210 protein-coding genes, 7 tRNA genes, 4 pseudogenes and 1 riboswitch (1 of these 222 cut by a window edge) are annotated in these 226,361 nt (G+C 71.0%); of the genes and pseudogenes, 159 read left to right on the top strand and 62 right to left on the bottom strand.

From position 1 onward, the window contains the following. Window positions 1–167: the 3' portion of a hypothetical protein gene (locus ACFYWI_RS19185; protein ID WP_389233334.1), read on the top strand. Its footprint begins 112 nt before the window's first position; only the last 167 of its 279 coding nucleotides appear in the window; its start codon lies off the left edge, out of view; it ends in the stop codon at window positions 165–167. Then, complete coding sequence (locus ACFYWI_RS19180) at window positions 164–967, top strand: DUF1295 domain-containing protein (RefSeq protein ID WP_389233331.1); 804 nt, start codon at window positions 164–166, stop codon at window positions 965–967. The genes ACFYWI_RS19185 and ACFYWI_RS19180 overlap by 4 nt, the downstream gene beginning before the upstream one ends. 106 nt (window positions 968–1,073) lie before the next feature. Here the strand turns inward: ACFYWI_RS19180 and ACFYWI_RS19175 are convergent, their stop codons facing one another. From ACFYWI_RS19175 to ACFYWI_RS19155, 5 genes are all read right to left on the bottom strand, one after another. Next, entirely contained in the window at window positions 1,074–2,444 is a 1,371-nt protein-coding gene (locus ACFYWI_RS19175) for a cryptochrome/photolyase family protein (protein ID WP_389233328.1), read from the bottom strand. A gap of 70 nt (window positions 2,445–2,514) precedes the next feature. Further along, complete coding sequence (locus ACFYWI_RS19170) at window positions 2,515–3,261, bottom strand: anti-sigma factor domain-containing protein (RefSeq protein WP_389233325.1); 747 nt, start codon at window positions 3,259–3,261, stop codon at window positions 2,515–2,517. After that, window positions 3,258–3,842 carry a sigma-70 family RNA polymerase sigma factor gene (locus ACFYWI_RS19165; RefSeq protein WP_389233322.1) on the bottom strand — a complete coding sequence of 195 codons (585 nt, stop codon included), beginning with the start codon at window positions 3,840–3,842 and terminating at the stop codon, window positions 3,258–3,260. Before ACFYWI_RS19165 ends, ACFYWI_RS19170 begins: the two co-directional genes overlap by 4 nt. A 236-nt stretch (window positions 3,843–4,078) precedes the next feature. Then, window positions 4,079–4,921 (bottom strand): siderophore-interacting protein, encoded by an 843-nt coding sequence (locus ACFYWI_RS19160; RefSeq protein ID WP_389233319.1) that lies wholly within the window; start codon window positions 4,919–4,921, stop codon window positions 4,079–4,081. Between the two features lie 47 nt (window positions 4,922–4,968). Further along, window positions 4,969–5,874 (bottom strand): 5'-3' exonuclease H3TH domain-containing protein, encoded by a 906-nt coding sequence (locus tag ACFYWI_RS19155; RefSeq protein ID WP_389233480.1) that lies wholly within the window; start codon window positions 5,872–5,874, stop codon window positions 4,969–4,971. A gap of 708 nt (window positions 5,875–6,582) precedes the next feature. Here ACFYWI_RS19155 and ACFYWI_RS19150 point away from each other — a divergent pair. Both ACFYWI_RS19150 and ACFYWI_RS19145 read left to right on the top strand, forming a co-directional pair. Further along, window positions 6,583–7,179 carry a helix-turn-helix domain-containing protein gene (locus ACFYWI_RS19150; protein WP_389233316.1) on the top strand — a complete coding sequence of 199 codons (597 nt, stop codon included), beginning with the start codon at window positions 6,583–6,585 and terminating at the stop codon, window positions 7,177–7,179. 8 nt (window positions 7,180–7,187) lie between these two features. Further along, window positions 7,188–7,910 carry a helical backbone metal receptor gene (locus ACFYWI_RS19145; RefSeq protein WP_389233313.1) on the top strand — a complete coding sequence of 241 codons (723 nt, stop codon included), beginning with the start codon at window positions 7,188–7,190 and terminating at the stop codon, window positions 7,908–7,910. A 155-nt stretch (window positions 7,911–8,065) separates the two neighbouring features. Here the strand turns inward: ACFYWI_RS19145 and ACFYWI_RS19140 are convergent, their stop codons facing one another. Then, window positions 8,066–9,232, bottom strand: a complete 1,167-nt coding sequence (locus tag ACFYWI_RS19140) for a TDT family transporter (RefSeq protein WP_389233310.1) — start codon at window positions 9,230–9,232, stop codon at window positions 8,066–8,068. A 70-nt stretch (window positions 9,233–9,302) separates the two neighbouring features. Between ACFYWI_RS19140 and ACFYWI_RS19135 the strand changes: the two genes are divergently transcribed. Beyond that, window positions 9,303–10,235, top strand: a complete 933-nt coding sequence (locus ACFYWI_RS19135; RefSeq protein ID WP_389233307.1) for a LysR family transcriptional regulator — start codon at window positions 9,303–9,305, stop codon at window positions 10,233–10,235. An 89-nt stretch (window positions 10,236–10,324) separates the two neighbouring features. On the opposite strand, the gene ACFYWI_RS19130 is transcribed toward ACFYWI_RS19135, so the two are convergent. The 3 genes from ACFYWI_RS19130 to ACFYWI_RS19120 form a co-directional block, all read right to left on the bottom strand. Continuing rightward, window positions 10,325–11,023 (bottom strand): gamma-glutamyl-gamma-aminobutyrate hydrolase family protein, encoded by a 699-nt coding sequence (locus ACFYWI_RS19130; RefSeq protein ID WP_389233304.1) that lies wholly within the window; start codon window positions 11,021–11,023, stop codon window positions 10,325–10,327. Window positions 11,024–11,051: 28 nt separating this feature from the next. Continuing rightward, window positions 11,052–12,518: an ethanolamine permease gene (gene eat, locus ACFYWI_RS19125; protein ID WP_389233301.1), complete on the bottom strand. Its 1,467-nt coding sequence runs from the start codon at window positions 12,516–12,518 to the stop codon at window positions 11,052–11,054. A gap of 127 nt (window positions 12,519–12,645) precedes the next feature. Then, window positions 12,646–13,410: a FadR/GntR family transcriptional regulator gene (locus ACFYWI_RS19120; RefSeq protein WP_389233298.1), complete on the bottom strand. Its 765-nt coding sequence runs from the start codon at window positions 13,408–13,410 to the stop codon at window positions 12,646–12,648. A gap of 78 nt (window positions 13,411–13,488) precedes the next feature. Here ACFYWI_RS19120 and ACFYWI_RS19115 point away from each other — a divergent pair, with 78 nt between their 5' ends. The 4 genes from ACFYWI_RS19115 to ACFYWI_RS19100 are packed head-to-tail and all read left to right on the top strand — an operon-like array spanning window position 13,489 to window position 18,105. Beyond that, the gene (locus tag ACFYWI_RS19115; RefSeq protein WP_389233295.1) at window positions 13,489–14,862 is read left to right on the top strand and encodes a glutamine synthetase family protein; all 1,374 of its coding nucleotides are present in this window, start codon (window positions 13,489–13,491) and stop codon (window positions 14,860–14,862) included. Between the two features lie 8 nt (window positions 14,863–14,870). Further along, a complete protein-coding gene (locus tag ACFYWI_RS19110; RefSeq protein ID WP_389233292.1) occupies window positions 14,871–16,241 on the top strand; it encodes an aldehyde dehydrogenase family protein in 1,371 nt (456 codons plus the stop codon). A 6-nt stretch (window positions 16,242–16,247) separates the two neighbouring features. Further along, on the top strand, window positions 16,248–17,030 hold the full coding sequence (locus ACFYWI_RS19105; protein ID WP_389233289.1) for a 3-oxoacyl-ACP reductase: 783 nt from the start codon (window positions 16,248–16,250) through the stop codon (window positions 17,028–17,030). A gap of 31 nt (window positions 17,031–17,061) precedes the next feature. Further along, window positions 17,062–18,105: a DUF2510 domain-containing protein gene (locus tag ACFYWI_RS19100; RefSeq protein ID WP_389233286.1), complete on the top strand. Its 1,044-nt coding sequence runs from the start codon at window positions 17,062–17,064 to the stop codon at window positions 18,103–18,105. A gap of 106 nt (window positions 18,106–18,211) precedes the next feature. Here the strand turns inward: ACFYWI_RS19100 and ACFYWI_RS19095 are convergent, their stop codons facing one another. Then, complete coding sequence (locus tag ACFYWI_RS19095) at window positions 18,212–19,393, bottom strand: amino acid deaminase/aldolase (protein WP_389233283.1); 1,182 nt, start codon at window positions 19,391–19,393, stop codon at window positions 18,212–18,214. 1,325 nt (window positions 19,394–20,718) lie between these two features. Here ACFYWI_RS19095 and ACFYWI_RS19090 point away from each other — a divergent pair. Together ACFYWI_RS19090 and mycP are read left to right on the top strand one after the other, a co-directional pair. Further along, on the top strand, window positions 20,719–21,504 hold the full coding sequence (locus tag ACFYWI_RS19090; protein ID WP_389233280.1) for a hypothetical protein: 786 nt from the start codon (window positions 20,719–20,721) through the stop codon (window positions 21,502–21,504). After that, window positions 21,501–22,679: a type VII secretion-associated serine protease mycosin gene (mycP, locus tag ACFYWI_RS19085; protein WP_389233278.1), complete on the top strand. Its 1,179-nt coding sequence runs from the start codon at window positions 21,501–21,503 to the stop codon at window positions 22,677–22,679. The genes ACFYWI_RS19090 and mycP overlap by 4 nt, the downstream gene beginning before the upstream one ends. 261 nt (window positions 22,680–22,940) lie before the next feature. On the opposite strand, the gene ACFYWI_RS19080 is transcribed toward mycP, so the two are convergent. Continuing rightward, on the bottom strand, window positions 22,941–23,537 hold the full coding sequence (locus ACFYWI_RS19080; protein ID WP_389233275.1) for a serine hydrolase: 597 nt from the start codon (window positions 23,535–23,537) through the stop codon (window positions 22,941–22,943). Window positions 23,538–23,560: 23 nt separating this feature from the next. Between ACFYWI_RS19080 and ACFYWI_RS19075 the strand changes: the two genes are divergently transcribed. Continuing rightward, the gene (locus ACFYWI_RS19075) at window positions 23,561–24,295 is read left to right on the top strand and encodes an SseB family protein (RefSeq protein WP_389233272.1); all 735 of its coding nucleotides are present in this window, start codon (window positions 23,561–23,563) and stop codon (window positions 24,293–24,295) included. Window positions 24,296–24,305: 10 nt separating this feature from the next. Here the strand turns inward: ACFYWI_RS19075 and ACFYWI_RS19070 are convergent, their stop codons facing one another. Then, window positions 24,306–24,668 carry a DUF1844 domain-containing protein gene (locus ACFYWI_RS19070; protein WP_389233269.1) on the bottom strand — a complete coding sequence of 121 codons (363 nt, stop codon included), beginning with the start codon at window positions 24,666–24,668 and terminating at the stop codon, window positions 24,306–24,308. Window positions 24,669–25,021: 353 nt separating this feature from the next. Here ACFYWI_RS19070 and infC point away from each other — a divergent pair, with 353 nt between their 5' ends. The 10 genes from infC to ACFYWI_RS19020 all read left to right on the top strand — a co-directional run bounded on the left by infC (window position 25,022) and on the right by ACFYWI_RS19020 (window position 36,424). Continuing rightward, window positions 25,022–25,696, top strand: a complete 675-nt coding sequence (infC, locus tag ACFYWI_RS19065; protein WP_389233266.1) for a translation initiation factor IF-3 — start codon at window positions 25,022–25,024, stop codon at window positions 25,694–25,696. Window positions 25,697–25,818: 122 nt separating this feature from the next. After that, the gene (gene rpmI / locus ACFYWI_RS19060) at window positions 25,819–26,013 is read left to right on the top strand and encodes a 50S ribosomal protein L35 (RefSeq protein WP_389233263.1); all 195 of its coding nucleotides are present in this window, start codon (window positions 25,819–25,821) and stop codon (window positions 26,011–26,013) included. A 103-nt stretch (window positions 26,014–26,116) separates the two neighbouring features. Next, window positions 26,117–26,503: a 50S ribosomal protein L20 gene (gene rplT / locus ACFYWI_RS19055; RefSeq protein ID WP_389233260.1), complete on the top strand. Its 387-nt coding sequence runs from the start codon at window positions 26,117–26,119 to the stop codon at window positions 26,501–26,503. A 187-nt stretch (window positions 26,504–26,690) separates the two neighbouring features. Continuing rightward, window positions 26,691–27,539 carry a TrmH family RNA methyltransferase gene (locus tag ACFYWI_RS19050; RefSeq protein WP_389233257.1) on the top strand — a complete coding sequence of 283 codons (849 nt, stop codon included), beginning with the start codon at window positions 26,691–26,693 and terminating at the stop codon, window positions 27,537–27,539. Window positions 27,540–27,638: 99 nt separating this feature from the next. After that, entirely contained in the window at window positions 27,639–28,760 is a 1,122-nt protein-coding gene (locus ACFYWI_RS19045; protein ID WP_389233254.1) for an ATP-binding protein, read from the top strand. 136 nt (window positions 28,761–28,896) lie between these two features. Then, window positions 28,897–30,015 carry a phenylalanine--tRNA ligase subunit alpha gene (gene pheS / locus ACFYWI_RS19040; RefSeq protein WP_389233251.1) on the top strand — a complete coding sequence of 373 codons (1,119 nt, stop codon included), beginning with the start codon at window positions 28,897–28,899 and terminating at the stop codon, window positions 30,013–30,015. Further along, complete coding sequence (pheT, locus tag ACFYWI_RS19035) at window positions 30,015–32,546, top strand: phenylalanine--tRNA ligase subunit beta (protein ID WP_389233247.1); 2,532 nt, start codon at window positions 30,015–30,017, stop codon at window positions 32,544–32,546. Before pheS ends, pheT begins: the two co-directional genes overlap by 1 nt. Window positions 32,547–33,094: 548 nt before the next feature. After that, window positions 33,095–34,204, top strand: a complete 1,110-nt coding sequence (locus tag ACFYWI_RS19030; protein WP_389233244.1) for a PP2C family protein-serine/threonine phosphatase — start codon at window positions 33,095–33,097, stop codon at window positions 34,202–34,204. 297 nt (window positions 34,205–34,501) lie between these two features. Beyond that, window positions 34,502–35,842, top strand: coding sequence for a transcriptional regulator (locus tag ACFYWI_RS19025; RefSeq protein ID WP_389233241.1), 1,341 nt, complete (start codon window positions 34,502–34,504; stop codon window positions 35,840–35,842). A 60-nt stretch (window positions 35,843–35,902) separates the two neighbouring features. Beyond that, the gene (locus ACFYWI_RS19020; protein WP_389233238.1) at window positions 35,903–36,424 is read left to right on the top strand and encodes an NUDIX hydrolase; all 522 of its coding nucleotides are present in this window, start codon (window positions 35,903–35,905) and stop codon (window positions 36,422–36,424) included. A 44-nt stretch (window positions 36,425–36,468) separates the two neighbouring features. Here the strand turns inward: ACFYWI_RS19020 and ACFYWI_RS19015 are convergent, their stop codons facing one another. Both ACFYWI_RS19015 and ACFYWI_RS19010 read right to left on the bottom strand, forming a co-directional pair. Next, complete coding sequence (locus tag ACFYWI_RS19015; RefSeq protein WP_389233235.1) at window positions 36,469–36,729, bottom strand: hypothetical protein; 261 nt, start codon at window positions 36,727–36,729, stop codon at window positions 36,469–36,471. 177 nt (window positions 36,730–36,906) lie between these two features. After that, window positions 36,907–37,767: a 3-hydroxybutyryl-CoA dehydrogenase gene (locus ACFYWI_RS19010; protein WP_389233477.1), complete on the bottom strand. Its 861-nt coding sequence runs from the start codon at window positions 37,765–37,767 to the stop codon at window positions 36,907–36,909. Window positions 37,768–37,949: 182 nt separating this feature from the next. Between ACFYWI_RS19010 and ACFYWI_RS19005 the strand changes: the two genes are divergently transcribed. Beyond that, on the top strand, window positions 37,950–39,203 hold the full coding sequence (locus tag ACFYWI_RS19005) for a glycoside hydrolase family 10 protein (RefSeq protein ID WP_389233232.1): 1,254 nt from the start codon (window positions 37,950–37,952) through the stop codon (window positions 39,201–39,203). 1 nt (window position 39,204) lies between these two features. Here ACFYWI_RS19005 and ACFYWI_RS19000 read toward each other — a convergent pair whose 3' ends face one another. Both ACFYWI_RS19000 and ACFYWI_RS18995 read right to left on the bottom strand, forming a co-directional pair. Beyond that, window positions 39,205–39,396, bottom strand: coding sequence for a DUF1918 domain-containing protein (locus tag ACFYWI_RS19000; RefSeq protein WP_389233228.1), 192 nt, complete (start codon window positions 39,394–39,396; stop codon window positions 39,205–39,207). Window positions 39,397–39,482: 86 nt separating this feature from the next. Next, window positions 39,483–40,379, bottom strand: a complete 897-nt coding sequence (locus ACFYWI_RS18995; protein ID WP_389233225.1) for a DMT family transporter — start codon at window positions 40,377–40,379, stop codon at window positions 39,483–39,485. Between ACFYWI_RS18995 and ACFYWI_RS18990 the strand changes: the two genes are divergently transcribed. Genes ACFYWI_RS18990 through ACFYWI_RS18980 form a run of 3 tightly spaced genes read left to right on the top strand, consistent with a single transcriptional unit; the run spans window position 40,378 to window position 42,918 of the window. Next, window positions 40,378–41,814, top strand: coding sequence for a PLP-dependent aminotransferase family protein (locus tag ACFYWI_RS18990; protein ID WP_389233222.1), 1,437 nt, complete (start codon window positions 40,378–40,380; stop codon window positions 41,812–41,814). The two genes, ACFYWI_RS18995 and ACFYWI_RS18990, sit on opposite strands and share 2 nt — an antisense overlap. A 58-nt stretch (window positions 41,815–41,872) precedes the next feature. Continuing rightward, window positions 41,873–42,304: a GNAT family N-acetyltransferase gene (locus ACFYWI_RS18985; RefSeq protein ID WP_389233219.1), complete on the top strand. Its 432-nt coding sequence runs from the start codon at window positions 41,873–41,875 to the stop codon at window positions 42,302–42,304. A 38-nt stretch (window positions 42,305–42,342) separates the two neighbouring features. After that, complete coding sequence (locus ACFYWI_RS18980; protein ID WP_389233216.1) at window positions 42,343–42,918, top strand: histidine phosphatase family protein; 576 nt, start codon at window positions 42,343–42,345, stop codon at window positions 42,916–42,918. An 18-nt stretch (window positions 42,919–42,936) separates the two neighbouring features. On the opposite strand, the gene ACFYWI_RS18975 is transcribed toward ACFYWI_RS18980, so the two are convergent. The 4 genes from ACFYWI_RS18975 to ACFYWI_RS18960 all read right to left on the bottom strand — a co-directional run bounded on the left by ACFYWI_RS18975 (window position 42,937) and on the right by ACFYWI_RS18960 (window position 46,094). Next, window positions 42,937–43,344, bottom strand: coding sequence for a PPOX class F420-dependent oxidoreductase (locus ACFYWI_RS18975; RefSeq protein ID WP_389233213.1), 408 nt, complete (start codon window positions 43,342–43,344; stop codon window positions 42,937–42,939). A 61-nt stretch (window positions 43,345–43,405) separates the two neighbouring features. Continuing rightward, entirely contained in the window at window positions 43,406–44,647 is a 1,242-nt protein-coding gene (locus ACFYWI_RS18970) for an RNA polymerase sigma factor (RefSeq protein ID WP_389233210.1), read from the bottom strand. Further along, window positions 44,644–45,000, bottom strand: coding sequence for a YciI family protein (locus ACFYWI_RS18965; RefSeq protein ID WP_389233207.1), 357 nt, complete (start codon window positions 44,998–45,000; stop codon window positions 44,644–44,646). The genes ACFYWI_RS18970 and ACFYWI_RS18965 overlap by 4 nt, the downstream gene beginning before the upstream one ends. A 332-nt stretch (window positions 45,001–45,332) precedes the next feature. Further along, window positions 45,333–46,094, bottom strand: a complete 762-nt coding sequence (locus ACFYWI_RS18960) for a LysR family substrate-binding domain-containing protein (protein WP_389233204.1) — start codon at window positions 46,092–46,094, stop codon at window positions 45,333–45,335. A gap of 58 nt (window positions 46,095–46,152) precedes the next feature. On the opposite strand from ACFYWI_RS18960, the gene ACFYWI_RS18955 reads away from it, so the two are divergent. From ACFYWI_RS18955 to ACFYWI_RS18935, 5 genes are all read left to right on the top strand, one after another. Next, window positions 46,153–46,548, top strand: coding sequence for a DUF5997 family protein (locus ACFYWI_RS18955; protein WP_389233201.1), 396 nt, complete (start codon window positions 46,153–46,155; stop codon window positions 46,546–46,548). A 185-nt stretch (window positions 46,549–46,733) separates the two neighbouring features. Continuing rightward, window positions 46,734–47,258: a DUF3592 domain-containing protein gene (locus ACFYWI_RS18950; RefSeq protein WP_389233198.1), complete on the top strand. Its 525-nt coding sequence runs from the start codon at window positions 46,734–46,736 to the stop codon at window positions 47,256–47,258. Window positions 47,259–47,520: 262 nt separating this feature from the next. Further along, entirely contained in the window at window positions 47,521–47,940 is a 420-nt protein-coding gene (locus ACFYWI_RS18945; RefSeq protein ID WP_389233195.1) for a helix-turn-helix domain-containing protein, read from the top strand. 10 nt (window positions 47,941–47,950) lie between these two features. Beyond that, a complete protein-coding gene (locus ACFYWI_RS18940) occupies window positions 47,951–48,367 on the top strand; it encodes a VOC family protein (protein ID WP_389233192.1) in 417 nt (138 codons plus the stop codon). A 464-nt stretch (window positions 48,368–48,831) separates the two neighbouring features. After that, window positions 48,832–51,228, top strand: coding sequence for an ATP-binding cassette domain-containing protein (locus tag ACFYWI_RS18935; protein ID WP_389233189.1), 2,397 nt, complete (start codon window positions 48,832–48,834; stop codon window positions 51,226–51,228). Window positions 51,229–51,292: 64 nt separating this feature from the next. On the opposite strand, the gene ACFYWI_RS18930 is transcribed toward ACFYWI_RS18935, so the two are convergent. Both ACFYWI_RS18930 and rox read right to left on the bottom strand, forming a co-directional pair. Next, the gene (locus tag ACFYWI_RS18930; RefSeq protein WP_389233186.1) at window positions 51,293–52,018 is read right to left on the bottom strand and encodes a DUF899 domain-containing protein; all 726 of its coding nucleotides are present in this window, start codon (window positions 52,016–52,018) and stop codon (window positions 51,293–51,295) included. A 437-nt stretch (window positions 52,019–52,455) separates the two neighbouring features. Further along, window positions 52,456–53,882, bottom strand: a pseudogene (rox, locus tag ACFYWI_RS18925) (rifampin monooxygenase). Between the two features lie 385 nt (window positions 53,883–54,267). Here rox and ACFYWI_RS18920 point away from each other — a divergent pair. Further along, window positions 54,268–54,390, top strand: coding sequence for a hypothetical protein (locus ACFYWI_RS18920; protein WP_389233183.1), 123 nt, complete (start codon window positions 54,268–54,270; stop codon window positions 54,388–54,390). 202 nt (window positions 54,391–54,592) lie between these two features. On the opposite strand, the gene ACFYWI_RS18915 is transcribed toward ACFYWI_RS18920, so the two are convergent. Then, window positions 54,593–55,390 carry a hypothetical protein gene (locus ACFYWI_RS18915; protein WP_389233180.1) on the bottom strand — a complete coding sequence of 266 codons (798 nt, stop codon included), beginning with the start codon at window positions 55,388–55,390 and terminating at the stop codon, window positions 54,593–54,595. A gap of 406 nt (window positions 55,391–55,796) precedes the next feature. On the opposite strand from ACFYWI_RS18915, the gene argC reads away from it, so the two are divergent. The 5 genes from argC to ACFYWI_RS18890 are packed head-to-tail and all read left to right on the top strand — an operon-like array spanning window position 55,797 to window position 60,615. Then, complete coding sequence (gene argC / locus ACFYWI_RS18910; RefSeq protein ID WP_389233177.1) at window positions 55,797–56,825, top strand: N-acetyl-gamma-glutamyl-phosphate reductase; 1,029 nt, start codon at window positions 55,797–55,799, stop codon at window positions 56,823–56,825. Then, window positions 56,822–57,973 carry a bifunctional glutamate N-acetyltransferase/amino-acid acetyltransferase ArgJ gene (argJ, locus tag ACFYWI_RS18905; RefSeq protein ID WP_389233174.1) on the top strand — a complete coding sequence of 384 codons (1,152 nt, stop codon included), beginning with the start codon at window positions 56,822–56,824 and terminating at the stop codon, window positions 57,971–57,973. Before argC ends, argJ begins: the two co-directional genes overlap by 4 nt. Then, window positions 57,970–58,875, top strand: coding sequence for an acetylglutamate kinase (gene argB, locus ACFYWI_RS18900; protein ID WP_389233171.1), 906 nt, complete (start codon window positions 57,970–57,972; stop codon window positions 58,873–58,875). The genes argJ and argB overlap by 4 nt, the downstream gene beginning before the upstream one ends. Beyond that, window positions 58,872–60,071, top strand: coding sequence for an acetylornithine transaminase (locus ACFYWI_RS18895; RefSeq protein ID WP_389233168.1), 1,200 nt, complete (start codon window positions 58,872–58,874; stop codon window positions 60,069–60,071). Before argB ends, ACFYWI_RS18895 begins: the two co-directional genes overlap by 4 nt. A 7-nt stretch (window positions 60,072–60,078) precedes the next feature. Next, window positions 60,079–60,615, top strand: a complete 537-nt coding sequence (locus tag ACFYWI_RS18890) for an arginine repressor (protein ID WP_389233165.1) — start codon at window positions 60,079–60,081, stop codon at window positions 60,613–60,615. 270 nt (window positions 60,616–60,885) lie between these two features. Here the strand turns inward: ACFYWI_RS18890 and ACFYWI_RS18885 are convergent, their stop codons facing one another. The 5 genes from ACFYWI_RS18885 to ACFYWI_RS18865 all read right to left on the bottom strand — a co-directional run bounded on the left by ACFYWI_RS18885 (window position 60,886) and on the right by ACFYWI_RS18865 (window position 65,410). Then, window positions 60,886–61,620 carry an FAD:protein FMN transferase gene (locus ACFYWI_RS18885; RefSeq protein WP_389233474.1) on the bottom strand — a complete coding sequence of 245 codons (735 nt, stop codon included), beginning with the start codon at window positions 61,618–61,620 and terminating at the stop codon, window positions 60,886–60,888. A 38-nt stretch (window positions 61,621–61,658) separates the two neighbouring features. Further along, complete coding sequence (locus ACFYWI_RS18880) at window positions 61,659–62,507, bottom strand: FMN-binding protein (protein WP_389233471.1); 849 nt, start codon at window positions 62,505–62,507, stop codon at window positions 61,659–61,661. 38 nt (window positions 62,508–62,545) lie between these two features. Beyond that, complete coding sequence (locus ACFYWI_RS18875) at window positions 62,546–63,913, bottom strand: ferric reductase-like transmembrane domain-containing protein (RefSeq protein WP_389233162.1); 1,368 nt, start codon at window positions 63,911–63,913, stop codon at window positions 62,546–62,548. A 108-nt stretch (window positions 63,914–64,021) separates the two neighbouring features. Continuing rightward, entirely contained in the window at window positions 64,022–64,735 is a 714-nt protein-coding gene (locus tag ACFYWI_RS18870; RefSeq protein ID WP_389233159.1) for a L,D-transpeptidase, read from the bottom strand. Between the two features lie 93 nt (window positions 64,736–64,828). Next, window positions 64,829–65,410 (bottom strand): pyridoxamine 5'-phosphate oxidase family protein, encoded by a 582-nt coding sequence (locus tag ACFYWI_RS18865; protein WP_389233156.1) that lies wholly within the window; start codon window positions 65,408–65,410, stop codon window positions 64,829–64,831. A 161-nt stretch (window positions 65,411–65,571) separates the two neighbouring features. Between ACFYWI_RS18865 and ACFYWI_RS18860 the strand changes: the two genes are divergently transcribed. Together ACFYWI_RS18860 and argH are read left to right on the top strand one after the other, a co-directional pair. Continuing rightward, a complete protein-coding gene (locus tag ACFYWI_RS18860) occupies window positions 65,572–66,768 on the top strand; it encodes an argininosuccinate synthase (protein WP_389233153.1) in 1,197 nt (398 codons plus the stop codon). A gap of 102 nt (window positions 66,769–66,870) precedes the next feature. Beyond that, entirely contained in the window at window positions 66,871–68,298 is a 1,428-nt protein-coding gene (gene argH, locus ACFYWI_RS18855; RefSeq protein WP_389233150.1) for an argininosuccinate lyase, read from the top strand. Between the two features lie 121 nt (window positions 68,299–68,419). Here the strand turns inward: argH and ACFYWI_RS18850 are convergent, their stop codons facing one another. Further along, window positions 68,420–68,932 carry a hypothetical protein gene (locus tag ACFYWI_RS18850; protein ID WP_389233147.1) on the bottom strand — a complete coding sequence of 171 codons (513 nt, stop codon included), beginning with the start codon at window positions 68,930–68,932 and terminating at the stop codon, window positions 68,420–68,422. 48 nt (window positions 68,933–68,980) lie between these two features. On the opposite strand from ACFYWI_RS18850, the pseudogene ACFYWI_RS18845 reads away from it, so the two are divergent. The 4 genes and pseudogenes from ACFYWI_RS18845 to ACFYWI_RS18830 form a co-directional block, all read left to right on the top strand. Then, window positions 68,981–69,706, top strand: a pseudogene (locus tag ACFYWI_RS18845) (BTAD domain-containing putative transcriptional regulator); the annotation flags it as partial. Window positions 69,707–69,828: 122 nt separating this feature from the next. Next, window positions 69,829–70,128, top strand: coding sequence for a CGNR zinc finger domain-containing protein (locus ACFYWI_RS18840; RefSeq protein ID WP_389233468.1), 300 nt, complete (start codon window positions 69,829–69,831; stop codon window positions 70,126–70,128). Window positions 70,129–70,166: 38 nt separating this feature from the next. Beyond that, window positions 70,167–70,718 carry a TetR/AcrR family transcriptional regulator gene (locus ACFYWI_RS18835; RefSeq protein WP_389233144.1) on the top strand — a complete coding sequence of 184 codons (552 nt, stop codon included), beginning with the start codon at window positions 70,167–70,169 and terminating at the stop codon, window positions 70,716–70,718. Beyond that, the gene (locus tag ACFYWI_RS18830; protein WP_389233141.1) at window positions 70,715–72,259 is read left to right on the top strand and encodes an MFS transporter; all 1,545 of its coding nucleotides are present in this window, start codon (window positions 70,715–70,717) and stop codon (window positions 72,257–72,259) included. The genes ACFYWI_RS18835 and ACFYWI_RS18830 overlap by 4 nt, the downstream gene beginning before the upstream one ends. Before the next feature lie 85 nt (window positions 72,260–72,344). On the opposite strand, the gene ACFYWI_RS18825 is transcribed toward ACFYWI_RS18830, so the two are convergent. Then, the gene (locus ACFYWI_RS18825; protein ID WP_389233138.1) at window positions 72,345–73,034 is read right to left on the bottom strand and encodes a lysophospholipid acyltransferase family protein; all 690 of its coding nucleotides are present in this window, start codon (window positions 73,032–73,034) and stop codon (window positions 72,345–72,347) included. A gap of 242 nt (window positions 73,035–73,276) precedes the next feature. On the opposite strand from ACFYWI_RS18825, the gene ACFYWI_RS18820 reads away from it, so the two are divergent. From ACFYWI_RS18820 to ACFYWI_RS18810, 3 genes are all read left to right on the top strand, one after another. Continuing rightward, window positions 73,277–74,443 (top strand): glycerophosphodiester phosphodiesterase, encoded by a 1,167-nt coding sequence (locus ACFYWI_RS18820; protein ID WP_389233135.1) that lies wholly within the window; start codon window positions 73,277–73,279, stop codon window positions 74,441–74,443. Between the two features lie 77 nt (window positions 74,444–74,520). Then, the gene (locus ACFYWI_RS18815; RefSeq protein WP_389233132.1) at window positions 74,521–75,087 is read left to right on the top strand and encodes a sigma-70 family RNA polymerase sigma factor; all 567 of its coding nucleotides are present in this window, start codon (window positions 74,521–74,523) and stop codon (window positions 75,085–75,087) included. A 37-nt stretch (window positions 75,088–75,124) separates the two neighbouring features. Further along, window positions 75,125–75,628, top strand: coding sequence for a GNAT family N-acetyltransferase (locus tag ACFYWI_RS18810; RefSeq protein WP_389233129.1), 504 nt, complete (start codon window positions 75,125–75,127; stop codon window positions 75,626–75,628). A gap of 12 nt (window positions 75,629–75,640) precedes the next feature. On the opposite strand, the gene ACFYWI_RS18805 is transcribed toward ACFYWI_RS18810, so the two are convergent. After that, window positions 75,641–75,982, bottom strand: coding sequence for a hypothetical protein (locus tag ACFYWI_RS18805; protein WP_389233465.1), 342 nt, complete (start codon window positions 75,980–75,982; stop codon window positions 75,641–75,643). A 100-nt stretch (window positions 75,983–76,082) separates the two neighbouring features. Continuing rightward, the gene (locus ACFYWI_RS18800; RefSeq protein ID WP_389233126.1) at window positions 76,083–76,442 is read right to left on the bottom strand and encodes a hypothetical protein; all 360 of its coding nucleotides are present in this window, start codon (window positions 76,440–76,442) and stop codon (window positions 76,083–76,085) included. Window positions 76,443–76,557: 115 nt separating this feature from the next. Between ACFYWI_RS18800 and ACFYWI_RS18795 the strand changes: the two genes are divergently transcribed. The 9 genes from ACFYWI_RS18795 to ACFYWI_RS18755 all read left to right on the top strand — a co-directional run bounded on the left by ACFYWI_RS18795 (window position 76,558) and on the right by ACFYWI_RS18755 (window position 88,957). Continuing rightward, complete coding sequence (locus ACFYWI_RS18795; protein ID WP_389233123.1) at window positions 76,558–77,205, top strand: HAD-IA family hydrolase; 648 nt, start codon at window positions 76,558–76,560, stop codon at window positions 77,203–77,205. Between the two features lie 333 nt (window positions 77,206–77,538). Continuing rightward, window positions 77,539–78,657, top strand: a complete 1,119-nt coding sequence (locus ACFYWI_RS18790; RefSeq protein ID WP_389233120.1) for a methionine ABC transporter ATP-binding protein — start codon at window positions 77,539–77,541, stop codon at window positions 78,655–78,657. Then, entirely contained in the window at window positions 78,654–79,325 is a 672-nt protein-coding gene (locus ACFYWI_RS18785; RefSeq protein ID WP_389233117.1) for a methionine ABC transporter permease, read from the top strand. The genes ACFYWI_RS18790 and ACFYWI_RS18785 overlap by 4 nt, the downstream gene beginning before the upstream one ends. A 74-nt stretch (window positions 79,326–79,399) precedes the next feature. Beyond that, window positions 79,400–80,260 carry a MetQ/NlpA family ABC transporter substrate-binding protein gene (locus tag ACFYWI_RS18780; protein WP_389233114.1) on the top strand — a complete coding sequence of 287 codons (861 nt, stop codon included), beginning with the start codon at window positions 79,400–79,402 and terminating at the stop codon, window positions 80,258–80,260. Window positions 80,261–80,389: 129 nt separating this feature from the next. Then, entirely contained in the window at window positions 80,390–81,091 is a 702-nt protein-coding gene (locus ACFYWI_RS18775) for a GNAT family N-acetyltransferase (RefSeq protein WP_389233110.1), read from the top strand. Window positions 81,092–81,207: 116 nt separating this feature from the next. Then, window positions 81,208–82,461 carry a precorrin-6y C5,15-methyltransferase (decarboxylating) subunit CbiE gene (gene cbiE / locus ACFYWI_RS18770; RefSeq protein ID WP_389233107.1) on the top strand — a complete coding sequence of 418 codons (1,254 nt, stop codon included), beginning with the start codon at window positions 81,208–81,210 and terminating at the stop codon, window positions 82,459–82,461. 310 nt (window positions 82,462–82,771) lie between these two features. Continuing rightward, window positions 82,772–86,179 carry a nicotinate-nucleotide--dimethylbenzimidazole phosphoribosyltransferase gene (gene cobT, locus ACFYWI_RS18765; protein ID WP_389233104.1) on the top strand — a complete coding sequence of 1,136 codons (3,408 nt, stop codon included), beginning with the start codon at window positions 82,772–82,774 and terminating at the stop codon, window positions 86,177–86,179. Between the two features lie 644 nt (window positions 86,180–86,823). Beyond that, the gene (gene cobA, locus ACFYWI_RS18760) at window positions 86,824–88,053 is read left to right on the top strand and encodes a uroporphyrinogen-III C-methyltransferase (RefSeq protein ID WP_389233101.1); all 1,230 of its coding nucleotides are present in this window, start codon (window positions 86,824–86,826) and stop codon (window positions 88,051–88,053) included. A gap of 85 nt (window positions 88,054–88,138) precedes the next feature. Beyond that, window positions 88,139–88,957, top strand: a complete 819-nt coding sequence (locus ACFYWI_RS18755; protein ID WP_389233098.1) for a TrmH family RNA methyltransferase — start codon at window positions 88,139–88,141, stop codon at window positions 88,955–88,957. A 9-nt stretch (window positions 88,958–88,966) separates the two neighbouring features. Here ACFYWI_RS18755 and ACFYWI_RS18750 read toward each other — a convergent pair whose 3' ends face one another. After that, window positions 88,967–90,139: a serine/threonine-protein kinase gene (locus tag ACFYWI_RS18750; RefSeq protein WP_389233095.1), complete on the bottom strand. Its 1,173-nt coding sequence runs from the start codon at window positions 90,137–90,139 to the stop codon at window positions 88,967–88,969. Window positions 90,140–90,371: 232 nt separating this feature from the next. Here ACFYWI_RS18750 and ACFYWI_RS18745 point away from each other — a divergent pair, with 232 nt between their 5' ends. From ACFYWI_RS18745 to ACFYWI_RS18730, 4 genes are all read left to right on the top strand, one after another. Beyond that, window positions 90,372–90,635, top strand: a complete 264-nt coding sequence (locus tag ACFYWI_RS18745; protein ID WP_389233092.1) for a hypothetical protein — start codon at window positions 90,372–90,374, stop codon at window positions 90,633–90,635. A 188-nt stretch (window positions 90,636–90,823) separates the two neighbouring features. Continuing rightward, window positions 90,824–91,030 (top strand): hypothetical protein, encoded by a 207-nt coding sequence (locus ACFYWI_RS18740; protein WP_389233089.1) that lies wholly within the window; start codon window positions 90,824–90,826, stop codon window positions 91,028–91,030. Between the two features lie 625 nt (window positions 91,031–91,655). After that, window positions 91,656–92,621, top strand: coding sequence for a phosphotransferase family protein (locus ACFYWI_RS18735; RefSeq protein WP_389233086.1), 966 nt, complete (start codon window positions 91,656–91,658; stop codon window positions 92,619–92,621). A 68-nt stretch (window positions 92,622–92,689) separates the two neighbouring features. Beyond that, window positions 92,690–92,962: a zf-TFIIB domain-containing protein gene (locus ACFYWI_RS18730; RefSeq protein WP_389233083.1), complete on the top strand. Its 273-nt coding sequence runs from the start codon at window positions 92,690–92,692 to the stop codon at window positions 92,960–92,962. Window positions 92,963–93,024: 62 nt separating this feature from the next. Here ACFYWI_RS18730 and ACFYWI_RS18725 read toward each other — a convergent pair. The 5 genes from ACFYWI_RS18725 to ACFYWI_RS18705 all read right to left on the bottom strand — a co-directional run bounded on the left by ACFYWI_RS18725 (window position 93,025) and on the right by ACFYWI_RS18705 (window position 93,495). Continuing rightward, window positions 93,025–93,099 (bottom strand) — tRNA-Val (locus ACFYWI_RS18725). Window positions 93,100–93,148: 49 nt separating this feature from the next. After that, window positions 93,149–93,220: transfer RNA gene (locus tag ACFYWI_RS18720), tRNA-Val, on the bottom strand. 18 nt (window positions 93,221–93,238) lie between these two features. Next, window positions 93,239–93,310: transfer RNA gene (locus ACFYWI_RS18715), tRNA-Val, on the bottom strand. Between the two features lies 1 nt (window position 93,311). Beyond that, window positions 93,312–93,385 (bottom strand) — tRNA-Cys (locus ACFYWI_RS18710). Between the two features lie 37 nt (window positions 93,386–93,422). Beyond that, window positions 93,423–93,495, bottom strand: a tRNA-Gly gene (locus ACFYWI_RS18705). Between the two features lie 167 nt (window positions 93,496–93,662). On the opposite strand from ACFYWI_RS18705, the gene ACFYWI_RS18700 reads away from it, so the two are divergent. From ACFYWI_RS18700 to ACFYWI_RS18690, 3 genes are read left to right on the top strand one after another with little or no spacing between them, the layout of a single operon-like run. After that, window positions 93,663–94,721: a chorismate-binding protein gene (locus tag ACFYWI_RS18700; protein ID WP_389233080.1), complete on the top strand. Its 1,059-nt coding sequence runs from the start codon at window positions 93,663–93,665 to the stop codon at window positions 94,719–94,721. Next, window positions 94,718–95,548, top strand: a complete 831-nt coding sequence (locus tag ACFYWI_RS18695; RefSeq protein ID WP_389233078.1) for an aminotransferase class IV — start codon at window positions 94,718–94,720, stop codon at window positions 95,546–95,548. The genes ACFYWI_RS18700 and ACFYWI_RS18695 overlap by 4 nt, the downstream gene beginning before the upstream one ends. Before the next feature lie 42 nt (window positions 95,549–95,590). Beyond that, entirely contained in the window at window positions 95,591–96,430 is an 840-nt protein-coding gene (locus tag ACFYWI_RS18690; RefSeq protein WP_389233075.1) for a GNAT family N-acetyltransferase, read from the top strand. A 39-nt stretch (window positions 96,431–96,469) separates the two neighbouring features. Here the strand turns inward: ACFYWI_RS18690 and ACFYWI_RS18685 are convergent, their stop codons facing one another. Then, window positions 96,470–96,982: a DsbA family protein gene (locus tag ACFYWI_RS18685; RefSeq protein ID WP_389233072.1), complete on the bottom strand. Its 513-nt coding sequence runs from the start codon at window positions 96,980–96,982 to the stop codon at window positions 96,470–96,472. A gap of 166 nt (window positions 96,983–97,148) precedes the next feature. On the opposite strand from ACFYWI_RS18685, the gene ACFYWI_RS18680 reads away from it, so the two are divergent. Beyond that, entirely contained in the window at window positions 97,149–97,580 is a 432-nt protein-coding gene (locus ACFYWI_RS18680) for a hypothetical protein (RefSeq protein ID WP_389233069.1), read from the top strand. 125 nt (window positions 97,581–97,705) lie between these two features. Further along, the gene (locus tag ACFYWI_RS18675; RefSeq protein WP_389233489.1) at window positions 97,706–97,909 is read left to right on the top strand and encodes a hypothetical protein; all 204 of its coding nucleotides are present in this window, start codon (window positions 97,706–97,708) and stop codon (window positions 97,907–97,909) included. A gap of 27 nt (window positions 97,910–97,936) precedes the next feature. Here ACFYWI_RS18675 and ACFYWI_RS18670 read toward each other — a convergent pair whose 3' ends face one another. Beyond that, window positions 97,937–98,494 (bottom strand): CGNR zinc finger domain-containing protein, encoded by a 558-nt coding sequence (locus tag ACFYWI_RS18670; RefSeq protein WP_389233462.1) that lies wholly within the window; start codon window positions 98,492–98,494, stop codon window positions 97,937–97,939. A gap of 190 nt (window positions 98,495–98,684) precedes the next feature. Further along, window positions 98,685–99,098 carry an SsgA family sporulation/cell division regulator gene (locus tag ACFYWI_RS18665; protein ID WP_003959770.1) on the bottom strand — a complete coding sequence of 138 codons (414 nt, stop codon included), beginning with the start codon at window positions 99,096–99,098 and terminating at the stop codon, window positions 98,685–98,687. Window positions 99,099–99,288: 190 nt separating this feature from the next. On the opposite strand from ACFYWI_RS18665, the gene ACFYWI_RS18660 reads away from it, so the two are divergent. Further along, window positions 99,289–99,798 (top strand): TIGR02611 family protein, encoded by a 510-nt coding sequence (locus ACFYWI_RS18660; RefSeq protein WP_389233066.1) that lies wholly within the window; start codon window positions 99,289–99,291, stop codon window positions 99,796–99,798. 54 nt (window positions 99,799–99,852) lie between these two features. Beyond that, window positions 99,853–99,924, top strand: a tRNA-Val gene (locus ACFYWI_RS18655). Window positions 99,925–99,980: 56 nt separating this feature from the next. Here ACFYWI_RS18655 and ACFYWI_RS18650 read toward each other — a convergent pair. After that, window positions 99,981–102,641 (bottom strand): SCO7613 C-terminal domain-containing membrane protein, encoded by a 2,661-nt coding sequence (locus ACFYWI_RS18650; protein ID WP_389233063.1) that lies wholly within the window; start codon window positions 102,639–102,641, stop codon window positions 99,981–99,983. Between the two features lie 105 nt (window positions 102,642–102,746). Here ACFYWI_RS18650 and ACFYWI_RS18645 point away from each other — a divergent pair, with 105 nt between their 5' ends. Continuing rightward, window positions 102,747–103,193 (top strand): SRPBCC family protein, encoded by a 447-nt coding sequence (locus ACFYWI_RS18645; RefSeq protein ID WP_389233060.1) that lies wholly within the window; start codon window positions 102,747–102,749, stop codon window positions 103,191–103,193. Window positions 103,194–103,232: 39 nt separating this feature from the next. Further along, window positions 103,233–103,304 (top strand) — tRNA-Val (locus ACFYWI_RS18640). 54 nt (window positions 103,305–103,358) lie between these two features. Here ACFYWI_RS18640 and ACFYWI_RS18635 read toward each other — a convergent pair. Together ACFYWI_RS18635 and ACFYWI_RS18630 are read right to left on the bottom strand one after the other, a co-directional pair. Then, window positions 103,359–103,628 (bottom strand): hypothetical protein, encoded by a 270-nt coding sequence (locus tag ACFYWI_RS18635; protein WP_389233057.1) that lies wholly within the window; start codon window positions 103,626–103,628, stop codon window positions 103,359–103,361. Then, window positions 103,592–104,317 (bottom strand): 3'-5' exonuclease, encoded by a 726-nt coding sequence (locus ACFYWI_RS18630; protein ID WP_389233054.1) that lies wholly within the window; start codon window positions 104,315–104,317, stop codon window positions 103,592–103,594. Before ACFYWI_RS18630 ends, ACFYWI_RS18635 begins: the two co-directional genes overlap by 37 nt. A gap of 183 nt (window positions 104,318–104,500) precedes the next feature. Here ACFYWI_RS18630 and ACFYWI_RS18625 point away from each other — a divergent pair, with 183 nt between their 5' ends. The 4 genes from ACFYWI_RS18625 to ACFYWI_RS18610 all read left to right on the top strand — a co-directional run bounded on the left by ACFYWI_RS18625 (window position 104,501) and on the right by ACFYWI_RS18610 (window position 108,998). Then, window positions 104,501–105,067, top strand: a complete 567-nt coding sequence (locus ACFYWI_RS18625; RefSeq protein ID WP_389233051.1) for a DUF4365 domain-containing protein — start codon at window positions 104,501–104,503, stop codon at window positions 105,065–105,067. Continuing rightward, a complete protein-coding gene (locus tag ACFYWI_RS18620) occupies window positions 105,067–106,293 on the top strand; it encodes a hypothetical protein (RefSeq protein ID WP_389233048.1) in 1,227 nt (408 codons plus the stop codon). Before ACFYWI_RS18625 ends, ACFYWI_RS18620 begins: the two co-directional genes overlap by 1 nt. Window positions 106,294–106,399: 106 nt before the next feature. Continuing rightward, window positions 106,400–108,376, top strand: coding sequence for a threonine--tRNA ligase (gene thrS / locus ACFYWI_RS18615; RefSeq protein WP_389233045.1), 1,977 nt, complete (start codon window positions 106,400–106,402; stop codon window positions 108,374–108,376). 64 nt (window positions 108,377–108,440) lie between these two features. After that, window positions 108,441–108,998: an HIT family protein gene (locus ACFYWI_RS18610; RefSeq protein WP_389233042.1), complete on the top strand. Its 558-nt coding sequence runs from the start codon at window positions 108,441–108,443 to the stop codon at window positions 108,996–108,998. A gap of 30 nt (window positions 108,999–109,028) precedes the next feature. On the opposite strand, the gene ACFYWI_RS18605 is transcribed toward ACFYWI_RS18610, so the two are convergent. Together ACFYWI_RS18605 and ACFYWI_RS18600 are read right to left on the bottom strand one after the other, a co-directional pair. After that, on the bottom strand, window positions 109,029–110,693 hold the full coding sequence (locus tag ACFYWI_RS18605; RefSeq protein ID WP_389233039.1) for a hypothetical protein: 1,665 nt from the start codon (window positions 110,691–110,693) through the stop codon (window positions 109,029–109,031). Between the two features lie 187 nt (window positions 110,694–110,880). After that, window positions 110,881–113,088, bottom strand: coding sequence for an elongation factor G-like protein EF-G2 (locus ACFYWI_RS18600; protein ID WP_389233036.1), 2,208 nt, complete (start codon window positions 113,086–113,088; stop codon window positions 110,881–110,883). Window positions 113,089–113,357: 269 nt separating this feature from the next. Between ACFYWI_RS18600 and pgsA the strand changes: the two genes are divergently transcribed. The 15 genes from pgsA (at window position 113,358) to ACFYWI_RS18525 (ending at window position 129,023) form a co-directional block, all read left to right on the top strand. Next, window positions 113,358–114,029 carry a phosphatidylinositol phosphate synthase gene (gene pgsA / locus ACFYWI_RS18595; RefSeq protein ID WP_389233033.1) on the top strand — a complete coding sequence of 224 codons (672 nt, stop codon included), beginning with the start codon at window positions 113,358–113,360 and terminating at the stop codon, window positions 114,027–114,029. Beyond that, entirely contained in the window at window positions 114,026–114,931 is a 906-nt protein-coding gene (locus ACFYWI_RS18590; protein WP_389233030.1) for a phosphatidylinositol mannoside acyltransferase, read from the top strand. Before pgsA ends, ACFYWI_RS18590 begins: the two co-directional genes overlap by 4 nt. Further along, window positions 114,928–116,088, top strand: coding sequence for a glycosyltransferase family 4 protein (locus ACFYWI_RS18585; RefSeq protein ID WP_389233027.1), 1,161 nt, complete (start codon window positions 114,928–114,930; stop codon window positions 116,086–116,088). Before ACFYWI_RS18590 ends, ACFYWI_RS18585 begins: the two co-directional genes overlap by 4 nt. Before the next feature lie 511 nt (window positions 116,089–116,599). Then, window positions 116,600–117,094, top strand: a complete 495-nt coding sequence (locus ACFYWI_RS18580; protein ID WP_389233460.1) for a hypothetical protein — start codon at window positions 116,600–116,602, stop codon at window positions 117,092–117,094. A gap of 113 nt (window positions 117,095–117,207) precedes the next feature. Further along, window positions 117,208–118,122 (top strand): pyridoxal 5'-phosphate synthase lyase subunit PdxS, encoded by a 915-nt coding sequence (gene pdxS, locus ACFYWI_RS18575; RefSeq protein WP_389233024.1) that lies wholly within the window; start codon window positions 117,208–117,210, stop codon window positions 118,120–118,122. Next, window positions 118,122–118,712, top strand: a complete 591-nt coding sequence (gene pdxT / locus ACFYWI_RS18570; RefSeq protein ID WP_389233021.1) for a pyridoxal 5'-phosphate synthase glutaminase subunit PdxT — start codon at window positions 118,122–118,124, stop codon at window positions 118,710–118,712. Before pdxS ends, pdxT begins: the two co-directional genes overlap by 1 nt. A gap of 63 nt (window positions 118,713–118,775) precedes the next feature. Further along, a complete protein-coding gene (locus ACFYWI_RS18565; RefSeq protein WP_389233018.1) occupies window positions 118,776–119,528 on the top strand; it encodes a YebC/PmpR family DNA-binding transcriptional regulator in 753 nt (250 codons plus the stop codon). Between the two features lie 213 nt (window positions 119,529–119,741). Continuing rightward, entirely contained in the window at window positions 119,742–120,275 is a 534-nt protein-coding gene (gene ruvC, locus ACFYWI_RS18560) for a crossover junction endodeoxyribonuclease RuvC (protein WP_389233015.1), read from the top strand. Beyond that, window positions 120,272–120,889 carry a Holliday junction branch migration protein RuvA gene (gene ruvA / locus ACFYWI_RS18555; protein ID WP_389233012.1) on the top strand — a complete coding sequence of 206 codons (618 nt, stop codon included), beginning with the start codon at window positions 120,272–120,274 and terminating at the stop codon, window positions 120,887–120,889. Before ruvC ends, ruvA begins: the two co-directional genes overlap by 4 nt. A 130-nt stretch (window positions 120,890–121,019) precedes the next feature. Continuing rightward, window positions 121,020–122,111, top strand: a complete 1,092-nt coding sequence (gene ruvB, locus ACFYWI_RS18550; RefSeq protein ID WP_389233009.1) for a Holliday junction branch migration DNA helicase RuvB — start codon at window positions 121,020–121,022, stop codon at window positions 122,109–122,111. Window positions 122,112–122,276: 165 nt separating this feature from the next. Next, a complete protein-coding gene (gene yajC / locus ACFYWI_RS18545) occupies window positions 122,277–122,750 on the top strand; it encodes a preprotein translocase subunit YajC (RefSeq protein ID WP_389233006.1) in 474 nt (157 codons plus the stop codon). A gap of 149 nt (window positions 122,751–122,899) precedes the next feature. Then, a complete protein-coding gene (secD, locus tag ACFYWI_RS18540; protein WP_389233003.1) occupies window positions 122,900–124,672 on the top strand; it encodes a protein translocase subunit SecD in 1,773 nt (590 codons plus the stop codon). Window position 124,673: 1 nt separating this feature from the next. Next, a complete protein-coding gene (gene secF / locus ACFYWI_RS18535) occupies window positions 124,674–125,783 on the top strand; it encodes a protein translocase subunit SecF (RefSeq protein WP_389233000.1) in 1,110 nt (369 codons plus the stop codon). After that, window positions 125,780–126,325, top strand: coding sequence for an adenine phosphoribosyltransferase (locus ACFYWI_RS18530; protein ID WP_389232997.1), 546 nt, complete (start codon window positions 125,780–125,782; stop codon window positions 126,323–126,325). Before secF ends, ACFYWI_RS18530 begins: the two co-directional genes overlap by 4 nt. Before the next feature lie 211 nt (window positions 126,326–126,536). Continuing rightward, window positions 126,537–129,023, top strand: a complete 2,487-nt coding sequence (locus ACFYWI_RS18525) for a RelA/SpoT family protein (protein WP_389232994.1) — start codon at window positions 126,537–126,539, stop codon at window positions 129,021–129,023. 192 nt (window positions 129,024–129,215) lie between these two features. Here the strand turns inward: ACFYWI_RS18525 and ACFYWI_RS18520 are convergent, their stop codons facing one another. Together ACFYWI_RS18520 and ACFYWI_RS18515 are read right to left on the bottom strand one after the other, a co-directional pair. Beyond that, window positions 129,216–130,445: a DUF349 domain-containing protein gene (locus tag ACFYWI_RS18520; protein ID WP_389232991.1), complete on the bottom strand. Its 1,230-nt coding sequence runs from the start codon at window positions 130,443–130,445 to the stop codon at window positions 129,216–129,218. Between the two features lie 175 nt (window positions 130,446–130,620). Beyond that, window positions 130,621–131,421, bottom strand: a complete 801-nt coding sequence (locus tag ACFYWI_RS18515) for a peptidylprolyl isomerase (protein WP_389232988.1) — start codon at window positions 131,419–131,421, stop codon at window positions 130,621–130,623. A gap of 172 nt (window positions 131,422–131,593) precedes the next feature. Between ACFYWI_RS18515 and ACFYWI_RS18510 the strand changes: the two genes are divergently transcribed. Together ACFYWI_RS18510 and hisS are read left to right on the top strand one after the other, a co-directional pair. Further along, on the top strand, window positions 131,594–132,301 hold the full coding sequence (locus ACFYWI_RS18510) for an MBL fold metallo-hydrolase (protein WP_389232985.1): 708 nt from the start codon (window positions 131,594–131,596) through the stop codon (window positions 132,299–132,301). An 11-nt stretch (window positions 132,302–132,312) separates the two neighbouring features. Continuing rightward, a complete protein-coding gene (gene hisS / locus ACFYWI_RS18505; protein WP_389232982.1) occupies window positions 132,313–133,575 on the top strand; it encodes a histidine--tRNA ligase in 1,263 nt (420 codons plus the stop codon). Window positions 133,576–133,872: 297 nt separating this feature from the next. Here the strand turns inward: hisS and ACFYWI_RS18500 are convergent, their stop codons facing one another. Beyond that, a complete protein-coding gene (locus ACFYWI_RS18500; RefSeq protein ID WP_389232979.1) occupies window positions 133,873–134,052 on the bottom strand; it encodes a hypothetical protein in 180 nt (59 codons plus the stop codon). Window positions 134,053–134,189: 137 nt separating this feature from the next. On the opposite strand from ACFYWI_RS18500, the gene ACFYWI_RS18495 reads away from it, so the two are divergent. Continuing rightward, window positions 134,190–134,837, top strand: coding sequence for a vitamin K epoxide reductase family protein (locus ACFYWI_RS18495; protein WP_389232976.1), 648 nt, complete (start codon window positions 134,190–134,192; stop codon window positions 134,835–134,837). A 35-nt stretch (window positions 134,838–134,872) separates the two neighbouring features. Next, window positions 134,873–136,240, top strand: coding sequence for a replication-associated recombination protein A (locus tag ACFYWI_RS18490; protein ID WP_389232973.1), 1,368 nt, complete (start codon window positions 134,873–134,875; stop codon window positions 136,238–136,240). A 9-nt stretch (window positions 136,241–136,249) separates the two neighbouring features. On the opposite strand, the gene ACFYWI_RS18485 is transcribed toward ACFYWI_RS18490, so the two are convergent. Beyond that, window positions 136,250–136,981 (bottom strand): DUF2470 domain-containing protein, encoded by a 732-nt coding sequence (locus tag ACFYWI_RS18485; protein ID WP_389232970.1) that lies wholly within the window; start codon window positions 136,979–136,981, stop codon window positions 136,250–136,252. 188 nt (window positions 136,982–137,169) lie between these two features. Between ACFYWI_RS18485 and rpsD the strand changes: the two genes are divergently transcribed. The 16 genes from rpsD (at window position 137,170) to nusB (ending at window position 151,984) form a co-directional block, all read left to right on the top strand. Then, window positions 137,170–137,784: a 30S ribosomal protein S4 gene (gene rpsD / locus ACFYWI_RS18480; RefSeq protein WP_328402828.1), complete on the top strand. Its 615-nt coding sequence runs from the start codon at window positions 137,170–137,172 to the stop codon at window positions 137,782–137,784. A gap of 273 nt (window positions 137,785–138,057) precedes the next feature. Continuing rightward, window positions 138,058–138,489, top strand: a complete 432-nt coding sequence (locus ACFYWI_RS18475) for a DUF948 domain-containing protein (RefSeq protein ID WP_389232966.1) — start codon at window positions 138,058–138,060, stop codon at window positions 138,487–138,489. Between the two features lie 6 nt (window positions 138,490–138,495). Beyond that, window positions 138,496–138,897, top strand: a complete 402-nt coding sequence (locus ACFYWI_RS18470) for a DUF6167 family protein (RefSeq protein WP_389232963.1) — start codon at window positions 138,496–138,498, stop codon at window positions 138,895–138,897. Beyond that, window positions 138,897–141,581: an alanine--tRNA ligase gene (gene alaS, locus ACFYWI_RS18465; protein WP_389232960.1), complete on the top strand. Its 2,685-nt coding sequence runs from the start codon at window positions 138,897–138,899 to the stop codon at window positions 141,579–141,581. The genes ACFYWI_RS18470 and alaS overlap by 1 nt, the downstream gene beginning before the upstream one ends. 8 nt (window positions 141,582–141,589) lie before the next feature. Continuing rightward, on the top strand, window positions 141,590–142,054 hold the full coding sequence (gene ruvX / locus ACFYWI_RS18460; protein WP_389233457.1) for a Holliday junction resolvase RuvX: 465 nt from the start codon (window positions 141,590–141,592) through the stop codon (window positions 142,052–142,054). A gap of 104 nt (window positions 142,055–142,158) precedes the next feature. Beyond that, on the top strand, window positions 142,159–143,940 hold the full coding sequence (gene mltG, locus ACFYWI_RS18455; protein ID WP_389232957.1) for an endolytic transglycosylase MltG: 1,782 nt from the start codon (window positions 142,159–142,161) through the stop codon (window positions 143,938–143,940). Next, a complete protein-coding gene (locus ACFYWI_RS18450; RefSeq protein WP_389232954.1) occupies window positions 143,924–144,760 on the top strand; it encodes a shikimate dehydrogenase in 837 nt (278 codons plus the stop codon). Before mltG ends, ACFYWI_RS18450 begins: the two co-directional genes overlap by 17 nt. A gap of 39 nt (window positions 144,761–144,799) precedes the next feature. Beyond that, window positions 144,800–145,144 (top strand): hypothetical protein, encoded by a 345-nt coding sequence (locus ACFYWI_RS18445; RefSeq protein WP_389232951.1) that lies wholly within the window; start codon window positions 144,800–144,802, stop codon window positions 145,142–145,144. A gap of 143 nt (window positions 145,145–145,287) precedes the next feature. Then, the gene (aroC, locus tag ACFYWI_RS18440) at window positions 145,288–146,472 is read left to right on the top strand and encodes a chorismate synthase (RefSeq protein ID WP_389232948.1); all 1,185 of its coding nucleotides are present in this window, start codon (window positions 145,288–145,290) and stop codon (window positions 146,470–146,472) included. 29 nt (window positions 146,473–146,501) lie between these two features. Continuing rightward, window positions 146,502–146,984, top strand: a complete 483-nt coding sequence (locus tag ACFYWI_RS18435; protein ID WP_389233454.1) for a shikimate kinase — start codon at window positions 146,502–146,504, stop codon at window positions 146,982–146,984. Further along, a complete protein-coding gene (gene aroB / locus ACFYWI_RS18430; RefSeq protein WP_389232945.1) occupies window positions 146,981–148,084 on the top strand; it encodes a 3-dehydroquinate synthase in 1,104 nt (367 codons plus the stop codon). The genes ACFYWI_RS18435 and aroB overlap by 4 nt, the downstream gene beginning before the upstream one ends. After that, window positions 148,081–148,521, top strand: a complete 441-nt coding sequence (aroQ, locus tag ACFYWI_RS18425) for a type II 3-dehydroquinate dehydratase (RefSeq protein ID WP_389232942.1) — start codon at window positions 148,081–148,083, stop codon at window positions 148,519–148,521. The genes aroB and aroQ overlap by 4 nt, the downstream gene beginning before the upstream one ends. Window positions 148,522–148,678: 157 nt before the next feature. Beyond that, window positions 148,679–149,587, top strand: a complete 909-nt coding sequence (locus ACFYWI_RS18420) for a Pro-rich N-terminal domain-containing protein (RefSeq protein WP_389232939.1) — start codon at window positions 148,679–148,681, stop codon at window positions 149,585–149,587. A gap of 241 nt (window positions 149,588–149,828) precedes the next feature. Further along, window positions 149,829–150,935: an aminopeptidase P family protein gene (locus ACFYWI_RS18415; RefSeq protein ID WP_389232936.1), complete on the top strand. Its 1,107-nt coding sequence runs from the start codon at window positions 149,829–149,831 to the stop codon at window positions 150,933–150,935. Between the two features lie 51 nt (window positions 150,936–150,986). Next, the gene (gene efp, locus ACFYWI_RS18410; protein WP_389232933.1) at window positions 150,987–151,553 is read left to right on the top strand and encodes an elongation factor P; all 567 of its coding nucleotides are present in this window, start codon (window positions 150,987–150,989) and stop codon (window positions 151,551–151,553) included. Window positions 151,554–151,555: 2 nt separating this feature from the next. Continuing rightward, on the top strand, window positions 151,556–151,984 hold the full coding sequence (gene nusB, locus ACFYWI_RS18405; protein WP_389232930.1) for a transcription antitermination factor NusB: 429 nt from the start codon (window positions 151,556–151,558) through the stop codon (window positions 151,982–151,984). Window positions 151,985–152,414: 430 nt separating this feature from the next. On the opposite strand, the gene bldD is transcribed toward nusB, so the two are convergent. Beyond that, window positions 152,415–152,915 carry a transcriptional regulator BldD gene (bldD, locus tag ACFYWI_RS18400; RefSeq protein WP_030355502.1) on the bottom strand — a complete coding sequence of 167 codons (501 nt, stop codon included), beginning with the start codon at window positions 152,913–152,915 and terminating at the stop codon, window positions 152,415–152,417. 232 nt (window positions 152,916–153,147) lie between these two features. Between bldD and pyrR the strand changes: the two genes are divergently transcribed. The 14 genes from pyrR to ACFYWI_RS18330 all read left to right on the top strand — a co-directional run bounded on the left by pyrR (window position 153,148) and on the right by ACFYWI_RS18330 (window position 170,059). After that, window positions 153,148–153,765, top strand: a complete 618-nt coding sequence (gene pyrR / locus ACFYWI_RS18395) for a bifunctional pyr operon transcriptional regulator/uracil phosphoribosyltransferase PyrR (protein ID WP_389232925.1) — start codon at window positions 153,148–153,150, stop codon at window positions 153,763–153,765. 92 nt (window positions 153,766–153,857) lie between these two features. After that, window positions 153,858–154,835, top strand: a complete 978-nt coding sequence (locus ACFYWI_RS18390) for an aspartate carbamoyltransferase catalytic subunit (protein ID WP_389232922.1) — start codon at window positions 153,858–153,860, stop codon at window positions 154,833–154,835. Between the two features lie 4 nt (window positions 154,836–154,839). Then, window positions 154,840–156,126 carry a dihydroorotase gene (locus ACFYWI_RS18385; RefSeq protein ID WP_389232916.1) on the top strand — a complete coding sequence of 429 codons (1,287 nt, stop codon included), beginning with the start codon at window positions 154,840–154,842 and terminating at the stop codon, window positions 156,124–156,126. Further along, on the top strand, window positions 156,123–156,698 hold the full coding sequence (locus ACFYWI_RS18380) for a hypothetical protein (protein ID WP_389232913.1): 576 nt from the start codon (window positions 156,123–156,125) through the stop codon (window positions 156,696–156,698). The genes ACFYWI_RS18385 and ACFYWI_RS18380 overlap by 4 nt, the downstream gene beginning before the upstream one ends. Continuing rightward, window positions 156,695–157,831, top strand: a complete 1,137-nt coding sequence (gene carA, locus ACFYWI_RS18375) for a glutamine-hydrolyzing carbamoyl-phosphate synthase small subunit (RefSeq protein ID WP_389232910.1) — start codon at window positions 156,695–156,697, stop codon at window positions 157,829–157,831. The genes ACFYWI_RS18380 and carA overlap by 4 nt, the downstream gene beginning before the upstream one ends. After that, window positions 157,824–161,132, top strand: coding sequence for a carbamoyl-phosphate synthase large subunit (carB, locus tag ACFYWI_RS18370; protein WP_389232907.1), 3,309 nt, complete (start codon window positions 157,824–157,826; stop codon window positions 161,130–161,132). Before carA ends, carB begins: the two co-directional genes overlap by 8 nt. A gap of 65 nt (window positions 161,133–161,197) precedes the next feature. Beyond that, entirely contained in the window at window positions 161,198–162,307 is a 1,110-nt protein-coding gene (locus ACFYWI_RS18365; protein ID WP_389232904.1) for a quinone-dependent dihydroorotate dehydrogenase, read from the top strand. Beyond that, on the top strand, window positions 162,304–163,149 hold the full coding sequence (gene pyrF, locus ACFYWI_RS18360; RefSeq protein ID WP_389232901.1) for an orotidine-5'-phosphate decarboxylase: 846 nt from the start codon (window positions 162,304–162,306) through the stop codon (window positions 163,147–163,149). The genes ACFYWI_RS18365 and pyrF overlap by 4 nt, the downstream gene beginning before the upstream one ends. Before the next feature lie 347 nt (window positions 163,150–163,496). Beyond that, window positions 163,497–163,820, top strand: a complete 324-nt coding sequence (locus ACFYWI_RS18355) for an integration host factor (RefSeq protein ID WP_005319887.1) — start codon at window positions 163,497–163,499, stop codon at window positions 163,818–163,820. Window positions 163,821–163,858: 38 nt separating this feature from the next. Then, window positions 163,859–164,422 carry a guanylate kinase gene (gene gmk / locus ACFYWI_RS18350; protein WP_389232898.1) on the top strand — a complete coding sequence of 188 codons (564 nt, stop codon included), beginning with the start codon at window positions 163,859–163,861 and terminating at the stop codon, window positions 164,420–164,422. Window positions 164,423–164,465: 43 nt separating this feature from the next. After that, window positions 164,466–164,738 (top strand): DNA-directed RNA polymerase subunit omega, encoded by a 273-nt coding sequence (rpoZ, locus tag ACFYWI_RS18345; RefSeq protein ID WP_005319902.1) that lies wholly within the window; start codon window positions 164,466–164,468, stop codon window positions 164,736–164,738. Window positions 164,739–164,899: 161 nt separating this feature from the next. After that, window positions 164,900–166,102, top strand: a complete 1,203-nt coding sequence (coaBC, locus tag ACFYWI_RS18340; RefSeq protein ID WP_389232895.1) for a bifunctional phosphopantothenoylcysteine decarboxylase/phosphopantothenate--cysteine ligase CoaBC — start codon at window positions 164,900–164,902, stop codon at window positions 166,100–166,102. Between the two features lie 251 nt (window positions 166,103–166,353). Then, on the top strand, window positions 166,354–167,562 hold the full coding sequence (gene metK / locus ACFYWI_RS18335) for a methionine adenosyltransferase (protein ID WP_389232892.1): 1,209 nt from the start codon (window positions 166,354–166,356) through the stop codon (window positions 167,560–167,562). 325 nt (window positions 167,563–167,887) lie between these two features. Continuing rightward, window positions 167,888–170,059 carry a primosomal protein N' gene (locus tag ACFYWI_RS18330; RefSeq protein WP_389232889.1) on the top strand — a complete coding sequence of 724 codons (2,172 nt, stop codon included), beginning with the start codon at window positions 167,888–167,890 and terminating at the stop codon, window positions 170,057–170,059. 142 nt (window positions 170,060–170,201) lie between these two features. Here the strand turns inward: ACFYWI_RS18330 and ACFYWI_RS18325 are convergent, their stop codons facing one another. Further along, the gene (locus ACFYWI_RS18325; protein ID WP_389232886.1) at window positions 170,202–170,759 is read right to left on the bottom strand and encodes a hypothetical protein; all 558 of its coding nucleotides are present in this window, start codon (window positions 170,757–170,759) and stop codon (window positions 170,202–170,204) included. A 297-nt stretch (window positions 170,760–171,056) separates the two neighbouring features. On the opposite strand from ACFYWI_RS18325, the gene fmt reads away from it, so the two are divergent. The 5 genes from fmt to ACFYWI_RS18300 all read left to right on the top strand — a co-directional run bounded on the left by fmt (window position 171,057) and on the right by ACFYWI_RS18300 (window position 175,818). After that, the gene (fmt, locus tag ACFYWI_RS18320; protein ID WP_389232883.1) at window positions 171,057–172,016 is read left to right on the top strand and encodes a methionyl-tRNA formyltransferase; all 960 of its coding nucleotides are present in this window, start codon (window positions 171,057–171,059) and stop codon (window positions 172,014–172,016) included. A 47-nt stretch (window positions 172,017–172,063) separates the two neighbouring features. Continuing rightward, complete coding sequence (locus ACFYWI_RS18315) at window positions 172,064–173,500, top strand: RsmB/NOP family class I SAM-dependent RNA methyltransferase (protein ID WP_389232880.1); 1,437 nt, start codon at window positions 172,064–172,066, stop codon at window positions 173,498–173,500. 52 nt (window positions 173,501–173,552) lie between these two features. Next, complete coding sequence (locus tag ACFYWI_RS18310) at window positions 173,553–173,753, top strand: hypothetical protein (RefSeq protein WP_389232877.1); 201 nt, start codon at window positions 173,553–173,555, stop codon at window positions 173,751–173,753. Between the two features lie 104 nt (window positions 173,754–173,857). Continuing rightward, window positions 173,858–175,051 (top strand): MFS transporter, encoded by a 1,194-nt coding sequence (locus ACFYWI_RS18305; protein WP_389232874.1) that lies wholly within the window; start codon window positions 173,858–173,860, stop codon window positions 175,049–175,051. Beyond that, on the top strand, window positions 175,048–175,818 hold the full coding sequence (locus ACFYWI_RS18300) for a PIG-L deacetylase family protein (RefSeq protein ID WP_389232871.1): 771 nt from the start codon (window positions 175,048–175,050) through the stop codon (window positions 175,816–175,818). Before ACFYWI_RS18305 ends, ACFYWI_RS18300 begins: the two co-directional genes overlap by 4 nt. On the opposite strand, the gene ACFYWI_RS18295 is transcribed toward ACFYWI_RS18300, so the two are convergent. Continuing rightward, entirely contained in the window at window positions 175,805–178,666 is a 2,862-nt protein-coding gene (locus tag ACFYWI_RS18295) for a BTAD domain-containing putative transcriptional regulator (RefSeq protein ID WP_389232868.1), read from the bottom strand. The two genes, ACFYWI_RS18300 and ACFYWI_RS18295, sit on opposite strands and share 14 nt — an antisense overlap. A 147-nt stretch (window positions 178,667–178,813) precedes the next feature. Here ACFYWI_RS18295 and ACFYWI_RS18290 point away from each other — a divergent pair, with 147 nt between their 5' ends. Both ACFYWI_RS18290 and ACFYWI_RS18285 read left to right on the top strand, forming a co-directional pair. Next, window positions 178,814–179,860, top strand: coding sequence for a class I SAM-dependent methyltransferase (locus ACFYWI_RS18290; RefSeq protein WP_389232865.1), 1,047 nt, complete (start codon window positions 178,814–178,816; stop codon window positions 179,858–179,860). Between the two features lie 520 nt (window positions 179,861–180,380). Continuing rightward, on the top strand, window positions 180,381–181,490 hold the full coding sequence (locus ACFYWI_RS18285) for an AI-2E family transporter (RefSeq protein WP_389232862.1): 1,110 nt from the start codon (window positions 180,381–180,383) through the stop codon (window positions 181,488–181,490). A 329-nt stretch (window positions 181,491–181,819) separates the two neighbouring features. On the opposite strand, the gene ACFYWI_RS18280 is transcribed toward ACFYWI_RS18285, so the two are convergent. Further along, window positions 181,820–182,230 (bottom strand): Fur family transcriptional regulator, encoded by a 411-nt coding sequence (locus tag ACFYWI_RS18280; protein WP_389232859.1) that lies wholly within the window; start codon window positions 182,228–182,230, stop codon window positions 181,820–181,822. A gap of 182 nt (window positions 182,231–182,412) precedes the next feature. Here ACFYWI_RS18280 and ACFYWI_RS18275 point away from each other — a divergent pair. Both ACFYWI_RS18275 and katG read left to right on the top strand, forming a co-directional pair. Continuing rightward, window positions 182,413–182,662, top strand: a pseudogene (locus ACFYWI_RS18275) (transcriptional repressor); the annotation flags it as partial. Between the two features lie 33 nt (window positions 182,663–182,695). Further along, complete coding sequence (gene katG, locus ACFYWI_RS18270) at window positions 182,696–184,927, top strand: catalase/peroxidase HPI (RefSeq protein ID WP_389232856.1); 2,232 nt, start codon at window positions 182,696–182,698, stop codon at window positions 184,925–184,927. Window positions 184,928–185,110: 183 nt separating this feature from the next. Here the strand turns inward: katG and ACFYWI_RS18265 are convergent, their stop codons facing one another. Further along, window positions 185,111–187,015 (bottom strand): glycoside hydrolase family 5 protein, encoded by a 1,905-nt coding sequence (locus tag ACFYWI_RS18265; protein ID WP_389233451.1) that lies wholly within the window; start codon window positions 187,013–187,015, stop codon window positions 185,111–185,113. Between the two features lie 197 nt (window positions 187,016–187,212). After that, window positions 187,213–187,834, bottom strand: a pseudogene (locus ACFYWI_RS18260) (MMPL family transporter); the annotation flags it as partial. A 216-nt stretch (window positions 187,835–188,050) separates the two neighbouring features. Between ACFYWI_RS18260 and rpe the strand changes: the two are divergent. The 4 genes from rpe (at window position 188,051) to ACFYWI_RS18240 (ending at window position 192,535) form a co-directional block, all read left to right on the top strand. Next, entirely contained in the window at window positions 188,051–188,737 is a 687-nt protein-coding gene (gene rpe / locus ACFYWI_RS18255) for a ribulose-phosphate 3-epimerase (protein ID WP_389232853.1), read from the top strand. Window positions 188,738–188,860: 123 nt separating this feature from the next. Beyond that, window positions 188,861–189,871, top strand: coding sequence for a sugar-binding transcriptional regulator (locus ACFYWI_RS18250; protein WP_389233448.1), 1,011 nt, complete (start codon window positions 188,861–188,863; stop codon window positions 189,869–189,871). A gap of 137 nt (window positions 189,872–190,008) precedes the next feature. Further along, a complete protein-coding gene (locus ACFYWI_RS18245) occupies window positions 190,009–191,490 on the top strand; it encodes a GuaB1 family IMP dehydrogenase-related protein (protein ID WP_389233445.1) in 1,482 nt (493 codons plus the stop codon). Window positions 191,491–191,659: 169 nt separating this feature from the next. Beyond that, a complete protein-coding gene (locus ACFYWI_RS18240; RefSeq protein WP_389233442.1) occupies window positions 191,660–192,535 on the top strand; it encodes an RNA polymerase sigma factor SigF in 876 nt (291 codons plus the stop codon). Between the two features lie 176 nt (window positions 192,536–192,711). Here ACFYWI_RS18240 and ACFYWI_RS18235 read toward each other — a convergent pair whose 3' ends face one another. Next, window positions 192,712–193,134, bottom strand: a complete 423-nt coding sequence (locus tag ACFYWI_RS18235) for an ATP-binding protein (protein ID WP_389232850.1) — start codon at window positions 193,132–193,134, stop codon at window positions 192,712–192,714. Window positions 193,135–193,354: 220 nt separating this feature from the next. Here ACFYWI_RS18235 and ACFYWI_RS18230 point away from each other — a divergent pair, with 220 nt between their 5' ends. The 7 genes from ACFYWI_RS18230 to ACFYWI_RS18200 all read left to right on the top strand — a co-directional run bounded on the left by ACFYWI_RS18230 (window position 193,355) and on the right by ACFYWI_RS18200 (window position 202,199). Continuing rightward, a complete protein-coding gene (locus ACFYWI_RS18230) occupies window positions 193,355–196,171 on the top strand; it encodes a nitrate- and nitrite sensing domain-containing protein (protein WP_389232847.1) in 2,817 nt (938 codons plus the stop codon). Further along, the gene (locus ACFYWI_RS18225) at window positions 196,164–196,622 is read left to right on the top strand and encodes a roadblock/LC7 domain-containing protein (protein WP_389232845.1); all 459 of its coding nucleotides are present in this window, start codon (window positions 196,164–196,166) and stop codon (window positions 196,620–196,622) included. The genes ACFYWI_RS18230 and ACFYWI_RS18225 overlap by 8 nt, the downstream gene beginning before the upstream one ends. After that, on the top strand, window positions 196,615–196,983 hold the full coding sequence (locus ACFYWI_RS18220; RefSeq protein ID WP_389232842.1) for a DUF742 domain-containing protein: 369 nt from the start codon (window positions 196,615–196,617) through the stop codon (window positions 196,981–196,983). Before ACFYWI_RS18225 ends, ACFYWI_RS18220 begins: the two co-directional genes overlap by 8 nt. 247 nt (window positions 196,984–197,230) lie before the next feature. Then, window positions 197,231–198,700 carry an amino acid permease gene (locus tag ACFYWI_RS18215; RefSeq protein ID WP_389232839.1) on the top strand — a complete coding sequence of 490 codons (1,470 nt, stop codon included), beginning with the start codon at window positions 197,231–197,233 and terminating at the stop codon, window positions 198,698–198,700. 188 nt (window positions 198,701–198,888) lie between these two features. Next, the gene (locus ACFYWI_RS18210; protein ID WP_389233439.1) at window positions 198,889–199,341 is read left to right on the top strand and encodes an Lrp/AsnC family transcriptional regulator; all 453 of its coding nucleotides are present in this window, start codon (window positions 198,889–198,891) and stop codon (window positions 199,339–199,341) included. Between the two features lie 311 nt (window positions 199,342–199,652). After that, the gene (locus ACFYWI_RS18205; protein WP_389232836.1) at window positions 199,653–200,447 is read left to right on the top strand and encodes a carbon-nitrogen hydrolase family protein; all 795 of its coding nucleotides are present in this window, start codon (window positions 199,653–199,655) and stop codon (window positions 200,445–200,447) included. A 57-nt stretch (window positions 200,448–200,504) separates the two neighbouring features. Then, window positions 200,505–202,199, top strand: a complete 1,695-nt coding sequence (locus ACFYWI_RS18200) for a flavin monoamine oxidase family protein (RefSeq protein WP_389232833.1) — start codon at window positions 200,505–200,507, stop codon at window positions 202,197–202,199. Between the two features lie 195 nt (window positions 202,200–202,394). Here the strand turns inward: ACFYWI_RS18200 and ACFYWI_RS18195 are convergent, their stop codons facing one another. Next, complete coding sequence (locus tag ACFYWI_RS18195; protein WP_389232830.1) at window positions 202,395–203,111, bottom strand: DUF5995 family protein; 717 nt, start codon at window positions 203,109–203,111, stop codon at window positions 202,395–202,397. Window positions 203,112–203,304: 193 nt separating this feature from the next. Further along, on the bottom strand, window positions 203,305–204,519 hold the full coding sequence (locus ACFYWI_RS18190) for an MFS transporter (protein WP_389232827.1): 1,215 nt from the start codon (window positions 204,517–204,519) through the stop codon (window positions 203,305–203,307). Between the two features lie 97 nt (window positions 204,520–204,616). On the opposite strand from ACFYWI_RS18190, the gene ACFYWI_RS18185 reads away from it, so the two are divergent. From ACFYWI_RS18185 to ACFYWI_RS18135, 11 genes are all read left to right on the top strand, one after another. Next, window positions 204,617–205,789 carry an ROK family transcriptional regulator gene (locus ACFYWI_RS18185; protein ID WP_389232824.1) on the top strand — a complete coding sequence of 391 codons (1,173 nt, stop codon included), beginning with the start codon at window positions 204,617–204,619 and terminating at the stop codon, window positions 205,787–205,789. Between the two features lie 282 nt (window positions 205,790–206,071). Then, a riboswitch (FMN riboswitch) is annotated at window positions 206,072–206,202 on the top strand. A 148-nt stretch (window positions 206,203–206,350) separates the two neighbouring features. Continuing rightward, the gene (gene ribD, locus ACFYWI_RS18180; protein WP_389232821.1) at window positions 206,351–207,439 is read left to right on the top strand and encodes a bifunctional diaminohydroxyphosphoribosylaminopyrimidine deaminase/5-amino-6-(5-phosphoribosylamino)uracil reductase RibD; all 1,089 of its coding nucleotides are present in this window, start codon (window positions 206,351–206,353) and stop codon (window positions 207,437–207,439) included. After that, window positions 207,440–208,048, top strand: a complete 609-nt coding sequence (locus ACFYWI_RS18175; RefSeq protein ID WP_389232817.1) for a riboflavin synthase — start codon at window positions 207,440–207,442, stop codon at window positions 208,046–208,048. A 5-nt stretch (window positions 208,049–208,053) separates the two neighbouring features. Further along, the gene (locus ACFYWI_RS18170; RefSeq protein ID WP_389233436.1) at window positions 208,054–208,698 is read left to right on the top strand and encodes a nicotinamide riboside transporter PnuC; all 645 of its coding nucleotides are present in this window, start codon (window positions 208,054–208,056) and stop codon (window positions 208,696–208,698) included. Beyond that, window positions 208,695–210,008: a bifunctional 3,4-dihydroxy-2-butanone-4-phosphate synthase/GTP cyclohydrolase II gene (locus ACFYWI_RS18165; protein WP_389232814.1), complete on the top strand. Its 1,314-nt coding sequence runs from the start codon at window positions 208,695–208,697 to the stop codon at window positions 210,006–210,008. Before ACFYWI_RS18170 ends, ACFYWI_RS18165 begins: the two co-directional genes overlap by 4 nt. Before the next feature lie 59 nt (window positions 210,009–210,067). After that, on the top strand, window positions 210,068–210,553 hold the full coding sequence (ribH, locus tag ACFYWI_RS18160) for a 6,7-dimethyl-8-ribityllumazine synthase (RefSeq protein ID WP_389232811.1): 486 nt from the start codon (window positions 210,068–210,070) through the stop codon (window positions 210,551–210,553). A 33-nt stretch (window positions 210,554–210,586) separates the two neighbouring features. Beyond that, entirely contained in the window at window positions 210,587–210,859 is a 273-nt protein-coding gene (locus ACFYWI_RS18155) for a phosphoribosyl-ATP diphosphatase (RefSeq protein ID WP_018850137.1), read from the top strand. A gap of 49 nt (window positions 210,860–210,908) precedes the next feature. Beyond that, on the top strand, window positions 210,909–211,766 hold the full coding sequence (hisG, locus tag ACFYWI_RS18150; protein ID WP_389232807.1) for an ATP phosphoribosyltransferase: 858 nt from the start codon (window positions 210,909–210,911) through the stop codon (window positions 211,764–211,766). Window positions 211,767–211,783: 17 nt separating this feature from the next. Further along, window positions 211,784–212,242: a PH domain-containing protein gene (locus ACFYWI_RS18145; RefSeq protein ID WP_389232804.1), complete on the top strand. Its 459-nt coding sequence runs from the start codon at window positions 211,784–211,786 to the stop codon at window positions 212,240–212,242. Window positions 212,243–212,429: 187 nt separating this feature from the next. Further along, window positions 212,430–213,770, top strand: coding sequence for a hemolysin family protein (locus ACFYWI_RS18140; protein ID WP_389232801.1), 1,341 nt, complete (start codon window positions 212,430–212,432; stop codon window positions 213,768–213,770). Further along, window positions 213,767–214,852, top strand: coding sequence for a hemolysin family protein (locus tag ACFYWI_RS18135; protein ID WP_389232798.1), 1,086 nt, complete (start codon window positions 213,767–213,769; stop codon window positions 214,850–214,852). Before ACFYWI_RS18140 ends, ACFYWI_RS18135 begins: the two co-directional genes overlap by 4 nt. A gap of 3 nt (window positions 214,853–214,855) precedes the next feature. On the opposite strand, the gene ACFYWI_RS18130 is transcribed toward ACFYWI_RS18135, so the two are convergent. Next, a complete protein-coding gene (locus tag ACFYWI_RS18130; protein ID WP_389232795.1) occupies window positions 214,856–216,751 on the bottom strand; it encodes an AAA family ATPase in 1,896 nt (631 codons plus the stop codon). A 395-nt stretch (window positions 216,752–217,146) separates the two neighbouring features. After that, window positions 217,147–217,758 (bottom strand): uridine kinase, encoded by a 612-nt coding sequence (locus ACFYWI_RS18125; protein WP_389232792.1) that lies wholly within the window; start codon window positions 217,756–217,758, stop codon window positions 217,147–217,149. Between the two features lie 177 nt (window positions 217,759–217,935). Here ACFYWI_RS18125 and ACFYWI_RS18120 point away from each other — a divergent pair, with 177 nt between their 5' ends. From ACFYWI_RS18120 to ACFYWI_RS18110, 3 genes are all read left to right on the top strand, one after another. Continuing rightward, window positions 217,936–219,300 carry a peptidase C39 family protein gene (locus tag ACFYWI_RS18120; RefSeq protein ID WP_389232789.1) on the top strand — a complete coding sequence of 455 codons (1,365 nt, stop codon included), beginning with the start codon at window positions 217,936–217,938 and terminating at the stop codon, window positions 219,298–219,300. Between the two features lie 116 nt (window positions 219,301–219,416). Then, window positions 219,417–219,569, top strand: coding sequence for an SCO1431 family membrane protein (locus ACFYWI_RS18115; protein ID WP_389232786.1), 153 nt, complete (start codon window positions 219,417–219,419; stop codon window positions 219,567–219,569). 249 nt (window positions 219,570–219,818) lie between these two features. Further along, entirely contained in the window at window positions 219,819–220,991 is a 1,173-nt protein-coding gene (locus ACFYWI_RS18110) for an acyl-CoA dehydrogenase family protein (protein ID WP_389232783.1), read from the top strand. 525 nt (window positions 220,992–221,516) lie between these two features. Here the strand turns inward: ACFYWI_RS18110 and ACFYWI_RS18105 are convergent. Next, complete coding sequence (locus tag ACFYWI_RS18105) at window positions 221,517–221,921, bottom strand: hypothetical protein (RefSeq protein ID WP_389232780.1); 405 nt, start codon at window positions 221,919–221,921, stop codon at window positions 221,517–221,519. A gap of 205 nt (window positions 221,922–222,126) precedes the next feature. On the opposite strand from ACFYWI_RS18105, the gene ACFYWI_RS18100 reads away from it, so the two are divergent. The 4 genes from ACFYWI_RS18100 (at window position 222,127) to fxsA (ending at window position 226,192) form a co-directional block, all read left to right on the top strand. Continuing rightward, entirely contained in the window at window positions 222,127–222,567 is a 441-nt protein-coding gene (locus ACFYWI_RS18100; RefSeq protein WP_389232777.1) for an Lrp/AsnC family transcriptional regulator, read from the top strand. A 9-nt stretch (window positions 222,568–222,576) separates the two neighbouring features. Next, window positions 222,577–224,202, top strand: coding sequence for an amidohydrolase (locus tag ACFYWI_RS18095; protein ID WP_389232774.1), 1,626 nt, complete (start codon window positions 222,577–222,579; stop codon window positions 224,200–224,202). A gap of 540 nt (window positions 224,203–224,742) precedes the next feature. Beyond that, window positions 224,743–225,561: a polyprenol monophosphomannose synthase gene (locus ACFYWI_RS18090; protein WP_389232771.1), complete on the top strand. Its 819-nt coding sequence runs from the start codon at window positions 224,743–224,745 to the stop codon at window positions 225,559–225,561. Between the two features lie 46 nt (window positions 225,562–225,607). Next, the gene (fxsA, locus tag ACFYWI_RS18085) at window positions 225,608–226,192 is read left to right on the top strand and encodes an FxsA family membrane protein (protein ID WP_389232768.1); all 585 of its coding nucleotides are present in this window, start codon (window positions 225,608–225,610) and stop codon (window positions 226,190–226,192) included. Window positions 226,193–226,361 lie beyond the last annotated feature (169 nt).

The raw sequence follows: 226,361 nt of genomic DNA, 5'->3' as shown, positions 1-226,361 counted from the left end.
ACGGCTCCACCGCCGGACCGGACGGGGCGCCCGTGGTCCTGCGCCGCACCCCCATCCGGCTGCTGTGGCGGCCGGACGCACTCGGCCCTGCCCAGGTGTACATCGCCGGCGAGCGCGCCGTGCCCGCCACCCCGCGCGACCGGTACGTGGAGGGCGGCAGGCGGTGAACGGCTTTTCCTGGGCGGCGTTCGCGCAGGGGCTCGGACCCGCCGCGGCCGCCGCCCTCGCGGTCATGCTCCTCGCCTTCGCCGTCGCGGTGCGTTCCGGGCTGCACCGCGTCGTGGATGTGGCGTGGGGCATCGGCTTCACGGCCGTCGCGCTCGTCGGCTGCTTCATGTCGGCGGGGGAGGGGGACGACGGGCGGCGGCTGCTGGTCACCGTGCTCACCGCCGTGTGGGGCATGCGGCTGGCCGCGCACATCGCCCGTCGCGGGCGGGGTCACGGCGAGGACCCCCGCTACGAGGCGCTGCTCGCCAAGGCCCGGGGCGACCGGCGGCTGTACGCCCTGCGCATGGTCCATCTGCTGCAGGGCGCGCTGGTCTGGCTGATCTCGCTGCCCGTCCAGGCCGCGCAGTACATCACCGGCCCCATCGGTGCGATCGGCTGGGCCGGCTGCGCGCTGTGGCTGACCGGATTCCTCTTCGAGGCGGTCGGCGACCGGCAGCTCGCCCGTTTCCAGGCCGATCCGGCCCACCGTGGCCGGATCATGGACCAGGGTCTGTGGAGCTGGAGCAGACACCCCAACTACTTCGGGGACTTCTGTGTGTGGTGGGGGCTGTTCCTGATCGTCTGCGACCACTGGACGGCGGCCGCGGCGGTTGCCGTCAGCCCGCTGCTGATGAGCTTCCTGCTGATCAACGGCAGCGGAAAGGCACTGCTGGAACGGCACATGGCCGGCCGGCCCGGCTTCGCCGAGTACGCGGCGCGCACCAGCGGATTCATCCCGCGGCCGCCGAAACGGCGGTGACAAGCCGTTCGGGCGCGGTAGGACCCCGGGAGCCGTCCCCCCGGGTTCCAGGCCGGTCCGGCCCCGGGAGCCGACCCCCGGGGCCGTACGAGCCCGTACAGGCCGGTCACTTCAGGCCGCGGGCCCGTTCGAAGCGGGCGCGCCCCTCCGCCATGTCCACCAGCGGATCGGGGTAGTCGATGCGGGCCCGCTCCAGGTCCCCGAGCTTCCACGGCTCGTGGACCGCCGGGCCCGGGATCCGCGCCAGTTCCGGGACCCAGCGGCGTACGTAGTCGCCCTGCGGGTCGAAACGCCTGGCCTGGGCGAGCGGGTTGAGCACGCGGTTGGGCCTGGTGTCGGTCCCCGTACCGGCCACCCACTGCCAGTTCAGCTGGTTGTCGGCGATGTCCCCGTCCACCAGCAGATCCAGGAAGTGCCGGGCTCCCACGCGCCAGTCGACGTACAGCGTCTTGGTGAGAAGGCTCGCGACCAGCAGCCGCCCCCGGCCCGGCATCCAGCCCTCGTACTGCAGCTGGCGCATGGAGGCGTCCACGATCGGGATACCGGTGCGGCCCGCCTTCCATGCGGCGATCTCCTTCTCGTCGCTGCGCCAGTGGTCGCCGCGCGGACGGTAGTCGGCCCAGGCGGCGCGGGGACGGGCCGCGAGCACCTGGTGGTGGAAGTCCCGCCAGGCCAGCTGCCGTACGAACGCCTCCGCGCCGGGTCCTCCTCTGCGGCGCGCGCGGTGGACGAGCTCCGCGGCGGAGAGCGTGCCGAAGTGCAGATGGGGCGAGAGCCGCGAGGTGGCGTCGCCCACCAGGTCGTCGTGCCGGTCCTCGTACGCCTCGAGCCCCTTGCCGCTGTCCGCGAGCCAGCCGGCCAGCCTGCGGCGGCCCGTCTCCTCGCCGCCCCGCGCGAGCCCCGGCGAGATGCCGGTGGCCGCACTGCGGCGCGGCAGGGGCAGCCCGGGCAGCTCGGGCACCCGGACCGAACGCGGAGCCGCCACCGCGGCGCGCACGCCGACCGCCTGCCATCTGCGGAAGTACGGGGTGAAGACCGCGAAATGGTCCCGGCCGGCCGGAGTGACCTGACCCGGCGGCAGTACGGTGACCACCGCGTCATGGACGTGCAGCGTGCAGCGCAGTGCCGCCAGCGCGGTACGCAGCCCGTCCTCCCGGCGGGCCGCGTAGGCGCTGACTCCGGCCGCGACGTGCACTTCACGGGCGGCTGTCTCGGTGACGACCCGGCAGACCTGTTCGACGACGTCGCCGCCGCGGATCACCAGCCGGCCGCCGCGCTCGCGCAGCCCGGCGTCCAGCGACGCCAGGCAGTCGGCGAGGAAGGCGCGGCGGTTGGGCACGTCGAAGCCCGCCCTGTGCACGCCGCGGTCGACCACGAACAGCGGAACGACCCGATCGGCGGCGTGCAGGGCCGCACGCAGTGCCGGCTGGTCGTGCACCCGTAGATCGGAGGTGAACAGCATGACCGCGACGCTCATTCGCCTTGCTCCTTCGGGCCGTTGGGGTCGTGTCATCGGTGTCAGGTCGTGCCGGTTGCGCGGGGCCGTGTCAACCAGGGAGTGTCATCAGGGCGAGGGGGGCGGAGGTGGGTTCGGGGGAGCCGCCCGCCGGCTCGACGGTGACACCCATCCCCGATGCCGTGTTCACCGGGCCTTCCAGCAGCACGGCGCCCGAGTCGGCCGGCAGGTCCATGAGCCCCGCCGAACGCATCGTGCCGCCGTCGTCGAACCAGAGCTGGTACACCTTGCCCTGCGGCGGTTTCGGCATTCCGGAGGCGTAGAACGCCGCGCGATTGCGGCTGCGCGAGACGACGACGGTGCCCGTCGCCCCGTCCGTCAGGGGCCCGGTGCGCACCTTGGCGTCCGGGGCGGCGAGCACCGCGGCCAGTTCCGTGGCCGTACGCTGCGCCCGCCGGGCCTGGGCACGGGCATCCTCGGCCTGGTCGTGCTGCCAGACCGCCACCCCGCCCAAGGCGGTGACCGCGGTCACACAGGCAGCGAGCACGAATCGGGACAGCGTCCTTCCGCGGCGCGCGCCACGGTGCGCCTGCCGGGCGACCCGGGGCGGGTCCTGCCGTTCGGCCGCGATGCGGGCCATCACCCGGTGCTTGAGCTCCGCGGGCGGGGGGACGGAGACCGCGGCGCCCAGCCTGCCCGCGGTGGCGGCCAGTTCACGTACCTCCTGGGCGCACGCCTGGCACGCCTGGAGATGCCGCTCGAACTCGGCCTCTTCGTCGGGCGCCAGCGCATGGAGCACATAGGCGCCGGTCAGTGTGTGCAGATCGGCGGAGTTCATGCGCTCACCCCCAGGCAGTCGCGCAGCCGGATGAGCCCGTCACGCAGTCGTGTCTTGACCGTGCCCAGCGGCACGGCCAACAGCTCGGCGACCTCCCGGTAGGCCAGCCCCCGGTAGTACGCGAGGGTGACCGACTGCCGCTGCAGTTCGGTCAGGGTCCGCAGACAGCGCCGTACCTGCTCGCGTTCGAGGCGGGCCTCCACCTGCTCGGTGACCTCGTCGTAGGCGCGCGCGGGGTCCAGCAGCGCTGCGCGCTGCTCGCGGTCGGTGGCCGCCCGGGCGGATCTGACCCGGTCAACCGCCCGCCGGTGGGCGAGCGTGAGGATCCAGGTCATCGCCGAGCCGCGGGAGGGCTGGTAGCGCACAGCCGTACGCCAGACCTCGATCAGCACTTCCTGCGTCACCTCCTCCGACTGGGCGGGGTCGCGCAGCACGGTGCGCACCAGGCCCAGGACGGGCCCGCAGACCGCGTCGTACAAGCGGGAGAAGGCGGCCTGGTCGCCCCGGGCCACCAAGCCGAGCAGCTCCTGCAGATCGGGCCCCGCCGAGGCGGGGCCGCCGATGTGTACGGCTTCTTTCACGCGGTGTTCCTCCACGGTACGGACGACACGTCCGGACAGCTGTCACCACGCATTCGGAGCCGAACGCCCGATGGATTGGTCCGGGTTGGCCGCATCGTGCCATGGTCCGCCGCGCCTTCAGCGTCGGCCCTGCCCCTGTCGCTGCCCCGGCGTCGTTTCTCCCGCTGCCGACATCGCCCCCGGCCGAGAAAGGACCCCCGACCGAGTCCGGCCGGGAGTCCTGGACGGCGTCGTCGTCAGGCCGTCGTCTCCTGTTCGCGTTCCACCTCGGCGTTCCAATCGCGCTTCACCGCGCGCCAGGCCTCGTCCGTCTGGCCCAGGCGCCAGTAGCCCGAGATCGACAGCCGCTCCCGCGGAATGCCCCGCTCCACGCGCAGCTGTCGGCGCAGCTCCTTCACGCAGGCCGCCTCGCCGTGCACGAATGCGGACACCGTCCCCTCAGGGAACTCCAGCGCCGCGACCGCGGCCGCCAGCGCCTCGCCCGGTGCCCGGTCGCCGCGGTGCAGCCAGGTGACCTCGACGCCGTCCGGAGAGACGATCTTCTGCTCGTCCTCGGGGCCCGCGACCTCGACGAAGGCGTGCACGACCGCGCCCGCCGGCATCTGCTCCAGGGACGCGGCGATCGCCGGCAGCGCGCTCTCGTCGCCCGCCAGCAGATGCCAGTCCGCCGTCGGCTCCGGGGCGTAACCCCCGCCGGGGCCCAGGAAGTGCACCGTCTCGCCCACCTGTGCGCGTGCCGCCCACGGTCCGGCCAGGCCCTCGTCGCCGTGGACCACGAAGTCCACCGTCAGTTCGTGGTGCGCCCGGTCCCAGTGCCGCACCGTGTAGGTGCGGGTGGCGGGCCACTGCTCGCGCGGGAACTCCTCGCGGATGCGGTCCATGTCGAACGGCTCGGGGTACGTCACGCCCTCGGCAGGGAACAGCAGCTTGATGTACAGGTCGGTGAACTCGCCGAACTCGAGGGCGGCCGGCCCCTCACCACCCAGGACGACACGCACCATGTGCGGAGTGATCCGCTCGGTGCGCACCACCCTCGCCTCGTGCGCCTTCGGTGCCTTGCGGGCCGGTCGGTCTGCCACGGCGTTCTCCCCAACTCTCGCTGCTTAGGCTTGCCTAAGTTAACACCTCAGCGCTGGAGAGCGGACAGCAGCCGCACCACCGCGCCGCCGAGTCCCCACCGCGCGGCCAGCTCGTCCAGCGCCGCCGGGTCCCGCGGCCCGGAGGGCAGTGCGGGGTCGAAGTCGGGCAGCGGTACGTCCGGGGCGACCCGGACCACCTTCGGCGCGACCGCAACATACTCCCGGGCCTCGTCCAGCCGCTTGCGCTGCGAGGGAGTGAGCTTCGAGGTCCGGTCGTCGACCGCGGCCATGATCCCGGCCAGGTCGCCGTACGCGTCCAGCAGCTTCGCCGCCGTCTTCTCGCCGATTCCCGGCACACCCGGCAGACCGTCGCTCGGGTCACCGCGCAGCAGCGCCAGATCGACGTACCCCGGCCCGTCCACGCCGTACTTCCCGCGCAGCCACGCCTCGTCCGTCACCTGGAGCGTCCCCACGCCCTTGAGGGGGTACAGGATCCGCCGCTCACGCGCGTCGTCGACCAGCTGGAACAGGTCACGGTCGCCGGTGACGATGTCCACCGGGCCCTCGGCGCGCGCGGTGAGCGTGCCGATCACGTCGTCCGCCTCGTACCCGTCCGCGCCGACGCGGGCGATACCGACCGCTGCGAGCACCTCCTCGATGATCGGGACCTGGGGCGAGAGAGTGTCCGGGATCTGCTCCTCGTCGGGGCCCCGCTCGGTCTCCACGGCGACGCGGTGCGCCTTGTACGAGGGGATCAGTTCGACCCGCCACTCGGGCCGCCAGTCGTTGTCCCAGCAGGCGACCAGATCGTCCGGCCGGTGGTCCTGTACCAGTCGGGCGATGAAGTCCATCAGCCCCCGCACGGCGTTGACCGGGGTGCCGTCGGGCGCCCGGACCGAGTCGGGGACCCCGAAATAGGCCCGGAAGTACAGGGAAGCGGTGTCGAGGAGCATCAGGCGTCGCGTCACAACCCCGATGATGCCGCACGCCACTGACGGTCATGTGCCGGCCGCCTGCCGTGCCTCGCCCGTGAGCCGGCTCACCTTTCGCCGCCGCGCCCGCCGCCGTCTCCGAGCGGACGCCGATCATCGAACTGTTCACGCCCTGCTCCTCCAGCGGAACCCCGATCGCCGTCGTCGACGACGAGGGTGCGCTGACCGGTGTCGTACCCCGGGCGCGGCTGCTGGCATGTACTCGGCGAGCCGATGAGCGCCGACACACCCGTCGGTGCAACGGCGCAGGCCGACGGGTGTGTGGCCGACAAGGCCGACGCGCCCACCACCGACGCAGGCGGGGCCGGCGCGGCGGGCCAGGCGGTGGCCCCGAGAACAGCTCACCGGCCTCGAGGCGAAGATCCAGGAGACCGGCAAGGGCAAGGAGCAGGAGGCCGTCCGCCGGCCTGGCTCAAGGAGAACCCGGGCCTCGCCGACCGGCTCGCTTCGCAGTGACCTCTCGCCACTGACGGTGACCGTCCGCAAGGACGGCTGAGGACGGCTCAAGGGGTGGGTCCCCGCCACACGGCGGGGACCCACCCCTTTGGGTCGCCGGGGCGGGCGCTCCCTGCTGCCGCCGTGCGCCCCGCGTACTCCTGCGCTCGGTGAGTCGGGGTGGCCCGATGCTGCGTAAGGTGAGACAGGACCCAGGGGAGGGGAGCCCGGCCCATGGACGCGAAGGACGCGAAGGACACCAAGGAGAGGGAAGAGCCTCTCCGTGTGGGCGCGGCTGTGCGCAGACGCCGCCGTGCCCTCGGCCTGACGCTGGCCGTGGTGTCGGCTCGCAGCGGACTGTCCGTGCCCTTCCTCAGCCAGGTCGAGAACGAGCGGGCACGCCCCAGCATGCGTTCCCTGCAACGGGTCGCCGACGCCCTGGACACCACCGCGGGCCTGCTGCTCGCCGCGTCGGACGCGGCGCGCACCGTCGATCTCGTACGGGCCGGCGACGACGCCCATCCGCACCCGCGGCCCGGCTCCCGCATCCGCAGGCTGGTACGCGGCCACCACCAGCTGCAAGCGCTGGAATTCACCGGCGAGCAGGACACCGGGCGCGAGTACAAGCACCGCAACGACGAGCTGCTGTACGTCGCCGACGGGGCCGTGGAGGTGGAGGCCGAGGGCCGGGCCTACCGGCTGGTGCGCGGCGACTCGCTGTTCCTGTCCGGCGGGGTACGGCACCGGTGGCGCGCCACCGCGCCGGACACCCGCATCCTCGTCGTCGCGGTCGCCGACCATGTCGAGGCGACCTCCGACCCACGCCCCTGAGAGGCCCGGTGCGTGTCGTCTCGCTGGTGCCCTCGCTGACCGAGGCGGTGGCCGTCACCGCTCCCGGGCTGCTGGTCGGGGCCACGAACTGGTGCAGCCACCCGGCCGGCCTCGATGTCGTACGGATCGGCGGCACCAAGAACCCCGACGTGGCGGCCGTCGTCGGGCTGCGGCCCGACCTGGTGATCGCCAACGAGGAGGAGAACCGCGAGCCCGATCTCGCCGCGCTGCGGGCGGCGGGCGTCGAGGCGCTCGTCACCGAGGTACGCGACCTGGACCAGGCGTTCGCCGAGCTGGAGCGGGTACTGGTGACCGGTTGCTCGCTCACGCGGCCGCGCTGGCTGGACGAGGCGCAGCAGGCGTGGGCGCAGATCCGGCCGACGGACGCCCTGCCTGCCGTGGTGCCCGTCTGGCGACGGCCGTGGATGGTGCTCGGGCGGGACACCTTCGCCGGTGACCTGCTGGCCAGGCTCGGCATCGTGAACGTGTACGCCGACCATGCGGAGCGGTACCCGCGTATCCCCCTGGAGGAGCTGAGGGCAAGCGGCGCCGAGCTGGTGGTCCTGCCCGACGAGCCGTACGCCTTCGGTCCGGACGACGGCCCCGAGGCGTTCCCGGGCCTGTCCTCCGCGCTCGTCGACGGCCGGCATCTGACCTGGTACGGACCCTCGCTGGTGGCCGCGCCCGCGGTGCTCGGCGCGGCACTGCGACAGGCCACCGAGCGCTTGTAGCACCGCAGCCCTCCCCGAGAAAATCACGGATCTCCTCAAGCGGTACAGAGCGCTGAAGCGATGAGCCCGCCCTGTGGCGCCGTCCCGGACACCCTGCCGGATGCGTGCCGGAAGGAGGGGACAGCAAACGAGGGGACAACAGAGGTCAACCGCGGTTACGGCATCGGTTCTCCGGCGTCCGGCCGAACGTCCCGAGGTGCTGCGAGCAGCTCCCCGCGCAGCAGGCCCCGTAGCGTGAGCAGTCCGGCAACCGCCCATGCCGCCACCAGGAACACGTACAGGACGACGGCGAGCCACTCGTACACCACCAGACCCGTGTGGTGCGCCAGTGCTCCGGCCCCTGTGACACAGGTGCCGACCGGGAAGGTGAAGGCCCACCAGCTCAGGCTGAAGCGCATGCCGTGGCGTGCCGCCCGCAGCACCATCGCGCCGGCCAGCGCCAGCCACAGCAGGGCGAATCCCATCACCGGCACGCCGTAGACGACGGCGAGTGCGGCGAGACCTGCTGCGTACGGAGCCTGGATCGCGCCGGGCGCGATGTCGGCGAGCTTGCTCACGGCGGTGGTCGACTGGCCGAGCGGACCGAGGACGAGGAAGAGCGCCGGGGTGAGCGCGAGTGGCAGCGGGCCGTGGTGCAGGAGGCGGGCGATGACCACCGGCAGGATCAGGAGGGTCGCCAGCAGGCTGATCCCGAACAGCGCGTAGCTCGCAAGCAGCATCGTCTCGCGCCACTGGCCGGCCGCCGGCAGATACGGGACCAGCAGCGGACCGAACGACGCGGAGACCATCGGCGCGACAACGGGCAGCAGCCACACCGGGGATGCGCCGCCGGGGCTCACCCTGTGGCGCACCACCATCAGACAGGGCACGGCTACAGCCGCAGTGAGCCCGACAGCCGTTCCCGCCGCGAAGAGGGCGAAGGCCACCGGCACAGCTGTGTGCTCGCCGATCACGCCCCGGCCTACGGTCAGCGTGCCGATGCCGACGGCGAGCAGGGCCATGGACAGACAGCCGTAGAACGGGGCGACGGACGGGTCGAGCAGATGGGCGCGGGCCTGGTCGCGGTGGAGGATCCAGTGCGTCGTGCGGGCGGTCAGCAAGGCGGCCAGGAGCACCGCGGACAGCGCCCATACCGCCGTGCAGGCAGCGGTCAGGCCAGGGACGTCGAGCGGCAGGCCGACCCCGGCGGTCCCCACGACCGCGGTGCCCATCACCGCTGCGTACCAGTTCGGGCCGAGGTGCTCGAGTGCGGGCAGTCGGACGGCCACGGGGGTGGGAGCGGTCGTGTCGATCTGCAGGCGGGGTTGGACGGCGGTGACCATGCCACCACTGTGGCCAGGGGAAAGGAGGCCCACCAGGGATCTTTTCCCTATGCCCCCATAAGCTGGTCTTATGAGTGACGAGGAACGTGTGCCGCTCGCCCACCGCGTGCCCGACCTGGGCGCGCTGGAATTGCTGCTCGCCGTCGCCCGGCACGGCAGTCTGGGGCGTGCGGCCCGCGAGCTCGGCATCACCCAGCCCGCCGCCAGCAGCCGGATCCGCTCGATGGAACGCCAGCTGGGCGTGGCACTCGTCGACCGCTCGCCCCGTGGCTCCCGGCTCACCGACGCCGGCGCGCTGGTCACCGACTGGGCGCGGCGGATCGTGGAGGCCGCGGAGGCCTTCGACGCCGGTGCGCAGGCACTGCGAGGGCGGCGCGACTCGCGGCTGCGGGTCGCCGCGAGCATGACGATCGCCGAGTATCTGCTGCCCGGCTGGCTGATCGCGCTCCGCGCGCAGCGGCCCGGCACCGCGGTCTCTCTGCTGGCGGGCAACTCGGCCGCGGTGGCCGGCCGGCTACTGGCCGGCGAGGCGGACCTGGGCTTCGTCGAGGGGCTGTCCGTCCCGGAGGGTCTGGACGGCACGGTCATCGGACACGACCGGCTGCTGGTGGTCGCGGCCCCGAGCCACGCGTGGGCGCGGCGGCGCCGTGCGCCGCTGACCCCCGCGGAGCTGGCGGCCATGCCGCTGGTGCTGCGCGAACGGGGCTCGGGCACGCGCCAGGTGCTCGACTCCGCCCTGTCCGCGTACGGCGGCCTCGCGGAACCGTTGCTCGAGCTGGCCTCCACCACGGCGGTGAAGGCGGCGGCGGTCAGCGGCGCCGGCCCGGCGGTGCTCAGCGAACTCGCCGTCACGGAGGAGCTGTCGTCCCGGCGGCTGACGCGTATCCCGGTCGAGGGCGTGCGGCTGGACCGCGACCTGCGGGCCGTATGGCCGCACGCGCAGCGTCCGACGGGGCCGGCGCGGGATCTCCTGGGGCTGACGCGGGGGTCACCGACGGGGTGAGGAGGGGGCGGGTCGGGTGCGGGGACCGCTGTGCGGGGCGCTTTCTCCGGCCCTTCCCGCAACCGGGGGCTCCGCCCCGGCCCCGCGCCTCACATTCCGGCGGGGCCGAGATCGGCCGCCGCCCGGACCAGCGCCGCCATGACCCTCGTGTCCTCGCCCATCTCGGGATGCCACTGCACGCCCAGCACCCAGGCGCCCGGCAGTTCCACGGCCTCGACGGTGCCGTCCGCGGCGTGGGCGCTGGGCACGAGACCTGTGCCGAGGCGGTCCACCGACTGGTGGTGGTACGTCGGAACGTCCGACTCCTCCGGCACGATCCGCCCGTACAGCGTGCCCGGCACCGGCTTCACCGCATGCTCGCCGAACACGCCCACCGAGCCGATGTGCCCGTCCAGGTGCTGGACCAGGGTGCCGCCCAGGGCCACGTTCAGCAGCTGCATTCCGCGGCAGATGCCGAGCAGCGGCGTACCGGAGGCCAGGGCCGCGTGGATCAGGGCGAGTTCCCAGTCGTCCCGTTCCCGGGCCGGCGGTCCGGTGCGGTGCTCGCGCTCGGCGCCGTAGCGCACGGGCTCCACATCCGGGCCGCCCGCGACGACCAGGCCGTCCAGCCGGGCCACCACCGCTCCGGCGAGCGCCGGGTCGTCCGGCGGGAGCATCGCCGTGAGGCCGCCCGCCGCCTGGACCAGGCGCGGATATCCGGCGGGCAGGAGCGCTGCGGGCAGGTCCCATACGCCCCACCGGGCCGAGGTCTCCAGATAGGTGCTGACGCCGATGAGCGGCTTGGGCACGGTGACTCCGTTCCTGATCGATGTACGGTCAGTCTCGTTCCAGCTCGGCCTCGGCGGCCGCGAGTGCCGCGAACTCCTCCTCCGGCGCCCGTGCCACCAGATGGTGCCGACTGTAGAACGCGAAGTAGGCGAGTGCGACGGCGTAGACACCGAGCGCCATGAACGCCGCGTCCTTGTCCACCAGGAAGGTCGCCACCAGGGCGGACAGCGCGAGGACGAAGGCGACGGACGAGGTGAGGACGCCGCCCGGAGTCCGGTAGGGGCGCGGGAGTTCGGGCTCGCGGCGGCGCAGCACGATGTGCGAGAGCGCCATCAGCGCGTAGCTGATCGTCGCCCCGAACACCGCGATGTTCAGCATCCGCATCCCGTTGCCGGTGCCGGCGGCCAGGGCGAAACCGATCGCCCCCGGGATCAGCAGTCCGAGGTAGGGCGACTTGCGGCGGCTGGTCAGCGACAGGAAGCGCGGCAGATAGCCGGCCCTGGACAGGGCGAACAGCTGCCGGGAGCCCGCGTAGATCAGGGAGAAGAAGGAGGCGACGAGTCCCGCGAGGCCCGCGTAGTTGACGAACCGGCTCAGCGGTGTCGGGTCACCGTCTCCCTGCAACGCCACGACCAGCGGGTTTCCTGCCTCCTGGATCGCCGCGGAGCCGCGGGCGCCGGTCGATGCGAAGAAGGTGATCACGGCCAGCAGCACCAGAATGCCCATGGACAGAGCGAGGGCCCTCGGCATCGAGCGCACCGGGTCCTTCGCCTCCTCCGCGGCCAGTGGCACACCCTCGACGCCGAGGAAGAACCACATGCCGAACGGGAAGGCGGCCCAGATGCCGAGCAGCCCGAACGGCAGCCAGGAGTTCGCTCCCATAGCGTCCTGGTCGACCGGGATGTCGTCCAGCCCGCCTGCGTGGAAGTCCGTGAACGCGCCCACCGCGAAGATCAGCAGTGCCGCGACCGCGATCGCCGTCACCACCAGGCTGAAGCGCAGTGCCTCGCCCACACCCCACAGGTGGATGGCGATGAAGATGGCGAAGCAGGCGAGATAGACCGGCCAGCTCGACGTGAGGCCGAACAGCCCGAGGGATTCGACGTAGTCGCCGATGAAGATCGAGATCGCGGCGGGCGCCAGGATGTATTCGATGAGGATCGCCGTGCCGGTCAGGAAGCCGCCCCAGGTGCCGAGTGCGCGGCGGGCGAAACCGTAGCCGCCGCCCGCCGTCGGCAGGATCGCCGACAGTTCGGCGAGCGCGAAGACAAGACAGGCGTACATCGCGCCCATCAGCAGCGTTGCTATGGCCAGTCCGCCGAATCCGCCCTTGGACAGACCGATGTTCCAGCCGGAGAAGTCGCCGGAGACGACATAGGCGACGCCGAGTCCGGTCAGCAGCAGCCAGCCGGCGCTGCCTCTGCGCAGTGTGCGCCGGTGCAGATAGGTGTCGCCCTCGAGCTCGGCCGGGGAGGACGTGGGGGACGGGGTGCGCGAAGTGGTGCCTTCAGCCATGGGTCGCTCCTGGCAGAGGTCAAAGGTTTGTGGGCACACCTTTGCGGCAGCTCCGGGGGCGGCGCAAGACCCGTGCGTAAATGCGAGGTTACGGATCGGCCGACGGAGCATGGGCCGCCGCGCCGGACTACGGCAGAAAGCCGCGCAGCAGTGCCGCCGTTCCCTCGCAGTGCTCGCGCATCACCTCGCGTGCCGCGTCCGGATCGCCGTCCAGCACCGCCTCCACCAGTGCCGCGTGCTGGTGCTGCGAGTGCTCCAGGTTCCGTACGAGCAGCGGGATGCAGTCCAGCAGATCGTTCAGTGTGGCCCGCACGGCGGCGTACTGCGCGGTCAGCGAGGGGGACCCGGACAGCTCGGCCACGGTGAGATGCAGCAGCGTGTCCTGTCTGCGGTAGTCGGCGAGCGGGGCGTCGTGCGTCGCGGCCAGGGCCGTACGCAGCCGTTCGGCGTCCTCGTCGCCCAGTCCGTGCGCCGCGCACAGTCCGGCCGCCCCCACCTCCAGCACCTCGCGAAAGCGCAGCGTGTCCTCGATGTCCACGCCCGCGACGCGTCGTCGCAGCTCGTCCTCGCCATGGCTGTCGGGCCGCTGCAGGACGAACGTTCCGCCGTAGCGTCCGCGCCGGCTCTCGACCAGGCCCTGGTCGGTGAGGACCTTGAGCACCTCGCGCAGCGTCACCCGGCTGATGCCCATGCGCTCCGCCAGCTCCCGCTCCGCGGGCAGCCGCTCGCCGCTGGGGACCAGGCCCAGACGCAGCAGCTGGAGGATCTGTTCCAGCGCCTCCTCGAAGCCGTTGCCCGCGCGCACGGGCCGCAGTACGGGCGTCAGCCGGTCCGCGGGATCGCCCGTCCCGTCGCCCGTGTTCCCGTCGGCGCGCTCACCTGTCTTCGCCACGTCGCCGTTTCCCCTTCCCAAGCAATGGTCTTCAGCAATACCTTATGGCTCTCGGCTGATCCAAGGAGGCGTAATCCCGTGGCAGACCGCAAACCCCCGCTCGGGGTCGAGGAGCTTCGTGCCCTCGTCACGAGCGGAGACATCGACACAGTCGTCCTGGCCTTTCCCGATATGCAGGGCCGGCTCCAGGGCAAGCGGTTCGCCGCACCGTTCTTCCTGGACGAGGTCCTGGAGCATGGCACCGAGGGCTGCAACTACCTCCTCGCCGTCGACACCGAGATGAACACCGTCGACGGCTACGAGATGTCCTCGTGGGAACGCGGCTACGGCGACTTCGCGATGCACCCCGACCTCACCACACTGCGCCGGGTCCCCTGGAACGAGGGCACCGCGCTGCTCGTCGCCGACCTCGCCTGGAGCGACGGCTCACCCGTCGTCGCCGCGCCCCGCCAGATCCTGCGCCGCCAGCTGGAGCGCCTCGCCGAGCACGGCTTCACGGCCCATGTCGGCACGGAGCTGGAGTTCATCGTCTTCAGGGACACCTATGAGCAGGCCTGGGACCAGGGCTACCGCGGTCTCACCCCGGCCAACCAGTACAACATCGACTATTCGGTACTCGGCACCGGCCGTATCGAGCCGCTGCTGCGCCGCATCCGCAACGAGATGGCCGCCGCGGGCCTGACCGTCGAGTCCGCCAAGGGCGAGTGCAACCCCGGACAGCACGAGATCGCCTTCAAGTACGACGAAGCCCTGGCCACCTGCGACCAGCACGCCGTCTACAAGACCGGCGCCAAGGAGATCGCGGCTCAAGAGGGCGTCTCGCTCACCTTCATGGCCAAGTACAACGAGCGCGAGGGCAACTCCTGCCATATCCATCTGTCCCTGCAGGACGCCGACGGACGCAACGTCATGGCGGGTGACGGGAACGACCGGGAACACAGCATGTCGCCCGTCATGCAGCACTTCCTCGCCGGACAACTGGCCGCCCTGCGTGACTTCTCGCTTCTGTACGCGCCCCACATCAACTCGTACAAGCGCTTCCAGCCCGGCTCCTTCGCGCCGACCGCCGTCGCCTGGGGCTACGACAACCGCACCTGCGCGCTGCGCATCGTCGGCCACGGCCGCTCCATGCGGTTCGAGAACCGGCTGCCGGGCGGTGACGTCAATCCCCACCTCGCCGTGGCGGCCCTCGTCGCGGCAGGGCTCCACGGCATCGAGCAGCAGCTCCAGCTCCCCGACGCCTGTGCGGGCAACGCCTACTCCGCCGACTACGAGCACGTCCCGACCACCCTGCGCGAAGCCGCCGAGCTCTGGGAGAACAGCCCCATCGCCAAGGCCGCCTTCGGCGACGAGGTCGTCGCTCACTACCGCAACATGGCGCGGGTCGAGCTGGATGCCTTCGACGCCGCGGTGACCGACTGGGAGCTCCGCCGCTCCTTCGAACGCATGTGAGGCACCACTTGTCGCACCCGTACGAACTCGATGTGCTGAACCCGGCGACCGAGGAGGTCATCGCGACCGTCCCCGGCGCCACCACCGAGGACGTCGACGCCGCGGTCACGCGAGCGGCAGCCGCCCAGAAGCACTGGGCCGCGCTCGCGCCCGCCGACCGTGCCCGGATGCTGCGCCGCTTCGCCGCGGTCGTCGACGACCACATCGACGAACTCGCCCGCCTCGAGGTCCGCGAAGCAGGCCACACCATCGGCAACGCCCGCTGGGAAGCGGGCAATGTCCGGGACCTGCTCGACTACGCGGCCGGGGGAGTGGAGCGGCTCAGCGGCCGGCAGATCCCGGTGCCCGGCGGTCTCGACATCACCATCCTCGAACCCCTCGGCGTCATCGGCGTGATCGCGCCCTGGAACTTCCCCATGCCGATCGCCGCCTGGGGCACCGCTCCGGCCCTCGCCGCGGGCAACGCGGTGGTCCTCAAGCCCGCCGAGACCACACCTCTCACCGCACTGCGCCTCGCCGAACTCGCCCTGGAATCAGGGCTTCCGGAGTATGTGTTCCAGGTGCTGCCGGGGCGCGGCGACATCGCGGGGGACGCCCTCGTACGCCACCGGGGCGTGGCGAAGATCGTGTTCACCGGTTCGACCCGGATCGGCAAGCGGATCATGTCGCTCTGCGCGGACCAGGTGAAGCGGGTGACGCTGGAACTCGGAGGCAAGAGTCCGAACATCGTCTTCGCCGACGCCGATCTGGAGAAGGCGGCCGCGGCAGCCCCCATGTCGTTCCTCGACAACAGCGGCCAGGACTGCTGCGCCCGCACCCGCATCCTGGTCGAGCGACGCGTCTACGACCGCTTCATGGAACTCCTCGCGCCCGCCGTCGAAGCGGTCGTGGTCGGGGACCCGTCCGACGAGCGGACCCAGATGGGACCGCTGATCTCCAAGTCGCAGTTGGAACGGGTGCGTTCCTACGTCCCCGACGACGCCCAGGCGATCCGTGGCACGGCCCCCACCGGCCCCGGCTTCTGGTTCCCGCCGACGGTCCTCACCGGCCTCGACCCCGCCTGTCCGGCCGCCACCGAGGAGATCTTCGGGCCGGTCGCCGCCGTGCTGCCCTTCGACGACGAGGCCGACGCGGTCCGGCTCGCCAACGCCACCGACTACGGCCTCTCGGGGTCCGTCTGGACCCGCGACGTCGGCCGCGCCCTGCGCGTGTCCGGGGCCGTCGCCGCGGGCAATCTGTCCGTCAACTCCCACTCCAGCGTCCGCTACTCGACGCCGTTCGGCGGCTACAAGAGCTCCGGCCTCGGCCGCGAGCTCGGTCCCGACGCCCTCACCGCTTTCACCGAGACCAAGAACGTCTTCATCAGCACGGAGGCCTGAACCACCATGACCGACACTTCTGTGTGCCGCCGCCTCGTTGGCCGTACCGCAGTCATCACCGGCGCCGGCAGCGGCATCGGCCTGGCCACCGCGCGCCGCCTGGCCGCCGAAGGCGCGAAGGTCGTCTGCGGCGACATCGACGAGAGCGCGGGCAAGGCCGCTGCCGACGAGGTCGACGGCACCTTCGTACGCGTCGACGTCACGGACGCGGAGCAGGTCGAGGCGCTGTTCAAGGCCGCCTACGACACCTACGGCAGCGTCGACATCGCCTTCAACAACGCCGGTATCTCTCCGCCCGACGACGACTCGATCCTGGAGACGGGACTCGAGGCGTGGAGGCGGGTCCAGGAGGTGAACCTGACCTCGGTGTTCCTGTGCTGCAAGGCCGCCATCCCGTACATGCGGCGCCAGGGCAGGGGTTCCATCATCAACACCGCGTCCTTCGTGGCCCGGATGGGCGCGGCCACCTCGCAGATCTCGTACACGGCTTCCAAGGGCGGCGTGCTCGCCATGTCGCGCGAGCTGGGCGTCCAGTTCGCCCGTGAGGGCATCCGGGTCAACGCGCTGTGCCCGGGGCCGGTCAACACCCCTTTGCTGCAGGAGCTGTTCGCGAAGGACCCCGAGCGGGCGGCCCGTCGGCTGGTGCACATTCCGGTCGGCCGCTTCGCCGAGGCGGAGGAGATCGCGGCCGCGGTGGCCTTCCTCGCCAGTGACGACTCGTCGTTCGTCAACGCCACCGACTTCCTGGTCGACGGTGGTATCTCGGGCGCGTACGTCACCCCCGTGTAGGCCCTCCCGCCGCCGCCCATAGGGTGGCGGGATGAGCATGACGACCCCGCCCGGCTGGTATCCGGACGCCAACACGCCCGCGACCGAACGCTGGTGGGACGGGACCGCCTGGACCGCGCACTCCCGCGCGGCCCAGGCGTCGGGCCCGGTACCGCAGGCGAAGCCGGTCCTGGCGCAGGGACAGCCGCAAGCCCCGGGCCAGACGCACGTGCCGGGTCAGCCGTACGGGGGCGACGGCGGCGCGGCCGGCGGCTTCGGGCCGCCGACCGTGCCCGCTCAGCGGTCAGGGAGTGGTACGGGCTCCACAGGTGGGGCCGGCGGGTCGCGCACGGTGGCCCTGGCGACGGCCGGCGTGGTGCTCGTCGCGGTGGTCGCCGTCGGCGCCGTACTCCTCAACAGAGGGGACGGAACCACCCCCGAGGCCCGGCCCGCTTCGGGTTCGCCGACGGCCCCGAAGACCGCCGGACCCGAACAGAGCGCATCGGCCTCACCCTCGGCGAGCGAGGCCGCGACCGAACTCGTCGACCAGCTCAACGGCATCACCATGCCCATTCCCGAAGGCTGGGAGAAGTCCACCAGTTCCTTCGAGCACGGCACGGTCATGTACACGGACCAGACCTACGACTGCCCCGGCAATGGCGATCCGGTCTGCCGCCACGGCCAGGTCTCGTCCGCGACGGCGTCCCAGTCGGACGGGAAATCGGCCGAAGCCGTTGCCAAGAAGGACATCGAGCAGGCTGTGGACGATGCGTACGGCGAGGACTCCTTCGGCGAACGCATCCACGGCGGCATCACCTCCCACACCGTGCTCACGTCGCAGAACTTCGCGGTCGCGGGCCGGACGGGCTATCTGGTGCGCTGGCGGGTGGTCACCGGCAAGGGGCCCGGTGGCTACGTCCAGTCCCTGGTCTTTCCCTCGCCCGTGGGAACGGGTGCGCTGGTCACCGTACGCTTCGCCTTCGACGCGGGACCGGACGCTCCCGGACTCGAACTGATGGACAAGATCGCGGCCGGTATCCGCCCGATCGGAGACGCCACGAGCGGCGGCGTCGGCAGCAGTATCGGGCCCGGTTAGACCCGGGAGCGGACGCGGCCAGGGGCCCGGTGGAGCGAGGACTCGGCGAGGTGTCGGCCGCTCCACGGCGTGCCTGCGTCCGCCGCGCGCCTCCCCGGACAGGGCCTTAGAGGAACGTGCGGCCCTCGCCCCGGTACGTGGGCGCCGTGCCCGTCACGCGGTCGCCCTCGATCAGATGCAGCGTGTCGAAGCGCTCGCACAACTCCCCGGCCTTGGCATGCCGGAACCACACTTTGTCGCCGATCAGCAGATCGTCGGCCGCAGAGCCGAGCAGCGGAGTCTGGACCTCGCCCGGGCCTTCCTGCGGGTCGTAGCGCAGCCCTGGGGGGAGGTACGGAACGGGCAGCCGGTCCTTGCCCGCCGCCCCGGAAGCCGGGTACCCGCCGCCGAGCACGGTCACCACACCGACGCCGGGCCTGCGCACCACGGGCTGGGCGAACAGCGCGGCCGGACGCCCGGTGAAGGAGGTGTAGTTGTCGAAGAGCCGGGGGAGATACAGGCCCGAGCCCGCTGCGATCTCGGTGACCGCGTCCTCGGCGGCGGTGTGCTGGACACTGCCGGTGCCGCCGCCGTTGACGAACTCAAGGTCAGGGGTCACCGCCCGCACCGCCCGGACCACGGCGGCCCGACGGGCGGCGAGCTCCTTGCGGGCCGCGCGCTGCATCAGCCGTACGCCCCCGGAGCGCAGAGGCGCCCCGGCGACAGCGTCGCCGACCCCGGCGACATGTCCCTCGTACGCCATCAGCCCCACCAGCCGGAAACCCGGTCTGCGGGCGATCGACCTGGCCAGCTCGGCCAGCTGGGCGGGCTCGCGCAACGGGGAGCGGCGTGCTCCGATCCGCACTCGTCCGCCGAGGAGATGGAGGGAAGTGTCGAGTTCCAGACAGACCCGGATCTCCTCCTTGCCGCCCGACCGCGCGTTGTCGATCAGCCCCAGCTGGGCGAGATCGTCGACCATCACGGTCACCGCCGCGGCGAGCTTGGGGTCGCCCGCCAGCTCCGCGAAGCCCGCGCGGTCCGCCGACGGATACGCCAGCAGCACGTCGTCGAAGCCGGCCCGCGCCAGCCACAGCGACTCGTCGAGCGTGAACGACATGATCCCGGCGAAGCCGTCCCTCGCCAGTACCCGCTCCAGCAGGGCCCGGCAGCGCACCGACTTGCTGGCCAGCCGGATCGGCTTGCCGCCCGCTCTGCGCACCAGATCCGCGGCGTTGGCATCGAACGCGTCGAGATCGACAACGGCGAGCGGGGCGTCGAGATGGGCGGTGGCCCTGTCGTAGCGGGTCATGGCCTGAGCTTGCCAGACCGAATTATCCCGGGGTAGGGGACGTTCTGGGCAGATCCCCCGGACCCTCGGGCGCGTGGCCGACCAGCCTGGTCCAGCCCGTTAGAGTGACGGGCAGCGGTGACGAACGGGCCTGCCCCGAAGGGTGATCCGCCGGCGTATGTGAACCAGAAACGGGGGGCGGCATGAGCACGGAGGCAGGGCGCCCGTCACCTGCGTCGCAGCCCCGGCCCGCGTCCCGGATCTCCGACGCCTTCTTGCCTCCGGAGCCCGCACCGCCGGCCCCCGACGTTTCCGAGGCCCGGCAATCCGACGGGCGTACGCCGCCGATGCCGGCCGCGCCTCCGGTGGCGGCGCTCGGTGGCGGCGCACCGCCGATCCCGCCCGCGACCCCCGCCCGGCCCGGGCCCGGGCTTCCCGGTGCGCGGAACTGGGCCTCTCACACGCCACCGCCCCCGCAGCGGGCTGTGCCGCCCGCTCCTCCCGGGCCCCCGGCGGCTGCGCCCGACACGGCTGCGACGTCGATGCCGCAGGGCACGGCCGGGGTCGTCGGCCGAGGCCAGGGGCCGATGTCCGGCCGGAGTGCCCCCGTGCCCCCGCCGACCGCCGGACAGCCGTCCGCTCCGGGCGGGCGTGAGCCCGCCGCCTCAGAACAGCGCCCGGTGCCTGTTCCGCACTCGGGCGTCTCGTCGATGCCGCCCGCGCCGAGCGCCCCACCGATGCCGCGTGCCGTGCCCGGCGGATCGGGCCCATCGGCACCGCCGACCGCCTCCGCCCCCGCCGCCCCCGCGTCGGACCGACCCGCGCGGTCGATGCCCCCCGCACCGAGCGCCCCACCCGGCAGGGCGGTCCCGCACGCCACCCGGCCTGGCTCGCCGCAGCCCGTCGGCCCGGTGGACCGGACCGCTGCTCCTGGCGTGCCTGCGCCCGGTCGGGTGCCGGTCCAGCCTGGGCGCGCCGACGGGGTGGACCGTCCGGCTGTCGCGCCTGCGTCCGGCGGGGTGGACCGCAGAGTTGCCCAGCCTGCGCCCGCCACCCCCGCTGCCCGTCCCGGCGCGACCGGGCCCGGCGAACCGGCGGACCGGACCGCCGCCGCGAACGGGGCGCCGGGCGTGCCCGGCCAAGGCACCGCTCCTGCGTCCGACATCCCGGCCGTCGAGACCACCACCCGCTTGCGGCCCATCGGTGAACCCCGCTCGCAGGCCACGGGGCCACAGAGCCCGGCGCCCGTCCGGCGCAGACCGGTCGGGGCCGTCGACATGACGCCGCGGCCCGGCGCGCCCCGGCCACCTGTCAACGCATGGGCTCCGCCGGAGACTCCGGCCGAGATGACCACTCGGCTGCGGCCCGTACGGACCCGGCGCCCCGCGCGGACCGTCGGCGCCGTCGCCTGCGTCGTACTCGGGCTCGGTCTGATCGCCGGCGCGGCCACCGGCAGTTGGCTGACCGGCGACTCGAGCGCCGACCCCGCCGCTCACGACGCGTACGACGAGGTCGCCACCCTGTGGCACAGCGTCCCCGTCGACACGCTCTTCCCCCGCACCCTCAAGGGCGACGGCGCGGGACCGGGCGGCGCAGACCGCGTCTGGACCCGGATCGCCGTCGCCCCCGACGGCGGCTGCGCCACCGCCCTCGACCCCCTGCTGGTTCGGACGCTGGAGCCGGTCGGCTGCGCCCGCGTCCTGCGCGCCACGTACACCGACGCCACCGCCAGCAGCGTCACGACCGTCGGCCTGGTCTTCACCGAGGCGGACGAGCAGGGCATGCAGGCCCTGCGCAACCGGTTCAGCACCGAGTCGCTCGGCGAGCGCACCGACCTGATGCCCCGCACGCTCACGGCCCGGGGAACCGTCGCCGCGAACTTCGGCAGCAAGCAGCGGGCGAGCTGGACCGTGGACGTCGTGACCGAGGCGCCCGTCGTCGTCTACGCCGTTTCCGGCTTCACCGACGGCCGCACCGTCACCGACCCCCAGCCCGCCGACGAGGCCAAGGCCCAGGGCGCGACCTCCGCGCCCGCCCAGGCAGGCCTCGGCCATGAGGCCGTCGGCCTCGCCGCCGGTGTCAAGAGCCGACTGCGTACCGCCTTCGGCAAGGCCACGGAGAAGCCCGAATGACGCGCCGCCGCCACCGCTTCGCCGCCGCCCTCGCGGCCGTCGCCTTCGCGCTGCTGCCCGCGACGCCCGCGCATGCGGACGCGATCCGGGCCCAGCAGTGGGGGCTGGACGCCCTGCACACCGAGCAGGCCTGGCAGACCACCAAGGGCAAGGGCATCACGGTCGCGGTCCTGGACACCGGGGTCGACGACCAGCACCCGGACCTGGCCGGATCGGTCCTGCCCGGCAAGGACTTCATCGGTTTCGGGGCGCAGCGGGGCGACCGCGCCTGGGCCCGGCACGGCACCGCCATGGCCGGGATCATCGCGGCCGGCGGCCATGGCTTCGGCCGTGAGTCCGGGGTCATCGGCATCGCCCCCGAGGCGAAGATCCTCCCTGTCCGGGTCATCCTCGAAGGCGGCGACAAGGGCCGCGAGCGCGCCCGCAAGTCCCGCGGCGGCGCCCTGGCGCAGGGCATCCGCTGGGCCGCCGACCAGGGCGCCGACGTCATCAACCTCTCCCTCGGCGACGACAGCGAGTCGGCGCACCCCGACGCGGGCGAGGACGCCGCGGTGCAGTACGCGCTGTCCAAGGGCGCGGTCGTCGTCGCCTCGGCCGGCAACGGAGGCGAGAAGGGCGACCACATCTCGTTCCCCGCCGCCTACCCGGGGGTGATCGCGGTGACCGCTGTCGACCGCTACGGCACCCACGCGTCCTTCTCGACCCGCCGCTGGTACGCCACGGTCAGCGCTCCGGGCGTCGACATCGTGATGGCCGACCCGGACCGGCGCTACTACCAGGGCTGGGGCACCAGTGCCGCCGCCGCATTCGTTTCCGGAGCGGTCGCCCTGGTCCGCTCCGCCCACCCGGGCCTGACCCCGGCCCAGATCAAGAAGCTCCTGCGCGACACCGCGCGCAACGCGCCCAAGGGCGGCCGCGACGACTCCAGGGGATACGGCCTCGTGGACCCGGTCGCGGCGCTGGCGGCGGGGGCGAAGCTGCGCCCGGCGGATCCGAAAGCGGCGACGGCGGGTTACGACAAGCAGTTCTTCGGCTCGGGCCCCTCGTCCTCGGACGGGGACGACGAACCGGTGGGCTGGCTCGCCCCGGTCGCCGGCGGCATGGGCGTGCTGATGCTCGCGGCCGCGGTCGCACTCTGGCGCGGCGGACGCCTCGCCCCCAGCCGCACCGGCTGACGGCGCGACGCGCACGTGCCCCTGCCCGGGGGCGGGCTCTCGCCTCGACGTGGACGCGTCCGCCCTACGCCGGCCGGGAGCGGGGCTCACACCGCGATGTGGGACGTGCCGACCTGCCCCGGAGGCGGGGCCCAGGCCTCGACGCGGACGCACCGGCGGGGCTGCCCCCCGGTCTCGATGCGTTCCCTGCCCCACCCCGGCGGCGGCCTCACGCCTCGACGCGGCCCCGGCGGCTGCTCTCCGCGGGCGGACGGCGGACACTCAGCTGCGCGCCAGCGCCTCCCGCGCTGCCGCCTCCACACAGGCGACACCCGACTCCTTCGTCGGGTGACCGTCCGAGAGGACCGCGATCAGACTGTCCCCGACCCGCCCCACCGAGTGCACGACCCACAGGCCGGTCGCGCGCATCGGCATCCAGCCGTTCTTCAGCGCCCACGGAGCGCCGGCCGCCGACACGCCCCAGTCCTGCCCGGGGGCCACGTACTGCATCAGCGACCGGAGGTACGGATAGGGCCCGTCGAACACGGCCCGCAGCAGCGTGAGCTGATCGCGCGCAGTGGTCCGGGTCAGCCCCCACGCCCGGTCCGCCACCGTCTCGGTCAGCCCCAGCCGGGCGTGCGCCGCGTCCAGCCCCTGCACGCCGCTGATCGTCTCCCACAGCGACGACGCCGCGTCGTTGTCGCTGTTGACGATCATGGCCCGCGCGAGTTCCCGCTCCCGCGCCGGCAGCGGCTCGGGCAGGGCCGCCAGGATCGACACCTTGACGACGCTCGCCGAGGGATACGTCCGCTCGGGCCCGGACAGCAGGGGCCGCGCACTGCCCGGGCGGAGCACGGCGACCGAGACGCTGGCACTCATGGGCAGGAGGATAGGCTCGACGCGTGGCCCTCAAGAACATTCCCGATCCGGGTTTCTCCGACGACGACGGCACTGCCGACGCGGCCCTGGAGGCGGCCCTGGCCGCCTGGGCCGAGGACAGCACCGCCGAACAGCCGGTCCTCGAGGCGCTCAGGGGCGCCCGGCTGCTCGTCCCCGTCGTCGCCGTGCTCGGTGAGGTCGAGGAGGACGAGAAGGGGCTGCGCCGCGAGAAGACCAGCGACATGGCGGTCCCCACGCTGACGGCCGGTGACCGCCGGGCCCTGCCCGCGTTCACCTCGACCGCCTCGCTCGCACGCTGGGATCCCGAGGCCCGCCCCGTCGCCGTACCGTTCCATCAGGCGCTCCAGGCCGCCGCCCACGAGAAGGCGGACACGGTGGTGCTGGATCTGGCCGGACCCGTGCCGTACCAGCTGACCGGTCCGGCCCTGATCGCCCTCGCAGAGGGCCGTACGAGCACCGACCCGCTGGCCGACCCCGCGGTCACCGATGCCGTACGGGCCGCGGTCGTCGCCGAGCCCGCGGTGCTGCGCGCCCATCTCGGACCGGGCCGGGACACGGACGGCACGCTCGCCCTCGTACTCGCCGCGGACGCGGCCTGGGCCGAGGCGGGCCGGCGTATCGCCGAGGCACTGGCGGGCGACCGCGTACTGAGGGCCCGCCTGGTGCGGGGCCTCGACATGGCACTGCTGCCGGCCGAGGCCACCCCTCCGGGCGAGCCCCTGTTCGTACGCGGGTAAGGGCTGCGGATCAGCCGTAGACGGGGCCGGTGTACTTCTCGCCCGGGCCCTGGCCCGGCTCGTCCGGCACCAGCGACGCCTCGCGGAACGCCAGCTGCAGCGACTTCAGCCCGTCGCGCAGCGGTGCCGCGTGGAAGGAGCTGATCTCGGTGGTGCTGGCGTCCAGCAGGCCGGCCAGGGCATGGACCAGCTTGCGGGCCTCGTCCAGGTCCTTGTGCTCCTCGGCATCCTCGGTCAGGCCGAGCTTCACGGCTGCCGCGCTCATCAGGTTCACCGCGACCGTGACGATCACCTCGACGGCGGGGACCTCGGCGATGTCGCGGGTCATGGCGTCGAAGTCGGGGGACTCATTGGGGGAGGTCGCGTCACTCATGACGGATACGATATGCCCCGCCGCTCCGGCTTCCGCCGCGGCCACCGGTTAGCCCCTTCCTCCGGGAGCTGCTAACCTTGTGTGACGACCGGCTGGACATGTGTGTGTCCGGCCCACAAGTGGAGGCTCCGATCTCCCACCTGGCTGCCCTTACGGGCGGCGGGTCACCGGTCAGGCGGCGCCCATCGTTCCGTACGGACGATGGAAGTCGCCCGATGTGCGCCCCGCGGTTGACCGCGGCGGTGCTCCGGTATTCCGAGGAGCTGCCGCCTGTGTCCCGTCCGGGGCATTTTTCGTGTTCCGGTTCGGTTGGTCTGTGAAACAGACGTTACGCGGCTGTCTGCCAGGCAGTCGTGTGGTGCTACCGAGGAGGATCCATCAGCGCCGAGCCCCGCATCAACGACCGAATTCGCGTTCCCGAGGTGCGACTTGTCGGTCCAAGCGGCGAGCAGGTCGGGATTGTTCCGCTTGCCAAGGCCCTTGAGCTTGCGCAGGAGTACGACCTCGACCTGGTCGAGGTCGCGGCGAATGCCCGTCCGCCCGTCTGCAAGCTCATGGACTACGGGAAGTTCAAGTACGAGTCGGCCATGAAGGCCCGTGAGGCGCGCAAGAACCAGGCGCACACGGTCATCAAGGAGATGAAGCTCCGGCCGAAGATCGACCCGCACGACTACGACACCAAGAAGGGTCACGTCGTACGGTTCCTCAAGCAGGGCGACAAGGTCAAGATCACGATCATGTTCCGTGGTCGTGAGCAGTCCCGCCCCGAGCTTGGCTTCCGCCTGCTGCAGCGTCTCGCTTCGGACGTCGAGGACCTCGGCTTCATCGAGTCGAACCCGAAGCAGGACGGCCGGAACATGATCATGGTTCTTGGCCCGCACAAGAAGAAGACCGAGGCGATGGCCGAGGCGCGTGAGGCACAGGCCGCCCGCAAGGCCGAGCGCCAGGGCTTCACGCAGGAGGAGTCGGCGGACCAGAGCGCTGAGGCTTCGGCCGACGCACCTTCCGACAAGCCCTCCGAGGCGTGACCGAAGGGGCTGCCACCCAGGCGGCCCCGGGTCCCGCCCGGAATCCACAAACCAAGATCTGACGCTCCTGCTGTCCGGTGTGCGCACCGGGGGAGCGCCACTGACGAGGAGATAACGGCGCGATGCCGAAGAACAAGACGCACAGCGGTGCCAAGAAGCGCTTCAAGATCACCGGCTCCGGCAAGGTGCTCCGTGAGCGCGCCGGCAAGCGCCACCTGCTCGAGCACAAGTCGTCCCGCGTGACGCGTCGCCTCACCGGCAACGCCGAAATGGCCCCGGGCGACGCCGCGAAGATCAAGAAGCTTCTCGGCAAGTGACGTCCGCCGTCCCCCGCGAAGGGGACGGGACGCCGAGACCGGGACCTATTCGTTTCCGGGCCGTGTGACCACCAACCACGGCCCCGCTACAAGGAGTTAACAAGTGGCACGCGTCAAGCGGGCAGTCAACGCCCACAAGAAGCGCCGGGCGATCCTCGAGCAGGCCAGCGGTTACCGCGGTCAGCGTTCGCGCCTGTACCGCAAGGCCAAGGAGCAGGTCACCCACTCCCTGGTCTACAACTACAACGACCGCAAGAAGCGCAAGGGCGACTTCCGTCAGCTGTGGATCCAGCGCATCAACGCCGCTGCCCGCCAGAACGGCATGACGTACAACCGTCTCATCCAGGGTCTGAAGGCCGCCAACATCGAGGTGGACCGCAAGATCCTGGCCGAGCTCGCGGTCAACGACGCGGGCGCGTTCGCCGCCCTCGTCGAGGTCGCGCAGAAGGCGCTTCCGAGCGACGTCAACGCCCCCAAGGCTGCCGCCTGACGGGTCCGTTGAACCGGACTTGACCGGACCCGCAGGCCACGAGGCCTGCGGGTCCGGTTCGTTTGGCGTTGTTCCCGGGGCGACACCCCGGCCCCCGAACCCCCGGTCGGAGTTCAGCGGGTCGGCCGGGGCACCCCGCAGTCGTTCCGGGCCGGCCCCGGACCAGTCAGAGAGCCACAGGCACCCCATGCGCACCCCCGAGCTGATCTCTCCGCGTTCCCCGCGTGTCACCGCCGCACGGCGGCTCGCCAAGCGCAACTTCCGGGGCAAGGACCGGCTGTTCATCGCCGAGGGGCCGCAGGCCGTGCGCGAGGCCGTCGCCCACCGCGGACCCGACGGGGAAGCCACCCTGGTCGAGCTGTTCACCACCGTCGAGGCCGCCGAGCGCTACGCGGACATCGTCGACGCCGCCCGCGCGGCCGGCGCCCGGGTGCACCACGCCGCCGACACCGTGCTCGCCGAGGTCTCCCAGACCGTCACCCCGCAGGGCCTGGTCGGTGTCTGCCGGTTCCTCGACTCGCCCTTCGACCAGATCCTGGCGGCCCGGCCGAGGCTGGTCGCCGTACTCGCCCATGTACGCGACCCCGGCAACGCCGGCACCGTCCTGCGCTGCGCCGATGCCGCGGGAGCCGACGCCGTCGTGCTCACCGACGCCTCGGTCGACCTGTACAACCCCAAGTCCGTACGGGCGTCCGTCGGTTCGCACTTCCATCTGCCCGTCGCCGTCGGCGTCCCCGTCGAACAGGCCGTGCAGGGGCTGCGTGACGCCGGAGTACGGGTCCTCGCGGCCGACGGCGCCGGTGACCACGACCTCGACGACGAACTCGACTCCGGCACCATGGGCGGGCCCACCGCATGGATCTTCGGCAACGAGGCCTGGGGCCTGCCCGAGGAGACACGCGCGCTCGCGGACGCCGTGGTGCGTGTCCCGATCCACGGAAGGGCCGAGAGCCTGAACCTCGCGACCGCCGCGGCCGTATGTCTCTATGCCTCGGCGCGGGCCCAGCGCGCCGGCGGCGCGGGCGCCGCCCGGTGAGCGGACCACTCGCTCAGGGGGTCCGCTCCGTCACTTCGAGCTAGTAGGGTGGCGGGCTCGGGGGCCCACTGCGGCAGCGGAGAGGTGGGGTACGGGGACATGAGCGTCGGGACCAGCAGGCCGACCCAGGAAAAGGGGGCCATCCCGTGCCGATCCGGCAGTCACGAGCTGTCCGGGATCGACCCCGACGACCTCCCCGACGGGCTCGTCATAGCCGACGAGAGGGGCCGCATCGTCTGCTTCAACGCCGCCGCCGTACGCATCACCGCCGTCGCCAGGGCGGATGCCGTCGGAGCGCCCCTGGAACACGCGCTGCCGCTGGAGGACCTCAAGGGCCGCCGCTGGTGGACCCTGACCGACCCGTACGGCGGACTCGCCACCCGCGTCGGCCAGCCGGAGCGCAATCTGCTGCTCCCCGGCGGCCGCGAGGTCCTCGTCTCCGCCCGCTATGTGCGCGACGTGCCCAAGGGCCCGGTGCGCCGGCTCGTCATCAGCCTGCGCGGCACCGAGGCCCGGCGCCGTACCGAACGCAGCCACGCCGAACTGATCGCCACCGTCGCTCATGAGCTGCGCTCCCCGCTGACGTCCGTCAAGGGCTTCACCGCGACCCTGCTCGCCAAATGGGAGCGTTTCACGGACGACCAGAAGCGGCTGATGCTGGAGACCGTCGACGCCGACGCCAACCGCGTCACCCGCCTGATCGCCGAGCTCCTCGACATCTCCAGGATCGACTCCGGACGGCTCGAGGTACGCCGCCAGCCCGTCGACCTGCCCGCGGCCGTCGGCCGGCACATCCAGGCGCACATAGCCGGCGGCCAGTCGCCCGACCGGTTCTTCGTACGCATCCGGGAGCAGCTCCACGACCTCTGGGCCGACCCCGACAAGATCGACCAGGTGCTCGGCAACCTGCTGGAAAATGCAGTGCGCCACGGCGAGGGAACGGTCACCATCGAGGTGGCGCCGGCAGCGGCGAAGGACGACGAGAAAGGGACGGCGGTCACCGTGAGCGACGAGGGCCCCGGCATCCCCGAGGAGTCGATGGGCCGTGTCTTCACCCGCTTCTGGCGGGGGAGCAAGCGCGGCGGCACCGGCCTCGGCCTCTACATCGTCAAGGGCATCGTCGAGGCGCACGGCGGGACGATCACCGTCGGCCGGGGGCCCGGCGGCGGCGCCGAGTTCCGATTTATCCTGCCCGTCGGCGCTCCGGCCTATCTCCAGTAGAGATCGCCCGGGCGGCCCGCGGGCTCATTCGCCGCCCCGCACCCCGTTAGACTCGACCTTTGGCACCTTTGCGTCCTCGGTCGTCCCTGGTCGACGTGCGGGGGCCCCAGCCAGCCCATCGGAAGTACGGGAAGAGATGTCCGCACCCAATAAGTCGTACGACCCAGTTGAGGTCGAGGCACTGAAACCGGAAGAGATCGAGCGCATGCGGGACGAGGCGCTCGCCGCCTTCGCCGCCGCAGACTCCCTCGAGGCGCTCGCCCACGCGAAGGTCGCGCACACCGGCGGCACCTCGCCCCTCTCCCTCGCCAACCGGGAGATCGGCGCGCTGCCCCCGCAGGCCAAGGCCGAGGCCGGCAAGCGCGTCGGCCAGGCCCGCGGCGCCGTCAGCAAGGCGCTCGCCGCCCGGCAGACGGAGCTCGAGGCCGAGCGCGACGCCCGGGTGCTCGTCGAGGAGGCGGTCGATGTCACGCTGCCCCACGACCGCGTCCCGGCCGGCGCCCGCCACCCGCTGACCACGCTCTCCGAGCGCATCGAGGACATCTTCGTGGCCATGGGCTACGAGGTCGCCGAAGGCCCCGAGGTCGAGACCGAGTGGCTGAACTTCGACGCGCTCAACATCGCCGCGGACCACCCGGCCCGGGGCGAGCACGACACGTTCTTCGTCCAGGGCGCCGGGGACGACGACTCGGGCGTCGTGCTGCGTACGCACACCTCGCCCGTGCAGGTCCGCTCGATGCTGGACCGCGAGCCCCCGCTGTACGTGATCTGCCCCGGCCGCGTGTACCGCACCGACGATCTGGACGCCACCCACACCCCGGTCTTCCACCAGGTCGAGCTGCTCGCCGTCGACGAGGGCCTGACCATGGCGGACCTCAAGGGCACCCTGGACCACATGGTGCAGGCGCTGTTCGGCGAGGGCATGAAGACCCGGCTGCGGCCGAACTTCTTCCCGTTCACCGAGCCGTCCGCCGAGATGGACATGGTCTGCTACGTGTGCCGCGGCGAGTCCGTCGGCAACCCGGACCGGCCCTGCCGTACCTGCTCCAGCGAGGGCTGGATCGAGCTCGGCGGCTGCGGCATGGTCAACCCGAAGGTGCTCACCGCCTGCGGCGTCGACCCCGCCAAGTACAGCGGATTCGCCTTCGGGTTCGGCATCGAGCGAATGCTGATGTTCCGCCACAACGTCGAAGACATGCGAGACATGGTCGAGGGTGACGTCCGGTTCACCCGGCCGTTCGGGATGGAGATCTGATGCGGGTCCCGCTTTCATGGCTGCGGGAGTACGTCGACCTGCCGGCGACGGAGACCGGCCGTGACGTCCAGGCCAAGCTCATCTCCGCCGGCCTCGAGGTCGAGAGGGTCGAGCAGCTCGGCGCCGGCATCAAGGGGCCCCTCGTCGTCGGCCAGGTGCTGACCATCGAGGAGCTGACGGAGTTCAAGAAGCCCATCCGCTTCTGCACCGTCGACGTCGGCCAGGCCAACGGCACAGGCGAGCCGCAGGAGATCGTCTGCGGCGCGCGCAACTTCTCCGTCGGCGACAAGGTCGTCGTGGTCCTCCCGGGCGCCGTACTGCCCGGTGACTTCGCGATCGCCGCGCGCAAGACGTACGGCAGGACCTCGCACGGCATGATCTGCTCCGGCGACGAGCTCGGCATGGGCGACGACGGCAGCGGCGGCATCATCGTGCTGCCGCCCGAGCACGAGGTCGGCACCGACGCGATCGAGCTCCTCGAGCTCGTCGACGATGTCCTCGACATCGCCGTCACCCCCGACCGGGGCTACGCGCTGTCGATGCGCGGCGTCGCCCGCGAGGCCGCCACCGCCTACGGCCTCGCGCTGCGCGACCCGGCGCTGCTCGACGTACCCGGGCCGAACTCCTACGGATACGTGGTCAAGGTCTCCGACCCGGTCGGCTGCGACCGCTTCACCGCGCGCACCGTCGTCGGCCTCGAGCCCGAGGCCCGCTCCCCGATCTGGCTGCAGCGCCGGCTGCAGAAGGCCGGGATGCGCCCGATCTCGCTCGCCGTCGACGTGTCCAACTACGTGATGCTCGAGCTCGGCCAGCCGCTGCACGCCTACGACCGCTCCCGCCTCGACGGCCCGATCGGGGTCCGCCGCGCCGAGCCCGGCGAGAGGCTCACCACCCTCGACGGGGTCAAGCGCGTCCTGGACGCCGAGGACCTGGTCATCACCGACAACCGCGGGCCGATCGGCCTCGCCGGCGTGATGGGCGGCGCCAACACCGAGATCGCGGACGCGACTCCCGACGAGGAGACCGGCCGGATCACGGGCACGACCGAGGTCGTCATCGAGGCCGCGCACTTCGACCCCGTCTCCATCGCCCGCACCGCGCGGCGCCACAAGCTGTCCTCCGAGGCGTCCAAGCGCTTCGAGCGCGGCGTGGACCCGCAGGCCGGGGCGGCTGCCGCGCAGCGCACCGTCGACCTGCTGGTGCTGCTCGCCGGCGGCACCGCCGAGGGCGGCGTCACCGAGGTCGTCGCACCGTCCGCGCCGCGTACGGTCACCATGCCGGCGGACCACCCGGACCGCGTCGCGGGCGTCGCCTACGGCCGCGAGACCGTCGTACGCCGCCTCCAGGAGGTCGGCTGCGACGTCTACGGGCAGGACGAGCTGGTCGTCACCGTCCCGTCCTGGCGTCCCGACCTCAGCGCGCCGAACGACCTTGCCGAAGAGGTCATCCGGCTCGAGGGGTACGAGAACCTCCCGTCCACGCTGCCCACGCCGCCGTCCGGCCGCGGTCTGACCGCGCGCCAGCGGCTGCACCGCAGGGTCGGCCGCGCGCTGGCGGGGGCCGGCTACGTCGAGGCGCCGACCTACCCGTTCATCGCCGAGAAGGTCTTCGACCAGCTCGGTCTGGACGCGGACGACGCCCGCCGCCGGGTCGTCAGGCTCGTCAACCCGCTGTCCGACGAGGAGCCGGCGCTGCGTACCACGCTGGTGCCCGGCCTGCTGGCCGCGCTGCGCCGCAACGACGGCCGCGGCAGCCACGACCTGGCGCTCTTCGAGACCGGTCTGGTCTTCCGGCCGACCGGCGAGGAGAAGCCGGCTGCGGTGCTGCCCGTCGAGCGCCGCCCCACCGACGCGGAGATCGCCGGGCTGGACGCCGCGCTGCCGCACCAGCCGCGCCGAGCCGCCGTCGTCCTCGCGGGCGCGCGCGAGCAGGGCGGCTGGTGGGGCAAGGGCCGCCCTGCCGACTGGGCGGACGCCGTCGAGGCGGGCCGGCTGCTCGGCCGCGAGTCGGGCGTCGAACTGACCGTGCGGGCCGACCAGCACGCGCCGTGGCACCCCGGCCGCTGCGCCGCGCTGTTCGCGACGGTGGACGGCGAGGAGACCCTCGTCGGCCACGCCGGCGAGCTGCATCCGCGGGTGGTCAAGGAGCTGCACCTGCCCGAGCGGACCTGCGCCATGGAGATCGAGCTCGATCTGCTGGAGCGGGCCGCGGCGGGGGCCGTCGTCCAGGCGCCGCGGATCTCCACCTTCCCGGTGGCCACCCAGGACGTCGCCCTGGTCGTGGCCGAGGACGTGCCCGCCGCCGATGTGGAGGCCGCCCTGCGCGAGGGCGCCGGCGAACTGCTCGAGTCCATGCGGCTGTTCGACGTCTTCACCGGCGAGCAGCTGGGCGAGGGCAAGAAGTCCCTGGCATACGCGCTGCGGTTCCGTGCCACGGACCGCACGCTGACCGTCGAGGAGGCCTCGGCAGCCCGTGACGCCGCGGTCGCGCTCGCTGCCGAGCGCACCGGGGCGGTGCTGCGGGGGGCCTGACCGCCTGCCCGAACGGCCTGAAAGGGGCGCACCCGGACACCGGGCGCGCCCCTTTCGCGTCGGCGCGGGCGGGACGTCGCGCATGCCGGGCGTCATGTCCGACGGACGTCGGCGGGCGTCGGTGGGGTCCCGGGCCGTCCCATGGCGCGCATCCTGTGTGCGCCCCCTTCGCCTTTCGGCGGGCGCTCCCTGGCGCCCCCGGCATCGGGCATGCCCGGCGCATGCCGGGCGTCGGTGGATCCTGGGACCCCGTTGGGCCGGCCGTGCCCCCGACGCCACGGCGCGCATCCCTGCGCGCCCCCTACGCCCCGGCGGACGGGCAAGACGGCCGCCGCGCGGCGGGCCGGTCGTCCGACCGACGCGCCCCGCGCGGGCCCCGGCGTATGTGAGCGCCTTCCCGCGCCCTGGCGAGCCCATGGCCCCCACCTCACTCATCCGGGTGAGAAAAGGTGGCTTTGTTCAAGTGGCTCCCGGGCGGTCGAAAGAATCATCTCGGCCGCCACGCGCGGGCCTGCGCGTCGGGCAGGGCCTATGAGGGGACCATCCGCATGATCCGTATCAGGTCTGGGGGCCCTTGGCCGGCCTCGAGGTGGGCGAGGGCCGCACCGGCCGGCATCTCACGGATCCGGCCACTGCTGCCCGTGATCCTCGCGGCCGGCTGGGGCAGCGCCGCGCTTGCGTGGCGGATCGCCTACAGCCCCGAGGAGCCCGAGAGCCCGGGGCGTCGCATCGCCACCTCAGCCGTCTTCTTCACCGTCGGCGGCGGCCTGGTCCTCGGCAGCAGGTGTGGACTGAAACGGGAGTTGAAGAGCGTACGGGCGGTCGCCGAGGCGGCCCAACGGGTCCTGCTGCGACCGCTGCCGCCGCGTCTGGACGGACTGGTCGTCGCCGCCCGCCAGCTCTCCGCCCACCCGGGAGCCACCGTCGGCGGTGATCTGTACGAGGCGGTGGCCACCCCGTACGGGGTGCGCGTCGTCATCGGGGACGTACGCGGCCATGGTCTCGCGGGGCTCGGTGCGGTCGCAGCGGTGCTCGGCAGCTTCCGTGAAGCGGCCCATGACGAGCCCGAACTCGGCGGCGTACTGCGCAGACTGGACCGGGCGATCCAGCGGCATCTGCGGGAGCGGGCGCGCGAGGAGCATCCGGCGTCCGGCGGGCCGCAGCCCGACTGCCCGGCGGCGGAGGAGTTCGTCACCGTCCTGCTTCTCGAGATCGCCGCGGACGGCGGCGTACTGGCGCTCAACTGCGGCCATCCATGGCCTTATCGGCTCGGCCGCAGCCCGGAGCCGCTCGCCACCGCCGTACCGCTGCCGCCGCTCGGCCTGTTCCCGCTTCCGTCCGAACTGCCCGTCCGGCGGTGTGCCCAACTGCTCCCCGGTCAGGCGCTGTTCCTCTACACCGACGGAGCCGCGGACGCCCGGGACGCGACGGGTGGATTCTTCGGTCTGGAGGCCGTCCTCGCCGATGCCGTGCTCGATCCGCCCGTCTCGCCCGCCGCCGTGATCGCCACGGTGCACGCGCAGTTGCTGCGGCACACCGGTGGCCGGATCTCCGACGACGCGGCTCTGCTGGTGCTGCGCAACGACCGCTCGCGGGTGCCGGCGCAGTCCGCGGAAACCGCCCTGCGCCGTACCCGACCGCAACCCTCCAATCGATAGCCGTCCGCAGCCATGCGCAGCGTCCGGCAGGAGTGGGACTGCCGGCGCGCGGCCGGCGCGCCGCCTGCCTTGCCGCGGAGTGTCGGGCAGATCAGCAAGGCAGACGACGCGATCAGGGCCGCCGTACTGTACGAGGGGGAGCCGACGGCCCGGCCGCCTCTGTGAGAGGCCCTTCAGTGAACCGGTGTGCGCCCCGCGGCGGCAGCGTACGCAAGGCACAGAAAAGGGCACTTGTTTCACACCCCGTGCGAATCGCCCTCTACTACGCTGAGCGGACCGAGTCACCGGAGGGGGCCCATGCAGCCCAACACCCTGCTCGACGCGCTGCTCGACGAAGCAGGCATCTCCCACGCCGGACTTGCCGCCCGCGTCAACCTCGCGGGCCGGGCCAGGGGACTGTCGCTGCGGTACGAACACACGGCCGTGGCACGCTGGTTGAAGGGGCAGCGGCCACGGGGCCAGGTACCCGACCTGATCTGTGAGGTGTTCGCGGGCCGACTGCACCGGATGGTCACCCTCGGCGACATCGGCCTGGGTGCACCGGACCAGTCGGCGGCGCCGGCCGGCTCCTCGCTCTCGGGCTTCGTGGATCGCGCCACCGCCCTGTGGCGCTCCGACGAGCAGCAACGGCCGCATATCGTCGGAGCACCCGCGGTCACCGGCACCCCGGCCGTGATGCCGGTATGGGAGTGGGAGAATCCGCCGGAGGACGCGGATGTGTCGCGCAGCGGCCACACCCGGGTCAGCATGGCCGACATCAAGATGCTGCGGTCCGCGCGGGCGCACTACGAGCTGATGTACCGCAAGGCGGGCGGTATCGCCATCCGCGCTCGTATCGTCCGCTTCCTCAACGCGGAGGCCGCGCCCTTGCTGCGCGGCGGCTACAGCGACGCGCTGGGCCGCCAACTGCACCGCGCCACGGGCGGTCTGGTGGCGGTGGCGGGTATCTGCGCGTACGACTCCGATGCGCACGGACTCGCCCAGCGCTACTTCCATCAGGCGCTGCGGCTGGCAAAGGCCAGCGGTGACCGGGGACTTGGCGCCTATGTGATTGCGCTGCTGGTCAACCAGTCGCTTCATATGGGCGAGCACCGGCAGGCGGTGGCTTTCGCGGAGGCGGCGCTGCGCGCCGCCGGTCACCAGATCACCCCGGCGCTGACCACCGACCTGTACGCGATGCAGGCGAAGGCGTACGCGCACCTGGGTGACGGCAGCAGCGCCCTGAGATGCATCCGCTGCGCGGAGTCGGAGGCGGAGCGGATCCGTCCGGGCCACGAGCCGGACGAGACCGGGTACGTCCAGCCGGGCCTGGTCAATGTCCAGGTCGCCGAAGCGCTGCTCAGTCTCGGTGATCTGCCGGCGGCCCGGGAGCACGCGGCGGCCGCCGTCGGCGTCCCCGCCCACGACCGCGGCCGGGTGCACCGGCTCGCCATGCTCAGCCAGATCGAGATACGCCAGGGAGAGATGGACCGGGCGGCGCGGACGGCGGCCGCGATGGTGGAGCGGGCGCGCGGGATGGAGTCACAGCGGCTGCGCGACCGCCTTCGTGCCGTGCGCCAGAGCCTCGCGGCGAGCGGATCCGCCGATGCCGAGGAGGCGGCCGAGCTCATCGACGGGGCGCTGCGCGTTCCCCTCTGACCGCACGCCTGCTGCGATATTGCCATCTACTTGTCGGAAGGTGGCAGAAACGTGCAGTGGATGAACTTAAGCGAACAAACTGTGTACGAGAACCGCTGGTTCAGGGTCAATCTCGCGGATGTCGCGCTGCCCGACGGCCGGCATCTGGACCACTTCCTGATCCGGCTGCGTCCGGTCGCCGTCGCGACCGCGGTCAACGAGGCCAACGAGGTGCTGCTGCTGTGGCGGCACCGCTTCATCACCGACAGCTGGGGCTGGGAGCTCGCCGCGGGTGTCGTCGAGGACGGCGAGGACATCGCTGACGCCGCCGCCCGCGAGATGGAGGAGGAGACCGGCTGGCGTCCCGGCCCCCTCCGGCATCTGCTGACCGTCGAGCCGTCCAACGGACTCACCGACGCACGGCACCATCTCTACGTCGCCGACGACGCCACGTACATCGGCCACCCCCAGGACGACTTCGAGTCGTCCCGCCGGGAGTGGATTCCGCTGAAGCTGGTGCCCGACATGATCGCCCGCGGCGAGGTCCCGGCCGCCAACATGGCGGCCGGGCTGCTGATGCTGCACCATCTGCGGCTGGGCTGACGCGCTCGCCGCGTGCTCTGCCGCGACCGGACGCCCTCGCCGGGCTACCGGCCCATCGCCTGCCACACCGTGACCGCCAGCGCCCCGAGCGCGGTCAGTGCGGCGACGGCGGGAAGCGGCCACCGGGCGTGCTCGAGCGCGCCCACGCGCGCGGCCAGATCGGTCAGGTCCCGGTCGATCCGGCCGTTGCGCTGTGCGAGCAGTGCCAGTTGTCCGTCGATCCGGGCGAGGCCGACGTCGAGGCTGCGGCGCAGTTCGGCGAACTCTTCGACGACGACTAAATGATCAGGGTCGGTGGATGTCACGGAAGTCGCTCCTGTTCGGGTGGTGTACGGCGGACCCTTGACTGAGCGGGTCCGAGTCAACCCTCCCTGGTCGAGAAGCGGGAGCGTGTGCGCATGGCATATGCGAGCACGCCCCGCGCGCCCCGTGTGAATCAGAAGCGAAGGCCCGCGGGCGTCACTGGAGCGGGCCCGCTGGTGTCAGGAGTAGGGGTAGAAGCCGGAGCCGGTCTTGCGCCCGAGCCGGCCCGCGTCCACCATCCGCTGCAGCAGCGGGGGCGCGGCGTACAGCGGCTCCTTGAACTCGGCGTACATGCTGTCCGCGACCGAGGCGACCGTGTCCAGGCCGATCAGGTCGGAGAGCTTCAGCGGGCCCATCGGGTGGGCACACCCCATCTCCATGCCGTTGTCGATGTCCTCGCGGCTGGCGATGCCCGACTCGAACATCCGGATCGCCGAGAGCAGATACGGGATGAGCAGCGCGTTCACCACGAAGCCCGAGCGGTCCTGGGCGCGGATGGGGTGCTTTCCGAGCACCTGCTGCACCACGGCCTCGGACCGCTTGATGGTCTCCTCGGACGTGGTCAGCGCCGGGATCAGCTCCACCAGCTTCTGGACCGGAGCCGGGTTGAAGAAGTGGATGCCGATGACCTGGTCGGGGCGGGAGGTCGCGACAGCCAGCTTCACCAGCGGGATCGAGGAGGTGTTGGAGGCGAGGATTGCGTCCGGGCGGGTCACCACCTGGTCCAGGATCTGGAAGATCTCCGTCTTGACCTGCTCGTTCTCCACGACGGCCTCGACGACGAGATCGCGGTCGGCGAACTCCCCGAGGTCGGTGGTGAAGGTGAGGCGCTCCAGGGTCGCGTCGCGCTCCGCCTCGGTGATCTTGCCGCGCTCGGCGGCCTTGGACAGGGAGTTGTGCAGCCGGGTGCGGCCGATCTCCAGGGCCTCGCCCGTGGTCTCGGCAACCTTCACCTCGAGGCCGCTTCTGGCGCAGACCTCGGCGATGCCTGCGCCCATCTGGCCGCAGCCCACCACTCCGATGCGTGCAATGTCGGCGATGGAGTCCGTCACCTCGTGCCTTTCGCTGGTCTTCGTGCGGCAGGTCCCCCGTATGGTTCCGGCGCCCGCCCGACCCCAAGACGTTACTCCGGAAGTATGCGTGTCCGGCCGCCAGGGGCGGGCATGCTGTGCGGACACGGACGGTTACGGCTGCGTACATCGAGTGGGCAGGGGTCGGCGAAATGGGACGCATCGGGCGAAGAGGTTTTGTGGTGGCGGCGGCGGGGGCACTGGCCGCACTGGCGGCCGGGGACGCGGCCGCCGCGGCCGACGGGCCGGTGGCCGCCCGTGCGCGCAGAGGTGCCCCGCGTCCGGAGTTCCGCGGGATGTGGCTCGCCACCGTCGGCAACCGCGACTGGCCGTCCGTGCCCGGCCTCACCGCCCAGGCACAGCGCGCCGAACTGCTCGCCCATCTCGACAGCGCGGTGGCCCGCCGACTGAACGTGGTGATCCTCCAGGTCCGGCCGACGGCGGACGCGCTGTGGCCCTCGCCGTACGAACCCTGGAGCCAGTACCTCAGCGGCGTACAGGGCAAGGACCCCGGCTGGGACCCGCTCGGCGCAGCGGTCAGCGAGGCCCACAAGCGCGGTCTGCAGCTGCACGCCTGGTTCAACCCCTACCGGGTCGCGAACCACACCGACCTCTCACGGCTGGTCCCGAACCACCCCGCGCGGCTGCATCCCGAGTGGGTCCTGCCCTACGGCGGCAAGTTGTACTACAACCCCGGTATCCCCGAGGTCCGCCGCTTCGTCCAGGTCGCGATGATGGATGCCGTAAGCCGCTACGACATCGACGCGGTCCACTTCGACGACTACTTCTACCCGTATCCGGTCGCGGGGCAGGTCTTCGACGACGACGCCACCTATGCCCGCTACGGCGCGGGGTTCACCGACAAGGCCGCCTGGCGGCGCAGCAACATCGACCGCCTGGTCGGGGAGATGGCCGCCCGTATCACCCGGGCCAAGCGCGGCGTCCGCTTCGGGATCAGCCCTTTCGGTGTGTGGCGCAACAAGGCCACCGACCCGCTCGGCTCGGAGACCTCCGCCGGCGTACAGGCCTACGACGATCTGCACGCCGACACCCGTAAGTGGGTCCGGGAGGGCTGGATCGACTACATCGTCCCGCAGGTCTACTGGAACATCGCCTTCCCGGCGGCCGACTACGCGGCGCTGGTCCCCTGGTGGGCGGGCGTCGCCCAGGGGACGGGCGTCGATCTGTACATCGGCGAAGCCCTCTACAAGGCCGGGGCGCCCGGCCAGCCCGCACCGTGGCAGGACCCCAAGGAGCTGTCCAGGCATCTCACCCTGGCCCGGAGGTACCCGCCCGTGCGCGGGCACTGCTTCTTCTCGGCGAAGGAGGTCATGACGGATCCAACCGGGGCGATGGCGCAAGTGGTCACGGACCACTATCCGACCCGGGTGCAACCGCCGAGCTGAGTCAGCTCTTCTCGTGGTGTTGGACGACGGTGTCCGGGCCCGGGGACATCAGCGCCTCGTGGCCGTCCTGGAAGCGGACGCGATACGGGGGACTGCCCTTGGTGCCCAGCACTTCGACGACTTCGGCGATCTTGTCGTGCTGACCCACGATCCTGCCGTGCACCAGCAGCGTGTCGCCCACGCTTGCTTCCATGGGGAGTGACCTCCTCGAAGCGATGTGGTGGTCCGTGCCTGCATCCGAGTCTACGGCCGGGGGCGCGAGTTGCACCTTCTCGTGCCTCAGCTGCGGGCGCGCTGGGTGGCGGCGATGCAGACGAGCACCGCGACGGCGGCGAGCGGGGCGGCGGGGGAGAGCCGCTCGCCCAGCAGGGTCAGCGACCAGACCAGGGTGAGCAGCGGCTGGGCCAACTGGAGCTGGCTTGCCCTGGCGATCCCGATCTGCGCCATTCCCCGGTACCAGACGTACAGGCCGAAGAAGGTCGAACCGGCCGCGACCCACACCAGGCCGATCACACCGTGCACGCTCATGTGCACCGGTTCGAAGGACAGCGCGACGGCCGATCCGGCGAGGGAGAGGGGCAGGCAGAGCATCAGGGCCCAGCCGATCACCTGCCAGCCCGGCATCACGGCGGCCAGCCGGCCGCCCTCGGTGTAACCCGCGGCGCAGACCAGCAGCGCACCGAAGAGATACAGGTCGCCGGCGTGCAGGGCGCCCCCGCTCTGCCGCACGGTGAAGGCGATCACCACGCCCGCCCCGGCGAGTGCCGCGAACCAGAAGGTGCGGGAAGGCCGGCGTCCTGTGCGCAGGGCCGCGTAGGCGGCGGTGGTCAAGGGCAGCAGTCCGACCACGACGGCTGCATGCGAGGAGGTGGAGGTCTGCAGGGCGAGCGTCGTCAGGAGCGGGAAGCCCACGACCACACCGCCGCCGACGACGGCCAGTGCGACCCAGTGGCTGCGGTCGGGGACCGGTACGGGCAGTGCCAGCAGAAACCCGCCCGCGACCAGCGCGGCGAGCACGCTGCGCACCGTAACCAGGGACCAGGGGCCGAAGCTCTCCAGGCCCCAGACCGTGGACGGAAAGGTCAGCGAGAAGGCGACGACGCCCAGCGCGGCCAGAAGGGTGCCGCTGCTGACCGCTATCGAAGTGGTGGGGGTAGCGCTATCCTGTACCGTCATGCAAGAGCGTAGCAGTGTGGATGAACTGGCGAACTCTCTGAAAGAGGAGCTCAACCGCTACTCGCCTGGTGGAAAGCTGCCGTCGAGCCGTGAACTCGTCGAGCGCTTCCGGGTCTCCCCGGTGACCGTCTCCCGCGCCCTCGCCCAGCTTGCTGCCGAGGGGCTGGTCGTCACCCGCCCCGGCGCCGGCTCCTACCGCGCCCGGCCCCGCACCGCGACCCCGGCCGCCGGGGACACCTCCTGGCAGGAGGTCAGCCTCAGCGCCGACGCCGCGGCCGAGGTGGTGCCGCGTGCGGTCGACGCCTCCGGCGTACTGGTGACCCTCGCCGCGCCCCCCGCGGGCGTCATCGAGTTCAACGGCGGCTATCTGCATCCCTCGCTGCAACCGGAACGAGCCATGGCGGCCGCGCTGGCCCGTGCCGGACGCCGCCCCGGAGCGTGGGGGCGGCCACCGATCGACGGGCTGCCCGAACTGCGCGAGTGGTTCGCCCGCGGACTCGGCGACACCGTCACCGCTGCCGACGTACTGGTCACCGCGGGCGGTCAGTCCGCGCTCACCACCGCCCTGCGCGCTCTCGCGCCGCCCGGCGCACCCGTCCTCGTCGAATCGCCCACCTATCCGGGCATGCTCGCCATCGCCCGCGCCGCGGGCCTGCGGCCGGTGCCCGTCCCGGTGGACCCCGACGGGGTACGCCCCGAGCTGCTCGCCGCCGCCTTCCGGGCCACCGGCGCACGGGTGTTCGTCTGCCAGCCGCTGTTCCAGAACCCGACCGGTGCCGTCCTCACTCCCGAACGACGCCCCGAGGTGCTGCGGATCGCCCGCGAAGCCGGAGCCTTTGTCGTCGAGGACGACTTCGCCCGCCGCCTGGTCCACGAGGACGCGGGCCCCCTGCCCAGCCCGCTCGCCGCCGACGACCCCGACGGGGTGGTCGTCCATGTCAGCTCGCTCACCAAGGCGACCTCGCCCAGCCTGCGGGTGGGGATGCTCGCCGCCCGCGGCCCCGTCCTGGAACGGCTGCGCGCCATCCAGGTCGTCGACAATTTCTTCGTCCCCCGCCCGCTCCAGGAAGCCGCCCTGGAACTGGTCGGCGCCCCGTCCTGGACGCGCCATCTGCGCACGGTGGCCGGCGAGCTGAAGACCCGCCGGGACACCATGACCACCGCGCTGCGGCTGCACCTGCCCGAGCTGTCCCTGCCGCACATCCCCTCCGGCGGGTATCACCTGTGGCTGCGCCTCCCCGACACCATGGACGAATCGGACCTCGTCGCCGCGGCCCTACGGGCGGATGTCGCTGTCGCCCCCGGCCGCGCCTACTTCTGCGCCGAACCCCCGGCCGGCCACATCCGGTTGAGCTTCGCGGGCGTGGCGGGCCCGGCCGAGACCGCGGAGGGGGTCCGCAGACTGCGCACGGCCTGCGACGAGATGCCGGCCTGACCCCAGGACCGGCGGAAACGACGGTGACAACGGGTGTCCGGCGTGCGAGCCTCACGCCATGAGCGAGACGACCCACGGCCCTTACACCATCTCGACCGATCCCGGCCGCCTCGACGCGGCCCGGGTCCACCACTGGCTCTCGAGCGACGCCTACTGGGCGCTCGGCCGCAGCCGGGAGAAGCAGGACCTCGCCATCGCCGGATCGCTCAACTTCGGTGCGTACGCCACGGCTTCGGGCGAACAGGTCGCCTATGCGCGCGTCATCACGGACGGGGCCACATTCGCCTACCTCTGCGACGTCTACGTCGCCCCGCCCGCCCGGGGCACCGGTCTCGGTACCGCCCTCGTCGCGGCCGTGCGCGACCACCTGGCGCCGCTCGGGCTGAACCGGATCATGCTCACCACGGACGATGCTCACGGTGTGTACGAGAAGGTCGGTTTCCAGGTGCTCGGCAACCCCGAAGACTGGCTGCAGATCGCCTTCAAGTGACTCTTGACCTGGGCGGCATTCCCCTTCACCATCACGCCATGAGTGTGAGGGTCACGTTGGTCGCCGCCGCGCGCAGCTCCTCGCTGCTCGCCGAGCGGTTCGACGACGACCGACCGCTCGACCTGGCGGGATGGCAGGGAGTGCGGCATGCCGCGCATGCCCTCGTACCGCTGAGCAGCGCTGAGCTGCGGTACTGCTCCCCGACCCCCCGCTGCCGGGAGACCGGCGAGGCACTCGGCCTCTTTCCCATGGCCCAGCCCGCCCTGCGGGACTGCGACATGGGCCGCTGGCGCGGGTTCACACTGTCCGAGGTGACCGCCCGCGAGCCGGCCGCTGTCGACGCATGGTTCGCCGACCCGCGCTCGGCCCCGCACGGCGGTGAGCCTCTGCTGGCGTTCATCGGCCGCATAGGGAGCTGGCTCGACACCCGCCCCGCCGACGACGGCGGCACCATCGTCGCCGTGGCCGAACCCGCCGTCGTGCGGGCGGCCCTGGTGTACGCGCTGAGACTGCCGCCCGCCACCTACTGGGCGGTGGACGTGCGCCCGCTCTCGACGGTGACCCTCACCGGGCTCTCCGGCCACTGGAGCCTGCGCCTGGATGCGGCGGCGTGACGCACCGGCCGTGCGACCTCACGCGGCCGTCCCCACCACCCGCTCGGGCGTGATGCGGATGACGATCCGTACGACCTCCGGCGGCAGCTCCAGGTACTCCTCGCCCGCACCGGGGCCCTCGTACTGCTCCGCCAGCTGAGCCGCGAGCGTGCGTTTCGTGTCCTCGGTGACGGACGCGATCCCGCGGATCTCCACGTACCGCAGCGGGTCGTCACGGTCGTACACGGTCACGCTCACCCGCGGGTCGGCCGCGATGTTCCGGTCCTTGCGCCGGCCCGCCTCGGACGACACGACCAGGTCGTCGCCGTCCCTGGTGACCCGGACCACGGAGGTCTGGGGGCTGCCGTCGGGGAGGACGGTGGCCGGCACCGCGGGGTGGGGCGCATCGAGCAGGCGACGGGCGCCCGCACTGAGGGAGACAGACATGCCCGACAGCCTAACCCCCCTTCACCACATGGCTGTTGGCGCTCCGGACGGCTCCCGCGGGCTACGGATCCAGGAGGCCGTCCCGCCTGCCGCGCAGAAAGGCGACCTCCGCCGCGTTGCCCGCGCGTCCGATCGCCGCGTCGTACTCCGCCACCGCCTCCGCGCCGCGACCCAGGCGGACCAGCAGATCGGCGCGGACCGCATGGAAGACATGGAAGCCTTCGAGCCCCGGGCCGAGACCGTCGACCAGCTCGAGCGCGGCGGCCGGGCCCTCGACCTCCGCCACCGCCACCGCGCGGTTGAGCGCCACGACCGGGCTGGGTGCGATCGCCGTCAACTGGTCGTACAGCCGCAGGATCTGCCCCCAGTCCGTCTCCGCCACGCTCGCGGCATCGCTGTGCACGGCGCTGATCGCCGCCTGGATCTGATACGGCCCCGGCCGCCCTCGCCGCAGGCACCGCCGCACCAGCGCCTGCCCCTCGCCGATCAGGCCGGCATCCCACCGGCCCCGGTCCTGGTCGGCCAGCAGCACCGCTTCGCCGTCCGGACCCGTACGGGCCGCGCGGCGGGACTCGGTGAGCAGCATCAGCGCGAGCAGCCCGGTCACCTCGGGCTCGTCCGGCATGAGGCGGGCCAGCAGCCGTCCGAGCCGCAGCGCCTCGGCGCACAGCTCCTCGCGCACCAGCCGGTCGCCCGAGCCCGCCGCGTACCCCTCGTTGAAGATCAGATAGATCACGGCGAGCACTGCGGGCAGCCGGTCGGGCAGTTCGGCCTCACCGGGCACCCGGTAGGGGATCCGCGCATCCCGGATCTTGCCCTTGGCGCGGACCAGACGCTGTGCCATGGCCGGCTCGGTCACCAGGAACGCCCGGGCGATCTCCGCGGTGGTGAGCCCGCCGAGGAGCCGCAACGTCAGGGCGACGCGAGCGGCCGGGGCGAGCGCCGGGTGACAGCACGTGAAGATCAGACGCAGCCGGTCGTCGCGCACCGGTCCCTCCTCTGCCGCATCGTCGCGCGCGTGCAGCAGGGCGGCCTGCGCGTGGCGGTCCGCCCGGGACGCCTCCCTGCGCAGGCGGTCGATCGCCCGGTTGCGCCCGGTGGTGATGATCCACCCCGCTGGGCTCGGCGGCAGTCCGGTCGAGGGCCACCGCTCGAGCGCCCGGGTGAAGGCGTCCTGCACCGCCTCCTCGGCGATGTCGATGTCACCGAAGACACGGACCAGCACGGCCACCGCGCGGCCGTACTCCTCACGGAAGACGCGCTCCATCGCCGCTGCGGAGACCGCGGGCACATCGGATGTCATCCGCTGCTTCCGTGCTGCTGCAGCGGCCTCACCTCGATCGGGAGGGTGATCGCCCGCGCCAGCTTCCGGCCCCACTCGAGCGCTGCGTCGAGATCGGGCGCCCGGATGACGGTGAAGCCCCCGAGGTGCTCCTTGCCCTCGACGTAGGGGCCGTCCGTCATCAGCACCTCGTCGTCCTTCAGCTTCAGCACGGTGGCCGTGTCCGGCGCGTGCAGGCCTCCGGCGAACACCCAGGCGCCGGCTTCCCGGAGCTCGGTGCTCACTGCCTCGACGTCTCGCATGATCGGATCGAGCACATCGGGTGGCGGCGGTTCCCCGTCCGGCTGGTAGATGCTGAGCAGGTACATCTGCATGATGTTCCTCCTTCGCGGGACGGCGTCCTTGCGTCCCTGTCTCACTCTCCATACGAACGGCTTCCCAGCGGAACGACAGCCACCGGAAATCGACGAGGACAGAAATCCGGAGAGCGCCGGCATCGCGGAGGGGCCAGATCATGCAGGGACGGCGCGGGCGCCCGGCGCAATCGTGCGTCGGTCGCCCGTGAGGCGTCATCGTGAAGACCCGTACGCGGCCCTACGTGCTGCCCTGCGTCAGGACAGCCGCGCAGCGCGGCTTCGGGGCCCATGCCCCTCTCCGCTTCGCCGGGTGCGCTGCCAGGAACTCACGGACGCGCCGCCACCGGGGGCTACGACCTGCGGCGAGGCTTGCCGCGTTTGCCGCCCTTGGGGCCGCCGGTCCCGCTCCGCGGGCTCTTGCCGGTCGACTTGCCGGCTGCGGGCGTCCGCCGTGCGCCGCCCGTATCGGGGCGTTGGCGCTTCGGCTGTGCCGGGGTCGGGCGTCCTCGTGAGCTGTTGACGGTCCGGCCGCGGACGATCCCGATGAACTGCTCCACCAGGTCGGTGGTCTCCTCCTGCGGCCATGACAGCGCGATGCGCGACTCGGGGGCGTCCGAGACCGGCCGATACGTGAGGTCCTTGCGGTGGTGCAGGCGGGCGAGCGACTGCGGGACGACGAGCAGCCCCACTCCTGCCGCCACCAGTTCCACGGCGTCCGCCGTCGTGGTGGGGCGCTCGTTCGCGGGCTGCCCCGGCCGACGCTCCCATTCGAGGGTGTCGTCGAGGGGATGCAGCACGATGTCGTCGGCAAGATCCTCGGCGGACACCTCGTCGACAGCCGCCACGATGTGATCCTTCGGGACCACGACCACCGTCGTCTCGGTGTAGAGAGGGATCGCGCTGAGGTCGTCCGGCCGGTCGATCGGCAACCGCACGAAACCCGCGTCCGCGCCACCGTCGAGCAGCACTCCTGTCGCTTCGGCGGCGGTCACCGCGACGAGGGTCAGTGGGACGCCGGGCAGCCGCTCGTTCCAGATCCGCACCCACTTGGTCGGCGTCACACCCGGGACATACGCGAGCCGGAACGAAGGGGGTACTTCCGAGCCTGTCACGCCGCCAGGCTACCGCTCGTGGTCGGAGGTATCGCACACGCTCGCTACCCTTGACACCATGACGTCGCACCAGACCACCCAGACCATGAAGCCCGCAACCGCGGCCAAGAAGCTGGGTGTGTACCTCCAGGCCACGCCCGCCGAGTTCCAGGAGGGTGTCGTCTCGCGCAACGAGCTGAGTGCGCTGCAGGCCGATCCGCCGCAGTGGCTGCTGGACCTGCGACGCAACGGCCCGCACCCCCGGCCGGTGGTCGCGGCGAAGCTCGGCGTCTCCATCGCAGGTCTCGCGCGTGGTGGAGTCACGGACGCCCTCACCACGGAGCAGATCGACGCATTGAAGGCGGATCCGCCGGAGTGGCTGCAGCAAGAACGCGCCACCCAGGCCGAGGTCCGCAAGGAAGCGGTGCGCATCAAGGAGAAGAACGCGGCTGAGGGCGATCGACCGCGTTCCTGACGCCGCTCACCTGCGAGCCGCCATCGTTCCTGACCAGGGGCCCTTCTGACCGCGAGGCGAGCGCGGTACGGCTCCACGTGTGCTGCCGGCGAACGGGAACCGCTGGTCCCCGCGGCGCATCTTCACGGGCGTCGTCGGCCCGGCGTGCAGGGGCCAGCGATTCCGGGCCATCAGGGGGATGCGGGATGTTTGCTGCGGGTGAGGCGTTCGGGCTGGTCTTCGGCTCGGTCGGGCTGCTCTTTGCGGCCTTCGGGATCGTGATGATCGTCTTCATGGTGCGCAAGGCCTCGGAGCACAGACGGACGTTGCGGGAGGGGCTCGTGGCGGAGGCCCGGTGTCTGGAGACGTTCGTGGTGCACCACCGCTCTGCGGAGGGCGGCGGGCACAGCCAGCGGCGTCTGATCCTCGGGTTCCGGACATCCGAGGGGCGGGATGTGCGGGCCGAGATCGCCTCGGATGTGTCGTATGTGGTCGGGGACATCGTGCCCGTGCGCTATCTGCCGGAGCGGCCGGAGCGGGCGGTCCCGGCAGAGACGTCGCCCGGCCTGGGGGTCGGCTCGTACCTTGCCGGCGGGGTGCTGGTGCTCTTCACATGCGTGGGGCTCTTCTTCGCCGCGACGGGCTTCGGACTGAGCGCGTTCATGGACGGGCCGGCCGATGACGGCGGGACCACTCCCGATTCGGGCGAGTACTGGACCACTGAGCCCTAGCCGGCTGGTTCCGTCCTTCGGTGTCCCTGGGGCAGACCGGTCGCCCGTCGACTCGTACGTCCAGATGGTGGCGGTGCCGCGGCCGCCGCGACGCGTCACAGGGGCATCCTGCCCGGACCGCGGTCGAATGGCGCGTGGATTTCGGGGTCGACGCGTTCCCGGCGGCGCCCGGCCACGTACTAGTGCCGCCCGTCGGTCCGACGGAGGTGCAGGATCACTGATCGCGCAGACGGGCCTCCGCCGCCGTGCGATGCTGGTGCGCATGACCCTGGAGGACCTCGTACGGCTGCGCCGCGCCCGGGACATGATGGACCGCGACTACGCGCGGCCGCTGGACGTTCCGGCGCTGGCGAACGTCGCCCTCATGTCGCCCGGGCACTTCTCCCGCAGCTTCCGTGCCGCCTTCGGGGAGACGCCCTACAGCTATCTGATGACCCGCCGTGTCGAGCGCGCGAAGGCGCTGCTGCGGCGAGGCGACATGAGCGTGACGGAGGTCTGCTTCGCGGTCGGATGCACCTCGCTGGGGTCGTTCAGCTCGCGCTTCAGCGAGCTGGTCGGCGAAACCCCCAGCGCCTACCGGGCCCGCCGCCACGATGACGGCGCCGCGATCCCGGCGTGCGTCGCCAAGATCCTCACGAGACCGGTCAGGATCGGAGAAGCCAAATCCGCCGCCGCCTCGTAGCGTCGACGGCATGAACATCAAGCTCGCACAGTGCTTCATCGCAGTGGACGACCATGACAAGGCGCTCGCCTTCTACCGCGACATCCTCGGCCTGGAGGTACGCAACGACGTCGCGTTCGAGGGGATGCGCTGGGTGACCGTCGGCTCACCCGCGCAGCCGGACGTGGAGATCGTCCTCGAACCGCCGCTCGCCAACCCCAACGCCTCGCCGGCCGACAGGCAGGCGATGGCGGAACTGCTGGCCAAGGGCATGCTGCGCGGAGTGATCTTCTCCACCGACGACTGCGACGCCACCTTCGAACGCATCCGGGCCGCCGGCGGGGAGGTGTTGCAGGAGCCGATCGACCAGCCGTACGGCGTCCGCGACTGCGCCTTCCGCGACCCGGCCGGCAACATGCTCCGCTTCACCCAGCCCCTCAAGCGGTAAGGACCGCCTGCGGTCGGGTCCCGGCCCAGGGCTGTGGAGCGCTCCGGCTCCTGGGCGGCGCAGGCGATCCAGCCCCTCCGGGCGGACGGCGGGGGAACGCCCAGGCCCCGCTGCGCCGGATCGCGCTGCCCGCATTACCGGGCATCGAGGTGCACCTCAGGACGAGTCGGTGCACCCCAGGGGCAGCGTGAAGCACACCGCTTGGTCCGCGTCATGTTCCATGAGGCGGTCGCGCGTGGCACCGTCACGGCCCGGACCCCGGTGATCGCCCTCAGCGGTGGCGCGCGGTCGCCGTCGTGGGGTCGCGCCGTCCTGGCCGCCACCACCGACCAGGTGGGCAGCGCCCGTTGCCGGGATCGCGCCGACGGAGGAGAACCAGACGTTACGCTCGGAGCCGGTCGGATCGAGCCAGGCGACGCCGACGGAGACCGCGAAGGCGGCCCCGCCTCACAGATGGAGACACGATGAGCATGGCCACGAGGACGGACGCGCAGTCGCCTGCGCCGCACGTTGCCGACAGCCACGATCTGATCCGCGTGCACGGCGCGCGCGTGAACAACCTCAAGGACGTCAGCATCGAGATCCCGAAGCGCCGGCTGACGGTGTTCACCGGTGTCTCCGGCTCGGGCAAGAGCTCGCTGGTGTTCGACACGATCGCCGCGGAGTCGCAGCGGCTGATCAACGAGACCTACAGCGCCTTCGTGCAGGGCTTCATGCCGACGCTGGCGCGGCCCGAGGTCGACGTCCTCGACGGGCTGACCACCGCGATCAGCGTCGACCAGCAGCGGATGGGCGGCGACCCCCGCTCCACCGTCGGCACCGCCACGGACGCCAACGCGATGCTGCGCATCCTCTTCAGCCGGCTCGGCGAGCCGCACATCGGTCCGCCCAGCGCGTACTCCTTCAACACCGCCTCGGTCCGGGCGAGCGGCGGGATCACCGTCGAACGCGGTACCGCCAAGACCAAGACCGTGAAGGCGACCTTCAACCGCATCGGCGGCATGTGCACGAACTGCGAAGGCCGTGGCACCCTCTCCGACATCGACCTCACCCAGCTCTACGACGACTCCAAGTCGATCGCCGAGGGCGCGTTCACCATCCCCGGCTGGAAGTCGGACAACGTGTGGACCGTGGGGATCTACGCCGAGTCGGGGTTCCTCGACCCGAACAAGCCGATCCGCAGGTACACCAAGAAGGAGATGCAGGACTTCCTTTACCGCGAGCCGACCAAGGTGAAGGTCAACGGCGTCAACCTCACCTACGAGGGGCTGATCCCCAAGATCCAGAAGTCGTTCCTGTCCAAGGACAAGGAGGCGATGCAGCCGCATATCCGGGCGTTCGTGGAGCGGGCGGTCACCTTCACCACCTGCCCCGAGTGCGAGGGCACCCGGCTCAGCGAGGGCGCGCGGTCGTCGAAGATCGAGAAGATCAGCATCGCCGACGCCTGCGCGATGGAGATCCGCGACCTGGCCGAGTGGGTCCGCGGACTGAAGGAGCCCTCGGTGACGCCGTTGCTCACCGCGCTGCAGGGCACCCTCGACTCGTTCACGGAGATCGGCCTGGGGTACCTCTCGCTCGACCGGCCGGCGGGCACGCTCTCCGGCGGTGAGGCGCAGCGCGTCAAGATGATCCGCCACCTCGGCTCCTCGCTCACCGACGTCACTTATGTCTTCGACGAGCCGACCATCGGTCTGCACCCGCACGACATCCAGCGGATGAACGACCTGTTGCTGCGGCTGCGGGACAAGGGCAACACGGTGCTCGTCGTGGAGCACAAGCCGGAGGCGATCGCGATCGCCGACCACATCGTGGACCTCGGCCCGGGCGCCGGTACGGGGGGCGGCACCGTCTGCTTCGAGGGCACCGTCGAGGGGCTGCGGGCGAGCGACACCGTCACCGGCCGCCATCTCGACGACCGGGCCACCCTCAAGGAAACGGTGCGCACGCCCACCGGGACGCTGGAGATCCGCGGCGCGACGGCGAACAACCTGCGCGATGTCGACGTCGACATCCCGCTCGGGGTGCTGACCGTGGTCACCGGCGTCGCCGGATCCGGCAAGAGCTCGCTCGTGCACGGCTCGGTCCCCGCGGGCGCGGGTGTGGTGTCGGTCGACCAGAGCCCGATCCGCGGCTCCAGGCGGAGCAACCCGGCCACCTACACCGGGCTGCTCGACCCGATCCGAAAGGCGTTCGCGAAGGTCAACGGCGTGAAGCCGGCACTGTTCAGCGCCAACTCCGAGGGCGCCTGCCCCACCTGCAACGGCGCCGGCGTCATCTACACCGACCTGGCGATGATGGCCGGTGTCGCCACCCCCTGCGAGGACTGCGAGGGGAAGCGGTTCCAGGCATCGGTGCTGGAGTACCACCTCGGCGGCCGCGACATCAGCGAGGTGCTCGCGATGTCGGTGACCGAGGCCGAGGAGTTCTTCGGCGATGGTGAGGCGCGCACACCGGCGGCGCACAAGATCCTCGAACGGCTCGCCGACGTCGGGCTCGGCTACCTCACCCTCGGCCAGCCGCTCACCACGCTGTCCGGCGGCGAGCGGCAGCGGCTCAAGCTGGCGACCCACATGGCCGAGAAGGGCGGCGTCTACGTCCTCGACGAGCCGACCACCGGCCTGCACCTCGCCGACGTCGAGCAGCTGCTCGGCCTGCTCGACGGGCTCGTCGACTCCGGCAAGTCGGTCATCGTCATCGAGCACCACCAGGCGGTCATGGCACACGCCGACTGGATCATCGACCTCGGCCCCGGCGCCGGCCACGACGGCGGCCTGGTCGTCTTCGAGGGCACACCCGCCGACCTCGTCGCCGCCCGTTCCACCCTCACCGGTGAGCACCTCGCGGCCTACGTCGGCACCTGACCGAGGCCCTCGCGGACACCGTGGGACGAGTTGCTGCCGCGGCTCGATCGCTCGCTGCCAGGGCTCATTCGGGCCGGCGTCGGGGGCCTCGGCTGGTTTGGTGCAGCCACTCCGGCGCCGGTTCGGCGTCGCCGTATTCGTCGTGCCAGTTCCACCATTCGTACGGCGGGCCTTGGGGATAGCCTTCGGGCGAGTCCTCCCATGTCTCCTGCCGCCCGAGCGCCGTCATGTCGAGGTAGCTCCAGGTGCTCCCCAACGCCTCGTCACCGCGGGCGTTGATGAAGTAGGTGCGGAACACGCCGTCGCCGTCGCGGATGAACGCGTTCGTGCCGTGCCACTCGTCCACACCGAAGTCGGTGTCGAACTCGTCGGTGATCGTGTACCAGGGCGTCGTCCAGCCCATTCGCGCTTTCACACGCTCGATGTCCGGCTGTGGCGCGCGTGAGGCGAAGACGAGAGTGGTGTCGCGGGCGTTCAAATGAGCAAGGTGGCCCACGTGGTCCGCCACCATGGAGCAGCCGCGGCAAGCGTGGTCAGGCCAGCCGAATACGCCGGGCTCGAAGAAAGCGCGGTAGACGATCAGCTGACGACGACCCGCGAACAGGTCGAGCAGACCCGCCTTACCCTCGGGTCCGTCGAACTCGTACTTCTTCTCCACTGCCAGCCACGGCAGCCGGCGACGCTTGGCGGCCAGTGCGTCACGGGCGCGGGTCAGCTCCTTCTCTTCCACGAGCAGCTGCTGGCGCGCTGCCTCCCACTCTTGCAGCGAAACGATCGGGGGTGTCTTCATCGTGGCGTTCACCTTCCGGTTCGGTCCGAGCATGCGTCGGCCAGGGGCCTGAGCTGCGCGCCGCTCAGGACCCCCTGCGTCCAGGGTCGGACGCCACCGACACGGGCGCACGCCGACGCCAATGAGTGCATGGCTTCGACGCACTTTCCCGGCAACCTGGTCCACCACCGGCGCGAGCTGACCATCTGTGACTGAGCCGTTCATCGGTGGCTGACCGGTCGAGTCGGCGGCCGAGAACTCACCCGAGTCCCGGCAGGTCGGGACCGCAGGGCTCAGCATTCTTCGGCCCATGGGCACCTCGGTCGAGCTCAGCCGGAACCGGCATGTGCCGGTTGGCCCGGCCCGGTGGCGCTGCACTCAGCGGGAGGTACGGCACCGGACCGCGCGAACGCGGGCGGTGGTGGTGGCCCTAGGCCGCCGAAGCGGCCGCGACGCGCTCAGCTGACGGCAGCGCCGAACCACTGGGGCAGCCGGCTGAGCAGATCCTGCTGATCTTCACCGACCCACGCCACGTGGCCGTCCGGCCGCAGCAGCGCCGCGGGCGCGTCCAGTTCCTCGCTGACGTCGACGACGTGGTCGACTCGATCTGCCCAACCTGCCACCGTAAGCCGGCCGGTCTGGTCGAGCAGTAGTCCGCGGCCGCCGTGCATCAGCTCGTAGAGGCGACCCTGCTTCAGCTTCACGTCCCGCATCCGCCGGCCGAGCAGTTCGTGGCCCTCGCCGAAGTCGTAGCGGACCCCGACCGCGGTGATGATCCCGGTCACGTACCGGTTCACCTCCTCGAAGTCCATCAGCTTCGAGAACAGCTCCCGCAGCGCGGTCGCACCCGGATCGGTCCCCAGCAGAGTGATCTGCGCGCGGGTGTTGTCCAGCACGCGGGCACCCACCGGGTGCCGTTCGGCGTGGTAGCTGTCCAGCAGCCCCTCCGGCGCCCAGCCGTTGACCGCGGCGGCCAGCTTCCAGCCGAGGTTGAACGCGTCCTGCACGCCGAGGTTGAGCCCTTGCCCGCCGGTCGGCGGGTGGATGTGCGCCGCGTCGCCGGCCAGCAGCACCCGGCCGACCCGGTAGCGTTCGGCCTGCCGGGTGGCGTCGCCGAACCGGGACAGCCAGCGCGGCGAGTGCACGCCGAAGTCGGTGCCCGCGATCGCCCGCAGCTGCTGCTTGAACTCCTCGAGGGTCGGCGCGGTCGCGCGGTCCTCGGCCACGCCGTCGGCGGGCACGACGACGCGGTACGTCCCGTCCCCGTTGGGGATGGTGCCGAACCGCAGTTGGGTCTTGCGGACTTCCTCGACGATGGCGGCAACCCTCGCCGGATCCTCGGTCATCTCCATGTCGCCCAGCAGCGTCTCGACCGTGGCGGGCTCGCCGGGGAAGCCGACGCCGATCAGCTTGCGCACCACACTGCGGCCGCCGTCGCACCCGACGAGGTAGCGCGAGCGCAGGTGCGTGCCGTCCGCCAGCTCGACGGTCACCCCGTCCTCGTCCTGGCTCAGCCCGACCACTTCGCAGCCGCGCCGGATCTCGGCACCGAGTTCGAGCGCACGCTCGTTGAGCAGCCGCTCCGTGACCGCTGCAGGGTGGACAGGCCGTACGGGTGCGCCGTGTCCAGCCGGTCCGGCCACGGCTTGACGATGCCGCCGAAGAAACCGCCGACCTGGAACTTCTCACTGACCGCGAGGAACCGGTCCAGCAGACCGCGCTGGTCCATGACCTCGACGCTGCGCGTGTGCAGGCCGCGCCCGCGGGACTCCCCGGTCGGCTCGGTCAACTTCTCCAGCACGAGCGTGTGCACGCCGTGCAGCCGCAACTCGCCCGCCAGCATCAAGCCGGTCGGTCCGCCGCCGACCACGATCACGTCAGTCATCAGAACGCCCATTCAACGAGATTGGATTTCGACCAGCTGCTCCGCGCAGTCCGGCGGCGCGCACACCCGCACCCGCGCGCCGAGTCCCCGTCACCGCACCGCGAGTTCCACCGGCGGTTCGACGTTCCCGCGCGCAACCCATAAGCTGACAAAAACACATGCACTGCGCGAATCTGTCATTTCCTCAGGTTCTTGCTTCGGTCGGCCATTCTGCGGCACGCCCCGGGCCTTGCCGCAAGCCCCCCGGTGCGCTATATGTTGAGAGTGGCAAGGAGTGGGCAAACTCCTTGCCTTTGCCATTTCTCGTCCGCTCTGGACGGACTAACTCCTCCCGCAGCGGTGACGCGCCGCGTACGGCGATGCCGGCGGTCCAGGAGGACCTCCCATGGGCCTGCGGATGCAGCCGCGGAACGAGAGGTTCTTCACCCTCTTCAGTAAGGCCGGCTCGAACGCCGACGCGAGCGCGGTCATTCTCAGGGAGTTCGTCGCCGCGCCGCACGAGCGCTGAGCGGAGCTCGCCAAACGCATGCACGACACCGAGCACGCCGGCGACGACGCCACTCGAGGTCCGGGTGCCGTCAACGAACCCCCCATTCGTTTTCGGCGTCCTCGGCGCATGATCGCCATCATGCCGGGCCAACCCGGCGCTCAGCGGGGCCAACTCGAGCGCTAAAAGGCCAACTGAAGCGCGCAGTAACAGTGCCGCAGGTTCAGAGTGTGAGCACAGGCCGGGTGGTCAAGTCGTCGCAGAGGTCCTCGCCGTCCGGGCCGTACACGAACTCGACCATGGAAGGGTTGCGGTTGGCGGTGGCCAGGGGCAGCCACGCCAGCATGTGGCCGTAGCCGCCGCACACTGACTCGCCACCGTCTCCGCCGTGGACCGCTGTAACGTCGCTCGTCAGCTCCGTGCAGTAGGTGTCGTAGGCGATGCGAAGGCCGAAGGCGTTCAGCTGGTTCTGCGGGCCGGTACGGTCCCCGTAGGGGATGCGGTCGAGGGGGCAGTCATTTCCCCACCGGAACAGGGTGTCCGCGCCTGCTCCACAGGCGTGCTCCCACTCGTCGGAGCTCGGCATCCGCAGGCCACGAGCCGCAAGGACAGCCGGCATGTCAGCCGGCAGCTCTGTCAGCTTCTCGTCCTCCACAGCCATAAGTACCGTGGCCAAGACAGCGCTCCGGCGGGCGCTGAGCACCAGCGCAAGGTGGGCCCGCAGATCCGGGCCGTAGCCGAAGCCCTGTTCCAGGCTCTCGGCGTAGTCGGCAGTCTGCTCGGGCGTCGGCTGCCAGGTGTCGAGGTCAAATCCGAGGGTCACCGGGCCGCCGGGAATCAGGGCGAATTCCTGCCCATTCCGCTCGATCCGAACGTGGTGCAGGGGAGCGCCGAGGTGCTCAATGGTCTCGACGACGGTCACACGGCCATCCATCAGGTCGGCGGCCTCCTGGGCGACGCGACGTGCAGTAGGCGGTTCGAAGGACCGCCACTGGTCGAGACCGAGTTCAGCGAGAGACATGGGCCGCAGTGTTGCAGGCAGGTCCGACACGGCTTGCGACTGTCCACTGGTGCGCCCGGTTTTCGGAGGCGGCCGCCGACGCCGCGGAAAGCGAGCAGCCGACACCGCCGGAGGGCCCGCCGGCTTTGTCTGTGAGCAGCGGTTCCGGCTCGACTCCTGTGGCGCTGTTACTGAGAGTAAGGTGCCTGGACGATTTTGGTACCGGACACGTTTGTGCAGAGCACTGTCGAGCGCGAGGGAGAGCCTGGCGCAGCGCGAACAGCGGCCGGGTGCGGGACACGTCCCGGCGTCCGCGGGCCCACGCGCCGCGGTGCCCGCGGACCACAAGCACCGGGCGGCCAGCCTCGGACTGATTGCATAAACCTGCGAGGGTGCGTATAGTCATGCCATCGACAGGAGGGTTTCGATGACGGTACGAGCAGCAGTGGCGGGGGCCAGTGGGTACGCAGGCGGAGAGTTGCTCCGACTGCTGCTGGCGCACCCCGAAGTCGAGATCGGTGCCCTCACCGGTAACTCCAACGCGGGCCAGAAGCTCGGCGGCCTGCAGCGGCATCTGCTGCCGCTCGCCGACCGGGTGCTCGAGCCGACCACCGCCGAGGTGCTCGCCGGGCACGACGTCGTCTTCCTCGCGCTCCCGCACGGCCAGTCCGCCGCGGTCGCCGACCAGCTCGGCGCCGAGGTACTCGTCGTGGACATGGGCGCCGACTTCCGGCTCGAGGACGCCGGCGACTGGGAGGCGTTCTACGGGTCCCCGCACGCCGGGACCTGGCCCTACGGTCTGCCCGAACTTCCGGGTGCCCGGGCTGCCCTGGAGGGCGTCAAGCGCATCGCGGTGCCCGGCTGCTTCCCCACCGCCGTCTCGCTCGCGCTGTTCCCCGCCTTTCTGGCCTCTCTCGCCGAGCCCGAGGCCGTGATCACCGCGGCGTCCGGCACCTCCGGCGCGGGCAAGACGCCCAAGCCGCATCTGCTCGGCTCCGAGGTGATGGGGTCCATGACCCCGTACGGCGTCGGTGGCGGTCACCGCCACACCCCCGAGATGATCCAGAACCTCAGCGCGGTGGCGGGGGAGCGGGTCGGCGTCTCCTTCACGCCGACCCTCGCGCCGATGGCCCGTGGCATCCTCGCCACCTGCTCCGCCAAGGCGAAGCCGGGCACGACGGCACAGGACGTGCGGGCCGTCTACGAGAAGGCGTACGCGGAAGAACCGTTCGTCCGCCTTCTCCCCGAGGGGCAGTGGCCCTCGACCGCGTCCGTGTACGGATCGAACGCCGTCCAGATCCAGGTCGCGTACGACGAGGCCGCCGGCCGCATCATCGCGATCAGCGCCATCGACAACCTCACCAAGGGCACCGCCGGCGGTGCGGTGCAGAGCATGAACATCGCACTCGGATTCGCCGAGAGCACGGGTCTTTCCACGATTGGAGTTGCGCCGTGAGCGTGACCGCAGCGAAGGGATTCACGGCCGCGGGCATCGCGGCCGGAATCAAGGAGAACGGCAACCCGGACCTGGCCCTCGTGGTCAATCAGGGTCCGCGCCGCGCCGCCGCGGGCGTGTTCACCTCCAACCGCGTCAAGGCCGCCCCGGTCCTGTGGTCGGAGCAGGTGCTCAAGGGCGGTGAGGTCACCGCCGTCGTCCTCAACTCCGGTGGAGCCAACGCCTGTACGGGCCCCGAGGGCTTCCAGGACACGCACGCCACAGCCGAGAAGGTCGCGGACGTGCTGGGGCACAGCGCGGGCGAGGTCGCCGTCGCCTCCACCGGCCTGATCGGCATCCTGCTCCCCATGGCCAAGCTGCTGCCCGGCATCGAGCAGGCGGCCGCCCAGCTGAGCGAGCACGGCGGCGAGAAGGCGGCCATCGCCATCAAGACCACCGACACCGTGCACAAGACCGCTGTCGCCGCAGGCGAGGGCTGGACGGTCGGCGGGATGGCCAAGGGCGCGGGCATGCTGGCCCCCGGCCTCGCCACCATGCTCGTGGTCCTCACCACCGACGCCGACCTCGAGCCGGCCACCCTTGACAAGGCGCTGCGCGACGCCACTCGGCAGACGTTCGACCGGGTCGACTCCGACGGCTGCATGTCCACCAATGACACCGTGCTGCTGCTCGCCTCCGGCGCGAGCGGGATCACGCCGCCCCACGAGGAGTTCGCCGAGGCCGTACGGACCGTGTGCGACGACCTCGCCCGGCAGCTGATCGGCGATGCCGAGGGCGCCTCCAAGGACATCCGTATCGAGGTGATCAACGCTGCGAGCGAGGACGACGCCGTCGAGGTGGGCCGCTCCATCGCCCGTAACAACCTCCTCAAGTGCGCCATCCACGGCGAGGACCCCAACTGGGGGCGGGTGCTCTCCGCGATCGGTACCACCAAGGCCGCCTTCGAGCCCGACCGGCTCAATGTCGCCATCAACGGCGTCTGGGTCTGCAAGAACGGCAGCGTCGGCGAGGACCGCGAGCTGGTCGACATGCGCTACCGCGAGGTGAAGATCACCGCCGACCTCGCCGCGGGTTCCGAATCCGCCGTGATCTGGGCCAACGACCTCACCGCGGAGTACGTCCACGAGAACAGCGCGTACAGCTCATGACGCACACGACGCGGAAGCACACCGCCCTGCCCAAGGCCCAGATCCTCATCGAGGCGCTGCCCTGGCTGACCCGCCACAACGGCAAGACCGTCGTCATCAAGTTCGGCGGAAACGCCATGATCGACGAGGAGCTGAAGGCCGCGTTCGCGCAGGATGTCGTCTTCCTGCGCCACGCCGGCATCAAGCCGGTCGTGGTGCACGGCGGCGGTCCGCAGATCAGCGCACAGCTCGACCGGCACGGCCTGGTCAGCGAGTTCAAGGCGGGCCTGCGGGTCACCACGCCGGAAGCCATGGACGTCGTACGGATGGTGCTGGCCGGCCAGGTCCAGCGCGAGCTCGTCGGGCTGCTCAACCAGCACGGTCCGCTCGCCGTCGGCATGACCGGCGAGGACGCCCACACCATCACCGCCACCAAGCACCAGCCGCAGATCGACGGCGAGCTGGTCGACATCGGCCGGGTCGGCGAGATCACGGAGATCGACACGGGCGCCATCGAGGCGCTGCTCGCGGACGGCCGTATCCCGGTCATCTCCTCCATCGCGCGCTCACAGGACGACGGACATGTCTACAACGTCAATGCTGATACGGCGGCTGCGGCACTCGCTGCGGCGCTGGGCGCGGAGACACTGATGGTCCTGACCGATGTCGAGGGTCTGTACGAGGACTGGCCCCACAGCGACGAAGTGATCAGCCGGCTCACCGCGACGCAGCTGGAGAAGCTGCTGCCCGACCTTTCCAGCGGCATGGTCCCCAAGATGGAGGGCTGCCTGTTCGCCGTACGCAACGGGGTCAACACCGCGCGCGTCATCGACGGCAGGGTCCAGCACTCGATCCTGCTGGAGATCTTCACCGACGAGGGCATCGGCACGATGGTCGTGCCCGACGGACAGGGGGAACCATGAGCAGCAACCGGGAACTCACGCAGCGCTGGCACGGCGTGATGACCGACAACTACGGCACGCCGAAGCTGTCCCTGGTCCGCGGCGAGGGCGCCAGGGTCTGGGACGCGGACGGCACCGAGTACACCGACTTCGTCGGCGGCATCGCCGTGAACGCCCTCGGCCACGCCCACCCCGCCGTCGTCGAGGCCGTCTCCCGTCAGATCGCCTCCCTCGGCCATGTCTCCAACCTGTACGTCGCCGAGCCGCCCGTCGCGCTCGCCGAGCGGCTGATCCAGCTCTTCGGCCGCCCCGGCCGCGTCTACTTCGCCAACTCCGGCGCCGAGGCGAACGAAGCCGCCTTCAAGATCGGCCGACTGACGGGCCGTACGCACATGGTCGCCACCAGCGGCGGGTTCCACGGCCGCACGATGGGCGCACTCGCGCTGACCGGTCAGCCCGCCAAGCGGCAGCCGTTCCTGCCGCTGCCGCCGGAGGTCACGCACGTCCCGTACGGCGACGCCGAGGCGCTGCGGGCCGCGGTCACCGAAGAGACCGCGCTCGTGATCATCGAACCGATCCAGGGCGAGAACGGCGTGGTCGTCCCGCCCAAGGGGTATCTGGAGGCCGCCCGGGAAATCACCCGGGCGAGCGGCACCCTGCTCGTCCTCGACGAGGTGCAGACCGGCATCGGGCGCTGCGGCCACTGGTTCGAGCACCAGGCCCACCAGGGCGTCGAGCCCGATGTCGTCACGCTCGCCAAGGGACTTGGCGGCGGCCTGCCGATCGGCGCGACCGTGGTCTTCGGCGAGGCGGCCGAGCTGCTGAAGCCCGGTCAGCACGGCACCACGTTCGGCGGCAACCCCGTCGCGTGCGCCGCCGGACTCGCCGTCATCGACACGCTCGCCACCGACGGAATCCTCGATGAGGTCAAGCGGCTCGGCGAGCGACTGCGGGACGGGATCGAGGGTCTGGGACACCCATTGGTCTCCCACGTCCGTGGCAGCGGCCTGCTGCTGGGTATCGTGCTCACCGGGCCGCTGGCACCCCTGGTGCAGCAGGCGGCCCAGGATGCAGGCTTCCTGGTGAACGCTCCCGCGCCCGACGTCGTGCGGCTCATGCCCGCGCTGACCATCGGTGACGCGGAAGTGGACGCGTTCCTTCAGGCAGTTCCCGGCATCCTGGACGCGAGCGACGGCGAAGGACGACCCGGGGAATGAGACGACGATGACCGAGGGCCAGGACACCGAGCACGGCGGTCCCGCCGTACCGCAGACCCGCACGGCCCGCCACCGCCGGATCGTGGACATCCTCAACCGGCAGCCGGTGCGCTCCCAGAGCCAGCTGGCCAAGCTCCTCGCGGACAACGGCCTGAGCGTGACCCAGGCGACCCTCTCCCGCGACCTCGACGAGCTGGGCGCGGTGAAGATCCGCAACACCGGCGGCGAGCTGATCTACGCGGTGCCCAGCGAGGGCGGATTCCGCACTCCGCAGGCCCCGCTCGGCGAGTCGGCGAAGGAGGAGCGCATGCGGCGCCTCTCCGGCGAACTGCTGATCTCGGCGGAGGCCTCGGCCAATCTCGTGGTGCTGCGTACGCCGCCGGGCGCGGCACAGTTCCTGGCCTCGGCCATCGACCAGGCCGAACTGCACGACATCCTCGGCACGATCGCCGGCGACGACACCCTGATGCTCATCAGCCGCGACCCACAGGGCGGGCAGGCGCTCGCGGACCATCTCCTGCGCCTGGCACAGAACGACCGCTGACGTCGCGGGGCGTCGGCGGGCCGGGTGCCGCCGACGTCGCGAGCGGTCGCGGTCGCGGCGCCGTTGACGTCGCGATCGTGGCCGGGCGTTGTTGACGCTGCGGGCCGAGTGTCGCTGTGTCGTGGCCGGCCGCGGTCCCGGGTGCTGCCCGCGTAGCGAGCGGTCGCGAGCCGGGCGCCCCTGCGTCGTGAGCTGCCGTGGTCCCGGGTGCCGCCGACGATGCGAGCCTTTACGGGCCGGGTGCCGCTGACGTCGCGGACCCGGCGGGCGTCAGGCAGTCAGTTTCGCCGTGTGGCGGGCGAATCCGCTCGTCTGCCAGGTGCGGCCGTCCGCGGTGACGGCGAAGCCCTCCGTGTGGGGGAGCGCCTCCAGCCAGGCGCGGGCCCGCCCGCCCATGGCGTACGCCGCCGTCGCCCGGGCGTCCGCCTGGGTCAGGCCCCGGGTCACGACGGTCATCGACGCGAGACCGTCGGCAGGCGGGCAGCCGGTGTGCGGGTCGATGATGTGGCAGCCGCGCTCGGCCGGGCCCGATGTGGCGACGGCGAGGCCGGTTTCGGTCTCGACCACCGTGGCCAGCCCGCCCGGGTGCAGCGGGTCGGAGATGCCGACCCGCCAGGGGCCGCCGTACAGTTGGATGTCGCCGCCGCCGTTCAGACAGACCGCGGCCGCACCGGACGAGGCGAGCATGCGCACCGCGCGTTCCACCGCCCAGCCCTTGACCAGGCCGGTCGGGTCGAGCACGCCGCCGTAGCGGGCGCTGAACCAGCCGTCGCTCAGGCGCTCCTCGTCCTCGCACTGGCCAAGGACCTCGGGTACCTCGAAGTCGCAGTCCCGCAGGGTGAGTTCGCCCCTGGCGAGGCGGCTGATCTGGCTGTCCTGGCGGTAGGTCGAGAAGATCTCGTCCGCACGGTGCAGCCCGGCGACGGCGGCGACGAGTCCGGCGCGCACCCGCTCGGTGTCGCCGTCGGCGGCCACCCGGACATCGAACGAGAACACCGTTCCCATGGAGTGCTCGACGTGACGCAGTCGCGCCGGGTCCGCCGTCACAGGCCCGCCTTGTCGATCGCGCTCTGCAGGGACTCGATGTAGCCCTCGCTGGTGTAGCTGGCACCGGAGACGGCGTCGATCCCGGCGCTCTGGGCGGTGACCGCGGCCTGGTTGAGTTTGGGCACGGCATTGGCGGCGATCTTCCGGCTGTTGGCGTCGGAGCCGGGCGCCTTCACCGCGTCGGCCGCGGTGATCCTGCCGCCGCTGACGGTGATCCGTACCTGGACATCGCCGTACTGGGTGCTCGCCGCGTCCCCGACGAACGTCTTCGGCGCCTCGGAGCCCGAGCCCGAACCGGAGCCCGACTCGGCCCCCGAGCCCACGGTGCCGGGATCGGCCCCGGAGCCGGCGGTCCCGGTGCCGCTCCCCGACCCGGACCCGGAGCCCGGTGCGGCGGCCTCCCCGGCCCCGGCCCCCGCGGCCCCGGCCTTGTCGATCGCGCTCTGCAGGGACTCGATGTAGCCCTGGCTCGTGTAGGTGGCGCCGGAGACGGCGTCGATCCCGGCGCTCTGGGCGGTGACCGCGGCCTGGTTGAGTTCGGGCACGGCATTGGCGGCGATCTTCCGGCTGTTGGCGTCCGTATCGGGTGCCTTCACCGCCTTGGCCGCGGTGATCCTGCCGCCGCTGAGGGTGAGCTGGACCTGCACCGGCCCGTACTGGGTCTCGGCCTCGTCCCCGAGAACCGTCTGCCCCCCGGCGGCTCCGCTTCCGCTCCCGGCGGATCCCGCGGCGGCGGGCGGCACCGAGCCGCCGGCCTGCGACGACGCCCCGGCCACCGAGGTGGCCGGCTGCTTCAGAGCGAGGAGCAGTACGACGGCCGACGCGGTGCCGGCGACGCCGAGCATGATCCGGCGCAGCGGATGTTTCCTCTTCACGGGCGGCCTCACATCTCGAACGACTCATGGTGGATACGGCGGGACGGCACTCCCGCCTCGCGCAGTGCGTGGTACGACTCCTCGGCGAGACCGGGCGGCCCGCAGAGGTAGACATCGTGCTGATCGATGTCCGGCAGCACCTCCTTGAGGCGTTCGGTTGTGATCTCGGGCCGGGATCCGTCCGGCCCGTTCACGGCGTACATCAGCTTCGCGTCGCGCATCTGCGCGATCTCCCGCAGCTCACTCCACAGCGCCAGGTCCTCGGTCCTGCCGGCCCGGTAGAGCAGGGTGAGATCCCCGGGGCCGCCCGGCAGGGTCTCGAAGAGGGCCCGCAGCGGCGTGATGCCGGCCCCGCCGGCGATCAGCAGCACCTTGTTCCGGCTCCGCCGGCCGGCGGTCATGGCTCCGTAGGGTCCCTCCGCCCAGACCCGTGTCCCGGGCTCCAGGCGGGACAGTGCCGTGCTGTGATTGCCGGCGGCCTTGACGGTGATGCGCATCAGATCCGGGCGGGGCGGGGCGGAGAGGGAGTACGGATTGGCGCTCCAGCGCAGGCCCTTGGTGAGGAAGCGCCAGCGGAAGAAGTGACCCGCCTCCGCGCCGAGCCGGTGCAGCCGTCGCCCGGTGATCAGTACGGAGACCACGCCGGGAGCCTCGTCCACGACGGATTCCACCCGCATCCGGTGCCAGAGGTTGAGCCGTACGGGCGCCAGGATCCGGTACCAGAAGAGCAGCGCGCCCACCGTGCCGTACAGCACGTACCAGACGGTGCGGGCAGTGGGGTTCGCGACGAACTCGGAGCCGGTTGCCAGCTGGTGCCAGAAGGTCAGGTACACCGCGACATAGGTGAGGAGGTGCAGGTAGTACCAGGTCTCGTAGTGCATGCGGCGGCGTACCGCACCGGCCGAGACGAAGCCGACGACGAGCAGGAGCGCTGTGCCGATCGTGGCCTTGATCATTTCGGGGAAGTCGACGACGACGGTGACGCTCTGCTCCACCAGGCCGGTATCGGCCTGGACGGCGTACCCCCAGATGGTCAGGACGACATGGGCGACGACGAGACTGATCGCGTACCGGCCACTCATCGCGTGCCAGCGGGTCGCCCGGTCGGAACCCACCCCGCGCTCCAGCGCCGGGACACGCGCCATCTGCAGCACCACGAGCGCGATCATGTACCCGCCGAGCAGGCCGGTGATCCGGCCCGCACCGATCAGCCACTCGGCGGTGTTCATCTGCACTGCGCTCGTGTTCTGCCACCACAGCCACAGCACGGCCATCGCGCCCGCCCAGGCGATCGCCAGCAACATGGCCGCCGGGGAACGCCGGGGCCGGATCGCGCGCATGGTCTGGCGCCTGGCGGCCCGACCGCTCTGAATCATCGCCACTGCTGCTCCTCGGCTGCTGCTCGTCGCGTCAGTGGATACGGACCCGAGGACGCAGAAGTTCAATCGGCGGGAGCCTTGTGACAGCTGTGAGTTGCCTGTGTGTCAGTAGCGGCTGACGGCCGTGCGGCCGGATGCCGTTCCGATCGCGATGTGCGGATCGCGTCGCCGGTCGGCCCACGCCAGGAGGGAACGCATGGCGGCGGCCGGTACGGACACACAACCGGACGTCGCACCACGACCGTTGACATGGAGGAAGATCCCCGCGCCCCGGCCGCGCACCGGACGCTCGTAGTTGAATCCGATGACGAGGGCGTGGGCGTACTGGGTGCGGTACGAGATCAGATGCTCCGACTCGCCGGCCCGGCAGTCCTCGGGCAGGCCGTCCACCCAGCGGTTGTACGCCCGGGAGCCGTTGTCCTGGCACCACCAGGACCGCTCGTCCACCCGCCGGTAGGCGTAGTCCGTCGACACGGGTGCGGACAGGACGCCGAAGGCGTACGGCAGGTCGTACAGCCCGGTCGGTGTGGTGGAGGTGCCCTGCTTACGGCTGTCTCCCTCGACCAGGCCGTTCGCGCCGAAGCGGGCATCCGCTGATCCGGCCGCCTCCCACCGGCCGTCGGGACGGCGGTCCCACCAGGTCACCTTCCCGGTCGTCGAGCCCGGGTGCTCGGCCTGCGCGGTGATCAGCTGGCTTCCGCCCCCGGTGTCCGCCATGAGCGCGGGCAGTGGGACGTCCCGCCCGGACCCGGGGGCGGGAGCGAGTGTGCCGGCGGCGAGCAGCAGCAGTGCGGTGCCGAGTGCGTGACGGGGGCGCATGGTTCCTGACCGTATGCGCGCCCCGGTCCGCCCGCCGTTCGGACTGCGCCGCTCGGGGCAGTCCGGGACGGCGGGGAGTGTGGGCCGGGCGCTTCAGTCGGTGCGCGCGGGCAGGGGAAGCGGCAGCGCCGGAAGGCCGTCGAGGCTCACCCCGACGTGATCTTTCTTCTCGCAGTACTTCGCGAATTCCTCGTCCGTCTTACGGCCGAGGTGCTCGGCGTGCTGCGTGCGCTCCTGCTGGTAGTCCATGAAGGGCACGGCGAAGCCGCAGGCGTCGCTGATCCGGCGGGCACGGACGACGATGATCGCGCGGGCGCCGGGGCCGTCGACCTCCCGGAAGCGCCCGATGTACTCGGCCCAGCGAGGGTCGTCGCGGAAGAGCGCCTGGCCCTCCCCATGTACCCGCAGTACCTTCGGCGGCCCGCTGAACGCGCACCACATCAGCGTGATCCGGCCGTTCTCCCGTAGGTGCGCGATCGTCTCGGCGCCGCTGCCGCCGAAGTCGAGATAGGCGAGGGTGAGCTCGTCGATGACGACGAGGGTGCCGTTACGGCCCTTGGGGGAGAGGTTGATGTGACCGTCGCCGCCGAGCGGGGCGGTCGCGGTGAAGAAGACGGGCTGCTGCTCGATGAAGCGGCGGATGGAGCCTTCTATCCGTTCGTAGCGTTGTCCCATGCACCGGATTATCTGCCGCGTATCCGGGTTCGGAGGATCGATTCCACGAGCTGGTGCGGCACGGGACAGCGCCCTGCCGGCAGCGGGGAAGCCGCGTTGACAAAACATACGGAGCTCTGCATAGTTATACCCATCACCGAATGCACCGTAAGGAGAAACCCGTGACCGAGCGCGTCGTACTCGCCTACTCGGGCGGTCTGGACACCTCCGTCGCCATCGGCTGGATCGCCGAGGAGACGGGCGCCGAGGTCATCGCCGTTGCCGTGGACGTCGGCCAGGGCGGCGAGGACCTGGACGTCATCCGCAAGCGCGCTCTCGCCTGCGGTGCGGTCGAGGCCGAGGTCGCCGACGCGAAGGACGAGTTCGCCGAGGAGTACTGCCTCCCCGCGATCAAGGCCAACGCCCTGTACATGGACCGCTACCCGCTGGTCTCCGCCCTCTCGCGGCCGACGATCGTCAAGCACCTCGTCGCCGCCGCCAAGAAGCACGGCGCCACCACGGTCGCCCACGGCTGTACCGGCAAGGGCAACGACCAGGTGCGGTTCGAGGCGGGCATCGTCGCCCTCGCGCCCGAGCTGAAGTGCATCGCTCCGGTCCGTGACTACGCGATGACCCGGGACAAGGCGATCGCGTTCTGCGAGGAGAAGCAGCTCCCGATCGCCACCACCAAGAAGTCGCCGTACTCCATCGACCAGAACGTCTTCGGGCGTGCCGTCGAGACCGGCTTCCTGGAGGACATCTGGAACGCGCCGATCGAGGACATCTACGAGTACACCTCGAACCCGGCCGCCCCGCGCGAGGCCGACGAGGTTGTCATCTCCTTCAAGGAAGGCGTCCCGGTCGCCATCGACGGCAAGCCCGTCACCGTTCTGCAGGCCATCCAGCAGCTCAACGAGCGGGCCGGCGCCCAGGGCATCGGCCGGATCGACATGGTCGAGGACCGGCTGGTGGGAATCAAGTCCCGCGAGGTGTACGAGGCCCCGGGCGCCATCGCGCTGATCACCGCCCACCAGGAGCTGGAGAACGTCACCGTCGAGCGCGAGCTCGGCCGCTACAAGCGGCAGGTCGAGCAGCGCTGGGGCGAGATGGTCTACGACGGCCTGTGGTTCTCCCCGCTCAAGCGCGCCCTGGACGGCTTCATCAACGAGGCCAACCAGCACGTCACCGGCGACATCCGGATGACCCTCCACGGCGGCCGCGCCGTCGTCACCGGCCGGAAGTCCGACGAGTCGCTGTACGACTTCAACCTGGCGACGTACGACTCCGGCGACACGTTCGACCAGTCGAAGGCACAGGGCTTCATCGAGATCTTCGGCCTGTCGTCGAAGATCGCCGCACGGCGTGATCTGCGGCCGTAGCCCGACGTGATCCCGTCTGATAGCACACGCACGACAGCTGCCTCCCCGTAGCTCCGCGACGGGGAGGCGGTGGCACATCCACCCTCATGAGGAGCAAGAGCTGTGAGCAGCAACAACGGTGACGTCCGGCTCTGGGGCGGCCGTTTCGCCGACGGACCGGCCGAGGCGCTGGCGAAGCTGTCGGCATCCGTGCACTTCGACTGGCGCCTCGCGCCGTACGACATCGCCGGCTCCCGCGCCCACGCCCGTGTGCTGCACAAGGCGGGCCTGCTCACCGAGGACGAGCTCACGCGGATGCTGGCCGGCCTCGACCGGCTCGAGGCGGACGTCGCCGACGGCTCCTTCGTCGGCACCGTCGCCGACGAGGACGTCCACACCGCCCTCGAGCGCGGCCTGCTGGAGCGGCTCGGCCCCGACCTCGGCGGCAAGCTGCGCGCCGGGCGGTCCCGCAACGACCAGGTCGCCACTCTCTTCCGGATGTATCTGCGTGACCACGCCCGGATCATCGGCCGGCTGATCGCAGAGCTCCAGGACGCCCTCGTCTCGCTCGCCGAAGCGCACCCGGATGTCGCCATGCCGGGCCGTACGCACCTTCAGCACGCGCAGCCGGTCCTGTTCGCCCACCATGTCCTGGCGCATGTCCAGGCGCTGTCCCGGGACGCCGAGCGTCTGCGCCAGTGGGACGAGCGCACGGCGGTCTCCCCGTACGGCTCCGGTGCGCTGGCCGGTTCCTCCCTCGGGCTCGACCCGGAGGCGGTGGCCGAGGACCTCGGCTTCGAGCACGGCTCCGTGGGCAACTCCATCGACGGCACGGCCTCGCGTGACTTCGTCGCCGAGTTCGCCTTCATCACCGCGATGATCGGCGTGAACCTCTCCCGGATCGCCGAAGAGGTCATCATCTGGAACACGAAGGAGTTCTCCTTCGTCACCCTCCACGATGCCTTCTCCACCGGTTCGTCGATCATGCCGCAGAAGAAGAACCCGGACATCGCGGAGCTCGCGCGCGGCAAGTCCGGCCGACTGATCGGCAACCTGACCGGGCTCCTCGCCACGCTCAAGGCCCTGCCCCTGGCGTACAACCGTGATCTGCAGGAGGACAAGGAGCCGGTCTTCGACTCCTGCGACCAACTGGAGGTGCTGCTCCCGGCGTTCACCGGGATGATGGCGACCCTCACGGTCAACCGGGAGCGGATGGAGGAGCTCGCCCCGGCCGGCTTCTCGCTCGCCACCGACATCGCCGAGTGGCTGGTCAAGCAGGGTGTGCCGTTCCGGGTCGCGCACGAGGTCGCGGGCGAGTGCGTCAAGGAGTGCGAGCAGCACGGCATCGAGCTGGACCAGCTCACCGACGAGCAGTTCGCGAAGATCTCCGAGCACCTCACACCCGACGTCCGCACGGTCCTGAACGTCCCCGGCGCGCTGGCCTCCCGCAACGGCCGCGGCGGCACGGCCCCGTCCGCCGTCGCCGTCCAGCTTGCCGAGGTCAAGGCCGACCTGGCCGTCCAGCACGCCTGGGCCACCGCGAAGAACTGACCGGGCCGCCGCGCCCCGGGACCGGATGGCCGGGGCCGGGGCGCAGCGCCGTGGTGTCGTCGCTCTGCGCGGGCGACGACCGCGCCGAGCCCCTGGGCGAGCGGACGCGGACCGAGCCGCCTCAGTCGATCTGCTCGCAGATGTCGGTGCGCGAACCGTGCGCCATGGTCACGGTCTTGTACCCGGTCGGGCTGATGTCCATCGTGTACACGCCGTCGATGATGTACAGGCTGCGCGGCAGATTGCCGCGTCCCTCGCCGACGCCCACCAGCACGGGACCGAGCACGGACCAGAACTGGGAGCCGTCGGTGCCGTAGTCGACCACCGCCGTACCGCTCGCATCCGCGTCGTAGAAGTCACCGGTGTCGGTGTTCGTGACCCGGAACACCAGATCACCCTTGTACGCGACCAGCTTCGCCGAACCGTCCGGATGGGTGGCCAGCACCTGCTGCACGACCTCGTCCACGATCGGCTCACCGTGCACGGGGAAATCGCACCGCACGCCCGCCGCGAGGTCCCACGGTGTGGACGGTGCGGGTTCCCAGACCGCGCCGGAGCCGGGGGACGCCGAGGCCGGCGCCGCACCGAGGGCCGCAGCGGCAAGTGCCGTCAGAGCAATAACGGATCGTCGCACGATGACTCCCTGTCAAGAGGGCTGATTCTGTCGGCGCCAAGCCTGTCCATGGCCGCTGACCACAGACTCACCACGGCTGGGAGCAGGCCGCCCCGGGCCGTTAGGCTCGCCGCAGCCATGGAGTTCCAGCTGCTCGGACCTTTCGAGGCCCGCCACGAAGGACAGCGGGTCCTGGTGGGCAGCCGCCGCCAGGAGCGCTGTCTGCTGTCGATCCTTCTGCTGCACGCCGGCCGTGTGGTGACCACCGCGCGCCTCATCGATCTGCTGTGGCACGGGGATGCGCCGGCCTCCGCCCGGGGAACGGTCCACACGTACATCGGCCGCCTGCGCGCCGGCCTCTCCCCGTACGGACTCCACCTCGAAACCCGGCACGACGGCTACTGTGTCGAGCCCGGCACCCATGAGATCGATGCCCAGGAATTCGGCCGCCTCCTCCAGCAGGCTGCCGCTGCCGCCAACGCCGCGTACCGCTTGCGCCTGTACGACCAGGCGCTCGGCCTGTGGCGCGGGCCGCTGCTCGCCGATGTGGCCGACGACGCCGTGCGCGACTGGCTCGGCGGCCGGCTGGAGGACCTGCGGCTGTCCGCGGTCGAGCAGCGCGCCGACACCCAGCTCGTCCTGGGGCTGCACGACCGGGTCGTGGCGGATCTGACCCCGCTGGCTCCGCTGCATCCCGAGCGCGAACGGCTCGTCGCGGGCCAGATGACGGCGCTGTACCGCAGCGGCCGCCAGGTCGACGCCCTGCGGCTGTACCGCCGAACGCGCCAGGCGCTGGTGAGTGAACTGGGCATCGAGCCCGGCACGGAACTGGCGACCCTGCACGACCGCATCCTGCGCGCCGATCCCCGGTTGGACCGGCCGCCCGTCCCCGTCCACGCGGTACGGGTCGGCGACGAGTGGCTGCCGTGGAGCACGAGCGGGCACCCCGCTCTGGAGTTCTGCAACACGTACGCCGGCTGGGGCGGGGCACCCGGGGGGACGACGGCCTCGGCCGCTGGCGGACGGCCCCCTCCGCCGGTCTGCGGCTGCCCGTGTGGGCGGTCGCCCGCAGCACCGCGGATCTGCTGGCCGATCCGAGGCGCTTCACGATCCGTGCCTGTCCCGGCCCGGGGTGCGGGTGGCTGTTCCCCGATGAGAGCGGGCGCCGCCGATGGTGCAGTCTCTCCACCTGCGGCAATGGGACACCCGTGCGCTGAATGAGACATCGACGTCTCACCTGGGGTATGGTTGTCTCATGGCTCTGGATCGCGAACACGTGCTGCACACCGCCGCCGCCCTGCTGTCCCGCAAGTCGACCGCCACCATGGACGAGGTCGCCCGGGCCGCGGGCATCGGCCGCGCCACCCTGCACCGGCACTTCGCCGGACGGGACGCGCTGGTCAAGGCGCTGGAGCAGCTCGGCATCCGGGAGTTCGAGGCCGCCCTCGACCGGGCCGCCCCCGAGACGGGCAGTGCGAGCGAGGGACTGCGGCGGCTGGTCGCCGAGATGCAGCCCGCCGCCGACCTGCTGGCCTTCCTCGTCACCGAGAACCAGCTCTTCGAGGGCGACCAGGTCAACGAGGGATGGGCCAGGCTCGACGCCCGTGTCTCGGCGCTCTTCCGACGCGGCCAGGAGCAGGGCGAGTTCCGTATCGATCTCACGCCCGCCTGGCTCACCGAGGCCCTCTACGGGCTCATCGGCAGCTGCGCCTGGGCCGTCATGGACGGCCGGGTCGCCAAGAAGGACTTCCAGTACATGATCGCCGAGCTGCTGCTCGGCGGAGCACGACGGAGTGTGGAGAAATGACCAGTACCGTCCAGCGCGCGAGCGGGGTGGACAACACCGTGTACCGCCCCGGGCGCTGGCTGGCGCTCGCGGTCCTGGTGCTCGCCGTTCTGCTGGTGGCCGTCGACGCCACCGTGCTCGGCCTGGCGACCCCGTTCCTCAGCGAGGACCTGGAGCCGACCGGAACCCAGTTGCTGTGGATCGGTGACGTCTACTCGTTCGTCATCGCGGGCCTGCTGGTTTCCATGGGCAGCCTCGGTGACCGGATCGGCCGCAAGAAGCTGCTCCTGACCGGTGCCGTCGCCTTCGGCGCGGTCTCCGTGCTCAACGCCTACGCGACCAGCTCCGAGATGATGATCCTCGCCCGGGCCCTGCTCGGTGTCGCGGGCGCGACCCTGATGCCGTCCACGCTGGCGCTGATCCGCAACATCTTCCACGACCCGAAGGAGCGCAGCCTCGCCATCGGTATCTGGGGCGCGATGGCGTCCGCGGGCGCGGCCGTCGGTCCCGTCGTCGGAGGCTTCCTGCTGGAGCACTTCTGGTGGGGTTCGGTCTTCCTGATCAACCTGCCCGTGATGGCGGTCCTGGTGCTCGTCGGCGTCAAGCTGCTGCCCGAGTCCAAGAACCCCGTCGCCGGCCCCTGGGACCTGACCAGTGTCGCGCTCTCCCTCATCGGCATGGTCGGAATCGTCTACGCGATCAAGGAGGCGGCGAGCCACGGTCCCGGCTGGGAGGCCGGTGCCGCAGCCCTGATCGGTATCGCCGCGCTGTACGGATTCGTCCGCAGGCAGCTCACGCTGCCGGCGCCGCTGCTCGACATGCGGCTGTTCCGGCACCGGGGCTTCTCCGGCGCGGTCCTCGCCGATCTGCTGACCATCCTCGGACTGTCCGGCCTGGTGTTCTTCCTGTCCCAGTTCCTGCAACTGGTACAGGGCAGGCAGCCGCTGGAGGCCGGCCTCGCGGAACTGCCCGCCGCCATCGGTGCGGTGGCCACCGGTCTGGTCGCGGGCACGGTCGCCCGGCGGTTCTCCGTACGGTCCGTGGTGGCCGGCGGCCTCGCCGCGGTGGGCATCGCGCTCGCCGTGCTGACCCTGCTCGGCCGGTCCACCGGCTATCCGCTGCTCGGCGCGGCTCTCCTGATCGTCGGCGCCGGCGCCGGGTTCTCGTTCACCGTCACCGCGGACGTCATCCTGTCCAGCGTCCCCAAGGAACAGGCGGGCGCGGCCTCCGCGGTGTCCGAGACCGCGTACGAACTCGGCGCCGCCCTCGGCATCGCGCTGCTGGGTTCGCTCGTGACCGGTGTGTACCGCGACTTCGTCACCCCGGCAGGAGTACCGACCGGGACGGCGTCAGCCGCCCATGAGTCGCTGGGCGGAGCCTTCGAGGCCGCCGCGTCACTGCCCCAGCAGCAGGGCGCGGCCCTGGTCGGCGCGGCACAGGAGGCGTTCGTCGACGGGCTGCGGTTCGCGGCGGGTGCGGGGGCCGTGGTGCTGCTCGCCACCGCCGTAGCCGCCTGGTTCCTGCTGCGTGGCCAGAAACTGGCCGACGGCATCGAGCACTGATCCGCCCGGGCGACGAGTGGCCCCCGGACGCTTCAAGCCTTGGCTTCAAGCGTCCGGGGGCCACGTTCCCGTCATGATCCGTCGCTCAGGCAGCCTTGGCCTTCGTCGCATACATGTCCACGTACTCCTGGCCGGACAGCTCCATCACCTCGGTCATCACCGAGTCCGTGACCGCCCGCAGCACATAGCGGTCGCGGTCCATCCCGTCGTACCGGGAGAACTCCATCGCCGCGCCGAAGCGGATCGTCACCCGGCCGGGACGGGGCAGACCTGCGCCGCCCGGCTGGAGCTTGTCGGTGCCGATCACGGCGAAGGGGACGACGGGCGCACCGGTCATCAGGGTCAGCCGCGCGATACCCGTACGGCCGCGGTAGAGCCGCCCGTCGGGGGAGCGGGTGCCCTCCGGGTAGATGCCGAAGATCTTGCCCTCCTCCAGCACCCGGCGGCCGGTCATCAGCGCGGCCACGCCGCCGTTGGCCCCGTCCCGGTCGACGGGGATCATGCCGCAGCCCGTGAAGAACCAGGCCATCAGCCGGCCCTTGACGCCCTTGCCGGTGACGTACTCGTCCTTGCCGATGAAATACACGGGACGGTCGCACACCAGCGGAAGGATCATCGAGTCGATGAAGGTGAGGTGGTTCCCGGCGAGGATGACCGGCCCGGTCCCCGGGATGTTCTCGGCGCCTTCCACGCGTGGGCGGAACATCAGGCGCAGGATCGGCCCGAGCACTGCCTTGATGAGCGACAAGCGGGACAACGGGTCCTCCGGTGTCATGGGACGGTCGGTTCTGGCCTGGCGACGACAAGGGCCGGTGGAGCCTGTGTGGCCGGTGAAGTCTGTGCAGGTGAGGACGATACTCGCGGGTCACCCCCGATCGCACATCGGGTTCACACGGGAGATACGCAGTGTTGACGCGTGTTTTCACGGTGTTGGCCCAGGGTCTGCCGCACGTAAGGCGTAGTTGCCTAGCATCGGGCATCGCTTGACAGGTGCGGGACATCACAGGAGGAATGTCGATGACACAGGGTGCGAGCAGCAGTCCGGGGCGCCGCAGCGTGCTGGGAGCCGCGGTTCTGAGCACGGCCGCCCTCGGGCTCGGAGCCGCGGCCGGCACGGCACAGGCGGCAGAGCCGTCCGGTGAGCGGCACGGCAGCCACCGCCCGTCGTACAGGGATCTGCCCGTGCCGACGGTCATCGCCCACCGCGGCGCCAGCGGCTACCGCCCCGAGCACACCATCGGCGCGTACCAGCTCGCCCTCGACATGGGCGCCCATGTCATCGAGCAGGACCTGGTGCCCACCAAGGACGGACATCTCGTATGCCGTCATGAGAACGACATTACCGGTACAACCGACGTTGCCGACCATCCTGAGTTCGCCTCCCGCAAGGCGACCAAGTCCATCGACGGTGTCAGCATCACCGGCTGGTTCACCGAGGACTTCACTCTCGCCGAGCTGAAGACGCTGCGCGCCAAGGAGCGCATCCCCGCGACCCGTCAGGAGAACACCCTCTACGACGGCCGCTGGAGCGTCCCCTCCTTCGAGGAGGTGCTGCGCTGGGCCGAGAAGGAGGGGCGCCGGCGCGGAACCCCCGTCTGGCTCCATGTCGAGACCAAGCACCCCACCTACTTCCGGGGCATCGGCCTGGGCCTGGAGGAGCGGCTGGCGAAACTGCTGCGCCGCTACGGCCGGCACGGCGCGAACTCCCCGACGTTCCTGCAGTCCTTCGAGCCGACCAGCATGAAGCGCATGGCCGAGCTGGTGGACACTCCGCGGGTGGTCCTGCTGTGGACGCCTGACGACCGGCCCTGGGACTTCCGGACGACGGGCGACCCGCGCACGGTCGCCGATCTGGTCAAGCCCGAGGGGCTGCGGTGGATCGCCTCCTTCGCGCAGGGCATCGGCCCGCTGCTGGACCTGGTCATCCCCAAGGACGCGAGCGGCAGGCTGACCACGCCGACCACGCTGGTACGGGACGCCCACGCCAAGGGCCTGATCCTGCACCCGTACACGGTGCGCAACGAGAACAGCTTCCTGCCCGCCGACTTCCGGCGCGGCACCGACCCGAACGCGTACGGCGACGTGTTCGGCGCCTTCAAGGTCTACTTCGAGACGGGCATCGACGGGATCTTCACGGACAACACGGACACCGGACTGCTGGCGGCCGCCGACTTCCGGCGCTGACCGCGTTCCACCGCTCCTACGGGTGATCGTGCCGTCGTCCGGCAACCGAGCCGGGGCGGCGGCACGTCCCGTGGGGCATGACGGTTCTTCAGGACAACCCCGCCCCGGTCGTGGTCACCTCCGCCCATGTCGTCAGCGCTCTCGGACCGCTGGTGAGTGCCGAGGCGACGGCCGAGGCGCCGGGTACCGCAGTGGAACCGGACGACCTCGAACAGGCCGTGTGGGTACGGCTGCTGGAGCGACTCGACGGAGACGGGCCGCCGCCGGACGCCGCACGCTGGGTCAGGACCGCGGTGCGGGCGGAGGCGCGCCGGGCCCGCCGCACGGCCGCGCGCGAACTCCCCTATGTCACCGATCCGTCCGCCGACCCGTTCGCGGACGGGGCCGGCACACCCGAGCGGGCCGCGCTGGGCTCGGAGCGGCGGCGCGCACTGCGTGCCGCGGTGGCCCGCACTCCCGGGAACTGCCCTCGGCTGCTGACTGCGATGCTGTCGCCGCACGACCCCACCTACCGAGAAATCGCAGGGACGTTGGGAATCTCACAGGGAAGTCTGGGGCCCACGCGTTCCCGTTGCCTGGGATGTTTGCGCAGAATGCTCGCGGCAGAGGTTGCAGCTCCTGAACATATGGGAAAGGAGCGGTAGACAACCGGCGGGACAGGCGAGCGGGAGGCATGCGCACATGGGCATGAGCGTGATCATCTCAGCGGCAGCTGAGCACGATGCGGAGCACATCCTCAAGCTGCAGTATCTGTGCTATCAGACCGAGGCCGAGCTGTACGGGGACCACGGGATCGAGCCCCTCACCCAGTCGCTCGCCGACCTCGCGGCCGAGATCTCCCAGGGCCACGCCCTGGTCGCCAGGCTCGGGGACGAGGTGGTCGCCTCCGTGCGCGCCAGGGTCGACGAGGCCGGCACGGTCCGCATCGCCAAGCTCATCGTCCATCCGCGGATGCAGCGCCACGGCCTGGGCGGCCGGTTGCTCGACGCGATCGAGGCACGCTTCGCCGGGGACAGTGCGGTCAAGCGGTTCCAGCTCTTCACCGGACACCGCAGTGAGAGCAATCTGCGGCTGTACCGAAGCCGCGGCTATCTTCCGGTCTCCAGGGAACAGGTCGGGCCGCGGCTCACGCTGGTCACCCTGGAGAAGGACGCGGAGGCCGGCGACTACGCGGCCAGCGCCTGACCCCTGCGACCGCTATGCCCGCAGGCTGCGTGAGCGGCGCAGCCACAGCATGCCGGTGACCGGCAGCAGCACCGGGATGAAGACGTAGCCCTTCCCGTACGCCGACCAGACGGTCGAGTCGGGGAACGCAGAGGGCTCGAGCACCGTCCAGGTTCCGACGATCAGTACGCCCGCGAGCTCGGCGGCGCAGCACGCCAGCGCCGCCCTGCGGGCCGTCTCCCCGCCGCGCACCAGGGTGTACGTGATGAACGCGTACACCACGGCCGCGACCGCGGACAGGACGTGGGCCAGCGGCGCCGTGTCGAAGTCGGTGAGGATCTCGTAGACCGAGCGCGACACGGCGCCGACCGACATCACCCCGTACAGCCACACCAGCAACAGCCCCGGGCCGTTGACCAGCCGGGTGCGCTGCCGCGTGTTCCGCTGCGTGCCGTCGGTGACGGGCTCGGCCACGTCAGCCTCCCCAGATGTCGTGGAGCCGTACTTCGAGGACCGCCAGCACCACCGCGCCGGCCGCCACGGTCGCCGATCCCCAGCGGGTGCGCTCGGCCAGCGAGAGAAAACCGGCCGCCGGCACGGCCGCGAACGCGCCGATCAGATAGGACACGAAGATCGCGGTGCCGTCGTGCGCCTTCTCGCCCCGCGCCAGCTGCACGATGCCTACCACCAGCTGCGCGAACGCGAGCACCGTCACCACGGCCATGCCGATGAAGTGCCGGTCCTTGGTGGGCTGATCGCGGTATGCGGCGAAACCGCACCACGCGGCGAGGGCGATCGCGGCCACGGCGACCGCGACCGTCAGGGCGTCGAGCATGGCTGAGAGACTATTACGGTCCAAAGGGCCCGATGCGTCCGGCCCCGGCAGTGCGCGACGGCGAGTGCAGGGCGGCGGCAGGGGACCGCTCCCGGTGGGTTTAGGGTCGAGCACCATGAAGCTCCACGCCGAAGCCCTGCTGTTCGACAACGACGGAACCCTCGTCTCCTCGCTGGAGTCGGTGAACCGCTGCTGGACGCGGTGGGCGCACGAGTACGCGATCACGGCGGAGGACTTCGCCCGTATCGAACTGCACGGCCGTCCGGCCGTGGAGATAGCCGCCGATCTGCTGCCCGCCGACGTCGTGCCCGAGGCACTGGCCCGCATCGAGCAACTCGAGGTCGAGGACGTGCCCCAGGGTGTGCTGCTGCTGCCCGGCACCGCCGCGCTGCTTGCGCAGCTGCCGGCCGAGCGCTGGGCCGTGGTCACCTCCGCGACCCGCCGGCTGGCCGAAGCCCGCCTCGAAGAGGTGGGCATACGGCCCAAGACGATGATCGCCGCCGATGACATCACCCGCGGCAAGCCCGACCCCGAGCCGTATCTCCTCGCGGCCGAGCGACTGGGAGCGGACCCTGCCCGTTGTGTCGTCTTCGAGGACGCTCCGGCAGGCCTCGCCGCGGGGCGCGCGGCCGGCATGAAGACCGTGGCCTTGACCACAATGCACCGCCGCTCCGAGTTGATCGCCGACGTGGTGGTCACCGACCTGTCCGCCGTGTCCGCACTGGCCACGGCCCACGGCGTGGAGATCACCACGGCGGAGTGACCTGTCCACATACTGTGTACAGGATGTCCGCTATACGGACACTCCCGATAGGTTCACCATGCAGTCTGCTTTACTTGCCGACATGACCAGGACGAGCAGCCGCACCCTTGCGACCGAGGCGATCACGACGCCCGGTGCTCGTTGTATGTGTCGAATGTGCGCCTTCTGAGGGCCCCTGCCTGAGCCTCGCGCCCCGAAGCGAGGCCCACAGCCGCGCCCTGTCCGGTCGTCCGCGTGACGCATCGGACCGAGCCCTGCCCCGCGCGCACGTCGCTCCCGGCCACCAGCCGAACCGCCGTACTGCGCCGGACTGTCCGAACAGTGAATTGCCCCGTGCCCGGCGGACACCTCGCCGTGCACTCGACAGTGACGGAAACCCCTGTGATCACCACTACGGGCCTTACGAAAATCTATCGGGCTCACCATTCCCGAGGCCGCGAGGTCACCGCCCTGGACGGCGTCGACCTGCACGTCCGTGAGGGCGAGGTCTTCGGAGTCATCGGCCAGAGCGGGGCCGGAAAGTCCTCGCTCATCCGCTGCGTCAACCTCCTCGAGCGCCCCACCTCCGGCACCGTGACCGTTGCCGGCCAGGACCTCACCGCGCTCGCCGGACGCGGCAGCCGCGCCTCCAAGGAACTGCGCGAGGCGCGCAGCCGCATCGGGATGGTCTTCCAGCACTTCAACCTGCTGTCCTCGCGCACCGTGAAGGACAACATCGAGCTGCCCCTGGAGATCCTGGGCATCTCGGGCGCCGAGCGCTCACGCAAGGCCCTGGAACTGCTCGACCTGGTAGGCCTCGCCGACAAGGCCAAGGCCTATCCCGCCCAGCTCTCCGGCGGTCAGAAGCAGCGCGTCGGCATCGCCAGGGCACTGGCCGGCGATCCCAAGGTGCTGCTGTCCGACGAGGCGACCAGCGCCCTGGACCCCGAGACCACTCGCTCGATCCTGCAGCTGCTGCGCGACCTCAACCGGCAGCTGGGACTCACCGTGCTGCTCATCACGCACGAGATGGAGGTCGTCAAGACGATCTGCGACTCCGCCGCGCTGATGAAGAAGGGCCGGATCGTCGAAACGGGCACGGTCGGCGAACTGCTCGCGACCCCCGGCTCCGAACTTGCCCACGAGCTCTTCCCGGTGGGCGGTGAGCCCTCCGGCCCCGACCGCACGGTCATCGACGTCACCTTCCACGGCGAGGCCGCCACCCAGCCGGTGATCTCCCAGCTCTCCCGCACGTACAACGTCGACATCTCGATCCTCGGCGCCGCCATGGACACCGTCGGTGGCAAGCAGATCGGCCGGATGCGCATCGAACTGCCCGGCCGCTACGAGGAGAACGTCGTCCCGGTCGGCTTCCTGCGCGAGCAGGGCCTCCAGGTCGATGTCGTCGAGGAGGACGCACCGGTCGCCGTTCCGGCACAGAGCACCCCGCTGGTGAAGGAGGCCGTCAAGTGACCTGGTCGGAGATGCAGCCCCTGCTCGGCCAGGGAACCATCGACACCCTCTACATGGTGCTGTGGTCCACCCTCGTCACCGTCGCCGGCGGACTGCCGCTCGGCGTGCTGCTCGTCCTCACCGACAAGGGCGGACTGCTGCAGAACACCCCGGTGAACAAGGTCGTCGGCGTCATCGTGAACATCGGCCGCTCGCTGCCGTTCATCATCCTGCTGATCGCGCTGATCCCCTTCACCACGCTGGTAGTCGGCACCTTCATCGGCCCCACCGCGATGATCGTGCCGCTGGCCGTGGGTGCCATCCCGTTCTTCGCCCGGCTCGTCGAGACGGCCATCCGCGAGGTCGACCACGGGCTGGTCGAGGCCGTGCAGTCCATGGGCGGCTCGATCCCCACGATCGTCCGCAAGGTACTGCTCCCGCAGGCCCTGCCCTCGCTCGTCTCCGCCGTCACCACCACCGTGATAGTCCTCGTCGGCTACTCGGCGATGGCCGGCGCGGTCGGCGGCGAAGGCCTCGGATCCAAGGCCGTCACCTACGGATTCCAGCGCTTCGAGACCCAGTTCATGCTCATCACGGTCGTCATCCTGATCGCCATCGTCACGGTGGTGCAGCTGATCGGCGACGGCGTCGTACGGCTGCTGGCCCGCCGCGGCCGCACCGCGAGCTGACCCCGGACCACATCCCACACAGCCCGCACTCCTTGTCCGGGCGTCGTTCCACCCATCAGAAAGAGGCACTTTTCGTGCGTAAGAACATCAAGCTCACCGCGGCTGCCACCGCCACCGCCGCTCTCGCCCTCGGCCTCAGCGCCTGCGGCACCGCGTCCGACCCGGCCGCCACGTCCGAGTCCGGTGCCAAGGCCGACGAGTCCAAGGCGCTCGTCGTCGCGGCCTCCCCGACGCCGCACGCCGACATCCTGAACTTCGTCAAGGACAACCTCGCGAAGAAGGCCGGACTGAACCTCGAGGTGAGGGAGTTCACGGACTACGTCCTGCCGAACACCGCCACCCAGCAGGGCCAGGCCGACGCCAACTTCTTCCAGCACAAGCCCTACCTCGACGACTTCAACAAGAAGAACAAGACCACCATCGTCCCGGTCGTCAATGTCCACCTCGAGCCGCTCGGCCTCTACTCCAAGAAGGCCAAGGACCTGGCGGCCGTCAAGGCCGGCCAGACCATCGCCGTGCCCAACGACACCACCAACGAGGGCCGCGCCCTGGCGCTGCTGGCCGACAACGGCCTGATCACCCTCAAGGACGGCGCCGGCACCGATGCGAAGCTGTCCGACATCAAGGACGCCAAGGGCCTGAAGTTCAAGGAGCTGGAGGCCGCCACGCTGCCCCGCGCCCTGAACGACGTCGACGCCGCGGTCATCAACGGCAACTACGCCATCGAGGCCGAGCTCGAGCCCGCCACCGACTCCCTGGTGCTGGAGAAGGCAGAGGGCAACCCGTACGCCAACTTCCTCGCCGTCAAGGAGGGCAACGAGAAGGACGCGCGCGTGCAGAAGCTCGCGAAGCTCCTCAACTCCCCCGAGGTGAAGAAGTACATCGAGGACACCTACAACGGATCCGTGGTCCCGGCCTTCGGACCCGCGCAGTAGGGTTCCCCCTGCCCCTCCCCAATCAACAGCGCTGCCACGGCACTTGACGCAGGCCCCGTGCACCGACCAAGGTGCGCGGGGCCTCGTCGTAGCGGCACCCGGCCATGCACCGTCCCCGCGTGGTGTTGCATGCTGTGCCTTTACGGCTACGACCCTCCTCACACGGTCTTCGGCATGGAGCTGCGCATGACTACCACCTTCCCGGACGTGTCCATCAGCACGGAGCGGTTGGTGCTGCGCCCCTACGAGGACGCCGACATCGCGGCACACACCGAGATGATGAACGACGAGCTGGTCACCGCCTGGACGTCCGTACCCCACCCGTACACGACGCGGGACTCCGAGGACTGGGTGCGCAGGATCGCTCCTGCAGAGCGCGCGGAAGGCCGCGGCATCGTCCTCGCCGTCACCGAGTTCCTCACCCAGCGGCTCGTCGGCACCGTCCATCTGCAGAACACCGACTGGCGCACCCTCGCCACCGAGGTCTCCTATGTCACCGCCCCGTGGGCGCGCGGGGAGGGCTACGCCACCGAATCCGTGCTCGCGGTCGCCCGCTGGCTCTTTCGCACCCAGGGCTTCGAGCGCATCGAACTGCGCACCGCCGCCGACAACACCGCCTCCCAGCAGGTCGCCCAGAAACTCGGCTGCATAAGCGAGGGCGTCCTGCGCAACTCCTGGATCGTGCGCACCCGGCCCGATGACGACCCCGACGGCCACTGGAGCGAGGCCCGCACCGACCTGATCGTCTGGAGCCTGCTCCCCGAGGACCTCGACGGCGTCGTGGACCAGCTGGCCGACGCCGGCTACGCCTCCTTCACCGACTGGAACTGATACCGGCCCCGGCGGGCCACCGGCCGCGACCCGCCCACGCCGACTCCAGGTACGCTCGCCATGCCCACGCGTGCGGGACAGCCCCGACCTGCGACAACACCAGGAGACTGACGACAATGGCCGACCGGGTCACGGTGATCGGCTGGGACGGTTCGCCGCTCACCCAAGCGGCCAGGTCCGCGCTGACGGCCGCCACCCTGGTGGCCGGCGCAGCCCATCATCTGGCGCTGCCCGAAGTGCCACCGAGCGCCGAACGTATCCGGCTCGGCAGCGTCGACCTCGCCGCCCGCCGGATCGCCGGACACCGCGGCAGTGCCGTCGTCCTCGCCGACGGCGACCCGGGCTTCTTCGGCGTCGTCCGCACCCTGCGCGCGCCCCGGCACGGCCTCGAGGTCGAGGTCGTGCCCGCCGTGTCCTCCGTGGCCGCCGCCTTCGCCAGGGCGGGCATGCCCTGGGACGACGCCCAGATCGTCGTCGCCCACGGCCGCACACTGCGCCGGGCGGTCAATGTGTGCCGCGCGCACACCAAGGTCGCCGTCCTCACCTCGCCGGGCGCGGGCCCCGCCGAGCTCGCGCTGCTGCTCGACGGCGTCCACCGCACCTTCGTCATCTGCGAGGAACTGGGCACCGACCGGGAACAGGTCACCGTCCTCACTTCCGACAAGGTCGCCGACCATGTGTGGCGCGACCCCAACGTCGTCATCGTCATAGGCGGCACCGGCAGCGCCGCGGGGACCGGAGCCGGAGGCTGGATCGCGGCCCGCGAGCCCGGCTTCCCGCCGGCCCCGCGCGGCTGGGCGCTCCCCCCTGCCGACGAGGAGGCTCCCCCGGCCGGGGAAGGCGAGTGGGCCGGGCTGCGCGCGGTCCAACTGGCCCGGCTCGGGCCCCGCGTCGGCGACCTGCTGTGGGACATCGGCTGCGGCGGCGGAGCGCTCGCCGCCGAGGCCGCCAGGTTCGGCGCCGCCGTCATCGCCGTGGACTCCGACCCGGCCGCCTGCACCCGGACCGAGGCCGCCGCCCGGCGCCTCGGCGTCCAGCTCCAGGTGGTGCACGGGCGCGCCCCCCATGTGCTGGAACGGCTGCCCGAGCCCGATGTCGTACGGATCGGGGGCGGGGGAGCGGATGTGGTCACCGCCGTCACGGACCGGCGGCCGGAGCGCATCGTCACGCATGCCTCGACCCGTGACGAGGCGGAGGCGATCGGCGCGGCCCTGGCGGCCGGCGGGTACGCGGTCGAGTGCGCCCTCCTCCAATCGGTCGAACTGGACACCGTCGCCTGGTCGGAACGGGAGCGCTCGGTCGTCTTCCTGCTCTGCGGCCGACAGCCCGAGCCACGCCCCCGCCCGGTGCCGGCGGACGGCCCGAGGTAGGCTGGCCGATCGTCGTACCGCACCTGGGCATTCGTCGGTTCGTTCGTCAATGTCCGGAAAAAGGGGTCGCTTTGGTCCCGGGATGTGGTACGTCGGAACCGGGGGGTCGCGCGACGTGGCGCAGCCCACAGCGGTCCGCGGCGGATCTCACTGTCGTGGCGGCGAACGACGGCGACAATTGCCTGGGGTCCGTGGGTCAATCGTGCCGCGCGGCGCACACGCTCGTTCTTGTTGACGGGCGTCAGGTGCGACGCGATCGGGCGCCCCGGGCGATGGGCGAAGGAGCAACCGATGGGCGAGGGGTACGCGCATGACTGACACCGGCCAGATCCCGGGCGAGGGGCTGCCGGAGAACGCAGGCATGGTGGAGCAGCCGGGCATCCCCGCTCCCGGCACGTACACCTACCGCGACCCCTCCGAGCACACCCCGGAAGAGGACGACCTGCTGCTGATGCCGAGCGCACAGGGCGCCTGGAGCGATCCGCCGCAGGCAGGGGCGCCCGTGGCGCCGATGCTCGCGGGTCAGCTGCCGGGGGTACCGGGCGCGCCCATCGCCGAGCAGTACGCGGCGGTTCCCATGGGCGATGCCCTGACCAGTGAGTACCAGCACGTCGCGTACCAGCCGGAGTATCAGATGCAGGGCCCGCAAGGAGCCGACCAGCCGACGATGGACCACCTCGGCGCACCCGCACCCGAGCCGGTGGCCCCGCAGATGGCGGAACCCGTCGCGCAGGAGCCCCTCGCTCCGGAGGCACCGGAGGGCGCCGCGATGCCCTTCGCCCCCGAGTTCGTGGCCGTGGCGCCGATGGCTCCGGTCGAGGCCCAGCAGGCCGCGGGCGTGCCCGAGGCGGCCGCGTACGGGGAGGAGCCGCTCGTCCAGGCACAGGGCACCATGTCTGTCGTCCCGGGCGTCGCACCGGCCGAGGCGGTCGTCGTGGAGCAGGGAGCCCCGCAGGCGGCAGCTCCCGTTGTGGCCGAGCCCCCGGCGTCGGCCCACGAGGCCGGTGCTCATGAGGCGGGCGGTCGCGACTCGGGCGCGGTGGACCTCGGAGGCGTACGTGAGCCGGCGGCGGCGACCTCCGCCATGCCGACCCCGCCGCCCTCCCGCCGCCCGCTGCACATGGGCCCGCCGGTGCCCGACAACTCCGGCGGCGTGGTCCGCTCCCTCGCCGATCGCGGCCCCGCCGACACACCACCGCATGCCATGGCCGTGCGGAGCACCCCTGCACCGCCCGTGTCGGGGCTGGAGTACCTCGACGCGCCCCGTGACGATGCGGCGGCGATGCTGCCCGGGCCACAACTGGGTGAGATTCCGCCGCAGGCCGGGATCCCGTGGGACCCGCAGCCGCCGGTGTACGCGGAAACGGTCGTCCCGCAGCCCGAGCCTGTGGTCGAGGCAGCGCCCGAGCCGGCGCCCGCCCCGGAGCAGGCGGTGGCCGAGGCGACCGTTCCGGGTCCGCGGGTCGGCGGCTCGGAGCATTCCGCCGTAGCGCCACTCGCCGACGAGGCTGTTGCCGCCGAGCCGGTGGTCGTGGACCAGGCTGTCGTCGAAGATCCGGTGGTCGTGGAGCAGGCTGTCGTCGAAGAGCCGCTGGTCGTGGAGCAGGCTGTTGCCGCCGAGCCGGTGGTAGCCGAGGAAGCGGTCCCCGAGCAGGTGGCCGCCGACAGCGAGCCTGCCGTACAGCAGCTCGTGACCGAGCCCGCACCGGTCGCCGTCACGGAGCCGGAGCCTCTGACCCAGTACGAAGCGGCACCCGTGCCCCCGGCCGAGTTCGTGGCCGAGGCCGAGCCCACGACCGAGCCCGTTCCCCCAGCCGCCCCCGAGTCGGAAGGCGAGCCTCGGACCGTACCGGTGGCCGCGTCCGTACCCGCCCCCGGGTCGGCCACCGCTCCCGATGCCCTGCCCGCCCCCGAATCGGCTCCCGCCGCCGAGGCGGTCGACGGCACCGAGGGCATCGAAGGTGTGGAGGACGTCGCGGGGGCGACGGGTCCCGCGCCCGGCTACGACGATGCCGAGCGCGAGGCCGTGCTGCGTGTGATGCGCGAGCGCCGGGACATCCGCAACGGCTTCCGTTCCGACCCCATCCCGCACGAGGTGCTGCTGCGCGTTCTCGAGGCCGCGCACACGGCGCCGAGCGTCGGCCACTCCCAGCCATGGGACTTCGTGGTCATCCGCTCCGCGGAGACGCGCCGCACGATGCACGAACTCGCCCAGCGCCAGCGCGAGGCGTACGCCAAGTCGCTGCCCAAGGGCCGGGCCAAGCAGTTCAAGGAACTGAAGATCGAGGCCATCCTCGACACCCCGGTGAACATCGTCGTCACCGCCGACCCGACCCGCGGCGGCCGCCACACCCTCGGGCGCCACACCCAGCCGCAGATGGCGCCGTACTCCTCCGCGCTCGCCGTGGAGAACCTCTGGCTCGCCGCCCGTGCCGAGGGCCTCGGCGTCGGCTGGGTCAGCTTCTTCGACGAGCGCGAGATGGTCCGCGCCCTCGGCCTGCCCGAGCACCTCGAAGTGGTCGCGTACCTGTGCGTCGGCTACGTCGACGAGTTCCCCGAGGAGCCCGAGCTGATGCAGGCGGGCTGGTCCAAGCGCCGTCCGCTGTCCTGGGTCGTCCACGAGGAGACGTACGGCCGTCGTGCGCTGCCCGGTGAGGAGCCGCACGACCTGCTCCAGGAGACCGTCGCCAACATCCGTCCGCTGGACGCCAAGGCGCTCGGCGAGGCCTGGGAGCGGCAGAAGCGGATGACCAAGCCGGCCGGCGCGCTCGGCATGCTGGAGATCATCTCCGCGCAGCTCTCCGGTCTGTCCCGGATGTGTCCGCCGCCGATCCCGGAGCCCGCGGCCGTGGCGATCTTCGCCGGCGACCACGGTGTGCACGCCCAGGGCGTCACGGCCTGGCCGCAGGAGGTGACGGCCCAGATGGTCGCCAACTTCCTGGGCGGCGGGGCGGTGTGCAACGCGTTCGCCAATCAGGTCGGTGCCGAGGTCTGTGTCATCGACGTGGGCGTGGCCGGAGATCTGCCCGCCACGCCGGGCCTGCTGCCGCGCAAGATCAGGCCGGGTACCTCCGACTTCACGACCGGGCCCGCACTGACCCGCGAGGAGGCACTCTCCGCGATCGAGGTCGGCATCGAGACGGCCCGCGATCTGGTGGCGGCGGGCAACAAAGCACTGCTCACCGGCGAGATGGGCATCGCCAACACGACCACGTCCGCGGCGCTGATCTCGGTGTACACGGACGCGGACCCCGCCGAGATCACCGGCCGCGGCACGGGGATCAACGACGAGATGCACGCGCGCAAGGTGGACGTGGTCCGCCGGGCACTGGAGTTGCACACCCCGGACCCGGCGGACCCGATCGGGGTTCTCGCGGCGGTGGGCGGCCTGGAGCACGCGGCGCTGGTCGGCTTCATCCTGGGCGGCGCCTCCCTGCGTACGCCGGTGGTGCTGGACGGCGTGAGCGCGGGCGCGGCGGCGCTGGTCGCGCGTGCGATCGCCCCCGAGGCACTGGCGGCCTGCATCGCGGGCCATCGCAGCGCCGAGCCGGGGCATGTCGCAGCCCTCAACAAGCTGGGCCTGCGCCCCCTGGTCGACCTGGACCTCCGCCTCGGCGAGGGCACAGGAGCCCTGCTTGCGCTCCCGGTGGTCCAGAGCGCGGCCCGCGCGATGCACGAGGTGGCGACGTTCGACTCGGCGGGCGTGACGGAGAAGTAGCCGGAGCCTGCCCACCCGTACGCACCTGAGGTGCGTACGGGTCCGGCGCGGCGGTGCCCGGGGGTCCGCTCGCAGGGCCACTCGTCGCGGAGGCGCGGGGGTCGGTACCCGCTCGGATCCCCTCCGCCGGGCATGTGCGGCCCGACCGCCTCCGGGGCGTCGGGGCGCATTGCGGGCCGGCGAGCTTCCGTGCTCCGCAGGCACATGCCGCCACGCGCAGGGTGCCGAGCTGCGTACGCGGCCGGATGTTCACGTCCAGCGCGTGCGGGCTTCCGGGCCGTCAAGGCGCTGCGGGACGGCGAGCTTCCGTGCTCCGCGATCCGCGGAGCAGGCGGCCGGGGGCGCCAGGTGCCCGAGCCCGTCGGCTCCTCCCTCCACGGTCGGCCGACCATGGGCCGCGCGGCGGGGCGGGGCCCGGGAACCCGCCCCCCAGCGCCGACCCTGCACGGCCGCCGCCGACGCACGCGTCGGTGCGACGCCACCGAAGCGTCCTCGCGTCTCGCAGCTCGGCCACCGATACCCCCCGCACCCCCCGCCCCGTAAGGTGGTCGCAGGCAACAGCCCCCGTCCCACCAGCCGCTTCACCGACGCAGCGGTTCCGTATCCGCACGTAGCGCCGTCCCGTCCGAGGAGCCCGCACCGTCATGGCCGACCACGCCGAGCACCCCGCCTACCCCGTCGGTCTTCGCCTCTCCGGGCGACGCGTCGTCGTCATCGGCGGCGGACAGGTCGCCCAGCGCAGGCTTCCCGCGCTCATCGCGGCCGGTGCCGACATCGTCCTCGTGTCGCCGTCCGCGACGCCGTCCGTCGAGGCGATGGCCGAGGCGGGGGAGATCCGCTGGGAGCGGCGCCGGTACGTGGAGGGAGACCTCGCCGACGCCTGGTACGCGCTGGTCGCCTCCTCCGACCCGCAGGCCAACGCGACCGCCTCCGCCGAGGCCGACCGCACCAGGACCTGGTGCGTACGCAGCGACGACGCCGAGGCCGCCACCGCCTGGACGCCCGCCACCGGCCGCAGCGAGGGCGTGACCGTCGCCGTCCTCACCGGACGCGACCCCCGCCGCTCCGCCGCCGTCCGGGACGCGATCGTCGAGGGCCTGCGCGACGGCAGCATCGCGGCCCCCCACCACCGCAGCCGGGCCCCGTTCGTCGCCCTCGTCGGAGGCGGCCCCGGCGACCCCGATCTGATCACCGTGCGCGGCCGCCGGCTGCTCGCCGAGGCGGACGTCGTCATCGCCGACCGGCTCGGCCCGCGCGACCTGCTCGACGAACTCCCGCCGCACGTCGAGGTGATCGACGCCGCGAAGATCCCGTACGGCCGCTTCATGGCCCAGGAGGCCATCAACAACGCGCTGATCGAGCACGCCAAGGCCGGCAAGGCCGTCGTACGGCTCAAGGGCGGCGACCCGTTCGTGTTCGGCCGCGGCATGGAGGAGGCCCAGGCGCTCGCCGAGGCAGGCATCCCCTGCACCGTCGTGCCCGGTATCTCCAGCTCGATCTCGGTGCCCGGGGCCGTCGGCATTCCGGTCACCCACCGCGGCGTCGCCCATGAGTTCACGGTCGTCAGCGGGCATGTCGCCCCGGACGACCCGCGCTCGCTCGTCGACTGGAAGTCCCTGGCCCGGCTGCGTGGCACGCTGGTGATCCTGATGGGCGTCGACAAGATCGGTGCCATCGCCCAGGCGCTCATCACGCACGGCAAGGCGCCCGGGACACCCGTCGCCCTGGTGCAGGAGGGAACGACCGCCGCCCAGCGCCGCGTCGACGCCACCCTCGCCACCGTCGCCGAGCGGGTCCGGGCCGAAGAGGTACGGCCGCCCGCGGTGATCGTCGTCGGCGATGTCGTCGGTGTCGGAGTGGGCCTGCCCGAGTAACCGGTCCGACGGCTCGCGTAACCAGCGGTAAGGGATCCCCGCGCGAGCCGTTGGCACTCCACCCCGAAGAAGGCAGTATCACCCTGTGGCTGATCTCATCACTGTCGAGGACCCCGACGACCCGCGCCTGCGCGACTACACGGGCCTGACCGACGTCGAGCTGCGCCGCAAGCGCGAGCCCGCCGAGGGCCTGTTCATCGCGGAGGGCGAGAAGGTCATCCGCCGCGCCAAGCAGGCCGGTTACGAGATGCGCTCGATGCTGCTGTCCGCCAAGTGGGTCGACGTCATGCGCGACGTCATCGACGAGGTGCCCGCGCCCGTCTACGCGGTCCACCCCGACATCGCCGAACGCGTCACCGGCTACCACGTCCACCGCGGCGCGCTCGCCTCCATGCAGCGCAAGCCGCTGCCGACGGCCGACGAACTGCTCCGGACGGCCCGCAGGGTGGTCGTCATGGAGTCGGTCAACGACCACACCAACATCGGTGCCATCTTCCGCAGTGCCGCAGCCCTCGGCATGGACGCGGTGCTGCTCTCCCCGGACTGCGCCGACCCGCTCTACCGCCGTTCGGTGAAGGTCTCCATGGGAGCCGTGTTCTCCGTCCCGTACGCCCGGCTCGACACCTGGCCCAAGGGCCTGGAGTCCGTACGGGAAGCAGGCTTCAGGCTGCTCGCCCTGACCCCCGACGAGAAGGCCGCGGCCATCGAGGAGGCCGCACCGCACCGGCTGGAGCGGGTGGCGCTGATGCTCGGCGCGGAGGGCGAGGGCCTGTCCACCAAAGCGCTGATGGCCGCCGACGAGTGGGTGCGCATCCCGATGGCGCACGGCGTGGACTCGCTCAATGTCGGCGCGGCGGCGGCCGTCGCGTTCTACGCGGTCGCGACGGGGCGTCCCGAGTCCTGATCCGCCGGCCTACAACTGCTGCGCGGCGGCGATCCCCAGCGCCACGATCAGCGTGACGACGAAGAACACGATGATCCGCTGACGCAGCAGCCGCGGGTTGGCGGGCCGCCGTCCGGCGGAGGTGGTCCGCACGCCGGGTCCCGTGCCCGGACGGCCGTTCGTACGGCCGGTGTTGCGCGGCGGTCGCGAGCCGCCGGTGCGCGACGACGACTGCGGGCGGGGCAGGGACGTGCTCCCTGTACCCCGGTCGAGGCGCTCCGTACGGTCTGCGCGGTCCCCGTACCGCGAGGTCGGCCGGGAGGGCTCCACGCGCTCCCGCTCCCTTTCCCGCTGGGCCGGTGGCCGCGCCTCGGGCAGCCCCTGCGCCTCCCTGGCCGCGATCTCCTTGAGACGCATGGACAGTTGAAGCGTGCTCGGTCGTTCGTCGGGGTCCTTCGCCAGACAGGCCGACACCAGAGGCGCCAGCGCGTCGGGTACCCCGTACAGGTGCGGCTCCTCGTGCACCACCCGGTACAGCATGACCTCCGAACTACCGTGCCCGAACGGTGAGTCGGCGGTCGCCGCGTACGCGAGCGTGGCGCCCAGCGCGAAGACGTCGGTGGCCGGGGTGACCACCGCGCCACGCACCTGCTCGGGAGCGAGGAATCCGGGCGAGCCCACCGCCGTACCGACATGGGTGAGCGTGCTGGCGCCGGTCGCCCAGGCGATGCCGAAGTCGATGATCCGGGGGCCCTTGGGGGACAGCAGGATGTTCGACGGCTTCAGATCCCGGTGCACCACACCGGCCTCGTGCACCGCTACCAGCCCCTCGGAGAGCGCCGCGCCGATGGCGGCCGCCTCGGCGGCGGACAGCGGGCCCTCCTCGGCCACCTTGTCGTGCAGGGACGGCCCCGGGACGTACTGGGTGGCGAACCAGGGGCGGTCGGCCTCCAGATCGGCGGCCACCAGCCGTGCCGTGCAGCCGCCGCGGATACGGCGCGCGGCCGACACCTCGCGGGCGAACCGCAACCGGAACTCCTGGTCCTCTGCGAGATCCGGCCGGATCACCTTCAGCGCGACCCGCTGACCACGGCGGTCGGACCCCAGATAGACGACGCCCATGCCGCCGGCGCCGAGCCGCCGGTGAAGCCTGAACGAGCCGACGACACGCGGGTCCTCGCGCCGGAGCCGCATCATCGCCATGTCCGTCCCCTACCTACGGTGGGATGCCCCACCCCGCTGCCCGGTCGTCGTCCGCTTGACGTGGCACAGCTTACGTACCGCCGAGCCGGTGTGCTCATAGGCCGCGCCCTCGCGATCCGATCGATTGTCAGTGCCGGGTGCGAGACTTGAGGGGTGGTCAGGGGTTGCCGGATCCGCTTCTCCCGACCCGTGCGAGATCTCAACGGTCAGTCGCAGAAGGGGGATTGGATCGATGAAGGGTGACCGCGTGGAGATAGTGGTGGACGCGGGAGACACAACCCGTACGTATGAAGTGGTGGCGAGCAGGGCGGGCCGCCGGGTCGAGACGGCGGTGCGAAGAGGGGTGGTGGAAGTGAGCGAAGTCACGCGGTCCGGATCGGTGGTGCGTACGGCCCGTTTCATGGCCAACCGGGTGCTGGCCCTGGTCGAGCAACCCGTGCCGCGCGAGGACGACTCGGAGCACGAGCGTCCCCTCCGGGAAGACCCCAAGTCCTAGGGCCGCGTCTCCACCCAGGGGAGTACGCCGTGGGGTGACGGCTCATCCTCCGGGAGGCCCGGGAAGCGGGACCCGGGCATGACGCCCCGGTGCCGCCGCCTGCCTAGTGTTGATGTCAAGCGGCGGGTGGCGCACTCGTCCCCCGAGGTCAGACACCCGCCGCTGCCAACCACGACAGGAGAAGGACCATGGCGGACACGGCATCGCGGACGATGATCCGCACGCAGGGACGCAAGGCTTTCGCCGCGTTCGGCGGCAGCCCGTCCGGCACGCGCCACCCGCTGGTGGCGACGGCGATGGTCCTCCCTCTCGCGGCCCTGCTGGTGGTCGTCTTCGGCGGCTGGGATGCGGTGGTCACACAGGCGTCGTCCGTGGGCGTGATGCTGGGGCGCTGAGCGGCGCCCCGGGCCCGGAAGAGCGGTCCGGGCCGGGGACATCCGGCCAACAGCCCCGTGGGGACGGGGGTGCGGCGGACGGCAGCGTTTGGCCGGTCAGCTGGGGAGCTGACCGGCCATCGCGCGTTTGCTCGCCGAAGCTCGCGGGGGCATGGACTCCGGGCCGGTCCGGTCCAGGGGGTACGCCCCCGGGCGCGCCTGTCCGGTTTCGGGTCGGGCGCCGTGGTCGCATGAGCGGGGTCCGCGGACTGCTCCCTCCCCGCGCTTCGCGCGAGTTGCGCCGCTTTACGTCCGGGCACCCCGCTCCTGCGACGCCGTCCCCCTCAGGTGGACGGGCGGCCGCGGGACGGTCGTCGTTCGCTCCGTGGGCAGTTGCTTCCCCCGGGGGACACGTGCGGGCTTGCGCCGACGCGGGGTGGTCCGGTCGGCAGGGGTCGTGTCCGGGACCTCAGGCGTCGTAAGTCTTGAGCGGGCAAGCGGCCAGCGCCACGCACACGGCCCCGGCCGCCCGGGAGACGCGCACCCCCGAGGGCGCAGCGCTCGCGGGCGCGGCCGAGGACGGGGTGGCCATCCCGGTCCGCCGCGTAAGCTCCCGGCGGAGACCGCAGCGCACCCGGGGGAGACCGTGACCGCATCAGTCGTACGCGCGCTGGTCGACGCGGCCCGGGACGCCGCTCACCGGCCGCCGGTCATGCACGCATGCCCGGCATGTGGCCGGGACGAGGCCGTACTCGCCGACCGGGCCGACGGTGTCGTCGTACGGCACGGGGATGCCGTCGCCAAGGCGCACGCCCCCGGTACCGACCCGGAGGGGCACCGCGTCCGGGTCGCCGTGGCCGGGCACCCGGCCCTCGCCGGCATCCTGCTGGCCCCGCTCCCGCTGCGCGCGAGCGATACGCACGGCCGGCCGGTCACGGCGTGGCCCTACGGCGCCCCCGTCGACCCCGCGGACCCCGACGCCGCCCCCTGGGAGGAGGCCGCGGCCCTCCTCGCGCGCCTGCACAGGGTGGAGACCGCCGCACTCCCCGGCCCCCTGCCCCCCATGCGCGGCCCCGCCAAGGCCGCAGCCGCCATGGCCCGTATGCAAGCCGCGGCAGCAGGCCATCCCGCCGCCGGCACCGTCCGCCGGGCCTGGGCGCGGCTGCCGGCCTGGGCCCGCGACGAGGCACCCGCCCCGTACCGGAGCACCCTGTGCCACGGCGATCTGCATCTCGGCCAGCTCGTCCGTCATCCCGCGCCCGGCGGCGCCTGGCTGCTGATCGATGTCGACGACCTCGGGCTCGGCAACCCCGCCTGGGACCTCGCCCGCCCCGCCGCCTGGTACGCGGCGGGCCTGCTGGCCCCGCAGGCCTGGCAGCGGTTCCTCGGGGCGTACACCGCCGCGCACGGCCCGGCGGTCCCCGCGACAGGTGATCCGTGGCCCCGGCTCGACGTCCCGGCCCGCGCGCTGACCGTCCAGACCGCCGCCCTCGCGCTGGCGAAGTCGGCAGCCGAGCAGCGCGATCCCGACGACGTCGAGCAGATCATGATCGACAGCTGTGCCCGAATCGCCACACTCCCACCCGAGTTGGAGTGCGACCCTTCGTCGTAGGGTGAACTTCTCGTCGCCGGGCAGGCATCCCGGCGACGTCGACCGAACGGCGAGGAGCTGAGCAGAACATGCAGTGTCCCAAGTGCCACGCAGCGATGCACACGTACAACCGCAACGGGGTCCAGATCGAGCAGTGCAGCGGCTGCCGGGGGATATTCCTCGACTACGGGGAGCTGGAGGCCCTGACCCGTCTCGAGTCGCAGTGGACGCAGCAGGCGCCCCCCGCGCCTCCGCAGGCCTACCCCGCCGCCCCCGCGCCCGCCTGGGGCGCGCAGCACCACGGCAGCCACCACGGAGGCCACCACCAGCGCGGCTTCGGCCGGATGCTCTTCTCGTCCTGACCGTCCCGGTCGCACCGCAGACGTCACAGCCCCCGTCCGTCGAAACGGCCGGGGGCTGCGGCTGGTGCGCGATACTGGGATTGAACCAGTGACCTCTTCCGTGTCAGGGAAGCGCTCTCCCGCTGAGCTAATCGCGCGGGTCCCCATGCCTAAGGCCGGGGCGAACCTGCTGGTGGTGCTCCTGCGTGCGCGATACTGGGATTGAACCAGTGACCTCTTCCGTGTCAGGGAAGCGCTCTCCCGCTGAGCTAATCGCGCGGGGATCCGGGGATCCAGTGGACGATACTGGGATTGAACCAGTGACCTCTTCCGTGTCAGGGAAGCGCTCTCCCGCTGAGCTAATCGTCCTTGGAGGTGGAGACGGGATTTGAACCCGTGTAGACGGCTTTGCAGGCCGTTGCCTCGCCTCTCGGCCACTCCACCCGGAGTGCAGGGGTTCGGGAAGAATCCCCCATTCTCGAGCGGACGACGAGATTCGAACTCGCGACCCTCACCTTGGCAAGGTGATGCTCTACCAACTGAGCCACGTCCGCTTGTCGTTTCCGTTGCGCTTACGCGTCCCGGCGACGTGTTGAACTCTAGCGGATTCCTCGGCCAGCACAAAAACGCGTTTCCGCAGCGTGCTGAGGTGTGTTCGTGTCACAGCAGGTCATCCGCGGCTCATCGGCACCTCATCGTCCCCGGTCATACACTCACAGACGTGCATGACCTTGCTCCTCTGGCCCGCTTCGGCGGCCTTGTCGCCACCGATCTACGGGATGTGACCAGCGACCCCGCGGCCCTGGACTCCGCCGGCTTCTGGGCCGTCGCCGCGGACTTCGAGGGCCGTCTGACGTGTGCCCGCTTCGGCGACGTCCGCTCCGAGCCGGTGCCTGACCCGATGCCCGGGCAGTGGCACGGCCCGGCCGCGGGCGACTGGACGTCGTCGCTGGACCGGGCCGCGTACATCGCGGGCGTGCACCGGATCCGTGAGCACATCGCGGCCGGCGAGGTCTACCAGGCGAACCTCTGCCGTGTGCTCTCCGCGCCGCTGCCCGACCCGGCAGGGGCCGACGTCGACGCGCTGACCGCACTGCTGGCCCGCGGCAATCCGGCGCCCTACGCAGGAACGATCAGGCTGCCCGCGCACGGAGTGGAGATCGCGACCGCCTCTCCCGAGCTGTATCTGCGGCGCATCGGGGACACCGTGGAGTCCGGCCCCATCAAGGGCACCGGCCGTACCGCCGAGGACCTGCTCGACAAGGACCACGCCGAGAACGTCATGATCGTGGACCTCGTCCGCAACGACCTCGGACGGGTCTGCGCCACCGGCAGCGTGAGCGTGCCCGCACTGTGCGCCGTCGAGCCCCACCCCGGACTGGTGCACCTGGTCTCCACCGTGCGGGGCGAACTTCCACGGGGCGCGGGCTGGCGGGAGCTGCTCGCGGCCACCTTCCCGCCCGGGTCGGTCACCGGAGCGCCCAAGTCCAGCGCGCTGAAGATCATCGGGGCGCTGGAGACCGCGCCCCGCGGACCGTACTGCGGCGGCATCGGCTGGGTGGACGCCGACCGCGGTACCGGAGAGCTCGCCGTCGGCATACGTACCTTCTGGATCGACCGCACACCGGTCGGGGTTCCCCAGCTCCGCTTCGGTACCGGCGCGGGGATCACCTGGGGATCGGACCCCGGGCGGGAGTGGGCCGAGACCGAACTGAAGGCATCGCGGCTGCTCGCGGTAGCGTCGGGCGCATACGCGGCAAGCGGAAGGACAGCTGGATGAAGCTTTGGGTCAACGGCGGACTCAGGGACGCCGAGGACGCGCGGGTGTCGGTCTTCGACCACGGACTGACCGTGGGCGACGGCATCTTCGAGACCATCAAGGCGGTCCACGGACAGCCTTTCGCTCTCACCCGCCACCTCGACCGGCTGACCCGCTCGGCTGCGGGCCTCGGACTGCCGGAGCCCGACCATGACGAGGTCCGCCACGCGTGCGAGGCGGTCCTGGCCGCCAACCCGACGCCGCTGGGCCGGCTGCGCATCACCTACACCGGTGGCCTCTCACCCCTTGGCTCCGACCGCGGCGAGCAGGGCCCGACCCTCGTCGTCGCCCTCGGTGAGAGCACCCGCCGCCCCGACACCACCGCGGTGATCACCGTCCCCTGGACGCGTAACGAGCGCGGCGCGGTGACCGGGCTGAAGACGACCTCGTACGCGGAGAACGTGGTCGCGCTCGCCAGGGCGCGCGAGCACGGCGGGTCCGAGGCACTGTTCGCCAACACCGTGGGGCAGCTGTGCGAGGGCACCGGCTCCAATGTGTTCGTCGTCCTCGACGGCGAACTGCACACCCCGCCCGTCGCATCCGGCTGCCTGGCGGGCATCACCCGCGCCCTGATCGTGGAGTGGGCGGGGGCCCGGGAGACCGACCTGCCCCTGGACGTACTGGAGCAGGCCGAGGAGATCTTCCTCACGTCCACACTCCGCGACGTCCAGGCCGTTCACCGCGTCGACCGCCGCGCGCTGGTGGACGCGCCGGGACCCGTCACCGCGAAGGCCATGCGGATCTTCGACGAGCGCGCGGCCGCCGATCCGGATCCGCGACCTCGGTAAAACGTGGTGACGCGCGGCCGCGGGACAGGTAGAACACCCCTGATGACGACGACTCTGCGGCCGTCCGGGCCGCTTCAGCGGGGCACCGACGGTGTCACCTCACGCACCTACGACGTCTGTGTGAACGCCAGGCCCGTCGGTGTCGTCGAGCTCGAGACTCACCCACGGTTCGGCCCGTCGGCGGGCGTCGTACGGTCCCTGCGGATCGACGAGCCCGACCGGCGGCGCGGAAGGGGTACCGTCGCCGCGCTCGCCGCCGAGGAGGTGCTGCGCGGCTGGGGCTGCACCCAGATCATCACCTCCGTTCCGGCGGAGGCCGCTGCCGCGCTGCGCCTGACCTCTGCCCTCGGCTACATCGAGCGCGGCCGCAACATGCTCAAGGAGCTGTCGGGCGGGGGCCCCGCCCTGCCCGCGGGCGTCGAAGGACGCCCCATGAGCGAGGCGGAGTTCGTCAGGTGGCGGGCAGCGGCGATCGAGAGCTACGCGCAGAGCTGGACCGCTCGCGGAGTGCCCGAGGACCAGGCCCGCGCCAAGTCCGAGGCCGACCACCGCGAGAAACTCCCCGACGGCCTCGCGACCCCCGGTTCCTGGCTGAACGTCCTGGTCGCGCAAGGCGCCGTGGTGGGACACGTCTGGGTCGCCGAGCACGAGGTACGCGCGGGGGAGCGGGGCGCGTACGTGTTCGATGTCGAGGTCGCCGAGGAGCACCGCGGCCGTGGCCACGGCCGCGCACTGATGCTGCTCGCCGAGCAGGTCGCCCGGGCGGCCGGGACGCCCCTGATCGGTCTGCACGTCTTCGCGGGCAACACCCCGGCGCTCAACCTCTACGAGTCACTCGGCTACCGCACGACCCACGTCAACTTCTTCAAGCAGCTGCTCTAGGTCCTGTCCGGGGGTGTCCTTCGGATGCTGCCGGGCGGTCTACCGCTCGGCGAGCAGCCGGTCCACGATCTCCTCGATCCGCTCCCGCAGGCCCTCCTGGCTCTTGCCGCCGTCCAGTCGCTGCCCGTCGACGACATAGGTCGGGGTGCCCGTGACGCCGATGGCCTTGCCTTCGGCCTGGTCGGCGTCGACGATCAGAATGTGCCGCCCGTCGATCAGCGCGGTGTCGAACTCCTCGGCGTCCAGGCCCAGTTCACGCGCGACCTCGAGCAGCACCGGCTCGCCCTCGGAGGCCAGCTCCTCCGTGCGCGCGAGCACCGCCTCCACATAGGGCCAGCCCTTGCCCTGCTCGGCCGCCTCCTCCGCGGCCTGCGCGGCGGCGAAGGCGTGCTTGTGCCGCTCGAGGGGGAAGTGCCGCAGCCGCAGCTCCAGCCGGTCGCCGTAGCGGGCACGCAGGGCCCGCAGATCCTCCAGGGCGTTGTGGCAGTCGGGGCACTGGAGCTCGCACCAGACGTCGAGGACGACGGGGCGGGCGGTGGGGGAGTCGCTCATGGACCCCAGTCTTCCAGCCCGGTCGGACGGACCTCCATCGGGACCTGGGGAGGAGAGCACCCCTTAGATCTCCCTGACCTCCTCCGTGGCCGTGGCCCGGATCACGCCGGACGGTGCAGGATGGAGGGGACGCAACGCTCATGCCCGCGGATGGCTGGAGGACCGGATGATTGCCGAGACCATTTGCTCCGCGGTGTCCGCGGCCGGCCTGGGCATTGCCGCGATCACGGCGTACCGCCGCCGCTTCCTCGCCGCGACCCGACTGGTCGGCTACTCGCTCGTCCCGCTCGGTCTGGTGCTCACCGGCGCTGTCGAGTGGGTCGCCGAGACGGCCTTCAGCCCCACCGCCTGGATCGGCTTCGGTCTGCTCGGCGGCGCTTGGGTGCTGCTCCTGACGACCCGGGCCGTCGAGCGGCGCAGGGGTGGCACCCGCCGGGCCGCACAGGCGGCCCAGCGCGACGCGGTCGCGCCGGCGGCCACCCCCTCGCTCGGAGCGGCCCCCGGCCCCGCCGCCCGGCCGAAACAGGCACCGAAAGCCTCCGGCACGGGCGACGACTTCAGTGACATCGAGGCGATCCTCAAGAAGCACGGCATCTAGGGGCCCTGTCAGATCCGGCCTCGGCCGACGGCGAGGCCCCTCGGACCTGCCCGGGAGGGCCGGTCCGGCCCTCCCGGGGCGGGACCCGGCGCGCGGGATGTGATGAACTACCGTGCTCGCAGCGCGTGTTGGTCGATGATCGGGCCCTCCACTGCGCCATGATCACCCCCGAGATGCTCGATACCTCCCGGGGCCAGCCCCCCGCACCCGCCCCCCAAGAGCCGCGTGGCTGTCTGTTCGCGCTCTCCCAGCCACCTCTGATGATCTTCCTCGGGGTGATCGGCTTCTTGTTGCTGATGGCCGCGGTGCACGACCTCTTCCTGCTGTGAACGCCGACCGGCCAACCACCGCGCCGCTCAGCCCGCCGCTTCCTTGCGGCGTGCGCGGTAGGCGGCGACATGCAGGCGGTTGCCGCAGGTGCGGCTGTCGCAGTAGCGGCGTGAGCGGTTGCGCGACAGATCGACGAAGGCGCGCCCGCAGTCCGGCGCCTCGCAGCGCCGCAGCCGCTCCTGTTCGCCCGCGACCACGATGAACGCCAGCGCCATCCCGCAGTCCGCGGCGAGATGGTCCGCGACCGAGGCACCCGGGGCGAAGTAGTGCACATGCCAGTCGTAGCCGTCGTGGTCGGTGAGCTGCGGCGTGGTCCCGGCCGCGGCCACCAGCCGGTTGATCAGCTCCGCCGCGGCACGGCTGTCGGGCGCCGCGAAGACCTCCGCGAAGTGCGTCCGTACGCCGTGCACCGCCTTGAGGTCCCGCGGACCCAGTTCACCCACGCCGCTGACGCTGTGGCCGTGTACGAACTCGTACAGTGCCGCGACGTCCGCGAGCCCGTCGTCCTGCTCGCTCTCAGGTGCGGTGTTCACCAGATCGACGACAGTGTCGAGGGCAATACGGGTGTCGTGGGGGATCAGCACCATTCGCTCCCTGGCCTGCTGCGGGCCGGTGCCCGCCGAATTGCGCTGACTCTAGCGGTTCGTTCCGGAGCGCACCGACGCCGTCACGGCGGTGGAATCCGCGGTGACGGCGTCGCCGTGTGCCCTATGTGGTTGTCCGCGCGGCGCCGTCTCCCCGAGTCGGACGGCGCCGTGCAGCTCTCCGCCTGGCTCAGCTTTCGGCCAGGATGTGCGAGAGCTCCGTGTCGAGATCGAAGTGCCGATGCTCGGTGCCGGGTGGCACCGCGGCGTCCGTCCGCTTCAGGAACGACTCCAGGGCCCTCGCCGGGGCCTCGAGGAGCGCTTCGCCCTCCGGGGAGCTCAGTGCGATGCACACGACGCCCTGGCCATGACTACGGGACGGCCAGACTCTGACGTCGCCCGTGCCGGTGGGCCGATGCAGCCCCTCGGCGAGCAGGTCGCGGGCGAACACCCATTCGACCGTCTCTTCGGCTCCGGTGTGGAAGGTGGCGTGCACGGCGTAGGGATCGGCCGTGTCATACCGCAGGCCCGCGGGTACAGGCAGTGATGACTCGCTTGATACAACGAGGCGCAGGTGCAGCTCGCAGCTGACCGTGGTGTTCATAAGCGCCAGGGCCTTTCGCTCAGTGTGCGCTCGGGGATTCGCACGTCGGCGAAATCGACATGCCACCTACGGTGCCGTTGTAAACCCCTCTGACCGTTTTGTGATCCTTCATGTCGCTCATCCGGCGGTGCGTCACTTCGTGCTATACGGCCATTCCGGTGATCGTGTTCAATCCGGTAGGTTGGCGATTATGAATGCGGAGAGTGACGAGCGGGGGAAGGTCGCCGCGCAGCCGGCTCCGAACCCTGTGACGGGGGACGTGACGGTGGGGCCGGTGACGCCGGACCTTGCTGAGGAAGCGGCGACGCAGCCGGTGTCGGAAGGGGAGCGGGAGCTCGGGTCGCGGGCGCCGCACTTCATCAAGCGGTCCAGACCCCTCCACGTGAGCTGGCAGGTCGGCGTGTTCATCGTCGGCCTCGCGGTGGTCGGCGCGGGCGTCGTGATGCTGCCGCTGCCCGGACCCGGCTGGCTGGTGATCTTCGGCGGTATGGCGATCTGGGCGACCGAGTTCGTCTGGGCTCAGTTGGTACTGCGCTGGACCAAGCGAAAGGTCACCGAAGCGGCCCAGCGGGCCCTCGACCCCAAGGTCCGCCGGCGCAACATCATCCTCACCACGATCGGCCTCGTGATCATCGCCGTGCTGGTCGGGATCTACGTGTGGAAGTTCGGGATCGCGATGCCCTGGAAGATCAAGGAGTGACCCCGAAGTGGTCAGGGGGACCCGCTGACATCGGGTAATGTGTGCGGTGCGCCCGGGCGATTAGCTCAGTGGGAGAGCGCTTCGTTCACACCGAAGAGGTCACTGGTTCGAACCCAGTATCGCCCACCCGGACCGAAGGCCCCGGAGACTCGATGTCTCCGGGGCCTTCGGCGTTGTCGCCGTCAGTGCATCCGGCCCACGGTGTCACGCAGCCTGCGTGCGTCGCGCAGCCGCTGCTCGTACGTCGCCCCCACCACGAGGAGCAGCAGCCCGGCCAGGGCCGGCGGCAGCCAGCGGGGGAGCGCGCCGACGACCTGGACGACGTACGGCGCGAGTTCGTGCAGCGCGTCGAGCGCGAGCACCGCGGCGCCGAGGAGCAGTAGCGCCTGCAGACGCAGCCGGGCTCCGGCGAGCGTGACCACCAGGGCTGAGACCCCCAGCAGCAGCGGCCGCAGCCAGTGCTCGTCGCCCCAGGCCACGACGAGGCTCGGCACCAGGGTCGCGGCAAGACCCGGTCCGTACGCCGTCCACGACGACGCCTGCGGGTCGCGGCGGCGGCGCAGTACACCGACGGCGATCGCCGGAATCGTGACGGGCAGCGTGTACGCCTCCGGGGACTCGACCTCGGAGGCGGCCAGACGCACCCAGGTGGCCAGCACGAACAGCGTCGCCGCGAGGTAGCCGGCGGCGGGCCGGCGCTCGGCCCGCACGGCCGTGCCCGCCGTGATCACTCCGCACAGTGCGAGCACCAGAGCGATCGTCGGCCGGTCACCGGCGGCGAGTACCAGGGCAACGAGGCCCGCGGCGGCCGAGGTGACCTCCAGTGGCAGAGCGACCGGGTGGTGGCGCAGCCGGGCGCCGAGGAAGGCGACCGCCGCAGGTACGGCGAGCAGCACCACGGAGGCACGGTGCGGCGGGAGTCCGGCGGCAGCGGCCGATGCGCCCACGAGCGCGATCGTGAACAGCACGGCGGTGCAGGCGAGCAGTGCCTGTGTGGCGCGTGCGGTCCGCAGTGTCGCGGCCACGAGCGCCGCGACAAGGACGCCCAGCACCGTGAACGTCGTCGGCCGCGTCGCCAGGGACAGCAGCGCGACACTCACGGCACCGCCGAGGCCGCAGGCCAGCGCGGTGTTCGCCACCGCGGCCGCGCGGGCGTCGGACGCGGGCCGCACCACGGCGAACGCGAGGAGGGCGATGCTCAGGACGAGCTGCCACGCGACGCCCACGGCGTACCCGAGGTCGGCCGCGGCGGGCACGACCAGGAGTGCGGCCCAGGTCAGCGCGAGCGAGGCACAGGTAGCGCCGACGCGCAGGGACTCCCGCGACCGGCTGCCCTTCGCGGTGTCCGCCGCCGGGGTCCACAGGCCGGTGCCGGCCCGGCCCCCAGGGCCGGCAAGCGCGTCGTCGGCCGGCGGCCGGGCGGAACCGGATGTCCTCGGACCGGATTCCGGCGACCCTCCGGCAGAGGGCTCAGGCGCCTGCCGCCGGGCGGCACCCGTCGTGCCCGTGTCCGGACCGGACTGCCCGGCGGGCGTGCCGGGTCGCAGGCCGGCGGCCGGAGCCTCGCCCGCCGTGGGCGACGTCGCCCACGCCGGGCGGTAGTACGCCGCCGTCGCGAGGACCGCCGCCGTGATGAGCAGGATGATCGGGGTCGGGGCCGGCGGGAACATCCCGAGGGGGACGCCCAGCGCGCCGCGGGTGTCCGTCGGTGCGGCCGACCAGATGTCGGTCAGGGTCCTGGCGGGGCCCGTAAGGGCGATGGCGGTCAGCGGCAGCGCGGAGAGGACCGCCGCCGCGTGGACCGCGGCCGACGCGCCCGTCAGGCCTGGGAGCAGGCGGCGCGGCAGGGGAGTGCGTACGACCGTCAACAGGGCGACCGCGCACAGCAGATAGCCGAGTACCGCCCAGCCGCCGGGCACCGCCGGGCGGAGCACGCCGCCGACGGCCGCGACGGCCGCGAGACCGGACGCGGCCGAGAGTGCGGCAGCGGCGGACGGCACACGCCATGCCGTGAACAGGGCGACCACGGCAGCCGCGAGCAGCAACACGGCCGGACCGGCGGCGGCCGACGGCGAGAGCGCCGCCAGCGACTGCCAGCCGCCGATCACCAGTGCCCAGCCGCCCGTCAGCACCGCGCCGACGCCGGCGAACCCCCGGACCGCGGCAGGCTTCGTCCACAGCACGATCGCGATGTCGAACACGGCCGTCAGAAGCAGCGCCCACTCCATGGGCACAGCGGCGGGGCCGGCGGTCAGTGCCCACAGGGGGAGCGGGAGTTGGGCACAGAGCACGGCCGACGGCAGTGGTGTGCGCAGGCGCGGCAGGGCCAGTCCGTACGCAGACCCGAGCGCGGCGAGCACGGCCGACGCGCAGGCGGTGTACCCGAGTCCGTCGGTCTCGGGCAGGGCCACCCGGTGGAGCGCGTAGGCGTCGAGCACCATCAGCACCATGCCCAGCGCGGCCAGCGACTCGGCCGTCGAGGCGAGCCCGCGGCGCAGCAGCACGGCCGGCGAGCCGAGGGCCGCGACCGTCACCGCGCAGAGCACCGCACTGCGGCCGCCGATGCCCATGGAGCCCCAGCTGACCAGCGTGAACGCGATGGCCGCGATGGTCAGCAGGATGCCGCCGAGGGTCAGCAGAAGATTCTGCACGCTGGGCGGTGAGGTCTCGGCGGGCCGGGTGACGAAGGGGTTCGGGGCGGGCGGTGGCACCACGGCAGCCGGGCGCAGCGCATCGAGCAGCCAGGCTCTGCGAGCCAGCAACTGGGTCCGGCGGAGCTCCAGTTGCTGCAGCTCGTGGTCGAGGATCGCCAGCTCCTCGGCCGGCGGCGGGACGTTCTTCATGCTCGGCAGTGTGGCCGCGGCCACATACCAGGGGCATGGGTGCGCGTACTCAGATCCCGGTGAGTACGCACCCGGCCGGTGTGTATCCGGCGCAGACTGGGTCACATGGACTGGTGTCGCTACCGTTTCCGCAGCGTCTGGGACATCCCCGCGGGTCCCGACGCCGTCTACCAGGTGCTGGAGCGGGCCGAGGAGTACCCCCGGTGGTGGCCGCAGGTGCGGGAGGTGATCGCGATCGACGACGAACACGGCACCGCCCGCTTCCGTTCCCTTCTCCCGTACGAGCTCATCGTGACCGTACGCGCGCAGCGGCGTGATCCGGCGGGCGGTGTGCTGGAGATCCGGATGGAGGGGGACCTCGACGGCTGGGTGCGATGGACCCTTCGGGCGCACCGCGACGGCACCCGGGTCGTGTACGACCAGGAGGTGGAGGTGCGCAAGCAGCTGATGAGACGGCTGGCGCTGCCCTGCCGTCCGGTCTTCGCGGCCAACCACGCGCTGATGATGCGCGGCGGGCGCCGGGGGCTCACGGCCTACCTGGAAGGGGTTTGAAGGAACCCCGCGGTGCCCTGTATGGTTCAGTGCGTTCCCGGGCGATTAGCTCAGTGGGAGAGCGCTTCGTTCACACCGAAGAGGTCACTGGTTCGAACCCAGTATCGCCCACCGGGAGAGGCCGGTCCGTCGATGACGGACCGGCCTTACTGCTGTCCCGGCGTGCTACTGGAGCCCGCTGTCCAGGTACTTCCTCACCGCGCCGTCGACGCGGAAGTCGCCTCCGTACGGCAACTGGGGGCAGAGGTTGGCCTGGTGCCCGGTGCGGCCGGGCTCCGAGGAGTTGTCGCTGCCCGCGCCGTGGAAGCCGTAGCCCTGGACGTCGGCAGTCTCGGCGAGCAGGGCGGTGTTGTCGGCCTTGTCCGCCGTAAGGACGTACGGCGCCCCGCCGACAACCCTCAGGCGGCCGCGGGCAGTTCCGGCCGCAGCGGCCACGTCGGATCAACCAACTCCGGCGTACCGCTGCGGGCGAACCACGCCTGCAGCCCGCGCGCCTGCGCCGCATGCCACACCGCCTGCAGCGTGTGCAGCTCCGTCGGCGAGAGCCGCTCCAAACGGGAGGCGAAACGCCGCCCCACCGCCCGGACGACCTCCAGCGCCGCCACCGCATCGGCCGCCGCGTCATGCGCGCCGTCCAGCACCACCTCGTACTGCGCGCACAGATCGGTCAGCGTACGCCGCCCCTTGCGATAGCGGTCCAGATGCTTGTCCAGCACCCGCGGATCGAGCACACACAGAGGCCTGCTCTCCAGATACCGGCCCAGCGACGAGGCCCGGTGCCGGCGCAACTCGCGGTCCAGGATGGTCAGATCGAACGGCGCGTTCATCACCACCAGCGGGCGGGCGGCCGCACACTGCTCCGCCAGCAGCCTGGCTATCTCCTCCATCACCGGCGCCGGCCAGCGGCCGTTGCGCTGCAGATGGTCGTCCGTCAGACCGTGCACCTCCGTGGCGCCCGGCGGCACGGGTACGCCCGGATTCACCAGCCAGCGCGTCACACGCGGCCGCCCGCCCGGCGTGTCCTGGACGACGACCGCCGCCGACACGATCCGGTCCTCTTCTACATCTACTCCAGTGGTCTCCGTGTCAAATGCGGCCAGGGGGCCCTCGAACCAGTGCGTCATCCCCGAACTCCTCGCACGTCATTGGCAGATGGCGACGACCCACTGCCCGAATCGGTGATACCCGTCCCGTTTGCGCCGTACGCAGGACGGTGACAACACAGATGACGGGGCAAGAAATTGACGGCATGACGGCTCCGTCGTGTGGGGACATCGATCGGCACAGCCCGGAAGGCACACGGAGCCATGGCGCTCGCGCAGCCCGAATCGGGAGGGCTGCTGCCCCAGCGGACCGTTCCGCTGCGCGGCGCTCTCGCCACCACCGCCTGTATGGAGACCCTCCAGGTGGGCTATCTGCACGCGGTCGCCGCCGCGGCCGGATGCTCGCTCTCCCAGCCCTTTCCCGACAACGGCATCGACTGGCACGTCAGCCACAGCTCCGCCGGACACACCGTCGACGACGAAGTCACCATCAAGGTGCAGCTCAAATGCACCTACCAGCTCCCCCCGCACCCCCCAGGGCCGGCGTTCTCCTTCACCCTCGACAACGACCACCTGGTGAAACTCGCCCGCACTCCCGTCTCCGTGCACAAGATCCTCGTCGTGATGCTCGTCCCCCGCACACAGAGCGAGTGGCTGCGCGCCAGCCACGACCGGCTCGATCTACGCCACTGCTGCTACTGGACCAACCTGGCCGGGCACCCCGTGACCGGCCGCCGCAGGACCACCGTGCGGATACCCACCGCACGGATCTTCGACGACCGGGCGCTCTGCGAGATCATGACGCGCGTCGGGGCGGGAGGAAGACCCTGATGCACCGGCCATTCGACGAACCCATGCGCCCTCACCCGGCAACCGAGCACCACAGCCCCTGGTACGAGGGCGGAGAACCGGACCCCGCACAGGTCGACCCCGTCGTCCTCGGAGCACTCCTCGACCGGCACGGCTGGCGCCGCCGCGGCGGCGCTGCCGGGCGCTACACCCGCTGGACCCCGCCCCCGCCCGCCGGGGGCGGTACCAGTCTGCTGGTGCCCGAGAGCAAGGCGTTCCCCGACAGCGAGGACCTGATCGGTGAGGCCCTCACCGCGCTCGCCCGCAGCGCTGCTCCCTCGGCGCGCGAGGTGCTGGTCGGACTGACCGTACCCAGCGACGAGATCCGCTGGTGGCGCGATGTGCCCCATGGGCCGTCCGGAGCCGCCTCCTGGACGGTGCAGGAACAACTGCGCTCCGCCGCCCGGCAGATGCTGCTGGCCGGCGCGCTCGCGGTGCGCGGCCGCGCCGGATACTACGGCGCACGCCACCGCCGAGCCGCCCAGGCCTCGCTGGAAGGCGTCCTGGTCGGCCCCGCTCCCGGCGGTCGCGCACTGACCGCCTTCGTCCCCGTCCGGTCGGGACGTGCGGTCGCGGTCCGTCTCGGCCACGCGCTGCAGGCCGCCCGCGAAGCCATCGACTTCCAGCGGGCGGCCGGCGGTATGGAGGCCTTCGACGCGGCTGTCCGGGCAGGGGTCAGCAGGGAGCTCACCGAGGCCCTCATCGCACTGGTCCGCGGCTCCGAAGGAGCGAGCATCGTGCTGGAGTGGTCGCCTGCAGCCGGTGTGCCGCAGGGGTGCGCGGCCCGGATGGAACCGGTGGAGTTCTCCCCGGGAGACCTGCCGGCCCTGCGTGAGGCGGGCGCCCGCTATCTCCAGGACGAGCCGTCCGTACCCGTGCGGATCACCGGTACCGTGGTGCGGATGCGGCGCTCGGGGCCGCGCGGGGCCGGGACGGTACGGCTGCGGGTACTGGGCGGCGCGGAGGTGCCCCACGTCCGGGTGGCACTGGACGAGGACGCGTACCGCACGGCCGGGCATGCCCATCTGGTGGGCCTGCCCATCCGGGTGGTGGGACGCCTCGAGAGTCGCGGCGGCTTCCGGCGGCTGACCGACGCCTCCGACGTGGTGCCCGTGCCGGTGGACGACGCCGAGCGGGACCGGCTGATGAAGTCGCTGCACGAGAGTCCGGACTTCTTCGAGGACACCTGCGGCCCTGGGGAGGAGTAGGCAGCTCGCGCGGCAAACCGTTTCGCGAGTGGCCTCCCCGGCTCGGTACGATTCGTAGCGCGTACGCAATACGAGTGCGGCGTACCCCTTCAGTCAGGAGAGACCGGTGTCAGACGTCCGTGTGATCATCCAACGCGATTCCGAGCGGGAAGAGCGCGTGGTGACCACGGGCACTACGGCGGCGGAGCTCTTCGCGGGCGAGCGCACCATCATCGCCGCCCGCGTCGCCGGCGAGCTGAAGGACCTCGCGTACGAGATCAAGGACGGCGAGGAGGTCGAGCCCGTCGAGATCTCCTCCGAGGACGGCCTCGACATCCTGCGCCACTCCACCGCGCACGTCATGGCCCAGGCCGTGCAGGAGCTGTTCCCCGAGGCCAAACTCGGCATCGGCCCGCCGGTCCGCGACGGCTTCTACTACGACTTCGACGTGGAGAAGCCGTTCACCCCCGATGACCTCAAGGCCATCGAGAAGAAGATGCAGGAGATCCAGAAGCGCGGCCAGCGCTTCTCGCGTCGCGTCGTGACCGACGAGGCGGCCCGCGAGGAGCTGGCGGACGAGCCGTACAAGCTCGAGCTGATCGGCATCAAGGGCTCCGCATCCCACGACGACGGTGCGGACGTCGAGGTCGGCGCCGGCGAGCTGACCATCTACGACAACCTGGACGCCAAGACCGGCGAGCTGTGCTGGAAGGACCTCTGCCGCGGTCCCCACCTGCCCACCACCCGCAACGTCCCGGCGTTCAAGCTGATGCGCAACGCCGCGGCGTACTGGCGCGGCAGCGAGAAGAACCCGATGCTGCAGCGCATCTACGGCACCGCGTGGCCGTCCAAGGAGGAGCTGAAGGCGCACCTGGACTTCCTGGCCGAGGCCGAGAAGCGCGACCACCGACGCCTCGGCACCGAGCTGGACCTCTTCTCCATCCCGGACGCGATCGGCTCCGGCCTTGCCGTCTTCCACCCCAAGGGCGGCATCATCCGCCGGGTCATGGAGGACTACTCGCGCAAGCGGCACGAGGAGGAGGGCTACGAGTTCGTCTACAGCCCGCATGCCACCAAGGGGAAGCTCTTCGAGATCTCGGGCCACCTGGACTGGTACGCCGAGGGCATGTACCCCCCCATGCAGCTCGACGAGGGCGCGGACTACTACCTCAAGCCCATGAACTGCCCGATGCACAACCTGATCTTCGATGCGCGTGGCCGTTCGTACCGTGAACTGCCGCTGCGTCTCTTCGAGTTCGGGACCGTGTACCGCTACGAGAAGTCGGGCGTCGTGCACGGCCTGACCCGGGCCCGCGGCTTCACCCAGGACGACGCGCACATCTACTGCACCAAGGAGCAGATGGCGGAGGAGCTCGACAAGACGCTCACCTTCGTCCTGAACCTGCTGCGCGACTACGGTCTGAACGACTTCTACCTGGAGCTCTCCACCAAGGACCCGGAGAAGTTCGTCGGCTCGGACGAGGTCTGGGAAGAGGCCACCGAGGTCCTGCGCCAGGTGGCCGAGAAGCAGGGCCTCCCGCTGACCCCGGACCCGGGCGGCGCGGCGTTCTACGGCCCGAAGATCTCGGTGCAGGCGCGCGACGCCATCGGACGTACCTGGCAGATGTCGACCGTGCAGCTCGACTTCAACCTGCCGGAGCGTTTCGACCTCGAGTACACCGGCCCGGACGGCACCAAGCAGCGCCCGGTCATGATCCACCGTGCGCTGTTCGGCTCCATCGAGCGCTTCTTCGCGGTGCTGCTCGAGCACTACGCGGGCGCGATGCCGCCGTGGCTGGCGCCGGTGCAGGCGGTCGGCATCCCGATCGGTGACGCGCACGTCGAGTATCTGCAGGAGTTCGCCGCGGCGGCGAAGAAGAAGGGTCTGCGCGTGGAGGTGGACTCCTCCTCGGACCGGATGCAGAAGAAGATCAGGAACCAGCAGCGCAACAAGGTTCCTTTCATGATCATCGTCGGTGACGACGACATGAACGCGGGCACGGTGTCGTTCCGCTACCGCGACGGTTCGCAGGAGAACGGGATTCCCCGTGACCAGGCGCTGGCGAAGCTCGCCGACGTGGTGGAGCGCCGGGTTCAGGTCTGATGTCGTGCGAGGGGCGGTCCCGGCCGGGGCCGCCCCTCGCCGCATCCGGTCACCGCCAGCGAATATGCTGGCCCGCATGACGACTGAGCCGGAGCAGCAGATCGGAGTCGGGACGCCTGACGCGTTCCAGCGCCTGTGGACGCCTCACCGGATGGCCTACATCCAGGGTGAGAACAAGCCCACCGGGCCGGGCTCCGACGACGGCTGTCCGTTCTGCTCCATCCCGTCGAAGTCCGACGAGGACGGTCTGATCATCGCTCGTGGCGAATCGGTCTACGCGGTGCTCAACCTGTACCCGTACAACGGCGGCCATGCCATGATCGTCCCGTTCCGGCACGTCGCCGACTACACCGACCTGACCGACGCGGAGACCGTCGAGCTCGCCGACTTCACCAAGCGCGCGATGATCGCGCTGCGTACCGCCTCCGGGGCCCACGGGTTCAACGTGGGCTTGAACCAAGGCACGGCAGCGGGCGCCGGTATCGCCGCCCATCTGCATCAGCACGTCGTGCCCCGCTGGGGCGGCGACACCAATTTCATGCCGATCATCGGCAACACCAAGGTACTGCCGCAGCTGCTCGCCGACACCCGCAAGATGCTGGCGGAGGCGTGGCCCGCTTGAGGGCCACGCCCACAAGGGCCCGGACAGGTCTCAGGCGTCGTACAGGTCGGCGTTGCGCGGGGACGGGTCCTGGACGAAGCTGCTGACGACCATGGAGCGGTTGTCGAACTTCTCGGTGTCGACGCCGTTGTCCGCGAGCACCTTCATCGCCGCCGTGTGTGCCACGCGCAGGACGGGTGTGGCGGCGCGCATCGCGTCGTCGGCCATGAACCGGTGCCGCCAGGGCTTCTCGGCCCAGGCGTGGCGCAGGCCGAAGGGCTCGGGGAGCACCAGCTTGCCGCCGAGGTGGTCGAGCAGCGGCGGGTACCAGGTGAACGGCGCGCGTACGGCGAGCCGCACCACCTCGTTGGTCTCCACCAGGGGCAGCACCCGGTCGACGGTCTCCCAGAACCTGATCGTCTTGTTGACGGTGACGGTCTTGGGCTCGGGCGGGGTGGTGAACAGCGCGTGCACCGGGCCGAGCGCGTGCCCGGTCACTTCGATGCGCAGGGTCTCGTGGAGAACCGTGACGGTGATCATCATGGTGATCACCAGCTGACCGTCCCAGAGGGTGAACTGGACGCCGAGGTAGTGGCGGTTGCCGCTGCCGAACTGCTGCTCGTTGCAGATCCGCTGTATCTCGTGGCCCCTGATCTGGAATGCGTCCACCTCCTGGCCCTCCGGCCGGGTCACGGCCGCGGCCTTCTCGCCCACCGGCGCGACGATCCAGTGCTTGACCGAGGGGGCGGGGAAGCCACCCGAGTGCAGGGGGCCGCGCTCCAGCAGCTTGAGCTTGTCGTGGATGGCGCGTATCACGTCCCAGCTGCGGAACTGGTTGATCTCCTTGCTGCGGTCCTTGGAGACCAGCTCCTCGGCGAGCTGCCAGCTGCCCCAGCGGGTGCCCATGCCGAGTATCCCCTTGGGGCCGGCGTAGAAGACGACGTTGGAGTGCTGCTCGGCGGTGAGCCTCTCCAGGCCCTGGCGCAGCTGCTCGCGTGCGGCATCGTTGGGGTTGCCCGGTACGGCTTCAGGGACCTTGGCGCCGATGCCGCCGCCGGCGAGCAGGCTGTCCCAGCGGGCCCGCAGGTCCTTGGCGGTGGTCTCGCAGATCCGCTTGGCGAGCAGCCAGCCGACCACCGGCGCGACGACCATGCCGCGGATGTAGTACCCCCAGAGGCCGTCGAACGGGAGCCGGATCAGGATGATCACGGCGAGCCCGCCGATGCCGACGAGCAGCAGGGTGCCGATTGCTCCGGCGCTCCTGTTCTGTGCTCCGGCTATGGTCCGGCGCAGCTGGAAGACCGCCAGCCAGAGCAGCAGCCCGGGCAGGAAGAGCAGGCCGCACAGCGCCATGACCGCGGTGAGCTTGGTGTCCCGCTCCTTGCGGATACGGGTGGCGGCCAGACAGTGCTCGACGACGGCCTGGGGCTCGGTGCCGAACGACTGGATGAGGGCGTTGCGGGCGCCGCCGAGCAGCCGCACCTGTACGGCCCGCGAGACCGCTTCGCCCAGATTGGGTTCGAAGAGCGAGAATCTGCCCTTCTTCACTTCGGAGACGTGCCATTCGTTGTTGGCCTTGAGGATGTCGTCGACCGGGCCGTCGCGGTAGGCCGCCGAGGCGAGCGCATGCGTCGCCGCGGTCTGGCCCGCCGACCCCATGAGCGGGACCTGGGCCCCTGGGGTGAAATCGAATCCGTTTGTCACTGCCGCCCCCATCGCCACGTGCGTACGCACTGCGGCCTGTTCCCAACTACCATGCCCCGCACACCTGCTGAGCTGCGCAACAGAAGCGTATCGGGGGCGCGCCCGTGGCGGCAGGTGACGCCGAAATGCCGCCCGCCCACGGGGCGGTGGGCGGGGGCAGGTGGGCGGTGCGGTCAACCGGGTGCTGCTGGCGGCCTGTTCAGGAGGTGTTGGCAGCCTGGTCGCGCATCCGGTCGGCGACCTGATGGGGCATTGCCTCGTGGCGTGCGTAGGAGCGGCTGAACTGTCCGGTGCCGTGGGAGATGGAGCGCAGGTCCACCGCGTACCGTCCGATCTCGAGCTCCGGTACCTCGGCCCGTACCAGGGTGCGGGAGCCGCCGGCCTGTTCGGTGCCGACGACGCGGCCGCGCCGCCCGGACAGATCGCTCATCACCGGGCCCACGTACTCGTCCGAGACGAGTACCTGCACTTCGGCGACCGGCTCCAGCAGATGGATGGGCACCTCGGCCGCGGCTTCCCGCAGGGCGAGCGCCCCGGCCGTCTGGAAGGCGGCATCGGAGGAGTCCACCGAGTGGGCCTTGCCGTCGCGCAGGGTGATGCGGACGTCGACGAGCGGATACCCGGCCGCGACGCCGCGTGCCGCCTGGGCGCGTACGCCCTTCTCGACGGACGGGATGAACTGCCGGGGCACCGCGCCGCCGACGACCTTGTCGACGAACTCGATGCCGGAGCCGGGCGGCAGCGGATCCACGTCGATCTCGCAGATCGCGTACTGGCCGTGGCCGCCGGACTGTTTCACATGGCGGCCGCGTCCGGCGGACTTCGCGCCGAAGGTCTCGCGCAGGGACACCTTGTGCGGCACGACGTCGACCTGGACCCCGTAGCGGTTGCGGAGCCGCTCCAGGGCCACGTCGGCGTGTGCCTCGCCCAGGCACCACAGCACGACCTGGTGGGTGGCCTGGTTCTGCTCGAGGCGCATGGTGGGGTCTTCGGCGACCAGCCGGGACAGCCCTTGGGAGAGCTTGTCCTCGTCGGCCTTGCTGTGTGCCTGGATGGCCAGGGGCAGCAGCGGGTCGGGCATGGTCCAGGGCTCCATGAGCAGGGGATCGTCCTTGGCGGACAGGGTGTCCCCGGTCTCGGCGCGGGACAGTTTGGCGACACAGGCGAGATCGCCGGCGATCACCTGGCCGAGCGGGCGCTGCTGTTTGCCGAAAGGCGCCGACAGGGCCCCGACGCGCTCGTCGACGTCGTGGTCCTCGTGGCCGCGGTCGGCGAGGCCGTGTCCGGAGACATGGACGGTCTCGTCGGGGCGCAGGGTGCCGGAGAAGACCCGTACGAGCGAGATCCGGCCGACGTAGGGGTCGGATGCGGTCTTGACGACCTCGGCGACCAGGGGGCCTGCGGGGTCGCAGCTGATCTGCGGGCGGGGTGCGCCTTCGGGGGTGGTGACGGTGGGCGCGGTGGGCTCCAGCGGGGTGGGGAAGCCGCCGGTGATCAGGTCCAGGAGCTCGATGGTGCCCAGGCCCTGCTTTCCGCCGTCGGTCGCGGGTGCGGCGGCCAGGACCGGGTGGAAGGTGCCGCGGGTGACGGCCTTCTCGAGATCGTCGATGAGGGTCTTGATGTCGATGTCCTCGCCGCCGAGATAGCGGTCCATGAGGGTCTCGTCCTCGCTTTCCGCGATGATCCCCTCGATCAGGCGGTTGCGCGCCTCTTCGATCAGGTCGCTCTGCTCCGGGTCGGGCGGGTTCTCCTTACGCTCGCCCGTGGTGTAGTCGAAGATCTTCTGGGAGAGCAGGCCGACCAGTCCGGTGACGGGGGCGTGCCCGTCGGGGTGCTGGGGGCCGTACTGTGGCAGGTACAGGGGCAGTACGGCATCGGGGTCGTCGGCGCCGAAGATCTGGCCGCAGACGCGCGTGAGGTCGTCGAAGCCGGTGCGCGCGGTGTCCAGATGCGTGACGACGATGGCGCGCGGCATGCCCACCGCGGCGCACTCCTCCCACACCATGCGGGTGGCGCCCGCCACCGCTTCGGCCTCCTGGGCCGCCGAGACGACGAAAAGGGCCGCGTCCGCCGCGCGCAGACCGGCCCTGAGCTCGCCGACGAAGTCGGCGTATCCGGGAGTGTCCAACAGGTTTATCTTGCATCCGCCCCATTCGAGGGGGACGAGCGAGAGCTGTACGGAACGTTGCTGACGGTGCTCGATCTCGTCGTAGTCGGAGACCGTCGCACCGTCCTCGACCCGGCCTGCCCGGTTGACCGCTCCCGCGGCCAGTGCCAGCGCCTCGACCAGTGTCGTCTTGCCTGAACCGCTGTGGCCGACCAGCACCACATTCCGTACGGATGCGGGGTGGTCGGCCGTTACTGCCCTGCCGGCGGCCCCGGGGTGTGTGTTCGCCTTGTCGCCCATGATTCATGCCTCCCGATCGATTGCACGGTGAGGAGAGGAAGCCGCGGGCGCCGGGAGCCCCGATGAACGGACCCCGAACGTCGTCCGGGGCAGCTCCGGCGATGCCCGCGGTGGTCTTTCGAGCTTTCCACTCCCGTCATGGTGCGTCCATACGTCGTACGCGAGCCAAGGAGGCCGGGTACCCGGCAATGGGCTGCTGCGGTCGTGGCTACGATGGGCCAGCCGGTGGCCGTAGGGGCCACTCGGCCCACCGAGCCCTCGGGAAGGCCATGCTGAACAAGTACGCGCGTGCATTCTTCACGCGTGTCCTCACACCGCTCGCCGCGTTTTTGCTCCGTCGCGGGGTGAGCCCGGATGCGGTCACCCTCGTCGGCACGGCCGGAGTGGTGGCGGGAGCGCTGGTCTTCTTTCCCCGGGGCGAGTTCTTCTGGGGCACGATCGTCATCACGCTGTTCGTGTTCTCCGATCTCGTCGACGGCAACATGGCGCGGCAGGCGGGGATCTCCAGCCGCTGGGGCGCATTTCTGGACTCGACGCTGGACCGGGTCGCCGACGGGGCGATCTTCGGCGGATTCGCTCTCTGGTACGCGGGCAAAGGCGACGACAATGTCCTGTGTGCGGTCGCCATCTTCTGTCTGGCGAGCGGACAGGTGGTGTCGTACACCAAGGCACGCGGAGAGGCGATCGGCCTGCCCGTGGCCGTCAACGGCCTCGTCGAGCGGGCCGAGCGGCTGGTGATCTCACTGGTCGCCGCGGGTCTGGCGGGACTGCACGGCTTCGGCGTGCCCGGTATCGACGTGCTGCTGCCGATCGCGCTGTGGATCGTCGCCGTCGGCAGCCTGGTGACGCTGGGGCAGCGGGTGGTGACCGTGCGGCGGGAAGCGGCAGAGGCGGACGGGACGGCGGCCTCGCCCGGGACCTCGCAGGGGAGTGAAGCATGAGCACTGCCCGGGATCGGTTGACCGCCGCGCTGTACGGACTGGGCTGGAGCACGGTCAAGAAGCTCCCCGAGCCGGCCGCCGCGGCGCTCGGCCGCACCATCGCCGACATCGCGTGGAAGCGGCGCGGCAAGGGTGTGCTGCGCCTGGAGGCCAACCTCGCGCGCGTGGTGCCCGACGCCGGACCCGAGAGGCTCGCCGAGCTCTCCCGGGCCGGTATGCGCTCGTACATGCGGTACTGGATGGAGTCGTTCCGGCTGCCGACCTGGAGCCGGGAGCGCGCGCAGCGCAGTCTCGAGATCAAGGACATCCACCAGCTGACCGAAGGCCTCGCGGCCGGCAAGGGAGTCGTGCTCGCACTGCCGCACCTCGCCAACTGGGACCTCGCCGGGGTCTGGGCCACCCGTGCTCTCGGGCTGCCCTTCACCACGGTCGCGGAGCGGCTCAAGCCGGAGACCCTGTACGACCGGTTCGTCGCCTACCGCGAGAGCCTCGGCATGGAGGTCCTGCCGCACACCGGCGGCGCCGCCTTCGGCACGCTGTCCAGGAGGCTGCGGGACGGCGGCCTCGTCTGCCTGGTCGCCGACCGCGATCTGTCCGCCTCCGGCGTCGAGGTGAAGTTCTTCGGCGACACCGCCCGGATGCCCGCCGGGCCCGCTCTGCTCGCCCAGCAGACCGGCGCCCTGCTGCTCCCCGTGACTCTCTGGTACGACGAATCGCCCGTGATGAAGGGCCGCATCCACCCGCCGGTCGAGGTACCAGCGACAGGTACCCGGGCCGAGAAGGCGTCCTCCATGACACAGGCGCTGGCCGATGTCTTCGCCACCGGAATCGCCGACCACCCGGAGGACTGGCACATGCTGCAGCGTCTGTGGCTCGCAGATCTCGAGGAGCGCCGCACGTGAAGATCGGCATCGTCTGCCCGTACTCCTGGGACGTGCCGGGCGGCGTGCAGTTCCATATCCGTGACCTCGCCGACCATCTGATCCGGCTCGGCCACGATGTCTCCGTCCTCGCACCGGCCGACGACGAGACGCCGCTGCCGCCGTACGTGGTCTCAGCGGGGCGGGCCGTGCCCGTCCCGTACAACGGCTCCGTCGCGCGCCTCAACTTCGGCTTCCTGTCGGCCGCCCGGGTACGGCGCTGGCTGCACGACGGCACCTTCGACGTCATCCACATCCATGAACCTGCCTCACCGTCACTCGGCCTGCTCAGCTGCTGGGCGGCGCAGGGGCCCATCGTCGCGACCTTCCACACCTCCAACCCGCGCTCCCGCGCCATGATCGCGGCGTACCCGATCCTGCAGCCCGCGCTCGAGAAGATCAGCGCCCGGATCGCGGTCAGCGAGTACGCCAGGCGCACGCTCGTCGAGCACCTCGGGGGCGACGCCGTCGTCATCCCGAACGGTGTCGACGTCGGCTTCTTCGAAAAGGCCGAGCCCAAGGACGAATGGCAGGGCAACACCATCGGCTTCATCGGTCGCATCGACGAGCCCCGCAAGGGCCTGCCGGTGCTGATGAAGGCGCTCCCGGCGATCCTCGCCGAGTGCCCGGACACCAGACTGCTGGTGGCGGGGCGCGGCGACGAGGAGGAGGCCGTCGCCACGCTGCCGAAGGAGATGCGCTCGCGCGTCGAGTTCCTCGGGATGGTCAGCGACGAGGACAAGGCGCGGCTGCTGCGCAGCGTCGATGTGTACGTCGCGCCCAACACGGGCGGCGAGAGCTTCGGCATCATCCTCGTCGAGGCGATGTCGGCGGGGGCGCCGGTGCTGGCGTCGGATCTCGACGCGTTTGCGCAGGTGCTGGACCAAGGGGCGGCGGGGGAGCTGTTCGCCAACGAGGACGCGCATGCACTGGCGTCGGCGGCGGTGCGGTTGCTCCGTGACCCGCAGAGGCGGACGGAGCTGCGGGCGCGGGGCAGCGCGCATGTGCGGCGGTTCGACTGGTCGACCGTGGGCGCGGACATCCTGGCGGTCTACGAGACGGTGACGGACGGCGCGACGTCGGTGGCGGCGGACGAACGCTCGGGCTTCCGCGCACGCTTCGGCCTGGCCCGCGACTGACCTTGCCGGGGCGCGGGGCGCCGCGTGGCGCGCGTTCCTGGTGGCGCCTGTCCTCACCGCGTTACGCCCGAGTTGCGCCGCTTTGCGTCGGGGCACCCTCTCCTGCGGCCCCGTCCCCCTCACATGGGTGGGCGGCCGCGGGACGGTCGTCGTTCGCTCCGTCAGGAATCGCTTCCCCCGTGGGACACATGCTCGTCGCACGATCGCACCACGCCTCGGAGCGGCCCAACGCCACACACACGGACCGGCTTGGGCCCGAGAAGCGCGCCCCCGAGGGCGCCACGCACCCCGACTGGGGACGAGCCCGGGGTTACCACGGATACGCGGCCCGCGCCATGCAGCCGGACGGGTCCCGCAGGGGAGACGCACCCCCCGAGCGCACCACCGGCACGGACCCGGCCACGTCCGGAGGCGTAGCCCGGTCCGCCGACCGCCCAAGGGCCCCCGCCCGGTAGCCTTGCCGCCCGTGAGCACCGTGATCTGGATCGTTGTCGGCCTCGTCGCCATCGGCATGTACCTGAGCTGGACCGCAGGCCGTCTCGACCGGCTGCACGCGCGGATCGACGCCGCCCGCGCCGCTCTCGACGCACAACTGCTGCGCCGCGCCTCGGTGGCCCAGGAGCTCGCCACCTCCGGCGTGCTCGATCCGGCCGCGTCCATCGTGCTCTACGAGGCCGCGCATGCCGCCCGCCAGGCGGAGGAGGAGCATCGCGAGGTCGCCGAGAGCGAGCTCAGTGCCGCGTTGCGGGCCATTTTCGGGGAGAGGGCGCAGGTCGAGGCGCTGCGCGCAGTGCCCGGAGGCGAGGAGGCGGCCGAGGAGCTGGCACAGGCCGTGCGCCGGGTGCCGATGGCGCGCAGGTTCCACAACGACGCGGTTCGCGCGGCCCGGGCGCTGCGGCGGCACCGGAAGGTCCGCTGGTTCCGGCTGGCCGGTCATGCCCCGTTCCCGCTGGCGTTCGAGATGGACGACGAGCCGCCGACCGCGCTGGCCGACCGCCCGCAGTAGGAACGGCCGCGGTCCAAAACGATCCACCGGCTGTTCATTGGCCCTTGATGTGGACTGGCCGGAGGTTGTCCCATGGGGGAACATCAGACCGTCGTCATCGAGTGAGGTACCCCGTGTCCAGCACGCCCCCCGTCACCCCGCAGGCCCCCGAGACCGGCACCGCGCGCGTCAAGCGCGGTATGGCCGAGCAGCTCAAGGGCGGCGTGATCATGGACGTGGTCAATGCCGAGCAGGCGAAGATCGCCGAGGACGCCGGCGCCGTGGCCGTGATGGCTCTGGAGCGGGTTCCCGCCGACATCCGCAAGGACGGCGGCGTGGCGCGGATGTCCGACCCGAACATGATCGAGGAGATCATCGACGCGGTCTCCATCCCGGTCATGGCCAAGTCCCGTATCGGCCACTTCGTCGAGGCCCAGGTACTGCAGTCGCTCGGCGTCGACTACATCGACGAGTCCGAGGTTCTGACCCCGGCCGACGAGGTCAACCACTCCGACAAGTGGGCCTTCACCACCCCGTTCGTCTGTGGTGCCACCAACCTGGGTGAGGCCCTGCGCCGTATCGCCGAGGGCGCGGCCATGATCCGTTCCAAGGGCGAGGCCGGTACCGGCAACGTGGTGGAGGCGGTCCGCCACCTGCGCCAGATCAAGAACGAGATCGCGAGGCTGCGCGGCTTCGACAACAACGAGCTGTACGCCGCCGCCAAGGAGCTGCGCGCCCCGTACGAGCTCGTCAAGGAGGTCTCCGAGCTGGGCAAGCTGCCGGTCGTGCTGTTCTCCGCCGGCGGCGTGGCCACTCCGGCCGATGCCGCGCTGATGCGCCAGCTCGGTGCCGAGGGTGTTTTCGTCGGCTCCGGCATCTTCAAGTCGGGCGACCCGGCCAAGCGTGCGGCGGCCATCGTGAAGGCCACGACCTTCTACGACGACCCGAAGATCATCGCGGACGCCTCCCGCAACCTCGGTGAGGCCATGGTCGGCATCAACTGCGACACCCTCCCCGAGACCGAGCGCTACGCCAACCGAGGCTGGTAATGACCACTCCCGTGATCGGTGTCCTGGCTCTCCAGGGCGACGTACGGGAGCACGTGATCGCCCTGGCCGCGGCCGATGCCGTGGCCAGGCCGGTCAGGCGTCCCGAGGAGCTGGCCGAGATCGACGGTCTGGTGATTCCGGGTGGCGAGTCCACCACCATCTCCAAGCTGGCCGTGCTGTTCGGTGTGATGGAGCCGCTGCGTGAGCGGCTGCGCGCCGGTCTGCCGGTGTACGGCACCTGCGCCGGGCTGATCATGCTCGCCGACAAGATCATCGACCCGCGTTCGGGCCAGGAGACGCTCGGCGGCATCGACATGATCGTCCGCCGTAACGCCTTCGGCCGGCAGAACGAGTCCTTCGAGGCGGCCGTCGACGTCAAGGGCGTCGAAGGCGGGCCGGTCGAGGGCGTCTTCATCCGCGCACCCTGGGTGGAGTCGGTCGGTGCGCAGGTCGAGGTGCTCGCGGAGTACGGCGGTCATATCGTCGCCGTCCGTCAGGGCAATGCGGTGGCGACCTCGTTCCACCCCGAACTCACGGGCGATCACCGCGTACATGCCCTGTTCGTCGACATGGTGCGCGAGGGGCTGTGACCTGATCCCGGTAGGATCTCTGCCGAACACAGCAGTAATTGGTGACGCGAAGGAGACAGGCAGATGTCCGGCCACTCTAAATGGGCTACGACGAAGCACAAGAAGGCCGTGATCGACGCCAAGCGCGGCAAGCTCTTCGCGAAGCTGATCAAGAACATCGAGGTCGCGGCCCGCACCGGCGGCGCCGACGTGGACGGTAACCCGACCCTCTTCGACGCCATCCAGAAGGCGAAGAAGAGCTCGGTCCCGAACAAGAACATCGACTCTGCGGTCAAGCGCGGCGCCGGCCTCGAGGCGGGCGGCGCCGACTACGAGACGATCATGTACGAGGGCTACGGCCCGAACGGTGTCGCGGTGCTCATCGAGTGCCTCACCGACAACCGCAACCGCGCGGCCTCCGACGTACGTGTCGCGATGACCCGTAACGGCGGCTCGATGGCCGACCCGGGCTCGGTCTCGTACCTCTTCAACCGCAAGGGCGTCGTGATCGTCCCCAAGGGCGAGCTGTCCGAGGACGACGTCCTGGGTGCGGTGCTCGACGCGGGTGCCGAGGAGGTCAACGACCTCGGTGAGTCCTTCGAGGTGCTCAGCGAGGCCACGGACCTGGTCGCGGTACGCACCGCGCTCCAGGAGGCGGGTATCGACTACGACTCGGCCGAGGCCAACTTCGTCCCGACCATGCAGGTCGAGCTGGAGGAAGAGGGCGCGCGCAAGATCTTCAAGCTGATCGACGCGCTCGAGGACAGCGACGACGTGCAGAACGTCTTCGCCAACTTCGATGTCTCGGACGATGTCATGGCGAAGGTCGACGCCTGACCCTGCTTCGTACGACGGGCCGACGGGGACACATCCTGTCGGCCCGTCGTCGTTGTCGGTGGCAGCGGTTAGCCTGACGACCGCGACCATCGATCGATCAGCCAGGATGGCGAGAACCACCACCGCGCAAGCGGGCTGGGGCATCCCCGGCCCGCCAGGCTCGGGGGAGGTTCGGTCGCAGAGAAGCCGCGGAGAAGGGGAGGGGCGGGACCCATGCGTGTGCTCGGGGTGGACCCCGGCCTGACCCGGTGCGGTATCGGCGTGGTCGAAGGTGTGGCGGGCCGGCCGCTGACCATGCTCGGCGTCGGTGTCGTACGCACCCCGGCGGACGCCGAGATCGGCCAACGCCTGGTCCTCATCGAGCGCGGCATCGAGGAGTGGCTGGACGCCCATCGGCCCGAACTGGTCGCGGTGGAGCGGGTGTTCAGCCAGCACAACGTACAGACGGTGATGGGCACGGCGCAGGCCAGTGCCGTTGCCATGCTCTGCGCCGCGCGCCGCGGGCTGCCCGTCGCGCTGCACACCCCCAGCGAGGTCAAGGCCGCTGTCACCGGCAGCGGCCGGGCCGACAAGGCGCAGGTCGGCGCGATGGTGACCCGGCTGCTGCGGCTCGACGCCCCGCCCAAGCCCGCCGATGCCGCCGACGCGCTCGCGCTGGCCATCTGTCATATCTGGCGCGCCCCCGCGCAGAACCGTCTGCAGCAGGCGGTCGCCGCGCACCACGCAATGAAAGGCCGTACCGCATGATCGCCTTTGTGAGCGGCCCTGTTGCCGCGCTCGCCCCCACTTCCGCGGTCATCGAGGTCGGTGGCGTCGGCATGGCCGTCCAGTGCACCCCGAACACCCTCTCCGAGCTGAGGGTCGGTCAGCAGGCCAAGCTGGCCACCTCCCTGGTGGTACGCGAGGACTCACTGACGCTGTACGGCTTCACGGACGGCGACGAGCGCCAGGTCTTCGAGCTGCTGCAGACGGCCAGCGGTGTCGGCCCGCGTCTGGCGCAGGCGATGCTCGCGGTGCACGCCCCGGACGCGTTGCGCGTCGCCGTCGCCACCGGTGACGAGAAGGCGCTGACCGCGGTGCCCGGCATCGGCAAGAGGGGCGCGCAGAAGCTGCTGCTGGAGCTGAAGGACCGCCTCGGCGAGCCCGTCGGCGCGCACATCGGGCGGCAGGGCATCGGTACGGCCGTCACCGCGTCGTGGCGTGATCAGTTGCACGGTGCGCTGATCGGCCTCGGCTACGCGACCCGGGAGGCGGACGAAGCGGTCGCCGCCGTCGCCCCGCAGGCGGAGGCCGCGGGCGCCGAACCGCAGGTGGGCCCGCTTCTCAAGGCCGCACTCCAGACCCTGAACCGGGCCCGGTGACGACCGCCCCGGTGTGCCGCCCCGGCGCCTCCGGGCAGCGGGCCCCGCACCGAACCCCGGCAGACCGGTGCCCCACGGCACATGACCACGAGCGCGGCTCCGCCGCCACGACCACGCGAGGCATTGCGACGTGAACTGGGACGACAGCACTCCGGCCCCGGCCGACGAAGCGCCCGACGCCGACGACGCGCGGCTCGTCGGCTCGTCCGCCGACGGCGAGGATCAGGCCGTCGAGGCGGCGCTGAGGCCCAAGTCGCTGGACGAGTTCGTGGGCCAGGAGCGCGTCCGCGAACAGCTGGACCTGGTCCTGAAAGCGGCGCTCGCCCGCGGCGCCACCGCCGACCACGTCCTGCTCTCCGGCGCGCCCGGACTCGGCAAGACCACCCTGTCCATGATCATCGCGGCGGAGATGAACGCGCCGATCCGGATCACCTCCGGCCCCGCCATCCAGCACGCCGGCGATCTCGCCGCGATCCTCTCCTCCCTCCAGGAGGGCGAGGTCCTCTTCCTCGACGAGATCCACCGGATGTCCCGGCCGGCCGAGGAGATGCTGTACATGGCGATGGAGGACTTCCGGGTCGACGTGATCGTCGGCAAGGGCCCCGGCGCCACCGCCATCCCGCTGGAGCTCCCGCCCTTCACCCTGGTAGGGGCGACCACCAGGGCCGGCCTGCTGCCGCCCCCGCTGCGCGACCGGTTCGGGTTCACCGGACACATGGAGTTCTACGAGCCGGAGCAGCTCGAACGCGTCGTCCACCGCTCCGCCCAGCTTCTCGATGTCGAGATAGACGCGGAGGGTGCCGCGGAGATCGCCGGCCGCTCCCGCGGCACACCCCGTATCGCCAACCGCCTGCTGCGCCGGGTGAGGGACTACGCACAGGTCAAGGTCGACGGACTGATCACCCAGGAGGTGGCCGCCGCGGCGCTGCGGGTGTACGAGGTGGACGCCCGGGGCCTGGACCGTCTCGACCGCGCCGTGCTCACGGCGCTGCTCAAGCTCTTCGGCGGAGGCCCGGTCGGCCTGTCGACGCTGGCCGTGGCGGTGGGGGAGGAGCGCGAGACGGTCGAGGAGGTCGCCGAGCCGTTCCTCGTACGGGAGGGGCTGCTGGCGCGCACTCCCCGTGGCCGGGTCGCCACGCCGGCGGCATGGGCCCACCTCGGCCTCGTACCGCCGCAGCAGGCCTTTGGCACAAGTGGACAACGGGGGCTGTTCGGGGCCTGACGGCGAGGAGACTCGCCGCGGGCGGAACCAGGGTGCGATGCTGGGCGTTGTTCCAATGATGCGGACTCGCTTAGACTCCGCCGATGCCGCCCTTCCAGGGTCGGCGTGCCCACCCCCGTAGATCAGGCCGTTCATCAGCGCGGTCGTGCGAAGGAATTCCCCGCCGTGAATATCTTGACCCTCCTCCCCTTCATCGTGCTCATCGGGGCCATGTTCCTGATGACCCGCTCCGCCAAGAAGAAGCAGCAGCAGGCCGCGCAGATGCGTGACCACATGCAGCCCGGTACCGGCGTGCGGACCATCGGCGGCCTGTACGCCACCGTCAAGGAGGTCAACGACGACACGGTCCTCCTGGAGGCCGCCCCCGGCGTGCACCTGGTGTTCGCGAAGAACGCCATCGGTGCGGTCCTCGACGACGCGGAGTACAACCGCATCGTGCACGGTGACGGCGACGGCGACCTGAAGGCCGACGGACCGGTCGTTCCGGACGACGCCTCCGCGCTGACCCCCGGCTCCGACGCCGCGGACACCGCCGGCACCGATTCCTCGGACGACGATGCGAAGATCGATCTCGGCAAGAAGACCGAGTCGGACGAGGCCAAGGACGGCAAGGCCGACGGCGAGGCCGGCGCGAAGTAGTTCCTGACCTGGGACCGCACGGACGCCCACCCGGCGTCCGGCGGTCCTCGGGCTGTGCCGACTGATCGCGGGGGCAGGTCCCCACAACACTTCGTGGCCGCCCCGGCGCACACCCGGCGCGGGGCGGTTGGACAGGGAGAAACGAGAAGGTGGCAGCACCGAACAGGGGCCGAAGGCCCGCGGGGGCTCAGAGCAGGCCGGGACGTGCCCTGGCTCTGATCCTGATCGCCATGGTCGCGCTCACAGGCGGCATGTTCTGGGCAGGTCAGCTCACGCCGCGCCTGGGTATCGATCTGGCGGGCGGTACGACCATCACGCTCGAGGCCAAGGCCGAGCCCGGCAAAGAGAGCGCCGTCAACGAGACCAACATGAAGACCGCGGTCGGCATCATCGAGCGCCGCGTCAATGGTCTGGGCGTCTCCGAGGCCGAGGTTCAGACCCAGGGCAAGAAGAACATCATCGTCAACATCCCCAAGGGGACGAACTCCGAGCAGGCCCGCGAGCAGGTCGGGACCACCGCTCAGCTGTTCTTCCGGCCGGTGCTGACGGTTGCCGACGGAGGTCCCACCGCCCCGAAGGAGACCCCGAGCCCCTCGGCGAGCGACAAGGCCAAGGACGACAAGGCCAAGGACAAGGAGACGGCCACGCCGCCCTCCGGTTCCCCCTCGGCCACGCCGACCACGCAGGGCCGCGCCGTCACCGACGGCCTCAAGGCGCCCGCGGCATCGCCGACCCCGGCCGCGCCCGGCGCGCCGAAGGCGTCCGAGAGCCCCAAGCCCTCGGACAGCCCGGCCCCGAAGCCCTCGGCCGACCCCGCCACCGCCGCACTCCAGGAGCAGTTCATCAAACTGGACTGCACCGACGCGAAGGCCCGCGGCAAGCTCGGCGACAACGTCAAGCCCACCGAGCCGGCGGTAGCCTGTGGCCTGAACGGCGCGGGCAAGTGGGACAAGTACATCCTCGGCCCCGCCGAGGTGGACGGTAAGGACGTCGACGACGCCAAGGGCCAGCTGGACCAGCAGCGCGGCATGTGGATCGTCACGATGGACTTCACCGACTCCGGTGCCAAGAAGTTCCAGAAGATCACCGGCCGTCTCTCGCAGCAGCCCTCCCCGCAGAACCAGTTCGCCATCGTCCTCGACGGTGAAGTGGTCTCCGCCCCGCAGGTGAACCAGACGCTGAGCGCCAGCGCCGAGATCACCGGCAACTTCGACCAGGACTCCGCACAGAACCTGGGCAACATCCTGTCCTACGGTGCGCTGCCGCTCTCCTTCGACGAGCAGAGCGTCACCACGGTCACCGCCGCGCTCGGCGGCGAGCAGCTCCAGGCGGGCCTCATCGCCGGTGCGATCGGCCTCGCGCTCGTGATCATCTACCTCGTCGCGTACTACCGCGGCCTGGCCATGATCGCGATCCTCAGCCTCATGGTCTCCGCGATCCTCACGTACACGATCATGGCCCTGCTCGGTCCGGGCATCGGCTTCGCGCTGAACCTGCCCGCGGTCTGCGGCGCCATCGTCGCGATCGGTATCACCGCCGACTCGTTCATCGTGTACTTCGAACGTATCCGGGACGAGATCCGGGAGGGCCGTACGCTGCGGCCGGCCGTCGAGCGTGCCTGGCCGCGAGCCCGGCGGACCATCCTTGTCTCGGACTTCGTGTCGTTCCTCGCCGCCGCGGTGCTGTTCATCGTCACGGTCGGCAAGGTCCAGGGCTTCGCGTTCACGCTGGGCCTGACCACCGTGCTCGACGTGGTCGTGGTGTTCCTGTTCACCAAGCCCGTGATGACGATCCTCGCCCGCAAGAAGTTCTTCGCGGACGGCCACCCGTGGTCCGGACTGGACCCGAAGCGGCTCGGCGCCAAGCCCCCGCTGCGCCGCTCCCGCCGCGTCTCCGCCCCCACCGACCCGAAGGAGGCGTGAGATGTCACGACTCGGCAACCTCGGTGCCCGCCTGTACCAGGGCGAGGTCGGCTACGACTTCGTCGGCAAGCGCAAGATCTGGTACGGCGTCTCGATCCTGATCACGATCACGGCCATCCTCGGGCTGGCCGTCCAGGGCCTCAACATGGGCATCGAGTTCAAGGGCGGCGCGGTCTTCACGACCCCGAAGACGGATGTCTCGGTCAGTCAGGCGCAGGAAGTCGCGGAAGACGCCTCCGGCCACGATGCGATCGTCCAGGAACTCGGCACTGGCGGCCTGCGTATCCAGGTCAGTGAGCTGGACACGCAGCAGGCCGACCGGGTCCAGGAAAAGCTCGCCGAGGAGTTCAAGCTCGACTCCACGAAGATCAACGCCGAGCTCGTCGGACCCAGCTGGGGCGAGCAGATCGCCAACAAGGCATGGACCGGCCTCGGGGTCTTCATGATCCTTGTGGTGATCTATCTCGCGATCGCGTTCGAGTGGCGCATGGCGGTCGCCGCGCTGGTCGCCCTGATCCACGACATCACCATCACCGTCGGTGTGTACGCCCTGGTCGGCTTCGAAGTCACCCCGGGCACGGTGATCGGTCTGCTCACGATCCTCGGTTACTCGCTCTACGACACGGTCGTCGTCTTCGACTCCCTCAAGGAGGGCTCGAAGGACATCACGAAGCAGACCCGCTGGACGTACAGCGAGGTCGCCAACCGCAGCATCAACAGCACCCTGGTGCGTTCGATCAACACCACGGTCGTGGCGCTGCTGCCGGTGGCCGGCCTGCTGTTCATCGGCGGCGGTGTCCTCGGCGCCGGCATGCTCAACGACATCTCGCTGTCGCTGTTCGTCGGTCTCGCGGCCGGTGCGTACTCCTCGATCTTCATCGCCACTCCGCTGGTCGCCGACCTGAAGGAGCGCGAGCCGCAGATGAAGGCCCTGAGGAAGCGGGTCCTCGCCAAGCGCGCGGCCGCCGCGGCCAAGGGCGAGTCCGCCCAGGACCAGGAGGATGTCTCCGACCGGGCGTACGACGAGGCGCCCGGTGACGCCGCTCCCGCCGTCGTCGGCCCCCGGGGCAGCGGCCGCGGCCGTGGCCGTCCCTCGAGCAGGCGCCGATGACCCCGGCCGCCACCCGGGAGTTCCTCCTCAGCCGCATCCGTGATGTGGCCGACTACCCGAAGCCGGGAGTGATGTTCAAGGACATCACTCCCCTGCTCGCGGACCCGGCCGCCTTCACGGCACTGACCGATGCGCTCGTCGACGCATGTGTGCGGGCGCAGGCCACCAAGATCGTCGGTCTGGAGGCGCGCGGATTCATCCTGGCCGCGCCGGTCGCCGTGCGTGCCGGGCTCGGGTTCATCCCCGTGCGCAAGGCGGGCAAGCTCCCAGGAGCGACGCTCTCGCAGGCGTACGAGCTGGAGTACGGCAGGGCCGAGATCGAGGTCCACGCCGAGGACCTGGCCGCGGGCGACCGTGTCATGGTCATCGACGACGTCCTGGCCACCGGCGGTACGGCCGAGGCGTCGCTGGAGCTGATACGCCGGGCGGGCGCCGATGTAGCGGGCGTCACGGTGCTGATGGAACTGGCCTTCCTCGGTGGCCGCGCCCGCCTGGAACCGGCGCTCGGCGTCGCTCCGCTGGAGGCCCTGATCACCCTCTGACCGGTCTGATCAGCGGATTCACGGCACAGAGGCATCGATTTCGCGGCGGATCCGCAGTCCGTTCACCACGAGGACGGGTACCCGGGAGCAACCGGGTACCCGTCCTTCGTCGTGTCCGGGCGCCGGTCCGGGCGCGAGCCGAACGCCCGAGGTCGATACCATGGGCTTTCCGGACCTACCGGGGGACCCCGGAACCGCACGAGGAGCGCCCTTGCCAGACGAGGCCCAGTCCGCCGCCGCGCAGCCCGACCAGAAGGCCGACAAGGCCGCGGCAGACCTTGCCACGCCCCAGAGCACGGCGGAGCAGTCGAAGACGGCCGGGCCCGGGCGAATCACCGGCCCTGTGCCCGTCTCCGCTCCCAAGCCGGTGCCGCCGACCGCGCCGCGGACAGGCGGCTCCTCGAACCGCGTCCGCGCCCGTCTGGCCCGCCTGGGCGTGCAGCGCTCGTCCCCGTACAACCCGGTCCTCGAGCCGCTGCTGCGGATCGTGCGCAGCAACGACCCGAAGATCGAGAGCTCGACGCTGCGCCAGATCGAGCGGGCCTACCAGGTCGCCGAGCGCTGGCACCGCGGCCAGAAGCGCAAGAGCGGCGACCCGTACATCACGCACCCCCTCGCCGTCACGACCATCCTCGCCGAGCTCGGCATGGACCCGGCGACGCTGATGGCCGGTCTGCTCCACGACACCGTCGAGGACACCGAGTACGGCCTGGACACCCTGCGCCGTGACTTCGGTGACCAGGTGGCCCTGCTCGTCGACGGCGTCACCAAGCTGGACAAGGTCAAGTTCGGCGAGGCCGCGCAGGCCGAGACCGTACGCAAGATGGTCGTCGCCATGGCCAAGGACCCGCGCGTCCTGGTCATCAAGCTCGCCGACCGGCTGCACAACATGCGCACCATGCGCTATCTCAAGCGGGAGAAGCAGGAGAAGAAGGCCCGCGAGACCCTCGAGATCTACGCGCCCCTGGCCCACCGGCTGGGCATGAACACCATCAAGTGGGAGCTCGAGGACCTCGCCTTCGCGATCCTCTACCCCAAGATGTACGACGAGATCGTGCGCCTCGTCGCCGAGCGGGCCCCCAAGCGCGACGAGTACCTCGCCATAGTGACCGACGAGGTCCAGTCGGATCTGCGGGCCGCCCGCATCAAGGCCACCGTCACCGGCAGGCCCAAGCACTACTACAGCGTCTACCAGAAGATGATCGTCCGCGGCCGTGACTTCGCGGAGATCTACGACCTGGTGGGCATCCGCGTCCTTGTCGACACCGTCCGCGACTGCTATGCCGCGCTCGGCACCGTCCACGCCCGCTGGAACCCGGTTCCGGGGCGGTTCAAGGACTACATCGCGATGCCCAAGTTCAACATGTACCAGTCGCTGCACACGACGGTCATCGGGCCCAACGGCAAGCCGGTCGAGCTGCAGATCCGCACCTTCGACATGCACCGCCGTGCCGAGTACGGCATCGCGGCCCACTGGAAGTACAAGCAGGAGACCGTCGCGGGCACCTCCAAGGTGCGCACCGACGTGCCCCGTGCCGCCAAGGGCAGCGCCGGCCAGGACACCGTCAACGACATGGCCTGGCTGCGGCAGCTGCTGGACTGGCAGAAGGAGACCGAGGACCCCGGCGAGTTCCTGGAGTCGCTGCGCTTCGACCTCTCCCGCAACGAGGTCTTCGTGTTCACGCCCAAGGGCGACGTCATAGCGCTCCCCGCGGGCGCGACACCCGTCGACTTCGCCTACGCCGTGCACACCGAGGTCGGCCATCGCACCATAGGCGCACGGGTCAACGGGCGGCTCGTCCCGCTCGAATCGACCCTCGACAACGGCGACCTGGTGGAGGTCTTCACCTCCAAGGCCGAAGGCGCCGGACCCTCACGCGACTGGCTGGGCTTCGTCAAGTCCCCGCGGGCACGCAACAAGATCCGGGCATGGTTCTCCAAGGAACGCCGCGACGAGGCCATCGAGCACGGCAAGGACGCCATCGCGCGGGCCATGCGCAAGCAGAACCTGCCGATCCAGCGCATCCTTACCGGCGACTCCCTGGTCACTCTCGCGCACGAGATGCGCTACCCCGACATCTCGTCCCTGTACGCGGCGATCGGCGAGGGCCACGTGGCCGCGCAGGGCGTCGTGCAGAAGCTGGTGCAGGCGCTCGGTGGCGAGGAGGCCGCCAACGAGGACATCGCCGAGTCCACGCCGCCCTCGCGCAGCCGCGGCAAGCGCCGCTCCAGCGCCGATCCCGGCGTGGTCGTCAAGGGTGTCGAGGACGTGTGGGTCAAGCTCGCCCGCTGCTGTACGCCCGTACCAGGCGACCCCATCATCGGCTTCGTCACGCGCGGCAGCGGCGTATCGGTTCACCGGGCAGACTGTGTCAATGTCGACTCGCTCTCGCAGCAGCCCGAGCGGATCCTCGACGTCGAGTGGGCGCCGACCCAGTCGTCGGTCTTCCTCGTCGCCATCCAGGTCGAGGCGCTGGACCGCTCCCGCCTGCTGTCGGACGTCACCCGCGTGCTGTCGGACCAGCACGTCAACATCCTCTCGGCGGCCGTGCAGACCTCCAGGGACCGGGTGGCCACCTCCCGCTTCACCTTCGAGATGGGTGACCCGAAGCACCTCGGGCATGTGCTGAAGGCGGTACGGGGCGTGGAGGGCGTCTACGACGTGTATCGCGTGACCTCGGCCCGGTCCACCGCGTGACCTCGGCCCGCCGGTCGTGACAGCACCTGCGGAACGGCCCCGGTACGAAGATCCGTACCGGGGCCGTTCCGTGTGGGCACCTCAGCCATCGATCGAGGAACCACAGCGGGCATCAGCCGCCTCCGCGAGAGCGGCTGGGGGCACTCCCCGGCCCGCTGGGGCCAGGGGGAGGTTCAGCCGCCAACGGCGCGCTCAGCCGCCGAACTCCTCCAGGCCCTTCAGCGCCTGGTCGAGCAGCGCCTGACGGCCCTCGAGCTCCTTCGCCAGCTTGTCCGCCCTGGCGTTGTTGCCCGCGGCACGCGCGGCGTCGATCTGCTCACGCAGCTTGTCCACGGCCGCCTGGAGCTGACCCGTCAGACCCGCGGCACGCGCACGCGCCTCCGGGTTCGTACGGCGCCACTCGTTCTCCTCGGTCTCCTGCAGCGCCCGCTCCACCGCGTGCATCCGCCCCTCGACCTTGGGACGGGCGTCGCGCGGCACATGGCCGATGGCTTCCCAGCGCTCGTTGATGGAGCGGAACGCGGCACGCGCGGTCTTGAGGTCCGTCACCGGCACCAGCTTCTCGGCCTCGGCCGCGAGCTCCTCCTTGAGCTTGAGGTTCTCGGCCTGCTCGGCGTCCCGCTCGGCGAAGACACCGCTGCGCGCGGCGAAGAAGATGTCCTGAGCCCCGCGGAAGCGGTTCCACAGGTCGTCCTCGGCCTCGCGCTGCGCCCGCCCGGCAGCCTTCCACTGCGCCATCAGCTCGCGGTAGCGCGCGGCCGTGACACCCCAGTCCGTGGACCCGGACAGCGACTCAGCCTCGGTGACCAGCTTCTCCTTGGTCCTGCGGGCCTCCTCCCGCTGCGCGTCCAGAGAGGCGAAGTGCGCCTTGCGCCGCTTGGAGAACGCCGAGCGCGCGTGCGAGAACCGGTGCCACAGCTCGTCGTCGGACTTCCGGTCGAGCCTCGGCAGGCCCTTCCAGGTGTCCACCAGCGCGCGCAGCCGCTCACCGGCCGAACGCCACTGCTCGCTCTGCGCCAGCTCCTCGGCCTCGGTGACCAGCGCCTCCTTGGCGTGCCGGGCCTCGTCGTGCTGTTTCGCCTTCTGGACCTTGCGCTCCTCGCGGCGCTTGTCGACCGTCGCCACGAGCGCGTCGAGCCGCACCCGCAGCGCGGCGAGGTCGCCCACCGCGTGATGCTCGTCCACCTGCTGACGCAGATGATCGATGGCGGTCTGGGCGTCCTTGGCCGACAGGTCGGTCGTCTTCACCCTTCGCTCGAGGAGGCCGATCTCGACCACCAGGCCCTCGTACTTGCGCTCGAAATAGGCCAGAGCCTCCTCGGGAGTCCCGGCCTGCCACGATCCGACGACCTGCTCGCCATCGGCAGTACGCACGTACACGGTGCCCGTCTCGTCGACGCGGCCCCACGGGTCGCTGCTCACAGCGCCTCCTCCACCTGATGCCCACGAGGGGGTTCGCCCCCCGGGCATCGTCCACAGTTTCCCGGACGGGCCTCGCCCGCCCTCCACAACGCGAATCCAGGCCGCGCTGCACAACGCCAATCTAGGCGAACGGCCGCCCGGCTGTCCGCACTCAGCGCGGCCGAAATTGCCGCGCTCACACCTTCGGGACCGTGGCCTTGTCAATGGTTACGGCCTTCTTCGGGGCGCCGTCCTGCGCGCCGCCCGCCACTCCGGCCTTCGCCACGTCCTGCACGGCCTTCAGACCCCCCGCGTCCATGGTGCCGAACGGGGTGTAGGTGGGAGGCAGCTTGCTGTCCTTGTAGACCAGGAAGAACTGGCTGCCGCCGGAGTTGGGCTGTCCGGTGTTCGCCATCGCCACCGTCCCGGCCGCGTACGTCACTGTGCCGTCGGAGCCCGCCTTGCCGAGGCCCGACAGATTCTCGTCCGGGATCGTGTAGCCGGGACCGCCCGTGCCGTCGCCCTTCGGGTCGCCGCACTGGAGGACGAAGATGCCCTGCGTGGTGAGACGGTGACACTTCGTGCCGTTGAAGAAGCCCTTGTCGGCCAGCGACTTGAACGAGTTCACGGTGTGCGGGGTCCTCGCCGCGTCCATCGCGATCGTGATGTCGCCCTCGTTGGTCCTGAGCGCCATCGAGTACTTCGCCCGCTTGTCGATCGACATGGCGGGCTCGCCCTTGCTTCCCTCTGTCGCGGACGGCGTGGCGCTCGGCGACGTCCGGTCGCCCGCCTTCGACGGGTCCTTGTCGCCACTCCTCCCGCCGGGCAGGCCTCCCGTGGCATAGGCGGCCGCGCCTGCGGCGAGCACCACAGCCAGCGCCGAGGCGATGATCGTGTTCCGCCGCTTCGCCTTCGTGCGTGCCTGCTCCCGACGCTGCTGCTGGCGCTCGAACTTCTCCCTGGCGAGCTGCCGCCGCCGCTGATCGCTGCTGACCACCGGGTCTTCTCCTTGTACGTCGCGAAATGCCTGACCGCCGAGCCTGCCCGTACCGTATACGGGTTGGCTGTGGGATGAGCAGCGCCGGTAGGCTCTGAACAGCTGCAATCGATCCGGTCACAGGCCCGTCGATGCACCACATGCCCGCTCGACGACCGAACTGAGGACGATCGTGCTTATTGCCGGGTTCCCTGCCGGAGCCTGGGGGACCAACTGCTACCTGGTCGCCCCTGCCGCAGGCGAGGAGTGCGTGATCATCGACCCCGGCCACCAGGCCGCCGAGGGAGTCGAGGAAGCTCTGAGGAAGCATCGGCTCAAGCCTGTCGCCGTCGTCCTCACCCATGGGCACATCGACCATGTCGCCTCGGTCGTTCCCGTGTGCGGCGCCCATGACGTGCCGGCGTGGATCCACCCCGCCGACCGGTACATGATGAGCGACCCCGAAAAGTCGCTCGGCCGGTCCATCGGAATGCCCCTCATGGGTGAGCTGACCGTCGGGGAGCCCGACGACGTCAAGGAGCTGACCGACGGCGCCGCGCTGAGCCTGGCAGGCCTCGACTTCTCCGTCGCGCATGCGCCCGGCCATACCAAGGGGTCGGTGACCTTCCGGATGCCCGAGTCCGCGGACGTACCGTCCGTCTTCTTCTCGGGCGACCTGCTGTTCGCCGGCTCCATCGGACGCACGGACCTGCCCGGCGGCGACATGGACGAGATGCTCGAGTCGCTGGCACGTGTGTGCCTGCCGCTCGACGACTCGACCGTGGTGTTGTCCGGCCACGGCCCCCAGACGACCATCGGCCGCGAGCGCGCCGCCAATCCGTACTTGCGCGATGTGGCCGCCGGCCTCGGGAGCGTCGAAGCTCCCCGACGAGGAATGTGACGAGACTTTCCGTGAGCACCTTTCAGGCCCCCAAGGGCACGTACGACCTGATCCCGCCGGTCTCCGCGACGTACCTGGCGGTGCGCGAGGCGATCTCCGCGCCGCTCAGGAACTCGGGCTACGGCTACATCGAGACGCCGGGCTTCGAGAACGTCGAGCTGTTCGCACGCGGTGTCGGTGAGTCCACCGACATCGTCACCAAGGAGATGTACGCCTTCGAGACCAAGGGCGGTACCAAGCTCGCCCTGCGCCCCGAGGGCACCGCGTCCGTGCTGCGCGCGGCGCTGGAGGCCAACCTGCACAAGGCGGGCAACCTCCCGGTGAAGCTGTGGTACTCGGGCTCGTACTACCGCTACGAGCGCCCGCAGAAGGGCCGCTACAGGCACTTCTCCCAGGTCGGCGCGGAGGCGATCGGCGTGGAGGACCCGGCGCTGGACGCCGAGCTGATCATCCTGGCCGACCAGGCGTACCGCTCGCTGGGACTGCGCAACTTCCGCATCCTGCTGAACTCGCTCGGCGACAAGGAGTGCCGTCCCGTCTACCGTGACGCGCTCCAGGGCTTCCTGCGCGGTCTCGACCTGGACGAGGACACCCGGCGCCGGGTCGACATCAATCCGCTGCGGGTCCTGGACGACAAGCGCGACGCGGTCCAGAGGCAACTGGTGGGTGCGCCGATGCTGCGCGACTACCTGTGCGACGCGTGCAAGACGTACCACGAGGAGGTGCGCGAGCTGCTGGGCGCGGCGGGCGTCGCCTTCGAGGACGACGAGAAGCTGGTGCGCGGTCTCGACTACTACACGCGCACGACGTTCGAGTTCGTCCACGACGGCCTCGGCTCGCAGTCCGCGGTGGGCGGCGGCGGCCGCTACGACGGCCTCTCCGAGATGATCGGCGGCCCGGCGCTCCCGTCCGTGGGGTGGGCCCTGGGAGTCGACCGCACGGTCCTCGCCCTGGAGGCCGAGGGCATCGAACTCGAACTCCCGGCCGACACCAGCGTGTTCGCGGTCCCGCTGGGCGAGGAGGCGCGTCGCGTGCTGTTCGGCGTGGTCACCGAGCTGCGCAAGGCGGGCGTCGCCGCGGACTTCTCGTACGGCGGCAGGGGCCTCAAGGGCGCGATGAAGAACGCCAACCGCAGCGGCGCGCGCTACGCGATCGTCGCGGGCGAGCGGGATCTCGCCGAGGGCGTGGTCCAGCTCAAGGACATGGAGTCCGGCGAGCAGACGCCGGTCGCGCTCGGTGAGCTGATCGCGGAGGTCCAGCAGAAGCTGGCCTGACCCCCGCGGACCACGAGGGGGGCGGACGTCGGCCGCGTACGCGTCAAGGGCTCGGACCGGGAAACACCGCGGGAAACACCGGTCCGGGACTCCCTGCCCGTCGGGCTCGGTGACCCGGCGGGGCGGGGCCCGGTGCGCGCACCGCAAGGGATCCGATTTCCGGCGATAGCGGGTTGAATACGGTAAATGTCCCGGACCGTCAACTCCGCGGGCACGGATTGGTCCTGCCGAACGATTCCGATACGGGAGCCCTGGCGGCAGATACCGGTCGCCGGATCCGCGCCGAGGACGCCGACATCACCCGCGCCCCGAGTACGAGGCCCCGCAGGGAGCCCACCGCGGCGCTCCTGCCCCTCTCGGGAAGCCGAGGACCGCGGAGATCTCTTCCTGCCGGATGCCCAGGTCCAGGCTGTCCACCGCCGTCAATTCGCCGTACTGCTCGCGCAGTCCGCTTGGGCTGACCGCCGGTCGCGTCATGGCACCGGGCGCTCAGCGCGAGGTCGTCACCAGGGACGGCCATCCGTACATCCTTATGCTGATCGAACGGAGGGTGCAGGGGCGCTTGCGGCAGAATGGCCGTGCCCCAGCAGGCCACCGAGCGATGGAACGGCGATATGACGACAGCAGCGGTTGACGACGTGTCCTGCGACCACGGGCAGCGCAGTGCGCCCGGCACGGTCGGCGGCGGCAAGGCCTTCGCCTGGCTGCTGGTGATCACGGGCGCCGCCGGACTGCTTGCCGCCTGGGTCATCACCATCGACAAGTTCAAGATTCTGGAGGCCAAGCTCGCCGGGACGACCTTCACCCCCGGATGCAGTCTCAATCCCGTCGTCTCGTGCGGCAGTGTGATGGAGAGCGACCAGGCGTCCGCCCTCGGGTTCCCCAATCCGATGCTCGGACTCGCCGCCTACGCGATCGTGATCTGCGTCGGCATGAGCCTGCTGGCCGGCGCCCGCTTCCGCCGCTGGTACTGGCTGACCTTCAACGCGGGCACGTTCTTCGGTGTCGGCTTCTGCACCTGGCTCCAGTACCAGTCGCTCTACACCATCAACGCGCTGTGCCTGTGGTGCTGCCTGGCCTGGGTCGCCACGATCTTCATGTTCTGGTACGTGACCTCGCACAATGTCCGCAACGGACTGCTGCCGGCCCCCGGCTGGCTGCGCGGATTCCTCGACGAGTTCTCCTGGGTGCCGCCGGTGCTGCACACCGGCGTCATCGGCATGCTGATCCTGACCCGCTGGTGGGACTTCTGGACCAGCTGACGGCACTGTCAGTGGTCTGACCTAGGCTTCATGGAGTGGAGCCCGATCTCTTTACCGCAGCCGCCGAGGAACGCCAGGAGAAGGACCCGTCCGCGAGTCCTCTGGCCGTCCGGATGCGCCCGCGCACCCTGGACGAGGTCATGGGCCAGCAGCATCTGCTGAAGTCGGGATCACCTCTGCGTCGGCTCGTCGGTGAAGGCAACGGGGGGCCGGCCGGTGCATCGTCGGTGATCCTCTGGGGCCCGCCGGGCACCGGAAAGACGACGCTGGCGTACGTCGTCTCGAAGGCGACCGACAAGCGCTTCGTGGAGCTCTCCGCGATCACCGCGGGCGTCAAGGAGGTCCGTGCCGTCATCGAGGGCGCACGGCGCGCCGCCGGCGGCTTCGGCAAGGAGACCGTCCTCTTCCTCGACGAGATCCACCGCTTCTCCAAGGCCCAGCAGGACTCCCTGCTGCCCGCCGTGGAGAACCGCTGGGTGACGCTGATCGCCGCCACCACCGAGAACCCCTACTTCTCGGTCATCTCGCCGCTGCTCTCCCGCTCCCTGCTGCTGACCCTCGAGCCGCTCGGCGAAGAGGACATCGCAGGGCTGCTGCACCGCGCGCTCACCGAGGCCCGCGGACTGGGCGGCGCTCTCACGCTCCCCGAGGACACCGAGGCGCATCTGCTGCGCATCGCCGGCGGTGACGCCCGCCGTGCCCTGACCGCGCTGGAGGCCGCGGCGGGCGCCGCGCTGGACAAGGGGGAACGGGAGATCACCCTCCGGACGGTGGAGGAGACCGTCGACCGCGCGGCGGTGAAGTACGACCGCGACGGCGACCAGCACTACGACGTGGCGAGCGCGCTCATCAAGTCGATCCGCGGCTCCGACGTGGACGCGGCGCTGCACTATCTGGCGCGCATGATCGAGGCGGGGGAGGACCCGCGGTTCATCGCCCGCCGGCTGATGATCTCGGCGAGCGAGGACATCGGGCTCGCCGATCCCACCGCCCTGCCCACCGCGGTCGCCGCCGCCCAGGCCGTCGCCATGATCGGCTTCCCCGAGGCGGCCCTGACCCTCAGCCACGCCACCATCGCCCTCGCGCTCGCCCCCAAGTCGAACGCGGCCACGACCGCGATATTCGCAGCCCGGCAAGACGTACGGAACGGGCTGGCGGGCCCGGTCCCGCCGCATCTGCGCGACGGCCACTACAAGGGCGCGGCCAAGCTCGGCCATGCCCAGGGGTACGTCTATCCGCACGACGTGGCGGGTGGCATCGCCGCCCAGCAGTACGCCCCGGACGCGGTGCACGGCCGCCGCTACTACGAACCCACTCGCTACGGCGCCGAGGCGCGGTACGCGGACGTGGTCGAGAAGGTGCGCGAGCGGCTGCGCGGGGAAGGCCCGAGCGAGGGACGCTGACCGCCGGGGTCAGTGGGCCGCGGCCGCGAAGAGTGTGTGCATCGCCCGGCGCAGCTCGGCGATGTCCCGAACGGGGGTGGGGAAGTCGAACCGCGCGTCGAAGCACTGCTCCCCGGTGAACCGCACCCGCAGCCCGAACCGGTCCAGCGCCAGTGGCACCGCCCTCTGCCCGGGGCCCCCGGTCCTGTCGGCCTCCTTCGTGCCATCGGCCTGGGGGAGCCTCGTCGCGCTCCGGTCGCCGAGCAGCTCGCACAGCCCCTGCATCTGATCGCTGTGCGCGGCGTGCAGGTGCTGCAGCAGCTCGGTCTCGTGCGCGACGAGCGGATCGACGAGCGCCCTGGCGAACGCCTCCGGCTCCACGCTCTCGGAGCCCCACAGGTCGTCGACGTCCGCCTCCCCGACCTCCAGGCGCAGCATCATCGACCCGGGCGCGGCCAGGCCCGGCACGCAGGTCAGCCAGCCCCGGACCCAGGCGCGGCCGCGAATACGATGAGGGACGGAGACCGGCGCGACGTCGGTGATCTCCAGCACGGCGGACAGCTCGTCGTCCTGTGCGTGGGTGGCGGCCCGTACGGCCGGTGAGTCGGCGGGGAAGAGCAGGAACACCTCGCCGTCCGTGCCCACCGCCCTGGCCTGCGGCATCAGCTGCTCGGGGAGGGCCGAATCCAGCCCGGGGACGAGCAGCACCGCGGAGGATGTACTCTGTACGAGAGTTCGTGTGCGCTCGGCTGCTGACGGCATCCGAGTGATTTCAAGCCCGCTGGGACGCGGCTGACCATGAGCTGATCGGACCTCCGTCACCTCGACGCCTTGCGATGCGTCGGTGTTCTTTGTGCTGTCCGTGATGCGCTTGGTGTTCCCAGGGCGAGACATACGATCTCCTTGAGTAAGGTGAGCCTAACCTAACCTACAACGGAGGTCTGGAGAACGTGCCTAACCAGTCGCGTCCCAAGGTCAAGAAGTCGCGTGCGCTCGGTATCGCGCTGACGCCGAAGGCTGTCAAGTACTTCGAAGCCCGCCCCTACCCGCCGGGCGAGCACGGCCGTGGCCGCAAGCAGAACTCGGACTACAAGGTCCGTCTGCTCGAGAAGCAGCGTCTGCGCGCCCAGTACGACATCAGCGAGCGCCAGATGGCTCGCGCCTACGACCGCGCCAAGAAGGCCGAGGGCAAGACCGGTGACGCGCTCGTCATCGAGCTCGAGCGCCGCCTCGACGCCCTGGTCCTGCGTTCGGGCATCGCCCGCACCATCTACCAGGCCCGTCAGATGGTCGTCCACGGCCACATCGAGGTCAACGGCGGCAAGGTCGACAAGCCGTCGTTCCGCGTCCGTCCCGACGACGTCGTGATGGTCCGCGAGCGCAGCCGCGAGAAGGCCCTCTTCCAGGTCGCGCGTGAGGGTGGCTTCGCCCCCGACGGCGAGACCCCCCGCTACCTGCAGGTCAACCTGAAGGCCCTGGCGTTCCGCCTGGACCGTGACCCGCAGCGCAAGGAAGTCCCGGTCATCTGCGACGAGCAGCTGGTCGTCGAGTACTACGCCCGCTGATCACGGCGTAGCTCTCAGCGCTTTCGCCCGCCGCTTCCCCGCCTTCACCGGTGGGGAGCCGGCGGGCTCTCGCGTTTCGTGGAGTCGATCGGTGGCAGCGCCCGGGTACCCCAGGGCCGTCTCCCGGTGGCAACGCAGTGTGCTCGCTTCAGAACACTGCGTACAATCTGCCCGACTAACTCCCGTCCTGTGCACCGGTAATGCGGTGTGGGGCGCCACCGTCGGCGCGATAGGGTCGGAGGGAGATTTTCGACAAGCAGAGAGCGGTGCACAGTGACCGGTGGAGAGGTTGCCGGGATTCTGGTGGCCGTCTTCTGGGCGATCCTGGTCTCCTTCCTCGCCGTGGTGCTGGTGAGGCTAGCCCAGACGCTCAAGGCGACCACCAAACTGGTGGCGGACGTGACCGAACAGGCCGTTCCGCTGCTCGCCGACGCCTCAGCGACGGTGCGCGCGGCACAGACCCAGCTCGACCGGGTCGACGCCATCGCGTCGGATGTCCAGGAGGTCACCTCCAACGCCTCCGCGCTCTCCACGACGGTCGCCTCGACCTTCGGCGGCCCCCTGGTCAAGGTCGCCGCCTTCGGGTACGGCGTGCGCCGGGCCCTGAGCCGCAAGAGCGACGACGCGCCCCCAGCGCCGAGCCGTCGCACGGTGATCGTCGGTCGTACGGTGCCGGGCCCCAGGCGCAAGAAGCGGAAAGGCTGAGGCACGATGTTCCGCCGCACGTTCTGGTTCACCGCCGGCGCCGCAGCCGGGGTCTGGGCCACCACCAAGGTCAACCGCAAGCTCAAGCAGCTCACTCCCGAGAGTCTTGCCGCGCAGGCCGCGAACAAAGCGGTCGAGGCGGGCCACCGGCTCAAGGACTTCGCTCTCGACGTCCGGTCGGGCATGGTGCAGCGCGAGGCGGAGCTCGGCGAGGTGCTGGGCCTGAACACCTCGCCGGACCGCGAGCTTCCCGCGCAGCGTCGGATGGCCGCGATCGAGCGAACCGAACCCGCGCCGGTCACCTACCTGCACAGCAAGAACGCGCCGGCCGAGCAGCCACCGGCAAAGCGCCCGCCGACCAACGATTCACCCACCGAGCATTCGTACAACCGGAATGAGGACCACTGATGGAGTCGGCTGAAATCCGCCGCCGCTGGCTGAGCTTCTTCGAGGAGCGCGGGCACCTCGTCGTGCCCTCGGCGTCGCTCATCGCGGACGACCCGACTCTGCTGCTGGTCCCCGCGGGCATGGTGCCCTTCAAGCCGTACTTCCTCGGTGAGGTCAAGCCGCCGGCCCCGCGCATCACCAGCGTGCAGAAGTGCGTCCGTACGCCGGACATCGAAGAGGTCGGCAAGACCACCCGGCACGGCACGTTCTTCCAGATGTGCGGCAACTTCTCCTTCGGCGACTACTTCAAGGAAGGCGCCATCAAGTACGCCTGGGAGCTGCTCACCAGCTCCGTGGCGGACGGAGGCTACGGCCTCGACCCCGAGCGCCTGTGGATCACGGTCTACCTCGACGACGACGAGGCCGAGCAGATCTGGCGCGACGTGATCGGCGTCCCCGCCGAGCGCATCCAGCGCCTGGGCAAGAAGGACAACTTCTGGTCGATGGGCGTCCCGGGCCCCTGCGGACCCTGCTCCGAGATCAACTACGACCGTGGCCCCGAGTTCGGCGAAGAGGGCGGCCCGGCCGTCAACGACGAGCGCTACGTGGAGATCTGGAACCTGGTCTTCATGCAGTACGAGCGCGGCGCCGGTGACGGCAAGGAGGACTTCCCGATCCTCGGCGAGCTGCCGCAGAAGAACATCGACACCGGCCTCGGCCTCGAGCGTCTCGCCATGATCCTGCAGGGCGTGCAGAACATGTACGAGACGGACACCCTGCGCGTCGTCATGGACAAGGCCACCGAGCTGACCGGCGTCCGCTACGGCGCCGACCACCGCTCGGACGTCTCCCTTCGCGTGGTGGCCGACCACATCCGTACGTCCACGATGCTCATCGGCGACGGTGTCACCCCCGGCAACGAGGGGCGCGGCTATGTGCTGCGCCGCATCATGCGCCGTGCCATCCGCAACATGCGTCTGATGGGCGCCACCGGTCCGGTCGTCCAGGATCTCGTCGGCGTCGTGATCGACACGATGGGGCAGCAGTACCCGGAGCTGATCACCGACCGCAAGCGCATCGAGACGGTCGCCCTCGCCGAGGAGGCCGCCTTCCTGAAAGCCCTGAAGGGCGGCACGAACATCCTCGACTCCGCCGTGACCGAGACCAAGGCCGCAGGTGGCACGGTCCTGGCCGGCGACAAGGCGTTCCTGCTCCACGACACCTGGGGCTTCCCGATCGACCTCACCCTCGAGATGGCCGCCGAGCAGGGCCTGTCCGTGGACGAGGACGGCTTCCGCCGTCTGATGAAGGAGCAGCGGGACCGCGCCAAGGCCGACGCCAAGGCGAAGAAGACCGGCCACGCCGACGTCTCCGCCTACCGCGAGATCGCCGACAGCGCCGGTGCCACCGAGTTCACCGGCTACTCGGCCAGCGAGGGCGAGTCCACCGTCGTCGGCCTGCTCGTCAACGGTGTCCCGTCGCCCGCGGCCTCCGAGGGCGACGAGGTCGAGGTCGTCCTCGACCGCACCCCGTTCTACGCCGAGGGCGGCGGCCAGCTCGCCGACCAGGGCCGCATCAAGCTCGACTCGGGTGCCGTCATCGAGGTCCGCGACGTGCAGCAGCCGGTACCGGGTGTCTCCGTGCACAAGGGATCCGTCCAGGTCGGCGAGGTGACGGTCGGCGCTTCCGCCTATGCCGCCATCGACGTCAGGCGCCGCCGCGCCATCGCCCGCGCCCACAGCGCCACCCACCTCACGCACCAGGCCCTGCGCGACGCGCTCGGCCCGACGGCCGCCCAGGCCGGTTCGGAGAACTCGCCGGGGCGCTTCCGTTTCGACTTCGGTTCGCCGAACGCCGTTCCCGGCACGGTCCTCACCGACGTCGAGCAGAAGATCAACGAGGTCCTCTCGCGTGACCTCGACGTGCACGCCGAGGTCATGAGTATCGACGAGGCCAAGAAGCAGGGTGCCATCGCCGAGTTCGGCGAGAAGTACGGTGAGCGGGTGCGCGTCGTGACCATCGGCGACTTCTCCAAGGAGCTGTGCGGCGGTACGCACGTCCACAACACCAGCCAGCTCGGCCTGGTGAAGCTGCTCGGAGAGTCCTCCATCGGCTCCGGCGTGCGCCGCGTCGAGGCCCTGGTCGGCGTGGACGCGTACAACTTCCTCGCCAAGGAGCACACGGTCGTCGCCCAGCTCCAGGAGCTGGTCAAGGGCCGTCCCGAGGAGCTCCCGGAGAAGATCGCCTCCATGCTCGGCAAGCTGAAGGACGCCGAGAAGGAGATCGAGAAGTTCCGCGCCGAGAAGGTGCTCGGCGCCGCCGCGGGTCTCGCCTCCGGTGCCAAGGACGTCCGCGGCGTCGCGCTGGTGACCGGCACGGTGCCGGACGGCACCTCCGCCGACGACCTGCGCAAGCTGGTGCTCGACGTGCGCGGCCGGCTGGATCAGAAGTCGGGGGCGAGCGACCGCCCGGCCGTCGTCGCCCTGTTCACCACGGCGAACGGCCGCCCGCTGACCGTCATCGCCACCAACGAGGCCGCCCGCGAGCGTGGTCTGAAGGCCGGTGACCTGGTCCGTACCGCCGCCAAGACCCTCGGCGGCGGCGGAGGCGGCAAGCCGGATGTCGCCCAGGGCGGCGGTCAGAACCCGCAGGCCATCGGCGACGCCGTGGCCGCCGTCGGGCGTCTCGTCGCCGAGACCGCGTGACGGTGAGCATGCGCCGCGGTCGTCGCCTCGCGATCGACGTCGGGGACGCCAGGATCGGGGTCGCCTCGTGCGACCCCGACGGGGTCCTCGCGACGCCTGTGGAGACCGTGCCGGGACGCGATGTCCCGGCAGCCCACCGGCGGCTCCGGCAGCTCGTCGAGGAGTACGAACCGATCGAGGTCGTGGTCGGCCTGCCCCGCTCGCTCAGCGGAGGGGAGGGCCCGGCCGCGGCCAAGGTCCGCGCCTTCACCCAGCAGCTGGCACAGGGAATCGCCCCCGTACCGGTACGACTGGTCGACGAGAGGATGACCACAGTCACGGCCGGCCAGGGACTGCGCGCTTCGGGCGTGAAGTCGAAAAAGGGCAGGTCCGTCATCGATCAGGCCGCCGCGGTGATCATCCTTCAAAACGCTCTTGAGTCCGAACGGGTATCAGGTAATCCGCCCGGTGAAGGCGTCGAAGTGGTCATCTGATCGCGATACGGTAACGTTCCGCGCGATGCGGCGGTGTTCGAACAGCAGCCGCACAGCAGAGAGGCGGGACGCACAACGAACCGCCTCGCGGCCCTAGGGGATCGATGACTGAGTATGGCCGGGGCCCCGGCTCCGAACCGTGGCATCCCGAGGACCCCTTGTACGGGGACCAGGGATGGGGAGGGCAGCAGGCCGAGGCCGGCCACGCTCCGTACGGCGGCCAGCCGCAGCAGCAGTACCCGCAGCAGCCGCAGCAGTACGACACGTCTCAGGACCTGTATCAGCAGCAGTACGACCAGCAGTCGCAGCAGCAGTACGACCAGCAGCAGTACGGTCAGCAGCAGTACGGCGGCCAGCAGCACGATCAGCAGCACTATGGTCAGCAGCCGCCGCAGCCGCAGTACGGCAGGCCGCCGCAGCAGCAGTACCCGCAGCACGCCCGGCCGCACCCCCAGCAGCAGTACCAGGAGGGCTGGGACACAGGTCAGCAGGCGGCCATGCCGTACGGCGCCGATCCCGCCGACACCTACGGCGGTCAGCCTGCGCCTGGCTACGGCAGCCCGCAGGAGGCCGACTACTACAGCACTCCCCAGGCGTATCCGCCGCCGCAGCCCCCGGGCCGCAGGCCCCAGCCCCAGCCTCAGCCTCAGCCCGAGCCGCCGACCGACTGGGACGCCGAGGCCGAGCAGGAGGAGACCCACCCCTTCTTCACCGGCGACGACGGCCGTGACGACGATGACGGGTACGACGACGACTCGCGGGATCCGCGCCGCGGCGACGGCGGTCGTGACCGCCGGGGGAAGACCAAGAAGAAGAGCCGCAACGGCATGGCCTGCCTCCTCGTCGCCACGGTCCTCGTCGGCGGCCTCGGCGGTGTCGGCTACTTCGGCTACCAGTTCCTGCAGGGCAAGTTCAGCGACCCCGAGGACTTCACAGGCGCAGGCAGCGGCTCGGTCCCGGTGAACATTCCACGCGGATCCACCGGCTACCAGATCGGCGGCATCCTCAAGGAAAAGGGCGTCGTCAAGAGCGTCGACGCCTTTGTGTCCGCCCAGAGCGAGAATCCCAAGGGCAAGCTCATCCAGGAAGGCGACTACCTCCTCAGGGAGGGGATGTCGGCGAAGAGCGCTGTCGCACTGATGCTCAATCCGGAGAGCCGCAACAACCTCGTCATTCCCGAGGGCAAGCGGAACGCCGATGTGTACAAGCAGATCGACACAAAGCTCGAGCTCAAGCCGGGCACCACGAAGTCGGTCGCCACGGCGCAGGCGAAGAAGCTCGGACTGCCCGACTGGGCGACCAACCACAAGGACGTCAAGGACCCGCTGGAAGGCTTCCTGTTCCCGGCCAGCTACCCGGTCCCCAAGGGCACCAAGCCCGAGGCGGTTCTGAAGAAGATGGTCGCCCGGGCCAACCAGGAGTACGACAAGGTGGGACTGGAGGCCAAGGCCAAGGGGCTGGGTCTCGAAGGCCCCTGGGAGCTGCTGACGCTGGCCAGCCTGGTGCAGGTCGAGGGCAAGACGCACGACGAGTTCCGCAGGATGTCCGAGGTCGTCTACAACCGCCTCAAGCCCACCAACACCGAGACGAACCAGCTGCTCCAGTTCGACTCGGCCTTCAACTACCTCAAGGGTCAGAGCAAGATCGACATCTCTGAGGGCGAGATCAACAGCGACCAGGACCCGTACAACACGTACACGCAGAAGGGTCTGACGCCCGGGCCCATCAGCAACCCGGGCAACGACGCCCTGGCGGCGGCGGTGAACCCGACGAAGGACGGCTGGCTGTACTTCGTGGCGACCGACGGCAGGAACAAGACCGAGTTCGCCAAGACGTATGCCGAGTTCCAGCGGCTGAAGGAAAAGTTCAATGACCGCAAGAACTGAGCTCCGCCGGGCAGCGGTCCTCGGCTCGCCCATCACCCACTCCCTGTCCCCGGTGCTGCACCGCGCCGCCTATGCGGAGCTGGGGCTCAGCCACTGGTCGTACGACCGGTTCGAGGTCGACGAGTTCCGGCTCGCCGGGTTCATGGCGAAGCTCGACAGCACCTGGGCCGGGCTCTCGCTGACCATGCCGCTCAAGCGGGCGATCATCCCGCTGCTGGACGACATCAGCGACACCGCGGCGTCCGTGGAAGCTGTCAACACGGTCCTTCTCACCGGCGACGGCCGACGACTCGGCGACAACACCGACATCCCCGGCATGATCGCCGCACTGCGCGAGCGGGGTATGGACAAGGTGGAGTCCGCCGCCGTACTCGGCGCGGGTGCCACCGCTTCCTCGGCGCTCGCCGCGCTGGCCCGTATCTGTACGGGTCAGGTCACCGCCTATGTGCGCAGCGAGGCCCGCGCCCATGAGATGCGCGGTTGGGGCGAGCGGCTCGGTGTGGACGTGCGGACCGCCGACTGGGACCGGGCGCACGAGGCCTTCGCGGCGCCTCTCGTGATCGCGACCACCCCGGCAGGGACGACGGACTCCCTCGCCGGCGCCGTCACGGGCGCACCGGGCACGCTGTTCGACGTGCTGTACGACCCGTGGCCCACCCCGCTGGCGGCCGCATGGTCGCGGCAGGGCGGCGCGGTCGTCGGCGGACTCGACCTTCTGGTCCACCAGGCGGTGCTCCAGGTCGAGCAGATGACGGGTTGTACGCCCGCGCCGCTCCAGGCGATGCGTAATGCCGGTGAACGCGCGCTCGAAGCCCGCTAGTATCTCCGCGTTCCGTCACAGCGCAGGGGGAGTACAGCCATGGAATCGGGTCAGCCGCAGGCATCGATAGCCAAGAACATCTTCGAAGGGCTGATCTCCTTCCTCCCCGACTGGCTGGAAATCCCGCTGCTCTGCCTGTTCTTCCTGTTGGTCGTGCTGGGCTGGGTGCAGTCGCTCAGGAAGAAGATCGCGCAGCGGCGCCTGGCCAGGACCGCGCAGCCCGTCTCCGCGCCTCAGGGCGACCAGGGCCGCGGCGCCGACTTCCTCGGCCCGTACGCCCCCGCGCAGCAGCAGTACCCGCAGCCGTCCCGCCAGGAGCCGAGCGGGGCCGCCTTCCTCGGTGCCTACGCTCCCGAGCAGCGCCGGGACGGCGACTCCGGCTGACTTTCCGGCCCGTCCACGCCCGTCCGCTTGTTGGACCGGTGGCCGGGCGATCCGTCCGAACGTGGGAGGATCGAGTCAGGCGGGCCAGGGCCGCGCACCCGGCCGCGCCGTCGCAGTTGCAGGCGCGAGCATAAGGAGCACCGTTGAGCAGGTTGCGTTGGCTGACCGCGGGCGAGTCGCACGGACCCGCACTGGTGGCGACGCTGGAGGGGCTTCCCGCCGGTGTGCCGATCACCACCGAGATGGTGGCGGACCACCTGGCCCGGCGGCGGCTCGGCTACGGACGCGGTGCCCGGATGAAGTTCGAGCGCGACGAGGTCACCTTCATCGGCGGCGTGCGGCACGGGCTCACCATGGGTTCGCCGGTCGCGGTCATGGTCGGCAATACCGAGTGGCCGAAGTGGGAGAAGGTCATGGCGGCCGACCCCGTCGACCCTGACGAGCTGGCGCAGCTCGCCCGTAACGCCCCCCTGACCCGGCCCCGGCCCGGCCATGCCGACCTCGCGGGCATGCAGAAGTACGCACTGGACGAGGCCCGGCCGATCCTGGAGCGCGCCAGCGCCCGCGAGACCGCGGCCCGAGTCGCGCTCGGTGCGGTCGCCCGCTCGTACCTGAAGGAGACGGCGGGCATCGAGATCGTCTCCCATGTCGTCGAGCTCGCGGCGGCGAGGGCTCCGTACGGAGTCGTGCCGGTGCCCGCCGACGAGGCCCGCCTGGACGCCGACCCGGTGCGCTGCCTGGACGCGGACGCGTCGAAGGCGATGGTCGCGGAGATCGACCAGGCCCACAGGGACGGCGACACCCTCGGTGGCGTGGTCGAGGTGCTCGCGTACGGGGTGCCGGTGGGCCTCGGCTCGCACGTCCACTGGGACCGTCGGCTGGACGCACGGCTCGCCGCTGCCCTCATGGGTATTCAGGCGATCAAGGGGGTCGAGGTCGGCGACGGCTTCGAGCTCGCCCGGGTGCCGGGCTCCAAGGCGCACGACGAGATCGTCCCGACCGAGGACGGCATCAAGCGGACCTCGGGCCGCTCCGGCGGCACCGAGGGCGGTATGTCGACCGGTGAGCTGCTGCGGGTACGGGCCGCGATGAAGCCGATCGCGACCGTGCCGCGCGCGCTGGCCACCGTCGACGTCGCGACGGGTGAGGTCGCCGCGGCCCACCACCAGCGCTCCGACGTCTGCGCCGTGCCGGCCGCCGGGATCGTGGCCGAGGCCATGGTCGCCCTGGTGCTCGCGGACGCCGTCGCGGAGAAGTTCGGCGGCGACAGCGTCACCGAGACCCGCCGCAACGTGCAGTCCTACCTCGACAACCTGCACATCCGGTGAACGCGCCGCTGATCGTCCTGATCGGGCCGATGGGCTCGGGCAAGTCCACGGTCGGCGAGCTGCTCGCCGGCCGGCTGGGCGTTCCCTACCGGGACACCGACGCCGACATCGTCGCGGCCGAGGGCCGCGAGATCTCGGACATCTTCATCGAGGACGGCGAGCCGCGCTTCCGTGAGCTGGAGTGTGCGGCGGTACGGGCGGCTGTCGCCGAGCACCGCGGCGTCCTCGCCCTCGGCGGCGGCGCCGTCCTCGACGGAGGCACCCGGCAGCTGCTGGCCGGACTGCCGGTCGCCTATCTCTCGATGGACGTCGAGGAGGCCGTCAAGCGCGTCGGGCTGAACACCGCCCGGCCGCTGCTCGCCGTCAACCCGCGCCGCCAGTGGCGGGAGTTGATGGAGGCCAGGCGCCATCTGTACACCGAAGTGGCCCGTGTCGTGGTGGCCACCGACGACCGCACCCCCGACGAGGTCGCCCAGGCGGTCCTCGACGCCTTGGAGCTGAAGGACGTATGACCGAGCAGGCAGTGACCCGTATTCAGGTCGGCGGCGCCGCGGGCACGGACCCGTACGAGGTCCTCGTCGGCCGGCAGCTGCTGGGGGAGCTCCCCGGGCTGATCGGCCCCAGGGCCCGGCGCGTGGCCGTCCTCCACCCGGAGGCGCTCGCCGAGACCGGAGAGGCGCTGCGCGCCGACCTCGCCGAGCAGGGATACGAGGCCGTCGCCATCCAGGTGCCGAACGCCGAGGAGGCCAAGACCGCCGAGGTCGCCTCGTACTGCTGGAAGGCGCTCGGCCAGACCGGTTTCACCCGTACCGACGTCGTCGTCGGAGTGGGCGGCGGCGCGACCACCGACCTCGCCGGGTTCGTCGCGGCGACCTGGCTGCGCGGGGTGCGCTGGATCGCCGTGCCGACGACCGTGCTCGGCATGGTGGACGCGGCGGTCGGCGGCAAGACCGGCATCAACACCGCCGAGGGCAAGAACCTCGTCGGCGCGTTCCATCCGCCGGCCGGTGTGCTGTGCGACCTGGCCGCGCTCGACTCGCTGCCGGTCAACGACTACGTCAGCGGCATGGCCGAGATCATCAAGGCCGGCTTCATCGCCGACCCGGGGATCCTCGACCTCGTCGAGGCCGACCCGCAGGGCGCGCGTACGCCCGCGGGGCCGCACACCGCCGAACTGATCGAGCGTTCCATCCGGGTCAAGGCCGAGGTCGTCTCCAGCGACCTCAAGGAGTCGGGTCTGCGCGAGATCCTCAACTACGGGCACACCCTCGCCCACGCGATCGAGAAGAACGAGCGCTACAAGTGGCGCCACGGCGCCGCTGTGTCGGTGGGCATGGTCTTCGCCGCCGAGCTCGGCCGGCTGGCCGGGCGGCTCGACGATGCCACCGCCGACCGGCACCGCAGCGTCCTGGAGTCCGTCGGACTGCCGTTGACCTACCGCGGCGACCAGTGGCCGAAGCTGCTGGAGACCATGAAGGTCGACAAGAAGTCCCGCGGAAACCTGCTGCGCTTCATCGTCCTCGACGGCCTCGCCAAGCCGACGGTGCTCGAGGGTCCCGACCCCGCCGTGCTGATGGCGGCGTACTCCGAGATCGCCGAGGAATCCGCGTGACCCGCCGGGTGCTGGTGCTGAACGGGCCGAACCTCGGCCGGCTCGGTTCCCGCGAGCCCGACGTGTACGGCGCGACCTCCTATGCCGGCCTGGTGGAGAGCTGCCAGGCGCTGGGCAAGGAGCTCGGCTTCGACGTCGACGTACGCGAGACGAACGACGAGGGCGAGATGATCCGCTGGCTGCACGAGGCCGCGGACGGTTCAATTCCGGTCGTTCTCAACCCCGGTGCCTTCACGCACTACTCGTACGGGATGCGCGACGCCGCGGCGCAGCGGACCGCCCCGCTGATCGAGGTGCACATCTCGAACCCGTACGCCCGTGAGACATTCCGGCACACGTCCGTGGTCGCCGCGGTGGCCAGCGGCACCGTCGCCGGCTTCGGGATCGGCTCCTACCGTCTCGCCCTGCGCGCACTGGCCGAGGAACTCGCCCGCTGAATCGGCCCCTTGGGCACTTTGCGCCGGCCCCGGCCGTTACCGCGGTGGCGGCCGGGGCCGGGCCACGTTCGAGCGGTGATCGAGGGGGTACCGTTCGGTAGCACGGCGGCCGACACCGCCTGACCAGCGTCAGTCGCACGAGACGGAGTGGCACCGGATGCAGCACGCAGTGGGGGCACCGCTGCCGCCTCCCCAGGGACCGGGGCAGGGACCGGCCGGATGGACACACAGCGCCCAGCACCCGGGGCCCGTCCCCGGAATCCCCGCCGGCCCGCCACCGCCCGTCCCCGGAATCCCCGCCGGCCCGCCACCACCCGGTCCGGCAGCACCCGCCGGACCGCCTCCCGGTCCGCACCCGCAGGGGCAGCCGCCCGCCCCGGGCTGGAGCGCCCCCGCACCGCCCTACGGCTCCGCTCCGCCGTCCCGTGAGACGACCGGCCACATCCAGCTGCCGCCCGGCGGGCCGGTACCCATACCCGCCCCGCCGCCGGTCGACAGCGGCACCGGCGCGACGATGCTGGCCGTGCTGCTGATCGGCCCGGCCGGTGCGGGCAAGACCACCGTTGCCCGGCACTGGGCCCGCAGCCGCAGGGTGCCCACGGCGCACATCAGCCTCGACGACGTCCGTGAATGGGTCTGCTCCGGCTTCGCCGACCCGCAGTCCGGATGGAACGACAACTCCGAGGCCCAGTACCGGCTGGCCCGCCGCACCTGCGGCTTCGCCGCCCGGAACTTCCTGGCCAACGGCATCTCCTGCATCCTCGACGACGCCGTCTTCCCTGACCGGCCCGTCGTCGGCCTCGGCGGCTGGAAGCGTCATGTCGGCCCCGGTCTGCTGCCCGTCGTCCTGCTCCCGGGCCTCGAGATCGTCCTGGAACGCAACGCCGAGCGCAGCGGCAACCGCCGCCTGTCGGACGAGGAAGTGGCCGGCATCCACGGCCGGATGGCCGGCTGGTACGGATCGGGCCTGCCGATCATCGACAACTCCACGTACGACGTCGAGACCACGGCCCGTGTCCTCGACGATGTCCTGTCCCGCGCGATCACCAGCCCCCCGAGCTGGTAGCCGGCACCGGACCGGTTGCCGTTGTCCATGGGCCCGCAGGCAACCGGGATGTTGCCCCGGGGCCCATGGCCGGACATCGGCCACCGGTGGCGTCCGCGGGGGCGGGACGGCCTCGGGCCACGCGCCCAGGGCATGGGCAGCCCGCGTTCCCGGGTCGCCGGGACGGCGATCCACCCCCGTGCCCACCCCGGTCGGACGCGCTGGCCGGGCCGGACCGCGTCCGGGCTCGTACGCTCGGAGAATGTCAGAGGTGTATGGCGTACGCCGAGGCAGGCTCCGCGACCGGTGTGCGGCGACCGGCAGCGCGGCGGCCCTGGTCTCCCGTCCGGCCAACGTCCGCTACCTCGCGGGCGGTGCGCCACCCGGCGCCGTGCTGTTGCTCGGCCCCGACGAGGACGTGCTGCTGTGTCCCCGCACGCCCAGTGGCGATCCCGCCGAGGGGCGTACCGACGAGGAGCTGCGGCTGACGGTGCTGCCCACCTCGGCCGGTGATCCGGCGGTCGCGGCCGCCGAGCTGGCGCGCGGGGCGGAGGTGGAGTCGCTGGCCGTCGAGGAGCACCATCTGACCGTCACCCGGCACCGGGCATTGCGTTCGGTGGCACCCCGGCTGCGCCTTGCCGACCTCGGCCTCGCCGTCGAGCAGCAGCGGATGGTCAAGGACGAGGAGGAGATCGCCTGTCTGCGGATCGCCGCGGAGATCACCGACCAGGCACTCGGCGAGCTGCTGGAGTCCATCCTGGTCGGCCGCACCGAGCGGCACCTCGCCCTGGAACTGGAGCGGCGGCTGGTCGACCACGGCGCCGACGGCCCCGCTTTCCGGACTTCCGTGGCCACCGGACCGAATTCGGGACGCGGGGGCCACCGCCCGTGTGACCGTCGGGTCGAGGAGGGCGACTTCCTCTCCGTCTGTCTCGGCGCGAACTACCGCGGCTACCGCTGCGAGATCGGCCGTACGTTCGTGATCGGCACGACCCCGGCGGACTGGCAGATCGAGCTGTACGACCTCGTCTTCGCCGCTCAGCGGGCCGGCCGACGGGCTCTCGTGCCGGGTGCCGCATACCGCGACGTGGACCACGCGGCACGTCAGATCCTCGACGCCGCGGGCCATGGCGAGGCCCTCGCACCCCGCACGGGGCACGGCGTCGGGCTCGAAATCGATGAGGACCCGCAGCTGGCGCCTGCGGCCATGGGTAAACTGGACACTTGTGTGCCGGTCACCGTCGAACCGGGGGTTCACCTCCCTGGCCGGGGCGGGGTCCGGATCGATGACACGCTCGTCGTGCGCCAGGAGGCGGACGGCGGACCCGAGCTACTCACCATCACGACCAAGGAGCTGCTCGCGCTGTAAGGCGCGTACCCTCGGTCGTCCACCAGCGTCAGTCCAGGAGATTCCGCAACCGTGGCTTCCACGAACGACCTCAAGAACGGCATGGTGCTCAAGCTCGACGGAGGCCAGCTCTGGTCCGTCGTCGAGTTCCAGCACGTCAAGCCCGGCAAGGGCCCTGCCTTTGTGCGCACCAAGCTCAAGAACGTGCTCTCCGGCAAGGTTGTCGACAAGACGTTCAACGCCGGCGTGAAGGTCGAAACGGCCACCGTCGACCGCCGCGACATGCAGTTCTCGTACATGGACGGCGAGTACTACGTCTTCATGGACATGCAGACGTACGACCAGCTGCACATCGACCGCAAGTCCGTCGGTGACGCCGCCAACTTCCTGATCGAGGGCTTCACCGCCAGCGTCGCCCAGCACGAGGGCGAGGTGCTCTACGTCGAGCTGCCCGCCGCGGTCGAGCTGGTCATCCAGCACACCGACCCGGGCGTCCAGGGCGACCGCTCCACCGGTGGCACCAAGCCGGCCACCCTGGAGACCGGCTTCGAGATCGGCGTTCCGCTCTTCATCACCACGGGCGAGAAGATCAAGGTCGACACCCGCTCCGGCGAGTACCTCGGCCGGGTGAACAGCTAACCGTGGCTGCCCGCAACAAGGCCCGCAAGCGCGCCTTCCAGATCCTGTTCGAGGCCGACCAGCGCGGGGCGTCCGTGCAGACGGTCCTCGCGGACTGGGTCCGGCACTCGCGGTCCGACGACCGGCAGCCGCCCGTCGCCGAATACACCATGGAGCTCGTCGAGGGGTACGCGGAGTACGCGGACCGGATCGACGAACTCATCGCCACCTACGCGGTCGGCTGGACGCTCGACCGGATGCCGGTCGTCGACCGGAACATCATCCGGCTCGGTGCCTACGAGCTGGTGTGGATGGACGAGACCCCGGACGCCGTGGTGATCGACGAGGCGGTGCAGCTCGCCAAGGAGTTCTCCACCGACGAGTCCCCGTCGTTCGTGAACGGTCTGCTCGGCCGTTTCAAGGACCTCAAGCCGAGTCTGCGGCGCGACTAGCAGGCGGTCGGTTTCACCGGGCCCGAAGCAGAGGACTGTGCATCCTCTGCTTCGGGCCCGGTGCATTCCCGGGCCGCCTACGCGCCCCGCCGTGCAAGCCGCCGCACCAAGCCGTGGCCAAAGCTCGGTGCGCGGAGCCGGCGGACCTCGCTCCTCCGATCCCGCGGCCGCGCAGCCGGTCCCCGAGCGGCTCACCCCGAGGCCCGGCGCCCCCCGCTCGGGCGTGTGGGTCTGCTGCCCGGACGGCACCGCCCCGGTGCCCGCGGGCCCCATTGCCCCGGCTCACCGACGGCCTTTTCCCGGAGGCCGCTGTCCGTCCTTACCGCCTTCGAGGGCAGTCGGCAATCGGGACAGACGTCGAAGGGCGGACCCGGTCAGCCCAGGCCCGCCCTACGACGTGACGTTTTTTCTAGTCGCTCGGGAGTGGTTCTCAGCCCTCTTCGTGGGCGACGGCGCGGCGCGCGTCCGCGTCCAGTACGCCCCAGCTGATCAGCTGCTCGGTCAGGACCGAGGGCGACTGGTCGTAGATCACGGCCAGCGTGCGCAGGTCGTCCTGGCGGATCGACAGCACCTTGCCGTTGTAGTCGCCGCGCTGGGACTGGATCGTGGCCGCGTACCGCTGCAGCGGGCCGGCCTTCTCCTGCGGCACGTGGGCCAGGCGCTCCAGGTCCAGGACGAGCTTCGGCGGCGGCTCGGCGGCCCCGCCCGGCGTGGTGCCGGGAAGCAGTTCCTGCACCGGGACGCCGTAGAAATCCGCCAGCTCGGCAAGACGCTGCACGGTCACGGCACGGTCGCCGCGCTCGTACGAGCCGACCACGACGGCCTTCCAGCGGCCCTGGGACTTCTCTTCCACGCCGTGGAGGGAAAGCCCCTGCTGGGTGCGGATGGCGCGGAGCTTGGCCCCGAGCTGTTTTGCGTATTCGCTGGACATATAGCTCCCCGGACACTGTGTCGACGTGCGGCACCGCCGCGCGGCTGGTCACTCACTGTGAGGTTACGCAGCGTTACTTGGATGCGTCAAGCCGAATGATCCGGACCTGTTTCGGCCAGGAGGGGGACGGGGGCCGCGCAGGAGCGGTGGTATGCCCTGGTAACGTGGACTGCGCAATTCCGACGTCCTTTAAGGTCCGTCCCGTGAGGCGGAGAAGGGGGTCCGTTTTCATATGGACACACACAACAATTCCGATGCCGCACGCCCCGTACTGGAGGCGCCCGACATCGCGCGGGTACTGACCCGCATCGCCCACGAGATCGTCGAACGTGCCAAGGGTGCCGACGACGTGGTGCTCCTCGGCATTCCGACCCGCGGTGTGTATCTCGCCCGCCGGCTCGCCGACAAGCTCGAAGGAATCACCGGCCAGAAGATGGCGGTCGGCTCGCTCGACACCACCATGTACCGCGACGACCTGCGCATGCGGCCCGCCCGCGCGCTCGCCCGCACCGAGATCCCCGCCGAGGGCATCGACGGCCGCCTGGTCGTCCTCGTCGACGACGTTCTCTTCTCCGGCCGCACCATCCGCGCGGCGCTCGACGCGCTCGGCGACATCGGCCGCCCGCGCGCCGTGCAGCTCGCGGTCCTCGTCGACCGCGGCCACCGTGAGCTGCCCATCCGCGCCGACTACGTCGGCAAGAACCTCCCCACGTCGCTGCGGGAGACGGTCAAGGTCCAGCTCGCCGAGGAGGACGGTCGCGACACCGTGCTGCTGGGCGAGCGACGCGAGACGGGGGCCCGTGCGGCCGAAGGCCCGGCCAGAGAGAGCGCCCCGGCCGGCGAGCAGTAGCACCGCCGTACGGCCCACCCCTTGCGTACGGCGTGCTGCCCTGCGCGCCCGCATGTCGTGAAAACCTCCACAGACCTGGAGAAAACCCCCAGATGATGCGCCACCTCATCTCGGCCGCCGACCTCACCCGCGACGAAGCCGTCCTCATCCTCGACACCGCCGAGGAGATGGCCCGGGTCGCCGACCGGCCGATCAAGAAGCTCCCGACCCTGCGGGGCCGCACCGTCGTCAACCTCTTCTTCGAGGACTCGACGCGGACCCGGATCTCCTTCGAGGCCGCCGAGAAGCGCCTGTCCGCCGATGTCATCAACTTCACCGCCAAGGGCTCCTCGGTCTCCAAGGGCGAGTCCCTGAAGGACACCGCGCAGACCCTGGAGGCGATGGGCGTCGACGCCGTCGTCATCCGGCACGGCGCCTCCGGAGCCCCGTACCGCCTCGCGACCTCCGGTTGGATCGACGCCGCCGTCATCAACGCGGGCGACGGCACCCACCAGCACCCCACCCAGGCCCTGCTCGACGCCTTCACCATGCGCCGGCGCCTCGTCGGCAAGGACGCGGGGATCGGGCAGGACCTGGCCGGCAAGCGCATCACGATCGTCGGCGACATCCTGCACAGCCGGGTCGCCCGGTCCAACGTCGACCTGCTGCACACCCTCGGCGCCGAGGTCACCCTCGTCGCGCCGCCGACCCTGGTGCCGGTCGGCGTCGAGACCTGGCCCTGCGAGATCTCGTACGACCTGGACACCACGCTGCCCAAGTCCGATGCCGTGATGATGCTGCGGGTGCAGCGCGAGCGGATGAACGCCGCGTTCTTCCCCACCGAGCGCGAGTACTCCCGCCGCTACGGCCTGGACGGCGACCGCATGGCGCGGATGCCGGAGCACGCCGTCGTGATGCACCCCGGCCCGATGGTCCGCGGCATGGAGATCACCGCCGAGGTCGCCGACTCCGACCGCTGCACGGTCGTCGAGCAGGTCGCCAACGGCGTCTCCATCCGCATGGCCGTGCTCTACCTGCTTCTGGGCGGCAACGAGCCCGCCGTCACCAACACCCGCACCGAGGAGAAGTAAGACCATGAGCAAGATCCTTATCCGTGGTGCGAAGGTGCTGGGCGGCGAGACCCAGGACGTACTGATCGAGGGCGAGACCATCGTCCAGGTCGGTGCGGGCGTCGAGGCCGGCGACGCCACGGTGATCGAGGCCGAGGGGCAGATCCTGCTGCCCGGCCTGGTCGACCTGCACACCCATCTGCGCGAGCCGGGCCGAGAGGACTCCGAGACCGTCCTCACCGGCACCCGTGCCGCCGCGAGCGGCGGCTACACCGCCGTGTTCGCCATGGCCAACACCTTCCCGGTCGCCGACACCGCCGGTGTCGTCGAGCAGGTCTACCGGCTCGGCAAGGAGTCCGGCTACTGCGACGTCCAGCCCATCGGGGCCGTCACCGTGGGCCTCGAGGGCAAGAAGCTCGCCGAGCTGGGCGCGATGCACGAGTCCGCGGCCGGCGTCACCGTCTTCTCCGACGACGGCAAGTGCGTCGACGACGCCGTGATGATGCGCCGCGCGCTGGAGTACGTGAAGGCGTTCGGCGGCGTGGTCGCCCAGCACGCACAGGAGCCCCGTCTCACCGAGGGCGCCCAGATGAACGAGGGCATCGTCTCCGCCCAGCTCGGCCTCGGCGGCTGGCCCGCCGTCGCCGAGGAGTCGATCATCGCGCGTGACGTGCTGCTCGCCGAGCATGTCGGCTCGCGGGTGCACATCTGCCACCTGTCGACCGCGGGCTCCGTCGAGATCGTGCGCTGGGCCAAGTCCCGGGGCATCGACGTCACCGCCGAGGTCACCCCGCACCACCTGCTGCTAACAGACGAGATGGTGCGCTCCTACAACCCCGTCTACAAGGTCAACCCGCCGCTGCGCACCGAGCGCGACGTCATGGCGCTGCGTGAGGCCCTGGCCGACGGCACGATCGACATCGTCGCCACCGACCACGCCCCGCACCCGCACGAGGACAAGGACTGCGAGTGGGCCGCCGCGGCCATGGGCATGATCGGCCTGGAGACGGCGCTGTCGGTCGTACAGCAGACGATGGTCGAGACCGGGCTGCTCGACTGGGCAGGCGTCGCCGACCGCATGTCGGTGCGGCCCGCGCAGATCGGCCAGGCCACCGGTCACGGCCGCCCCGTCTCGGCAGGTGAGCCCGCCAACCTCACGCTGGTCGATCCGGCATACCGTGGAGTGGTGGACCCCGCCGGCTTCGCCTCCCGCAGCCGCAACACCCCCTACAAGGGCCGTGAGCTGCCGGGTCGCGTCACCCACACCTTCCTGCGGGGCAGGACAACGGTCGTGGACGGGAAGCTGGCGTGACACCTGTACTGATCAATCTCGCGGCGGAGCAGAAGTCGGCCGAGGTCACCGACTGGGCCGCCCGCATGGGCTGGGTGGCCGGGCTGCTGCTCCTCATCGCCTTCGTCTACTGGCTGATGCGCCAGGGCTGGAACTGGCGCGGCAGCCTCCAGTCGGATCTGCCCGAGCTGCCCACCGCACCCGAGAGCCCGGACGCGACGCAGGCTGTGCTGTCGATGAGCGGCCGCTACCACGGCTCCACGACCGCAGGGCAGTGGCTGGACCGGATCGTGGCGCACGGGCTGGGCGTACGCAGCCGGGTCGAGCTCACGCTCACCGGCGCGGGACTGGCCGTCGTACGGCCAGGGGCGCAGGACTTCTTCGTACCGCGTCAGGCCCTGCGCGAGGCCCGGCTCGACAAGGGCATCGCGGGCAAGGTCCTCGCCGAGGGCGGTCTGCTGATCGTCACCTGGGCGCACGGCGACAAGCTGCTCGACTCCGGCTTCCGCTCCGACCACGCGGCCGAGCACACGGCCTGGGTCGAGGCCATCAACTCCATGAGCAAGACCACGACGGAAGGCACCGCACGATGACGATCTCCACCCGGGGAGCCACCAAAGCTCCCGCCGTACTCGTCCTGGAGGACGGCCGCACCTTCCGCGGCCGCGCCTACGGGGCCGTGGGGGAGACCTTCGGCGAGGCGGTGTTCAACACCGGTATGACGGGCTACCAGGAGACGCTGACCGACCCCTCGTACCACCGCCAGGTCGTGGTGATGACCGCTCCGCACGTCGGCAACACCGGGGTCAACGACGAGGACGACGAGTCCAAGAAGATCTGGGTCGCCGGCTATGTGGTCCGTGACCCCTCCCGGGTCCGGTCCAACTGGCGCTCGCAGCGCTCGCTCGAGGACGAGCTCGTCGCCCAGGGCGTGGTCGGCATCAGCGGCATCGACACCCGCGCCCTCACCCGCCATCTCCGCGAGCGCGGCGCCATGCGCGTCGGCATCTTCTCCGGTGCGGCGGTCATGGACGATGCCGCGCTGCTCGTCAAGGTGCAGGCCGCCGCTCAGATGAAGGGCGCGAACCTCTCCGCCGAGGTCGCCACCACCGACGCCTACGTCGTCCCGGCGATCGGCACCAAGAAGTTCACTGTCGCCGCCATCGACCTCGGCATCAAGGGCATGACCCCGCACCGCATGGCCGAGCGTGGCATAGAGGTGCACGTCCTGCCCGCCACGGCGACCGCCGACGACGTGTACGCGGTGAACCCGGACGGCGTCTTCCTCTCCAACGGCCCCGGCGACCCGGCGACCGCAGACCTGAGCGTGGTCAAGGCGGTCCTGGAGCGCAGGACCCCGCTGTTCGGCATCTGCTTCGGCAACCAGCTGCTCGGCCGCTCGCTCGGCTTCGGCACCTACAAGCTGAAGTACGGCCACCGCGGCATCAACCAGCCCGTGCAGGACCGCACGACCGGCAAGGTCGAGGTCACCGCGCACAACCACGGATTCGCCGTCGACGCCCCGCTCGACAAGGTCTCCGACACCCCCTACGGCCGCGCCGAGGTCTCCCACGTCTGCCTCAACGACAACGTGGTGGAGGGTCTGCGGCTGCTCGACCAGCCGGCGTTCAGCGTCCAGTACCACCCCGAGGCGGCCGCGGGCCCGCACGACGCCGCGTACCTCTTCGACCGCTTCGTATCCCTGATGGAGGCCGAGCGTGCCTAAGCGCACCGATATCCAGTCCGTCCTGGTCATCGGCTCCGGCCCGATCGTCATCGGTCAGGCCGCGGAGTTCGACTACTCCGGCACCCAGGCATGCCGTGTCCTCAAGGCCAAGGGCCTGCGCGTCATCCTGGTCAACTCCAACCCGGCCACGATCATGACCGACCCGGAGATCGCCGACGCCACGTACGTCGAGCCGATCACCCCGGAGTTCGTCGAGAAGATCATCGCCAAGGAGCGCCCCGACGCGCTGCTGCCCACCCTGGGCGGCCAGACTGCGCTCAACACTGCCATCTCCATGCATGAGCAGGGTGTGCTGGAGAAGTACGGCGTCGAGCTGATCGGCGCCAATGTCGAGGCGATCAACAAGGGCGAGGACCGCGACCTGTTCAAGGGGGTCGTCGAGGCCGTCAAGGCCAAGATCGGTTACGGCGAGTCCGCCCGCTCGGTCATCTGCCACTCCATGGACGACGTCCTGGCGGGCGTGGAGACGCTCGGCGGCTACCCGGTCGTCGTCCGCCCGTCCTTCACCATGGGCGGCGCAGGCTCCGGCTTCGCCCACGACGAGGACGAGCTGCGCCGCATCGCCGGCCAGGGACTGACGCTCTCCCCGACCACCGAGGTGCTCCTGGAGGAGTCCATCCTCGGCTGGAAGGAGTACGAGCTGGAGCTGATGCGCGACAAGCACGACAATGTGGTGGTTGTCTGCTCCATCGAGAACTTCGACCCGATGGGCGTGCACACCGGCGACTCGATCACCGTCGCGCCGGCGATGACCCTGACCGACCGCGAGTACCAGCGGCTGCGCGACATCGGTATCGCGATCATCCGCGAGGTCGGCGTCGACACCGGCGGCTGCAACATCCAGTTCGCCGTCAACCCGGACGACGGCCGCATCATCGTCATCGAGATGAACCCGCGCGTCTCCCGGTCCTCGGCGCTCGCCTCCAAGGCCACCGGGTTCCCGATCGCCAAGATCGCCGCGAAGCTGGCCGTCGGCTACACGCTCGACGAGATCCCGAACGACATCACCGAGAAGACCCCGGCCTCCTTCGAGCCCACCCTCGACTATGTGGTGGTCAAGGCCCCGCGGTTCGCCTTCGAGAAGTTCCCCTCCGCCGACGCCACCCTCACCACCACCATGAAGTCGGTCGGCGAGGCCATGGCGATCGGCCGCAACTTCACCGAGGCCCTGCAAAAGGCACTGCGCTCCCTGGAGAAGAAGGGCTCGCAGTTCTCCTTCACCGGCCCGGTCGGCGACAAGGCCGAACTGCTCCGGGAGGCCGTGCGCCCCACCGACGGCCGGATCAACACCGTCATGCAGGCCATCCGCGCCGGGGCGAGCCCCGAAGAGGTCTTCGAGGCCACGAAGATCGACCCGTGGTTCGTCGACCAGCTGTTCCTGATCAAGGAGCACGCGGACGAGCTCGCCGCCGCCGACAAGCTGTACCCCGAGCTGCTCGCCGAGGCCAAGCGCCACGGGTTCTCCGACGCCCAGATCGCCGAGATCCGCGGACTGCGCGAGGACGTGGTGCGCGAGGTCCGGCACGCGCTCGGCATCCGCCCGGTCTACAAGACGGTCGACACCTGCGCCGCCGAGTTCGCCGCGAAGACCCCGTACTTCTACTCGTCCTACGACGAGGAGAGCGAGGTCGCGGCGCGCACCAAGCCCGCCGTGATCATCCTCGGCTCGGGTCCGAACCGCATCGGCCAGGGCATCGAGTTCGACTACTCCTGCGTCCACGCCTCCTTCGCGCTCAGCGACGCGGGCTACGAGACCGTGATGGTCAACTGCAACCCGGAGACCGTCTCCACCGACTACGACACCTCCGACCGGCTCTACTTCGAGCCGCTCACCCTGGAGGACGTCCTGGAGATCGTCCACGCCGAGTCCCTCGCGGGCCCGATCGCGGGCGTCATCGTCCAGCTCGGCGGCCAGACCCCGCTGGGCCTGGCCCAGGCCCTCAAGGACAACGGTGTACCCGTCGTGGGCACCCCCCCGGAGGCCATCCACGCAGCCGAGGACCGCGGCGCGTTCGGCCAGGTGCTCGCCGAGGCCGGGCTGCCCGCCCCCAAGCACGGCACCGCGACCACTTTCGCCGGCGCCAAGGCCATCGCCGACGAGATCGGCTACCCCGTCCTCGTACGCCCGTCGTACGTGCTCGGCGGCCGAGGCATGGAGATCGTGTACGACGAGGCGCGCCTGCAGGCGTACATCGCCGAGTCCACCGAGATCTCCCCGACCCGCCCCGTGCTGGTCGACCGTTTCCTCGACGACGCCATCGAGATCGACGTCGACGCCCTCTACGACGGCACCGAGCTCTACCTCGGCGGCGTCATGGAGCACATCGAGGAAGCCGGTATCCACTCCGGCGACTCGGCCTGCGCACTGCCCCCGATCACCCTGGGCGGCTTCGACATCAAGCGGCTGCGCGCCTCCACCGAGGCGATCGCCAAGGGTGTCGGCGTACGCGGTCTGATCAACATCCAGTTCGCGATGGCCGGCGACATTCTGTATGTGCTGGAGGCCAACCCGCGCGCATCCCGCACCGTCCCCTTCACCTCGAAGGCGACCGCGGTGCCGCTGGCGAAGGCCGCCGCCCGTATCTCGCTGGGCGCGACTGTCGCCGAACTGCGCGCCGAGGGCCTGCTCCCGGCCTTCGGCGACGGCGGCACGCTCCCCCTGGACGCGCCGATCTCCGTCAAGGAGGCCGTCATGCCGTGGTCGCGCTTCCGCGACATCCACGGCCGGGGCGTCGACACCGTCCTCGGCCCGGAGATGCGCTCCACCGGTGAGGTCATGGGCATCGACTCGGTCTTCGGTACGGCGTACGCCAAGTCGCAGGCCGGTGCGTACGGCCCGCTGCCCACCAAGGGCCGCGCCTTCATCTCGGTCGCCAACCGCGACAAGCGCTCGATGATCTTCCCGGCGCGTGAGCTGGTCGCCCACGGTTTCGAGCTGCTCGCCACCTCCGGGACGGCCGAGGTGCTCAAGCGCAACGGAATCAACGCCACCGTGGTGCGCAAGCAGTCCGAGGGCGAGGGCCCGAACGGCGAGAAGACCATCGTCCAGCTGATCCACGACGGCGATGTCGACCTCATCGTCAACACCCCGTACGGCACCGGCGGCCGCCTCGACGGCTACGACATCCGTACGGCGGCGGTGGCCCGGTCCGTACCGTGCCTGACGACGGTCCAGGCGCTCGCCGCCGCCGTCCAGGGCATCGACGCACTCAACCACGGCGACGTGGGCGTCCGTTCACTGCAGGAACACGCGGAACACCTGACCGCAGCCCGCTACTGACAAGCGTGGAGGGGGACACCGGCAAACGGTGTCCCCCTCTTCATGAGGACACCCGAAGGCGCCCCATGTACACATTGTTCTTCAACCTTCTCTTCCGGCGGATGGACCCTGAAGAGGCCCACCACCTGGCCTTCCGCTGGATCCGGCTCGCGGTCCGCATCCCCGTGCTGCGTACGTTCATCGCCGCGGTCCTCGCCCCCCGGTACAAGGAACTGCGCACCGAGGCGTTCGGCCTGCGGATGCACGGCCCCTTCGGGCTCGCGGCCGGCTTCGACAAGAACGCCGTCGCCATCGACGGCATGGCGATGCTCGGCTTCGACCATGTCGAGATCGGCACGGTCACGGCGCTGGCGCAGCCCGGCAATCCCAAGAAGCGTCTCTTCCGGCTCGTACCGGACCGTGCGCTGATCAACCGCATGGGCTTCAACAACGAGGGCTCGGCCGTGGTCGCCGAGCGGCTGGCCGCGCGGAAGGCGATCTTCAGGACCACCGTCGGCGTCAACATCGGCAAGACCAAGGTCGTTCCGGAGACAGAGGCGGTCGCCGACTACGTCGCCTCCACCGAGCGCCTGGCCGCCCACGCCGACTACCTCGTCGTCAATGTCAGCTCGCCCAACACCCCGGGGCTGCGCGACCTCCAGGCGACCGAGTCGTTGCGCCCGCTGCTCACCGCCGTACGCGAGGCGGCCGACCGCACGGTCACCGACCGCCGGGTCCCGCTGCTCGTCAAGATCGCGCCGGACCTCGCCGACGAGGACGTCGACGCCGTCGCCGATCTCGCACTCGAGCTCGGCCTGGACGGCATCATCGCGACCAACACGACCATCGCGCGCGAGGGGCTCGGCCTGAGTTCCGACCCCGCACTGGTCAAGGAGACCGGCGGACTGTCCGGCGCCCCGGTCAAGGCCCGCTCCCTCGAGGTGCTGCGCCGCCTCTACGCACGCGTCGGCGACCGGATCACCCTGGTCGGGGTAGGCGGCATCGAGAATGCCGAGGACGCCTGGCAGCGCATCCTGGCCGGCGCCACGCTCGTCCAGGGCTACAGCGCGTTCATCTACGAGGGCCCCTGCTACGCCCGCGCCATCCACAAGGGCTTGGCCGCCCGCCTGGCCGCCGGCCCGTACGCCACCCTCGCCGAGGCTGTCGGCGCCGAGACCCGGAAGGCCACCGCATGAGCCGCCTCGAATCCTTCGGAGCCCGGCTGCGCGCGGCGATGGACGAGCGCGGGCCGCTGTGTGTCGGCATCGACCCGCACGCCTCGCTGCTGGCCGACTGGGGGCTCAGCGACGACGTCGCGGGCCTGGAGCGCTTCACGCGGACCGTTGTCGAGGCGCTGGGCGACCAGGTCGCCGTCTTCAAGCCGCAGAGTGCCTTCTTCGAGCGTTTCGGTTCGCGGGGCATCGCGGTCCTGGAGCAGGCCGTTGCCGATCTGCGGGCGGCGGGCGGGCTTGTCGTCATGGACGCCAAGCGCGGTGACATCGGCTCCACGATGGCGGCGTACGCCGAGACCTTCCTGCGCAAGGACTCGCCGCTGTTCTCGGACGCGCTGACGGTGTCCCCGTACCTCGGGTACGGCTCGCTGAAGCCGGCCGTGGATCTGGCGCGCGAGAGCGGCGCCGGGCTGTTCGTCCTGGCACTGACCTCCAACCCGGAGGGTGCGGAGGTGCAGCGGGCGCTGCGTGAGGACGGGCGGTCGATCGGCGCCACGATGCTGGCTCACCTGGCGGACGAGAACCGGGACGCGTCCCCCATGGGTTCGTTCGGAGCGGTGGTCGGTGCCACGCTGGGCGACCTGTCATCGTTCGATCTGGACATCAACGGCCCGCTGCTGGCGCCGGGCATCGGTGCCCAGGGCGCGACGGCGGCGGATCTGCCGGCGGTCTTCGGCCCCGCGGTGCGCAACGTCGTCCCGAACGTGAGCCGCGGCGTCCTGCGCCATGGTCCGGACGCGGTGGCCCTGCGCGGGGCGGCGCAGCGGTTCGCCGACGAGGTGCGCGAGGCCGTCGCCTCCGTCTGATCGTCCGGGCACGCCTGCCGCAGGCCGGCGTGCCCGGACCTCGGATGTGGGCTCCGGGGGGAGGGTTTCGTGGTTCCGCGTGATCTCCCGGACCTCGGTGATCCGGGCCCTTGGCGGAATCTTGGCCAAAAACCTGGTCGTTATGACCGAAATATCCCAGTCGATCGATGCTGACCAGGACTTTTCGTCTGTTCTCGCTGACTGGAGGGCCTATGGCCGCTAGTCTCCGACGAAGAGCGAACGTGCGGCGCAGGTGGACTGTGTTGCTCGTTGCTCGCCTGGTGTGGGGCGATCAGGTTCCTCACCGGTCCGTATCCGACAAGTTCGACATCCGAGGTGACGTAGGCGTGGCTCTTCCGCCCCTTACCCCTGAACAGCGCGCAGCCGCGCTCGAAAAGGCCGCCGCGGCTCGCCGGGAGCGGGCCGAGGTCAAGAATCGACTCAAGCACTCCGGCGCCTCGCTCCACGAGGTCATCAAGCAGGGCCAGGAGAACGACGTCATCGGCAAGATGAAGGTCTCCGCCCTGCTCGAGTCCCTGCCGGGCGTGGGCAAGGTCCGCGCCAAGCAGATCATGGAGCGGCTCGGCATCTCCGAGAGCCGCCGCGTGCGGGGTCTCGGCTCCAACCAGATCGCCTCCCTCGAGCGCGAGTTCGGCGGCGGCGCCGCCTGACGTTCTCGGGCACTCCCGGGAACCTGGATAATCGCTGCATGGCAGCAGAGGTACGTCCGCGGCTGACCGTGCTCTCCGGCCCCTCCGGGGTCGGCAAGAGCACGGTCGTCGCCCATATGCGCAAGGTCCACCCCGAGGTCTGGCTCTCGGTGTCGGCCACCACCCGTAAGCCGCGGCCCGGCGAGAAGCACGGGGTCCACTACTTCTTCGTCACCGACGAGGAGTTCGACAAGCTGATCGCCAACGGCGAACTGCTGGAGTGGGCCGAGTTCGCGGGCAACCGTTACGGCACACCGCGCCGTGCGGTCCTCGACCACCTCGAGGCGGGTGAGCCCGTGCTGCTGGAGATCGATCTCCAGGGTGCCCGGCAGGTCAAGGAGTCCATGCCGGACTCCCAGCTGGTCTTCCTGACCCCGCCGAGCTGGGAGGAACTGGTCCGCAGGCTGACCGGCCGCGGCACCGAGTCCCCCGAGGTCATCGAGCGCCGACTGGCGGTCGCCAAGGTGGAGCTGGCCGCCGAAGCGGAGTTCGACGTGACCCTTGTCAACACCTCCGTCGAGGACGTAGCCCGTGAGCTGCTAGCCTTGGTGGCAGTTGTTTGATCTTTTGTCCGATCTTTTTGCAAGTTCTTCGGAAGGCTAGAGCGTGTCCTCTTCCATCACCGCGCCCGAGGGCATCATCAACCCGCCGATCGACGAGCTGCTCGAGGCTACTGACTCGAAGTACAGCCTCGTGATCTACGCGGCCAAGCGCGCACGCCAGATCAATGCGTACTACTCGCAGCTCGGTGAGGGCCTGCTCGAGTACGTCGGTCCGCTGGTGGACACCCACGTCCACGAGAAGCCGCTCTCGATCGCCCTGCGTGAGATCAACGCGGGTCTGCTGACCTCCGAGGCCATCGAGGGCCCGGCCCAGTAGGCGCATCGGTGCATCAACCACAGGCCCGGCGGATCATCCGCCGGGCCTGTGGTGTGCAACGGGGGGTCCCTGGGGCGGGCCACCTGGTGTGATGCAGCATGGAGTCGTACGGGTCGAGCCGTACGGAATGGGTCGTACGGATCCGAGTGCGGGGAGACGCAGTGGACAAGCCGAGGGTCGTACTGGGTGTCAGCGGGGGCATCGCCGCGTACAAGGCGTGCGAGCTGCTGAGGCGGCTGACCGAGTCCGGACACGACGTCCAGGTCGTACCGACCGCGTCGGCGCTGCACTTCGTCGGCGCCGCCACCTGGTCGGCACTCTCGGGCCACCCCGTCTCGACCGAGGTCTGGTCCGACGTGCACGAGGTCCCGCATGTGCGCATCGGTCAGCACGCCCACCTGGTCGTGGTCGCGCCCGCCACGGCCGACATGCTGGCCAAGGCGGCCCACGGTCTTGCCGACGACCTCCTCACCAACACGCTGCTCACCGCCCGATGTCCGGTCGTCTTCGCCCCGGCGATGCACACCGAGATGTGGGAGCACCCCGCCACCCAGGAGAACGTCGCCACGCTGCGCCGGCGGGGCGCCCTGGTCATCGAGCCCGCCAGTGGCCGGCTCACCGGCGTCGACACCGGCAAGGGGCGGCTGCCGGACCCCGGTGAGATCTTCGAGCTCTGCCGCCGGGTCCTCGCCCGCGGCGTGGCCGCCCCCGACCTGGCCGGCCGTCATGTGGTCGTCAGCGCCGGCGGCACCCGCGAGCCCCTCGACCCGGTCCGCTACCTGGGCAACCGTTCGTCGGGCAAGCAGGGCTACGCGCTGGCCCGCACGGCGGCCGCGCGCGGCGCGCGCGTCACCCTGATCGAGGCCAACACCGGCATTGCGGACCCGGCGGGCGTCGACGTCGTCCACGTCGGTACGGCCGTGCAGCTGCGGGAGGCCGTGCTCAAGGCGGCGGCCGACGCCGACGCGGTGGTGATGGCGGCAGCCGTCGCGGACTTCCGTCCGGCCGCGTACGCCGAGGGCAAGATCAAGAAGAAGGACGGCCAGGAGCCCGCGCCCGTCGCCCTGGTCCGCAATCCGGACATCCTCGCCGAGATCTCCGCCGAGCGCCCCCGCCCCGGCCAGGTGATCGTCGGCTTCGCCGCGGAGACCGACGACGTCCTTGCCAACGGCCGCGACAAGCTGCGCCGCAAGGGGTGCGACCTGCTGGTCGTCAACGAGGTGGGGGAGCGCAAGACCTTCGGGTCGGAGGAGAACGAGGCCGTCGTGCTGGCCGCGGACGGGCCCGAGACGCCGGTGCCCTACGGCCCCAAGGAATCGCTGGCCGACACGGTCTGGGACCTGGTCGGACCTCGTTTCGGATGAATTCTGGGTGTCGCCCCGCTGCTGACGACGGCGCCGAAGAATCTCGGAGAAATGCGGTCAATTACTCCCGGAAGCGGCGCTGACCCCGTACCGTTTGCCATTGGACCGCAGGCCGATGACCTTCCAAGCCGCGAGACGGGTTGTCCGGCGGTGGAGCGCGACCGATAAACTGGTCGCGGAACGTCGTGGGCGCAGCCCTCTGCCGGTCCGCCAATGATCAGCCAGCAGCCGCTGCAACCCCAGGGAGCGATGTGTCCCGCCGTCTCTTCACCTCGGAGTCCGTGACCGAGGGTCACCCCGACAAGATCGCCGACCAGATCAGCGACACGATTCTCGATGCGCTTCTGCGTGAGGACCCGGCGTCCCGGGTCGCCGTGGAGACTTTGATCACCACCGGCCTGGTGCATGTCGCCGGCGAGGTGACCACCAAGGCCTACGCGGACATCCCCACGCTCGTGCGCAACAAGATCCTCGAGATCGGCTACGACTCCTCGAAGAAGGGCTTCGACGGCGCGTCCTGCGGCGTCTCGGTCTCCATCGGTGCTCAGTCGCCCGACATCGCACAGGGCGTCGACACGGCGTACGAGAACCGTGTCGAGGGCGACGACGACGAGCTCGACAAGCAGGGCGCCGGCGACCAGGGCCTGATGTTCGGCTACGCGTGCGACGAGACGCCCGAGCTGATGCCGCTGCCGATCTACGTGGCCCACCGGCTCTCCCGCCGGCTCTCCGAGGTGCGCAAGAACGGGACCATCCCGTACCTGCGCCCCGACGGCAAGACCCAGGTCACCATCGAGTACGACGGCGACAAGGCCGTCCGCCTCGACACCGTGGTCGTCTCCTCGCAGCACGCGTCCGACATCGACCTGGACTCGCTCCTCGCTCCCGACATCCGCGAGTTCGTCGTCGAGCACGTGCTCAAGGAGCTTGTCGACGACGGCATCAAGCTCGACACCGAGGGCTACCGCCTGCTCGTGAACCCGACCGGCCGCTTCGAGATCGGCGGCCCGATGGGTGACGCCGGCCTGACCGGCCGCAAGATCATCATCGACACGTACGGCGGCATGGCCCGCCACGGCGGCGGCGCGTTCTCCGGCAAGGACCCCTCCAAGGTGGACCGCTCGGCCGCGTACGCGATGCGCTGGGTCGCCAAGAACGTGGTGGCCGCCGGTCTCGCGGCGCGCTGCGAGGTCCAGGTCGCGTACGCGATCGGCAAGGCGGAGCCGGTCGGTCTGTTCGTCGAGACCTTCGGCACCGCGACGGTCGAGGTCGACAAGATCGAGCAGGCGATCGCCGAGGTCTTCGACCTGCGCCCGGCCGCGATCATCCGCGACCTCGATCTGCTGCGCCCGATCTACGCCCAGACCGCGGCGTACGGTCACTTCGGCCGCGAGCTGCCGGACTTCACCTGGGAGCGCACGGACCGCGTCGACGCGCTGCGCACGGCCGCCGGCCTCTGAGCCGCACCGCTCCGCACGAGGGCCCCGGACCGCAGGCAGGTTCGGGGCCCTCGTGCGTGCCGCTCTGCCGGCCATCGCGTGGCGCGGCACCAGCGCCGCTCGGTACGCTGACGCTCTCCCGGTGCGCAGGCGGGGCGTGCCCCGCTGTGAAGGACCTCACCGTGTGGAGAACGAAGCACCGCCGCCGGTCCGATCTCGGGAGATCTTCGCGTAGTGCGCCGGGGCATCGGGTCCGCCGGCCGCGGTGCCCCGCTCAGGAGCGACCGTCTGCCGGTCCGGTCCCGGGCGCGCCGGGCTGTCAGTGGGGTCTGGTAGGAATTTGGCTGTGAGCAGCGACAACGAGCAGCCCGAAGAGCCCCCGGTCGGTGGGCCCGAGCAGCTTGCGCTCATCCGGGAGACCGTGCGCAAGGCCAAGGTGCCGAAGGCGAAGCCGCGCACCTGGCGGGGGGCCCCGCTTGCCAAGGAACTGCCCGTGGCGCGCGTGATGGTCAACAAGGGTGCCCTGCATCTCGACCAGTTCTTCGACTACGCCGTGCCGGAGGATCTCGACGCGGACGCCCAGCCCGGGGTGCGGGTGCGCGTGCGGTTCGGGGCCGGGGCCCATCGCGTGCGGGACGGGCGGCGCGAGGGCGGCGGCCTGATCGACGGATTCCTGATCGAGCGGCGCGCCGAGTCGGACTACGGGGGAGCCCTCGCCGCGCTCGCCTCTGTCGTCTCGCCCGAGCCCGTGCTCAGCCCCGGGATGCTCGGCCTCGCCCGCGCGGTCGCCGACCGGTACGCGGGCAGCCTCGCGGATGTGCTCCAGCTGGCCGTTCCCCCGAGGAACAAGCGGGCAGAGGCCGAGCCGTCCCCCGACCCGCTGCCGCCGCCGCCCGCCCCCGAGCCGGGCAGCTGGGAGAGGTACGGCCGCGGAGCGGCGTTCCTCGAGGCCCTGGCGGGCGGTGGCGCGCCCCGGGCCGTGTGGACCGCGCTGCCCGGGCCGCACTGGTCCGACGAACTGGCGCGTGCCGTCGCCGCAACCCTGTCGTCCGGGCGGGGCGCGCTCGTCGTCGTGCCCGACGGCCGGCGCGCGGCACGGGTGGACGCCGCGCTCACCGCACTGCTCGGGGCAGGCCGGCACGCCCTGCTGACCGCCGAGTCCGGGCCCGAGCAGCGGTACCGGCAGTGGCTCGCCGTGCGCCGCGGGTCGGTGCGGGCGGTCGTGGGGACCCGGGCCGCGATGTTCGCTCCCGTGCGGGACCTCGGCCTGGTCGTGATCTGGGACGACGGCGACTCCAGCCACAGTGATGACAACGCGCCGTTCCCGCATGTGCGCGAGGTGCTGGAGCTGCGCGCCGCACACCACGGATGCGGCTTCCTGCTGGGAAGCACGAGCTGCACGGTGGAGGCCGCCCAGCTCGTCGAGAGCGGCTGGGCCGTGCCCCTGGTCGCCGACCGGACACGGGTGCGGGCCGCCGCTCCGCTGGTGCGGACCGTCGGCGACCAGGAGCTGGCCAGGGACGAGGCCGCACGGGCGGCCCGGCTGCCGAGCCTCGCCTGGCAGACCGTGCGGGACGGGCTGAGGAGCGGGCCGGTGCTGGTGCAGGTGCCCCGGCGCGGATATGTGCCGCGGCTTGCCTGTGAGCGCTGCCGCGCGCCCGCGCGGTGCCGCAACTGCGCGGGCCCGCTCGAGGCCCCGGGCGAGCGGGAGCTGCGCTGCCGCTGGTGCGGACACGACGAGCCGGACTGGCACTGCGGCGCATGCGGGTCGACCCGGCTGCGGGCGCGGATCGTGGGCGCGCGGCGGACGGCGGAGGAGCTGGGGCGGGCGTTTCCCGCCGTGCCCGTGCGGACCTCCGGGCGAGACCATGTCCTCGACACCGTGCCCGGGCGGCCCGCGCTGGTCGTCGCCACACCCGGAGCGGAACCGGTCGCCGAGGGCGGTTATGCGGCCGCGCTGCTGCTGGACGGCTGGGCGATGCTCGGCCGGCCCGATCTGCGGGCGGGCGAGGAGGCGCTGCGCCGCTGGATCGGCGCGGCTTCGCTGGTGCGCGGACAGCAGGACGGCGGCACGGTCGTGGTCGTCGCGGAGCCGACCCTGCGGCCCGTTCAGGCTCTGGTGCGCTGGGACCCGGTCGGGCACGCGCTGCGCGAGCTGGCGGAACGGGCCGAACTGGGCTTCCCTCCGGTGTCCCGGATGGCCGAGGTGACCGGAAGCGCGCAGGCGGTCGAAGCGTTCCTGGCCTCGGCCGACCTGCCCGCGGAAGCCCAGGTGCTGGGGCCCGTCCCGCTCCCTGTGGCCGAGCCCGGACGGGCGCGCGGGCCCAAGGATCCTCTCCCGGCCTCCGGCCGGGGGCATCCCCCTGCGGGGGAGCGGTGGGAGCGGGCGCTGCTGAGAGTGCCGCCGGGGAGCGGGGGTGCGCTGGCCGCGGCGCTGAAGACCGCACAGGCCGCGCGGCTGGCGAGGGGCGGCCAGGACGCCGTACGGATCAGGGTGGACCCGCCGGACATCGGCTGACGTGCAAGCGGCCGCACCGAGCGGGTGCCCGGCCGGGGCCTGCCCGCGTCCGGTGCGGCCCCGGTACCAGGTATGCGGCACCTCCCGGGGACGGCGCCCTCGGGCGTGCGCCTGCGGGGTCAGCCGTGCGGGGCCCTGGGGGTCAGCCGTTGCGCGGGCCCGGGAAGGTGCTCGGGCGTGACTCCTCGCGGAGCGAGGGGCTGGTCTTCGGCTGCGACGGCATCGAGCGCGCGGCCGGCACCGCGGGCACCGGCAGCAGCGCCGGCATGACCGCCGGCTCCGGCAGCGTACGGGTCGCGGCGCCGCCGTCGCCCGTCCGCTCGGCGTCGGCCGGGCCGGATGCCTGGGCAGCGGCCCGCCGGGCCCCGTAGCGCCGATGCACGGCCTGCTTGGTGACCCCCAGGGCCGAGCCGACGGCGTCCCAGGAGAAGCCCAGGGAACGGTCGAAGTCCACGGCCGCGGTCACCAGGGTCTCGACGCTGTCCCGCAACTCCTGCGCGAGACGCACCGTCGGGGCCGGCGCCCTGCCGTAGACGACGAAGCCCGTGGACGGGCCGGAGCGTCGCGGGCGGTAGACATTGCCCAGCTGGGCGGTGAGCGTGCGCAACGCGTCCACCTGCCGGCGGACCCGCTCGATGTCCCGCACCAGCAGGTGCAGGCTTGCCCGGGCTTGGGCGTCGTGGGTTGCGTGGTCGGCCATTGACAAGCCTCTCGAACCGGCGTGGAAAAGGGGCCGGGCCGCATCCGGGGCGGCCCGCTTGGGTCAATCTCTCTTGACCAACGCTCTACCCGTCGATCTGGTCACGCTTCGGGGGCGTATGTGCTTGTGCGAGGGGCGCACGGCTGCCCGTACGCCCCCTGCGGCCATGGCCCATAGACTGGTGTGCTGGCCCGTCACGTACACCCGATCGCAGCACAACCGCACGCCCAACAGCATGTGCAGCCGCACGTACAGCCGTCACCTGCTCGTACCCGTCTGAGAGGCAGTCAGCCACTGATGAAGCTCGTCTTCGCAGGTACCCCCGAGGTTGCCGTACCCGCCCTGGACGCTCTGATCGCCTCCTCCCGGCACGAGGTCGCCGCCGTCGTCACCCGCCCCGACGCCCCTGCGGGCCGAGGCCGCCGGCTGGTCGCCAGCCCGGTCGCCCAGCGCGCGGAGGAGGCGGGGATCGAGGTGCTCAAGCCGGCCAGTCCACGCGACGAGGAGTTTCTGGCGCGGCTGCGCGAGATCGGGCCCGACTGCTGCCCCGTCGTCGCCTACGGCGCACTGCTGCCCAAGGTGGCCCTGGACGTCCCGGCGCGCGGGTGGGTGAATCTGCACTTCTCGCTGCTCCCCGCCTGGCGTGGTGCTGCGCCCGTCCAGCACGCCGTCCTGGCCGGGGACGAGATGACCGGCGCCGCCACCTTCCTGATCGAGGAGGGCCTGGACTCGGGGCCGGTCTACGGCGTGATCACCGAGCATGTCCGGCACACCGACACCAGCGGCGACCTGCTCACCCGGCTCGCCTTCGCCGGTGCCGGTCTGCTCGCCGCGACCATGGACGGCATCGAGGAAGGCACGCTGCAGGCCGTGCCGCAGCCGGCCGACGGGGTCTCCCACGCCCCGAAGATCACCGTCGAGGACGCCCACGTGGACTGGGCGGCCCCCGCTCTGCGCGTCGACCGCGTCGTACGGGGCTGCACGCCGGCGCCCGGCGCGTGGACGGCCTTCCGCGACGAGCGGCTCAAGCTGGTCCAGGTGGCGCTGCTGCCGGACCGTGCGGACCTGCCGGCCGGTGTGCTGGAAGTCCACAAGAACAACGTCTACGTCGGTACGGGATCGCATGCCGTGGAGCTGGTCTGGGTCCAGCCGCAGGGCAAGAAGCCGATGCGCGCGGCGGACTGGGCGCGGGGGGTCCGCATCGCCGCGGGCGAGCGGCTCGGCGGCACGGACGCGGACCGGGCGGACGTAGGCTGAGACAGGGCTCGCCCCTTCACCAGCGGAATTTCACCAGCGGAGCACCTTTGAACGAGCAGGCACGTCGCCGTCCCCCGAACAAGCCGTACCGCCGTCCCCAGAAGGACCCGGTCCGGATCCTGGCCTTCGAGGCGCTGCGGGCCGTCGACGAGAGGGACGCGTACGCGAATCTCGTACTGCCGCCGCTGCTGAAGAAGGCCCGCGAGAAGGACGGATTCGACGGGCGTGACGCCGCGCTCGCGACCGAGCTGGTGTACGGGACGCTGCGCCGCCAGGGCACGTACGACGCGATCATCGCGGCCTGTATCGACCGGCCGTTGCGCGAGGTCGACCCGCCGGTGCTGGACGTGCTCTCGCTCGGCGCGCACCAGCTGCTGGGTACGCGTATCCCGACGCACGCCGCGGTCTCGGCGAGCGTGGATCTCGCGCGGGTGGTGCTCGGCGACGGGCGGGCCAAGTTCGTCAACGCCGTGCTGCGCAAGATCGCGCAGGAGGACCTCGACACCTGGCTCGAGCGGGTCGCGCCGCCGTACGACGAGGACGCCGAGGAGCATCTCTCGGTCGTGCACTCGCATCCACGCTGGGTCGTCTCGGCGCTGTGGGACTCCCTCGGCGGCGGGCGGGCCGGGATCGAGGACCTCCTGGAGGCCGACAACGAACGGCCCGAGGTGACCCTGGTCGCCCGGCCGGGCCGCGCCACCACCGACGAACTGCTCGATGTGCTCGGCGAGGACTCCGCTCTGCCCGGGCGCTGGTCCCCGTACGCCGTCCGACTGGCCGAGGGCGGCGAGCCCGGGGCCATCGAGGCGGTACGGGAGGGGCGGGCGGGCGTCCAGGACGAGGGCAGCCAGCTGGTGGGGATCGCCCTGGCCAACGCGCCGCTGGACGGGCCGGACGAGCACTGGCTCGACGGCTGCGCGGGGCCGGGCGGCAAGGCGGCACTGCTGGGGGCGCTGGCCGCCGAGCGCGGCGCCACGCTCCTCGCCTCCGAGAAGCAGCCGCACCGGGCGCGGCTGGTGGAGCGGGCGCTGGCCGGCAACCCCGGCCCGTACCAGGTCATCGCGGCCGACGGCACGCGACCGCCGTGGCGTCCCGGCTCGTTCGACCGGGTGCTCGTCGACGTTCCCTGCTCGGGCCTCGGCGCCCTGCGCCGCCGCCCCGAGGCCCGCTGGCGCCGTCGCCCGGAGGACCTCGAGAGCTTCGCACCCTTGCAACGCGGCCTGCTGCGGGAGGCGTTGAAGGCGGTGCGCGTCGGCGGCGTGGTCGGCTACGCGACCTGCTCGCCGCACCTCGCCGAGACGAGGGTCGTCGTGGACGACGTCCTGCGCGGCCGCGGCGGCCCGGCCGCGGAGGCGGAATGGATCGACGCGCGCCCGCTGATGCCGGGGGTCCCGGCGCTGGGCGACGGCCCGGACGTGCAGCTGTGGCCGCATCTGCACGGAACGGACGCGATGTATCTGGCACTGCTGCGCCGCACCGCGTAGTTCCCCGGGCCGCCGGGCCTCTGTTCACCCCTCAGTCTGTTCAAGCAGCACCATGTCGGCTCTGACATGCTCGTCCGAGTCCATCGCGGCATCGCGCAGCGCAATCGTTCCTGGCCGACGTCGGAACGAGCGCAGCGCGGACAGCTGGGCCAAGGAGGCTGTCGGCGGCCAGGTCCGCCTGGACCACTGCCTGATTCGCCGTCCAGCGCCTCGCATGGAGCAACTGCTCGAGGAGCACTCCCAGCAGCTCTGAGTCGTTCCTCGTCGACGACGCATGACAGCGTCGCGGTAGTGCGGTGCGAGGCCGTGCTCCGACGATCGGATTGTGCGAACGCGGAGAACGGGATGGTCGATGACATGGGTGGCACAGCGGTGCTGGACCGGACGACCCGCGTACCGGAACGGGATCGGAGCGGGTGGCGCTCGATTGCGGTGCTCGGGGTCGGCGCGTTCGCGATCGGTACCGACATGTTCGTCGTGGCCGGGATACTTGGCGGGATCGCAGGTGACCTCGGTGTCACCGTCGGGGCCGCGGGGCTGACGGTCACGGTTTTCGCACTGGGGTACGCGATGGGCGCGGTGGTCCTCAGCGCTCTGCTCGGTTCGCTGCCACTGCGACAGGCGCTGATCGGCTCAGTGGCGCTGTTCGGGGTACTGAACGTGCTGTCGGCAGTGGCGCCCACCCTTCCTGCGCTCCTCGTCGCCCGGGTGCTGGGAGCCCTTGCCGCGTCGGTCTATGTGCCGGCCGCGGGCGCGGCGGCTGTCGCCGCCATGCCGGCGAGCCACCGTGGGCGAGCGCTGGGCATGATCCTGGGATGTACGTCGACCGCCATGGTGCTGGGTGCTCCACTGGGTGTGCTGCTGGCGTCAAAGCTGTCGTGGCGGGCTGCGTTCGGGCTGGTCGCCGTGCTCGCGGCGGCCACCGTCATCGGTCTGCTGCTCACCCGTGTCGGGACCGGCCCGCTGATCAGGGCGACGGTGCGCGAGCGGCTGCGGCCGATACGTACCCCGGGCGTTGTCGGAGCGCTCGGCGTGACGTTCCTGGTGATGACCGCCTCGTACAGCATGTACACCTACCTCCCCCTGCTGTTGGCCACCGCGGCCGGGCCGCTCGGGCTCGGGCTCTTCATCGGCGCGTTCGGAGTCGGAGGCATGGTGGGTACTTGGTGGGCTGGGACCGCGGCCGACCGGAGGGGCCCTCGCGGTGTGGTGCTGTCGGCCGTGGCCGCGCTGGCTGTCGGTTTCGCGGCGCTCCCGTACACCGCGACGACGGTGGCCGGGGCGCTGGCGGTCATGATCGGGTGGGGGATCGCGGCCTGGGGGCTCATTCCCGCACAGCAACACCGTCTGATCGGCCTGGCGGCGGGGTCGGCGCCGTTGGTGCTCGCCTTGAACAGCTCCGCGGTCCAGCTCGGGTGCGCGGCCGGTGCGCTGTTCGGTGGCCTCGTGGTGGACACCTTCGGAGCCGACCGGCTGTGGATGATAGCCGTCGCCTGCTGCGGCGCCGCGCTGGCCGTCCACGGAATCCTCGCCAGGGAGGTCCGGACATGATCAAGTCTTCATCCGACGTCGACAAGCTGGGCACCGTCCTTGGGATCTGGGCACACCCGGACGACGAGGCCTACCTGTCCGGTGGTGTGATGGCGATGGCTCGCGACATCGGATCGCGGGTGGTGTGCGTGACCGCGACCTGCGGCGAGCTCGGCACGGCCGATCCGGTGGAGTGGCCACCGCATCGACTGGCCGCGGCGCGCACCGGCGAGCTGGCGCGCTGCCTGGAGATCCTCGGGGTCGACGAGCATCACTGGCTCGACTACCGGGACGGCCAATGTGCGGCGGTCCGCACGTCCGACGCGGTCGCGCGGCTGTGCGAGGTCATCGAACGGGTTCGACCTGACACCGTTCTCACCTTCGGCCCGGACGGCATCACCGGTCACCCGGACCATCAGGCGGTCTCGGGGTGGACCACCGCGGCGTTCGACCGCGCCGCCCCGTCCGGCGCGCGGCTGCTGCATGCCACGTTCGCGGAGCGGCGGGCGCCGCGCTGGAGCGCGCTCAACGCGAGCCTGGGCATCTTCCCGCCGGGGCTTCCGATCACGACCCCCGCTCGGCGGCTGGCGGTCGACCTCGTGCTGGACGCGGAGACGGCTGCCCGCAAGGTCCGTGCCTTGGCGGCGCAGGAGACTCAGACGGGTGAACTCATCGCCGGTATGGGCGTCGCCTGCTTCACGGCATGGGTCGGCGACGAGTCGTTCGTCGAGCGGCCGCGGCGCCCGGCGGCTGCCGAGCCGCCCGGGGCGGCGGTCACGAACGAGTGAGGTGCCGCTCGATCGCCTGCCGAGCCGCCTCGAGCACGGCGAGCCGGCCGGGAATCTGCGCCGCCGGCGCGGTCGCGGTGGGCTCGGAGGGTGCGGCGGCCGGGGAGGCCGCGGCTTTGTGGGAGCCGTTGACTGCGGGCGCGTCGGGGGCATGGTCGGCCGCGGAGTCGATCAGCGCCGCCGGTTCGTCGTCGCCGAGGCGGCGCAGCAGGTCGGCGAGGTTGCGCAGGGTGGCCCACAGGTGGGTCCAGTTGCCGTTGCGGGCGAAGTACTCGATGACGTCGCGGTAGCCACCCAGCGCCTCGTGGACATGGCCTGCGGCGGCGCGCACCGACAGGAGTCCGACGGTCGCGACACCGACGAGAAAGGTCGCGCCCGAGGTGCGGGCCAGGCCGATGGCACGGACGTAATGCCGCGCGGCGGGCTCGCTGCGGCCGGCCAAGCTCTCGATCTCGGCTGCGACGTAGGCGCCCCACGAGAGCATCGAGGGCGACACCGCGCCGGCCAGCCCCCGCTCGTTCAGTCCCCGCGCCGCATCCAGATCGCCCGCGTAGGCCGTCGCCAGGGCGGCGATCCCGAAGCTCTCCCGGTGCGGTCCGGCGAGAGCGGCCGCGGCGAGGGAGTGCTCGACCACGTCGCCGTAGGCACCGCGGGCCAGGTCGGCCACCGAGAGCACCATCAGACAGTGCCATGACCCGGCGCTGTCGGTCGCCTTCTCCAGCCCGGTGCGGGCGAGCCGGTCGGCCTTGCGGTAGTCGCCACGGTGGTAGGCGGCTTCCGCTGCGGTTCCGAGCACGGCGCTCGCCCGCGGGTGGGTGGCGAGCGCCTGGTCGGCGGCCAGTTCCTCTGCCCAGTCCCGGATCTCGACGAGGTCGCGGTAGGCGACCGCGTCGAACAGTGAGACGACCATCGCCGCGGCGTCGTCCAGAAATCCCTTACTGCGGACCAGTCGCCACGCGACCCGCAGGTTCGCCAGTTCGCGTCGCAGGACGGCATCGGCCTCGGGCTCCCGCTCGGTGCTCATGGCGGTGTGGATCCATGAGGTCAGCTCGACGGCCCACCGCAGCATGCGCTCGGCCGCGGCCTTGTCCTCGTCGGCGGCCGCGAGCCGGTCCAGCCCGAATGCCCGCAGCGTCTCCAGCATGCGATACCGGGTGGCCCCGTCGAAAGAGACGTCGACCATGGAGGCATCGACGAGGCGGGCCAGAGCGCTTCCGGGATCACTGTCCAGGTCCAGGTCGGCGGCGAGCCGTTCGGCGGTGTCGAGGTCGACACCGTCGGCGAAGACCGACAGATGCCGGAACAGTCGCCGTTCGTCCTCCGTGAGGAGCTGGTACGACCACTCGATGGTTGCGCGCAGCGTGCGGTGCCTGGAATCCGCGCTGGGGCTGCCACCGCCGAGCAGGTCGAGCGAGCGGTCGAGGCGGCGGCTCAGATCGGCGAGGGAGAACGTGGACAGCCGACCGGCTGCGAGCTCGATGGCCAGCGGCATCCCGTCGAGCCGGTGCACGATGTCGGCGACCGTACGCAGCTCCGCCGGCGTCGGTGGTGGACCGGGGCGAACCCGGCGGGCCCGGTCCAGGAAGAGCGCCACGGACGGGGCCTGCGAAGGGTCCTGACCGGGGCGGGGCAGCGGAAGCGGTACCAGCCGTGAGACATGCTCGGCTGCCAGGCCGAGAGGTTCGCGGCTGGTGGCCAGCAAGCAGATTCCGGGACACGAGGAGAGGATCATGTCCACCGTGTCCCGGACACCGTCGAGCAGGTGCTCGCAGTTGTCGATCACCAACAGGCCGGGGCGGTCGCCCAGCAGGGCGACGCAGGCGGACAGAACGTCACCCTGGTCGACCTTCAGGTTCAGAGCCGTCGCCAGCGCGTGCGGGATGGCGGCGGGATCGCTGACCGGTGCGAGCAGCAGCACCGTCGCCGTGCCGCTCTGCCGCGCGACCTCCAGGGCGACCCGGGTCTTGCCGACGCCGCCGGGCCCGGAGAGGGTGACCAGGCGCTCGGCCGCCAGCAGTCTGTGGAGGGCCGCGACCTGCGACTCGCGGCCGATCAGCCGGGTGGTCGGGCGGGCGGGCACTTCTGGCGGGCCGGCCGCCGAACCGGCGCCGCCGACGATCTCGCGCTCGAGCTCGTCCAGCGCCGGTGACGGATCAAGGCCGGTCTCGTCGACCAGCCGGCGCCGGTATTCCCGTCCGACGCGCAGCGCCTCCGGTGCCTGCCCGGTCGCCGCCAGCGCCCGCATGTGCAGGAGGACCGCGGGCTCCCGCAGTGGGTCGTCGGCCGATGACGCGGCGGCGAGGCCCAGGATGCCCTCAGCCTGTCCTGCGGCGACGGCGCCGGCGATCAATGCGGCGGTCACCTCGTGGCGCAGTTGCGCGTACTCCTCGACAGCGGTGGCGATGGGCACGATGTCGGTGAGGTCGGCGAGAACCGGCCCCCGCCACAGCTCGTGCGCCTCCTGCAGCAGGGAGAACGCGTCGGCCGGGTCCCGCTGCGCCGTCGCGAGCAACGCTCGCGCCTGTGCCACGTCCAGTTCGTCGGGCCCGAGGGCAAGCCGATAACCGTCATGCCGCGTCTCGAGCCGGGCCGCCGCCGGGCCCAGGTGCCCACGCAGCCGGGACACGTGATTGTGCAGGGCTTGACGACCGGATTCGGGCACCTCCGACGGCCACAGCGCGTCCACGAGGTGATCAACGGACACGATCCGGCCCTCGGCGAGAGCAAGCAGTGCGAGCACCGCACGCCGCTTGGGGCCGGGTACGTCCACGGGGGCGCCGTCGACAAGGAGCCGCAGCGGCCCGAGCACCTCCACCCGGACCGACGGCGGCGGACGCCCGACTGCCATGGCACCTCTCGTGTCCAGCATGTCCTGTGACGACGACGAACTCGGCCTGTTAGCACGGCGACAGCCCGTGCGAGGGCCGTGAAAGGCCGCACGCCGAGCCTATCTGTTGTGACCGGTATGAGCCGGTTGAGCGGCAAGGAGAGCAAAATGGATCACAACAAGGTAAATGAGTTCCTCGGGCAGTTCGTGGCGGACCTTGGCGCCACCGGCGCCGCCGGCTCGGTGGTGATCGGTCACCGGCTCGGTCTCTACCGCGCGCTCGCGCAGGGTCCGGCGACGCCCGAGCAGTTCGCCGAACGCACCGGGTGTCACCCGCGCTACCTCACCGAGTGGCTGCGCGGCCAGGCCGCGGGCGGGTACGTGAGCTACGACCCGGAGACCGGTGAGTTCTCGCTGACCGAGGAGCAGGCGTTCTGCCTGGCCGACCCGAACGGCCCCGACCTGCCGGCCGCGTTCCTCACCGTGCTGGGATATCTGCGCGCCGAACCGCGGATCACCGAGGCGTTCCGCACGGGTGCGGGCGTCGGCTGGCACGAGCACGACGAGGACGTCTTCGTCGGGTGCGACGCGTTCTACCGGCCCGGCTACGTGGCCGAGCTGATCCCGAGCTGGATCCCGGCGCTGGACGGGGTCGACGCGAAGCTGACCGCCGGGGCTCGTGTGGCCGACCTCGGCTGCGGTCTCGGCTCCTCGTCGCTGCTCCTTGCCGAGGCATACCCGCGCACCTCCATCGTCGGCTCGGACTACCACGCCGAATCGGTCGAGCGTGCGCGCAAGAAGGCCGCGGAGGCCGGGGTCACCGATCGGGTCACCTTCGAGGTGGCGACCGCGCAGACCTTCACCGGCACGGACTACGACCTGGTGATGATGTTCGACTGCCTGCACGACATGGGGGACCCTCTGAGCGCCGCCCGGCGGGTGCGGGAAGCGCTGGCCCCGGACGGTACATGGCTGCTCGTGGAGCCGTTCGCCTCCGACAAGGTCGAGGACAATTTCAACCCGGTCGGCCGGCTGTACTACAGCGGCTCCACGTTCCTCTGCGTGCCCAACGGTCTCTCACAGCCGGGCGGCTACGCCCTGGGCGCGCAGGCCGGCGAGGCCGCTGTCCACCAGGTGATCACCGATGCCGGCTTCACCCGGTTCCGCAGGGCCGCGCAGACTCCGTTCAACCTGGTGTACGAGATCCGGCCGTAGGACGGTGGGCGGCGTGCGGCGGTCGGGAACCCCGCTTCTCGTCCATGCACTGGACCAGAGCCTTCTCGGGCGGATCGAGACAGAGGCCGACCACGTCACGGACCTTGTCGACGAACAACGGTATCGAGAACGATCCGCGACCGCAGAGCCGAGGCCCGAGCAGCCGACCGCCGCCGCACCGACCCCTCAAACACAGCCCGCTGGGCATCAGTTGTCCGACACCGGCTGGATCTTCGGTCCAGGACGTCCTGCATCGGACCAATGACGAACCTCCGCCTCAGGTCACTGGCCGGGACGTCCACGAGTTGCGCGCCGGCGACGACGGAGGGGAAGCGCGACGACCAGGTGGCCGGCCTTCGCCCGGCGGTACGGTTTCGTCGCCCGGTGCTGCTACCACCACCGTCGCGTCAGAGGCTGTAACTCCTGGCGTCTGACAGTGAGTCAGCCGACGAAACACGCAAGGCTGCTCCTGAACAGCGGCGATACCGAAGTGCGGCTGGAGTAGCAATAGGCTGCCCCCATGTCTGCCACGTTGAGTCCCACAAAAGCCGCCGCCGCGCTCCGTACATCGGCGCGTGTCTCCGTTGAGTTGCTGCTGGTCCTCGTGATGGCTGCGGTGGCCCTGTGGGTTCTGGGCCGGATGTGGTCGGTCGTCTGGCCCCTCATAGTGGGCCTGTTCCTCACCACGCTGACCTGGCCCCTGACTCGTTTCCTGCGCCGGCGCGGTTGGCCCCCCGCCCTGGCCGCGTCGGTGGTGACCGTGCTGTTCCTCCTGGTCGCTTCGGGCATCGTGGCGCTGATCGCGGTGCCGGTGGCATCCCAGTCCGGCGAGCTGACCGACGGCGTGGTCGAAGGCATCCAGAAGCTGCGCGAGTGGGCCGCCGGGCCGCCGCTGAACATCGGCGACGCCCAGATCACGGGTGCCTTCGAAGCTGCGATCGACCGCATTCAGAACAGCGTCGGCAGCATGGTCACCGCTGTCGTCACGGGAGTGGGCACCGTGTTCAACGGCGTGGTCACTGCCGTCCTGGCGCTCTTCCTGATGTTCTTCTTCCTCAAGGACGGCCCGCGGTTCCTGCCGTGGCTCAGCCGTCAGCTCCCCGGCCGGCTCGCCACCGACGTCCCGATCGTGGCCGCGCGCGGTTGGGACACCCTGGGCGCGTTCGTGCGCTCCCAGGCATTCGTCGGCCTGCTCGACGCCGTCTTCATCGGCCTCGGCCTGTGGATTCTGGGGGTGCCACTGGTGCTCCCGCTGGCGGTGCTGACCTTCGTATCGGCGTTCGTGCCGATCGTGGGTGCCCTGTTCGCCGGTTTGGTCGCGGTGCTCATCGCGTTGGTGTCGAACGGCCTGACGGACGCGCTGATGGTGCTGGCGATCATCGTCGTGGTGCAGCAGCTCGAGGGCAACGTGTTCCAGCCCATGATCCAAAGTCGCGGGCTTGGCCTCCATGCGGCGGTGGTCCTGCTGGCGGTGACGTTGGGCGGGAGTCTGGCCGGCGTCGTGGGCAGCCTGCTCGCGGTACCGGTAGCCGCGCTGATTGCGGTGGTCTGGAACTATCTGCGCGAGCAGCTCAGCGAGCTGGAGCCCGAGACCGACGAGTCGCACACCGGTGCCGCCGTCCCGTCGTAGCGTCCACCCCGACCACGACGCGGCGGGGCGGGGCGGGATGCCGTAACCGTGGTTCCTCCCTGAGCATTTCAGACCGCGCTTGCCCCGATCGACCGGGCTGATCCACCGGCTTGCCTCGTCGCCCGCCCGATCGACGAGATCCGCAGCGTCGTCCCGGCTGTCGGCTCAAGAACGGGCTCGCCGCTGTCGAGGGCGACCGTGACGGCGCGGCCTGAGCGAGTGCTCGGGCGGCTCCGTCTGCCCCGCGGCGATCGACTCGCATCGACACCTGGGACAAGACGTGCCCCCGGCAGGACGAACAGGCTTGTCCTCGAGGGCTCCAACACGCTTCAGGCGCAGGAAGGGCACAGCCCGCGGTACGTGACCTCGACCTCCGACACCGTGAACCCGAAGCGTTCCTCCGCCGGGAGGTCGGACAGCGGATTGCCGGTCGGGTGGACATCGCGGATGGTGCCGCAGTGGGAGCACACCAGGTGCTGGTGCGGGTGGTGTGCGTTGGGGTCATAGCGCTTGGCACGGCCGTCGGTGGAGACCTCTATGACCTCACCGAGGGAGACCAGCTCGCCCAAGGCGTTGTAGACCGTCGCCCGGGAGATCTCGGGCAGCCGCTGTGCTGCGCGGGCGTGCACCTCGTCGGCCGTGAGATGCACGTGGTCGCCATCGAGGACCTCCGCAACGACACGCCGCTGGGAGGTCATCCGCCAGCCACGCCCTCGCAGTCGCTCCAGCAGGTCACTCATATCGGTTCACCTATTCAGATTCGGCGGGATGCCCGAAGTTTACCGGCGGACGTCCGGCTTCCGATTGAATACGAACTTGGCGCACTTGTTGACCTGGACTCTGTCCATTGTAGGATCGGTTCCGGCAATAGCCAAGGGACAGGACGACTCCAGTACGACGGGAGACAGTGACGTGACGGGGTGTGGGCCGCATCTCCCTCCCAGCCGTGCGTGAGGCCCTCCACGCGCTCACACCGCGGCGGGACTCGCACACCGCGTCGAACCGGCCGGCAGCCCGGTTCTATGGACGCGTCGTGTCGTCGCTGACGTCGACCGAGCGGTCGGCGGGGCCCCGTGCCCGACCGCGTCCGGCGGCCACGGCTTCTCGACCGACGAGGCCGAGGTCATCCACTGGGGCCTGTGCCCCGCTGTTCCACCGCCCGTAGTTCCTGAGCACTGAGATCCGCCTGGTCCGGAAGGATTCCCATGTCTGAGAACCATGATGCAATCGTCACCGACGCGAAGACGGAGGGCGGAGGTGGCTGCCCCGTCGCGCACGGGCGCGCCCCGCACCCGACCCAGGGCGGCGGAAACCGCCAGTGGTGGCCGGAACGGCTCAACCTGAAGATCCTCGCCAAGAACCCCGCCGTGGCCAACCCCCTCGGCGAGGAGTTCGATTACGCCGAGGCGTTCAACACCCTCGACCTCACGGCCGTGAAGCAGGACATCGCGGAGCTGCTGACGACCTCGCAGGACTGGTGGCCGGCAGACTTCGGCCACTACGGCCCGTTCATGATCCGGATGGCGTGGCACAGCGCGGGCACCTACCGGATCAGCGACGGCCGCGGCGGCGCCGGGGCCGGCCAGCAGCGCTTCGCCCCCCTCAACAGCTGGCCGGACAACGGGAACCTCGACAAGGCCCGCCGCCTGCTGTGGCCGGTCAAGAAGAAGTACGGCCGGAACATCTCGTGGGCCGACCTCATGGTCCTCGCCGGCAACGTCGCCCTGGAGTCCATGGGCTTCGAGACCTTCGGCTACGCCGGCGGTCGTGCGGACGTCTGGGAGCCCGACGAGGACGTCTACTGGGGTCCCGAGACCACCTGGCTCGGCGACGAGCGCTACAGCGGCGACCGGGAGCTGGAGAACCCCCTCGGCGCGGTCCAGATGGGCCTCATCTACGTCAACCCGGAGGGCCCGAACAGCAACCCGGACCCGCTCGCCGCGGCCCGCGACATCCGTGAGACGTTCCGCCGGATGGCGATGAACGACGAGGAGACGGTCGCCCTGATCGCGGGCGGTCACACCTTCGGCAAGACCCACGGTGCGGGCCCGGCGGACAACGTCGGTGCCGACCCCGAGGCCGCCTCGATCGAGGAGCAGGGCCTCGGCTGGAAGAACGCCTACGGCACCGGCAAGGGTGGCGACACGATCACCAGCGGTCTCGAGGGTATCTGGACGAACACCCCGATCACGTGGGACAACAGCTTCTTCGAGATCCTGTTCGGCTACGAGTGGGAGCTGTTCAAGAGCCCCGCCGGCGCGCACCAGTGGAGGCCGAAGGACGGTGCCGGGGCGGGCACCGTGCCCGACGCGCACGACGCGTCCAAGAGCCACGCCCCGACGATGCTGACGACCGACCTCTCGCTCCGGATCGACCCGGCCTACGAGCAGATCTCCCGGCGCTTCCTGGAGAACCCGGCCGAGTTCGCGGACGCCTTCGCCCGCGCCTGGTTCAAACTGACCCACCGCGACATGGGCCCGATCGAGCGCTACCTCGGCCCGGAGGTCCCGAGCGAGACGCTGCTGTGGCAGGACCCGCTCCCCGCGGTGACGCACGAGCTCGTCGACGCCGCCGACATCGCCTCCCTCAAGGGGCAGGTCCTCGCCTCGGACCTGTCGGTGTCCCAGCTCGTGTCCGCCGCGTGGGCCTCGGCCTCGTCCTTCCGCGGCAGCGACAAGCGCGGCGGCGCCAACGGCGCCCGCATCCGCCTCCAGCCGCAGAGCGGCTGGGAGGTCAACGACCCCGACCAGCTGGCGACGGTGCTGCGCACCCTGGAGGGGATCCGGCAGGACTTCAACGCCGCCCGGACCGGTGGCAAGCAGGTCTCGCTCGCCGATCTGATCGTGCTCGCCGGTGGTGCGGCCGTCGAGCAGGCCGCCAAGGACGCCGGCTTCGATGTCGAGGTCCCCTTCACGCCGGGTCGCGCGGACGCGTCGCAGGAGCAGACCGACGTGGAGTCGTTCGCCGCGCTCGAGCCGACCGCCGACGGGTTCCGCAACTACCTCGGGAAGGGAAACCGGCTGCCGGCGGAGTTCCTGCTGACAGACCGGGCGAACCTGCTGACCCTGAGCGCTCCCGAGACGACGGTCCTCGTCGGTGGCCTCCGCGTCCTGGGCGCGAACTACCAGCAGTCGCCACTCGGCGCCTTCACCACGACCCCCGGGTCTCTGACCAACGACTTCTTCGTCAACCTGCTCGACCTGGGCACGACGTGGAAGGCGACGTCCGAGGACGCGAACACGTTCGAGGGTCGCGACGCGGCCACGGGCGAGGTCAAGTGGGCCGGCAGCCGTGTCGACCTCGTCTTCGGGTCGAACTCCGAGCTGCGCGCGCTCGCGGAGGTCTACGCGAGCGATGACGCGAAGGAGAAGTTCGTGAACGACTTCGTCGCGGCGTGGGACAAGGTGATGAACCTCGACCGGTTCGACCTCGTCTGATCACGACGTCCAGGTCGGCCCGTGCCGGCCGGCCTGGACGTCCTCGGTCCGTGGAACACGCCGCCGCCGTGATCCGCCGAAGGCCGGGTGGCTCGCTGCCGATATCCAATCGGTCAGTGGGGCAGGGACGTTCTCCCTGGACCGGGGTGATCCGGTCCAGGGCCGGCGGGACGGGCGTCGGCGTCAGCGCAGCTTCCGGCAAAGGAGCGCGTCCGGGGTCCGCGACGAGCCCAGGCGGCCGGTGTACGCGATACCGGCGGCGTACTCGTCGTCCGCGCACTGCCCCTTGAGGTGGCCGTACGCGAAGTCGCCTCCGCGGGCAGCCGGCGCGCGGCCGTCGTACCGGTCGAACCACACGGTCCGTCCCGCCGACCCCAGCGGTCCGCCCGCCTCGGCGCACAGGGCGGCGGACACGGCGGCCCCGCGCACGCTGTAGCCGATCAGGAAGTGCCGCGACGGGCACTGGAGCTTGGTGTACCCGGAGGCCCAGTCGCGACCGGGCTCGACGTGCCGTTCGTCGCGGACCACCTCATGGGCGCCGCCGGGTGCGCGAAGACCGCGGGCTCCGGCGTCGGTGCACAGTCCCCGGCTGCCGGAGTGGCTGACTCCGGCCAGCCGCTGGTCGTCCGGGCACGCCGCCTTCCGCGCCCCGTGGTCCCAGTCCTGCACCTTGCGCATCCGCAGTGACTGGACGAAGTCCCCGTGGTCCGGGCTCAGCATCGACCAGCGGTCGGCCGGGGCGACCTCGCCCGTCCGGCCGCGTGCTTCGACCAGCCGCGCCCAGGACTCGGCGCGCCAGTCGTCCCCGTCGAAGACGCCCGCCCGCCGCCCCGCGGAGTCCCAGTGCAGCAGCGCCCAGCCGTTGCCCTTCCGGTCCTCGTGCCAGCCGACGAGCGGCCAGTACGCGAAGTCGGCGTCCGTCTCGATGAGGAAGTCGACGAAGTGGCGGAACCATGCCCGCTGCTTCGCCCCGGTCTCGTCCCGGCCGCCGACGCCGAACTCGCTGATCCACACCGGTGCGGTGAAGTGCCGGTCCGCCTGCGAGGCGACGTAGAAGGCCTGCTGCCGCAGCACGTCGTACAGCTCGGAGCGGCTGAAGTCGCGGTAGCGGGGGTCGGAGGTCTCTCCCATGCCGGTGGCGCCGCTGTGGTTCGGCCCCGTGTAGTCGTAGAAGTGGGCCGAGTACACGAGCTTTCCGGATCGCACGAGGGTGTGGGAGAGCCGCTGAACGGGCTCGAGGGTGGGACGTTCGTGCGGGAGCCCGTCCACGGGAATCCCGGTCCAGTTGATCCCTTCGACGATCACCAGCAGGTCCGGATCGGCCTCCTGAAGGATCCGGTCTCCCAGGTGCTGTGACGCGGCGAACCAGTCGTGCCGGTCGCCGAGGCCCCAGTTGGGGTCGTCGAGGACGGAGCGGCGTACCTCGTTGTAGAGATCGGCGCCGACGACCCGCGGATTGTCCCGGTAGCGGCGGGCCATGAACAGCCAGTCACTCTCCCACGCCTCGGTGCTCCGGCCTGCGTTCCACCGCTCGTTGCCGTCGACGCTGCAGCACCAGCGCGTCGTGTTGGTGTGGTTGTTGAGGATCACCGCGAGGCCCGCGTCCGTCAGGGCCTTGACGGCGGCGTCGTAGACCTGGAGAGGGGTCTTCCCCTTCAGCGCCGGGTTGGCTGCCACCGAGACGTCAGCGACCGGGCGGGTGTCGTGGACCATCTCGTTGGAGAAGGGGAGGCGGACGCTGTTGAGACCGAGTTCACGGAATCCGCCGACAATTTCGGACATCGGCGCGCGGTCCAGGCCCAGCGGCATACGGTCCGACTTCTCGCCCGCGTGGTTGTTCGCCGGGTCGTCGGGGCTGCCCGAACCGGTCCATGTACCGCTGGCCCCGTGCCAGTTGCCCGACTTCAGCTTGAACCGGTTGCCGTCGGCATCGACGACGTACCGGCCCCGGGTGCTCAGAGGAGGGGTCCATGCCTCCGCCGACCGGACGGTGGCGAGTCCGTCGGCATGCCCGGCACGCGCGGGGGCTGCGGCACCCGCCTCGGCCGTCGCCGGGGCCGCGAGAGAAGCACCCAGGACGCCCAGCATCGCGGCGGCCAGTGCCGACCTCACGAAAGACCTCTTCACGACCACCCGTTTCCCTCGCAGCGGCAAGCCGTCCGGCGAGCTGTGTTATTGGCATGTATGCGCCATGATGGCGGGTGCCCGGTGGCGCTGAACAGTGACGCCGGTGACGTCTTGGCCATCACGCCGGCATGAGGCCGAAACGCATCGGTCCTGCGTCGCGCCCTGTCCATGTCGAGCAGGGCGGCGGTGCCGCCGCCCACCCGGACGTCGGCGTCCGCGACCCGTGCACCACTTCACGCACGCGCTCCACCGTGTCCTTGGCGGCGGCATGTCGGCGGGGTCCGCGAGCGTTGCCTCGAACAGCACCCGCCCCTCGTGCACGGGCTCGGTGCCGGGCGGCAGGCCGAGCGAGGTGGGCGCCACGCCGGGCATGCGCGCGACGCGCTCTGCCACCGTGCGGGCCCAGGGCGCGTCACCGGTGATCACCAGAGGGTCGCCGCTGTCCGCCGGGAAGTACGCGGCCTGCACCTCCTGACCCGTGATCGAGTCGGATTTGCCGGTGAAGGCGTCGGCCATGCTGATCCTCTCGGCCCGCAACTGGGTCGGGCCCAGCGCGAACACGGCGATGACGAGCGCGGTCGCGGCCCACTACCTTGCGCGGGCGGGGCGCGATCCACCGTCCCGTACGGGCCCAGAAGCCGCCGGGCGAGCCGCGGTACGGGGCCGGAAGATCCAGCGGCCGAAGATCACCAGCAGCGCGGGGAACAGGGTGAGCCTGGCCGGCAGGGCGACCGCGACGCCGATCGCGGCGACAGGGCACAGCCCCTTGGACGATTGGACGATCCACTGGCCGTGCCGGCCGCGGACCGGATGCGCCACGCCGCCACGCGGGGCCGGGGAAGGGCGGGTGATGCGTCCGGCTTGGCGCTCCCTCGGCCCCCGAAGTGGACCGAATCGCCGGGAATGCGCGGACTGTGCCTGCTCCGCGAGCCTCTGGTCCGTACCGATGCTCCTCCCGGGGAGGGGAAGAGCCGCGGAACGTGGCAGGCTTGGCCCATGGCCGTTCAGATCAATCCCAGTATCCTCTCCGCCGACTTCTCCCGCCTGGCGGAGGAGGCCAGGGCCGTGGAGGGCGCCGACTGGCTCCATGTCGACGTGATGGACAACCACTTCGTGCCCAACCTCACCCTGGGCGTACCGGTCGTGGAGTCGCTCGCCAAGGCGACGGGCACCCCGTTGGACTGCCATCTGATGATCGAGAACCCCGATCGCTGGGCACCCCAGTTCGTCGAGGCCGGGGCCGGCTCGGTCACCTTCCACGCCGAGGCCGCCGCGGCGCCCGTACGGCTGGCGCGCGAGATCCGGGCGAAGGGCGCCCGTGCCTCCATGGCACTCAAGCCCGCCACGCCCATCGAGCCGTACGAGGACCTGCTCCCCGAGCTCGACATGCTGCTGATCATGACCGTGGAGCCGGGTTTCGGCGGCCAGGCGTTCCTGGACATCATGCTCCCCAAGATCCGCCGCACCCGGGAGCTGATCTCCAAGCACGGCCTCGAGCTGTGGCTCCAGGTCGACGGGGGAGTGTCGGCGTCGACCATCGAGCGGTGTGCGGAAGCGGGCGCCGATGTCTTCGTCGCGGGTTCGGCGGTCTACAACACCGACGACCCGGCCGCCGCGGTCCGGGCCCTGCGTGACCAGGCGGCACAGGCGACCGCTTCGGCAGCCTGGGCGTGCAGCCACTGAGCAGCGCTCGCGGGTGCGCTGTTCAACCGAAGTTGGCCCATCGGGGCTGATCAAGAACAACCGGATCTGACAGGATGGCGGATCCGGAGTGTGTACGGAAGTGAGGAGAGCGCGGTGTCTGCAATGTCGGCGGGACGGCCAGCCCTGCGGATGGGACCCGCCGAGCTGGTGCAGGCGGCGGCCATGGCGCGCCGTTTCTACCTCGAGGGCAAGTCCAAGATCCAGATCGCTGAGGAGTTCGGCGTCAGCCGCTTCAAGGTCGCCCGGGTCCTGGAGACGGCGCTGGAGCGCGATCTGGTACGGATCGAGATCCGGGTCCCCGCCGAGCTGGACGCGGAGCGCTCCGACGCCCTGCGCGCCCGTTACGGGCTGCGGCACGCGGTTGTCGTCGAGACCCCGCCGGAGGGTGTGGACGAGTCCCCCGATCCGGAGAACCTCGGTGAGGTCGCCGCGGACCTGCTCGGTGAGCTGGTGGCCGAGGGCGATGTGCTGGGACTGGCATGGGGCCGCTCCACGATCCACATGGCGGCCGCGCTGGACCGGCTGCCGCCCTGCACGGTCGTCCAGCTCACGGGTGTGTACGACGCGGGTACCGCGGAGCGCGGCTCGGTCGAGGCGGTGCGGCGTGCCGCACAGGTCTCCGGCGGCGAGGCGCACCCGATCTACGCCCCCATGCTGCTGCCCGACCCGGCCACCGCGGCGGCGCTGCGCAACCAGACCGGGATCGCCCGTGCCTTCGAGTACTTCGACAAGGTCACCGTCGCCGCGGTCTCCATCGGCTCGTGGGAGCCGGGCATCTCCACCGTGCACGACATGCTCACCGACGAGGAGCGCGCCCACTACGCCTCGCTGGGCGTCGCCGCCGAGATGTCCGCACATCTCTTCGACACCCAGGGCAGGCGGGTCGGCCGCGACCTGGGGGAGCGGTGCATCACCGTCGAGGCCGACCGGCTGCGCCGTATCCCGGAGGTCGTCGCGATCGCCGGCGGGCAGCGCAAGGCCGAGGCGATCGCAGCCGTATTGCGCTCCGGGCTCGTCACCAGCCTGGTGACGGACACCGCGGCCGCGGACCAGTTGCTCAGCGCGGCGCCCGGGCCGCGGCCGGCGCTGGAGAGGGCCGACCCCGACGACTGATCATGGGCCGCCGACCGCAGGGCCGCCTTCTTTGGAGGATCCGCTTGCGGGCACGGTCATGAGCTGGAGGATTCTCCCGGGCCGGACGATCCCCCTGCCATGGGACAATCAAGTACGTGCGTTTTCCCCCGGCTGAAATGCCCCGGGGCCGACTCGAACGACTGGATGTTCAGCACGTGCGTTTCCTCAATGACCTCAAGCCGCCGTACGACCTCACGTACGACGACGTGTTCATGGTGCCGAGCCGTTCGGCCGTCGGTTCCCGCCAGGCCGTGGACCTTTCCTCCCCCGATGGCACCGGCACGACCATCCCGCTGGTCGCCGCCAACATGACCGCCATCGCCGGCCGTCGCATGGCCGAGACGGTCGCCCGGCGCGGCGGCCTCGTCGTCATTCCCCAGGACATCCCGATCGACGTCGTCACCGACGTCATCTCCTGGGTCAAGACCCGCCATCTGGTGCTCGACACCCCGATCGTCCTCGCGCCCGGCCAGACCGTCGCCGACGCGCTGTCCCTGCTGCCGAAGCGGGCACACGGCGCGGGTGTGGTCGTCGACGCCGACCAGAGGCCCATCGGTATCGTCACCGACCACGACCTGGCCGGCGTCGACCGCTTCACGCAGCTGTCCGAGGTCATGTCCAAGGACCTGCTGCTGATCGATGCGGAGATCGACCCGCGCGAGGCGTTCAACAGGCTCGACACCGCCAACCGCCGCTATGCGCCCGCCGTTGACGCCGACGGCCGGCTCGCCGGTGTGCTGACCCGCCGCGGCGCTCTGCGTGCCACGCTCTACACCCCGGCCGTCGACGCCGCGGGCAGGCTGCGTATCGCCGCCGCCGTCGGTATCAACGGCGATGTGGCGGGCAAGGCCAAGCAGTTGCTCGACGCGGGTGTCGACACGCTCGTCGTCGACACCGCGCACGGCCACCAGGAGTCGATGATCAGCGCGATCAAGGCGGTGCGCGGACTGGACCCGCACGTGCCGATCGTCGCGGGGAACATCGTCGCCGCCGCGGGTGTTCGCGACCTCGTCGAGGCCGGCGCGGACATCATCAAGGTCGGTGTGGGTCCCGGCGCCATGTGCACCACCCGGATGATGACCGGCGTGGGCCGGCCCCAGTTCTCCGCGGTCCTCGAATGCGCCGCCGAGGCGAAGAAGTTCGGCAAGCACGTCTGGGCGGACGGCGGGGTGCGCCACCCGCGCGATGTCGCCATGGCGCTCGCCGCCGGTGCGTCCAACGTGATGATCGGCTCCTGGTTCGCCGGGACGTACGAATCCCCGGGCGACCTCCAGCAGACCGCCGACGGACGGCTGTACAAGGAGTCGTTCGGCATGGCCTCCGCGCGCGCCGTGCGCAACCGCACCAGCGAGGAGTCCGCCTACGACCGGGCCCGCAAGGCCCTGTTCGAGGAGGGCATCTCCCACTCGCGCATGTTCCTGGACCCGGACCGCCCCGGCGTCGAGGACCTGATCGACTCGATCATCGCGGGTGTCCGCTCGTCCTGCACGTACGCGGGAGCGGGCTCGCTGGAGGAGTTCGCCGAGAACGCCGTCGTCGGCATCCAGAGCGCCGCCGGTTACGCGGAGGGCAAGCCGCTGCACGCCAGCTGGAGCTGACAGCAGCCGTCCTGCCCTTCCAACAACCGCTGGGTATCGCCACGTCCGGCCCCGCGCTTCGCGCGGGGCCGGACGTGGCTTTTGCGGTCGGCTCAACTCGGTAGGCATGCCGGGTGAGATCGGGGGTATACGCGCCCTCGAACTGAACTACGGAGCAGGGGAGGACGAAGTGTCCACGGCGAGCACGGTCCCGACCGAACTCACGGTGCCTGGAATACAGCGCCCGGTGACGGCAGAGCTGAACCTCCCGGACGTGAAGAACCCGGGGGAGGTTGCGCCCAAGGACGCACGCGAGATCTCGAAGGTCTTCTTCCAGCGGCTCGACTCGCTCGAGGAGGGAACCCACGAGTACCAGTACGTGCGCAACACCCTCATCGAACTCAATCTGGCACTGGTGAAGTACGCGGCCGGGCGGTTCCGCAACCGTGCCGAGCAGATGGAGGACATCGTCCAGGTCGGAACGATCGGTCTGATCAAGGCGATCGACCGCTTCGATCTCAGCCGCGAGGTGGAGTTCGCGACCTTCGCCGTCCCCTACATCGTCGGTGAGATCAAGCGTTTCTTCCGCGACACCAGCTGGGCCGTTCATGTGCCGCGCCGGCTGCAGGAGCTGCGGATCGATCTCGCGAAAGCCGTCGACGAACTCTCCCAGCGGCTCGACCGCGCCCCGTCCACCGCCGAACTCGCCGAGCATCTCGGGCTCGACGTGGAGGAGGTCATCGAGGGCGTCGTGGCCAGCAACGGCTATACGGCCGGCTCCATCGACATGCCGATGGACGACGCCTCCGACCACACCGCGGCCCCGCTGTCGGACCGGCTGGGGGCCCCCGACGCCGACCTGGAGATCGCGGAGAACGTCCAGGCGCTCAAGCCCCTCATCGAGGAACTGAACGACAGAGACCGACAGATCCTGCAGATGCGCTTCGGCGACGAGATGACCCAGTCCGAGATCGGCGCGGAGCTGGGTGTCTCCCAGATGCATGTCTCCCGGCTGCTGTCGCGCATCACCGCGCGGCTTCGGGCGGGGCTGCTCCTGGTGGAGTGACACCTGACATGCCTGTCACGGGCGGCGATGCGTGCCGCCCGTCATGAACCGATTCCCCCCACGGCAGAAGCGGCGTCCTGGTCCGGTCGACCAGGACGCCGTTTCTGTGGGTACGTCGTTTCTGTGGGTACGTCCGGTGGGGGGACGCCTTCGCCGAGGACGCCGCGTGTGCCTGGTCAGCAGCCGGACGCGGTGCCCGGGGCCTCGCGCACCCAGGTTGCACGCACCCTCTTGCCGTACGGCAGGGGCCGGACCTCCACCCGGCCCGCGAGGCGCCGCACCATGTGCCAGCCGAAACCGCCGCCGCGGCCGCTGAGGTCGGGCTCACGGGCGACGGGCGGCTGCGGACTGGAGTCGTCCATCTCGACGACCAGGGTGTCCGCTCCCGCCGTCAGATGCAGCCGCCACCAGCCGGCCGTGTGCCGCACTGCGTTGGTGACCAGCTCGGAGACCACCAGCAGCACCGCGTCCAGGTCGGCCCACGGGCAGTGCTGCAGCACGAACTCCGCGGTGGCCGTACGGGCCCCCGCGCTGTCCATGCCCGCGCTCGTCTCAAGATGCGGTGATTCCTCGATCACCACATGCGGCTTCGTGTTCATCAGGGCTCGCCTACCCTCTTGTCGCCCATCTATCTGCGGGCCGAGCCGTTCATGCTGTATTACCAGAGGAAACATTGCGCTGATCATGCCCATCCCGTAGCTTGACTGCCCTTACCGGGGGGTAACCACGGTGGGTCAACTGCTCGACGTTCAGCGCTCGAAGTGCTCGGGGGAGACCATGCGCCGGCGACTCCGCCGCCCCACGATCCGCGGACGGATCGTGACACTCACCGTCATACCGATCGTCGCTCTCATGCTGCTGTGGAGCTTCGCCGTGGTCTCGGTGACCGGCGATCTGCGGGCACTGATCCGGGTCCAGGGCGTGTACGAGAGCTTCGGCACCCCCATCGACACCGCCGTGGGGCAGATCCAGATCGAACGCCGGCTCTCCGTGGAGTATCTCGGCACCGGACAGAACGACAGTGAGGCCGCCCTCGCCGCCCTGATGCAGCAGCAGCGCGCCACCGACCGGACCGTCGCCGACATGCGTGACGCGATCGGCAACCGCGAGCGGCGCGAGGACCTCAGCGAACGGCAGCGGCAGTCCATCGACGCGATGGTCACGGCGGCCGACTCCCTGGAGGGGCTGCGGCAACGGGTGCTGGCCAGGACGATCACCTGGGACGGATCGATCGGCGCGTACACCGGGATCGTCGAGCCCGGCTTCGATGTGCAGTCCAGCCTCACCGCGCTGCAGGCCGGGCAGATGGCACGCGAGGCGCAGGTGGTCGTCGAGCTGGTGCGCGTGCGCGAGTTCGTCTCGCGGGAGGACGCCTTCGTCGCCGGGGCGCGTGCCACCGGCAAGCTCACCGACCGGCAGTACGACACGCTCGCCGCCACGATCGAGGACCGGCGGGTCTTCCACCGCACCTACGTCCCCGATCTGGCCGCCGACTCCCGGCGGCTGTTCGCCGAGTTCGAGCGCGGCGACGAGTACCGGGCCCTGACCGCAGGCGAGGACGCCCTGCTGCGGGCCGGTGCGTCCCGCGCGGGCGAGGCCATGGCCGCCGACTCCTGGCGTACGACGACGGACCGGGCGGTCAAGCGGTACATGCTGCTGTGCACCGAGTCGGCGCTCAACACCGCCGATCGCGGCCGGGCGTTCGCCTACCGCGAGATGGTCAAGGCCGCGGTCGTCGGCGGGCTCGGACTGGTCGCGGTCGCGCTGTCCATCTGGTTCTCGATGGCGAGCGGCCGGCGGATCTCCCGGCGGCTGGAAGAGCTGCGCGACGCCGCAGGCGTACTCGCCAGCCGTCAGCTGCCCGACGTCATGGAACGCCTCGCGGCGGGCGAGCAGATCGACCCCGCGGCCGCCGCACCACCGCTCGACTTCGGCGACGAGAGCAAGGGGCTCGACGAGATCGGCCAGGTCGGGCAGGCCCTCAACACCGCCCGCCTCGCGGCCGTCGAGGCGGCCGTCAAGCAGGCTACGCTGCGCCGCGGCGTCTTCGCCGTCCTGCTCAACATCGCCCGTCGCAACCAGGCCCTGGTACACCGCCAGTCGAAGCTCGTCGACACGCTGGAGCGGCGTACCAGTGACCCGGACACGCTGGAAGACCTGTTCCGTATCGACCATCTGACGACCCGTATGCGGCGCCACGCGGAGGGGCTGATCATTCTCTCCGGCGCCACGCCCGGACGCCGTTGGCGCAAACCGGTGCCCGTCGTCGACGTCGTCTCCGCGGCGGTCGGGGAGATCGAGGACTACACCCGGGTCGTCGTACCGCCGATGCCCGCGGTGGGTGTGAGCGCGCAGGCGGTGGCGGACGTGGTGCACCTCGTCGCCGAACTCGTCGAGAACGCCGCCGCGTTCTCCCCGCCGCACACCCAGGTGACCATGCGGACGAGCGAGGTCCGCAACGGCTTCGTGCTGGAGATCGACGACCGTGGGCTCGGCATGGACGAGTCCGAACTGGACGAGGCGCACGGCACACTGGCCAGGCCGGGTGAATTCGACCCGGCGCAGGACGAGCGACTGGGCCTGTACGTCGTCGGCCGCCTCGCCGAGCGCCACGGTGTCCGGGTGACCCTCACCAGGTCCCCGTACGGTGGCACGACGGCGGTGGTCCTGCTGCCCGGCGCGATCCTCGCCCCGGTCGACGGTGCCACACCCGTGGGCGGGTCCACCCCCGCCCGCCGCCTTGAGACGCACGCCCGCGCTGCCCAGGCGCAGCCGCCTCGGACGGGTGGGCCCCGCGCAGGCGGCGCGCAGGTGCCGCACCAGCGCGAAGGGGACGCCGCCACGGAAGCGGGCGATGGTCATGCCGTCGGCCTGCCGCGGCGCAGGCGCACAGCCGGTCCGGAGGGTGCGGGGGAACAGGCGGGCCTGCCACGGCACGAGCCCACACGCGATCGTGGCCGGGACGGTGGCAACGGCGAGCCGGGGCCGCTGCCGCAGCGCAGCCGTGAGAGGGGTACGGCCGGTGACGAGGCGGAGGTCGGCCAGTTGCCGCGGCGCAGCCGCGAGGCCGCCTCCGACGGTCAGGCCGGGGCGCTGCGGGCGCGGGACCGCGGCGACGGGCAGCCGGACTCCGCGCTGTCCCGACGCGGCCGTGAGGCCGACGGGCAGGGCGTCGCCCTGCCGCAGCGGGCCCCCGAGCCGGGGGATGGGCAGGACGGGCGAGCGTCACGGCGGGCCCGCGAGTTTGTCGCGCAGTCGGGTGAGGGCCAGGACGGCCATCTGTCGCAGCAGGCCCGCGACCTTCTCGCACAGTCGGGTGAGAGCCGGACCGACCGGTCGTCGCCCTACGGACGCGAGAGCGGCCCCGGCCGGGGCGACGGGCACGGCGGCGCACTGCCGCACCCGCTGCCCACACGGGTGCGGCAGGCTTCCCTCGCCGAGCCGTTGCGGGGCGCGCCCGCCGAGGCGGACCAGGCACCCGCCCGGGACGTCTCCGCCGACGAGATGCGTGCGATCTTCGGTTCCTTCCAGCGCGGACTGGACCGCGGCCGCAGAGGCGAACCCGCAGGACCGGGGTCGGCGAGCAGGGCGCCGCGTCCTCGCACCACCGATGAAGGGACGGACGACGATGTCTGAGGAACCCATGCGCGAGTCCACCTACAGCCAGCCGGATCTCGGATGGTTGCTGGACGAGCTGCTGGCCAAGACCGACAACGTCCGCCAGGCCGTGCTGCTCACCGCCGACGGGCTGGCCATCAGCGCCTCCCGCGGGATGCCCCGGAAGGACATCGACCACCTCTCCGCGGTCTGTGCGGGCTTCCACAGCCTCGCGAGCGAGGCCGGCTCCCGGTTCGGCGCGGGAAACGTACGTCAGACCATGGTGATGCTCGACGACGCGTATCTCTTCATCACCCCGGCCGGCGACGGCAGCCGGCTCGCGGTGCTGTCCGACTTCGGGACCGACGTAGGGCAGCTCGCTCACGAGATGTCCCTGCTGGTCACGAAGGTGGGCCGGCACATGGCGGTGCCCGCGCGCTCGACCGGTGAGACCCACGACCCGGACGTCCAGACACGCGGCCGTGAGTGACACCTGGTACGAGGACGAGACCGGCCCGATGGTGCGGCCCTACACCGTCACCCGGGGCCGGACCCGCCCCGCCACCGCTCACACCTTCGATCTGATGTCCCGGATCACGGCCGAGGCGGCCGGCGACAGCGAGCCACGCCTCGACCATGCCCGCAGCTCGCTGCTGGAGCTGGTGCGCCGTGCACCGCGCCCGGTCGCCGAGATCGCCGCCGATGCGGACCTGCCTCTCACCGTGGTGCGCGTGCTGCTTGCCGACCTGGCCGAGGCCGGCCTGATCAGCGCGTCCGCGCCCGCCGTCCGGACCGGTCCGGATGATCCGGGGCTGCTGCGCGAGATCGCCGCCGCGCTCCGCCGGATATGACGCTTCATTTCACCCCGGCGCAATGTTTCCCCACGCCGTCCGTCAGCGCGCAATGATCGTCCGCAGATGCGCAACAACGATGCATTACGGGCATGAGCAGTGGGCTCATAGGCTCGGGCCCCGAACCAGGAGTGTGGCGGTGACCGTCTGCTCGGCGGTCCCTTCCCTCATGCGCGGGCTCATCCGTCATGCCCGCGGGCCGCCGCAGGTCACCCTCGCCGACCCGCAGCCATGAAGGAGCCCCGACGTGCTGGACCAGGGCGCAGCCCCACCCTCGACCGACACCGCGACCCACAGCAGCCCAGGCCTCGGCACCCGGCTGATGCGGCGCAAGCCCGTGGAACAACTGGTCGCCGAAGGCGGGCAGGGCGACGGCGGTGCGCTCCGCCGCTCGCTGACCATGGGGCAGCTGACCATGATCAGCATCGGCGCCACGCTCGGCACCGGCATCTTCGTCGTCCTCGGCGAGGCCACGCCCCTGGCCGGCCCGGCCGTGGCGATCTCGTTCGTCATCGCCGGTCTGACCGCGCTGTTCTCCGCGCTGTCGTACGCCGAACTGGCCGGATCGATCCCGGTCTCCGGCTCCTCGTACTCCTACTCGTACGCGACCATGGGCGAGCTCGTCGCCTGGATCTGCGGCTGGTGCCTGGTGCTGGAGTACGGCGTGTCGGTCGCGGCCGTCGCCGTCGGCTGGGGCGAGTACCTCGACGAGCTGCTCGCCGGCACCATCGGCGTGACCATCCCCGAAGCGGTCTCCGCACCGCTCGGCGAAGGCGGCCTCATCAATCTGCCCGCCCTCGTCGTCGTCCTGCTCGCGATGGTCTTCCTGATGGGCGGCGCCAAGGAGAGCGCCCGCGTCAACACCGTCATGGTCGCGGTGAAGATCGTGACGCTGCTGCTCTTCATCGGCATCGGCTTCATGGGCATCAAGGCCGGCAATTACGCCCCCCTCGCCCCGCTCGGCGTCACCGGCATCAGCGCCGCCGCGGCCACCCTCTTCTTCTCGTACATCGGCTTCGACGCCGCCTCCACCGCCGGTGAGGAGGCCAAGAACCCCAAGCGGGACCTGCCGCGCGCGATCATGCTGTCGCTGCTCGTCGTGACCGTGCTCTACTGCCTGGTCGCCCTGGTCGCCGTGGGCGCCATGCCGTGGGAGAACTTCGAGGGCACCGAGGCGGCGCTCGCCCAGATCATGAAGGACGTGACGGGCCAGAGCTTCTGGGGCGTGGTGCTCGCGGCCGGCGCGGTCGTCGCCATCGCCAGCGTCGTCTTCGCCGTGCTCTACGGCCAGACCCGCATCCTGTTCGCGATGTCCCGCGACGGCCTGGTGCCCAAGGTGTTCGCCCGGGTGAACCCGCGCACCGGAGCGCCGCGCGCCAACACCGTGATCGTTTCGCTGTTCTGCGGCCTCCTCGCGGCCTTCATCCCGCTCGGCGAGCTGGCCAACGCCACCAGCATCGGCACGCTCTTCGCGTTCGCCCTGGTCAATGTGGCCGTCGTCATCCTGCGCTACAAGCGGCCCGAGATGCACCGCACCTTCCGGGTGATGCTGTTCCCGGCCACCCCGGTCCTGGGCTTCCTTTTCTGCGCCTACATGATGTGGAGCCTGCCGGCCGCCACATGGGTGGTCTTCGGTGGCTGGATGGCGGCGGGCCTCGTGTTCTACTTCGTGTACGGTCTGCGCCGCTCCCGACTGGCCGCCGACGCCGCGCACTGACCGCCGACGCCGCGCACTGACCGGCGGCGCTGCGCAGGACCGGGGACGGTGCTGCGCGGCGCCGGCCGGCGAAGCCGGCGCGGGGCCGTCCGGCGCGCCTTGCCGGACCGACGTGTGAAACCAGCCCTGTTGCCGTGATCCATACTGCTACCGAGACCCCCTCCACACCGATCGAGCATGGTGCGACGTTGCTGAACGACCTCGACGAACGGATCGTCCACGCCCTGGCGGAGGATGCCCGCCGCTCGTACGCCGACATCGGCTCGATGGTCGGGCTGTCCGCGCCCGCCGTGAAGCGGCGCGTGGACCGGCTGCGGGCCGAAGGCGCCATCACCGGCTTCACCGTACGGGTGGACCCGAAGGCGCTCGGCTGGGCCACGGAAGGGTTCATCGAGATCTACTGCAGCCGCAACACCTCGCCCGAGGCCATCGAACGTGGCCTCAAGCGCTACCCGGAGATCGCGTCGGCATCCACCGTGACCGGTGAGGCGGATGCGATCGTCCAGGTCTTCGCCTCCGACATGCGTCACTTCGAGCGCGTGCTGGAGCGGATCGCGGGGGAGCCGTTCGTGGAGCGCACCAAGTCGGTGCTCGTGCTCTCCCCGCTGCTGCGGCGCTTCTCGTCGGGCGCGCCCACGTAGGCCGAGCCCTTCGCCACCTGCGGGCCCTGATCCCGAAGACCCCCTGATGCCTTCAGGGAGGGCTCCCGGTGCACCACCCTGTGGCCGCCGTCCGCCGTGCACGACTGGACGGCGCGGGCGTGCGACCGCGTGGTGACACCGTCACTCAGCGCCTTCGGCCCGCATCACGCGCAACGAATCGCCGGAGCCCGTCCCCATCGCGCAACGGATCGCCCACCTGCGCGCAACGGTCGCGCCTTGTCCCGGCCGGAGGCCGGACCGTACCTTTTTATACGTCTCCCCGTAACCTGCACTGTCGCCCGAGGTCATCCATGCCGCTGCGCACCGCACTGCTCCAGAGTTCCGGCCGGCCGGGCTCGGTCGCCGAGAACCTGAAGGTGCTGGACGAGGCCGCGGGCCGTGCCGCGGCCGCGGGCGCCGGGCTGCTGGTGTCCCCCGAGATGTTCCTGACCGGGTACGCGATCGGGGACGACGTGCCGCGGCTGGCCGAGCCCGCGGACGGCCCCGGTTCCGCGAGCGTCGCGGAGATCGCCGTACGCCATGGCATCGCGGTCCTGTACGGCTACCCCGAGCGCGACGGCGAGCTGATCTTCAACTCCTCCCAGCTGATCGCATCGAGTGGCGACCGCCTCGCGAACTACCGCAAGACGCATCTCTTCGGGTGCTTCGAGCAGCAGTGGTTCACGCCGGGCGACCGGCCCGTCGTCCAGGCGGACCTCGACGGCATCAGGGTCGGCATGCTGATCTGCTATGACGTGGAGTTCCCGGAGAACGTCCGGGCGCACGCGCTGGCCGGCACCGACCTGCTGCTGGTACCCACCGCGCAGATGCACCCGTTCCAGTTCGTGGCCACCTCGCTCGTCCCGGTCCGGGCCTTCGAGAGCCAGATGTACATCGCGTACGTCAACAGGACAGGACCGGAGGGCGAGTTCGAGTTCGTCGGACTCAGCTGCCTCGCAAGCCCCGACGGAACCGTCCGCACCCGCGCCGGCCACGGCGAGGAGCTGGTGATCGGCGAGGTCGACCCGCTCCTGCTGAGCGCCTCGCGCGAGACCAACCCGTATCTGCGCGACCGGCGCCCCGGCCTCTACGGCTCGCTCGCCTGACACCACCCCGCCCCCCGCCCCACCGCTTCACCTTTCCGTGCAAGGAGTCCGCACCCCATGACGTCCACGGTGCCCACCGCTGTCCAGCACACCGACGCGCAGCCGCCGATCACCATGTTCGGTCCGGACTTCCCGTACGCGTACGACGACTTCCTCGCCCACCCGGCCGGTCTCGGCCAGATACCGGCGACCGAGCACGGCACGGAGGTCGCGGTCATCGGCGGTGGCCTCTCCGGCATCGTCGCCGCGTACGAGCTGATGAAGATGGGCCTCAAGCCTGTCGTCTACGAGGCGGACAAGATCGGCGGCCGGCTGCGCACGGTCGGCTTCGACGGCTGCGATCCCGAGCTCTCCGCCGAGATGGGCGCGATGCGCTTCCCGCCCTCCTCCACGGCGCTGCAGCACTACATCGACATGGTGGGCCTGACCACCGAGCCGTTCCCCAACCCGCTCGCCCCGAGCACCCCCTCGACCATGGTCGACCTCAAGGGCGAGTCGCACTACGCCGAGACCATCGACGACCTGCCCCAGGTCTACCGCGATGTGATGGACGCCTGGAACGCCTGTCTGGAGGAGGGCGCGGACTTCTCCGACATGAACCGCGCCATGCGCGAGCGTGACGTCCCGCGCATCCGTGAGATCTGGGCGAGGCTGGTCGAGAAGCTCGACAACCAGACGTTCTACGGCTTCCTCTGCGACTCCGAGGCCTTCAAGTCCTTCCGGCACCGCGAGATCTTCGGCCAGGTCGGCTTCGGCACCGGCGGCTGGGACACCGACTTCCCCAACTCCATCCTGGAGATCCTGCGGGTCGTCTACTCCGAGGCCGACGACCACCACCGCGGCATCGTCGAAGGCAGCCAGCAGCTGCCGCTGCGCCTGTGGGAGCGCGAGCCTGCCAAGATCGTGCACTGGGCGCCGGGCACCTCGCTGTCCTCCCTGCACGACGGCGGCGAGCCGAAGCCGGCCGTGACACGGCTGAACCGCACCGCGGGCAACCGGATCACCGTCACCGACGCCTCCGGGGACATCCGTACGTACCAGGCGGCCGTCTTCACAGCGCAGTCCTGGATGCTGTTGTCCAAGATCGCCTGTGACGACTCGCTCTTCCCCATCGACCACTGGACGGCGATGGAGCGCACCCACTACATGGAGTCGTCCAAGCTGTTCGTCCCGGTCGACCGGCCGTTCTGGCTCGACAAGGACGAGACGACCGGCCGCGACGTCATGTCGATGACGCTGACCGACCGGATGACCCGCGGTACGTACCTGCTGGACAACGGGCCGGGCAAGCCCGCGGTCATCTGCCTCTCGTACACCTGGTGCGACGACAGCCTCAAGTGGCTGCCGCTGTCGGCGAACGAGCGGATGGAGGTCATGCTGAAGTCGCTCGGCGAGATCTACCCGAACGTCGACATCCGCAGCCACATCATCGGCAACCCGGTCACCGTGTCGTGGGAGAACGAGCCATACTTCATGGGCGCGTTCAAGGCGAACCTGCCCGGCCACTACCGCTACCAGCGGCGGCTGTTCACCCACTTCATGCAGGACCGGCTGCCCGAGGACAAGCGCGGCATCTTCCTCGCCGGCGACGACATCTCCTGGACGGCGGGCTGGGCGGAGGGCGCCGTGCAGACCGCGCTCAACGCGGTGTGGGGCGTGATGACCCACTTCGGCGGCACCACCGACCCCACCAACCCGGGACCCGGCGACCTCTACGACGAGATCGCGCCGGTCGAGCTGCCGGAGGACTGACCGGCAGACGGACTCCCGCCGACGCACTCCGGTCGGCGGAACAGACCTGCCGTCCGGGGCCGGCCGTGATCCGGCCGGCCCCGGACGGCGATCAATCCACCAGGCCCGGGCCGCCCGCAGCCCCGCGTACACCGCGGCCGCAGCATGGGTGGATCTCCCCGGCGTCCCGGGTGAAGTCCCGCGGACCGATGCCGATCAGCGCCAGGGCGTGAGCAGACAGCGGCCGACCAGGCCGACGCCAGCGTCCAGCCGCTGGGTGAACTCCTCGGCCAGCTCCGGCAGATCCCTCAGCCCCCACAGCAGCCGCGCCGCCGACCAGGCGCCGTCCCGGGCCCGCTCCAGGGACCAGGCACCCACCAGATGCGTCAGCGGGTCGGCGATCTCCAGCAGGTCCGGGCCGGGCATCAGATCCTCGCGGATGCGTTCCTCCAGCAGCACGAGAACCTCGCCGACACGGTCGAACTCGGCCTCCAGACCTGCCGGTTCGCAGCCGAGCGCACGGCAGGTGTCCACCACGGCGAGTGGGAGATCATGCCCGATGTGCGCGTTGATGCCGGCGAGTGCGAACTGCAGCGGCCGTACGGCGGGGTGGCGGCGGTACTGGAACAGCGGCCGCCAGCAGGCCGGCGGGCGTCGCCCGTCCGCCGCGGCGTCCACGGCGTCGAGATAGCGCTCGGCGAACAGCACATCCAGCGTGACGGCGGCCCGCCGGTCCGGGAAGTCGCCGCCGTCGATGCGCCGCCCGATCTCCTCCGTGACGGCGAGGTAGACCCGGTTGAAGACCGCGAGCCCGTCCGTCACCGGCCAGGACGCGCGGAACGCGTGCATCTGCTCGATGACATCGGTCACCGAAGAGACCGGAGGCAGGCCCGGACCCGGGGGCGGGGGTCCGAGCTGTTGCGTCTGCGCCATGCACGCAGGGTCCCAGTCGCGGGCGGCGACGGGCGGTGCCGGGCCCGGGATTGACCGGAACGGGCGAACGTCGGCCCGGCAGCGGTCAGCTGTGCGTTTCGTCGCCCTTGTCGTACGAGGAGGTGCCCGAGTCCCACAGGGGCTCCTGATCCGGGGACTTCACAGGGGCCCAGGGGACGCGGGTCGGGCACGTTCAGGGACGGGGGTCGGGCACCGCCGCGCCCGCGGGACTGGCCTTCGCACTCTCCCGGCCTGCCGTGCGCAGCACCCCGGCGCCCACGACCAGGCCGAAGGCGAGCGCCGTCACCAGGCCGAAGGAGACGATCAGACTGGTCGCGTCGGCGACCGCACCGATCGCCGACGGGGCGATCAGACCCGAGGTGTAGGTGATGGTGGCGACCCCGGCGATGGCCTGGCTCGGGTTGGGGCCGCTGCGCCCGGCGGCTGCGAACGCCAGCGGTACGACGACGGCCACACCGAGCCCGATGAACGCGAAGCCGAGCATCGCGACGCCCGGACGCGGGGCGGCCACCACCAGCACACCGCCCGCCGTCGCCACCACACCGCCCACCCGCACGGTGTGCACCGGCCCGAAGCGGTCCACGATCCGGTCGCCCGCGAGCCGGGCGACGGCCATGGTCAGGGCGAAGGCGGTGGTCGAAGCGGCCGCGAGACCCGGCGAGGTATCGAGGATGTCGCGCAGGTAGACCGCCGACCAGTCCAGAGACGCGCCCTCGGCGAACACCGCGCAGAACCCGACCGCGCCGATGACCAGCGCCGACCTGGGCGGCAGCGTGAAACGCGGCGGCGGCTCCTCGTCGGGGGTACTCCTCAGGTCCAGTACGCCCTGGCAGGCGATCAGCCCGAGCGCGGTCAGGACGATCGCCGCGAGAGCGTGGTGCGGCCGGGCGTCGCTTCCCAGATGCGCGGCGAGTGTGCCGCCCGCCGAGCCGACGAGTGCGCCGACGCTCCACATACCGTGCAGCCCGGACATGATCGAGCGGTCGAGACGGTTCTCGGTCTCCACGCCCAGGGCGTTCATCGCCACGTCCGACATACCGGCACTCGCGCCGAAGGCGAAGAGCGCGGCGCACAGGGCGGGCAGGTTCGGTGCGAACGACGGCAGGATCAGGGACAGGGTCCACAGCGCGAGCAGCCCGCGCAGTGCTGCGCGGGCCCCGAAGCGATGACTGATCGCCCCGGCCAGCGGCATCGCCACGGACGCCCCGAGCGCGGGGAAGGCCAGGGCGAGACCGAGCTGTCCCGCGCTGACTCCCGCATGGTCCTGGATCCAGGGGATACGGGTGGCGAAGCTGCCGGTGACGGCCCCGTGCACGCAGAAGACCGCGGCCACGGCGGTGCGTGCGCGCTTCAGCTGCCGAAGGTCGGCGATCGTTCCGTCCGCCATGCGGATGTCCCTCCCCGGAGAATGTGAGGCGTAAACTATCAGGAACCCTGCCTGATAGAAAGGCGGTTGTACCGTCCTCGTCTGGAAGGATTCCGGCATGCCCGCATCCCCCAGTACCGCCAGGGTCATCAACGACCGGTCCGCCCTCGAACTGCTGCAGCAGGAGGGCCCGTTGACGGCGGGCCAGCTGAAGACCCTGACGGGCCTGTCCCGGCCCACCGTCGCGGACCTCGTGGAGCGGCTGCAACTGTCCGGGCTGATCCAGGTCGTCGGCGAGTCGGGCTCCCAGCGGCGCGGGCCCAACGCCCGGCTGTACGGGATCGTCGCCGACCGCGCCCATCTGGCGGCACTCGATGTACGCACGCGGAGCGTGACCGTCGTCGTCGCCGATCTGCTCGGAACCACGCTCGCCGAGGCCTCGCTGCCCATCGGCAGCGACACCGGCACCGAGCCCGCCGTCGAGAGTGCGGCGACGCTCCTGGAACGCGCGGTGCGTGAGGCGGGCGCGACGCGCCTGCACAGTGTCGGCATCGGCGCCCCAGGCCTGATCGACCCGGTCGGTGGTGAGCTCCGCCCCACTTCCGGCCTGCCTGCCTGGCACCGCAGTCTGATCGGCGTGCTCCAGGACCGGCTGACGGCCCGGGTGGTCGTGGAGAACGAGACCAACCTGGCGGCCGTCGCGGAACAGCGTCTCGGCGCGGCGCGCGACCGGGACACGTTCGCCTTCCTGTGGCTCGGCGCGGGGGTGGGAGCCGGGCTCGTCCTGGACGGCAGGCTGCGCAGGGGTGCCTCGGGCGGTGCGGGTGAGATCGGCTTCCTGCCGGTGCCGGGTACGGCGGGGGTGCCGTCGGCGGTCGACTGTGACGGCGGATTCCACTCGCTGGCCGGCTCGGCGGCGATCTGCGCGCTCGCCGCGGAGTACGGGGTCGCCGCGCCGATGGGGGCGCGGGAACCCGAGGCCGCCGGTGTCGTCCTGGCAGCTGTCGCGGACGGGCGGGACGACTTCCTGGGGGCAGTGGCCGACCGGCTCGCACTCGGCGCGGCGGCGGTGGCCTCCGTGCTGGACCCGGGCTGCGTCGTGCTCGGCGGCGAGGTGGGGCACGCGGGTGGCCCCGAACTCGCGGGGCGGGTCGAGGCGCGATTGGCCGAACTCTCGCCGCTGCGTACGCAGGTGAGAGCCGGCACCCTGGGCGGCTCGGCGGTCCTGAGCGGAGCGCTCCTGATCGCCCGCGACACCGCCCAGGAGGAGCTCTTCGCCCCGAGCGCGTAGGGGTGCGCGCCGCGTGGTGCGCGTTCCTGGGCGCGGCTGTCCGGTTTCGGGTCGGGGGCCGTGGCCTACGGAGTGGGGTGCCCGGCCTGCTTTCCTCACCGCGCTTCGCGCGAGTTGCGCCGCTTCACGTCTGCGACCCCGTCCCCCTCACGCCGGTGGGCGGCCGCGGGACACTGCTTCCCCTCTGTTTCGCGCCACCGGCAGGACTTCTTGTGAGCCAGTCCACAGCATTCACCCGCATGGCCCACCGTCCGGCGTGGCACACTTGCCCTGTATCAGCAGCAGCGCACTCCGGGGTCGGTGCAATTCCGAACCGGCGGTTACAGTCCGCGACCCGTCCGCAGCCAGCGGCCGGTTGACCAGGTGAAATTCCTGGACCGACGGTTAAAGTCCGGATGGGAGGCAGTGCGCGGCGGGTGACCCTCATGGGTGTGCCGGCCGTTTTGCCGGTCGCCGTGGCGACCGGTGTATCCGGCCTCGGTGTCCCCCGTGCGGTGTTGTCCCGCTCTCTGTCGTCATCGACAGCCCCGGAGTCCGTGCCCGAAGAGGCAGGAGGACCCGGTGGCCACCGCAGCCGCAGCAGACGCCATGCGCCGAGCGATCCGGCTCGCCGCCCGCGGACTCGGCTCCACCAGCCCCAACCCGGTCGTCGGGTGCGTCATCACGGACGCCGCCGGACAGATCGCCGGCGAGGGCTTCCACCAGCGCGCCGGGGGCCCGCACGCCGAGGTCCACGCCCTGCGGGCCGCGGGCGACAGCGCCCGCGGCGGCACCGCGTACGTCACCCTCGAACCCTGCAACCACACCGGCCGCACCGGCCCTTGTGCCCAGGCGCTCGTCGACGCCGGGATCGCCCGGGTCGTGTACGCCGTCGCCGACCCGAACCCGCAGGCCACCGGCGGTGCCGACACTCTGCGTGCGGCCGGGGTCGAGGTGGAGTCGGGGCTGCTCGAGGACGAGGCCGACGCCGGCAACATCGCCTGGCTCACCTCCGTACGCCTCGGCCGGCCCTACGTGCTGTGGAAGTACGCCGCCACCCTCGACGGACGCATCGCCGCGGCCGACGGCACGAGCCGCTGGATCAGCTCGCCCGAGTCCCGCGCCGACGTGCACCGCCTGCGTGCCGAGGCCGACGCGGTCCTCGTCGGCTCCGGCACTGCCCGCGCCGATGACCCGCACCTCGCCGTACGCGGCATCGACGGTGCGGTGCAGCCGCTGCGCGTCGTCGTCGACACCAACGCCACCGCCGTCAAGCCGGGCGCCCGTGTGCTCGACCGCGCCGCGGACACGCTCGTCGCCGTCGCCGACGACATCCTGATCGAGGAGACCTCCCACCTCCCCGAGGTCGTGCGGCTGCCCCGGGCCGCCGGCGGCGTGGACATCGCCGAACTGCTCGGAGTCCTCCACCGGCGCGGCGTCCGCTCCGTACTCCTCGAAGGCGGCCCGACCCTCGCCGGTGCCTTCATCGCCGCGGGCGCCGTCGACACGGTCGTCGGCTATCTCGCCCCCGTACTCCTCGGCGCAGGCCCCGCCGCCCTCGCCGACGCCGGAATCACCACCATCGCCGAAGCGTTGCGGCTCGACGTCACCGAGACCGCCCGCATCGGCCCCGACCTGCGGATCACCGCGACCGTCTCCAAGGGAGCTTGAGTGTTCACCGGAATTGTCGAAGAACTGGGTGAGGTCACCGCCATCGAGGACCTCGGCGACTCCTCGCGCTTCCGACTGCGCGGACCCGTCGTCACCGAGGGCGCGAAGCACGGAGACTCCATCGCCGTCAACGGCGTCTGCCTCACCGTCGTCGAGTTCGGCGACGGTGAGTTCACCGCCGATGTGATGGCCGAGACGCTCAACCGCTCCAGCCTCGGCGCCCTCGAGACCGGCTCCCGCGTCAACCTCGAGCGCCCCATGGCGGTCGGCGACCGCCTCGGCGGACACATCGTCCAGGGACACGTCGACGGCACCGGCACGATCATCGAGCGCAAGCCGTCCGAGAACTGGGAGATCGTCAAGATCTCCCTCCCCGCCGACCTCACCCGATACGTCGTCGAGAAGGGCTCGATCACCGTTGACGGCGTAAGCCTTACCGTCGTCGACGCCGGCCCCGACTACTTCACGATCAGCCTCATCCCCACGACCCTCGCCCTGACCACGCTCGGCATCAAGCAGAGCGGCGACCCGGTCAACCTCGAGGTGGACGTCATCGCCAAGTACGTCGAGCGGCTGCTCGGCGCCGATGCCGAGGAGAGCGCCAAGTGAGCGGTCTGACCTGGCTCAACTCGGAGGCCTTCACGGTCCTCGAGCAGCGCATCGTGTGGGCGGACCTGATCGGCAACCTGATCGGCCTGACCGCCCTCGCGCTCGGCTGGCGGCGCTCGGTGTGGACCTGGCCCGCACAGTTCGTCTCAGGCGTCATCCTCTTCGGCGCCTTCGCCACGTCCCACATGACCGGCAGCGCCGGTAAGCAGGTCGTGGTCATGATCGTGGCCGTATGGGGCTGGCGGCAGTGGACCCACGGCCGGAAGCATGCCGAGGACGGATCGGTCGCCGTCCGCTTCGCCACCTGGCGCGAGCGCGGGTTCATGGCGGGTGCGGCCGTCCTCGGCACCCTCGCGGTCGGCGGACTGTTCACCGTGTATCCGTCGCTGTCCTGGGACGCCTGGCCCGACGCGTACATCTTCGTCGGCACCCTCGTCGCGATGTACGCCCAGTCGCGCGGCATGGTCGAGTTCTGGTTCGCCTGGCTCCTGGTCGACCTGGTCGGCGTCCCCCTGAACTTCGCCAACGGCTACGCCTTCTCCGGTTTCGTCTACGTGATTTACGGCGCGCTCGTCCTGTGGGGCATGCGCGACTGGTGGCTGCGCTCCCGCCCGGGCGCCGAGCCTGTCCTGGAAGGAGCAGCAGCATGAGTGCACTGCCCACGTGGTACTCCACCGACAACGCCGAGGATCTCTCGCTCGACCCCGTCGAGCAGGCCATCCGCGACATCGCGGCCGGCCGGCCCGTCGTGGTCGTCGACGACGAGGACCGCGAGAACGAGGGCGACCTCGTCATCGCCGCGGAGAAGGCGACGCCGGAGGTCATCGCCTTCATGATGAGCGAGTGCCGCGGCCTGATCTGCGCGCCGATGGAGGGCGACGAGCTGGAACGGCTCGAGCTCCCGCAGATGGTCGAGCGCAACACCGAGTCCATGCAGACGGCGTTCACCGTCTCGGTCGACGCGGGCCCCGCCCACGGCGTCACCACCGGCATCTCCGCCGCCGACCGCGCCACCACGCTGCGGCTGCTCGCCGACGGCACCTCCCAGGCCGGCGACTTCGTGCGCCCGGGCCATATCTTCCCGCTGCGCGCCAAGCCGGGCGGCGTGCTGGTCCGCAACGGCCACACCGAGGCCGCCGTCGACCTCGCCCGGCTCGCCGGTCTGCGCCCGGCCGGCGCGATCGTCGAGATCGCCGGTGAGGACGGCGTCATGCTGCGCCTGCCCGAGCTGGTGCCCTTCGCCCGCAAGCACGGTCTGACGATCATCTCCATAGAGGACCTGATCGCCTATCGCCGCAGCTCGGAGCCGACCGTCAAGCGCGAGGCCGAGGTGAATCTGCCCACCTCCTTCGGCCGGTTCACCGCCTACGGCTACCGCTCCACCGTCGACGGCATCGAGCATGTCGCGCTCGTCCACGGTGACATCGGCGACGGCGAGGACCTGCTGGTGCGTGTCCACTCCGAGTGCCTGACCGGCGACATCTTCCACTCGCTGCGCTGCGACTGCGGCCCACAGCTGCAGGCCTCCATGCAGCACATCACCGAGGCCGGACGCGGAATCGTCGTCTATCTGCGCGGCCACGAGGGCCGCGGCATCGGACTGATGTCCAAGCTGCGCGCGTACGAGCTCCAGGAGCGCGGTCGCGACACCCTGGACGCCAACCTGGAGCTGGGTCTGCCCGCCGACGCCCGCGACTACGCGGCAGGCGCCCAGATCCTCGACGACCTCGGGGTGCGCAGCGTCCGGCTGATGACCAACAACCCCGACAAGACCTCCGCGCTCGTGCGGTACGGCATCACCGTCCTCGGGCGTGAACCGATGCCCGTGCAGGCCGGCGAGCACAACCTGACGTATCTGCGCACCAAGCGCGACCGGATGGGGCACGACCTGCCCTGGCTCGATTCCCCCTCGCTTCACCGGGGGGACCCTCACACCGCGTCGACCTGCGGCAACCAGTAAGTCGGCGCAGTCAAGCAAGCAGTAAGCGGCAAGCAAGTAGTAAGTGGCAAGGGAGAACAATGAGCGGCAAGGGTGCACCCGAACTGTCCGTCCGCAACTGCGGCGATCTGCGGGTGGCGGTGATCGCGGCCCAGTGGCACGAGAAGGTCATGGACGGCCTCGTCGACGGCGCGCTGCGCGCACTGCGCGAGCTCGGTATCGACGAGCCGACGCTGCTGCGTGTGCCCGGCAGCTTCGAGCTGCCGGTCGTCGCCAAGGTACTGGCAGGCCGCGGTTACGACGCGGTCGTCGCCCTCGGCGTCGTCATCCGCGGCGGCACTCCGCACTTCGACTACGTGTGCCAGGGCGTCACCCAGGGCCTGACCCAGGTCAGCATCGACACCGGAGTCCCGATCGGCTTCGGCGTGCTGACCTGTGACACCGAGGAGCAGGCCCTGGACCGGGCCGGACTCGAGGGCTCCAACGAGGACAAGGGCCACGAGGCGGTCACCGCCGCCGTCGCCACCGCCGCCACCCTGCGTTCAGTATCTGAACCCTGGCGCTGAGGGGAGCCCACTTCCGCGTAGGGTGGGACCACCATGTCCAAGAAGACGTTCGAGGAGCTCTTCGCCGAACTCCAGCAGAAGGCCGCCAACGGCGACCCCGCGACCTCCCGTACCGCCGAGCTGGTGGACAAGGGTGTCCATGCCATCGGCAAGAAGGTCGTCGAGGAGGCTGCCGAGGTGTGGATGGCCGCCGAGTACGAGGGCAAGGAAGCCGCCGCCGAGGAGATCTCCCAGCTGCTGTACCACGTCCAGGTGATGATGGTCGCGCGCGGGATCTCCCTGGACGACGTCTACGCCCACCTCTGAGCCAGCCCGTCCCTCCGTACACATCACGCGAACAAAGGAAGCCCGTCTCATGCTGCGCATCGCCGTCCCCAACAAGGGTTCACTGTCCGGACCTGCGTCGGCGATGCTCCATGAGGCGGGCTACCAGCAGCGCAAGGAATCCAAGGAGCTCGTCCTCGTCGACCCCGAGAACGAGGTCGAGTTCTTCTACCTGCGTCCGCGTGACATCGCGATCTACGTCAGCTCCGGCCGGCTCGACATCGGCATCACCGGCCGCGACCTGCTGCTGGACTCCGGTGCCAACGCCGAGGAGATCCTCGAGCTCGGATTCGCCCGCTCCACCTTCCGCTATGCCACCAAGCCGGGCACCGCCGCCGGTGTCCAGGACTTCGGCGGCATGACGATCGCCACCTCCTACGAGGGCATCGTCGCCAAGCACCTCGCCGACAACGGCATCGACGCCTCGGTCGTCCACCTCGACGGCGCGGTGGAGACCTCCATCGACCTCGGGGTCGCCCAGGTCATCGCCGATGTCGTGGAGACCGGTACCAGCCTGCGCAACGCCGGCCTCGAGGTCATCGGCGAGCCGATCCTCACCTCCGAGGCCGTCGTCATCCGCCGGGCCGACGGGCAGGCCGAGAAGTCCGCGGAACCCAAGGTGCAGCAGTTCCTGCGCCGGCTCCAGGGCGTCCTCGTCGCCCGCAGCTACGTGATGATGGACTACGACTGCCGGGTCGAGCACCTCGAGAGGGCCGTCGCCCTCACCCCCGGTCTCGAGTCCCCGACGATCTCCCCCCTGCACCACGAGGGCTGGGTCGCCGTGCGCTCCATGGTCGCCGCCAAGGAAGCCCAACGGATCATGGACGATCTGTACGACCTCGGCGCCCGGGCCATCCTCACCACGGCCATTCACGCCTGCCGGCTCTGAAGGACAACCGAATCACCATGTCCGCCCCCGCGCCCCGACTCCCCGCGCTCCCGGTCACGTTCAGGCCGACCCGCACCCGGATCGTCCTGCTGACCGTGGGCGCGGTGATGTGCACCGTTCTCATCACCGTGACCCTGCTGCTGGAGCGCCTCAGCGCACCCGAACGGGTCAGCTTCATCTTCACCGCGCTGCTCTTCTTCGGCATCCTGGCCCTGCTGAGCCGGCCCAAGGTCGTCGCCGACGAGAACGGCGTCACCGTCGTCAATCTCACCCGAACGCGCCGGCTCGCGTGGCCGGAGATCCTCCGGGTCAATCTGCGCCCCGGCGATCCCTGGGTGTTCCTCGATCTCAGTGACGGCACCAGCCTGCCTGTGCTCGGCATCCAGCCCGGCATCGCCAGGGCGCACGCCATCAGCGACGCCCGCGCGCTGCGCGCCCTCGCCGAGAGCCGCGGCACCCGCCCGGATGCCGACTAGCTCACCTCCTCTGCCCCGAGCGGCGTGGGCTTGACTACTCTGGTGGCGGCGGCGCCGAGCGCGCCCCGCCCCGAACCATGCGGCCCCGCGGCCGGCGGGGCACCCTGCGAACCGAGGAGTGACTGACTCCGGCAATGGACGGATCGTCCGGTAGTACCTGCGCCGCCCCCTCCCAGGAGGCGGCGGCATGATTGTCCCCCTGCTGCTGCTCGCCGCAGCGTTCCTGCTGATCCTCGCCAACGGCTTCTTCGTGGCGGCCGAGTTCGGCCTGGTCACCGTGGAACGCGCCGAGGCCGAGCGCGCCGCTGCCGAAGGCGACCGCCGCGCCCGGCGCGTGGTCACCGCGCTGCGGGAGCTGTCCTTCCAGCTCTCCGGTACACAGCTCGGCATCACCATCACCAGCCTCGTCGTCGGTATGCTCGCCGAACCCGCGCTCGCACAGTTGCTCGACCGGCCGCTGACCGCGACCGGGCTGCCCGAAGGCGCTGTGTCCGGGGTCGCGGTGGTGATCGGCATGCTGCTCGCCTCCGCCGTCCAGATGGTGATCGGCGAGCTCGTCCCCAAGAACTGGGCCATCTCCAGGCCGCTGCAGGTGGCACGGTTCGTCGCAGGCCCTCAGCACCGCTTCTCGGCCCTGCTCCGCCCGGTCATCACCCTGCTCAATGCTGCCGCCAACCGCCTTGTACGGCTGCTGGGCGTCGAACCCGCCGAGGAGTTGGCCTCCGCCCGTACGCCCGGCGAACTGGTGGCACTCGCCCGCCACTCGGCGCAGGCCGGAGCGCTGGAACAGGACACCGCGGATCTGTTCGTCCGCACCCTGTCACTGGGCCATCTCACCGCCCAGCATGTGATGACCCCGAGGGTGAAGGTGAGCGCCCTGCAGTCCGACGCCACCGCCACCGATGTCCTCAACCTGACCCGGGCGACGGGTCTTTCGCGCTTCCCCGTCTACCGGGAGCGCATCGACGAGATCGTCGGCATGGTGCACCTCAAGGACGCACTCGCCGTACCCGTCGGCGAACGGCAGCGCACCCGTGTCGACAAGGTGGCCGTCCCGCCGCTGCTGGTGCCCGAGACGCTGCCCGTGCAGCACCTGCTCGAGCGCCTGCGCAGCGAACAGCCCATAGCCGTCGTCGTCGACGAGTACGGCGGCACCGCCGGAGTGGTCACCCTGGAGGACATCGTCGAGGAGCTCGTCGGCGAGGTACGCGACGAGCACGACGCCGAGCCGGACGAGCGGCCGGAACTGGCCCCCGTGCCCCCGGAGGACGGAAGGCCCGCCTGGGAGGCCGACGGCAGCTGCCGCGTGCTGACCCTGCGCCGCATCGGACTCGAGGCGCCCGACGGCCCCTACGAGACCGTCGCCGGACTCGTCGCCGACCTGCTGGGCCGCATTCCCGTCCCCGGCGACCGGGCCGAACTGCCCGGCTGGCGGCTTTCGGTGCGCCAGGTGCACCGCTATCGCGCCGAGCGGGTACGCCTGGTGCGCACCGCCGATGTACCGGCGATGACGGAGGCCTCCCGATGAGCGTCCTGCAACTGCTGTTCGCGCTGCTGCTGGTGCTGGCGAACGGATTCTTCGTCGGGGCCGAGTTCGCCCTCGTGTCCGTACGCCGCAGCCAGATCGACCCCCTGGCCGCGGCAGGCTCCGGCCGGGCCCGGCAGGTGCTGCACGGGCTGGAGAACCTGCCGCAGATGATGGCGGCCGCACAGTTCGGCATCACCATCTGTTCCCTGACCCTCGGCGCGGTGGCCGAGCCGACCGTGGCGCATCTGCTGGAGCCGGTCTTCCACGCCGCCCATGTGCCCGAGGGGCTCATCCATCCGCTCGGCTATGTCATCGCCCTGGCCGTTGTGGTCTTCCTGCACCTGGTCATCGGCGAGATGCTGCCGAAGAACCTGGCCATGGCCGCGCCCGAGAAGACAGCCCTGTGGCTCAGCCCCGGCCTGGTCGGCTTCGCCCGGCTGTGCCGTCCGGTCACGACGGCACTCGGAGCATGCTCCCGGCTGGTGCTGCGGGTCTTCAAGGTCGAGCCGAAGGACGAGGTGGAGGCGGTCTTCACCAGTGAACAGCTCAACCGGCTCGTCGAGGACGCGGGCCAGGCCGGACTTCTCGAGCCCGCCGAGCAGGAGCGCCTCGAGGACGCGCTGGAGCTGGGCAGCCGCCCGGTGACCGACGTGCTGATCACGCGTTCCGCGCTGGTGACGGTGGACCCTTCGGTCACGCCCGTGCAGATAGAGGAGCTGACGGTACGCACCGGCTACTCGCGTTTCCCGGTCTGCGCGGAGGGCCTGGCCGGCTCCTTCATGGGCTATCTGCACGTCAAGGATGTGCTGGACCTGGAGGAGAGGGAACGGGCGGTGCCCCAGCACATCTGGCGGCCGATGGCGACGCTGCGGGCGGAGCTGCCGCTGGACGACGCCCTCACCGTGATGCGCCGGGCGGCCACCCACCTCGCCCAGGTCGCCGACGCCTCGGGACGGGTGCTCGGCCTGGTCGCCCTCGAAGACGTACTGGAGATGCTGGTCGGCGAGGTGCGTGACCCTGCCCACCGGCTCGCGGTGCCCAGGTCCCCGCGCACCGCGGCGGACACGGCCCTCGTCAGCTGACCGTCAGCCCAGGGGAGGGTCCTGCGGGCCGCGGCCCGCAGGACCGCGGCCCGACAGGACCTCCCCGTACGCCTGCATCAGATCGGGCAGCCGCAGCGTGGAGAGGTCCTCGCGGGTCGGCGTGCCCGGATAGGTGGACAGCCGCAGATCCCGGTAGGCACAGCTCTTCTCGTACAGCGTGCGCAGAAAACGGCCGTTGCCCAGCTCGTCGATCCAGCCCTGGTCGACGACATGACCGCTGATGGACCGCAGTTCCTCGCGTGCCTCGTCGTCCCACACATCGCCGTTCTCGGCGGCCAGCACCGCGGCGATCGCGGACAGTTCCAGCGGACGGTAGGAGGGGAAGTCGACCCGGGTGGTGAAGCGCGAGGAGAGGCCCGGATTGGTCGCGAGGAGCCGGTCCATGCCCTCGGGGTATCCGGCCAGGATGACGACCAGATGGTCCCGGTTGTCCTCGGCGCGCTTGAGCAGCACCTGCAGTGCCTCGTCGCCGTAGGCGTCCCCCTTGCTGTAGCCGGAGTTGGACAGGCTGTACGCCTCGTCGACGAAGAGCACACCGCCCAGCGCCGAGTCGATGAGCTCATTGGCCTTGACGGCTGTCTGACCGAGGAACTCGCCCACCAGATCGGCTCGTTGAGCCTCCACCAGATGGTCGCCGCCGAGCAGCCCGAGCGCGTAGAAGACCCGGCCGAGGATGCGCGCCACCGTGGTCTTTCCCGTGCCCGAGGGGCCCGAGAAGACGAAGTGACGCTTGGGCGGCTGCACCGGCAGCCCCTGACCGGCCCGCAGCCGCGCCATCTCAAGCTGCGCGGACAATGCCCTGACCTGCCGCTTCACCGGCTCCAGGCCCACCATGCGCTCCAGCTCGGCCAGCGCATCCGCCAGCAGCTCAGGGTCGGTGGGACCGGCAGGGAACTGCGGGGGAGCGGGCTGGGCGGGAACCGCTTTCTTGCGCCGCAGCCCCTCGGCCGGGGCGACCGGCGCCGTGCCGGGCAGCGGGCTCTGCGCATCCCCGCCGAGCCTCGGCTCGGCCGTGAGCGGCCCCTCGCCCTCGGCCTGGGCGTCCACTGCGTCCTGCCCGAGCCCGGCCAGGGACACGGCGGCGAAGCCCGCCGACTCGTCGTAGCCGTCGATTCCGTCGTAGTCGGCGATGGCCGCAAGGCGCGCCGAGGTGTCCATGAAGGCCGGATCGATGCGGTGGACGGCGCGGTACAGCGGGAGCGCGGCCGCGCTGCGCCCGGTGCCCTCGTGCGCCCGCGCCAGCCAGTACCGCAGCTCCTTGCGCTGCGGCTGCTCGCTGCGGCAGCGCATCAGCGCGGCGGCCAGCAGGGGCCCCGCCTGCCCGTACATCTCCATCCGCACCCGGGCCATCCCGCCGAACAGACCGGCCTCGATGCCCAGCAGCGGATCGTTGACCAGCGGCTCGGTGTGGCGCACGAGCTGTTCCCAGTCCTTGACCAGATACGCCCGGCAGGCATGCAGGAACCGGACCTGAGGGTCCGCGTCGACCGGCGGCAGAGCGGCGAGCGCCCGGTCCAGCTCCGCCACATGCCGGCCGTCGAGCCAGTGGGAGGCGTGCGCGAGGAGCAGATCACGCTGGCTCTCGAGTACCGGCTGGACCCACCAGCCCAGCCAGTACCAGGAGTTGAGGGTGCGCCGATGGCGGGCCCGCTGCTCGCCGAAGCGCTCGCGGTGGCGGTGCATGCGCAGCAGCGCTGTGGTCGTATCGACGCGCAGCGCATGCAGCCCGAGCCAGGCGTCAGCCATCCCGGGGTCCAGCTGCACGGCCGTACGGAACTCCTCCTCGGCCTGCGGGTACGCGCCCATGGTGCAGGCGTCCACGCCGCGCACCCAGGCCCGGTCGGCCGGTGACTGTGCGCCCTGCGGGCCGACGTCCATAGGGTCCCCCCACTCCCCCCACAAGCCGAGCACCAGTGTTGTCCGCCGGGTGGGCGCCCATCGGCAGCGTCAGCAACCGCCAAGCCATGGGCGGGAATTGACCCCACCGGGGTGCATCGTACCTGCGCAGGGGGTGGCGATTAAGGGCGCCGCGAGGACCCGGCAACGGTGACCCAGGGTGAGCGGAAGGGGTCGGGTTCGCCGCGGGAGGAAGGGGGAGAGGCAGAACGAAGCCCCCGATCACGGGGGAACAACCGGGGGCTTCGCGTCTGCGGCGGCTTCGGAAAGCCGCACATTGAGAACGTAAGACCTGTACGCCCCGTCGGTCAAGCAGAGTTGAGACACTCTTGAGTCGGAATTCCGACTGTTCAGTATGCCTGGAGATGTCCGTAACTCTACGTGATGATTTGGTTCGATCGTGCAGTCCCAGCAGGTCCGCGCCGTCCCTCGTATCCCTCCCGGCACTCACATATCAGCGTGTCCGCGAACGGACGAGAGGGATCCGCCGAGAAATGGCGTGTCTCCGCCACGGTCCACGTGTCCCAGAAGCCCCGCAGCCCCGCACCGTCCCGTGCCCTTCCGCGGGCCCAGGACTCCTCGGCATCCCGCTCCATCCACAGCAGCCGGGCGAGATACGGGCGCAGCGCCCTCCGGCCCGCCCCCACACCCTCGACCAGAACGACCGGAGCGGCCTCGAGCCGCCGCGGGCCGCCGAAGCTCCGCAGGTTCCAGTCGTACGGGTGATAGAGCGCCGGCGCTCCCGTTGACAGTGGTGCGATCACCTCGGCCAGCATCCGGTCGGTCCACGCGAAGAGCTCCTCGTGGCTGGCCAGATCGTCCAGGTGCAGCACAGGCGCCGCGGTGTCGTCCCCGACCGCCGCGGCGAGCCGCGCGGCGAAGGTGCTTTTGCCCGATCCGGCGTGGCCGTCCACCGCGACCAGTCGCACCGGCCCGCAGGAGGGGGCGAGGGCGCGCAGCTCCGCGGCGAGCCGGTCGAGGTCGTCCATGGCCTCACCCTATGAGGCCGCCGCATCCCGCCGCAGGTCACTCCCCCGCGCCCTGCGTGCGGGACCCCCAGTGGACAAGACCAATATTGCTCGGGCGGCGCGGCCCCAGGTGCTGGCAGAAGTCCGAGGGGACCCGGGATAGTTGCCCCACTGTCGCGCACCTGACTTGGGGGTCCCATGGCCAGACCGACTTCGCGCAGAACCGTTCTGGGTGCCGCGATCGCGGCAGCCGCGAGTGCGGGGGCGCTGACCTCCGCCGCCGGGCCGGCGTCCGCCGCCCCGCCGTCCACGCGCCGGGCACCGGCTCCGGCTCCGCTGATCGACAACCGCTTCTGGTCGACGTACACCGACTGGCGCTGCGGCGACGCGGCGGGCACACAGGTGGTCGCGGGCCGCCGGCCCGGCCTGGTGATCGCGTCCCCCGTCGGTACCGTCGACCACACCGATCCGCACACCGGAAGGAGCGCCACCTGGGAGTACGCCACCTGGACCTCACCGGTGCACCGCTCGCGCGTCCCGGCCACCGAGGTCATCGCCTCCTGGAACGCCCATACCCCGGCCGGGACCTGGCTCCAGGTCGAGCTGAGCGGTGCGTACTCCGACGGCAGCGGGACGCCCTGGTTCGTGATGGGCCGCTGGGCGGCCGGCGACGGCGACATCCGCCGCACCTCCCTCGACGACCAGAGTGACGGCAGGGCGAGCATCTGGACCGACACGTTCGCGATCGACGACACCACGAGCGGGCTGAGGCTGGAGACGTACCGGCTGCGGCTCACCCTCTACCGCAGGCCCGGCACCCGGGTCACGCCGACCGTGTGGCGGGTCGGCGCCATGGCATCCGACATCCCGGACCGTTTCGGGGTGCCCGCATCCGTGCCCGGCCTCGCTCGTGAGCTGCGCGTGCCGCGGTACTCCCAGAACACCCATGTGGGCCAATACCCGGAGTACGACAACGGCGGCGAGGCCTGGTGCAGCCCCACCTCCTCGCAGATGATCATCGAGTACTGGGGGCGGAAGCCCTCCGCCGCGGACCTGGTCTGGGTGAATCCCGACTTCGCCGACCCGCAGGTCTGCCACGCGGCCCGCTTCACCTTCGACTACCAGTACGAAGGCTGCGGCAACTGGCCGTTCAACGCCGCCTACGCCGCCACCTACCGGGACCTGAACGCCGTGGTCACCCGGCTTTCCTCGCTCACCGACCTGGAGGGGCTGATCCGGGCGGGCATCCCGGCCATAACGTCCCAGTCCTTCCGCAAGGAGGAGCTGACCGGAGCGGGCTACGGGACCGCCGGGCATCTGATGACGGCGATCGGCTTCACCGCGGGCGGCGATGTGATCGCCAACGACCCCGCATCGCCCAGCAACGAGGCCGTGCGCCGCGTCTACCGGCGCGCCGAGTGGGAGAACATCTGGCTGCGCACCAAGCGCTACAACGCGAGCGGCAAAGTGGTCTCCGGCACAGGCGGCGTCTGCTACCTCTTCTGGCCCGAGCACCCCAGCCCCGCCCAGCGCCGTGCGCTGGCGGCCTTCGGTATCCACTGAGCACGGGCCGGTTCCCCGGGCAGTGACCAACGTCTCTGTTCCGGGGGCCGGTATCCCTGGCACTGTGGTGGGTCCCGGGGGGCGACCATCAGCCGGACGAGTGAGCGAGATCCACCATGACTTCGACCGCAGCAGCAGCCGCGGACCGTACCCCGATCCGTAGCCGGACCGGTGGCCCCGACGACGCTCCGAAGATCCTCGAGCACATCCTCGGCTGGACCCTTGTCGTCGTTCTCGCCATGTTCGTCACCCAGGCAGGCCTGATCTAGGGCCTCTCGCCGACCCGACCACGACCCGCTGGTTCGTGACGACGGGAACGATAACCGGACCCGGCCGGGCGGGTCCCCGGTACCTCGTGACGGAAGCCGTCCGATCGGGCATACTCAACGCGCCACAGCCACTGTCCTGCGTCTTTCGTGATCCGGAAGGGCAGCATCGGCCTGGCAGTACAAACGGCGGCGCGCCCACACCCTTCGTGCGCGACCGCCGCAGCGCCCGACAGGGAGGAGAGCGCCGCAATGCCCGACCGCGCCCCGCAGCCGGTGGACCGTGAACTGCCCACCGAGGAGGCCAGGGATCTGATCACCCTGGTCCGCGACATCGTCCAGCGGGAGATCGCCCCCCGCGCGGCCGAGGAGGAGGAGGCCGGGCACTTCCCGCGCGAGGTCTTCTCACTGCTGTCCGAAGCCGGACTGCTCGGCCTGCCGTACGACTCCGAGTACGGCGGTGGGGACCAGCCCTACGAGGTCTACCTCCAGGTGCTCGAAGAGCTCGCCGCGGCCCGGCTCACCGTCGGCCTCGGCGTCAGCGTCCATTCGCTCGCCTGCCACGCACTCGCCGGGTACGGCACCAAGGAGCAGAAGACCGAGCATCTGCCGGCCATGCTCGGCGGCGGCCTGCTCGGCGCGTACTGCCTGTCCGAACCCGCCTCCGGGTCCGATGCGGCGTCCCTGCGTACCAAGGCGGTCCGCGACGGCGACGACTGGGTCGTCACCGGTACCAAGGCGTGGATCACCCACGGCGGCATCGCCGACTTCTGCACCGTCATGGCCCGCACTGGCGGGGAGGGGGCGCGCGGTATCAGCGCCTTCCTGGTCCCCGGCGACGCACCGGGCCTGAACGCGGCGGCCCCCGAGAAGAAGATGGGCATGAAGGGCTCGCCCACCGCCCAGCTCCACTTCGACGGCGTCCGGATCCCCGACTCCCGCCGGATCGGCGAGGAGGGCCAGGGCTTCGCGATCGCACTGTCGGCGCTCGACTCGGGCCGCCTCGGGATCGCCGCCTGCGCCATAGGTGTCGCTCAGGCCGCCCTCGACGAGTCGATCGCCTACGCCACGGGACGCCTGCAGTTCGGCCGCCCCATCGCGGACTTCCAGGGGCTGCGCTTCATGCTCGCCGACATGGCCACCCGGATCGAGGCGGGGCGCGCCCTGTACCTCGCGGCAGCCCGGCTGCGGGACGCGGGCCGGCCGTTCTCCCGGCAGGCCGCCATGGCCAAGCTGTTCTGCACGGACGCGGCGATGGGCGTGACCACCGACGCGGTCCAGGTTCTGGGTGGTTACGGCTACACCCAGGACTTCCCGGTCGAGCGCTACATGCGTGAGGCCAAGGTGCTGCAGATCGTCGAGGGCACCAACCAGATCCAGCGCATGGTCATCGCCCGTCACCTCGCCGGACCCGAGACGCGCTGATCGGTCCCTCGCTGATCGGTACCCCGCTGATCCGGCCGAAGCTGATCCGTCCGGTGCTGATCCGCCCGGCGGAAGACGGGCGTGAAGGTCAGCGGCGCCGCGAGCCTGCTCCACTCGGGGTCGCGGCGCCCGGGCAGGGTTCTGCCACGGCTCGCCCACAGCTGGAGCAGGTCACGGTAGATGGGTGGATCGGCGGGGTGGTGAACCGATTCTGCGTTTGAGGCCGGTGACGGCGTGGACACAGGCGCCGGTGCGGGAGGGGCAGGAGCCGGCGGGGCAGGCATTACCAGCCGCCGACGGCGGTGACCGGTCGTGGAATGCAGCAGGGACATGCCCGGCCAACGGCCGTGCACCACAAGGGGTTACCGGCAGGGCAATTCGCGCGCCAGTGCACGGACTACCCGGCGCGGCGGGAGTGCGGTGTGCTCTGCGCGGCACGGGTGTACGGCCCATGCAGCCGGCGGGCTGCGGGCAGCACGGCGCGGCCGGAGAACCGACTCCCCGGCCGGCCACCCCCATCCGGGATCAGGCTGCGTGCCGCATGGGTGCCACTTTCAGCGGACGGGATCCCGGGCCGCCGACGTGCGAGAAGGGCTGGGTCCGCCAGTCGAGGCCCTGAGGCAGCGTCAACAGCAGGGCGGTGTCCTGCTCCTGGAGCTCGAGCGACTCATCGGCGGGGCGGGCCTCGGCGGCCGGCCGGCCGATGCCCGCGCACACGGTCAGCCCGAAGGGATTCCACGGGGTGGGGCACAGCGCGTGCTCCGGGAGGACGTCCTCGTCGGCGAGCAGCGCGATCGGCTGTGCACAGTCCGGGCAGATCACCCGGTACATCTCGAAGGTGTCGTACGCGTCCGGTTCGTCGATGTCGGCCAGTTCGGCCGGATCAACAGGCTCCGGTTCGGTACGTCCGGTGTTCTTAAGGCTCTGCATGGAGAATCTCCCCCTCGGATGGGCCGACCAGGCACTTGTGGCCTCGACCACAGCAAGCAATTCCCACCCCGCCGGGCAGGTAACCGTGGGGTCACGCCGGACCAGGGCGGCAAACCTGTGGTGTTCGTCACATGCCTGCCGCAGGTGCCCCCTCCGGGCACCCGGCGACTGTGCCGGAAGCGACCTGGGGCAATAAGTTGACCGCATGGAGGAGCTGGATCGTCAGATCGTGGAATTGCTCGTCAAGGACGGGCGGATGAGCTACACCGACCTGGGCAAGGCCACCGGCCTGTCCACATCGGCGGTGCATCAGCGCGTCCGCCGCCTGGAGCAGCGGGGGGTCATCCGCGGCTACGCCGCCGTCGTCGACCCCGAATCGGTGGGGCTGCCTCTCACCGCCTTCATTTCGGTGAAGCCGTTCGACCCCAGTGCACCCGACGACATCGCGGACCGGCTCGCCGGCGTCCCCGAGATCGAGGCATGTCACAGCGTGGCCGGCGACGAGAACTACATCCTCAAGGTGCGCGTATCCACCCCGCACGAGCTGGAACACCTGCTCACCCGCATCCGCTCCCTGTCCGGGGTGTCCACCCGCACCACGGTCGTGCTGTCCACCCCGTACGAGGCACGTCCGCCGCGAATCTAGGCTGGTCCCATGACCGAGAGCACCGCCCTGAAGAGCGAACACCGCACCGTGCTGCTGCGCGGCGGTGAAGTCCACAGCCCCGCAGACCCCTTCGCCACCGCGATGGTCGTGGAGAAGGGGCACATCGCCTGGGTGGGCGCCGAAGGCGCCGCCGACGCCTTCGGCGCCGGGGTCGACGAGGTCGTGGATCTGGAAGGCGCTCTGGTCACCCCCGCGTTCACCGACGCGCATGTTCACACGACGGCGACCGGACTCGCCCTCACCGGACTCGATCTGAGCGGCGCCGCTTCGCTCGCCGAGGCAGCGGCTCTCGTACGGAAGTACGCGGCGGCCCGCCCCGACGACCGGATCCTGATCGGTCACGGCTGGGACGCCTCCCGATGGCCGGAGGGCCGGGCGCCGCGCCGCGACGAGCTCGACGAGGTGGCCGGCGGGCGGCCCCTGTATCTGACCCGGGTCGACGTCCACTCCGCCGTCGTCACCACCGCCCTGCTGGACCTGGTGCCCGGCATCCGCTCCCTGGCCGGGTTCCGGGCCGACGAGCCGCTCACCGGCGACGCCCACCACGCGGTGCGCGCGGCCGCCTACGCCGCGCTCTCCCCGCAGCAGCGCACCGAGGCGCAGCGGGTGGCGCTGCGGCACGCGGCCTCCCTGGGCATCGGGACCGTCCATGAGTGCGGCGGACCCGACATCTCCGGTGAGGAGGACTTCACAGGCCTGCTGAAGCTGGCGGCGCAGGAGCCCGGGCCCCGGGTCGTCGGCTACTGGGCCGACCGGAACGTCGAGCGTGCGCATTCGCTCGGAGCCCTCGGCGCCGCCGGGGACCTTTTCGTCGACGGTTCACTCGGCTCGCACACCGCGTGCCTGCATGAGCCGTACGCGGACGCCTCCCACACCGGTACCGCCCACCTCGATGCGGCCGATATCGCCGCCCATGTCGTCGCCTGCACCGACGCCGGGCTCCAGGCTGGCTTCCACGCCATCGGCGATGCGGCCGTCGCCTCCGTGGTCGACGGCATGAGGGCGGCCGCGGACAAGCTCGGTCTCGCCCGCGTCCGCGCGGGCCGGCACCGGGTTGAGCACGCCGAGATGCTCACCCCCGAGACCGTCGCCGCCTTCGCGGAGTTCGGTCTCACCGCCTCCGTGCAGCCCGCCTTCGACGCGGCATGGGGTGGCGACCAGGGCATGTACGCCCAGCGCCTGGGACCGGGGCGGGCCCGGACCCTCAACCCGTACGCGGCCCTGCTGCGGGCCGGAGTGCCCCTCGCCTTCGGTTCGGACAGCCCTGTGACCCCGATGGACCCGTGGGGCACCGTGCGTGCGGCCGCCTTCCACCGCACCCCCGAGCACCGGATCTCGGTCCGTGCCGCCTTCACCGCGCATACGCGCGGCGGCTGGCGTGCCATCGGCCGCGACGACGCCGGGGTGCTCGTCCCCGGCGCACCGGCCGACTACGCGGTCTGGCGCACCGACGAACTGGTGGTGCAGGCACCGGACGACCGGGTCGCCCGCTGGTCCACCGACCCGCGTTCCGGCACCCCCGGCCTGCCCGATCTCACCCCCGGCGCGGACCTTCCCGTCTGCCTGCGGACGGTGGTCTTCGGACAAACCGTCTTTGTAACTCCGAACGGGTGACGTGCGGATATTCCGCCCTGCCCGCCGGTGCGCGCCACGCTCCGCCGCGACCTGCGGATCTTCCCCGCTGACCTGGACCTTCGAGCAATCCTCGCTGATCAGGTGACTGTTGACAGTGAGCGCCCACCGGCCGGTAGGTTCGGCCGGGTCCACCACAGGACGTCCGTCCGGCAGACCTCCACGCAGTCGTCGACCGCCGCTGGGCCATGGGGTGGTGTGCCGCACCGGCGCACCACCACTGGGAGCCAGGTCCAGCGCCCGCGTCTCGGGGGCAGAGGGAAGGTTTCACCGGCCGGCAGGTGTGACCCGGGTGGGCCCGGCGTTCAGTAGACAACGGCTCTCGGTCGATCCGCAGCCAGCGGGTCCCAGGTCGGCCCGAAGGACGCCGGGCCCGATCCGCTGCCGCCCCGGGCGCCTGGGGCCCCCGGCCCGTCCGCAACTGCTGCCGCCGCCGCGGAATACGTCCGGGTCCGTGCCGACGCGAGCGAGCTCGAGGCGCTCGCTATGGTGGGGTTCTGCGACGGACTTTAAGGGGCAGTAGTGAACGACGGTGGTGGGGTTCCCCGTGGCGGAGTCCAGGAGCGGCGCTACGGTCCGCTCGGCAAGGCCTTGGTGATCATCCCGACCTACAACGAGGCCGGGAACGTCCGGTCGATCGTCTCCCGGGTGCGCGCCGCCGTGCCCGACGCGGACGTCCTGGTCGCCGACGACAACAGCCCCGACGGCACCGGCAAGTTCGCCGATGAGCTCGCGGCCCAGGACGATCAGGTGCACGTGCTGCACCGCAAGGGCAAGGAAGGCCTCGGCGCGGCCTATCTGGCGGGCTTCGCCTGGGGCATCGAGCGCGACTACGGCGTCCTGGTCGAGATGGACGCCGACGGCTCCCACCAGCCCGAGGAACTGCCCCGGCTGCTGACCGCCCTCAAGAGCGCCGACCTCGTCCTCGGCTCCCGCTGGGTCCCCGGCGGCCGCGTCGTCAACTGGCCCAAGCACCGCGAGTTTCTCTCCCGCGGCGGCAGCACCTACTCCCGGCTGCTGCTCGGAGTGCCCATCCGGGACGTCACCGGCGGATTCAGGGCCTTCCGCGCCGAGACGCTCCAAGGGCTCGGCCTCGCCGAGGTCGCCTCGCAGGGCTACTGCTTCCAGGTCGACCTCGCCCGTCGCGCGGTCGCCGCCGGGTACCACGTCGTCGAAGTGCCCATCACCTTCGTCGAGCGCGAACTCGGCGACTCCAAGATGAGCCGGGACATCGTCGTCGAGGCGCTGTGGCGGGTCACCGCGTGGGGAGTGGGGGACCGGGCGAGCCGGCTGCTGGGCCGAGGGACCGTCGCGGGGCAGCACGGTCCCCGATCTTCCTGATCGCCCCCTTACGCCGCCCGGGCGGGCGTCCAGGCACACTGGGGACATGACGACCGGCGCACCGAACCCGACAGCCCCCAGGCGCTCACGCGCCCGCACCTTTGTCCCGCTCGGCATCGCCGCCTGGCTGGTCCTGGAGATCTGGCTGCTGACCGTCGCGGCGGGCGCGGTCGGCGCACTCACCGTCCTCGCCCTGCTGATCGGCTCCGGCGTGCTCGGAGCCTTCGTGATCAAGCGGGCCGGCCGCCGAGCCTTCTCCAGCCTCACCGAAACGCTGCAACAGCAGACCGGCCAGGCCCCGCCCTCCGGGGCCGCCGGCCCGCGCAGCAGCGGCAACGGCTTGCTGATGCTCGCCGGACTGCTGCTGATGCTGCCCGGCTTCGTCTCCGACGCCGCCGGACTGCTGCTTCTGCTGCCGCCCGTCCGTGCTCGCCTCGCGCGCTACACGGAGCGCTCCCTGGAGCGCCGGATGAGCGCGGCGGTGCCCGGTGGTTTCGGCGATGTCTTCCAGCAGGCCAGGATCCACCGCCCGGACGGCAAGATCGTGCAGGGCGAGGTCATCAGGAACGACCGTGAGCCGGCCCCGCGCCGTCACGAGGACCAGGGCCCCCCGCCGCCGCTGAACCGCTGAGCCCCGGGCGTGGCCACCCGTCGGCATGGCGCGGTGGTCGCGGCGGCGGCGTGGAACCACGCGCACAGCAAGACGGCGTGGAACACGCGCACAGCAAGAGCCGCGGGGGGGGGCCCCCAAAAGGGGGGGGGGGCCCCCGCCGCCGGTTTGTAAAAACATCAGCAGATGG

It is taken from the genome of Streptomyces sp. NPDC002889 (assembly GCF_042888425.1).
Taxonomy (GTDB): domain Bacteria; phylum Actinomycetota; class Actinomycetes; order Streptomycetales; family Streptomycetaceae; genus Streptomyces.
Note: the sequence above shows the minus strand (reverse complement) of the source record. Positions and strands in the feature narration are given on the sequence as shown.

Bases quoted from the DNA above. Each gene is read 5' to 3' on its own strand.
- ACFYWI_RS19140 (WP_389233310.1), bottom strand. From the start codon at position 9,232: ATGGTCACCGCCGTCCAACCCCGCCTGCAGATCGACACGACCGCTCCC.
- ACFYWI_RS18245 (WP_389233445.1), top strand. From the start codon at position 190,009: ATGCCCCGGGGCCGACTCGAACGACTGGATGTTCAGCACGTGCGTTTC.
- ACFYWI_RS18620 (WP_389233048.1), top strand. From the start codon at position 105,067: ATGCACCGGCCATTCGACGAACCCATGCGCCCTCACCCGGCAACCGAG.
- ACFYWI_RS18265 (WP_389233451.1), bottom strand. From the start codon at position 187,015: ATGCTGGGCGTCCTGGGTGCTTCTCTCGCGGCCCCGGCGACGGCCGAG.
- ACFYWI_RS18120 (WP_389232789.1), top strand. From the start codon at position 217,936: ATGGCCAGACCGACTTCGCGCAGAACCGTTCTGGGTGCCGCGATCGCG.
- ACFYWI_RS18580 (WP_389233460.1), top strand. From the start codon at position 116,600: ATGTACCTGAGCTGGACCGCAGGCCGTCTCGACCGGCTGCACGCGCGG.
- ACFYWI_RS18885 (WP_389233474.1), bottom strand. From the start codon at position 61,620: ATGGGAACGGTGTTCTCGTTCGATGTCCGGGTGGCCGCCGACGGCGAC.
- ACFYWI_RS18690 (WP_389233075.1), top strand. From the start codon at position 95,591: ATGACGACGACTCTGCGGCCGTCCGGGCCGCTTCAGCGGGGCACCGAC.
- ACFYWI_RS19175 (WP_389233328.1), bottom strand. From the start codon at position 2,444: ATGAGCGTCGCGGTCATGCTGTTCACCTCCGATCTACGGGTGCACGAC.
- fmt (WP_389232883.1), top strand. From the start codon at position 171,057: ATGAAGCTCGTCTTCGCAGGTACCCCCGAGGTTGCCGTACCCGCCCTG.
- ACFYWI_RS18920 (WP_389233183.1), top strand. From the start codon at position 54,268: ATGGGCCTGCGGATGCAGCCGCGGAACGAGAGGTTCTTCACCCTCTTC.
- ACFYWI_RS18800 (WP_389233126.1), bottom strand. From the start codon at position 76,442: ATGCTCGACGCCCTGACGGTCGCGGTCGCCGTGGCCGCGATCGCCCTC.
- ACFYWI_RS19150 (WP_389233316.1), top strand. From the start codon at position 6,583: ATGGACGCGAAGGACGCGAAGGACACCAAGGAGAGGGAAGAGCCTCTC.
- ACFYWI_RS18470 (WP_389232963.1), top strand. From the start codon at position 138,496: ATGTTCCGCCGCACGTTCTGGTTCACCGCCGGCGCCGCAGCCGGGGTC.
- ACFYWI_RS18740 (WP_389233089.1), top strand. From the start codon at position 90,824: ATGGCGGACACGGCATCGCGGACGATGATCCGCACGCAGGGACGCAAG.
- ACFYWI_RS18205 (WP_389232836.1), top strand. From the start codon at position 199,653: ATGCCGCTGCGCACCGCACTGCTCCAGAGTTCCGGCCGGCCGGGCTCG.
- ACFYWI_RS19025 (WP_389233241.1), top strand. From the start codon at position 34,502: ATGCAGCCCAACACCCTGCTCGACGCGCTGCTCGACGAAGCAGGCATC.
- mycP (WP_389233278.1), top strand. From the start codon at position 21,501: ATGACGCGCCGCCGCCACCGCTTCGCCGCCGCCCTCGCGGCCGTCGCC.
- ACFYWI_RS18895 (WP_389233168.1), top strand. From the start codon at position 58,872: ATGAGCAGCAACCGGGAACTCACGCAGCGCTGGCACGGCGTGATGACC.
- ACFYWI_RS18600 (WP_389233036.1), bottom strand. From the start codon at position 113,088: ATGGGCGACAAGGCGAACACACACCCCGGGGCCGCCGGCAGGGCAGTA.
- ACFYWI_RS18300 (WP_389232871.1), top strand. From the start codon at position 175,048: ATGATCAAGTCTTCATCCGACGTCGACAAGCTGGGCACCGTCCTTGGG.
- ACFYWI_RS18115 (WP_389232786.1), top strand. From the start codon at position 219,417: ATGACTTCGACCGCAGCAGCAGCCGCGGACCGTACCCCGATCCGTAGC.
- ACFYWI_RS18795 (WP_389233123.1), top strand. From the start codon at position 76,558: ATGAAGCTCCACGCCGAAGCCCTGCTGTTCGACAACGACGGAACCCTC.
- ACFYWI_RS18290 (WP_389232865.1), top strand. From the start codon at position 178,814: ATGGATCACAACAAGGTAAATGAGTTCCTCGGGCAGTTCGTGGCGGAC.
- ACFYWI_RS19080 (WP_389233275.1), bottom strand. From the start codon at position 23,537: ATGAGTGCCAGCGTCTCGGTCGCCGTGCTCCGCCCGGGCAGTGCGCGG.
- ACFYWI_RS19090 (WP_389233280.1), top strand. From the start codon at position 20,719: ATGACCACTCGGCTGCGGCCCGTACGGACCCGGCGCCCCGCGCGGACC.
- rpmI (WP_389233263.1), top strand. From the start codon at position 25,819: ATGCCGAAGAACAAGACGCACAGCGGTGCCAAGAAGCGCTTCAAGATC.
- ACFYWI_RS18325 (WP_389232886.1), bottom strand. From the start codon at position 170,759: ATGGCCGACCACGCAACCCACGACGCCCAAGCCCGGGCAAGCCTGCAC.
- ACFYWI_RS18485 (WP_389232970.1), bottom strand. From the start codon at position 136,981: ATGCCGTCAGCAGCCGAGCGCACACGAACTCTCGTACAGAGTACATCC.
- ACFYWI_RS18940 (WP_389233192.1), top strand. From the start codon at position 47,951: ATGAACATCAAGCTCGCACAGTGCTTCATCGCAGTGGACGACCATGAC.
- ACFYWI_RS18625 (WP_389233051.1), top strand. From the start codon at position 104,501: ATGGCGCTCGCGCAGCCCGAATCGGGAGGGCTGCTGCCCCAGCGGACC.
- aroB (WP_389232945.1), top strand. From the start codon at position 146,981: ATGACCGAGCAGGCAGTGACCCGTATTCAGGTCGGCGGCGCCGCGGGC.
- argC (WP_389233177.1), top strand. From the start codon at position 55,797: ATGACGGTACGAGCAGCAGTGGCGGGGGCCAGTGGGTACGCAGGCGGA.
- ACFYWI_RS18165 (WP_389232814.1), top strand. From the start codon at position 208,695: ATGAGTGCACTGCCCACGTGGTACTCCACCGACAACGCCGAGGATCTC.
- bldD (WP_030355502.1), bottom strand. From the start codon at position 152,915: ATGTCCAGCGAATACGCAAAACAGCTCGGGGCCAAGCTCCGCGCCATC.
- pheT (WP_389233247.1), top strand. From the start codon at position 30,015: ATGCGGGTCCCGCTTTCATGGCTGCGGGAGTACGTCGACCTGCCGGCG.
- ACFYWI_RS18500 (WP_389232979.1), bottom strand. From the start codon at position 134,052: ATGACGCGACCGGCGGTCAGCCCAAGCGGACTGCGCGAGCAGTACGGC.
- ACFYWI_RS18745 (WP_389233092.1), top strand. From the start codon at position 90,372: ATGAAGGGTGACCGCGTGGAGATAGTGGTGGACGCGGGAGACACAACC.
- ACFYWI_RS18190 (WP_389232827.1), bottom strand. From the start codon at position 204,519: ATGGCGGACGGAACGATCGCCGACCTTCGGCAGCTGAAGCGCGCACGC.
- ACFYWI_RS18225 (WP_389232845.1), top strand. From the start codon at position 196,164: ATGTCTGAGGAACCCATGCGCGAGTCCACCTACAGCCAGCCGGATCTC.
- ACFYWI_RS18695 (WP_389233078.1), top strand. From the start codon at position 94,718: ATGAAGCTTTGGGTCAACGGCGGACTCAGGGACGCCGAGGACGCGCGG.
- ACFYWI_RS19095 (WP_389233283.1), bottom strand. From the start codon at position 19,393: ATGACCCGCTACGACAGGGCCACCGCCCATCTCGACGCCCCGCTCGCC.
- ACFYWI_RS18135 (WP_389232798.1), top strand. From the start codon at position 213,767: ATGAGCGTCCTGCAACTGCTGTTCGCGCTGCTGCTGGTGCTGGCGAAC.
- ACFYWI_RS18195 (WP_389232830.1), bottom strand. From the start codon at position 203,111: ATGGCGCAGACGCAACAGCTCGGACCCCCGCCCCCGGGTCCGGGCCTG.
- ACFYWI_RS18145 (WP_389232804.1), top strand. From the start codon at position 211,784: ATGTCCGCCCCCGCGCCCCGACTCCCCGCGCTCCCGGTCACGTTCAGG.
- ACFYWI_RS18140 (WP_389232801.1), top strand. From the start codon at position 212,430: ATGATTGTCCCCCTGCTGCTGCTCGCCGCAGCGTTCCTGCTGATCCTC.
- ACFYWI_RS18750 (WP_389233095.1), bottom strand. From the start codon at position 90,139: ATGGCGATGATGCGGCTCCGGCGCGAGGACCCGCGTGTCGTCGGCTCG.
- ACFYWI_RS18825 (WP_389233138.1), bottom strand. From the start codon at position 73,034: ATGACACCGGAGGACCCGTTGTCCCGCTTGTCGCTCATCAAGGCAGTG.
- ACFYWI_RS18630 (WP_389233054.1), bottom strand. From the start codon at position 104,317: ATGACGCACTGGTTCGAGGGCCCCCTGGCCGCATTTGACACGGAGACC.
- ACFYWI_RS18990 (WP_389233222.1), top strand. From the start codon at position 40,378: ATGCAAGAGCGTAGCAGTGTGGATGAACTGGCGAACTCTCTGAAAGAG.
- ACFYWI_RS19020 (WP_389233238.1), top strand. From the start codon at position 35,903: ATGAACTTAAGCGAACAAACTGTGTACGAGAACCGCTGGTTCAGGGTC.
- ACFYWI_RS18385 (WP_389232916.1), top strand. From the start codon at position 154,840: ATGAGCAAGATCCTTATCCGTGGTGCGAAGGTGCTGGGCGGCGAGACC.
- ACFYWI_RS18665 (WP_003959770.1), bottom strand. From the start codon at position 99,098: ATGAACACCACGGTCAGCTGCGAGCTGCACCTGCGCCTCGTTGTATCA.
- ACFYWI_RS18185 (WP_389232824.1), top strand. From the start codon at position 204,617: ATGCCCGCATCCCCCAGTACCGCCAGGGTCATCAACGACCGGTCCGCC.
- ACFYWI_RS18970 (WP_389233210.1), bottom strand. From the start codon at position 44,647: ATGACATCCGATGTGCCCGCGGTCTCCGCAGCGGCGATGGAGCGCGTC.
- eat (WP_389233301.1), bottom strand. From the start codon at position 12,518: ATGGCTGAAGGCACCACTTCGCGCACCCCGTCCCCCACGTCCTCCCCG.
- ACFYWI_RS18285 (WP_389232862.1), top strand. From the start codon at position 180,381: ATGTCTGCCACGTTGAGTCCCACAAAAGCCGCCGCCGCGCTCCGTACA.
- ACFYWI_RS18095 (WP_389232774.1), top strand. From the start codon at position 222,577: ATGACCGAGAGCACCGCCCTGAAGAGCGAACACCGCACCGTGCTGCTG.
- ACFYWI_RS19155 (WP_389233480.1), bottom strand. From the start codon at position 5,874: ATGCTCCTCGACACCGCTTCCCTGTACTTCCGGGCCTATTTCGGGGTC.
- ACFYWI_RS18530 (WP_389232997.1), top strand. From the start codon at position 125,780: ATGACCCCGGCCGCCACCCGGGAGTTCCTCCTCAGCCGCATCCGTGAT.
- ribH (WP_389232811.1), top strand. From the start codon at position 210,068: ATGAGCGGCAAGGGTGCACCCGAACTGTCCGTCCGCAACTGCGGCGAT.
- ACFYWI_RS18110 (WP_389232783.1), top strand. From the start codon at position 219,819: ATGCCCGACCGCGCCCCGCAGCCGGTGGACCGTGAACTGCCCACCGAG.
- ACFYWI_RS19005 (WP_389233232.1), top strand. From the start codon at position 37,950: ATGGGACGCATCGGGCGAAGAGGTTTTGTGGTGGCGGCGGCGGGGGCA.
- pyrF (WP_389232901.1), top strand. From the start codon at position 162,304: ATGAGCCGCCTCGAATCCTTCGGAGCCCGGCTGCGCGCGGCGATGGAC.
- ACFYWI_RS18685 (WP_389233072.1), bottom strand. From the start codon at position 96,982: ATGAGCGACTCCCCCACCGCCCGCCCCGTCGTCCTCGACGTCTGGTGC.
- ACFYWI_RS18610 (WP_389233042.1), top strand. From the start codon at position 108,441: ATGCTGGCCCGCATGACGACTGAGCCGGAGCAGCAGATCGGAGTCGGG.
- ACFYWI_RS18865 (WP_389233156.1), bottom strand. From the start codon at position 65,410: ATGGGACAACGCTACGAACGGATAGAAGGCTCCATCCGCCGCTTCATC.
- ACFYWI_RS18975 (WP_389233213.1), bottom strand. From the start codon at position 43,344: ATGTCTGTCTCCCTCAGTGCGGGCGCCCGTCGCCTGCTCGATGCGCCC.
- ACFYWI_RS18130 (WP_389232795.1), bottom strand. From the start codon at position 216,751: ATGGACGTCGGCCCGCAGGGCGCACAGTCACCGGCCGACCGGGCCTGG.
- ACFYWI_RS18680 (WP_389233069.1), top strand. From the start codon at position 97,149: ATGATTGCCGAGACCATTTGCTCCGCGGTGTCCGCGGCCGGCCTGGGC.
- ACFYWI_RS18890 (WP_389233165.1), top strand. From the start codon at position 60,079: ATGACCGAGGGCCAGGACACCGAGCACGGCGGTCCCGCCGTACCGCAG.
- ACFYWI_RS19030 (WP_389233244.1), top strand. From the start codon at position 33,095: ATGATCCGTATCAGGTCTGGGGGCCCTTGGCCGGCCTCGAGGTGGGCG.
- ACFYWI_RS18295 (WP_389232868.1), bottom strand. From the start codon at position 178,666: ATGGCAGTCGGGCGTCCGCCGCCGTCGGTCCGGGTGGAGGTGCTCGGG.
- ACFYWI_RS18200 (WP_389232833.1), top strand. From the start codon at position 200,505: ATGACGTCCACGGTGCCCACCGCTGTCCAGCACACCGACGCGCAGCCG.
- fxsA (WP_389232768.1), top strand. From the start codon at position 225,608: ATGACGACCGGCGCACCGAACCCGACAGCCCCCAGGCGCTCACGCGCC.
- ACFYWI_RS18880 (WP_389233471.1), bottom strand. From the start codon at position 62,507: ATGCTCGGCGTCGCCGGCACCGCGTCGGCCGTCGTACTGCTCCTCGCT.
- ACFYWI_RS19135 (WP_389233307.1), top strand. From the start codon at position 9,303: ATGAGTGACGAGGAACGTGTGCCGCTCGCCCACCGCGTGCCCGACCTG.
- ACFYWI_RS18935 (WP_389233189.1), top strand. From the start codon at position 48,832: ATGAGCATGGCCACGAGGACGGACGCGCAGTCGCCTGCGCCGCACGTT.
- ACFYWI_RS18445 (WP_389232951.1), top strand. From the start codon at position 144,800: ATGGAATCGGGTCAGCCGCAGGCATCGATAGCCAAGAACATCTTCGAA.
- katG (WP_389232856.1), top strand. From the start codon at position 182,696: ATGTCTGAGAACCATGATGCAATCGTCACCGACGCGAAGACGGAGGGC.
- secF (WP_389233000.1), top strand. From the start codon at position 124,674: ATGTCACGACTCGGCAACCTCGGTGCCCGCCTGTACCAGGGCGAGGTC.
- ACFYWI_RS18415 (WP_389232936.1), top strand. From the start codon at position 149,829: ATGTCAGAGGTGTATGGCGTACGCCGAGGCAGGCTCCGCGACCGGTGT.
- ACFYWI_RS18420 (WP_389232939.1), top strand. From the start codon at position 148,679: ATGCAGCACGCAGTGGGGGCACCGCTGCCGCCTCCCCAGGGACCGGGG.
- ACFYWI_RS19170 (WP_389233325.1), bottom strand. From the start codon at position 3,261: ATGAACTCCGCCGATCTGCACACACTGACCGGCGCCTATGTGCTCCAT.
- pyrR (WP_389232925.1), top strand. From the start codon at position 153,148: ATGGACACACACAACAATTCCGATGCCGCACGCCCCGTACTGGAGGCG.
- argB (WP_389233171.1), top strand. From the start codon at position 57,970: ATGACGCACACGACGCGGAAGCACACCGCCCTGCCCAAGGCCCAGATC.
- ACFYWI_RS18870 (WP_389233159.1), bottom strand. From the start codon at position 64,735: ATGCGCCCCCGTCACGCACTCGGCACCGCACTGCTGCTGCTCGCCGCC.
- alaS (WP_389232960.1), top strand. From the start codon at position 138,897: ATGGAGTCGGCTGAAATCCGCCGCCGCTGGCTGAGCTTCTTCGAGGAG.
- ACFYWI_RS18810 (WP_389233129.1), top strand. From the start codon at position 75,125: ATGGGCATGAGCGTGATCATCTCAGCGGCAGCTGAGCACGATGCGGAG.
- cobA (WP_389233101.1), top strand. From the start codon at position 86,824: ATGGCCGACCACGCCGAGCACCCCGCCTACCCCGTCGGTCTTCGCCTC.
- ACFYWI_RS18965 (WP_389233207.1), bottom strand. From the start codon at position 45,000: ATGCAGATGTACCTGCTCAGCATCTACCAGCCGGACGGGGAACCGCCG.
- ACFYWI_RS18605 (WP_389233039.1), bottom strand. From the start codon at position 110,693: ATGGGGGCGGCAGTGACAAACGGATTCGATTTCACCCCAGGGGCCCAG.
- ACFYWI_RS18875 (WP_389233162.1), bottom strand. From the start codon at position 63,913: ATGATTCAGAGCGGTCGGGCCGCCAGGCGCCAGACCATGCGCGCGATC.
- ruvX (WP_389233457.1), top strand. From the start codon at position 141,590: ATGCGCCGCGGTCGTCGCCTCGCGATCGACGTCGGGGACGCCAGGATC.
- pheS (WP_389233251.1), top strand. From the start codon at position 28,897: ATGTCCGCACCCAATAAGTCGTACGACCCAGTTGAGGTCGAGGCACTG.
- ACFYWI_RS18805 (WP_389233465.1), bottom strand. From the start codon at position 75,982: ATGTCGGTCGGCGCCGTGTCGCGCTCGGTCTACGAGATCCTCACCGAC.
- ACFYWI_RS19050 (WP_389233257.1), top strand. From the start codon at position 26,691: ATGCGCACCCCCGAGCTGATCTCTCCGCGTTCCCCGCGTGTCACCGCC.
- ACFYWI_RS18590 (WP_389233030.1), top strand. From the start codon at position 114,026: ATGAGCACTGCCCGGGATCGGTTGACCGCCGCGCTGTACGGACTGGGC.
- ACFYWI_RS18435 (WP_389233454.1), top strand. From the start codon at position 146,502: ATGGGCTCGGGCAAGTCCACGGTCGGCGAGCTGCTCGCCGGCCGGCTG.
- ACFYWI_RS18495 (WP_389232976.1), top strand. From the start codon at position 134,190: ATGACGACAGCAGCGGTTGACGACGTGTCCTGCGACCACGGGCAGCGC.
- ACFYWI_RS18650 (WP_389233063.1), bottom strand. From the start codon at position 102,641: ATGAAGAACGTCCCGCCGCCGGCCGAGGAGCTGGCGATCCTCGACCAC.
- ACFYWI_RS18310 (WP_389232877.1), top strand. From the start codon at position 173,553: ATGTCGGCTCTGACATGCTCGTCCGAGTCCATCGCGGCATCGCGCAGC.
- ACFYWI_RS18250 (WP_389233448.1), top strand. From the start codon at position 188,861: ATGTCGGCGGGACGGCCAGCCCTGCGGATGGGACCCGCCGAGCTGGTG.
- ACFYWI_RS19000 (WP_389233228.1), bottom strand. From the start codon at position 39,396: ATGGAAGCAAGCGTGGGCGACACGCTGCTGGTGCACGGCAGGATCGTG.
- ACFYWI_RS18365 (WP_389232904.1), top strand. From the start codon at position 161,198: ATGTACACATTGTTCTTCAACCTTCTCTTCCGGCGGATGGACCCTGAA.
- ACFYWI_RS18950 (WP_389233198.1), top strand. From the start codon at position 46,734: ATGTTTGCTGCGGGTGAGGCGTTCGGGCTGGTCTTCGGCTCGGTCGGG.
- ACFYWI_RS18645 (WP_389233060.1), top strand. From the start codon at position 102,747: ATGGACTGGTGTCGCTACCGTTTCCGCAGCGTCTGGGACATCCCCGCG.
- ACFYWI_RS19100 (WP_389233286.1), top strand. From the start codon at position 17,062: ATGAGCATGACGACCCCGCCCGGCTGGTATCCGGACGCCAACACGCCC.
- ACFYWI_RS18305 (WP_389232874.1), top strand. From the start codon at position 173,858: ATGGGTGGCACAGCGGTGCTGGACCGGACGACCCGCGTACCGGAACGG.
- ACFYWI_RS18450 (WP_389232954.1), top strand. From the start codon at position 143,924: ATGACCGCAAGAACTGAGCTCCGCCGGGCAGCGGTCCTCGGCTCGCCC.
- rpe (WP_389232853.1), top strand. From the start codon at position 188,051: ATGGCCGTTCAGATCAATCCCAGTATCCTCTCCGCCGACTTCTCCCGC.
- ACFYWI_RS18830 (WP_389233141.1), top strand. From the start codon at position 70,715: ATGACCAGTACCGTCCAGCGCGCGAGCGGGGTGGACAACACCGTGTAC.
- ACFYWI_RS18125 (WP_389232792.1), bottom strand. From the start codon at position 217,758: ATGGACGACCTCGACCGGCTCGCCGCGGAGCTGCGCGCCCTCGCCCCC.
- ACFYWI_RS18955 (WP_389233201.1), top strand. From the start codon at position 46,153: ATGACGTCGCACCAGACCACCCAGACCATGAAGCCCGCAACCGCGGCC.
- ACFYWI_RS18280 (WP_389232859.1), bottom strand. From the start codon at position 182,230: ATGAGTGACCTGCTGGAGCGACTGCGAGGGCGTGGCTGGCGGATGACC.
- ACFYWI_RS18730 (WP_389233083.1), top strand. From the start codon at position 92,690: ATGCAGTGTCCCAAGTGCCACGCAGCGATGCACACGTACAACCGCAAC.
- ACFYWI_RS18915 (WP_389233180.1), bottom strand. From the start codon at position 55,390: ATGTCTCTCGCTGAACTCGGTCTCGACCAGTGGCGGTCCTTCGAACCG.
- cbiE (WP_389233107.1), top strand. From the start codon at position 81,208: ATGGCCGACCGGGTCACGGTGATCGGCTGGGACGGTTCGCCGCTCACC.
- ACFYWI_RS18835 (WP_389233144.1), top strand. From the start codon at position 70,167: ATGGCTCTGGATCGCGAACACGTGCTGCACACCGCCGCCGCCCTGCTG.
- ACFYWI_RS19045 (WP_389233254.1), top strand. From the start codon at position 27,639: ATGAGCGTCGGGACCAGCAGGCCGACCCAGGAAAAGGGGGCCATCCCG.
- ACFYWI_RS19105 (WP_389233289.1), top strand. From the start codon at position 16,248: ATGACCGACACTTCTGTGTGCCGCCGCCTCGTTGGCCGTACCGCAGTC.
- pgsA (WP_389233033.1), top strand. From the start codon at position 113,358: ATGCTGAACAAGTACGCGCGTGCATTCTTCACGCGTGTCCTCACACCG.
- hisG (WP_389232807.1), top strand. From the start codon at position 210,909: ATGCTGCGCATCGCCGTCCCCAACAAGGGTTCACTGTCCGGACCTGCG.
- mltG (WP_389232957.1), top strand. From the start codon at position 142,159: ATGACTGAGTATGGCCGGGGCCCCGGCTCCGAACCGTGGCATCCCGAG.
- ACFYWI_RS18815 (WP_389233132.1), top strand. From the start codon at position 74,521: ATGACGGTTCTTCAGGACAACCCCGCCCCGGTCGTGGTCACCTCCGCC.
- ACFYWI_RS18235 (WP_389232850.1), bottom strand. From the start codon at position 193,134: ATGAACACGAAGCCGCATGTGGTGATCGAGGAATCACCGCATCTTGAG.
- ACFYWI_RS18660 (WP_389233066.1), top strand. From the start codon at position 99,289: ATGAATGCGGAGAGTGACGAGCGGGGGAAGGTCGCCGCGCAGCCGGCT.
- ruvA (WP_389233012.1), top strand. From the start codon at position 120,272: ATGATCGCCTTTGTGAGCGGCCCTGTTGCCGCGCTCGCCCCCACTTCC.
- ACFYWI_RS18390 (WP_389232922.1), top strand. From the start codon at position 153,858: ATGATGCGCCACCTCATCTCGGCCGCCGACCTCACCCGCGACGAAGCC.
- pdxT (WP_389233021.1), top strand. From the start codon at position 118,122: ATGACCACTCCCGTGATCGGTGTCCTGGCTCTCCAGGGCGACGTACGG.
- ACFYWI_RS18945 (WP_389233195.1), top strand. From the start codon at position 47,521: ATGACCCTGGAGGACCTCGTACGGCTGCGCCGCGCCCGGGACATGATG.
- carA (WP_389232910.1), top strand. From the start codon at position 156,695: ATGACGATCTCCACCCGGGGAGCCACCAAAGCTCCCGCCGTACTCGTC.
- ACFYWI_RS18100 (WP_389232777.1), top strand. From the start codon at position 222,127: ATGGAGGAGCTGGATCGTCAGATCGTGGAATTGCTCGTCAAGGACGGG.
- ruvC (WP_389233015.1), top strand. From the start codon at position 119,742: ATGCGTGTGCTCGGGGTGGACCCCGGCCTGACCCGGTGCGGTATCGGC.
- ACFYWI_RS18995 (WP_389233225.1), bottom strand. From the start codon at position 40,379: ATGACGGTACAGGATAGCGCTACCCCCACCACTTCGATAGCGGTCAGC.
- ACFYWI_RS18980 (WP_389233216.1), top strand. From the start codon at position 42,343: ATGAGTGTGAGGGTCACGTTGGTCGCCGCCGCGCGCAGCTCCTCGCTG.
- ACFYWI_RS18155 (WP_018850137.1), top strand. From the start codon at position 210,587: ATGTCCAAGAAGACGTTCGAGGAGCTCTTCGCCGAACTCCAGCAGAAG.
- ACFYWI_RS19070 (WP_389233269.1), bottom strand. From the start codon at position 24,668: ATGAGTGACGCGACCTCCCCCAATGAGTCCCCCGACTTCGACGCCATG.
- ACFYWI_RS18105 (WP_389232780.1), bottom strand. From the start codon at position 221,921: ATGCAGAGCCTTAAGAACACCGGACGTACCGAACCGGAGCCTGTTGAT.
- cobT (WP_389233104.1), top strand. From the start codon at position 82,772: ATGACTGACACCGGCCAGATCCCGGGCGAGGGGCTGCCGGAGAACGCA.
- ACFYWI_RS18930 (WP_389233186.1), bottom strand. From the start codon at position 52,018: ATGAAGACACCCCCGATCGTTTCGCTGCAAGAGTGGGAGGCAGCGCGC.
- ACFYWI_RS18985 (WP_389233219.1), top strand. From the start codon at position 41,873: ATGAGCGAGACGACCCACGGCCCTTACACCATCTCGACCGATCCCGGC.
- gmk (WP_389232898.1), top strand. From the start codon at position 163,859: ATGGCAGCAGAGGTACGTCCGCGGCTGACCGTGCTCTCCGGCCCCTCC.
- ACFYWI_RS18820 (WP_389233135.1), top strand. From the start codon at position 73,277: ATGACACAGGGTGCGAGCAGCAGTCCGGGGCGCCGCAGCGTGCTGGGA.
- ACFYWI_RS18565 (WP_389233018.1), top strand. From the start codon at position 118,776: ATGTCCGGCCACTCTAAATGGGCTACGACGAAGCACAAGAAGGCCGTG.
- ACFYWI_RS18775 (WP_389233110.1), top strand. From the start codon at position 80,390: ATGCTGTGCCTTTACGGCTACGACCCTCCTCACACGGTCTTCGGCATG.